This window comes from Chryseobacterium kimseyorum (genome assembly GCF_025971945.1).
GTDB lineage: Bacteria > Bacteroidota > Bacteroidia > Flavobacteriales > Weeksellaceae > Chryseobacterium > Chryseobacterium kimseyorum.
In genome coordinates, this window is record NZ_JAPDHW010000004.1 from 57,672 (window position 1) to 288,357 (window position 230,686).

Genomic DNA, 230,686 nt, shown 5'->3' on the forward strand with positions numbered 1-230,686 from the left:
CATGCTTCTACTCTATCTAGACATCAAAGATCAAAATTATGTAGTGATTCCTGTGATATTTGCATGCTCACTAACCTTAACCCTCTGTTTACTAAGACGTAATCAAATCGACAGAGAAATAAAATCGAGAGAATCTGAATATGTAAAATAATGTACATTAAAGCTTCAATATGAAACAATGAAAATCTCATTTTATTGATTTAAATCATATAATGATGATAATTATTTAATATAAATCATTTATTAGTAGATAATTATAAATGCATTGCATAATTTTTAATCATTTGTAAGGGAATTTCACTTGACTGATACTATTATTTTTATTTATTTTTGCATCATAAACCACATGTATTAGAATGCAAAAAAAAATACTTTCAGATCAAACCCTCGAAGAATTGAAACGTACTGAAAAAAAGCACAAATCAATTATTAAATTCCACATTGTTTCTTTTATTATCCTTATTGGTATTGCGGTGTTCATGACTCTTGAAAATGATATCAGTATTTATACTGTTTTACCACTTTTTTTTACCCCAATCTATATCTATTCGCTTTTAAATTTAAAAAAGGTGAAAGATGAAATAAAGGTGAGAACTGCTCATATATTTCTTCAAAAGAGAATGCAGGATCTTAAATAGATCTACTTCGGTTTAATTTTTAAAAGTAGAAATGGCTTTATCAATTTGATGGAGATTTAATTTTATTTAAATCAATAAGAATTTCCATAGTTTAAATAAAATGCGGTCATCTAATTTTTAAAATCTAATTCAACGAAATTCCGTTCATCATTCCGTAAATTTGATCTAAAATAAATTTAGATCAATGCTTAATTTCGAATTAAAAAATCCGACAAAAATACTTTTTGGAAAGGGAGAAATTGCTAAAATTTCAAAAGAAGTTCCACAGGACGCTAAAGTTTTAATGATTTACGGTGGCGGAAGCATCAAGACCAACGGTGTTTACCACCAGGTAACCGATGCTCTAAAAAAACATGATGTAAAAGAGTTTGGAGGCGTTCCTGCAAATCCGGAGTACGAAGTCCTGGTAAATGCTTTACAGTTCATTAAAGACAACAACATTACCTACCTTCTTGCTGTGGGCGGTGGCTCTGTTATTGATGGTGTGAAATTTCTTTCTGCAGCTGCCAACTATGATGGCGAGCCTTGGGAAATTCTGAAAAGATCTGTCAGAACTATGGAAGGTGAAGGTATGCCTTTCGGTACCATCCTTACGCTACCGGCGACCGGTTCTGAAATGAATTCCGGATATGTTATTTCCAGAAGGAAAACGAAAGAAAAACTTTCTTCCGGAGGCCCGGGATTATTTCCTCAGTTCTCTGTTCTGGATCCTGAAGTTATACAGTCAATTCCAAAAAAGCAGATTGCCAACGGAATTGCTGATGCCTACACTCACGTTTTGGAACAATATATGACCACGCCTTCTTCAGCGGACCTTCAGGAAAGAATTGCAGAAAGTATTTTAATCAGTTTACAGGAAACTGCTCCCAAAGTGATGTCTGAAAATTTTGATTACAACGCCGCCGGAAACTTTATGTGGTGCTGTACTATGGCGCTGAACGGACTTATCCAAAAAGGTGTCATTACCGATTGGGCAGTTCACGCAATGGGACACGAACTGACTGCTTACTACGGCATCGACCACGCAAGAACCTTAGCTGTAATTGCTCCTTCTCATTACCGATATAATTTTGATACTAAAAAAGAAAAACTGGCTCAATACGCTGAAAGAGTCTGGAAAATCACAGAAGGGACATTAGAGGAAAAAGCAGAAGCTGCAATTAAAAAGATGGAAGAGTTTTTCCAAAGTCTGGACATTAAAACCAAACTGTCAGAGTATACAGAGGACTACCAAAATACAGCTGAGAGGGTTGAAAAGGCATTTACAGAAAGAAACTGGCTTGGTTTAGGCGAGCACAAAAAACTGACTCCTCAGGATGCCTACAAGATTGTAGAGATGAGCTATTAACAATAATGATGAGATTTCATCGAGAAAAATCCTGACTGCATACTACCCGTATGGAATTAAATTCAAACATGTTTTTGCTCTCTGCAGACTCTAACTTAACAAAAATTATATTTTTTACAATCATTAGTTTAAAAAACCTGAAATTCATTACAAATATTACAAATTTATTTATATTTTAGCACATTCTTAAATTTGTGAAAATGAAAAAATACCTACTTTTATTTGCCTTTTCGGCCTTAGCGCTTAGTTCATGCGAAGATGATGATGTTGAAAGCTTTGAACTTGACATGCTGAAAGGTGAATGGAAAGAAACTAAAGAAGAAGTAATTTCCGGAAAAGATAATAAAACGGTTATCAACAGTATAGTTCCAACAGGTTGCAGTGCAAAAAGTACTACAGAATTCAGAATAGATTACTATGCAGCATATACCGCAGTAACCGGAATCGGTGCAACGTGTACAAGTGCAAAAACTGAAGGAACCTACACGTACGACGCAGAAAAGAAAATTTTAGTGATAAAATATAACAATGACAATGAGAGACCTTACAGAGTCGATATTCTCAGCAGCAGCGAACTACGTTTGGTGGAACTGTTTGACAGTATAGATTACGATGGAGATCAGGTTCCGGATCAAGTCTATAGAAGTTATAAAAGATAAAAACCATCTAACTCCCGAAAATTTCGGGAGTTTTTTATTACCTTTATTTCAAACAAAATTTAGAAACAATGAAGAAGATTCTCGCAGCATTTCTATTGCTGACCTTTACTTTTATTTTTTCTCAGGAAAAAAAGCCCATGTTCTGGCAGGACATTCAGAATTTCAAAACGTTAGATCAGGAGACACCGCCACCTTCAAATTCAATTTTATTGGTAGGCAGTTCATCTTTTACAAAATGGCAGGATGTTTCAAACTATTTTCCAGGCAAAACAATTATTAACAGAGGTTTTGGAGGATCGAGGCTTACCGATTTAAATTTTTATTCCGAAGACCTTCTAAGTCCTTACCAACCCAAACAGATCATCGTTTACTGTGGCGAAAATGATTTTGCTGATGATGCAGAATTGAAATCTGATGTGGTTGTTGATCGATTTAAAACATTCTACACAAAAATTCGGGCAAAGTTTCCTAATATTCAGGTAGACTTTATTTCCATAAAATATTCGCCAAGCAGAGAAAAACTTTGGCCTCAAATGAAACAGGCCAATAAGAAAATTGCAAAATTCATGAAGAAAGAAAAAAATGCAGATTTCATCGACATTACAAAGATTATGAATGATGCAAACGGAAATGTGAGGGAAGATCTGTTTGTAGAAGACATGCTTCATATGACTCCGGAAGGCTATCAGCTTTGGACGAAAGTGATGAATCCTTATATGAAATAGACATGCGGTCATCAAGAGAAACTCCCATTTTCAAAAAAGCGGAAGAAATTTTTCACGCTTTAAAAACTATTACAGAACTTTTTCCCGAAGATAATGATTATCTGCAGCAACTGAAGTCTACTCTCTTAGAAGACAGTATGGTGATGATGGCAAAGATTTCCGGTGCCGAAGCTGTAAAGCTGTATGATATTAAAATGGAAAATGCTGCCATTATCAGAAAAGCAGCTAGAGACATTTTAGTTAGTGGAAATACATTAGAAATGTTTGATTTTGAAGATGCAAAATATTACGGAGTCATCAGAAATTTAATAGAGGAATTCAAAATCATTTTTGCAGAATGGGTTGAAAGTTTTAATCCAAAACATTTTATTGTAGATGATTGGGGACTTTTTAATCCGCCGGGAATTTCACGCGATTATGTACAGCGTGATGATGAACTGAATTTTCTATACGATGATGACGACGAATAAACTGATAATGATGTATATAAGTAAAAAACGATTCCAAATTTGGAATCGTTTTTTTATTATTTCTTTCTCTTAGATTTCGAGATTGCTTTCTGCTGTGCTCTGTTGGCCCCAAATTTCTTGGGTTCTTTCCTTTTTGACGGTCCGCCCCAGTTTTCTTTTTTGTTTTTGTCCTTCTTCTCATGGAAAGCACCACCACCTTCGTAAAGTTTGCCCTGTGCCGGATTTTTCATTAAGATAACATCTTCTTCAGATACAATCTTTTTTGGATTGATTTTCACTTCAGCTGGGAAGTCGATATATTTTAATTCTTTATCCATCAGCAATTCGATGTCGAGAACCAGAGTTTCTTCTTTTTTCGCAACAAAAGTAATGGCTTTACCGTCCTTGTCTGCTCTACCCGTTCTACCGATTCTGTGAATATACTGTTCCGGAACTTCAGGAGTTTCAAAATTGATTACATGAGTAATATTTGAAATATCGAGACCTCTCGCCATAACGTCTGTGGTGATCAAACCTCTGATTTCTTCTTTTTCAAAGCTTTTCATCGCTTTCAATCTATAGTTCTGAGATTTGTTAGAGTGAATTACATCAAATTCTTCAGGGAAAAGCTCATTGATCTTCGTGAATAATAAGTCTGAGTGCTTTTTGTTATTGGCAAAAATCAATACTTTAGACATATCTTCGTTATTCTTCAACAAATATTCAAGCAAATTGATTTTTGTATTAAAGTTTTCAACTTTGTAAGCAGTCTGCTCAATTTTTTCGAGTGGAGTTCCCGATTTTGCCAATGAAATTTCGATAGGACCTGCGAAATACTGATCCAGCATTTCATCAACAGCTTCCGTCATGGTTGCTGAGAAAAGAATATTCTGTCTTTTTTCACGCATCATTTCGAAAATGTGCGTCAACTGTGGTCTGAAACCTAAATTCAGCATCTCATCAAACTCATCAATAATCAGTTTCTGAACTTCCCTTAATGAAATAGCATTATCAATCGCCAAATCCATAATACGCCCAGGAGTTCCGACTAAAATATCGCAACCGTCATTGAATAAAAGCTTTTGCGTATTGATATTTTTTCCACCGTAAATTCCGATTACTCTTGCAGTAATATTTTCTGTCAGTTTTTCTACGATTTCTGTTACCTGAACGACCAATTCTCTTGTAGGAACCAAAACAACAACAGTTGGGTTTCCTGTTTTATTGTATTTCCAGGTCTTTAAAACCGGTAGAAGATACGCCAAAGTTTTCCCCGTTCCCGTCTGCGCAATTCCCATGACATCTCTTCCCGAAAGGATCGGTCCGATACTCTTCTCCTGAATTGGAGTAGGCTCAAATAAATTTAAATCAGCTAAAACATCAAGAACTTTAACCGGAAGATCAAAGTCTGCAAAAGTGAGTTTTTCCATTTTGCAAAGATAGGTAATTTTTATGATGGGTGTTGGATGTTTGAAGGTGGATGTTTAATGTCACATCGGGATACAGATTTCAATCAATCATCTGCGAAAATTAGAGGGCGAATAAAAATTATTTTCTCGTAATTCTCAGCAAAAGAATAATCACCAGTAAAACAGAAAAGCAAAATCCTAAAACCGCTATTAAAGACATTTCTCCGATTCTCGGTCCAGATTCTGAAACGAAAACAATGGCCGTCGCAATGATATTTGCTCCCAAAACCATCGCTAAAATTAAATTAATAATGCTAGATTTTATCAGCTGGTTCGTTTTCTCTATATTTTTAATCTCACTTGAAATCGTAAATTTATTATCATCCAGTTTCTGTAAAACAGAACGCAGTTCTTTGGGAATTTCATCTACATTATCTGTGAAATTCATCATTTTATCCATTCCGGATTTGAACAGTTTTTTCGGACTTATTTTTCTGGTCAGGATTTTTTTGGTGTACGGATGAAGACTTTTTACAACATCCAGGTCAGGATTAATGGTTCTTCCAACTCCCTCTATCAAACCAATACCTTTAAATAAAAGATAAAAATAATCCGGCATATAAAGCCGATTATATTTCAACACGTCTTTCATTTTATTGATGATAATGTGTGGATCAATATCTTTCAGAGAAGTACTGTGAACAAAATTCAAAACTTCATCTACATCATTTTCAAACTTTCTTTCATCCGGAATTTCATAGCTGACCGCCATTTTCTTAAGATAACGAACGATTTTGCTGGAATTTTTAGCCACGAAAGCGACAATCAGACTTTCAAGAATTTCTTTATCATTCGGCTGAATTTTTCCAACAGCTCCAAAGTCAATAAAAACTACTCTTCCATCTCTTTTCACTAAAATATTTCCTGCGTGCGGATCAGCATGAAAGAAACCATAATCTAAAATCTGCGATACAAAAAGTCTCAGACCGACTTCTGAAACTACTACCGGATCAATTTGATGTCTTAATAATTCCTGCTTATCGGTGACCTTAATTCCATCAATAAATTCCATACAGAGGACGTTATTGTTTGAGAATTCGTCATAGACAATGGGAACGTAGGTTTCTTTGTTGTTTTTAAAATTTAAAGCGAATTGCTTGATATTATTCCGTTCGTTAACCAATGAAACTTCCTCTAACAGAGACTTTTCAAAAGTTGCGATTGCCTGTTTTAAATTGAGTTTTGAACCAATTTCTGAATAGGTTGAAATAAGCTTTACCAAATCTTTGATAAGCAATAAATCATCCTCAATCACACTGAGAACATCAAGTTTTTTGATTTTTAAAATCACTTCTTCCCCCGAAATTAAAGTTGCTTTGTACACCTGAGCAATTGATGCCGTAGCCAATGGTTTAGCAATAAGTTCTGCAAAATGTTCTTTTGCAACGATATTAAATTCATTTTCAAGAATATCTTCCACATTCATTTCAACCACTTCTACCCGATCCTGAAGTTTCTGCAGTTCCTGAATCAATTCGGGTGGCAGCAAATCTTCACGGTTGCTAAATGTCTGACCGAGCTTTACAAACGTTGGGCCCAACTCTTCTAAAACCAAGCGTATTCTTTCGTAAACGGTTCCTTTAGAAATAATTTCGTCAGATACCGTAGAACTTTCTTCCGGTTTTTTACCCATTCTGGCGATCATGTCTTTGAAGCCGTATTTGCTTAAAACAGAAATCAGTTTTGCGGATCTTTTAAGTTTTCGCTGTTGCTTGTCGAACATAATTTTGGGGATGAATTGAATTGCAAAGTACGTTCAAAAATTATTCCTTATGAAAAGTAGTCTGAAATTATTAAGATATTTTTAAATGACTTTAAGTGCTGTCAAAACGAAAATCAAAGCATTAATCCCCAAAATCACCCAAAAGAAAAGCCGGCTCGGTTCGGAAATACTTTTCAGCTGATCGATGATTTTTATTTTAATAATTTCAGAAAAGCTTACATTTTCATCTTTAAAATCAATTTCATTCAGGTCTACTTTTTTAAAACCAAAAGTGATGATTTTCTTCAGCCATTTATTTTGTTTTGAATCTCTAATTTCCTGTAAAATTCTCAGTTGAAGCTTAGTTTTGTCGACTCCCTGTCTGAATAATTCCGGCTGGTGTTCTTTCACCTTTGAAAGAATTTTATCTAAAATCGGGAACAGTAATTTTTCACCCTTGTCAGCAATCAGTCGGTTAATGGTTTTAAACATAACGTATTTATTCCCCATTGAGAATAATAAAAACGGACTGGCCAAAATGCTTATCACCGTCAAACCAAACGCAATGGGCCGCTGCATAAAAAGTACTGCAACTGCCGCTTCACCACTTGTGTGAACTGGTCCGCCACCACTTGGATAGGTTTGCATGATGATCAACATCAGTGTCGCTACGCAAAGAATTGCAATGGCAAATTGACCAATTAAATTTATTTTTAAAAAGCTGGATGTCGCCCTTCCGAAAAGCCTAGCAAAATATTTTACATCTTCGTTAATGAAACTTTTCTGTTTGTCTTTAATCATCATGTGTGTGAGTTTTATTATTTAAAAATACAAAGAATTGCACACAAGGACACAATTTTTAGCAGAATTTATTCATTAAAGACGTATTCATCATAATGTCCTAAAAATTTCACATTTGACCCTAAAGAAATAATCTCGTCAATGGCATTTTGAGACAGAACATTGTGCCACTCGCTGGCTACATTAATGAAGAAAAAGTAATTTCCCAAGCCCGTTTTCAGGGTTCGGCTTTCAATTTTAGAGAGATTCATTTTTCGCCATGCAAATACTGACAGTACCTGATGAAGACCTCCGGCGTGATCTTCGGGAAGGGTAATGATTAGAGATGTTTTCTCAGATGTCTTCGGGAGATTAAGTCTTAAGCTTTTTTTCTTTTTTGAAATGACAATAAACTTCGTATGATTCTGTTCAAAGTCCTGAATATTCTCATGAATAATTTTTAAACCATACAATTTTGCAGAATACCGGTTAGCGACCGCAGCCCATTTTTCGTTTGGATTGTCTGAAACTAGCTTTGCCGCAGCAGCAGTTGAACTGTAATCCTGCGATGAAATATCTTTAAAATGATCATATCTAAAATGAAAAGTCTGTGCTAAAGCCTGAGGATGTGAAATGACTCTTTCGAAAGTTTCGTTGTCGGGGTGAATCATCAGATGATGTGCAATCGGCATTACGAGTTCAGTTTCTATAAACACATCAAAATCGTAGAGGTAATCGAGCGTCATAGAAACCGTACCTTCGATAGAATTTTCTAAAGGAACGACAGCTTTATCAACCTCATTATTTTTTACGGCATTGAAACAGTCTAAAATGCTCGACTGCGGAACTAATTCTTCATCTGCAAAAATCTGTGTGGCTGCCAACTGCGTAAAACTGGCGTGCGGGCCAAGGAATGCTATCTTCATTGAACAAATGTAGAAAATTAATCACAAAAGTTCTTCCATTGAAACTGTATGAAGGTAATGAATGTGTTTTTAAAATTTAAAATTACTTAATTGATCAAAATCTGAGCGGTCAAAGATGTTGCTGATGATTCCATCTTCCAAAATTGCAATTTTGTCGCAGGTATGAAACAAAGTTTCGATAATGTGTGAACTGATCACTACAATTTTGTTTTTATCTTTCAGCTCACGGATGATTTCGTATAAAATATGAACGCCTTCAAAGTCTACCCCGTTAAAAGGTTCGTCGAGAATGTTGATCGGTTTATCCAGCATCAGCATTCCCATCAGTGCAATTTTCTTTTTCATGCCGCTGGAATAATCCTGAACAAATTTATTGAGCGGCAACCTAAACTTTTCGGTAAGCTCATTCAAAGAATTTTCTTTGTGTTGCGAAAAATATTCTAAATACTCTTTTCCTGTGATATAAGGATAAAAATAGTTTTCAGTTTCTAAATAAGAAATGCTCTTCCTTTGGAGTTTTTCTTTATGCCAAAGAATTTCTCCACTATATTTCTGATTCTGAAATAAGGATTCAAATAAGGTTGTCTTCCCCGCTCCGTTTTTGCCCAGGAGACCGATGACGGAACCTTCTTCAATCGTCAGATTCACACTTCGCAGTACAGTTTTATCTTTAAAACTGACTGACAAGTCTCTAATTTCCAACATAAATTCTGATGTTTTGTTTTGCCTCTCTGATATTTTGTTTGATCATAAAAATTGCAGGAATAACCAGTATGCTACAGAAAAATATTCTAAAAAGACGATCATTCCGTAGTAGTTTCCTCTTTCTTTAAAGCTGTAAATCTTATACTTTCTGGTGAGAATCAAAAGGAAATACAGATTCATAAATATTATGTAATAGAGAAGATAAAAGCTTTCAGTATAGTTAAAGATCAGGAAACCAGTATAAGTGGGCAACAAAAGCAGGTTGAAGAACGCTACATTCTTTTTGAGCTTAAATGTAAAATCATACTTTCTAAAATACATTTCCAGCATTTCTTTGCTTTCGTTGGGCTCAAAAATAGCACCTATGAAATCAAACGTAAAAATTCCACATAAAATTAAACTAGCAGGATTATAAGATGAAATTACAAGAATTAAATATCCTAAGATCACTAAAATAGTATTTTTTCTCAGATAGCTTTTCCATTCAAAAAGATACGTTGGAATGAAATTCCATTGAAGCACGAAGTGTATTTGTTTTTTTGGATAGAAAAAAGCAAAGGAAATTAACGCAGCAAAAAACAGAACTGCAAACTGATCAATTTTGTAATTGATATTTGCCATCACAAATATGCTGTAGATTATTGCAGACTCAAGGAAAATAATCAACCTCCAATTGCTAATAAAAATTTTCTGAAGAAATAAAATATCTTTTCTGTTGATGTGAAAAATAAATATTAAAAGAAAAAACACTGCAGGATACATAATGGGTTGAGGGAATTCTACCACCATCAAGCACCCGAAAATTAAAAATGCAGGAAGGCTTATTTTTGGATTTAAATTGAACAACCGCAAACTTTGATTGAATCGGAATTTAAAATGGGTATAAAACTTTCTCAACGCCAGTTATTAAAAAGGATTTTGTGCTCTTCATCTTTCTGAGTTTTCAAATATATGAAAAATCTTAGATGAAAAAAGTTTTATAATCCCGGAATGGTGATTTTATTGATCACTGGTAAAAATTAGATAAAAATTACGCAGTTTTATATTTAAGAATTTCTATTTTTGTGCAAAACTAAAAGATGAAATATTTGAGATTGACTCATATTATCACAATACTTATTATTTTTATTTTAAGATTATTTTTTCCTGATACAACGACTAATCTCACACATAATATCAATCTGTTTTCTCACTCACCTTTTACCAACAATCAAGTAAGAAGTTTAATCTTCAGCGTATTTGGACCATTACTTTTTCTAAATTACTTATTAACAGGTGAAAATAAAATTTTTAAACTTTTATATTGTATTTTAATTCTGTTGAACATCTCAGTAATTATTCTTTTCATTCATAAATTTTAGGCGACAAAAAAACCAGCCTCGAAAAGCTGGTTGTTATTTAATTTAAATCAAGATTACTCCCACTCAATTGTTGCAGGTGGTTTGCTTGAAATATCGTACGCTACTCTGTTGATTCCTCTTACTTCATTGATAATTCTGCTTGAAACAGTATCCAAAAACTCATAAGGAAGTCTGCTCCACGTTGCGGTCATAAAGTCGATGGTGTTGGCTGAACGAACCACTGCGGTATATTCATACGTTCTCTCGTCACCCATTACTCCGACAGACTTGACTGGAAGAAGAACTACGAATGCCTGAGAAACTTTCTCATATAAATCGTTTTTGTATAATTCTTCTATGAAAATATCATCTGCTTCCTGAAGGATTTTCACTTTTTCAGCATCTACAGCACCCAGAATTCTGATTCCCAATCCTGGACCAGGGAAAGGATGTCTGTGTACCAAATGATGAGGGATTCCCAATTCTTCTCCGACTTTTCTTACTTCGTCTTTGAACAGTTCTCTTAATGGCTCAAGCAATTCGAACTCCATTTCTTCGGGAAGGCCTCCCACGTTGTGGTGAGATTTGATTACTGCCGAAGGGCCGTTTACTGACTGACTTTCGATCACGTCAGGATAAATGGTTCCCTGCGCTAAGAATTTTGCACCTTCAATTTTATGGGATTCTTCGTCGAAAACATGGATAAATTCGTTTCCGATGATCTTTCTTTTGGTTTCCGGGTCGTCAACGCCTGCTAATTTTGAAAGGAATCTTTCTTTAGCGTCAACCAGTTTGATGTTCATGTGGAAATGTTCACCGTAATTCTGCATTACCTTTACGTCTTCATCTTTTCTCAACAAACCTGTGTCTACAAAAATACAGGTTAGCTGATCGCCGATTGCTTTGTGAATTAATACAGCTGCAACAGATGAATCTACACCTCCTGAAAGACCTAAGATTACCTTATTGTCTCCTACTCTTTCTTTGATTTCTTCAACTGTTTTGTCGATATAATTGGTCAGTTTCCAGTTTTTTTCTGAATCACAGATGGCAAAAACAAAGTTCTCCAACATCTTTCCACCTTCTTCTGTGTGAGAAACTTCCGGGTGAAACTGTACGCAGTAGATTTTTTTGTCTTCATTCGATATTGAAGCGATTACCCCTGATTTTGCATTTAATTCAAAACCAGCAGGCAACTGTCCAACTTCGTCAAAATGACTCATCCAAACGATGGAATTGTCGGTTACACCTTTTAATAAAGAAGACTCTTTAACTATTTCTAAATGTGCTTTTCCGTACTCGCCTTTTACACCTTTGTGTACTTTTCCGCCTAAAAGGTGTGCGGTCAACTGCATTCCGTAGCAGATTCCCAAAACGGGAACTCCCTGTTCGTACAATTCTTTTTCAACCAAATGTGCGTTTTCTGCGTTTACAGAACTTGGGCCACCTGAAAGGATGATTCCTTTTGGCTGTTTTTCTAAAATTGTTGCTAAAGGTGTATTGAATGGTAAAATTTCGGAGTACACGCCCATCTCACGGATTCTTCTTCCGATAAGCTGGTTGTACTGAGATCCGAAATCTAATATGATAATACCGTTGTTCATTTTATAATTGCTGATTGATAATTTATAAATGATAAAACAAATATATTGATTTACCTAATTTTTTAAAAGGACAAAAAACCTAGCCCTGATGGTAGCGGCATCCTTTTTTGTTATTGCGATTGTAAAGTAGTTTAACAGATTACTTTGCGTAGTTCGCAATGACAAAAAAGATATAGTGGACAGCAGGTTCCCGGCTTCTAATAAAAAAAGCCCCGAAAATTCAGGGCATTATTTTAAAATTTACCGATGTCTTCTCTGTAGAAACTGTAATCGAAGTGAACGTGAAGTGCGTCTTCATAAACTTTCTTTCTGGCTTCGTCGTAAGTAGCTCCTGTAGCAACTACATTCATTACTCTACCTCCATTAGAAACTATTTTATCACCTTTTTTAACAGCTCCTGCACACAATACCTGGCTGTGTTTTGCTTTTTCTATTCCTGTAATTTCAAAACCGGTTTCGATGTTTCCTGGGTAACCACCTGAACACATTACCAGACATACAGCTTTTTCGTCTTTGAATTTAAGATCAAGCTCTTTACCATTCATACAGTCGTTGATTACGTCTAACAGATTATTTTCCATTAAGGCCATCAGAACCTGAGTTTCAGGATCTCCGAATCTCATGTTGTATTCTAAAAGATACGTTCCGTTTTTAGTTACCATCAATCCGAAGAAAATGATTCCTTTGAAACTGAAACCCTCCGCTTTAAGACCTGTCAACGTTGGCTCTAAGATATTTTTTTCAAAATCTGCAGTATGCTCTGCTGTAAATTCCGGACTAGGCGCTACAGAACCCATTCCACCAGTGTTTGGACCTTTATCACCGTTTCCGGCTTTTTTATAATCTTTTGCAGCGATACACGGGAATATTTTTTCACCATTTGAGAATGCAATAATTGAAGCCTCAAAACCTTGTAAATATTCTTCGATAACCAAACGGATACCCGCATCACCGTAAATTCTTCTGATCATAAAGTCGTGAATGGTCGCTTCAGCTTCTTCAAGCGTATCGCAAATCACAACACCTTTTCCACCAGCTAATCCACTTGCTTTGATAACCAAAGGATATTCCTGAGTCTGTACGTATTCTTTAGCTTCATTATATGAATCAAAAACCACAGCTTTTGCTGTTTTGATATCATAGGTCTGCATAAACTTCTTAGAGAAAGCCTTACTCCCTTCAAGACTTGCCACCTTCTGGTTTGGACCGAAAACTTTAAGATCATGTTTCTTAAACTCGTCTTTTAAACCAGCAACCAAAGGAGCTTCAGGACCTACAATCGTCAAATCTACTTTTTCTTTAATCGCAAAATCTCTCAATTCTTTGATATCTGACATATGAACATTCTGCCCGATTGCATCTGTTGATGCGTTACCGTTAGCAAAAAACATTTTAGTAACTCTGTTGTCCTTTTGAAGTTTCGCTGCCAGTGCAGACTCTCTTCCACCTTCACCTATGATTAATATTCTCATACTTTATTATTTCTAGTCTAGTTTACAAATATATAATTTTGAATGCTATAAATACAATTAGAAAATGTAATTTTCTGCTGTACGCTTTTGGCTTGCGACCTCCGGCAATTGTATTTATGCTAAAAAATTTAATGAAAGAAATGCCTTACGCCTGTGAACATCATTGGGATTTTGTGCTCGTTGGCAGCGTCGATACTTTCCTGATCTTTTACGCTACCTCCAGGTTGGATAATGGCTGTAATACCTTCCTGAGCGCAGAAATCTACTACATCACGGAAAGGGAAAAATGCGTCAGAAGCCAAAACCAAATCTCCAGTGAATTTTTCTTTTGCTCTTTCAATAGCCTGTTGCGTTGCCCAGATTCTGTTCACCTGTCCGCCTCCGATTCCGAAAGCCTGGATTCCGTTTGAAACAACGATGGCGTTTGATTTTACGTATTTTACCACTCTCTGAGAGAATAATAAAGCTTTTTTCTGCTCTTCGGTTGGTTGAGTTTCAGTAACCACTTTAATATCATCTGAAAAAATACTGTCGTTATCCTGCACTAAAATTCCACCGTCCACTTTTACCCAGGTCTGTTTGTCTGAAACCGGGTTAACGATTTTTATAATTCTTAAATTTTTCTTTTTTCTTAAAATTTCCAGAGCATACTCGTCAAAATCAGGAGCCATTACGATTTCAAGGAATGTTTTGTTTAATTCTTCAGCTGTTGCAGCATCAATTTTAAAGTTGGCAGCAACGATTCCACCGAAGATTGAAACAGGATCACATTCGAAAGTCTTTTTGTATGTTTCTAAAGCTGAAGTTCCGATCGCCACTCCACAAGGTGTAGAATGTTTTACAGCACAACATGCCATTTCTTCTTTAAATTCTGTTACCACTTTCCAGCAAAGATCCATATCACGAAGGTTGTTGAATGACAATTCTTTACCTCCCAACTGTTCGAAATCTTTCATCGCACCGTTTTCAAATGTCGAAACGTAGTACGCTGCAGTCTGGTGTGGGTTCTCTCCGTATCTTAAGTCTGAAACTTTCTTGTATGAAGCGCTTAAATAAGTCGGGTAATCTTCTTCTAAAAGCATTCTTGAGATGGCCGCATCGTAAGCTGAAGTCAGGTTAAATACTTTTCCGGCTAATTTTTTACGGGTTTCGATGAAAGTGTCACCGTTTTGTTCCATTTCGATTTTTACTTTTTCGTAATCTTCAACGTCAGTAATAACCGTTACAGAATCGAAATTTTTTGCAGCAGAACGAAGCATTGAAGGACCTCCGATGTCGATAAATTCTACTTTTTCGTGTAATGAAATGTCTTTGTTTACATTTTCAAAAAACGGATACAAATTCACAATCACCATGTCGATCAAACCGATATTGTGCTCCTGAACGGTTTTCATGTGCTCTTCGTTTGAACGGACAGCCAATAAACCACCGTGAACTTTAGGGTGTAAAGTTTTCACTCTTCCGTCTAACATTTCAGGAAAATCGGTTACCTCATCGATTTGAATCGGATTTAAACCAGCGTCTTTCAAATGTTTGAATGTACCTCCGGTAGAGATCAATTCATAATTTTGAGATTCTAAAAACTGTGCGAATTCAGTTAATCCGCTTTTGTCAGAAACACTGATCAAAACTCTCTTGCTCATAGATTTTTCATTTTTTTCGAAGTCGAAACCGCAGTTTCAATTGCGGTTTTTCCTTCATTTTACTTTTTCACCCACCAAATAACAGGATTTCACTCTATTTTTTGGTAAGCCGTCCCGTTGGGACTTTTCAACTTTACTTTTTACAGTTATTTCAAACTGTAGACCGGTTCTTTCACCTCCGGTCTTACTTTTACTTAGATTATTTTGAAATAATTTTTGTTTATCTAAGTGTGTCTTTATTATTTAATATAACAATGTATCAGTTTAACAGTGTAACAATACCTTTAATTGGTAAATTATTAGATTATTAGATTGGTACATTGAGTAATTTATTGATAGCTACAGGAAAAATTTCATATTCAATTTTATGAACTTTTTCTGCTAATGTTTCGGGAGTGTCGTTTTCTGTGACTTCGAATGATTTCTGAAGAATTGCTTCTCCTTCGTCAATTCCTACGGTTACAAAATGAACGGTTGCTCCGCTTTCTTTTTCTTTAGCTTCAATGACAGCGTTGTGAACATGATGCCCCCACATTCCTTTTCCGCCGTATTTTGGAAGTAAGGCTGGGTGAATGTTGATGATTTTTCCTGCCCAGTTTTCCACAAACTCAGGTTTGAGGATGGATAAAAATCCTGCCAATACGATTAAATCTGTATTTTCCGGGATGATTTTACCCAATTCGCTGCTGAAGTTTTTCCCTCTCGGCATCAGTGCGGTTTCTATGTTGTGGTTTTTTGCTCTTTCGAGTCCGTAACATTCTCTGTCGGCAACAACTAAAGATACTTCTGCATTCTGGATTTCTCCGCTGCCGATGGTATCGATAATTCTCTGAAGATTGGTTCCGGAACCTGAAACGAGTATAACTAAGTTTTTCATAAATTAATGTAGCAATGTATCAGTCTAGCAATGTAACAATATTATAAAATTGGTAAACTGTTACATTGTTAAATTGGTACATTAAAATGAAAGATTGATCTTTTCTGCTCCTTCCGTGATTTCTCCGATCTCGTAAGCGTCATCTAAAAGGTGAAGCACTTTTTCAGCGTGATCAGGATCTACGACAACGATCATTCCGACACCCATGTTGAAGGTTCCGAACATTTCTTCGCGGGCGATATTTCCTCTTTTTTCAAGTTCTAACATTACCGTTGGAATCTGAATTTTTGAAGCATCGATTGTAGCGCATAATCCGTCACCGATGATTCTTGGAATGTTTTCGTATAAACCGCCTCCTGTGATGTGGGCAATTCCTGAAACTTCAACCTCTTCAATCACCTTGTGAATGTCTTTATAATATAATCTTGTAGGAACCAAAAGCGTTTCGTACAAAGGTTTTCCTTCAAATTCTTCTTCGAAATTCGGGAATATTTTTCTTACCAGCGAGAATCCGTTTGAGTGGAAACCTGAACTTGGTAAAGCAATAATTTTATCTCCCGTTTTGATTTTTGAACCGTCAATGATCTGGTCTTTTTCTACGATTCCTACGCAGAAACCTGCAACATCGTAATCTCCCGGCTGATACATTCCCGGCATTTCGGCAGTTTCACCACCAATTAATGCGCAGTTGTTGTCTTTACAGGCTTTCACCATTCCTAAAACAATCTCCGCAGCGATTTCTGAATCCAGTTTACCGCAAGCTAAATAATCAAGGAAAAATAATGGTTTTGCACCGTGACACAGGATATCATTAGCACACATTGCGAAACAGTCTATGCCGATAGAATCGTATCTTTTTGAGTCTAAAGCAACTTTAAGTTTCGTTCCTACTCCATCTGTTCCTGAAACCAAAACAGGGTTTTTGTAACCACCGATTTCGTAGAAAGCACCGAAGCTTCCCAAATGGTTCAATACATTGGAATTGTGAGTTTCGCCCACCGCCTTTTTGATCTTATCAACGGTTTTGTAACCTTCTTCTTTGTCTACTCCTGCAGATTTGTAAGTGTTGCTCATATTTTTAATGTAACAGTGTATCAATTTAACAATCTAACAAATGAATCGTTTATGCTAAAGTGGGACGTATTAATTTTTATTATATTAATTCAAATTTCGAAAACAAAAAAGCCGACAATCTTGGTAGATTATCGGCCGTTATATTATCTCAGAATTTCAGAGTCCACAACATTCCCTTTTTTGGAGAAACATTCTTTGAAAGTGGTCTGAATTTTCATTACTTTTTCTTTTTGCAAAGATATTAATTTTAAGTTAATATTCAAATGCTATTTTTCTAAGATTGTTTCAACTGCAGAAATCTTACTTACTTTCTCACGTAACTCACTGTCTTTTTCTTCATTAGAAATTTTCTGAGCTTCTTTATCGAAATTATCATTAAAGAAAGGCAGCGTAAAAGTATCAACGATATTTCCGCCGTGTAAAGGAAAACGCTTTTCAGCAGCCTCCAAAACGCCTAAACCACCTCTTCCACCAGGAGCTGTCGCCATCAGCAACATTGGTTTTTCGTTCCATACCGCTCTCTGTTTTATTCTTGACGTCCAGTCGAACACGTTTTTGAAGGCCGTCGAATAGGTTCCGTTGTGCTCAGATAGTGAAACCAAAAGCAGATCTGCGCTGTCAATTTTTGAAGCAAGATCAAGCGCCTGCTGTGGAACTCCGCTTTCTACTTCTCTCTGGTGTTTGTAGATGGGCATTTCAAAATCGTTCATGTCTACGATTTCGATTTCTGCGCTTTCGAATAAAGTGGTAGCGTAGGTTACGAGTTGTCTGTTGATTGATGTGTCGGAATTGCTTCCTGCGATGGCTAGGATTTTCATTTATTTAAATTATATTATTGAAGGTTTGCGTGATATTTAATTGAACCACTCCGTGGTTCGTTGATTTTGGTTGTTATGTATCCATAGGTTTCACCCACGGCTATTCACATTTAACCACTTCGTGGTTTGATTGCTTTGAAAATTACATTAGAATATTTATTATCAAAAGCCTTTAAATTTTGATGTTGCAAAAATACTTTTTATTTTAAATATGCCGGTAAATCCATTGGAACTTCCATCAAAAGAATTTCGGTGTCTTCTACCGCTTCAATGTTAAAACTTTGAGTATCCCAGATTCCCAAACCGTCTTTTTCGCTTAAGATTCTGTCTCCTACTTTTGCGCTGCCTTTTAAAACAAATGCATAAACGCCGTTTCCTTTTTTGTTGATGGTGTAGTTTTTACCGTTTCCTTTGGTGAAATTGGCTAAATTGAACCAGGCATCCTGATGAATCCAAACGCCGTCATCATTTTTGTTCGGAGATAAAATCTGCTGGAAACCATTGATTTTTTCTCCGTCTTTTATGCTTTTCTGGTCGTATCTCGGTTCTACATTTTCTTCTCTTGGGAAAACCCAGATTTGCAGGAATTTTACGGCTTCATCTTTATTCTGATTGTATTCGCTGTGCATTACACCGGTTCCGGCGCTCATTACCTGAATTTCTCCTTTTCTGATTACCGCAGTTGTTCCCATCGAATCTTTATGCTCCAGATTTCCTTCCAACGGAATTGAAATAATCTCCATGTTTTTGTGAGGGTGCGTTCCGAAACCCATTCCCTGAGAAACGGTGTCGTCATTTAAAACTCTCAACACTCCGAAATTGGATCTTTCTCTGTTTTGATAGCCCGCAAAACTGAAAGTGTGAAAAGAATTTAACCAACCGTGATCTGCGTGACCTCTGGAATCTGCTTTGTGATATACTGTTTTCATAATTTATATGTAATTAGTAATGATTAATAAGTAATGATGATGTTTAAATTTATTAAAGCAAAATTCGATAAAAATTTATTCGCGAATGTTGATGTAAGGTAAGAAGTGATTTTTATGTGAATGGTGAATGGTCAGTTTTCTTTGAAGTGAATTTTTCAGAGCCGGAATTATTTTGTGAATAAGAGATCTTGGCTAAAGCCAATGTCAGGTTTGAAATAAAAAAGCGGACTAAAGTCCGCTCCTGTTGATATTTTATCTAAAGTTTTTTATTTAAATCAAATTCTAAATCCAAATTTCTCAATCTTAAATATTAAATATAAAATTTTAAATCTTGAATCTTGAATATTGAATATTGAATATTGAATATTGAATTTTAAATATTAAATCCTGTTCCTGAATGCGAATCTCAAATCTCAAATCTCAAATTCAAAAGTGTACCTGCTGAATTTCCTCTTCGATTTCCTGAGGATTTGCATCATCCGATTTAATGAAAATCATTGTTAAGACTGCGCCGAGAAGCATACAGATTCCGCCAACGACAACATAGCCCATCGCGTAATTTCCAAAGGCACCTTTTACAATCGGGCCACCAAAGACACCGTTGATGATTTGTGGAATTACGATGAAGAAATTGAAAATTCCCATAAAAACACCCATTTTTCTCTGCGGAATTGCGTCTATCAGCATCGCGTAAGGCATTGCCAAAATACTTGCCCACGCAAAACCAAGTCCGATCATCGAAATCCAGAGCAGTGAAGTATCTTTAATGAAATACATTGAAATTAATCCTATACCTCCACATAATAACGCTAATGCATGAGTTTGTTTTTTACCGATCCATTTTGCAATCGGCGTCAACAGAAATGCAAACGGAATTGCCCAGAGATTGTACATACCAAATAATTTACCTGTAAGATCACCGGCTTTGTTGAATTCAACAGAATGCGTGTCTTCGGGAGACAATCCGAAATGATGCGTGGCTAAAGCACTTGTGGTGAAAACCCACATGGTAAACAGTGCAAACCAAGAGAAAAACTGAACAATCCCCAACTTTTTCATTAAGGTCGGAATTTTCGCAAAATCACTGAAAATATCTGATAGTTTTGACGGCTGTTCAACTACTTCTTTGCCTCCTTCAAATTCAGCAAATTCTTTTGGCGAATATTCTTTTGTTGTAACTATCGTGTAAATAATGGTCAGTAAAAGAATTCCCGCACCACAGTAGAATGCGTAGATCACATTATCGGCCACGAAACCTTCTTTAGCTACATTCGAAACACCTAATTTGGTCAGCCAATCCGGCAGATAAGATCCGATCACGGCACCAATCCCAATCAGAATTGTCTGCACTGAAAATCCCAAAGTTCCCTGATGTTTTGGAAGCATATCTCCTACCAGCGCACGGAAGGGTTCCATGGCAATATTGATCGAAGCGTCCATCATTGCTAAGAAAATAACTGCCAAAAGTAAAACATTGGCGGCCATCATCTGTGTTGCTGAAGCTGCGTTGGGAAGTAAAACCAAACCGATGGCACATAAAATTGCACCAATTAGAAAATAAGGTTTTCTACGTCCCAGCGGACTCCACGTATTGTCGCCCATGTGACCGATGATAGGCTGAACGATGAGACCTGTTACGGGAGCAACCAGCCAAAACCACGACAGCTGATGAACGTCAGCACCAAAATTTCCTAAAATCCGGCTGGCGTTACCATTTTGTAAACCAAAAGCCATCTGAATTCCCAAAAATCCCATGCTCATGTTGATGATTTGAGCCATGGAGAGATTCGGTTTTATCTTTTTTGTCATAAATTTATTATTGATAAGTGATAAAAGATTTACACTTTAGTTTTTTAATTTCTGAATCATAGCATCCTCAATTGGAGTTTTGATCTCCACAATTTTATCTACAACCTCATTCGGAACCGTTACTGATAAAACATACTGTTTCACTTTCCACTGTCCATTGATCTTTTCCAGTACTCCGGAGCCACGGCAGAGTTTCATTTGGGTATCCAACAATTCGTCGAACCACGCCAGTTTCCCGTCTTTTGCGAAATAAACATTTCTTTTTAAGGATTTAAAATTCCATGTTGATTTTTTGTCGAAGTACGGTTTTGCCCAAACCATAAATTGTTTTTTATCCCAAACTTCAGTGGCATCGGTTCCAATAAAGGTAGATTCTTCTGCGAAAAAACCGAAGTAAGTTTTGAAATCCGCTTGTGCTGCTGCAGCGTTAAATGCATCGAGCATGGTAGCGATTTCTTTTTTATCTTTATCAAATTTCGCCTGTGCCTGGATGGTTGTGAAACTCAGGATCAACAGGAAAACTGTAAATATTAATGTTGTTTTTTTCATTTTAAATTTTATTTTTTCTTAAACACAAATGACACTAATCTTTTCACTAATAACACTAATGGAATTCGAAGAATTGTTTAATCGGTATTTTATACTTCTCATCTTAAACACAGATTTCATTAATGTTTTTCAGTGAACACATCAATGATTTGTGTAATTCGTGCAAATATTTGTGAAATTCGTGTCTACTTTAATTCAATAACCATCGAAGTTTTAGCAGGAACAGTTAAAGTATTCTGGAGTGAAATTTCTTTATCTGAGATCACATCTTTGCCTTTAACTGAAGATTTTATAGCTTCTGAAAATCTTTTTAAGTCTACAACTTCATCTTTTTCATTGGCATTCACTACCACCATCACCGTTTCTTTTTCGTTGTATCTAAAGTACACAAAAACATTATTCTGAGGAACGAAATTTTTAGTTTTTCCGGTATGGATCACGTCTTTGCCTTTCCTCCAGTTTAATAATTTCTGGGTAAAACCATGAAACTCCTTCTGCTGTGCAGTTTGCGAAGCCGTACTGAAAGCACTTTGCGTATCTGCTTTCCAGCCACCCGGAAAATCTCTTCTGATGTCTGCGTCACCGCCTTTATTTTTATCTCCACGCATTCCGATTTCGGTTCCGTAATAGATCTGTGGAATTCCTCGGACGGTTGAGATGATTGTCATTGCCAATTTGTATGCTTTCGGGTCATTATTAAACATTTCATTCCATCTCTCGGTGTCGTGATTTTCAAAGAAGACGAGAAGATTGTTGATGTCCGGATACAGGAAATCATTCGTGAAACTGTTGTAAAGTCGGTTCATTCCGTTATTCCAGCCTTCTTTTTCTTTAATGGCTTTCGGAAGTTCATCGTACAGCGGAAAATCCATTACCGATGGTAAATTTGAATTGTAATTGGCCGCTTCTCCAGTTTTAGAATCCTTCTGCCACGCAGAAATATGTCCGGCAGAGCTCAACCATGTTTCTCCTACAATATTGAATTTCGGATATTCGTCGGTAATTGCCTTTGCCCATTTCGCCATTGCTTCCTTATCATTGTACGGATAAGTATCGACACGGAAACCACCCAATTCAGCATATTCAATCCACCAGATTGCATTTTGGGTTAAGTATTTTAAAACCAAAGGATTGCTTTGATTAATATCGGGCATCGATGTATCAAACCAACCATCCAGCGCTATTTTTCTGTCTGCATCGGAAGCATTTGGGTCAAACTGAGACGTGATTTTGTAATTGGAACGTTTGAAGCCTTTATCACCATCATCAAACCAGTGGATCCAGTCTCTTGTGGGCAGATCTTTGATGAGCCAGTGCGAAATTCCCCAGTGATTGGTCACATAATCCATCACCAGCATCATGTTTCTTTTGTTGAGTTTTTGTGAAAGCTCTCTGTACTCTTCGTTGGTTCCGTACCGTCCGTCGATTTTGTAAAGGTCTGTCTGCGCATAACCGTGATAAGAATATCCTTTTTCGTTGTCTTCATTGACGGGAGTCAGCCAGATTGCAGTCGCTCCTAGGTTTTGAAGATAGTCAAGATTGTTGATGATTCCACGGAGATCTCCACCGTGACGGCCATTTGGAAGACTTCTGTTGGCTTTTTCGGTAAGGTTGGGCTGAGAGTCATTTTTTTCATCACCATTTGCAAAACGGTCGGGCATGATGAGATACATCAGATCTTTCGAGGTGTATGAATTTCTGTTGGCAGAATTAGGATTTCTTTCTTTAAGTTCATAGGTGTATGAGCCGACGTTTTTCTTTCCGTTTTTAACGTTGATTTTAAATTTCGAAACATTGATTTCATTTGTATTTAAAGTCACAAAAACATAATTTGGATTTTCGACTTTCTGAATGTCTTTTGCTTTAATTCCGTCTGAAATTTCGATCTCGTTTTTGGCAATGTCTTTCCCATAAATAAGGAGCTGAACTTCATGATTTTTCATTCCCTTCCACCAAAATGCGGGTTCTACTTTGTCTAAAGGTTTTTGCGAATAAGCCAGAGCAGCTGCTGATAATGCTGCAATTGCATATAATTTTTTCATAATAGATTATTTTTGAATGATTCCAATACAAAACAGTGTTTCATTTATGTTTACTGGTGGTGTTCCAATTTTGTACAAAATGATACCGTCTGACTGTGAAATAATATCTTTTTTTCTTTTTCCGAATTCGTCTGTAATATAGCCCAAAATTTGGTTTTTTCTGACCTCATCTCCGCTTTTTAACATACTGTAAAAAATTCCGTTTTCCGGAACCCGAATGTAGTCCTGATTACTGAAGAATCTCTGAGGTCCAGAACTTTTTTCAACCGAAATTCTGCCTGTGTAATTTCCTGAAAATTTCAACATACTGAATACTGCATTTTTAATCAGATCAACATTTTCTCTCTGCACCGTTCCCAATTTTCCGGCTTCAATGCTTAAAGCTGTAATTCCCTGCTGCGTTGCTTCTTTAAAAGCATATTTCGATTGGTCTGAAGGTTTTAAACTGTAAGGATATGACACGATGTTTTTTATTCCGGAAGCTTTGGATAAATTTAATGCTAAATCTGTCTTGTTCTCTTTATCTTTTCTGTCGTAATAACAGACAAAAGGCAGCAAATCTTCATTGGCATCTCCTCCATGAATATCAAGAAAAATATCTGAGTTTGAAATGATTTCTCTGGTAATAAAATCGGCTATCTTATCGGTTGGAGTTCCGTCTTTAGAGCCCAGAAAAGCATTGTTTAAATTTTTGCCGTCGAGAGGATTTACAAATGGCGTTCTTTTCTGAAAAGATTCTATACTGGCAACCGGAACGATAATTAAAGCTCCGTTGATGTTTTCAGGTTTAATTTCATTTAATAATTCCTGAACGGCGATGATGGGTGGATATTCGTAACCGTGAATTCCGGCAATAATTGTGAAAACCGGACCTTCATTTTTTCCTTTAATGACTGTAACAGGAATGTATGTTTTCCGTATATCTGTTCCGATGGAAACGACAGTATCTTTTCTGAATGACCTATTTTCAGAAAGTATTTTTCTGATTTGAGCCTTTGGTAAAATTCCGCAAAAAAGTAATGCAAAAACTGCAGTTTTCAGAATGTTTTTCATCTGCATCTTTTAATTTACATTGACCGTCTGGCGTTTTGCAATTCTGTTCGCGAGCCAACTTACATAAAACAGCTGAAAACTGTGGTAAATCATAACAGGCAGTAAAAACAGAACTTTCTGATCATCAGCAATTCCCAAAACGAGAACAAAAAGACTTCCATGCACAAGAGATTTTTTTGAACCACAGAAAGTTGCGGTGATCACATCCTGAGTTTTAAATTTCATTTTTTCGGCTAAAAACCTGGTGATATGGTAGACTGCGAAGAAGAGAAAAATTACACTGAAAGTCAAAACTAAAAATACAAATGAAGGAACTGATGAGAAAACGTGCTGTACGAAAGCTGTGGAAAAACTTTCGTAAACAATAAGCAGAATAATCAATCTGTCGAATTCATTGATGATGTTTGAATATTTTGTGACGAATTTTTTCAGTAGAGGATTAAAAATAATTCCTAAAATAATCGGCAGTAAAACCTTTATCAAAAGTTGCTGAAGAATTTCACCGTTGGCTCCTGCAGAAGTTTCTGATGTCATAAAAAAGCTCATCAGAAGCGGTGTCATCACAATTCCGATAATTCCTGAAACCGAAGCGTTGAAAATCGCTGAAGTCACGTTTCCTTTGGCAATCGAAACCATCACAACGGACGATGAAACGGTGGACGGAAGACTTGCCAGAAAAAATATGGAGAGCCAGATGTTGAAATATTCCGAATCTTTGATGAACGGATAAAAAATAAAGACCAGAAACGGAAAAATAAGAAAAGTAGCAGACTGAATGAGCAGGTGCAGTTTCCAGTTGGTGATGTCTTTTACGACTTCTTTTAAATTCAGTTTTAAACCGTAGAGAAGGAAAATCCCTGCAATTCCCCAATCTATAAAGGCTGAGAGATTGAAATACTGATTGTAAGATTCGTGAAAAGGGATAATTTTCGCCATTAAGACCATTATAATCAGCAGGATCAGAAAAATATTCTGTTTGCTGAAGAGTGTAGCCATCAACTTCATTGAGATATTTTTAAACCTTAAATTTACAAAAAAAAACTTTGCCGGAGAATTTCTACCTCCGGCAAAGTCTGTAAATATGCGTTCTCCCCTAGCCCCGATTGCAGCGGCATCCTTTTTTGTTATTGCGATTGCGAAAAAGTTCAACTGTTGATTTACTCTGTTCGCAATGACAAAAAAGATATAGCGGAAAGCGGGATTAAGCTCCTAAAAAAAATCAGAAGCTATCCCGCAATTTTTATTTCACCGGTTTGATAGAAATGGCGTAACCACCACTTCTCACGAGGTGTACAGGCAATTTTGTTTTGCTTGTAATGGTCTTTTTGTAAATATGATAAGACTGAGGATTATCAATATAATCGGCATCTTTTCCATCCTGATAGATGGTCGCTTCATATTTTTTTCCTTTGTCTAAGAAAGAAAAATCTACTGTGTAATCCATAGCTTTTTCGTCTGTAATTCCACCTACAAACCAGTTGTCTGTTCCTTTGGCTTTTCTTGCCGTGTGAACAAACTCTCCAGGTTCAGCTGATAAAATTTTGGTATCATCCCAGTCTGCGGCTACGTCTTTGATAAACTGGAAGGCATCCATGTGTTTTTTGTAGTTTTCAGGAAGATCGGCAGCCATCTGAAGCGGCATGTACATCGTAACGTACAATGCTAACTGTTTTGCCAAAGTGGTTTTCACATAACGTTTGTCGCCAGGGAAATAGTAATCCAGTTTGGTCTGGAAAATCCCGGGTGTGTAGTCCATTGATCCACCCATCCATCTTGTGAACGGAAGAATCGTGTGGTGATCCGGATTGTTACCACCGAAAGCATCGTACTCGCCACCTCTCGCTGCTTCTGCAGAAATATAGTTTGGATACGTACGGCTTTCCCCTGTAGGACGCACAGATTCATGAGAGTTAACCATTACTTTGTACTCATTTGCCTTTTCTACAATTCTGTAATAATGGTTGATCATCCACTGTGAATAATGGTGCTCGCCACGTGGAATAACATCGCCTACATAACCTGTTTTCACAGCATCGTAGCCATACTTGTTCATCAGCTGGAATGCTTTGTCAGCGAATCTTTCGTAGTTGGTTGCCGAACCGGAAGTTTCATGGTGCATGATCAGTTTGATGCCTTTTGCATGAGCATAATCGTTCAGCATTTTGATGTCAAAATCAGGATACGGCGTCTGGAAATCAAAAACATATTCTTTTGAACGGCCAAACCAGTCCTCCCAACCGATGTTCCAGCCTTCAATTAAAAGCGCTTCGAAACCGTTTTCTGCTGCGAAATCGATGTATTCTTTTACTTTTGTATTGTTGGCACCGTGATTACCGTTCGGCGTTAATTTTGTGAAATCTGTCTTGTCCAAATGAACATTTGATTCCGGCTGACCGTATGCCCACTGAGATTTTCCGATGATCATTTCCCACCAAACACCCATGTATTTTGTCGGGTGGATGTAAGAAGTATCTGTATATTTCGTCGGCTCATTCAGGTTGAATAGCATTTTGGAATCCATTACCACCTCAGCTTTTGGCGAAACGATAACTGTTCTCCAAGGCGTGGTTGCAGATGTCTGCATGTATCCTTTTGCTCCCTGTCTGTCTGCTGTAAGATGCGTTTTCAGTTTGAAATTCGCAGCATCAACTTCAAGATGAGATGCCGGATAATCCAACACTGCTGCTTCAGCAACGTTGATGTACAAAGGTGTTTTGCCCTCTACTTTCAGCATCAGAGGAGACTGAACCGCATTTTTGATCAAAGTCTGTGAAGCGTTGGCATCAGCAGCTTTCGCCCATTTAGTCGGAATCTCGGATACTTTTGTTTCCTGATACTGATATTCCTGAGAATCGTAGTCTGCCACCATCCACCAGGCTTTCATGTCCGAAGGAAAGTCAAATTCTGAATCTTCTTCACGAATCACGAAATAGTTCAGATTTTTCTGCTGAGGAAATTCATATCTGAAACCCAAACCGTCATTGAACAGACGGAATTTGATAATGATATTTCTGTCTGTTGAAGTTTGGTTCAGTGTAACTGCAAACTCGTTGTAGTGGTTGATATAGTTTTTTTTCTCTCCAAGAACAGGTTGCCATGTTTCATTTTTGGAGTCTCTTTTTTCGTCCGTTTTTGTAAAGCCGTTGTTCAGGTCATTTTTAGCATCTTCCGGTTTTGCAATTTCCGAAGCAAATTTTATAGAAGTGTCTTTAAATAATCTTAACCCTAATTTTGAATCTTCAAGTACCGTTTTACCTTCATATTTTAGGTTGTAAAAAGGAACTCCGCCTTTCAGCTGAAAATTCATTTCAAATTTTCCATCCGGAGATTTCAGAGTTTGTGCATTCACTCCTGCAAACATCATGGAGAGCAGCGCTACTCCAATTTTGATTTTCTTCATAATGATTATTTATACGCTTTAAAAATAAAAAAACTGTTGCCGGGAAGCAACAGTTTGCTGTATTAATTCTGTAGATTTTACAATTTTGTAACAGTCAGCTTGTAATTAGCTGAGTTATGTAGATCAAGCTCGATCTTATAATTTCCTGAAACGGAAACTTTATAACCAGGATCTCCCTGTACAGTTCCTTCTGTATTCAAGAAAGTCTGTACTCCTGTACCTGAAGCTAAAGTTTGATCAGCTGCAGAAGGTTGAATCTTCATTGCCCAGTCATCATTTGCTCTGAACTTAAATACGCCTCCGGCAGTAAGAGCAATTGAATTGATTACGTAAGTTCTTGAGGCAGAACTGTAAACCAAATCGGTATCAGAGCCCCAACCAGCAGGAGTGGCATCACCAATTACACCGAAATTGGCAAGAACTGATGAGTAAGTATTTGCCGTCCAGTCAACTTTAATATATCTGGTTCCAGCTACTGTAGCTTTGATATCAGAACCATCAAGAGCAAGTTTTCCTGTAAGCGTTCCATCATCACCTTTATTTCCAGGCCAATCCTGATTTATAGCAAACTTATATTTCCCGTCATCACCCGCAACGCTAGAAACATAAATAAAACCTCTATACTTGTTATCTTTTTCCGGAGAATAAAGATTTGCAGTATTTGATGGAGTCCATCCCGCATAGCCAGAAGTTGCACCAAACGCTCCTGGAACATTGATTTTCGGATATGCATTGTCCGGATTTGGTGTGTAAGGAGTAACTGAAATTGTTACTGGAGAAGAATACACTTTTTTCTGTCCTAAAACAGTAACAAGTCTAGCTTCTATCTGACTTACAACATCAGGAACAGCTCCCAGATCAGACATTATGATATTCAGCTGTGCATGGGTAACCGAAGCAGTACTTACGTCACTTCCATAACCAATTACTGTAGAATTTAGAAAATTATTGTCTTTTTTAGCAAATTCAATCTGCTGTGTAGGAATGACCGCTGCATTAAATGTCGGTTTTTGCCAAGTAAAATTCACTGCCGCAGTTTCTGCAACCAATTCACTCAAGACTACCGCATTTTTATCTGCTTTTAATGAACTTGCAGTAAGCTCGCCAACCACAACCTGATCTTCATCTTTTTCACAGGCAGACAACAAAAACAAAACTGCAAAAACTGCAAATATTTTATATATATTTTTCATTGTTTAAGATTTTAATTATTAATAACCAGGATTCTGAACTAAATTATAATTAACTACAAGGTCGTTATTCGGTATCGGGAAAATATTTCTGTAATCTGCTACAGCTACACCATCTTTTACGTTTCCTTTCCAAGGCCATAAATATGCTGAAGTAGTAAATTTACCAAATCTGATCAAGTCAGATCTTCTTGTCATCTCCCAAGATAATTCTCTTGATCTTTCGTCAAGAATAAAATTAAGATCAATCGAACTTACCGTTGAAGCGTTTGCTCTAGTACGTAAAGCATTTACATATCCTAAGGCTGTACCTGAGTTTCCTCCACCGCCTCTTAATACTGCTTCAGCATACATCAGGTAAACATCTGCAAGTCGATAAACAGGAAGATCGGTCTCAACCCAGTTATCATGTATTCCAGCTTGACCATTGCTTTTTATATTTTTATATTTGATAAAAGCATAACCATCATTAAAGTTTGCCAAATCATTGATTTCTAAAGTCTGACCTGCTGTATGGAAACGACCTCTTAAATCATTTGCCTGAAATTTCTGAACAAAAGCCTTGGTAGTTCTGATACCACCCCAGCCACCATTAACACCAAAGGCAGCAGGAACCATTGAACCGCCAATCGATGCATGAACTAAGAAGGTAGTACCACCATTTGTTTGTGTATACTGACCATCATAAACCACTGAGAATATGTTTTCAGGGTTGCTAATATGGTTGTCAGCAAGGAAAAGTTTTTCGTATGAAGGATTAATAGAATATCCGGCAGCGATCACTTTATTACAGTTTTCGATAACGTCTGAATATCTTTCTGTATTGTTGTATACTTTAGCATTCAGATATAATCTCGCTAAAAGTGACCAGGCAGCAGCTTTGTCAGCGCGACCATATTCATTTGATCTAGGCGCCTTTAAATCTGATTCTGCTAATTTAAGTTCAGATTCAACGAAAGTAAATAACGCAGATCTGTTTATCTGCTTTGGTAAAGTTCCAAACGTTGTCTCATCTACCATAGGAACATTACCATACATATCTAAAAGATGATAATATGCCTGAGCTCTTAAGAATCGTGCCTCTGCTCTCATCGCCTTTGCCTCGTCCAGGTTTGCTCCTGAAATGCCGTTCTGCCCCAGCATTTCATCAGTTGTATTTTTAATAAATTCATTACAGAATGCAATCTCGGTATACAGTCTGTAGTACATTGCATTGTTGAATTCATTGGCAGGAGTCCATGTCATTTTATGAAATTCAGGAAGTGTTCCGTCATTCCATCCGATCACTGCTTCGTCAGTTGTGATAACATTCATGATGTAAAGAAGTCTCATGTAATTAGAGAATCCTCCATCAATGTCAGCAATATCACCATTACCGTCACCTCCTGACTGTCCGCCGACTGCCAAGCCACCATAGAGTTTTGCCACAAGGTTTTTATAGTTGCCAAAATCTTTATAAAGACTAGCGGCAGTAATTTCTGTAATCGGCTCTTGTCTTAAATCATCTGTACAAGAATTTGCTGTAAGGCTTAAACCCAACATTGCAACAGCAAGAGATATATTTTTTATTTTAATATTTTTCATTTTTTTGCTTATTAAAATTGAAAGTTTAGACCTAATGAGTATACTTTTGGTCTCTGGTAAAATCCATTATCAATATTTCCGAAGATTTCAGGATCTACACCTGAATATTTTGTAATCACAAAAACGTTCTGTGCCATCCCGTAAATTCTCAAACTTGTTCCTTTGTTAAAGATGTTTGTAAAATTATGTCCTATCGTCAGGTTATCCATTCTCAAGAATGAAGCGTTTTCTACAAACGCGTCGCTCCAAAACTGAGGAGTAGCAAAACCATAGTTAAGAGCGGTTGTTGAAATATTCTGAAGGTAATCATTTGTTTGAATACTTTGAACATTAGACTGTGATGCAAAATTATTATACACATAATTTCCAATTACTGCTCTCAAACTTGTAGAGAAATCCCAGTTTTTGTATCTTAACTTTGTTGAAAATCCAAATGTTGCATCTGGTGTAGTAGATTTATATAAGTATCTGTCTCCAATATCAATCTTTCCGTCATTATTTCGGTCAACATACACACCTTCCAACGGCTTACCATTATCATCATACACCTGCTGGAACAACCAAAAACTGAATGGTGTGTTTCCAACAACATGAGCCTGAACGTTATTTCCTATTCCACCAGAAATCCCACCCTGCTGAATCAGATAATCAGGAGCAACATCTTTAAAACTGGTAATTACCGGATTGTAATGTGCAACATTGAAGCTAAAGTCCCAATTGAAATTCTCTGTTTTCACAGGATTTACATTAATTAAGAATTCAAGACCATCAGTTTCCATAGTACCGACATTTTTAATGTTGGTGTTACTGAATTCACCTGCAGGAACCTGTACTCTAGCCAACAAATCTCTTGTATTTTTCTTAAACCAGTCGAAAGATCCTGTAATTCTGTTATTCAGAAAACCAAAATCTAAACCTGCATTTACTGTTTCCGTAGTCTCCCAAGTTAAATTTGGGTTATACTGTGTTGGTCTGTACATGTAGAAAAACTGATCTCCAAAACCATACTGTGCAGTAGCATCTGAAATATTGTAAGATGCAAATGAATTATAATAACCACCTACTTCCTGTTGCCCTGTTTCACCCCATCCAGCTCTCAGTTTTAAATCTGAAAAAACATTTGAATCTTTCAGGAAGTTTTCATTCTTGATTTTCCAAGCTCCTGAAACAGCAGCAAATGTTCCCCAGTTATTTTTCAAGTCCACACCGTTGTAGAATCTTGAAGTTGCATCTCTACGTACAGATCCTGTCAGGATATATTTATCTGCAATTGTAAAAATACCTCTTCCATAGAAACCTAATAAAACAAGATTACCCTCATAATCTCTTGGTGGTGAAACTGCATTATAAGAAGGATCACCATTAAAAGTCATTGCACCAGGCACTTTATCATTAAATTTCTGATAAGAGTAACCCGCAAGTAAATCTACTTTAGTATTAACGAAATCTATATTTTTAACGTAGTTCAAATACGTCTCTAATAATTTGTTTGATTTTTCCTGAGTATAATCTCTTCTTGTACCTAAATTAAAGAATGTAGCTCTGTATCCCGCATACTCGGTGACAGCTCCAGTTCCTTTCTGATAGTCATATCCTACGTTAATATTCCAGTGAAGATCAGGTAAAAAATGAAATTTGTAATCTAACTGTAGACCTCCAATTCCTCTGAACACAGTTGAAACGTCTCTTCTCGCCTCCAAAGATGCCAATGGGTTTGACGTTCCGTTTACATTTAAACTGTTATTCAAAAACCATTCGTAATAATTACCAACCTGAGCACCCTGAGCAGAATTATCATATACAGATTGTGTAGGATCCATCTGCTGAGCAGCACCAATTACATTTGCAGGAAAACGGTTTTCCGTCATCGATCCCTTGATGTTTGCATTAATGCTTAGATGATTGTCAAAAAGTTTTGGTGTAAGGTTAATCCCAACCGATGTTCTTCTGAATTCGTTGGTTCTAACAATACCATTTTGCTCATTGTATCCCAATGATAATCTGTACGGAAGTTTTTTTATACCACCAGAGATTGCGACATTGTTGTCGGTACCCCATGCCTGCTGATAGATTAAGTCCTGCCAGTTTGTATTTGCTGTTCCCAACATGTCAATATACTTCTGCTGAGAGGCATTTTCTGTTACATATTTTCTGAATTCATCACCAGTCAGTACATCCTGAATCCCCATTTTCGTCGATACGGATGCCAAAGTTGAAAAATTCACTTTCAGTTTACCTGCAGATCCTTTTTTTGTGGTGATTAAAATAACCCCATTTGAAGCTCTGTTACCATAAATTGCAGCAGCCGAAGCGTCCTTCAGAACATCAAAAGACTCGATATCATTTGGGTTGATCAATGCCAAAGCATTTGAAGCACCAGATACACCACCAAAGTCCATCGGAATTCCATCAATTACGATAAGCGGATCGTTTGAAGCAGTTAATGATGCCCCACCTCTAATTCTAATTGTTGAGCCAACACCAGGTGCACCACCATTACCTGTCACAGTTACACCGGGAGCTTTTCCCTGTATCAGCTGATCTGCAGATACTGCACCACCGTTGAAATCTTTAGATGTAATTGAAGATATTGATCCTGTAAGATCTTCTTTCTTCTGCTTTCCGTATCCAATCAATACAACTTCCTCGATTTTCTTCTCCTTAGTTGTAGAATCTTGGGTCTGCGCATGCATCATGGAACTAGCCAGTAAAAATGCAGGTGCAATTTTTAATACTGTTGTAAAATTTTTCACAAATATTATTTTTATATAGTTTTCTTTTGTTTAAAAAGTGCTGCCGTAGCAGTCTTGCAATTTAGAAAAAAAATAGAATTATCTTAAATTTATATTAAATTTCGTTAATAATATGTAAATTAGAGCCAATACATTACTTATATTATTGCAAATCAAACAATTACATGATATTATTTATTACATAATATAAGGGTTAGTTATACTAATAATTAAACACGTGTTTAACTACTATTGCTTCACTTTGAGAAGATAGTCGACTTTTGCGGTAAAGTTTTATAAATAAGCATTGCCAAATTATCTTTATCTTTGCATACTTAAAACTATACTATAAATGTCAAACAGAAAGATGATCACGGCAGCTTTGCCATATGCAAACGGACCGGTTCATATAGGGCATTTGGCGGGTGTTTATATTCCTGCAGATGTCTACGCTAGATTTCAGAGAAGATCAGGAAAAGATGTGGCTTTTATCTGCGGAAGCGATGAGCACGGAATTCCTATTACTATAAGAGCTAAAAAAGAAGGTGTTACCCCACAGGATATCGTCGATAAATATCACGAAATCATTAAAAAATCTTTTTCAGATTTAGGAATTTCATTTGATGAATATTCGAGAACAACTTCGGCTAATCACCGCGAAACAAGCCAGGATTTCTTTAAAGTGCTTTATGAAAAAGGAAAGTTCACGGAAGAAATGTCTGAGCAATATTTCGATGAGCAGGCGAATGAATTTTTAGCTGACCGATACATCGTCGGAACCTGTCCGAACTGTGGCAACGAAAACGCATACGGCGATCAGTGTGAGAAATGTGGCTCTACCCTTTCTCCGTCTGAACTAATCAATCCAAAATCAATGTTGAGCGGAAATGTTCCTATTTTAAAAGAGACTAAAAACTGGTATTTGCCATTAAACGAATATGAGGATTTTTTAAACGAATGGATCATCGAAGGTCATAAAGATGACTGGAAACCTAACGTTTACGGGCAGGTAAAATCATGGTTGACTGACGGCTTAAAACCGCGTGCCATGACCAGAGATTTGAATTGGGGTGTACCTGTTCCTCTTCCGAATGCAGAAGGAAAAGTACTTTATGTTTGGTTTGATGCTCCGATTGGATATATTTCTTTTACCAAAGAATGGGCTGCAAAAAACGGAAAAGACTGGAAGGAGTATTGGCAAAGCGAAGAATCTGATCTTGTTCATTTTATCGGAAAAGATAATATTGTATTCCACTGTATAATTTTCCCTGCAATGATGAAGGCTCATGGAGATTTCATTATGCCGGAAAATGTTCCTGCTTTTGAATTTTTAAATTTAGAAAACGATAAAATTTCCACTTCAAGAAACTGGGCAGTTTGGGCACACGAATATGTGGAAGAATTCCCGGGACAACAGGATGTTCTGCGTTACGCATTGCTTTCATCAGCGCCTGAGACGAAGGATAATAATTTTACATGGAAAGATTTCCAGACGAAAAACAATTCTGAATTGGTTGGAATTTTCGGAAACTTCATCAACAGAGTTGCGGTTTTGATTCATAAATATTATAAGGGAATCGTTCCTCAAGGGGACGTGAAAGCTCCTGAACTGCAGGAAATCAATAAATCTGCGAAAGAAATTTCAGGATTCTTAGAAAACTATGAATTCAGAAATTCTTTGACGGCTTTGATGAATTTAGCACGTTTTGGAAACCAGTATCTTCAGGCTGAAGAACCCTGGAAAACCATTAAAGACAATCCGGAAAAAGCAGCACAGTCGTTATTTGTTGGAGCTCAGATTGCAGTGGCTTTGGCGGAGTTGTGTGAGCCGTTTATGCCTTTCAGTTCTGAAAAACTCTTGAATATGTTCAACGTTGAAAAATCAAACTGGAGCGATGTTGAAACAAAATCTGTTTTAATTGAAACCGGCCATCAGATCAACGAATCATCTCTTCTTTTCTCAAAAATCGAAGACGATGTAATCGAAGCTCAAATTCAAAAATTAGAAAATACTAAACAAAGCAATAAAAAAACAAACCCTAACGCCAAACCAATGAAAGACGAAATACAGTTTGATGATTTTACAAAAATCGACTTAAGAACGGCAACTATTTTAACTGCTGAAAAAGTGGAAAAAGCAGATAAATTATTAAAACTGACTGTCGATACCGGTGTTGATGTGAGAACTGTAGTTTCAGGAATTGCAGAAAGCTTTACTGCTGAAGAAGTAATCGGAAAACAGGTAATGATTTTATTAAATCTTGCTCCGAGAAAAATTAGAGGAATTGAATCTCAGGGAATGTTGTTGCTGACAACAAAAGCTGACGGGAAATTGTCTTTTGTGACGCCGGATGAAACGGTTGAGAACGGAATCGAAATTGGATAATCTTTCATATTTTAGATAAAAAAAGACACATCGTTTGATGTGTCTTTCTGTTTTTCAGTCTTGTTTTTGACATTTTTTATTTTTACAAAGTTTGTCATTCCGAAGGAATCCAGGCTCATTTTGTAGAAATTAAAGTTTAAAATCAAAGCTGAGATTCCTCCGGAATGACAAACTGAGGGTTAAATTTTAAGCTTTAAAAATTATATACCAATTATTTATTTCTTAATCAATATATCCCTTAGTCAATTTAGCCAGATATGAATCTTCATCCTTCAAAACCATTTCAATTTTAAAACCATTATGTACTGCGGCATTTTGTAACGTATTAAAATCAAGATACAGCCATTTAATCGGATCTTCAGACTCGCCTTTGTAATGAACGACATAATCTAACTCACCATAATAACCTTCCGCCGGAATATAAACTCCACCGTCTTCGTCAGCATCAAACATGTACAGAATATCAGTACTGTCAATGAGAATCTGCCCGTTTGTGTTTAACAAGGAATGCAGTTTTTTAAGGTAAATATCAATCACTTGTAGACTTTGGAAAATTCCGGTTCCGTTCATTAAAAGAAGAATTGTGTCGAAACCATCTCCTGAAAATTCAAGCATATTCTGAGCAACAGCCTTTTGAATTCCTCTCAATCGGCAGATTTCAATGGCTTTAGGAGAAATATCTAAAGCTGTAACATCCAAATTTCTTTCATTCTGAAGATAGAGTGAATGCGAACCCGCTCCTGCTCCGATATCAAGAACTTTTCCCGAAGCTAATTTTAAAGCTTTCTTTTCAATTTTATTCATTCCTTCAAAGTCTCTGAAAAGATAGTCTACCGGAAGCTCATCGAGTTCGGAAATTGAAGTTTCAGTCTGCAGATCTTCAGGATTTTCGTTGTGAAAATAATCCCAGATTGCGCGTCCCATTAAGTCTTTCATGCTGAATTGTATTAGGGCAAAGATAAGGGTTTGATTGTGAAAAAAGATTCTTCATAGGTAGTTTTTAATACTACATCAATCAGTATTTTACAGCAAATGCTTCTAAATAATTTGTAGATTTGTGTATAATCAAAACTTCAATGGATAAGCGATTTACTGATATTATTAATCTGATAAAAGCTTCAAGAGCAAATGCCCTCAAAACTGTAAATGCAGAATTAATTAATCTTTATTGGAATATTGGCGAGTACATCAGTGTAAAAATCCAAAAAAGTGAATGGGGACAGTCAGTCGTTAAAGAGTTGGCCGAATTTATTCAAAATAAAGAACCTGAGATTAAAGGTTTCTCAGATAAAAATCTGTGGAGAATGAAGCAGTTTTTTGAGGCTTATAAAGATTTTCCAAAACTCTCAACACTGTTGAGACAAATTAGCTGGTCACACAACTTAGCTATTTTTTCAAGATGTAAAACCATAGAAGAACGTGAATTTTATATTAAACTTACACAACAAGAAAAATATAGTTTTCGAGAGCTAGATCGTCAGATTTCAAGCAGTTTTTTTGAACGTACCATGATTGGAAATTCGAATTCATTTCCGATCGTTGAAAAAGAATTTGATCAGGACATCACAAAGATATTCAAAGACACTTATATTTTTGATTTCCTAAATCTTCCGGAACCTCATAACGAAAGCGACTTACAAAAAGGATTGCTGCAACAGATGAAAAACTTTATTCTGGAATTAGGCAAAGATTTTTTATTCGTGAGCGAAGAATACAAAGTACAGGTTGGAAATTCAGATTTTTACATTGATCTTTTGTTTTTTCACCGAGGGTTACAATGCTTGGTTGCCTTTGAATTAAAATCAGACAAATTCAGACCGGAGCATTTAGGTCAGTTAAACTTTTACCTGGAAGCACTCGACCGCGATGTAAAACGTCAGAATGAAAATCCTAGTATCGGGGTGCTCCTTTGCAAAGATAAAGACAGCGAAGTAGTAGAGTACGCTCTAAGCAGAAGCCTTTCTCCCACGATGGTTTCTGAATATAAAACACAACTACCTGATAAAAAATTACTGCAACAAAAACTCCACGAATTATTTGATGGTGAAAAACTGGACTAATCTCTGAAATATTTTAATTACTATCATAGCTATAAGCTTTTTCTATTTTTAACCTACTTTACTCCTACAAAATTTCCCTAACTTGTCTTTTCTAAAAACGAGATTCATCTCATGACAGATAAACAATTTAATTTTCAACAGGGTTTTACATTCAGCAAACATATTCCGGAAGAAATATCACATTTTGACAGGGTTTTTGATGTGTTCAAGGATTTACTGACCCATACATCCGGCGATATTGAGGAAGCTTTTGAGTGGCTTGATATGCTTGATAAAGAATATGATATTTTCACTGACGAATATACGCTTGAAGATTTTGAAGAAGACCTTAGAAAACGAGGCTACATCAAAAAAGAAGACGATTCCGAAGATGGAAATACCGGAACCGGAAAAGGCAAAAATATCCTCACAGCCAAACTGGAAGCAGCTTTGCGAGAATATGCCTTAGACCAAATTTTCGGAAAGCTTAAAAAAAGCGGCATCGGAAATCACCGAACCAACAAATCCGGAGTCGGCGACGAGCGCGACGGCGAAAACCGAAACTTCCAATACGGTGACGACTTATCAACGGTCAACATGACCGAAAGTCTAAAAAATGCCCAAATCAAGAACGGAATTGCAGACCTTCGCATGACCGAAGACGATCTCATCGTAGAAGAAACCAAGCACAAAGCGCAAATGAGCACGGTTTTAATGATCGACATCAGTCACTCGATGATTTTGTACGGCGAAGACAGAATCACTCCAGCCAAAAAAGTGGCGATGGCTTTGGTGGAACTGATCAAACGGAAATATCCAAAAGATTCGATCGACATTATCGTTTTTGGAAACGAAGCGTGGCCGATTAAGATAAAAGATCTACCTTATTTACAGGTTGGCCCGTATCACACGAACACGGTTGCCGGATTGGAATTGGCGATGGATATTCTTCGTAGAAAAAGAAATACCAACAAGCAGATATTCATGATCACCGACGGAAAACCGAGCTGTCTTAAACTTCCCAACGGAGAATATTATATGAACAGTGTCGGACTCGACCAGAGAATCGTGACCGAATGTCTCAACAAAGCGGCTCAGGCTAGGAAACTGAAAATTCCAATCACCACCTTTATGATTGCCCAAGATCCTTATCTCAGACAGTTTGTGAATGCTTTTACTGCACAAAATAAAGGAAAAGCTTTCTTAACAGGGCTTTCTGGTTTGGGACAGATGATTTTTGAGGATTACGAGAAGAATAGGATTAAGAGGATTTAGGAAGAGCAAAGTAAAAGGTTAAAAGTAAGATTCACCTCTATCAGATAATATTACTTGACTTCAGAAACATTGCGATCTTCGCTGAGTGAAACGCCTTTGCGAACGAGAAATAAAACAGTTAGTAGTAAAAAAATCTTTGCTGACTTTGCGTTAAAATATTTTTTTACCAACGCAATTAATCAAAACAAATACATCATTATAAAAAATGAAAAACGATACAACATTTAAAGAATTAAAACAGTCAGGATATACAGATAAAACCATCAATCAGGAAATTCAGACGAATTTGATTGCGAAAATTAAAGCAAAAGAACCTGTATTTGAAGGACTTTGGGGGTATGAAGATTCTGTGGTTCCACAACTGAAAAAAGCAATTTTGGCGGGACATCACATCAATTTATTAGGTTTGCGCGGACAGGCAAAAACGAGAATTGCGAGAAGCATGGTCAATCTTTTGGATGAATACATGCCGATTGTAAAAGGTTCGGAAATTAATGACAGTCCGTTTCAGCCCATTTCAAAATTCGCTAGAGACCTGATCGCAGAATTAGGCGACGAAACTCCGATTTCGTGGGTTCACCGTTCAAACCGTTTCTTTGAAAAACTGGCAACTCCCGATGTGAATGTTTCCGATTTGATTGGGGACATCGATCCCATAAAAGCTGCAACGTTGAAACTTCCCTACTCCGACGAAAGAGTTTTGCACTATGGAATGATTCCAAGAGCGAACCGTTCAATTTTTGTATTGAATGAATTACCCGATTTACAGGCAAGAATTCAGGTTTCTCTGTTTAATATTTTGCAGGAAGGTGATATTCAGATTCGAGGATTTCAGTTGAGAATGCCTTTGGATATTCAGTTTGTATTTACCGCAAATCCTGAAGACTATACCAACCGTGGTAGCATCGTTACACCTTTGAAAGACAGAATCGGGTCGCAAATCTTCACGCATTATCCGAAAACAATTGCCTTAGCAAAACAGATTACCGAGCAGGAAGCTAAGGTTTCAGTAGAAGATAAAGCACAGATTCAAATTCCTGATCTGGCAAAAAATCTATTGGAGGAAGTTGCTTTTGCAGCACGTGACAGCGAATATGTAGATGCAAAAAGCGGCGTCAGTGCGAGATTGACGATCAGTGCTATGGAAAACCTAGTTGCTGCAGCGAAATTACGTTTAATAGAAACAGACGCATCAAAAACCATCGTTCGTTTGCTGGATTTTATGTCGATCATTCCATCGATTACCGGGAAAATTGAATTGGTGTACGAAGGCGAACAGGAAGGCGCAGATTACGTTGCGAAAATATTAATCGACAAAGCCGTGATGACACAGTTTGAAAGCATTTTCCCACGAATTTCTAAACTGGAAAAAGAAGGTATTAAAACTCCTTACACCGATTTAATTAAATGGTTCAACAAAAATCATTTGGAGCTGAACTACACCGATACCGACGAAGAATTCTACAGCAAACTCAACAGCATTACGCCTCTGACAACCGTTATTGAAGAAAATGCTTCTGAGTTGAATGAAGAAGATCAAAACTTCTGCAAAGAATTGGTTTTATGGGCGTTGACAATTAGCAAGAAATTAGATAAATCTGAAAACTCTAATGCATATACTTTTGACTCTGCCGATATTGGACAGTATTTGAGAAATTAGTAATTAAAAATATTTTATTATAAAGGAAACATAGATTCTCAACTTCTTGAGTAATTTATGTTTCCTTTTTTATTAAATAAATGGTAAAAATGACTTGCCGTCAGTTCGCGTAGAGACTCTGAGAGAATTTTGTATCCAAAACATACATTCACAAGTTCAATTCTCAATACACTTCTCCCTTTCTTCTTTCCGTAAAACATGACATCTGACCTACTGTCATTTTCCATCCACTTTCATTCTAAATTGTATATTTGTCAAAACTAAACACACAATTTTGGAATTACAGGAACTCTTCGAACGTTTATTGATACTTTGTCTGTCAATTTTTACTTTATATTATTTTTCCAACAGAAACCGAATCATCAGACTTCATCCTCTTTTAGGATTGATCAGCATCTGTACATTTTTTATGTGCCTGGTTTTCACAAAAGCAGAATACAGTCTTGGGGTTGGGTTTGGCTTGTTTGCCGTTTTTTCAATTCTCCGTTTCAGAACGGAAACCTTCACCATTCAGACAATTGTTTTCCTTTTTGTTTCGATTACACTTTCCCTTTTAGACGGACTTTTACCCATTAAAAATCTTGAGATTCTTTTAGGAATCAACATTACGATCGTAACGATTTATCTGATTTTAAATTATTTCGAAAAAAAATCACCAATTGTTTCGGAAAAGAGTTCAATTGAAATTATTTCTTCGTTAGATTTTCTCCAACTCGAAGAAGTAGAACGTAAAAGAGTATTAACGGAAAAAACTAAACTTAAGAATTTCAGTTATAATATTAAGAGCATTAATCTGAATGATAATATTGTAATTTTAAAGGTTTCGCACTAAGTCTCAGGAATTTTCATCTCACGCAGATCTAGGAAATCACGCAGATTTTTTAATAAATTTCTGCAAAATCAGCTCAATCTGAGAAAGAAGATTAATCCATATAAGCTCTTGCCTGCTTAATGTAAAGTTGCTTTTCATCACCCAAATATTTAAACTCAATATCTAAAGGATAATATTTTTTTGACATTTTCCTTTTTTGCCACAGCAGATTCAGTCTTCTTTCTAAAGGAGTGGAAATATCAAATAGCTTTTTTATTTCTTTCTCATTCAAAATGGGCTTTCCAATATTTAGACTTGATGTAGAACGGTAATCAACTACAAACGAACCAAAACCGTTGAAATTATGACAGTAAAATTCGTCGCACGTAACATTTGGTTCCGGCTTGACCACAGATTCTTCACCCAACTGAACATTAACGGTAATACCGTCGTATTGATTGCGGTATAAATTTTTTGAAACCAAAACTCCATTCGCTTTTTCGTCCGGGAAAGAGCGGTGAACCAAAACGCCCATTGCGCAACTTTCATGATTGATTCCAAACAAATCGCGCTCCTGAAACGCACGGAAATTCCAAAAGCTCGACCACACATCTAAAATCGCTTTCTCTATTGTCTTATCTGCATCTCCGATGATGGCAGTTTTAGAATCGTACAACCCGGCTCCGTTGAAACCTTCCATATCTTCAGCGTTGGTGGAAGAACGGAATCTGAAGTTTTTAAAATCGCTCTGAGCATTCAGCTTTTCTTCAATTTTCCTCAACAGTTCAGGATTAACTTTAGAATTTTTTACTGTTTTTCTGAAAGCTTTCAGTTCTCTGTCCAAAAGTTTTACAGAATCTTTTGGAATCGCATACAAAGTATTGATCTTATCCTGCAAATGATTATTTTTAATATGCTGATCAAAATAATAGAACGGAATCGCAAAAGCATATTCAGGAGTTTTAAACGACTTCATTTCCTTCTGAATCTGTTTTAAAAGTCCAAGGTTGGTTGCTTTTGAACCAATGGAATGAACAATATCCAAAGGAGTTGTCGTTTCCAAATCGACCAGGTCGGTTACCGAAAAATCTTTTTTCAACACAATTTCCTTTACCGCTTTTTTTACCGGAATTACTTTCTGTGAAGCTTTTAATGAGTATGAATTTTCTTTTGTAATCAACTCTACTTTCTTTCCTAAAAGTGCATTGACAGATTCTTTATCCCAAACTTTGGTATCTACATACACGGGAATATTTCTGTTTTTCGCTAATAAAACTAAATGACTTAAAGGAGTCTGAAGCTCAGTAATAATAATTCCACGGACGGTTGGAATAAATTCGGGCGTTGTGTTAATGATAATAATTTCATCTGATTTCGGATTAAAGTCTTCCTTTTTCTGCAGATCATATTTTTTCAGAATCCCAACACTGGAAGTATTTTCAATCGACTGCTCAGTGATTCTTTTAAAAATAAAATCAGAAAGCACCGTCGGAATTTTCAGTTCTTTTTTTGATTGTAAGCCAATCACATGCGGAGAATTAAGATAAAACTTCAGCTTATCTTTAAAAAATACATTCTTATTAACTTCATTATAAAAGAAATTAATCAGTCCGGCATTCATTTCATCCGAAGCAGCCAATTCCATCACCCAATCATCAGAATCCTTCAGATAATTTATATTCGCAAGAAGATAAGTTCTGTTATTGGTCGGGTTATAAGACTGTTTGTTAAACTCACTTATCTCATCTGTAAATCCCAAAACTTTCAGGCAAAAATCATAATGATAAGTATATCTCGTACTGTTAAAAAAATACAGCTTTTTCGCACCATAATCATACACCACTTTCACCGATTTCATATTCGTGAATTTATCGGTCAGCGGTTTTCCTGAAAGATTCAGAAACTGCTGCTTCTTAACAATTGAATTTACAAAATTGTCCTGCGAATATGATAAAGCTGAAATAGTGAGGAATAAAAAAAGATAAATATTTTTCATTATGTGTGCATTTGGCAACAAATGTAGAGAATATCTTGTTTGTGGCAAATTTTGATGAAATGCTTAAACATAAGCTGACATCGATCGTAAGTGAACATTTGAGTAATACATTGCACTAATTTTTAATCAATCGACATTTTCGCAGATTCCTTCCATAGGTAATTAGGCATCGGTTCATTAAGCTCCCATTTGATACTCATTGGCTTTGAGCCTTCACTATCAATAAAACTACCTTCTCCAACAAAAACATAACCGTTTGTATTTTTAAATTCATTTGTTGATTTTTCTCTTATAAATAAGAGTATTTTTTTTCCTAATTTTTCGTGATTAATATATGTAAGCCCTTTACCACTATCATTTCTTGTTTGATTTTGTGATTGCCAATGAAATAGTGTTTCACTTATGGCATAATCGTCATATAAAGTTGTCGGTGAGTAATCTTCTTCGGATTTTATTAGATCAATAAATAATAACTCTGTATTAAGATCTTTATTTTCAGCAACACCTACGCCAATTGCATTAGAGGATTTTTTTTCAAATGTTGACATTTTAAATGCAACTAAAATTTGATCCCGGGTATATCGCGAATGTAACTTTAAAGGTTGTTCATAAGGCAAATCAATATCGAGTTCCTTGAACCCAATCTTATCAATTAAAATTTCCAGAACCTCTATAATTTCGTTTATCAAAGTCTGATTTTTTCCTATTTGTCTGATACTTTCTTCTAAACTTCCGAAACCTCCTGCGTTTTGCCAAATGTCGTAATGAAGCATTAAAAGCATTGTTTTTTCTTTCTCAGTAAAATCCTTAATTCGAATATCGAAGGACCGTTTTGCAATTTTTAATATAAAATTAAAGTAACTCACAGAATTGGTTGATAACCATTTCTTGCTAATTGCTGAGTAAATTTGTTTCTCATCGCCATCCTCAAAATCTTCGATGACACCAGCTCTTTGGCAAAGTCTACACCAACTTCCTTTTTTATAAATAACTTCAAGCGGAATATGATACAGTTCTGTAAAGTTCCTAAGTGTCAATGGCAAAGTAGTCTGATGCTGAAAATTTATTATTTTGGTAATAATTTGATTAATATTGAGAGAAGTGGCTTTCCTGATATTTGTAAGAATTACTTCTTTCGTTTTTTTCTCTAAAACTATCGAGCAACCTAAAGGCAAATGTGGGAAATCGTCTTCAATTTCCTTTTGTACGGAAGTTGTGGTCTTCCCTATTAGGGCACGGAATTTACTTTCAAAATCATATTCAGGTCTTGCGTTTCCAACAAAATCTAATACTGTTAAACAATCTTTTCCTTCTGCTAAGCGAAGACCACGACCTAACTGCTGAAGAAAAACAGTTAAGCTTTCAGTAGGTCTTAAAAACAAAACAGTATCAATTTCCGGAATATCAACACCTTCATTGAATATATCAACTACAAACAAGTAGTTGAACTCTTTTTTTCTAAATCTTTCTCGCAGTACATCTCTGTCGCTAGCATTTTTAGAGGTTAGAAATTCAGCTTTTAGATCAGCTTGATTGAATTTTTGAGACATATACTCAGCATGATCAATATTTACACAAAAACCTATTGCCTGAACAGCCTTCAAATCTGTTGTATACTTCTGAAGATTATTAATGATTTCGCCTACTCGCGTTTCATTTTTTATATACAAGCCAGCGAGCTCACTGACTGCATATTTTCCTTTCTCCCATTTCACATTTGTTAAATCGATGCTGTCTGTAATACCAAAATATTGAAAAGGAGTTAATAATTTTTTATTCAGAGCCTCGGGAAGTCTAATTTCCGCTGCCACACGGTTACAAAAATCTTCAAGAATATTTTCATTATCCATTCTTTCTGGTGTAGCTGTCAATCCAAGCAAGACATTGGGCTGGAAGTAATTTAAAAATGGTCTGTAACTGGAAGCTGGACCATGATGTGCTTCATCTAAGATGATAAAATCAAAATAATCCTTTGATAGATTTAGATCTTTTAACCTATTATTCAAAGTCTGCACAGAAACAAATAAATACTCATGCGATTTTGGCTCGAGGCCGTCAACCCACAAATCACCAAAATTATTATCCTTCAACACACCTTGAAATGTTGCTCTAGCCTGTTGCAAGATTTCTTTTCGATGTGCAACAAAAAGCAATTTTGCCGATGTATTATTTTTTCTGAAGTTTTTGTAATCAAATGCCGAAATAACAGTTTTTCCAGTACCTGTTGCAGCAACTAATAAATTTCTGTTTCTGTTGTGTACAGTACGTTCAACTTCCAGCTTTTCAAGTATTTCACTTTGATAATGAAAAGGTTTAATATCGAAATATGATGTTGTAAAATTATATTCTTTTGAAAATTTTCCTTGCTTCAATGCATCAACTAATTTTACAGAATGAGTGTCTTGTTGATAAGATTCAAACTCTGAATTTTGCCAATATGCTTCAAAAGTCTTTTTAAATTTATCGATTATATGGCTAACTTCTCTGGTCGTGATTTTTAAGTTCCACTCCAAACCATCAGTTAATGCTGAGCGCGAAAAATTAGATGAGCCGATGTAGCCTGTATGAAAACCTGTATTGCGTTGAAACAAATAAGCTTTCGCGTGCAATCTTTCATTTCCCGTATTGTAAGAAACTTTGACTTCTGTATTTTTTAACGATGAAAGGAATTCTACTGCCTTTGCATCTGTTGCTCCTATATAAGTTGTAGTAATGACTCTCAAGATTCCACCTCTGTCAGTAAACTCTCTCAACTCACGCTCAAGAATTCTTATACCTTTCCACTTTATAAATGAAACTAAAAGATCAATTTTATCCGACGATAGTATTTCTTTCCGGAGCTCACTTTCCAAAGTTGTGCCTGAGTTTCCGCCAGTAAAAAGTTCGCTGTGAATTAATCTGGTATAAGGAGTAATTTCTTTTAAATGAAGATCTAAGTCTGTAAAATGAGCATCAACGTTTGTAAAAACTGCTTTCAGTATCTTACCTTCAGTTTCAATTAAATCATCTTCAAACTCTTCTTTTTTCAGTTCTTCTTTTAAAAATAGAATGATTTTGTTTGCAATCTCAATTTGAATTTCTAGAATGTCTTCGCCTTTTATCAAATTAAAGGCCTGTTTAATTGTTTTACCAATATGCTGAGATAATAAGTGGGCTGCCTCTGCTTTGTCAATCGAAATTTTCTTCACCTGAAAATGGTCTTTCTCAAGCGCATTTAATTTTGTACTGATGAGTTGCGTCACTAACTCCTCATAAATTCCCTGATTCATAGTTTTTATTTAGTATTAAAATCATCTATTCATACATGGAGGCTTGACAGATGAAAAAATTTAATAAGTGCAATATAGAAAACTTTAATGCATTTTGCCAATTTCCCGATCGAATGAATTGATTAGAGCTATATCTTAACAATCTAAGTTTTTAATTTAACCTTGAATAATGATGACTACGTTGATTTTTGAAAATTCTTACTTCCGATTTTTTCCCGAGAACTTCTTTCTAATGCGTCACAGCCTTTCACACCTTTTGGAGAATCGTTGCACGTGTAAAGGGAACATTTTGCAAAGCGTATCATCAATATGAAAACGCAGCCATCAAATTCTCATCTTATTCTTACTTCTTTGTCGGTAAACCAAACCCTCATAGGTTTTACAACATGTCATGTCTGAGATTTTATTGAAACGAGGATCAGTATAGTGAAATTCTTAATTATGTGTTTGATTATGCTGATACCTGCAATAACAAAAAACCATAATGACGGACATTACCCTTGGAGGGGTATCAAAAATTCTTTAAGAATTTTTGACAGGTGGTTTCAAAATACACCTCTTAAAATAAATAGACAGTAATTCAATTTTTCAAAACCCATATCTACCAAAACACCACTTCCCTAGCCCCGATGGGAACGGTATCCTTTTGTGATGAGGAACGAAGAGCAAAAGATATAGTGGATAGCGGGATTAAGCTCCCTAAAATATGGGTAATGGGTGATTTTTTAAAAAGTAAAGCCCCGCTTTGAAAAACAAAACGAGACTTTACGGGTAAAAACAAGGTTTCTTTATAAGGCCGGGCCGGTGGCGCCTTTGAGGTCTTCTTCTAATATTTTTCTTTCACGGGCTCTGCGTCTGGCGATGACCGATTTTCCGTTGAGGATTCTGATGACTCTTAAATATTCTGTGCGTTTTCCGAAATGATGGGTAATTACATAGAGCATCACCCCGAAACCGGCAACGATAATATAGCCAAATATCTTTTTGTTGGCGGAGATGATGGCGTTGAGCTGAATGGTTTTCATATTCGTAGTAACCGTTTGTGGCGTGATGGTCATTCCGTCCATATAGACTGCCAAATCTCCTAAACTGACGATTTGAAACTGATACTGAAACCACGAAAACAGGGCTGAGAAAAATCCCACCGCGAGGAAGGTTCGCCATACCAAAACCAATCCGATGGCTGCCAGCATTTCGTTGAGTTCCAGTTTATCTAAGGTGTAATACCAGACCGAGATGAAGAGCGAGCACATTCCGTAGCCTTTCAGGAACATCGGTAAGTACCAGTTTTCGTAATTGAATTCCAGCACCATCGAAAAATACATAATGATAGCATAAGCAGTCATCGCTGCGAAGCCTGAGAAGATGAACATTTTCAGCGGTCTTTCTTTTTTATACCAAAATACAGCGATAACTCCGGCTAAAAACAACCCGGGCGTCATCATCACGTTCAGTTTGGCATTGGTCAACTGGTCGTAGCCTAAAACTCCGACGGAATAGATGTTTTGAAGCGATGTTGTTCCCAAAAACATTCCCAGCCACAGGAGCATAAACAGTCCGTTCAGCACATTGCTTTTGGTGAAAATATGAAATGAAATATACGGTCTTTTCAAAGTCAGCTGTCGGATGGCCAATAATGCAAAACTCACAAATGCCGCGATACTGGCGTTGATAATGTTTTTTGAATTGAGCCAATCCTGCTGTTTCCCAAACGAAAATACGTATGCGGAAAACATAAACGTTGATACAAACAAAATGACGCTGAGCCAATCGATGTAATGCAACGGAACTTTTAAAGCAAAATATTTATCGTGCATCAGAACCCAACACAATAATGCTAGGACGAAACACAAAACCGCTGCCAAAATAAAGAACTGCTGGAAGTTGTACAGTATTGAAACTTCCACGGCATAATAAGCGGATACCTGATTTAATATTAAAACAAATGTGTAGAAAACGCCGTAAAAAATCCCTCGCCCGCCCAACATCGCCATCAATGGAAGGAATAATTCAATGGTAATCATCATTTTTAAAAATCCGATAACCAAGGAGGTCATTACAATAACCATCGGTTCGAAAGTGGTTGAGTTGATATAACTTAATGCACCGAGAAGCACCAATAATATCACCAATTTATCACGGACCTTGAACCGCATTTTCATTCTTAAAACAACAGGCATACACGCTCCCATCCCAATGGTGGTGGCATAATTTGCCCACAGAAAATATTCCTGCATCACGCCAGTTCCGCCCACCATAAAACTGATGTTTCCGGTGTAAACTCCACCCAACGGCATCACCAAGATAAGCAGTAAAACCATCATCAGAAGCTGTACGGGTTTCGGAACCCAATCGCTGAAAAGACCTTTGTTGTACATTTTTTATGCTTTATTTGTGAATTGTGAATGAGTCAATTGTGAATTTTGAGCCGTTGAAAAGACCTCTATTAAACATTTTTTATGCTTTATTTGTGAATTGTGAATGAGTCAATTGTGAATTTTGAGCCGTTGAAAAGTTGACCATTAACCATTCATTATTGACATTGTTGAAAATTGACCATTGACCATTTACTATTGACCATTAAGGCTCACATTCATATTCATCCCTGCACTCAGTTTCGCCACATCTTCTCTTTTGTTGGCGTCTGTAAACTCGATTCTTACGGGAATTCTCTGTTGTACTTTAATGAAGTTTCCGGTTGAGTTATCAGTCGGTACGCTTGAATATCTTGAACCGGTTGCTGCGGAAACTGCGGTGACTTTTCCTTCAAACTGTTTTCCGCCTAAGGCATCGGCAGTCATCCTTAGTTTTTCACCTATCTTAATATTTGGCATCTGGCTTTCAAGGAAATTAGCGGTTACCCATTTTTGATTGTTTAAAACGATGGTAGCAACCTGCTGTCCAGGCTGAATTAACTGCCCTTCAGAAATTGTCCTTCTTCCCATCACGCCATCGTACGGCGCAGTAATTACCGTATATGAAAGATTGATTTTCGCCATATCCAAAGCGGCTTTTGTTCTTTTGATTTCGGCGTCGTTGATTCCCAATTTGCTTTTCACTTCCGTTGTTGAAAGGTTGGCCGACTGTTTCTGATTGACCAAGGTTTCGTAGGCTGCTTTCTGCGCATCGTATTCTGTTTTGGCTTGGTCAAATTGCTGTCTGGTAACCGCTTCTGCTGCCAAAAGGTTTTTGTATCGGCCTAAATTCTGTTCGGCGTTCCACAATCTTGCCTTTGCACCGGCGATATTGGATTCCATCACGCTGACGTTGTTGGAAACGGTATTGATTGAAGAACCTGTAGCTGACCGTTGCGCCAAAGCATTTTGATACGCTGCTTCCGCCTGTCCGAGTTGCGTGATAATTTCACGGTCATCCAAAATGGCCAACGTATCGCCTTTTTTCACCTGCTGATGTTCGATGAATTTTATTTCCTTAATGTAAGCCGAAACTCTGGTGTTGATTGGATTGATAAATTCTTCCACCTGAGCCGCTTCCGTATAGGTTTTGTCGCCGATGTGAAAGTACTGACGAATCAGCCAAAACAATCCGAAACCTGTCACCGCAAAAACGATAACGTTTGAAATGATGGCTCTGATTTTATTCTTTCTGTTTTGTTTTTTCTTGGCTTCAGCACTTGAAACCACAGGTTTTACCGGCGCTTGTGGTTGTGTATTTTGAGTATTTCGTTCCTTGTTTTCCATTGTTTTTATATTTTTTTGAACATAAAGTTCAGAGAGTTTTTTTTATTCAATACTTTTTATATGTCATAAAGCCGTTTGACTTATAATAGTCTCTGTGCTTTATTTTTAAACGCAAAGATTTTATTTTAAAGCGCTTAATTTTAAGAGTGCAAAGGCAAATAAATTTGCTTCGCGAAGCTTACGTACAAGCTTAGTAAAATCAACTTGTTGATTTTATGTTTATTTATTTTTTTCTATTACTGCTTTTAGTCATTTAAAAATTGTTCAAAATTATTTCCCCAGCCCTAAAGGGTGTAATTTTGAACAATTTTCAAGAGAATTTTCCTCCCTTTAGGGTTGGGGTAAAGAAAAATTCTTTTGAAAATTTACATTTGAAATCAAAGAGTCCCAGTAGATTTCAATAAATTGTAATATTGGTACAGTACATTGATTTCCGCATTCGCAAAGTCCAGTTCAGACTGTAGTTTCTGGTTTTGCGCATCAATCATTTCTGCCTGCACCGCCAATTGATTGAGGTACTTTGCTTCAGTGATTTTATAGTTTTCTTCCGCCAGTCTTTTCGCATCATTTAAAATATCGGCCTGCTGAATCGCTTCCTGATATTTGACGTAAGAAGCGTTTACATTCATATCAATATTCTGTTGCGTCAAAGTCAATACGTCGTTGGCCTGCATTTTCTGGAATTCACCCAACTTTACTTTCTCTTTCGTTTTATACAGATTATCGATGTTGTAACTTAAAGAAATTCCACCTTGCCAACCGCTCGCATACATATCCAATACAGGATTTCTATTGGTAATCGGCCTTTGCAAACTGTACCCACCGAAACCGGAAAGCGTGGGCATCCTGTCGGTTTTTATAATTTCAATATTTTTGTCGGCAACACCGATATTGGTTTGCGCAGATTTCAACTGCGGATTGCTGTCGTGAGCGAGATTTAAATAATAATCCATCCCAATTCCCGATTCTTTATTTTCTAAATTTTCGACCGGAATAATTTCGGTATCGGCAGGCAATCCTAAACCGATATTTAAATTGTAATTGAGAATTTTTCTGTTGTTTCCTAAAGTAAGAATGCTTTGGTCAAGATTTTTAATTGCTAGTTCCCCACGGATGACCTCGTTTCTCGTTACCATTCCCTGTTTGTAGAAATCGTTGATGTTCTTCAAACGTTGCTGAGCCAGTTTTTTATTATTATCAAAAACCGATTGTTGATTGATAATTTTGTAGACATCCAGATAATTTGAAATAACTAAAAATTTTACATCCTGCTCATTTTTTTCTAAATCCAGTTCAGAAAGCTGTTCACGAAGACCTGCCAGTTCAATAGATTTATTGACCAATCCCCCTTTGAAAATCAGTTGAGTAGCCTGCACACCATACGTACTTCCGTAATGAGGCATCGGAATCGCGGTTGAGTTAGAAAAATTTTTGTCAATTGCCACCACATTTCCCAAATAAAATTGAGTTGTAGAAGCTGTGATGGAAGGGAGTTTCTGAAGTTTGGTGATATCGGTCTGCTGTTTGGCAATATTGATATTCTGTGCCGAAACTTTCAATAGGTAGTGGTTCTGAAGCGCCAGTTCAGCAACTTCATTTGCTGTCATTTGTTTTATTTCTTGTGAAAAAAACAGCGCAGGAAAGATAGCCATCACGAGTGACAGTGCTGTTTTTAAATTCTTTGTCATTTTACCTTGTTTTACGAAGCAAAGTTACGACGGATGCAATCTCAAACAAATGTTTGAGATTTGGAAAAAGATGTTCATATGTAGGATTCTATCCTTCGAACTGATTTCGGTATTGGGAAGGACTTACTTCCAAATGTTTTTTGAAAAAGTGGGAAAATGAATACTGGTCGCTGAAACCAAGAATTGTAGAAATCTCTGAAACAGGCTTTTTAGAAGAGTTTAATAACACTTTTGCTTCATTGATTACAATTAAAGCAATAATCTGACTCGCTGACTTACCCGTAATGGTTTTTACTACTGACGAAAGATGTCTGGTTGTAATCGACTGTCGTTCGGCGTAGAACTCTACCGTTCTGTTATTATGATGATGAGAAGCCAAATCATTGAGAAAAACGAAAACTATTTCCTCCTGTCTCGACATCTGATTCATCGAATTGCTGTCCTCGCTGGATATAATTCCGGCCATCTGGTAACAGAAAACCGAGAAGAGATGCTCCACCATTTCCTTTTTATAGGTCATTTCGGTTTGAGAATCTAAAATATACTTTAAAAAATTGACACTTTTCCAAACTACATCCATATCATCCTGATGAAAAGGAACGCCTACATTCATCTGCTGACGGAAATAGCGATACGTTATCAAACGGTTGAATTTTAATGACAAAGCTGAAATAAATTCGCGTTTGTAAGAAACCATTCTTGACTGGAAATCATCACTCACGGAAATCAGTTCGTAAACGGTCTGCGGGTCGGTCACCATAAACATATTGGCCGAAAGCTCGAGGTCACTGAAATGCTGTCGCAGTTTGATAGAACCGCTTCTGATAAAGATAAAAGCAGGATTATCGGGACGGAAAGGTTTGTCGGCGGAGATTCTTTCAAAGATATTGTGTTGTGTAAAAATCTCAACCCCGAATTTTTCTAAAGCGGACATAAGGCAAATGTAAACATTATGTTTTCCGATTGCAAAAATTTATTATTTTAGTATACCCAAATTTGAGAATATGAGAAAGATCGATTTACTTTTCGCTGAATACGCTGAAAGCCACAGAAACTCCACCAACAAGCTGATTCACTGGATCTGTGTGCCGCTGATTTTCTGGACGATATTAGGATTTATCTCTTTAATTCCTTCCCCACATTTTTGTGCGCCTTACTTTGGATGTATCAGTTTGGTAAGTTTAATTGCTGTGATTCTGGTCACTTTATTTTATCTCAGACTTTCTTTACTGATCGGTTTCATAATGTTTTTTGCGATGCTTTTAATGGAGCATTTGGCGTATGCTGTCAATATTCATTTGGGAAATAGATCGTGGATGATTTTTCTTGCAGTATTTATTATCACCTGGATTTTACAGTTTGTCGGACATAAAATTGAAGGTAAGAAACCGTCATTTTTGAAAGATCTGCAGTTTCTTTTGATTGGACCTATTTGGTTGTTGAGTTTTGTTTTGAAGAAACTGGGGATTAGATATTGATTTCTGTGATCGTTTGATCTATATAAATCCTTTCATTTTTTACCACAAAGAGCACAAGGGTTTTTCACAAGGTTCACTAAGCGTTGTGTGCTCTGTGAAATTATTAGTGAATGTACTGGTAAATGTTATCAAGAAAAACAGCAGGTAATCAATATCTTAATTTTGTTTTTTAAACGCAAGGTCAGACAAAGTTTTTTGTAAGTTTACGCTTATTTAAAGTTAGACCAAGGCGTTTCACTTAGTTAAGAAATACGAAGATTAAAAATAATTACACGTATTACAATTTAATAAAAATCAATCTTCCAAAGCATACACTGCAAAACTCGCCAACCAGTGATCTCCTCCGTAATTTCCCTGAAATAATAATGGAAGTCCGTTATTTAAAAAGATGGTTGCCGTTTTCTGAAAGTCTTTTTTCAACGCATGACTCTCAGGAAGGGATTTCGCAATTCCTTTCATGCACCAGGCTTTTGTAAATGACAAACCAACCAAATGCACGGTTTGGTAATCGCTCAAATCACTTACAACCGGAATCTTCTCAATATTCTCTAAACTTCTTTTTTCGTAGAAATTATCCAGCCATTTTACAAATTCTTTCTGTGGCAGAATTCTCCGCATTAAATCTGCAATTTCAAGACTTGGCGAAAAGAAATCTGAACCGTCCGGTTCGAGATACGCCGGTGTTTTTGTATTGTTTAAATAAAAATATTTTGCTTTTTCTGTCAGTTGATTTTCAAAGTCTTTATCTTTTGCAGCTCTCGCCCAATCCAGCGCAAAGACCATTGCAAATGCGGTGTTGGGATGAACTCCTGTTCTGTTCGGATAGGTCTGTTTAGGAAGATACGTTTTCCATGATGCAAGAATTTTATCGGTCAGCGGTTTCAAATTTTCATGCCAGATCTTAGCTTTCGGATGATTCCAGGTCATCAGTTCTTCATCTAATTTGAGAAGCCACGCCCATCCGTAGGTTCTTTCGAAAGTCGTTGTCAGCTGATATTTGGAAAAGTAATCTGCTTCTACCTGAAGATTTTCCTTCTTAAATGAATTGTCTAAAATATTTTCAATCTCTTTAGCAACCGATAAATTAGGCTTTGTTTTTAATAATCTCACCAGCATCCAGTGCCCATGAACAGACGAATGCCAATCGAAACAACCGTAAAAACTTGGATGTAAATCTTTCGGACTTAATGGAACTTCATTCGCACTGTTGATGATGTGTGCTGTTTTATTCGGATATTCCTGATTGATACAGTGAAGCGGCTTTTCTGATAATTTGACAGCCATCTCATCCGTCAGTTTTGGAGTTTGCTGAGCGAAAAGGAGAAAAGGAGAAAAAATAAATGCTAAGAGACTTGTTTTCATTTCATAAAAATATTAATTATAAATTGAATGACAAGAACTACTGCATTTTTTAAAATAATATCAAATACAAGTCACATAATAACAAAACATCCGAACACTTTTAGTATTCGGATGTTTCATTGCAATAAACAATTTATTTAAGCATTAAAATGCGTCTTTACGGTCTCTAAAACCTGTTCATCAGACATTTGCTGCGAAGTTTCGAGTGTGATTTTTAAATCTTTAAATTGGGCGGTGTCATGAAGATGCTTTTTCAATTCCTCCTGAATTGTTCCCGGGCCTGTAATCAAAACCTCCTCAGAATTTGTAAGAAGATGTTCAACCTCCTTGAAGAATTTTACTTTGTTGGTTTGTTCAGCATTGTTTCCTGCATTTTCGCTTGAGTTTCCGTGCTGGATGATTGCCTTTACAGGGCTGCATAAGAAAAATTTGAATGCATTCTGTGCATCATGATTTTTTACAACTACAGCTTTCTGGGTATCGATCCAAAGACCAGCTAATTTTTTGTCAGACATATTATATTTTTTTAATGTTATGTCTTTGTATTCGCAATAATGATGCTAAAGATCTGTTAATGGCTGTTAAATTATTATTCTGGTAAATAAAACACCTATGAATGAAAATGAAATTTCTTACGTTGTCAGAAAATGTATTTTTAATGTATATAATAATTTAGGACCGGTTTGCTTGAATCTGTTTATCAGAAGATTTTAGTTTATGAATTAGAAGAAAATGAGCTTGAAGCAACGTCAGAATTATTTTTACCAGTAAATTATGACAATAAATTATTTGATCTAAATTTTAGAATTGAAATCTGTAAAATCAATTGAAGATATTCATTATAAACAGCTTTACACGTATTTGAAACTTTCCAACAAAAAATTGGGTCTGCTGGTAAATTTTAACACTACGAATATCCTTGATGGAATTATAAGAGTAGTGAATAATTTATAGAAAATTGACTCTCGCAGATTAAGGAAATTGAGCAGATTTTTGACAACTAATTAAAATCTGCGTAATCAGCAAAATCTGCGAGAGACTATAAACGACATTTATTTTCCTAACACAAAAACCGCAGGAATTTTATGAAGCTCGGGTTTTTGCTTCTGCCAGTCTTTGATGCTCAAAGTTTTTATAAATTCATGTTCTGAATCATTAATATTTGCAGCAATGCAAAGTTTGGTATTGGGTGAAAGAAATTTACATAAATCCTCAAAAAGCGCATTGTTTCTATACGGTGTTTCCATAAAAATCTGTGTGTAACCCGTTTTTTGTAGTTCACTTTCGAGATACTGAATCTTCTTTTTCTTTTCACCTTTTTCAATCGGAAGATAACCGTTAAAGGTAAATTCCTGTCCATTAAAACCGCTTGAAATTAACGCTAAAATAATCGATGAAGGACCAGAAATAGGAATGACCTTAATCTTTTTCTCGTGACACCATTTTACGATCAAATTTCCCGGATCTGCGATGCATGGTAGTCCCGCTTCTGATAACAATCCGAAATCCTGACCGTTCAGCATTCTGTCCTGAGCTTCTTTAATGTCAGCGTTTTCCGTGTATTTATCTAAAAGAAATAGTTTTAGATCTGCCTGCTTTTTCTCCGGAGCAAAAAACTTGATAACTTTCCGTGCCGTTTTTTCATTTTCAACAAAGAAAAAATCGGTCTGCATAATATACTCTTTAATCACAGGTGAAAAATGAGTAATTGGAGTGTTTTCTGAAAGATAAGCCGGAAGTAAAAAAAGCATTATTGTAAATTATATATTGAAATTTATTGAAAAGATAGTTTCTAATTTTTATTAGTCAGAACATGTTGCTGCAACTGATGTGAAATTTTATTACAAGCCTCGTCCAGCAATTGAAATACATTTTCGAAATCATTCATATCGCCCCAGTAAGGATCAGGAACTTCAGAATTCTGATGATTCCCTGCTTCTTCCAAAAACAAATGAACTTTCTGACGCTGCTCCTCATTTTTAGTTAACGAAATCACGTCTTCAAGATTTTTCAAATCCATGCAGTAGATCTTGTCAAACTTATCAAAGTCTGAAATTAAAAGTGGTCTTGATTTCTGTTTTGAAATATCAATTCCATGATTGGCTGCCGTTTTCACTGCTCTCTTATCTGGAGTTTCACCTTCGTGCATAGAAATAGTTCCTACAGAATCAACCAAAAAACTTTCGGGCAGTTTAGACTTTAAAATTCCCTCAGCCAGCGGACTTCTACAAATATTTCCCAGACAGACCATCAGTATTTTCATAGAACAAATTTAATTAATCGAAAAATTAGAATTTAAATATATTTCAGGTGACAAAATTAAATAAAAAATGGAGAACAAAATTTATTCTCCATTTTTCCTTATGATTTGATGACAGATTAGTGCTTAATTTTCTCTGTCAGTTCTTTTACATATTTTTTGACCTCCTTGTCAATTTTAGAAACATCTTTTATCGTATCACAAGCGTACATTACTGTTGAGTGATCTTTACCTCCCATTTCTTCACCTATTTTGGTGAATGTTGCATTGGTAAATTCTTTAGCGAAATACATGGCCAGCTGTCTTGGCAAAGCAATTTCTCTTTTTCTGGTTTTAGATAAAAGCTGCTCTCTCTTGATCCCAAAATACTCGCAAACAACTTCCTGAATATAAGGAATATTGATGATTTTCTTCTGATTTGCAGCAATCTTGTTAATCGTTTCCTTTAATAATTCAAGACTTAAATCTGACTTATAAATGGTAGAATAAGCGATCACTGAATTGATAACACCGATAAGTTCTCTAACGTTGGTTTTTGCTTCTGCCGCTAAGAAATCCAGCATATCTTCTGTTAAAACAATTCCGTCTCTGCTTAGCTTGTCAACGATAATTTTTCTTCGGGTGTCAAGATCCGGAGATTTGATTTCTGCAGAAAGTCCCCATTTGAAACGTGAAACAATTCTGTCCTGAATATCCATGATATCCACCGGCGCTTTATCTGACGTTAAGATAATCTGCTTACCGTTTTGATGTAAATAATCAAAAATATGGAAGAAACTGTCCTGTGTTGCCGACTTACCAGATAAGAACTGAATATCGTCAATGATCAACACATCCACCATTTGGTAGAAGTTGGCAAATTCTGTTTGTTTATGAGCTTTCGCAGCTGATATAAACTGCTGGATAAATTTTTCTGAAGAAAGATAAAGAACTACTTTATCAGGAAACTGGCTTTTCACTTCAAGACCAACTGCCTGGCCAAGGTGAGTTTTACCAACACCATAACCTCCATATAAAAACAATGGGTTGAAAGCTGTTGCACCAGGTCTTTTAGCAATAGATCTCGCTACCGTAGATGCAAATTTATTGCTCTCCCCTTCCACATAATTATCAAAAGAAAAATCAGCTTTAAGGTTAGAATCAATATTTACTTTTTTAATTCCCGGAACAACAAAAGGATTAACAATATTCGATGAAAAACCTTGAGGCATAGTTTCCTGCATTTTTGGTGTAGGAACCGTTTTGCCTTTCATATTCATGGTAACCGGTTTTTCTAAACCGCTGGGCTTATTTTCCATCACCGAATACCAAAGTTTCACACCTTTACCAATATTTTTCTTCAGGGCAGCAGAAAGCAACGACAGGTAATTATCTTCAATATATTCTTTGTAAAAATCACTCGGAACCATCAATGTAAGATTGTTGTCAACCAATGAAATTGGCTGCACTTTATCAAACAGTAAGTCGAAGGATTTTTCGAGTTTTTTAAGATCAGAATTATCTTCAGCTGCGTTTAAATTATCTCGCATAAACTGAAGGCACTTCTGCCAGATCATCATTAAATTTTCATCCATTTTTATGCCCTGATTAATTCTAGGTTGTTTGTTTTTATTGGGAAGACAAAGGTCACATATTTTAACTTTAAAAAAAAATATTGCAAGTATTGATTATTAAAAAATATATTTGTATGTATAATTTAAAGCTTAATATGATACACACAACTCACTCAATAAGAGTACGTTACGCAGAAACCGACCCTATGAAATACGTATATTACGGCAACTACGCCGCATATTTTGAATTGGGAAGAGTAGAACTTTTCAGAAGCATAGGAATATCTTATGACGAGATTGAAAAGCTTGGAATCTGGTTACCGGTTTCTGATTACAATATTAAGTATTTAAAACCAGCTTTATACGATCAAAAATTAGAAATTCATACTTATGTAAAAAAAATTCCGGGAGTGAGAATTGAATTCGAATATGAAATTTATAACGAAGAAAAAATAAAAATCACAGAAGCCCGCACGACTCTGTTCTTTTTGGAAGCCGAAACCAATAAAGTCATCAAATGCCCGGATTTTTTAATGAAAATGATTGAAGAAAACTGGAAAGAAGATTAAAATCTAAAAATCCATTACACCAAAAGATGTTAATGGATTTTTTTTCAGGAGCTATTTTTCAAATTCCTATATTTGATGACAAATCTGATCTATGAATTCTGTTTTTGCTATCGTTGTCATATTGATCATACTTCTGATCCTGGTTTATCATAAACTCAGTAAGCGGATAGAGATTTTAGAAAAAAAGATTTCTGACCTGTCTCAGTCGATGACATTCAAAAATGAGGAAGTACAGAAGAAAGAAATTCTGACCGAAACATCTTTTCCTTCTCAATCGCAAACAGATACTCCAGATTCAAAAATTATTTTACCAGATTTTGAAGACACTGAACCGCAAAGAGATTGGCTTACCCCTGTTTTTGATTTTCTAAAACAGAATGCGCTCACCATCATCGGTATCTTCACCCTTGTTTTAGGAATTGGATATTTTGTAAAATATGCCATCGATAAGAATTGGATTGGAGAAACTTCACGCGCCGGAATAGGTTTTATCGTCGGTATGGCCATTATTGGAATCGGTCATTTTCTGAGAAAAAATTATCTGGTTTTTTCTTCTATCATCACCGGAGGCGGAATTGCTGTTCTTTATTTTACAACAACCATCGCGTTCCGTGAGTATCATATTTTTTCGCAAAACGTTGGTTTTTTAATTACCTGTTTAATTACCATCGTATCAATAGCACTTTCTTATTATTATAAAAGTGAAATTTTAATCATCTTCTCATTATTTGGTGGATTTTTAGCGCCTTTGATGATCAGTACAGGACAAAGCAATTATCTTTTCCTCTTCACTTATTTATCTGTTTTAAATATGGGAATGCTTGTCATCGCCTATCTCAAACAGTGGAAAAGCATTGGCTGGATCTCATTTATTTTCACATCAATCTATCTGTTTTTCTGGACGATGGAGAGAGCAGAAATAAATGCCGTCTTGTTTTACATCATTACATATGTCATTTTCTATGCATTTGCACTCCAGAATTATATCAAAAAAAATACTTTAGAGCAACTTGACATTTTAATGCTTGTCTTAATTAATTTTTCAAGTGTTGCAGGTTTGGTTTTTATCTTTAATGAATTACAACTGCTGCCCGCATCTGTATTTCCAGTTGTGTTTGCTCTCATCAATGCTACTGGATGGTATAGAGAATATCAAAAGAAAAATTTCGCAATCAATTACTCCGTTTTTACAAGTATTACGATCAGTCTTATCACTTTGGCTTTCGCACTTGAATTAAAAACACATTTAATTACCAGTATCTGGGCTGTAGAAGCCAGTCTCCTACTCTATATATGGAAGAAAACCAATCATAAGATTTTTAAAAATTTCTTTTACATTCTTTTTCCAATGGTGATCATTTCACAGATGATTACCTGGACGAGATATTTTGATGCCGATTCGTTGCAGATTATTTTCAATCCTGTTTTCATTACCAGTCTGGTTGTGATTGGAAGCTGTTTTATGAATTTATATTTATTGAAAAAAGATTCTGAAGAGGAGAAATCTGAACTGGAATTTTATGAAAATATATTTAAAATCTTATGTATTTCTGTGATCTACTTTTCGGTTTTATTTGAAATTATTTATCATATTTCAGAAGAAAGTATGGTGATCATTATGACAATCGGCTTTCTGTACAGTTTGTTTTATTTGTTTACGTTAATTCTCTTTGGCAAAGAAATCAGTATCAGCAAAGATTTTCAGGCAGGAATGATTTATGTTTTTTTAGTACTGCTTTTCATACATATCTCAACTTCGCAGGTCGCAAATGAGATTATCACGAAAAAAATCAGTTCCAATTTGTTCTTTGTTCACCTGCTGTATATTTTTCCACTCACCTATTTGACGTTAAAAATATTTCCAAAATCAGACTGTATTAAAAACTACAGATCATATTGGCTTATTTCTCTGACTGTTGTTTCATGTTTCAGTTTTGAATTGTACCGTACTTATATATTAATGAACGCGGAGAATCTGGAGCAGATTTATGAGCTTGAGGATCATTTCAATATATTATACTTACCAATTATTTGGGCAGTCCTGGCGTGTCTTTTTATTTATTTTGGTTTAAAAAAGGAAATTCCGGAAATCAACAAGATTGGTTTCAGCTTATTGGGCATTATGATCTTCAAATTATACTCCTATGATGTTTGGCAAATGGATAATGTATCCAGAATAATTGCTTTCATCATCTTAGGAATTATTTTACTTTTGAGCTCATTTATGTTCCAGAGACTGAAAAATTTAATTAAAAATCTGGTCGATAAGAAAGATGAAACTTCAAATCAGAATCTTTAAAACAGTGCTAAAACCCATTATTTATAATTATTTTCTAAATTATTTTACTTTTTTATTGACAATTTGTAAAAATTAAGTATATTTATCACGTTTTTAACACTTATATTTTTGACTAACTGTTTGTCATAATTTGAAGAACAAGTACCGTTACAGATTTTTCTATTTTAAATTTGTCCCGAGTATGAAATGCTCAAAAAAAACAATAATTATCTACATATGAAAAAAATTCTCTACTCTTTACTAGTCTTTGCATCGGCAACTATATTTGCTCAGAAAAATCCTAATGTGAAATTTGCAATCTGCAATGACGCGGTAGGAACTGTAGCAATGTTTGATGCGAAAAAGGAATTTGTTCAAAGTGTCAATGTTTTTAAAGCGAAAACAAATCTTCCGCAGAATCTGAAAAAATTTGACTATTTAGCTGATAACGGATTGGCTGAAGTGAAATTCAAGAAAGACTTCGGAACTCTAGATTTTATGTCTTTGGCTAATTTTAATGTGCAGAACGGTCTTCCAAAAGATGCACCTGTTTTCATTGAAGGCTATGAATTCAAAAATACAGACACCAACATTTTTGCAGACATGATTGCAGATTCAAAAGTGGAAACTGTAGACGGTAAAAAAGCCTTGGTAATCACTACAGTGAAGAAATAATTTTTATATTTCTAAATACAGAAACGGATATTCAATCTGAATATCCGTTTTTTTTAATACTTATTGTTCCATTTTTTCCTGAGCTCTTCATAGATTTTCTTTTCAGTAGCATTATTTCCCGGCTCATAAAATTTAACGTCTGCTATTTCTTCCGGTAAAAAATCCTGATTTACAAAATTGCCTTCGTACGAATGAGCATATTTATACTCTTTTCCGTAGTCCAGATCTTTCATCAGTTTTGTTGGAGCGTTTCTTAAATGTAAAGGCACAGGTAGATTTCCTTTTTTTTTAACAAAAGCTAAAGCATCATTAATCGCCATATACGCTGAATTACTTTTTGGAGAAACCGCCAAATAAATAGCGGTTTCACTTAACAGAATTCTCGCTTCCGGATTACCAATCACATTGATAGCCTGAAAACAACTGTTTGCAATCACCAATGCATTAGGATTGGCTAAACCAATATCTTCAGACGCCAAGATCAACATTCTTCTGGCAATAAATTTTATATCCTCGCCACCTGCAATCATTCTTGCGAGCCAGTAGACAGCACCATTGGGATCGCTTCCACGCATCGATTTGATAAATGCCGAAATAATATCATAATGCTGTTCACCATTCTTATCATACAAAGCCATGGTTTCCTGAAGAACTTCCATCACTTCATCATTAGAAATCTCTTTCGTGTTTGAATTGATAAACTGACTGAGAACCAATTCAACAGAGTTTATCAATTTCCTTCCATCACCGCCAGAATATTGTATAAAAGCCTGCTTTTCTTTAATTGTGAAATCAGTTTTTTCATCTTTATTAAATCTTTCAAGCGCGATATCAATTAATTCCTCAAGTTTTTCATGCGAGAGTGCCTTTAAAATATAAACCTGACTTCTCGAAAGCAATGCTGAAACCACTTCAAAGCTCGGATTTTCTGTAGTTGCCCCGATCAGAACAACCCAGCCTTTTTCCACTGCATGAAGCAAAGAATCCTGCTGAGATTTATTAAATCGGTGAATCTCATCGATGAAAAGTATCGGAGATTTTCCTGAAAAAAGATTTTGCTTTTTGGCCTCATCAATTACATCACGCACATCTTTAACCCCAGAAGAGACGGCGGAAAGTTTAAAAAACTTTCGACCTGATTTTTCTGAGATAATTTCTGCCAAAGTTGTTTTTCCGGTTCCTGGGGGTCCCCAAAGTATAAGAGAATTTAACGTGTCATTCTGTAGCATTTTCCTCAGCGTTCCTTTTTCGCCGGTGAGATGTTCCTGCCCCAAAACTTCATCTAAAGTTTTCGGTCTCATTCTTTCGGCTAAGGGAGTATTTTGACTCAAAATTTTTGGAATTTATATTTAATTGAATTTTATTTTTAAAACACAGAATAATAGTATGAAAATGAAGAATTTCAAAATGATGAATTTAAAATCAACAAACGCCAGGAATAATCCGACAAACACCTATTTATGACTCTGAAACTTCTAACAAATTTAAACTAATTTTCAATTTTTTACCCTATTTTTGCATTGTTTTGAAACTTACATTCAATAAAATCATTACATCGCCTTTGGTAATTTTAATCAGATTTTACCAGTGGTTTATCTCGCCTTTACTACCAAAAAACTGCCGATATGAGCCGACCTGTTCGCATTATATGGTTGAATCTCTCCAGATTCATGGGATTTTCAAGGGATTTTGGCTTGGTGTAAAGAGAATTGCTAAGTGTCATCCATGGGGAGGAAGCGGTTACGATCCTGTTCCGCCAAAAAAATAAATTACAATCAAACGAACTATAAAAAATAGAAATGAGCAATATTTTTTTCAGAATTTATCTTTTCATATTTTCAATCACAACGCAGTGCTTTTTTGCGCAAGATAATTCCGTTGGATTGTCTGAAGGAACTTTAAAAGTAAATTCTACAGAAATTCCTGTTAAAATCTTTGCAACCTCAGAACTCGTAGAACTCGATTCTTTTGCCAATTTAAATAACATTCAGAATACTTTGGTGATTTTAAATAAATCAAATCTGGAAGTATCGCATTACATGAACAGCTCTATGATTTTAGGTAAATTTAAAGCCAACAAATATCAGTTTTTCGATAAGGACTTTAGAGTTGTTGAAAACATTACAGTTACGGAGGATAATATTGGAGCTATTAAATATGCTGTTAAATCGCCGACTCCTATAAAGTCTACAGATCAGGTAGAATTGGAAACACCTTTTAAAATTTGGGATCCCTCAACAGGAATTCATTTGGGTCCGGTTACGTTACATTTTTACAGTTTAATGTTCATTTTTGCTTTTGGAATCGGATATTTCCTGATGACGAAAATGTTTACCATTGATCACGTAAATCCAAAATATGTGGAGCCTTTTTTCACCTGGACTTTAATTGGAACCATCTTGGGAGCGAGGTTAGGTCACGTTATTTTCTATCAGCCCGAATTATTTAAAGAAGATTTTTGGAGCGTATTTTTACCCATCAGCACAAAAAACGGAATAAAATTCACAGGATTTGCAGGATTGGCAAGTCACGGAGCAACGCTCGCAGTGATTGCCACAACTCTATACTACTCGTACAAAATTATCGTAAAAAATCCGCTTTGGGTTTTTGACAGATTAGGAATCGTGGTAGCGATTGGAGGTGCATTTGTAAGAATGGGTAACTTTTTCAATTCTGAAATCATTGGAAAACCAGTCGATCAGAATTCACCTTTTGCATTACTGTTTCCTCAGCAAAGCAGCGAATACGGATTAACGGTAACACGTTATCCTACTCAATTGTTTGAAGCTGCAGGCTATGTCACATTATTTGTTATTCTTTGGGTTTTATACAGAAGAACCGATAAAAAATATCAGCAGGGATGGTTGTTTGGATTGTTCTTCTTCCTTCTTTGGGCCATCAGATTCTTTGTAGAGTTTCTAAAAATGCCTCAGGGAGATGAAGTAATTTCTTTCGCAGGTTTGAATACCGGGCAGATTCTATCCATTCCATTTATGATTGCAGGTTTAGTCATCATGTTCTATTCTAAATACAATAAAATTACTCCGGAAGCAGACAAAACTTTTTAAAATACTAAAATTAAATATACAGAAAGTCAAAACTGAGTTGTGACTTTTTTATTTAAATCAAAAAAAACATTTCCTATTTCAGTGATCACATCCGTAGGCTGCATTGATTCTTTCGAATATTTTTCTGCAGCAAAATCAGCAGCTCTACCATGAAGCCAAACACCTAAAACTGCAGCATTTAGCGGAGAATATCTCTGTGCTAAAAGTGACGTAATGATTCCCGTCAGAATATCGCCACTTCCACCTTTTGCCAGGCCTGAATTTCCTGTAACATTATAAAAAACCTTACCGCCGGGACTGATCACCTGTGTATAATGATCTTTTAAAACAATAAAAACATCCAGCTCTTTTGCTTTAGTTTTTGCTAATTCTGATCTTTCAAATGAAGAATCTGTTTTCCCGAAAAGCCTTTCAAACTCTTTCGGATGCGGAGTAATAATTGATTTTTTTGGAATTAATTTCAATCGGTTTTTATCTTTAGAAATAATATTTAAAGCATCTGCATCCAGAATTACAGGATCGTGGTGATTTTGAAGAAACTCAAGCAAAGCATCTTCAGTCTCTTTTTCTGTTCCTAAGCCGGGACCAATTCCATAGATTGCTTTTTCCTGTTCTTCAATTTTGCCGATGTACTTTTCCCCGCCATTGATAAACATCGCTTCTGGACAAATGGTCTGCAAAACTTCATAACCACAACCTGGTGCAAGAACGAATGTTAATCCCGAACCTGTCTTCAGAGCTGATTTTGTAGCCAAAACTGCTGCACCTATTTTCCCATAACTTCCCCCAACAATGATCGATTTACCAAAGGTTCCTTTGTGCGCAAATTCCTGTCTTGGTTGAAATATTTTTAAAATTAAATCATCATCAATTACATATTTATCCGTTTCAGTCTGCCCGATAAATTCCTGAGACAATTGTATATCCAAAACGACAACTTTTCCGGCGAAAATTCCGGCTTCAGGATGAAGAAAAGTCTTTTTCCAAAACTGAAAAGTCAATGTATAATCTGCTTTAAAAATAATATCATTCTGACCGTTCAGCTGATCTGAGAACATCCCTGACGGAATATCAATCGACATTTTAGGACTGGTTTTAGTGTTTAAATTTTCAATTAAATTTTTATAGATTCCGTCTAAATTTCTTGATAAGCCCGTCCCGAAAAGCGCATCGATAATCACAGTTTTCTCAAAATCATATTTTTTAGTTTCGGCGAAATCTTTAACAGTTATTCCTGAAATATCTTTTAACCGATTGAAATTAATTGTTGAATCATCAGAAAAATTCAAATCTTCTGTATTAATAAAAACATCCACGTCAAAACCTTTCAGATACAGCATTCTGGCAATCGCAAAACCGTCGCCGCCATTATTTCCTTTTCCGCAGAAAATTGCAAAGTTCGTATGGTTTTTACAGTTTAAAAAAATCCAGTCGACACAGGATTGCGCTGCCCTTTCCATTAAATTAACAGATGAAATAGGTTCATTCTGAATCGTATATTGATCTGCGGATCTGATGTTTTCGGCAGTGAAAATTTTCATATCATTCTATTTTTAATAAATTTAACCATAATTATTTAAAATTATTGATCGTTTAAAGCAAAAAAAATCCCAAAACATTTAATATTATTATTTTTAAATGATACTTTTGTGCAAAACATTTAAAAAATAAAAATTATGGGATTTATTAAAGATTTTAAGGATTTTGCCTTTAAAGGAAACGTTGTTGATCTTGCAGTCGGTGTTATTATCGGTGCAGCTTTTAGTGCTATTGTAAAATCATTCGTTGATGATATAATCACTCCTCTCTTGCTGAATCCTGCATTGGAAAAAGCAAATGTAAAGAACATTGCAGAACTTTCCTGGAACGGTGTGAAGTATGGAAACTTCCTTTCTTCGGTCATCAGTTTCTTAATTGTAGCATTTGTTTTATTTATGCTTATCAAGGGAATTGCAAGTTTAAGTAAAAAAGAAGATGCTCCGATTGAAGCTCCAGCAGGACCTACTGAAGACCAAAAATTATTGACGGAAATCAGAGATTTGCTGAAAACAAAGAACAATATATAAAACAAAAAACGCCGCAAAATTTGCGGCGTTTTTCTTATCCCTATAAATTCAACATTAGTGAATCTGTAAAATGCTTGAAATCTGCTCAGCCAGAGAAAGACCGATTCTATCCTGAGCTTCTAACGTGGAAGCGCCAGTGTGAGGAGTTAAAGAAATTTTAGAATGATTTAAAATTTCCTTTGAAGGTGTCGGTTCGTTAATGAAAACATCAAGACCTGCGAATTTTACTTTCCCAGAATCTAAAGCTTCAACTAGAGCAGCCTCGTCAATCACACCGCCTCTTGAGCAGTTGACAATTGCCACACCTTCTTTCATAATGTCAAATTCATTTTTACCAATCATGAATCCTTCTTTTTGAGCAGGAACGTGAAGCGTGATAAAATCTGAATGTTTTAAAACTTCCTGTAACGGTTCTGTTTCAATATCAACATTGATGAATTGATTGTTGTAGAATGTAACTTTAATACTTGCTTTACCAATCATATTGTCAGCAGCGATCACTCTCATCCCAAGACCTAAAGCAATTTTTGCAACTTCCTGACCGATTCTTCCCATCCCCACAATACCAATGGTTTTCCCTTTCAGCTCAATACCTGCGGCGTATGCTTTTTTAAGTGAAGCAAATTCTGTATCACCTACCAAAGGCATTTTTCTGTTCGAATCCTGTAAAAATCTTGCACCTGAAAATAAGTGAGCGAAAACCAACTCAGCAACCGATTCTGAAGAAGCAGAAGGTGTGTTGATCACATGTATACCCTTTCCTCTTGCATAGTCTACATCGATATTATCCATACCCACTCCACCTCTACCGATAATTTCAATCGAAGGACAGCTGTCAATCAATTCTTTTCTTACCTGCGTTGCACTTCTCACCAATATCGTACGGATTTTATGCTCATTAATGTAATCGATCAAAAATTCCTGAGGAACTTTTGTGGTAATTACTTCAAACCCTTTTGCCGTTAATGCATCAATCCCAGACTGGTCTAAGCCATCGTTTGCTAAAACTTTCATAACTATTTATATATTAAAAATGAAAGATTTAAAAATTAAATACAGCAGTGTAAATTTAATTTTTAAATCTTCAGTTAGATTTTAATCTTTAAAAACTTCAATGGTCACCTGTTTTTCAATCAAATCGGTGAATTTCCCTTTGTATCTTGTAGCACGCACCAGATGATTGTCGATCCAGTGATAGTTTCCGCCTCTTGGTTTTCCACACAGAACACTGTGATATTTGAAACCATGTTTGTCTAACCAGTCGATGGTAATCTGCTTTAGATTTTCAGTTCTTGAGGTGAAAAAACAGATTTGATGACCTTCATCGTACCATTTATTTACCGTTTCCAGCGCATCCGGAAAAGGCTCGCAGGTAACCATTCTCTCTGGCTCTTCGTTCGGAACATCTTCGGTAATTGTTCCGTCGATATCGATCAGATAATTCTTAATTCCGTCTTTCAGAATCGGACTGATATGCTCAATATAATCTAGCTCCATCGTTCAAATTTTTAAAGCGCAAAGTTACACAATATTGATTAAACACTTGTATTAATCTTAGTTTATGTTAAAAATTTAACAATAAAAATATTTTTAAATCATTAAAAACAATGGTTTAATTGCATTTTTCATAAAATTAATGAATATTTTTTATCTAAAAAAAAGCCAATATTTCATAAATATTAAAAATTTTAAACAATTATTTTACGAAATGACGATTAAAACTTAAATTTGTAGGAATGGAAGAATATGTAGTTTTAGTAAATTCTGAAGATACCGTTTTGGGTTTAATGGAAAAGCAGCAGGCTCATATCAATGGTTTGCTTCACCGCGCATTTTCTGTTTTCTTATTTAATGATAAGGGCGAAATGCTGTTGCAGAAGCGCGCTTCCGAGAAATACCACTCTCCCAGTCAATGGACGAATGCAGTTTGTTCTCATCCTCGCGACGGAGAAAGTTATCTGAATGGAGCCCAACGAAGATTAAAAGAAGAACTGGGAATTGAAACTGAGCTTTCAGAAAAATTTAATTTTATCTATAAAGCAGATGTAGGCGGCGGACTTTGGGAGCATGAGCTTGATTATGTATTTACCGGAACTTACAGCGCTGATTTTAATTTAAATCATAATGAAGTAGAGGAAGTTCGATATATTTCTATGAAAGATCTCGATCAGGAAATATCAGATTACCCGGAGCGGTTTACAGAATGGTTTAAAATTATTTTGGAAGAATATAAACACAATTTTTAAACACATAATGAAAAAAACAGTATTTCTTTTTGCGCTCATATTTTCTATGAGTCTGTTTGCTCAAAAATCTCACACTGAAGTTTTTGACAGTGAAAATTATTCGATCACAATGCCCAATACCTGGAAAGCAACCAACGATGACGGCATTGTCAACATTTTCCCGACCAATCAGATTGGTGCTATTACCATTTCTGAATACCACGATCTGGAACTTCCAAAGACAGAAACCAAAAAATTTATTCTTGCACTCTACAATTCTTCGGATGACGAGAAAAAAATAAAAACCGGAAGCGGAAAAAGAGGTTACACAGAATATTATTATGAATATACTGATGAAAAAGAAAATCTTTTCTGGATCACCAAAGTTTATCAGAAAAACAAAGATCTGTATATTGTAAGCATCAACTGCCAGCCAAAATACTGGAACGGCAATTACATGAAAGTTTTTAATGAAACTTTTGACAGTTTTAAAATCAAGAAATAAATATAAAAATGAACAAAACAGCATTGTACGACAAACACGTTTCTTTGGGAGCGAAAATAGTACCTTTCGCAGGATTTGATATGCCTGTGCAATATTCCGGAGTGACGGAAGAACACTTTGCAGTAAGAGAAAAAGCGGGATTATTTGACGTGTCTCACATGGGACAGTTTTTCATTGAAGGTGCAGGTTCCAAAGAACTTCTTCAGTTTGTGACAACAAACAATCTGGATGCTCTTGAAAACGGAAAAGCGCAGTATTCTTGTCTTCCTAATGAAGATGGAGGAATTGTGGATGATCTTATCGTTTACAAAATGGAAGACGATAAATATTTTGTTGTGGTAAATGCTTCAAACATTGAAAAAGACTGGAATCATATTTCAAAATACAATACTTTCGGAGCGAAAATGACGAATGCTTCAGACGAGATGTCTTTATTGGCAATTCAGGGTCCGAAAGCAACAGAGATTCTTCAGAAATTGACTGAGACTAATCTATCTGAAATTCCTTATTACCATTTCACAGTTGGTTCAGTAGCCGGAGTGAGCGAGGTGATAATTTCAAACACCGGTTACACCGGAAGCGGTGGCTTTGAGATTTATTTCAAAAATGAAAATGCAGAACAGCTTTGGGATGCCATTATTGAAGCAGGTGCTGAAGAAGGAATTATTCCTTGCGGATTGGCTGCCAGAGACACTTTAAGACTTGAAAAAGGATTCTGCCTTTACGGAATGGATATCGATGATACCACTTCTCCAATCGAAGCAGGATTAGGATGGATTACAAAATTTGATAAAGATTTTGTATCAAAAGAAACTTTCGCAAAACAAAAAGAAGAAGGAGTTACCAGAAAATTAGTTGGTTTTGAACTGACTGACAAAGGAGTTCCAAGACATGATTATCCTGTGGTGGATGCTGACGGTAATGTAATCGGAAAAGTGACTTCAGGAACGCAGTCTCCGATGAAAAAGATTGGATTGGGAATCGCATATGTTGATAAACCACATTTTAAATTGGGAACCGAAATTTTTATTCAGGTTAGAAACAAAAATATTCCTGCGAAAGTGGTAAAGATGCCTTTCGTTTAGCATATTGCTATTTACAGTTAGCTTTAGCTGACACTTTATAAATTCAAAAAACCACAGATTTCTCTGTGGTTTTTTACTTTTTCTGACAGAAAAAATCTTAATTATTTCCGTTAAAATGAGCTCTTAAATTCTCAATGTTCTTCTTGTCATTTCCTATGAAAATCTCCGTATCAGTAAGGAAAACAGGACGCTTCAGGAACGTGTAGTGATCTAACAGCAGTTCTTTGAAATCGTCTTCACCCATCGTTTTCAAATCAAGTTCTCTTAATTTAATCTGGGTTGATTTTTTACTGAACAAATCCTCGTAAGAATTGGTGATTTTATGCATTGCTTCCACTTCTTCCTGTGTGATAGGCTCCTTTTTTATTTCGCGCATCTCCCAGTCTCTCAGATCAAATTTTGCTAAAATTTTTCTGCATGTGTCACAACTATTAAGATAAAATACTTTCTTCATCTATATATTAATTAATTATTTTTTAAAATTCACTCCAAATTGGATATTATTACAAGATACCACTTTTATATGGAAAAAGACCTATTTATTTTCACTTTCTAATATTTAATGAATATCTTTATTAAAATTTAAAAAAAATGGATAATAAGCCGATTAGTTTTCAGTTCATTTCTGAGCCTTCAGATGTCAATTACGGAGGAAATGTACATGGTGGAAGTGTTATGAAATGGATTGATCAGGCCGGATATGCGTGCGCGACCACATGGAGTGGAAATTATTCTGTGACAGTGTATGTGGGTGGAATCCGTTTTTATGAGCCGATCAAAATCGGTGAAATTGTTCAGGTGGAAGCAAAAGTAATCTATACAGGTTCTTCGAGTATGCATATTTCTATCAATGTCTTCTCCAGAAACCTTAAACAACCGACATTTGATAAGAAAACACACTGCATTATAGTATTTGTTGCTGTAGACGAGAACGGCAAAAAACTTCCGGTTCCAAAGTGGATTCCTGAAACAGAAGAAGAAAAACAGCAGGAAATGTATGCAAAACGTCTGATGGAATTACGTACACAGATTGAAGATGAAATGAAACCTTTTCTTTAAAATAGATCATGCAGAGATCAGATTTTTTAAAACTATCATCACTGGGTTTTCTGGGATTATATTCTTGCGGAATAACACAGTCTGTAGGAAAAGAAAAACGTTTGGGAGTACAGCTTTACACCGTCCGGGGAGCCATTTCAAAAAATATTGAGACAGCTTTAGAAAAAATTGCTGCTTTAGGTTTTAAAGACCTTGAAATTTACAGTTACAACGGAACTTTTTTTGGTAAAAACAAAAATGAGTTCCTGACAATTCTAAAAAATACGGGTTTACAGGTTGTCAGCTCGCATCACCGTACCGGAATGACCGATAAAGAAGCCGGAACACTTTTAAAGAACTGGGAAAATACTTTGGATGATCTGAATTATTTAGGTGCAAAATATGCTGTCTGTTCTTATCTACCTGAAGCAGAAAGAAGTCTTGAAAATTACCGCAAGCTTCCTGAAGTCCTGGAAAATGCTGCCACCATATCTAAAAAAGCCGAAGTACAACTGGCCTATCACAATCATGATTTTGAATTTCTGAAAATGGATGATCAGAAAAATTTCTATGATTTTATTTTAGAAGCACCTCACCGGATTTGGTTAAAATGGAATTGGATTTGTACTGGATTACAAAAGCTGGATTCGATCCTCTAAAGTATTTTGATAAATATCCTGGAAGATTTCCTCTATGGCATGTAAAAGATATGCAGAAAGGCACAGAAAATTTTGCAGAAGTTGGCAACGGAACCATTGATTTTAAAAGTATTTTTGAAGCCAGAAAAAAGGCAGGTTTAGATTACTGGTTTGTAGAACAGGATTCCAGTGATAAGGATATTTTTGAGAGTCTTTTGATGAGCACAAAGTACATAGAGGATAACACCTTTTTCTTTAAATAAATAACGCCAGATGAAAAAGATTTATTTACTTCTCGTCACAGTTTTAACTCTTTCATGCAAAGAAAATAAAGTAAGCGCTTTCTCTAATTCTAATAACAAGTGTGACTGCGAAAAAACTGTTGAAACTGACAGTATTTTATATGCTTCAAACGTAGAGATCGACAATAATTTGAGCAGGAATCAAATTAAATTTAATTGCCAGTCAATCGAAGTGGGAACTGCATCAGTAACTGACAGTAATGGAAACGCAAGATGTAGAAATATGTACGGACTGAAATGTTCGTCAGAAAAATTTCATCAGTTAACATTCGCTGAAAATTTCACCTATACCTCAGACGAAACAGAAAACAGCAACAACTCAAAAAACTCTTTTATTGATGATTTGAAGCGATACGACATTCAAATTTTTAAATTCTATCTCAATAGTAAACGTGAACTAAAATCTGCATCCAGAATTGTAAAAGATTAATTTCCCAACTTATTTCATAAAAAAATCCTTTCAAATTTCTCTGAAAGGACTCTTTATTTATGGTAAAACTGAATTATCTTGCGATGTTTACAGCTCTTGTTTCTCTGATTACCGTAACTCTTACCTGTCCCGGATATGTCAATTCATTCTGAATTTTTTCTGAGATGTCATAAGATAGCTGAGAAGCGATTTCGTCATTTACTTTCCCGCTTTCTACCATTACTCTAAGTTCTCTACCAGCCTGAATTGCGTATGCACTAGAAACTCCTTCAAAACTTAAAGCGGCAGCTTCAAGGTCTTTCAATCTCTGAATATAAGATTCTAAAACCTGACGTCTTGCTCCAGGTCTTGCTCCTGAAATTGCATCGGCAACCTGAATAATTGGCGACAGCAATGAAGTCATTTCCACTTCGTCGTGGTGAGCTCCAATAGCATTGATTACTTCTGGGTTTTCACCGTATTTCTCTGCCCACTGCATTCCTAATAAAGCGTGAGGAAGTTCAGATTCCTGCTCAGGAACTTTTCCGATATCGTGTAAAAGACCTGCTCTTTTAGCCATTTTTACATTCAATCCTAATTCTGCAGCCATTGTAGCAGCAATATTGGCTACTTCTCTTGAGTGCTGAAGAAGGTTTTGTCCGTAAGACGAACGGTATTTCATTCTACCAACGATTTTCACCAACTCTGGGTGTAAACCGTGGATTCCTAGATCGATGATCGTTCTTTTACCGACTTCAATGATCTCTTCTTCAATCATTTTTTTGGTTTTCTCTACAACTTCTTCGATTCTGGCAGGGTGAATTCTACCGTCTGTAACCAATCTGTGAAGTGACAATCTTGCGATCTCTCTTCTAACAGGATCGAAACATGAAAGAAGAATAGCCTCTGGGGTATCATCTACAATAATTTCAACACCTGTCATCGCTTCTAAAGCACGGATATTTCTACCTTCTCTACCGATAATTCTACCTTTTACTTCGTCAGATTCGATGTTAAATACAGATACTGAATTTTCTATTGCCTGCTCGGTACCGATTCTCTGAATAGTCTGTATAACGATTTTTCTGGCTTCACTTTTAGCATTCAGCTGAGCTTCTTCCATGATGCTCTGAACATGTGCCTGAGCTCTTGTTTTAGCTTCAGCTCTCATCGTTTCTACCAATTCAGATTTTGCTTCTTCTGCGGTATAGTTTGAGATTTTTTCAAGCATTTCAACTTTCTTAGAAGTTGCAGAGTCTAACTCTTGCTGCTTTCTTTCTAAAATTTCGGTTTTCTTAGCGTAATCAGCAATCTGTCTGTCTAAATCTTTTTCAAGTTTGCCAGCTTTGCTCAGTTCGTCATTAAGTTTGTTTTCTTTGTCTTTTACTCTTTTTTCGCCCTCCTGCATTTTTCTTTCACGAGACTGAATGTCTGCATCGTGCTGAGATTTCAGTTCAAGAAACTTTTCTTTGGCCTGAAGATTTTTTTCTTTCTTTATGGATTCGGCTTGTACGTTAGCTTTTTCTATAAGATTTTCGGCATTTTTTGTTGCATCGTCTATAATAAATTTGCCTTTAGCATTGAGAGAGCTTTTAGAAAATACCATTCCTAAAACAGCACCTATTACTAAACAAATAACGCCGACTATTATGGCTGTTGTCATATATATATTGAGTTTTAATTGTCTAAATTTAAAAATAAAAAAACCTACAATAATTCAGTGATTTAGAGTAAACTCCTGATCTCCACGATTTGATCTGATTCCTTCTCTCTGTAATCTGCGTAATGCAGCACGCCATTGAAAAGACTTTCGAACATTAATTGTTTAGTGTTGAGTTTACCTTAATGTGTTAGAATTACTGTAGGCAGTTTTTTGCGGAAAAATTTTATTTTCCAACTTCATTCAACGTCTGATTAATTTTTGCTAATCTTTCGTTGGTTGAATTTATATTTTTTTCGTAGTTCATAGATACCACTTCTGCATTGGTTCCCAGTTTAAGGGCACACATTGCCAAAGCATCCTGTTTATCTCTCACATCGAAATTCTGTTCAAAATCTTTAATCATATTTTCAATCTGCTTCCCCACTTTGCGTAGAGTTTCTTCCTCTGCTGCGGGTACATTCAGCGGATATACTCTTCCTGCAATGTTGATGGTTATTCTCCTTACCTCCATTATAGTCCACTGTTTTGAAGCTGTGCAATACAAAAGTCTACTTCTTTCACCAATCTGTTGATATGGTTTTTCATGAGTCTGTTGTGTTCAGGATTTCCTGATATTGCCGAATACAATTTTATATTTTTCTGTTCTTCTGCTAATACCTGATTTTTCTTTCTCTCCTCATCATATTTCTTCTTCAAGTCTTCATGCTCTTTATTCAACTCTGATAACTTTTCAGAAAGATTTTGATGACTTTTATGAAGGTTCAAAATCTTTTTTTCCAGTTCTGAAAAATTGTTTTCTAATTCTTGAAGCATTTCAGGTTTCTAAATATTCTAACTAATAGCAAAAATATGAAAATAAAAAGACTAACAAAAATAAAAGTCTCTATATTTTGACTAAAAACAAAAAGGAGATGCCAAAGCACCTCCTTCCTATATTAAATTTTTATTATATTACTCAAATTTCAAAACAAACATTACAGCTCTTGTCTGTAAAGTAGATACTGCAGCAGACCAATAAGGCGGCGTCGTTGCATTATCAGCTACCATTTCGTTGTTCATAAAGAAAGTACCTCTGATAGCAGGAGTCAGTTTAAATTTATTAAAATAGAACTGAATTCCCATCTCTGCAGACCACGCAAAGTTGTGCGTTGTCGATCTGAAAACCTGCTGTTGGTTATCATCTTCTGAATCAGAATTTGACTGTAGATTCACGATATAGTTTACCCCAGCTGCGATATAAGGTCTTGAATTGTACCACCTTTCACCATGTAATTCTAATAAAACAGGTACGTCTACTAAAGTAGATTTAATTTCTCTCACTCTGTCTTTATCAGTCAAACCAATTGGTGTAAAGGGAGGGTTCTGAGGATTACCATTTTGGTAAACGTCATTATATTGAGTATTGAAATCTAACTGTCTTTGAGCAAACTGCAAACCTGGCTCTACTCTCACATCCAGATAATCATTTAATCTGAATTTTGTGATAAGACCTGCACCAAAACTGATACTTTCTTTTGAAGTAACAAGATTCTGATTTCCGTTCATCCCATATCTTGGGTGAAGAACGATGCGGTAGTCTAGTCTATTTCCGTTTAAAAAGAAACCCCAACTGAATTTCTGCTGGTCAAAGTCCTCCAGCTTATCCATCCTGTTACGAGTTCTAAATTGAGCATCTGCAAAACTTGCAATACTAACTGAGGCTAAAACCAGAGCTTTTAATAGAAATTTATTCATAGGTTATTTTGTTGCTTTATAAATTGTGGCTATACCTAAACTTAATTTTTTATATTCTACTTTTTTGAATCCTGTATCTAAAAGTATTTGTCTCATTTTTTCTCCAAACGGAAAAGCATTTACAGAATCCGGAAGATAAGTATACGCCCTGTTGTCTTTAGAAACCAATCTTCCGATTGCCGGTAATATATTTTTGAAATAAAACATATAAAACGGTCCCAAAAAACCCTCTACTTTTGAGAACTCAAGAATGTATACACTCTTGTTTTCTTTCACTACCCTTCTCAGCTCTGCCAAACCTTTGGTAAGGTTTTCAAAATTCCTTACTCCAAATGCAACGGAAACAGCATCAAATCTATTGTCCTCGAAAGGTAAATTTTCTGCATCCCCTTTCTGCATAGAAATTTTGCCGTCTAATTTAAGTTTTTTTATTTTAATAACGCCAACATTTAACATTTGTTGCGATAAATCTAAACCAACTACTTTTGCATTGGTTCCTTTCTCCACTGCAATTGCCAAATCGCCGGTTCCGGTAGCTACATCAAGAACTTCCTGAGGTGCATCCTCCTTCATCATCTTCACCAGTTTATTTCTCCACAGAACATCTATTTTCATAGATAATGCATGGTTCAGCAAATCGTATTTTGGTGCTATATTGTCGAACATATCCTCTACCTGGCTTTTTTTCGTAGCCTCAGAGTTGTAGGGTGTTACTTTGTTGATATCGTTTGTCAAAACTTGTAATATTCTTTATAATAATTAAGGTAATCTTGTTTTCTGAAGATCTTTGAGCGGGATTCTACTTTATCAATATTCTTTATCAGTTGATCATAGTCTTCATCTACATTATAGTAAAAGTCTTCTGTATAAAGCTTATTGAAATGTTTTGCACCTCCAAAATACGGTTTTCCGTCTATGATGGTTTTATCCAACGCCAAAAGTAATGAATCTTTTTTAAGATTGTACCCATAAAATTGACGATTAACGTAATAATCCTTATGAGCAATGTTGATAAGACCTCTTATTTTGTTCACTTCAAATGCAGAATCGTATAATAATTTCTTATTCTGATCAAAAACTTTGATTGAATTTTTACCCTTTTTAAGGTCAACCGTAACGTACTGTCCAGCTGATATAATCCCTTCCGAACCATTATTAATCTTATAAAAATACGTATTGGGAGTAGGATTATCTACGAGGTAATAATTTTTTTTAGCTAAGAAAAAGAAGTACACTCCAAAAGCAAGTATAAAGACTGCAGATGCTATAAGTAACCCTTTTAAGGACGGATTGTTTTTCATAGATTGTAAAGCACAATTTTTGCAAATTTAATAATATTTTTAATTCTTTCTTATTAATATTAATTATTAACTTTGCATCTTTATAAAATCATTTAAACGAATGCCGAATACGATCATTATTGGTTCTGGATCTTACATTCCTAACAGAGTTATTGGTAGAGATTATTTTCTAAATTCTGAATTCTATACCGATGAAGGCGAAAAAATAGATAAGCCAACAGAAGAAATCATCTCAAAATTTGTAGAAATTACGGAAATTGAGAACAGAAGATACATTGAAGACGACACTTCAAATTCAAAGATAGGTTACGAAGCTTCAAAAATTGCTCTGGAAGATGCAAACGTTGACGGTGAAGATTTAGATTATATTATCTACGCGAGTAACTTCGGAGAAGTGGGAACCAATGGCGCAGCGAGCTTTATGCCAAATATGGCCGGCAGAGTTAAGAATCATTTAGGCATTAAAAACAGAAAATGTATTACCTATGATATGATATTCGGCTGTCCTGGTTGGGTTGAGGCAATGATTTTAGCAGACAATCTTATTAAAGCAGGAGTAGCAAAAACTATTTTGGTAGTTGGTGCAGAAACTTTAAGCCGAGTAACCGATCCTTACGACAGAAATAAAATGATTTTTGCAGACGGTGCCGGCGCAGTTGTGGTAAAAGCAACTGACGAAGAAAACGTCGGAATTATCTCTCACAATACAATCTGCGACAACGGTCCAGAGCTGGAATATTTAAGAAATGGTGCTTCTATCAACAAAGATTTTGACGATCAGAAGCTTTACATCAGAATGATGGGTAGAAAAATCTACGAATACGCACTCAAAAACGTTCCCACTGCAATCAAAGAAACTATTGAAGATGCAGGGCTTTCCATTGAAGACATTGATAAAATTTTAATTCATCAGGCGAATGCAAAGATGGATTATGCTATGATTGAAAGACTTCACAAACTTTATGATGTGAAAGATTATGATCATGCAATCTCACCGATGACGATTCAGGAGTTTGGAAATTCTTCTGTTGCCACCATTCCAACCATGTTTGATTTAATAATTAAAGGAAAAATGGACGGTCATTCGTTTAAAGATAAAGGGAACATTGTGATGACGTCGGTAGGTGCCGGAATGAACATCAATGCGATCGTTTATAAATTTCCTTAAGACTAAAATTTAATTTAAAAAATATTAAAAAGCACAGAGGATTTTTTCTTTTGTGCTTTTTTAAAACTCAGTTATGCAAAGAAATTTTTTAATAATAGCTGCTATCTTCCTGTTTCTTGAAGTTTATATCTATCAGGCAATAAGAACTTTAACTGACAACTCATGGATGAAGGCAGGATACTGTATTTTATCTCTGGCTATCTACGGATTCTTCGCATACGAAGTTTCCCATTTCCAGAGATCAGACAGAAGTACGATGAGAGCTCAGATTATGATCTCACTATTTTTGGTTTTTATTTTACCTAAGATTTTCATCGTATTATTTTTACTCATTGACGACATTTTCAGAACCGGAGGTTATTTGGTAGGTTTAACGAGGCCTGCAGAAAACTTCTTTCCGGAAAGAAGAAAGTTCCTGAGCATTATGGGACTTGGTCTGGGCGGTGTTCTTTCTGCCTTATTTATTGACGGAATTACTTTTGGAAAGTACAGACATACCGTAAGGAAAGTTAAAGTAAAAATTAAAAACCTTCCCAAAAGCTTCAAAGGATACAAAATCATTCAGATTTCAGACGTTCACAGCGGAAGTTTCTCTGACCCCAGTAAATTGGAGCACGCGATTGAGTTAATGAACGAACAGGACGCGGATTTGGTTTTATTTACCGGAGACATGGTCAACAATGTTTCTGATGAATTCAAACCATTTATACCTCTTTTTTCTAAAATAAAAGCAAAAGATGGTAAGTTTGCCGTGTTAGGAAATCATGATTACGGAGATTATGTGTCATGGGAATCACCAAACGCAAAAAAGATAAATCTTGATGCGCTGATCGATTATGAAAAGCAGGCAGGTTTTGATATGCTGATGAACGAACACCGGGCAATCGACAGAAACGGAGAGAAATTATATATTTTAGGTGTGGAAAACTGGGGATTAAAACCTTTTCCACAATTTGGGAAAATAGATAAAGCTTTGGAAGGGATACCGCAAAACGCAGCAAAAATATTAATGAGCCACGACCCTACTCACTTCGATTACGTGGTTAAAAAACATCCCGCAGACATCAGTTTGACACTTTCCGGTCATACGCATGGAATGCAGTTTGGGTTAGACCTGAAAAACATTAAATGGTCACCAGTGCAGTACCGTTACCCAAAATGGGCGGATCTGTATGAAAGTGAAGGGAAAATGCTTTATGTGAACCGTGGTTTCGGAGTTTTAGGATATCCGGGAAGAGTTGGGGTATTGCCTGAGATTACTCTTTTTGAACTTTCATAAATTAACTCCTTAAAATTATATCACGTATGAAAATAATTGATTTTGAATCTAAATCCTGGTTTTTTCTAAGTGATAACACAGATTACTACATTGACGTAAGCTGCAATCTGTCATTTGTTGGCTTCAATATGCTGATCAGACTAGAAAGTCTAGAATTAAATGAATATCATAGCCGTGGGAGTGTTTATTTGCGCTCTCTTGCAAAAGACATCCAGCAACTGGCTTTATCTAAATACAGTGAGCGAAATATAAAAGGTCCGGCTGAAAGATTGGCAAATGAGGCAGTGATTAAATTTTTAGAAGAAGGTCGTAATACTGATATAAACAATCAAAATATATAATCCTTCATCCGTGATGTCGCCAGCTCTTTTTCATTAATCCAGGCCAGGAAATCTTCCAGTTTATCTTCCATTTTTTTACCGCAGTTATACCTTCTGTAGAATGGTACTTTAAACTGATATTTCTTCACATCGGTGAACTGCCAGACATCAAGGTATACCAAAACAAAATCATCATTTTTCAGCGTCTCAAAAACCATATTCTGATAATATTTCATTGGCAGTGTCTGAAACACAAAATCATTATATGGAAGTTGGCTGTATGGCGAGATACTCTCCGGAACAATACTGATTCCGTTTTCCTCACTAATTTCAGAATCTCTTTTCAGGCGTTTAAAAGGAAACAGAATGTCTGCATGATCAATGTTTGAGATATAGTTAAATCCCATTAATTTCAGATCGTTTTCGCTAATCTTAAATTCTTTCTGACGAATACCCCTGATCTGTTTATCAAGAAATTCTTCCATTGATTTTTTGGTTTCTTCAATTTGAGATGCGGAAGAATTTTTATTGTAAAAAGCAATTTCATGCCCTTGCGCAGAAATTGCTTTAAGCAGATTTTTAAGTTTTTCTACAATCGAAATTTCAATAAAAAAACTTGCCTTCACTTCATGAATATCTAAAATTCTAAGTACTGATTTTGTATTGGCTATGGTGATTTCCAGCCTCTCCATATCAGTAATCTGAGACCCGTTTCGAGTCTCAGATTCAATATTCATAACATTAAAGGTTAATAATACCATTTAAAGTAATTTTAAATTAAAATTTATAAATAATTAATAATCAGATGTTAAATATAAATCTAATTAAAGTTAAACTTGACATTCTTATTTTTTATTTAATTTCACTTTTAGATTTTTAATCATATCTTTTGACATTTCAGAAATCCCGAAATCGTAAGACAGATTCCAGTCTTTTTTAGCAACAGAATCATCAATTGACGATGGCCATGAATCTGCAATTGCCTGTCTGAAATCCGGTTTATAATCGATCTCAAATTCTGGAATTTCTTTCTTAATTTCCTTTGCCAATTGTTTTGGAGTGAAAGACATTCCACCTAAATTATACGAAGATCTTACTGTTAAATTTTCTTTGGGAGCTTCCATTAATTTCAATGTTGCATTAATGGCATCATCCATATACAACATCGGCATTGCAGTATCTTCAGAAATAAAACTAGTGTATTTCCCCTCTTCCACTGCTTCATAAAAAATCTCTACCGCGTAATCTGTGGTACCACCACCCGCCGGAGTTTTCCATGAGATCAAACCGGGATATCGGATGCTTCGAACATCAACTCCATATTTATCGAAATAATATTCGCACCATTTTTCACCTGCCATTTTTGAAATTCCATACACCGTTGTAGGATTTAAAACTACATCCTGAGCTACATCATTTTTAGGAATTCCTTTACCGAATACAGCAATAGAACTCGGCCAGAAAATCTTCTGAAGAAGACCTTCTTTTGCCATCTCACAAAAATGAAGAAGTGGTTCAAGATTCAGTTTCCATGCAAAAACCGGTTGTTTTTCTGAAGTTCCGGATAGTAATGATGCCAGATGATAAACAGTGGTAATTTCATAATCCTTAATCACCTGCTTTACCAGTTGAGTATTGGTAACATCCATTCTTTCGTAATGACCGGCTGAAGTTATGCCTTTTTGGTATCTGTCAAGTCCGGAAGCGACTACATTATCTGCTCCGTGAATTTCTACAAGTCTGTTGGTAAGCTCTGTGCCTATCTGACCCAAAGCTCCTGTGATGAGAATTTTTTCCGTATAGGATTCCATTTTTTATTTTTATATGATGAGTAAAAGCAAAAATAGAGATTTTGACTACTATAAGAAAACAAAATTGTAAATTCGAATATAATTTTTGTCATAAAAATTAACCACAGGTTATAAACCAATTTAGCACTACATTTTATATCATTAAACTTCAATTTTCGTAATGAAAAAAATACTATTCACACTTCTGCTCGCTTCATCACTTGTTAACGCCCAGTACACAGACATTAACATTGTAAAAGAAGTGAAAGTAAAAAATAAAGGAGTCGTTGTTTCTGCTCATCCTCTTGCCAGTGAAGCAGGAGCTCAAGTCTTAAAAATGGGGGGAAATGCCTACGATGCCATTGTGGCAACACAATATGCCCTGGCGGTGGTTTATCCTCAGGCTGGAAATATCGGCGGCGGCGGATTCTTGGTTGGCGTAAAGAATAACGGTGAAAAATTCACCATTGACTATCGTGAAACAGCCCCAAAAAAAGCTTCAAGAGATATGTATCTCGACAAAAAAGGCAATGCAAATACAGATCTGTCTCAAAATGGGAGACTGGCCGTAGGAATTCCCGGCAGCGTGGCTGGTTTTTTTGCGACACTTCCTTACTGTAAACTGCCTATGGAAAAAATCATTCAGCCTGCTATAGATTTGGCGGAAAAGGGATTTGCGATCACCGAAATGGAAGCCAATATGCTGAATTCTCAGAGAGAAAAATTTCAGAAACACAATACTTCTTCTTCCGTTTTTGTAAAAAGTATGCCGTGGAAAGCGGGAGATCTTTTAGTTCAGAAACAGTTGGCTGAAACACTGAAACTGATTCAAAAACTCGGAGCAAAAGGATTTTACGAAGGTAAAAATGCAGAACTAATCGTTGCCGAAATGAAAAAAGGAAACGGAATTATCACTTTGGAAGATCTTAAGAACTATAAGGTTGCCACCAGAAAAGCTTTAGAGTTCGATTATAAAGGAAGCCAGATCGTTTCTATGCCTCTGCCTTCAAGTGGTGGAGTTCTTCTGGCGCAGATGCTGAAAATGGCAAGCTATGAAAACTTAGAAAAATATCAGCAAAACTCCACAAAGGCTGTCCAGATAATGGTTGAAGCCGAAAGAAGAGCTTTTGCAGACCGAGCTGAATTTATGGGTGACCCCGATTTTATTCAGGATAAAACATCTCATTTGATTTCAGATGAATATTTAAAAAACAGATGGAAAAGCTTTAGTTTTAATAAAGCGACTTCAAGTTCGGAAGTCGGTAAAATTATTAAACAACCTAAAGAATCTACCGAAACCACGCACATTTCTGTCATTGATAAGGATGGAAACGCAGCATCTGTAACCACCACGTTAAATGGTTTGTACGGGAGCAAAGTTGTTGTCTCCCAAGCAGGATTTTTTCTGAATAACGAGATGGATGATTTCTCTGTAAAGCCAGGTGTTCCGAATATGTTTGGTGCAGTTGGTGGAGAAGCCAACGCCATACAACCCAATAAAAGAATGCTGTCATCAATGACGCCCACAATTTTACTGAAAGACGGAAAACCCTACATGGTTGTGGGAACTCCCGGGGGAACTACCATTCCTACATCAGTCTATCAGTCGATTGTTAATATTGTAGATTTTAAACAGAATGCCAACGTCTCAGTAAATGCTCCAAAATTTCATCATCAGTGGCTTCCAGAAACTGTAGCATTTGAAAAAAATTTCCCTGAAACAACGATCAAGGATTTGGAAAACTTAGGTTACAAAGCTGAAAGATGGGAGCATATCGGTAAGACAGAAATGATTACCATAGACAGCAATGGCACCATCCATGCAGTAGCAGACGGCCGTGGCGATGATTCTGTAGCAGTGGAATAAATTTTATAAAAATGAATTATATAAACCTTCAAGGTTTTGAAAACCTTGAAGGTTGTTTTTTAATATATCTTTAAACGCGGTTATGGACCTGCTTTTAAAATCTGACTTTCTAAAATAATATTCCTGCTTCCCAATACAACATTGTTGCTTCCCAAACGAATATTCTCGCTTCCCAAATCAACATTCTTGATGCCCAAAAGAGTATTCTTGCTTCGCAACTTAATATTCTTGCATTCCAAATCAACATTCTTGCTTCCTCAAAGAGTATTCTTGTATCCCAATACAATATTCCTGCTTCCATAATCAGTATTCCTGCTTCCTAAAAGCATATTTTTACATCCTAAAATGAGTATTTCTGCTTCCTAAAACAATATTCTTACATCCCAACAGAATATTTTTCTTATATCAGGCATCTTATTATCCCAAGTAATTTCCTTACTTTTCCAACTTTAAATAAAAACGCTTTGAAGGCTAAAAAAATCTATCAGCAGCTTTACTTTCAGGTAATTGTTGCCATTGTTGCAGGAATTCTTTTAGGGAAATTCTATCCTGAACTGGGTGAAAAAATGAAACCCCTGGGTGACGGATTCATTAAACTGGTTAAAATGATCATTGCTCCGGTGATTTTCATTACACTGACTCTCGGAATTGCACACATGACCGATCTGAAAAAAGTGGGAAGAATTGCTGTAAAGGCAATGATTTACTTTTTCACATTTTCTACTTTAGCCTTAATCATTGGCTTGATCGTAGGAAATCTCCTGCATCCGGGTTCGGGATTAAATATTGATCCGGCAACACTTTCAGGCGACGTTTCACAATACCAGCAGAAAGCACATGATACTACATTGACTGGCTTTATGATGAATATTATTCCCGAAACTTTATTCAGTCCTTTGGTTGGCGATAATATTCTTCAGGTGCTTTTAGTGGCAATTTTAATGGGAGTCGCGTTGGTTTTAACCAAAGAGAAAAGTCAGAAGGTTACTGATTTCCTTCAGGATTTGGCAACACCTATTTTCAAAATTGTACATATGCTGATGAAGCTGGCTCCTATCGGGGCTTTTGGCGCAATGGCTTTTACTATAGGAAAATACGGACTTGCTTCTGTTTTAAATTTAATATTTCTGGTAGGCACATTTTATGTCACTTCTGCCCTGTTTGTAGTTTTAGTATTAGGATCGGTTGCCTGGTATAATGGTTTTAGCATTTTCAAACTGATGTACTATCTGAAAGAAGAACTTCTTTTGGTTTTGGGTACCAGCTCATCAGAATCAGCCCTTCCCGGAATCATGGAAAAGCTCGAAAAAGCAGGCTGTTCAAAGGCAATTGTGGGATTGGTGGTTCCTACAGGATATTCTTTCAATCTTGACGGTACAAATATTTACATGACTTTAGCCTCACTTTTTATCGCCCAAGCTTTGAATATTGATCTTTCTCTTGAAAAACAATTGATGCTGCTTTTGGTTGCGATGTTAAGTTCAAAAGGTGCCGCCGGAGTTACGGGAGCAGGATTTGTAACTTTAGCTGCTACTTTAGCTGTTGTTCCTGAAATTCCGATTGCGGGGATGACTTTGATTTTAGGAATTGATAAATTTATGAGCGAATGTAGAGCTCTGACAAATGTGATCGGGAATTCTGTAGCGACTGTAGTCGTAGCAAACTGGGAAAAACAGTTAGATAAGGGTCAGTTGCAGTATGCTTTGGATCATCCTAACGAAGTCGAGAAGAAGCTGGAAGTTTAATTATTTTATCCCTCTTCAATTTTCAATCTACAAGAAGTTAATTTTTCGTTGTAGCCATTCTTTTGAACGACTAACTTGAGTATCTGGTCGATGTGCATTTACACAAACCAACACCCTAGCCCCGATTGGACTAACCATTGAATTTAGCTGAATCTTACTACATGATAAACCCTTGTATTTAAAGGTTTTTTTTTAATTGAATACAACTGAATATAATTGAATTTAACTACACACGCAGTTAATTCGGGAGTAAATCGGAAATATTAATTATCTATGTATACATTTAAAATAAGCATTTATGGCAAATGTAGAGTTCGGAGTTTACAGTAAAAAAAAGTTCCTGTAAATTTAAATATACGATTTTATCATAATAAAATCGACATCAACGCAAAAACTAACATCTTTATTTTTGATTCGGATTTTAAATTCAAGAAAATATCAAAGGGCAAAAAAAGTTCTAGGAGCGTTGATATTGTTAATGGAGATGTGAGAGAAAAGACAGATAAACTCAAAAGAAACGTTTTTGACAAGTTTATCGAAGATTTTCGAAAGGCAACAAGATTGATTCCGATTGGTTAATCAAAATCATTAACGATTTTCACGAAAGACCAGAAGGAGAAGATGATCCTAGATATTATTTTTATCCATTTGCTAAACAGTTTATCAAAGAATTAGAAACTAAAATCAATCCCAGAACAGGTACTTTGCTAGATCATAAAACCATTACCAGACATTATTATACTCTGGGGATAATACTATCATGAAAAAGTTTTTAACAGTAGTAGTGATAGTTGTTTCAACAATGACTTTTGCACAACAAACAGACAAGTGTGATTTACCTAAAAATTATCATGAACCAAAACCAGACAAAAAAATCCAATCTTGGTTAAAACGTGGTGATGCTACAATTGAAGACCTGAGAAAACATATAGCGGTTGAGAATGATTGTGATGAGAAAGATGTAATCTTTTTAAGAATTTCGGAACAGAAAGGAAATGGAACTTATTCTGTTTGTGTTGCAGGAAAACCCATGAAATACAAACGAATGGGGACAGTTTTTATGGGTGCAGGAGAAAATCCTTTTGATGTAATTAATTCTGATAAATAAGGATAACATGAAACAGTTATTTTTATTCACAGGATTATTTTACAGCTTTTCCCTGTCAGCACAGGTGTACCATGATAAAAATAAAATTACATTTTCCTACGGATATGATGTAATTGAAGTTTTGGAGTATGGAAAGCATATTAAATACCTTAACATGCCGACTGTCTGTACTTTTAATACAAGAACAAACAAATCAAAAGTAGTTTGTACAAATGAATTATTTAACAATAGCAAAATATTTATCAATATTGATGATGATTTGTTTGATAATTCACAAAAAATAAAATTTCCAAAATATCCAGTAAAATTTTATGATTACAAAATTGTAGATGATGAAAATTATTATTTACTAAAATTGTGTCCAGATAGGGCAATACTATTAGATATTCACGGAACAGGCTATGTTTTTTATGATTACAAAAAAATGAACAAGAAAAAATAAAACAGTATGAAAAATCACAAAATCCATTTAAAACAAACAGACAGTCAGTTTCCTACTGATAAAGAAATCAGAATGTCACTCCGAAAGTTAGGGTTAAAAGATGTTGTTTTCTCAATATTAAAGACCGTTGAGTTTGCTGAATTATCCGAAAGAGATTTGAAAACAGTCATTACAAGCAAACCACAAAATCCTTTAGAAGAATTGTTGAAAAAACAATTATTACGGGATTAGCTTTGGTTCCTTATTCTATCCTTGTTAATCAATCGTAGTTTTACTACAATTTCAAAGATTTATTAAAAAGTCTTGTATTTGATATAATATCTTTATCTATCTTTAGTAATATAATACCAAAAACACACAAAGTACACAATGAAAAAAAATATCTCAAATTCTGAGAAGATTTCGGAGAACCATATTGCAGGCATTAACCGTGTGGTTAAGCTTGACATTGTGGTTAACGGAAAATCTATCAGTCATTTTAAGCACTTTCATTTACAACAAAGTGCAAGAACTCATCATAACTTTGAGCTTATTCTAGCACATGATTCTCTTAATGAAATACAAAATCATAATCTAGAACAGGCACAGCAATTTTTATGAAAACGTATTACCATTGTATTTAAATACAAAGATGCTGAAAACGAAAGCCCTGAAAGAACATTTGTTGGAGTAGTTATGAAAGTGGCATTCAGTCAGGAAAAGATGAGCTTAGGCAACATTGTTCTTAAAGGATGTAGCCCAACAATTCTAATGGATTCTGCACCCCATACTCAGAGTTTTGGAGGTAGTCAAACTGTAAATACCTCTATCATTGCTGACAGTATTATTAAACAAGCATTAGGAAATAGTGATTTTGATTTTAGGGTTGATACCCAGAATAAAAGCTATATCAATTATAGCTCTCAATATTGTGAAACTCATTATAATTACCTTACAAGAATTGCAGAAGCTTATGGAGAACAATTTTATTATGATGGGCACATCTTACACTTTGGAAAACTCCCACCTAATGAAAAGCCTATCCAGCTTATTTATGGAAGTAATGTTACTGATGTTCAGGTAGAGTTAAAAGCAGTACATACCAAACCTGAATACTTTGGTTACAACAGCAGTAATCATGCAAAAATGATTGGTTCTGATAATAGTATCAAACATTTAGGAGAGCTATCTTCTAAATCCTATGAGATGAATCACAATATTTTTAAAACACGTTCACTGACACCAACACCTATCAATGCTAATATGTTTCTGGATGTGGATGACTCTCAAAAGAGTGCAAGAGGAAGCAAAGCTGTAGAGGTTTTTACAGTTTCAGGAAGTACAACAGTTCCTTTCCTGTATGTAGGTTGTGTAGCAGATATAGATATGAGAAAACAGGACAGTAATGAGACCTCTCACTTTACAACTTTAATGATTACAGAAGCTAATCACGAAGTAGACGCCAGAGGTTATTATACTGGAAGTTTTGAAGCTATAGCTGAGGGAACAGGTTTTATGCCTAAGCCTGATTTTATAATGCCAAAAGCAGAGCCACAGGTAGCAACAGTTATATCCAATATTGACCCTTTAAATCAAGGAAGAATACAGGTGCAGTTTGACTGGCAGTTAAATGATACAACACACTTTATCCGAATGATGAGTCCAGATGCAGGGGGAACAGGTGCTATAAGTCAGAACAGAGGATTTGTGGCAGTTCCAGAAATCGGAGATCAGGTGATGGTAGGCTTTGAATATCACAATCCAGATTTTCCTTTTGCTATGGGTGGCATGTTTCATGGAGGTGTAGGATTGGGAGGTGGTATGGATAACCGTATAAAATCCTTACAGACCAGAAGTGGGCACAGATTAGTGTTTACAGAGGATGAAAGCATTTTGTTGACAGATAAAAGTGGGAATGAATTGAGATTTGATACAGAAGGAAGTAACATCAATATTACTGCTCCTGAAACCATTACTATAAAATCAAAGAACCTGAAATTTGATATTGAAGAGAATATTGAAACCAAGGCAGGCAAAAATATGGATACAAGTGTTGGAGAGAATATCAAGATTATTGCCAAGCAGGAAATCAGCCAAGACAGTGGTAAGAAAACTATTATCAATGCTGGAACTAATACTGAAATATCGGCAAGAGCTCACCTAGACCTTTATGGTAAAGAAAAATTTATTGGTTATACTGATGGGCAGACAGAATTCGGAGCAAAAGACAGAATGCATGTATATGGAGCTAACTCATTATTGACTGCAAAAGACAAAATTGAATACAAAGCTCCACAAATGAACAAACTTCCTGAAAATGGGGAGTTTGAATACAGCAAAGAAAAACAGATTGTGAGTGTGAAATGGATGGATGATGTCATGGAGAATGAAATAGATACTGGTTTTTTTGGAGAAAAAGTAAGTCTTTTGGTACAAACAAGAAATTTTGAAGAAGGAGAAACTATTGATATTGACGTCGAACATGAATATAACAATGAGATAAAAGAAATAACGTACTCAGGTACTGTGAACAAACAAGGCTTTGCAGAATTAAAGGAAAAAGTAGAAATCGAAAAGCAGAGCAAAGAAAATTCTTCTGAAAATAACGATAACTAAAAGAATTCATCATGTCAGGAACTTTAACAGTAAAAAACGTAAATGGGAATACGAAATTTCAATCGAGTATTCAAGTCGTAACAGGAGGCATAATTGGAGTAAGCAGAGTGTCTGGAGCAAGAATTTTAAATGAGATTCAAAATTCTTTTTACAATCATGATGATATAAAAGCCATTTTTGAATTAGAAGATAATTACTTAAAAATAAAACCCATATCTCGAACAGTTTTAGAAAATGCTATCAGAGGTCATAATAAAGATATAAGGTCTTTAGCTTACGCCTATTATTTAGCGATTAATTCAAGTACATCTCATTATGTGGATATGACTTTTACTTATGAAACTTTAAATAATCGTTCAATTACAGCATTACCAAGTATGCACTTGTCTCCTAATGCAAAAGGATTAGAAGTTGATAAACAAGCTGGTGGTGGAGTGAACACAAGCTATTTAGGCGGAACTTTAACGGTTGTAGTGATGGATTCAAAAGCTGATATAGGAGATTTCACCTATGCTCCAAACGGTGTTCAATATCCCAGACATTCAACGCCAGCTGAATTATTAGCTCATGAACTATTAGGACATGGTTATGGAAGGGTTATTGGCTCTTCAACTTATGGACATGAAGACGCTGTAAGACTGAGTAATTTGTATTGGAGAGCAAGGGGATTTCATAATTTTTACAGAAATGGTTCTTGGCATGGAACAGCTGTTCTATTAAGCAGATCTTCTGCAAATCAAATTCCTACACATTTTCAAAAATAGATTACATGAGTAGATTTAGAAGTTTTAGTTTTGGATTGATTTTAATGCCTTTTCTTTTCTTTGGATGTTCCCAAAAGGGAAATAAAGCAACCATAATAAAGAGTCCTGCAAAACAATCAATTGAACCAAAGAAAAATGATATTGTTCAAGATACAATTACTATTGTTTTTGATAGTGGTATTCAATTAAAATGGGATGTTGTAAAAAAACAAATCGTTAAAGATTCCTATTATAAAGAAATTTTGAAGAGTAAGAAAAAATTGGAAATCATCGCAAACAAAATTTCCAATACTGAAGATTTAAAAATAAATGTGTGTTCCAAAAAAACTGCTGATTTGAAAAAAGGAGATGTTGCGTTCATTTATTTACATGAAAATCGGAAAATATATTTGTTCTCTTGTTTGAAGATGCAATTTGACGTGATGAATGAAAACTGTAGATATCCTGACGAATTATTGGATTACATTGATAAAAATCGTACAAAAGTTCAAAAGCAAGTATTAGATTGTATGAAATAAATATAGAATAGGCTATGAGAGGTACTCTAACAGTTAAAAAAGTTTATGGGAATACGAATTTCCAAAATGTAAAAATTAATATATTACCAGTCAAACAATATATATTGGTATCGGGATTATTTTATCCTGACGACCATAACAGTTATAAACTTTCAGGGTCTTTTGATAGTTACGTACAGGGCTATATAAAAAAGATAGTTCAAAGCCAAAAAGGAAATGATTTTATTATTTATGATGTGAACATTTTGGCAGGAACAATTATAAAAACAGAATATTCTCCAAGTTCATCACCTAAGAAAAGTATATTAAATTTTGATATAGTGATAAATAGTGATTACAAATTGTTTAATAATAGCTATAGATTAGACAATACAAGTAAAAAAATAATATCAAAAAATGATATATATAAGTTGATTGAAGAAATAGGTATGAACGACCCAAATACTTTGCAGGAAGTTCATGTGTTTTCTCACGCATATTGGAATGGTCCAATTTTAGTGAATACAGATAGTGGAAGAGGTGATTGTGATATGAGAAAAGCTGACATTACATCAGGAACAATAAATTCTGCAAATTTTAAAAATGCCTTTACAACTAATGGTTATATTAAAATATGGGGTTGTAGTTTTCCTGTTGCTACAAATGCTCTTTTTTCAAAATTTAGAAATAATAAACAATATAGTACAACAAAAATTATATCAGATACTGTTGTTTTCAATTTTTCACCCAATACCTTTTTTTTCTATCCAAAAGGAGAGTCTGCTGTTGATTTATTACCTCAGATTAATAATATATTAGGGACAACATATAAAGCAAGTGATTCAATAAAACTTACATTTTTAGAAATCAAAAAAATATTAATTTACAATTATTTAAGTGTTTATGCTGGTGTAATTGCAAAAAATATAGGTGTTAAAGTTATATCTGCATTACCAGCAACGTATGCTAATATAGACCCAACATTTCACATTGCACCAAGTACGATGGCAAATGTAACATTTTATAAAAAACATTTAGAAGTTGAAATTAATGAAAATTATGGTGTTTTTGATGAAGCAACAGTTCAGAGGTTAGAAACAATCTATAATAGCTAACAAAATGAAAAAATTACTCTTGTTTTTTGTCATTTTATTGAATGGTTTAATAAGTGCACAAATAAAAAATATTTATACTGGGAAAGTTGATAGCATAGTTATAAGGAATTATTCCTACTATGATAAGGAAACATCTACAGTCAATGATACTAATGAAAGTAACTCTATTCAACTACTGAATAGTAAAAAATTGGTAGGAAAACAAATAGTTTTACTTAATGCGCTTTTAAAATCAAAAAAAAGCTATTTACCTGAGAGAGCTTTGTTGTCGCATTTTAATAAAAAAATTGAATACTTTCTTAATGGTGTTAAAATACAAGATATTACAATTTCAACAATGACTAAGAATATTACAATCTATAATAGAGAAAAATTGATTTATAAAGCTAAAATGTCATCTTTTCTGGAAAAAGGAATTTTAAATATTGAGAAATAATGCCTCAGCACATTACCGATACCACCCAGCTAAAATGTGACAAAGGAACTTCACCCAGTCCACTCACAGTAACAAGTCAATCTTTTATGAGTATTGATGGGAAGCTACAGGCTACAGAAGAGGACAAACAACCTAACACTAACATTAAACCCTTTGGAATGTGCAGTGTTTTAAGGTTTTCCTGTACGCCCGCACCTATTAAATGGGACAATACCTCTGATTTTGAAATTGAAAGCAAAAAAGAACTGTTAGATACCTCTACTTGCCGGTGCTCTGTGGGGGGCAAAATATCGATTGTAAAATCTGCTCAAAATTTTGTAACAGAATAAAGTTATTATTTCTTTTTATTTCTTCAAAATCACCATGAATAAAGAGTTTATTTAAAATCTGCAAGATTATACCCTTATACTCTAAATATTTTTAATCTAATATATAATTTATTTACTACTTAAAAATCAATTAATAGGGAATTTTGGGAACTTAGCTTTGACAGTTTTGTTTTATTGTGGTGGGTGGGTAAAGCCTATACGCACTGCAATATTAAACAACTGTCTATCTATTATTGGATTTTGAACTTTCAAATATTCTAATTATTGATAATTTAGGGTAGATAGAGTAAGTGAATTTCATAAGCTTTTAGACATTTATAATAAAAAATATTATAAAATCTTTTAATTGTTACATTTTATTCCACCTACCCTCTTCCTAAACTCATCAATAAATCAACTGTTAAGGCTATATATTGAATTTTTATCAGTGAAAAGAAAGAATGGTGAACCTCCACCCACAAAAATACCCCCACTCAATCTCTCTCAAAAACTCGGACAGTCTTTATAGTAGAATTTACAACAATTTAACACCAAAATATTTTGAGTGTACAGACTCTACCCACTTTCTCCTTACCCCCGCCATCAAGTCAAAGAAATTTTACTTCCCCCTCTCAAACTGTCAACCTTTTCTCAAAAGTAAGTTTTGTTTTATTTGGTTTTTGTGGATCTGTTTTTATTTTCCACTTACATTTTCTACTGGCTATACTCTTCAAACTATATATTTTATTGATGTTTTTTGAAAGTTTTTGTTTGTTGCGGTTTGGGTTTAAAAATATTTTAAAAACTTTAATTTTTAAGTTAAAATCTCTGTCAATTGGCATGAATATTGACTTTATTAATATGTCAAAGAACTATTTCAAGCTCTTTTTTCTACATAGATTCTCACAATTATATATAAAAAATGCCTAAAGTGCTACGAACACGATAGGCAACATCAATAAATTTTAATTACACTAAAAATTATCGACATGACAAATTTACAAAATTGTCTTGATTCTTGCAGTATCTATGTAGGAACTTATCAGAAGTACAACAATGGAAGCCTTTACGGCAAATGGCTTAATTTAGCTGATTATTCAGATTATGACGGACTAATAGAAGCAATGAAAGATCTTCACAAGAATGAAAACGAGCCAGAGTTTATGCTCCAAGATCATGAACTCTGTGAAATATTTGAAAAATTAGGATTAATTGGAGAAAGTTATATTTCCAAAGATATATACGAAATAGCAGAGCAAATAAATGATTCTGGCTATGATATTGAGGTTTTTGAATCTTATGTTGATTGTGTTGGAAAAATGGATTTTCAAAGTGTTTATGACGGTGTAATGAATTATTATATAGGTGAGTATTCAGACGATGAAACATTTGTACAAGAGTTATGCGAAAATGATACACCTTACAATCTACCTTCGTATATTTGTATCGATTGGGAAGCTACTGCCCGTAACATTATGTTTGATTACTTTGAGTCTAATGGTCATTATTTCCGTTCATAGATTTACTTAGATTAAAGTAAGTTCAAATAGATTAAAATATTCAGGGTAGGGAATAAAATCGGGAGTTAATAATTTTAACTTGTTAATAATCAATAGTTTAAATATTATAATCCTAGCCCCGATTGCAGTGGAAATCCTTTTTGAAAAAAAGATTGAAACGGAAAGCGGGAAATAGCTCCCTAAAAAAAAATCAAATGAGGATTGTAAGGCTTGAGGGCTGTACCTTAATGTGAATCGGAGATTTTATTTTATTGAATTCACCGTCGAGGTGCCAGTTTTTGGTATTCACTTTAAATTCCACTTCAGAAACCGGCAGATAAGTGATGTAATCGTCTTCTTTAAGTTTTTTGGTAAACATTCTGAACGCAAAAAGCGGTGAATAAGTCAGTGGAAATTTTTTAACCAAAACCATGTCAACCAAACCGTCACTTTTACTCGCCATCGGAGCAATGTAGGCATTATTCCCGAACTGACGGGTATTTGCAATATTGATCATGAGATATTTCCCATTGTGCTGCCGATATTTTTCGTCTAAAAATTTAAGTTTAATCGGTTTATAATTAAAAAAAGTTTTGAGCGAAACTTTGATATAGTTTTTAAATCCGCGGCTGGTTTTCTCAAATTCTTTCACCACTTTCCCATCAAATCCGGTTCCCGATACATTGATGGATAATCTTCCATTCACGGTAAAAGTATCTATTTTTCTGGATTTTCGGTGATTTAATTTTTCTACAAGCTCGTCAAGATTTTTGCTGAATTGCGTTTCGTTTGAAAAACCGTTACCAGAACCTGCAGGGAAAATAGCCAGAATCTTTTCGGTATTGATCAGATTTTTAGCAACGGTGGAAATCGTACCATCGCCGCCAATCGCCACAAAAATATCTGTATCAGGAAAATGCTTCTGAATAAATTCATCAGTTCCCACTATAGATTCTGAAATGTAGTATAAAGGATTATCTACCTTCTTCTTCAGCTCATTAAGAAAAGGCTGATAATTCTTTTTCGCCGAAAAAGGATTGATAATAAAAGCTACTCTTTCCATTGCCACAAAAGTAAAAAATGCTTCCTGATTTGGAAGCATTAATATTAGTTAATTTTCATTCTTTGTTTAAATTGAGGCGTAAGTGTTTCTTTCAGCTCTTCCCACGATACCGGAATCACGATATCACCTGCCGCAAAAGCTGCAATCTCGTACGGACTGTAATGGAAATACAGATTTTTTTCATCAAAATAGAAATTGTCATTCGCCGGAATCGTTTCCAGCAAAAGCATATCTGAATTTTTAACAGCACCCTCAGAATCTGTGGTCCCACTTGGAATGTTGTTGATGTTTTTCATTAGAAGTGCTTCAAGTCTTGCTTTGGGCATCGTTGTAATGTCAGTCAAATTTACTTTTGCATTTGTTTTCAAATCGAAAACCCGTTCAGCAAAGCCGTAGTTTTCGTGTGCTCCACCTTCATACGATGAGTACATATATTCAATTTGAAGAAAATCGTTTGTATTGGATTTCAGTTTCATAAAAGATCCTGTGTTCCAGGTCTGCGGAAAGCTGACATCTGCAATCCAATCTTTGTTTTTCTCTTTTACAGAAACAAAATAATCATTTTTGTCTTTCTCTAAAAAAGTCTGTAAACCCTGTTTTGAAAAGTCTGTAATACCTTTTTTGTCATAGTAAATACTGTCTAAAAGTGCTTTGTCTTTGATGTTGGGAAAGACCAGCATTTTGGCTTCATACTTCAGTGAAAGTTGATTATTAACTTTCATAGAATCGGTTAACTTAACAGAATCAACGACCAATTTCTCCGGCGCTTTCACCTCTTGCTTATCGATGTTTGTCTTCTGAGAATCTGTTTTTTTGCACGATGCGACTGTGAAAATTGCAGACAGTGCTACAATTGCGATTGGATTTTTCATATTTATATTTTGCTTACGAATGCAAAAACCATTCAAAAGATGAATGGTTTTTAATAATTTCGTCGGAAATTTTATCAATTATTTCTTAATCAGACTCATTACCTGATTTTCACTGTCTGAAATTACTTTCCAGATCTGTTTGAAAATAGGGTAATACTCTTTAGGATAATTCTGACTTGCAACATCTACTTTTGAGGTCACAGTGATTTTGTTATTTAAAACATTCACAGCATACTCGTAATTGATTTCCTTATCATCTGTACTGATCTTCCTTGGTTTTGGAGCTTCTGAAACAGTATAACCTTCAGGTATCATAATTTCCACCTTTTTTTCTCTGGTAAAGCCTGAAATAAAATCAATTTGATTTTTCCGTTCTGTTGCCTGATCAAATTTTTCGTTTTCAGCATTAAGAAATAATAAAGGATTTACAATAATTTTTCTCCCGACAATATCAATTCCTGTACCGCTTGAAAATTTCATTTCTGACTGAAAATCGCCATTACTCAGCAGTTTTGAGTCAACTCCCTGCATATCAGAATTGAACTGTGTTTTAAATGTTTGATTATATTTTTCCTTATTTAAATCGTATGAATCGTATGACTCAATCGCATACAACCCGGTTTCCTGTTTTTTAAAAGTACCATCAATTGATGAGTTTTCAACGTTTAAATTTGCTTTAATTTCGAAATTCTTTTTACTGACATTTGTATTCGAAAAAGACACATCGGTTCCTTCTTTACCTTCAAATAAAATCCCAAAGTCATTCCAGTCTCTTTCCGGAAGCATATTAACTTTAGAATTAAATGATGTTGCATCATATAAGTAGATAGCATCATTTATTTTAACTGAGGCAATGACAAAATTAAGATTATTGATGTTGGGCGAAAAAATATTAAGGATCCCGTTATCAACTGTGGAAATTAAAAAAGGGTTCGCATTTAGCCCTGCATTTCTAAAAAGTGAGACTAACAACAGATTAATTTCTGCTGCATTTCCCGACTTACTTTTAATTAACTGTTTAAAACTTTGGGTTGCAGCAGTCCCGGGATATTTATTCCATCTGTACTCAGATTTTACAAAATCGAAAATTTTATTTGCTCTTTCGAGAGGATTGTAAAATGTCCTGATGTTCTCTGGAACAATATCTTTGACATTTCCTTTCAAAAATCCGCCGAAATTTTCATTTTCGTTAAATCTTTCAGCGACTTTGCTCCAATTTTCCGGCATTGAGACAGTAAGAAATCTTTTTAATTCAGGCTTAACCTTATTTCTATAACGATCAATATTTTTCACGTAATTTTCATCCTGTATGGATTTTATATTCTCAAATCCGAACCTGTATATATTGTAACTCTGCAGCGAACGATTCTCGCTTGTAGAAATGTAATATTTCGGCTTTACAAAACCTCCCGAATTATCAAACTGATAGCTCAAAGCATCTGGTGCTTCAAGGCTGTACTCCTGATAAACAACAGGAATATTATACTGCAGATAGTAGGTCATGTTAAGGATTCCTGTAGTCAGTTTATAAGAATACTCTATTACAGATCCGTCCAAAATATTAGGAATCGCCAACTTGTAAAACTTTATACCTTTGATAAAATTTTCTTTAAGCTGTTCATTCTTCTTCGTCGTGATTTTTTCAACTTTACCGTCTTTGTAGTTATAGACATTTACTTCAAAGTCATCAAGTTTTTCACCAGTCATAACCGGTATTTCAATATTTAGCCATTCTTCTGATCTTTTTTTATCATAAATTTTAATCTTAGAGAAAAAAGTTTTTTCAGCAGAAAGATCTCTGATGTTATACCTTACACTGTTATACATTATCTCTGCAGGCGCATTTTTTTCAATCGTAGAATGCTCCTTTTTCAGATCTGCTTCGTCAAAAGACGGACGGGTCAAAAATTTATGATTTTGGGATAAAAGAAAATTCTGAGCACAGATGTAAAATAATAGTGCCGTTATACATTTAATTTTCATTTCTTATTTTTTAATCAAACTCATCACCTGATTTTCACTGTCTGAAATTACTTTCCAGATTTGTTTGAAGGCAGGATAATATTCTTTGGGATAATCTGCACTTGCAATTTCAAATTTGGAAACGGTAACAATCTTATTATCCTTTTTTTCTACAATGTACGAATAGCTTATTTCTTTATCTTCTGTCACAATTTTCTTACTTTTCGGCAAATCTGCAACTTCATATCCCTCCGGAATTTCGATCTCTACGATTTTTATTTTACTGATTGGCGAGATAAAATCAATCATGTATTTTCTTTCCTCCTGCTGATCAAAATCGTTGGTGTTTTGATGAAGAAACAGTAAAGGGTTGATGATTTTTCTTTTCCCTAAATCATCGATCATATTACCCGAGGCAAAACTCATTGTAGATCTAAATTCTCCAGTATCCAAAACTCTTGAATTGATATTGGAGAAGTCTACTGAGAAATTTTCCTTATACTGTTTTCTGTAGGTGTCAGGATTTTCGTCAAAATTTTCCTTTGCGTTTAAAGCCAGCAAACCTTCATCGTCATCCTGATATTGCCCTGTTACAGTGCCGTCAGGATTTATTTTTGCCTTAGTTGTGTGAGTAGAATAACTTTTTTTAATATTATTCAGTGAAATAACTTCCGCTTTTTCGTCTCTCAGTAAAAGGCCGTTGCTGTTCCAAACTCTTCCAGGAAGAATACCTTCCTTCGACTGTTTTGACGTCGCATCAAACAGATATACATCTTTACCAATTTCTACAGCTGCAATTACGTAATTGAAGTTTCCGATGTTTGGAAAAGTAAGGTTTACAAATCCGTTTTTCACAGTGGAAATCAAGATTGGATATGCTTTTAATTTTTCAGCTCTCAACATATTGATCAGCATCAGATTCAGATCGCCGGTATTTCCTGTTTTAGTTTTCACCAAATCTCTAATTCCATTTTCAGTGTAGAAACCGTAGGTCTGATTCCATGTGTAAGAATTTTTTACAAAATCGAAAATAGCATTTGCCTTTTTCAGTTCGTCTTTTTCTTCAGATACATTTTTAGGAATCAGATCTTTCACCAATCTGTCTTTCTTATACTGTTGGCCAAATTCATCATTTTCCCAAAGACTTTTCCGTATATCTTCCCATGTAGATGTGTACGTTTTCAAACCATTATTGAAATACGTTGAATGTAGCTCAGCACGAATCTTCGTTCTGTAATTATCACTGTTCTTTACAAACTTTTCTCCTTTAAAAGCCTTTACATTTTCATACGCAAATCTATAGGTCTTAGAATCCATACCATATAAAAACTCTTCACCTACTTTTTGATATTTTGGTTTCAGACTTCCTGTAAAATCTATATGATAAGACATATTATTGGGTGCGTCCAGAACGTATTCAGAATACATCGCCGGCGTGTCCAGTTCCATATATATCACAGGAATTTCATATAAAAATGGGGAATTAACCTGATACTGGTATTCGATCACCGAACCGTTTTTAATGTTTGGAAATGCAAATTTATTAACGGTGGTGTATTTATTTTCTTTCGACTTGAATTTTGAACTCTTATCAACTTTTGTCTCCTCTATCTTATCATTTTCAAGATTATAAACGTAAGCTTTTATAGAACCCAGAGTTTCTTTGCTCCCTGAATTATTCTCACGCAGCGGGATTTCTAGGTTTAACCAATCTTCAGATTTGTCTTTGTCATAGATTTTCACTCTGTATACATAATCTTTTACCAGCTGTCCGTTATAAGGATCTACACGGTAATGTATAGAACGGTAAATAATTTCAGCAGGAGCTTTATCATCAATATTTGACTTTGCCTTTTTTAAATCTTCAATAGTGAATTTAGGCATTTTAAGAAATTCATGCTTCTGAGCAGACACAACAGAGCCCATCACGCTTACACAAACAATTAAAAGTATTTTTTTCATCTTTATGATTTTTTGGATATCAGGATTTTTGAATTATCAGCATTCATTATTTTTTTTCTGAAATTGATGTAATCGTTGTATTTTTCTTTAGAATAAATTCCCTTTTTAATATTTACATTTCTCTTAACAATGATCTTGTCTTCTTTTTTCTCAAATGAAAGGATATAGGTTCCAAAATCTGACGTTAGAATTCCGTTTTGCGGGATCTCTTCAACGACGTAGTTTACCGGAATCTGATAAACAATTTCATAGTCATCTTCGTACGAAAACCTGTTTTCAAATGGAAGCTGTCGATTTTCATCTGTATGATAAAAGCCGGAAGAATACATAGGTACAGCCCTGAAAATAAAGCTGTCACCCATCATCTTCGAATAATTGGAAGCCTTAAAATTTAAATCAAAATCTATAGAAGCCAAATCTTTATTATTCACGAAATTATTCATCTCAACATTTTCAAAATTCAGACTTGAAAATTTAGATTTCATCGCTTCATTTTTATCTTTTTGAGACAGTGAAACATACATTAAATTAAAGTCATACTGATTTCCTGTGTATGAGAATTTACCCTTTCCTGAAATAGTCTTATCAGGATTGATCTGAATAGTAAGTAGCTGTTTCTCTTTACTCTGCTGGGACGTGTAGCTCGGAGTTTCCATAATATCGATGCCGGTAGACTTTACTGCCAGGACATTTCTGTCTGTTGTATTATAACTCAGGTGATTATAAGCGATATCCTGCGAAGTATTCTCCAACCAGATATTTCCCTTCTCCGTAGGTATGACTAAAATCGCATGGTTACCACCCATTTTTGGAAAATCAACATCAAAACTTACCGGTGAAGAATTAGAGTTAATAATTGCGTAATATGAAGGTATACCTGCTTCATCCAAAAGTGTTTTCATGTAGTTCGAAAGACCTTTGCAATCACCGTAACCCTTTTTCTGCACCTCATCCGGCATCATCGGCTGCCAGCCGCCAATTCCCAGAGCCACAAAAATATACCTTGTTTTGCTCTGCATGTACTGATAGATTTTCTTTACTTTATCTTCAGTACTTCCTGTAAGATTAAGCGCTGCAATTTCAGATTTAATCTGCGGTGTAGAAACAGACACCGGCGTCAGCAAATTGTTATGATACCATAATCCGAAATCCTTCCAGGACGTAATATTTCCTTTTTTGCCAACGAGATTAAACTGATCTAACGAGAAGCTGACCTTGGGCAAAATTTTCTGCGGGTTTGGAACCAGTTCTGCATTTTCTATTGCCGGAATATTCTGATACGTGTACGTTTTTTCGTTTCCACCATCCTGAATTTCAACGTTTGCATATTTGAAAGGTGACTCGTAAGTTTTCGAACGGAGATTTATTCCTGATCTATTGACAATTTTAAAACTGCTTTTCTGCAAAGAAATATTGTAAGAATTGAATGGCACAAAATCCGGAATAAAAACAGTGTTCTCATCTTTCTGATCATAACTGAATTCTACAGTGTAAGGAAATGATGTAGGCGTATACGGCAAAACCATGGCTCGGCTTTCTGAATAGAATGTACCTTGAGAGTTGGCTGACACATCAGAGAAATCATTTTTAGAATAAGTCTTAATCTTAGCCCCTTTGTCGTCATACACAGTTACTTTCACATTTGAAATGACATCACCTTTTTCGTAAAAAATCTTAGGAATAGAATAACTGACAGCATCTTTATTTAAAATTGTAACTACTGAAAGATTTCTGTAAACAATTTCATCGATCTTGTTTATTTCGACCACTGTGCTTTCATTTCTAATGACAACACTTGCATTTTTCTTTAAATTTTCACTGATTTCCGATACAGGATAGCTTTGTGCATAATACACTGATGCTAATGTAAAAGCGCCTAAACAAAGAAATTTCATCATGGTTATTGATTTATCCCAAAAATATAAAAATTCTTAATAAAATGTTAAATTATTATCATGAATATGAGAATTAATTTTATCAGGCATAAAAAAAGCTCCATAAAATGGAGCTTTCAGTATATTTAGAAATGATGATTAAACATCAATCTTTGCATATTTTGCATTCTTCTCGATAAATTCTCTTCTTGGCGGAACTTCATCTCCCATCAACATAGAGAACACTGAATCTGCCTCTACAGCATTATCAATAGTAACCTGCTTTAAAATTCTGTGGTCAGGATTTAAAGTAGTCTCCCAAAGTTGCTCTGGGTTCATTTCCCCAAGACCCTTATAACGTTGAACCTCAACACCTTTTCCGTCCGGAGCCATTTCTAAAGTTAATTCTTCACGCTCTTTTTCGTTGTACGCATATATTTTTTTGTTTCCTTTCTTTAATAGATATAAAGGAGGTTGTGCAATATATATATATCCGTTTTCAATCATTTCTTTCATGAATCTGAAGAAGAATGTAAGAATCAAAGTGGAAATGTGAGAACCGTCAATATCCGCATCGGTCATGATCACCACTTTATGATATCTTAGCTTAGCCATGTTCAGCGCTTTGCTGTCTTCTTCAGTTCCTACTGATACTCCAAGTGCAGTATAGATGTTTTTAATTTCTTCGTTGTCGTAAACTTTATGAAGCATTGATTTCTCAACATTCAAAATCTTACCTCTCAATGGAAGAATAGCCTGGAAATGTCTGTCTCTCCCCTGCTTGGCAGTTCCACCTGCCGAGTCTCCCTCGACTAAGAACAGTTCAGATTCTGCAGGATCTTTTGATGAACAGTCAGATAATTTTCCCGGTAGACCAGAACCTCCCATAGGAGATTTTCTCTGAACCATTTCACGGGCTTTTTTAGCAGCCTGTCTTGCTTTTGCAGCCAAAACAACTTTCTGAACGATAATTTTAGCCTCATTTGGATTTTCCTCCAGGAAGTTGGTCAACATTTCACCAACGATCTTATCAACCGCACCAGAAACTTCAGAGTTACCTAATTTCGTTTTAGTCTGACCTTCAAACTGAGGCTCCATTACTTTTACAGAGATCACAGCTGTTAAACCTTCACGGAAGTCATCTCCGGTAATTTCCACTTTTTCTTTCGCCGGAATTCCTAAATCATCAGCATATTTTTTCAGTGTTCTCGTCAAAGCACGTCTGAAACCTGCCAGGTGAGTTCCTCCTTCATGAGTATTGATATTATTAACGTACGAGTGAAGATTTTCACTGAATGAAGTGTTGTAACGCATCGCCACTTCCACAGGAATATCGTCTCTTTCACCTTCCATGAAAATTACGTTTTCCATGATTGCTTCACGGTTTCCGTCGATAAACTCTACGAATTCCTTTAAACCACCTTCAGAATGGAAAACTTCAAAAGCAAAAGATCCGTCTTCGTTTGGTTCTCTTTCGTCAACCAATGTGATTGTAATTCCTCTGTTCAGGAAAGACAGTTCTCTTAATCTGGAAGCAAGAGTGTCATAATTATACACCAGTTCCTGGAAGATTGTACCGTCCGGCTGGAAAAAAACTTCAGTTCCTCTTTCGTCGGTAGTACCGATTTCTTCAACCTGAGTTAGGGCTTTTCCTTCAGAATATTTTTGCTGGTACAATTTACCGTCACGGCTTACCGTTGCCACCAATAAAGTAGAAAGTGCGTTCACACAAGAAACCCCCACACCGTGAAGACCTCCCGAAACTTTGTAAGAATCTTTATCGAATTTTCCTCCTGCTCCAATTTTGGTCATTACAACCTCCAAAGCCGATTTTTGCTCCTTCTCATGGAAATCTACAGGAATCCCTCTACCATTATCTTTTACAGAGATACTCTCTCCTTTATGTATTGTAACTAAAATCGTATCGCAATGACCTGCAAGAGCTTCGTCGATAGAGTTATCTACCACCTCATAAACCAAATGATGAAGACCTCTCACTCCTACATCTCCAATGTACATAGATGGTCTTAGACGAACGTGTTCCATGCCTTCTAATGCCTGGATACTACTAGCTGTATATTGTTTTTGACTCATATTAAAATTGAAATATTTGCTTAATGCAAAGACCCACAAATATCGTGATTTTTTTCGACTTATGAAAGTATTTTACTTCTTAAAATATCAGAATTTATGCTAAAAAACAGAACGTTTTTTAAAGATAAAAAACAATAAAGTTACAACTGAATGTCCAAATAATTGTAATGTTTTAAATCATATAAAGTTACCCTAAATTTATCCGTAACTTTCAGCTGAAAAATTAAAAATATGGACGATTTCTTAGCTGCACGGGCCCAAATGGCACTCTCATTAGGATTTCACATTATCTTCGCCTGCGTAGGAATGGTAATGCCTTTTCTCATGGCTTTTGCCCACTGGAAATATCTGAAAACGGGAAACGAAATTTATAAAGGCCTTACCAAAGCATGGAGTAAAGGCGTTGCTATTTTGTTTGCTACCGGAGCTGTATCAGGAACGATGCTTTCTTTCGAGCTGGGACTTCTGTGGCCCGGTTTTATGAAACACGCGGGACCGATTTTCGGAATGCCGTTTTCTTTAGAAGGTACAGCATTTTTCATTGAAGCTATCGCCATCGGATTTTTTCTTTACGGTTGGGATAAATTCAATAAATGGTTTCACTGGTTTTGCGGATTTTTGGTTGGTCTAAGTGGATTAGCCTCAGGAATTCTGGTTGTTGCAGCGAATGCCTGGATGAATTCACCTACAGGTTTTGATTATATAAATGGAGAATACGTTAATATCGACCCTATAAAAGCCATGTTCAATGAAGCGTGGTTTCCTCAGGCTCTACACATGACGGTCGCGGCATTTTGTGCGACAGGATTTGCAGTTGCAGGAGTTCATGCTTTTTTAATTATGAGAAAAAAGAATGTGGAATTTCATACCAACGCATTTAGAATTGCGGCTGCGTTTGCGATGATTGGTGCCTTTGGCGCTCCTTTGAGTGGTGACGTTGCCGCAAAATCTGTTGCAGAAAGACAGCCTATAAAATTAGCTGCTATGGAAGCACATTTTGAAACTGAAAAAGGTGCAGCTTTTGTGATTGGCGGAATTCCTGATGAAGAAAAAGGCGAAATCAATTATGCTTTAAAAATTCCAAAAGTATTAAGTTTTCTGGCAACCAATGATTTTAATGCGGAAGTGACAGGTCTTAATGATTTTCCTAAAGATGAATGGCCGCCCGTTGCTGTTGTACATTACGCTTTCCAGATTATGATTTTCTTTGGAGTTGTGATGATCTCCATCGGAAGTCTTTATCTCTACGCTTTCTTTTTCAAAAAAGATTGGTTACATAAAAACTGGTTACTCAAAACATTTCTTTTCGCCACACCCTTCGGATATATTGCTTTGGAGGCCGGCTGGACGGTCACCGAAGTGGGCAGACAACCCTGGATTATTTACGGAATTATGAGAACGGCAGATGCCGTAACTCCAATGCCCGGAATTCAGTATTCATTTTACTTTTTTACGGCGATTTTCATTTCACTGTCATTAATTATTATATTTCTTCTCAACAGACAGATCAAAATGGTTCCAAAACTTTACGACCCTACAGACGCGCAGTTTAACTCTAAAAACAAAAAATCATGATCTACGTTGTTATTGGTTTTCTATGGCTTTCCGTATGTCTTTATGTGATTTTGGGTGGCGCTGATTTCGGAGCAGGGATTGTGGAATTAATGACCAAAAAGAAAAACAGAAAGTACACCGAAAAAATTATGTACGAATCGATTGCGCCCATTTGGGAAGCCAACCACATGTGGCTGATCATTGCGATTGTGATTCTGTTCGTCGGTTTCCCTGAAATTTACACCACGATGTCCACTTACCTTCACATTCCTCTGGTGATGATGTTGGTGGGTATTATCGCAAGAGGAACTGCGTTTACCTTCAGACACTACGATGCCGTGGAAGACCGTTGGCAGATTATTTATACGCAGATCTTTTATTATGCAAGTCTTTTAACGCCATTTTTCTTAGGCTTAATCGCTGCTGCAACGGTTTCGCAATCAATTAATCCTGATGCTAAAAACTTTTTAGATTTATATATTTTCAGCTGGCTGAATTGGTTTGGCGTCTCCGTAGGATTGTTTACGGTTTCACTTTGTGCTTATCTGGCGTCCATTTTTTCTTTGCGCGAAATCAGCGACCGTTTGGAATTAGGATTAATGATTAAAAAAGCACATCAGACCATGATTTTTGTGGTGATTACAGGATTATTGGTCTTCCTTGCCGCATATCTTTCCGGAATTCCTTTAACAAAATGGATTTTTTCTAAACCATTAGGTGTGATGTCAATTTCTTTTGCTACGGTTTCGTTAGGTTTAATTTTAAGAGCGATGCATAAAAGAAAACTGCTTCCGGTGAGAGCTTTGGCTGGATTTCAAATTATCATGATTCTGGTTGCAGCAACCTATCAGCACAACCCGGATATTATTCTTTTAGGAAACGGACAACACCTTTCTTTATTGAAACACATTGCAGCTGAAAAAACGATTTCTGTGCTGGGCTGGGGATTGATTTTGGGATCGATTTTTATTCTTCCATTTTTATTTTATCTGATGTTTTCGTTTTCAAAGGCATCAAAGAAACGGTCTTAATTTAAATAGACTTAATTCGTTTGGATACTGAAAAATAGTAACTTAAAATTTACACTCATTTCCTTTAAACTCATGCAAACATTAATTAAAAGATAATGGGATACATTTTATTTAAAATCAACTTCAGATTCCATTTAATTTGGATGGTTTAAGTAAAACTGAATGCGGAAAGATTTCTATTTAAAAAAAGAAAATTTGAAATTGTAAAAAATCGTAGAAATATTTTCTCATAACTGTTACCATAAAAAAACAGAAGCTGATACATGAAGTTCTTTAATAACACAGAGCTTAATTTTATTTTTTAAGCAAAACCAGCTCCACTCTCCTGTTCTTGACACGGTCGGCTTCAGTAATTTCGGGATAAACAACAGGATTAAGATGACCCAATCCCAAAACTTTGATTCTGGCTGAGTCAATTCCCTGCTTCAATAAATATTCTTCAATAGAATTTGCTCTCGTCCATGAAAGATTAAAGGTTCCCAAATCTGCATCTTCGCCATCAAAATTTTCGTAGTCACAACAGATGTGGCCCTGCAGTTCAACTTCTAAGTCAGGATTTTCTTTCAGAAGTTTATACAGTCTGAACAAATTTGTATTTGCGCTTGGAAGCCAGACATGTCGCCCTCCAAAAAAATTCACATTAGGCAGTGAAAAAGTATCTTTCACCTTCATCGTTGTGGTTTTTGAATCAAGAAAACTCGGAGGTGCTTTCCTTGAAATCTTCTCTCCTTTATTGAATAATCGCTCAATAAAAATATCTACCCTCCTGTTTTTTGCACGCAGATCTTCTGTACTGTTATCGTTGATCTGTTTAGTAATTCCTAATCCAACTGAGGTGGAAAGTTTTATATTTTTGCCGACTCGCATTTGCAGATATTCGCTGACTGCTTTCGCCCGTTGTTCAGAAAGTTTTTTATTTAAATCTTCATTTCCAAGTGGATTTGAATTCCCGAAAATTCTGAAAGTAACATTCGATTTCAGCTGAGAAAGACTGTCTAATTTCTGTTTTGATTCTAAATCTAAATCAAAAGAATTGTTTTTAAAATAAATTGATGTAAGTGTCTGTGCATCGATTTTAAGACAAAAAAGAAGAATAAAAACTGTCACAAAGTATTTCATCATTATTAGCTTTTATAGTAAACGGAAAAATACTGATTTATTGTTTACAACAGAAAATCAAAATTCAATTAAAAATAAAATAGCAGACTTTTCAGCCTGCTATCTACTAATATCTTTTAAATGGTTTTTAAACCAACTTCATCAAAACATTCTCATCAATCTTCTCCACTTTCACCAAACCTCCTTTGGTCAAAGTTTTAGATGCCTTATCCCATTTTTTTCCTGATAACTGACTTCTTTCCTTTACTTCAGCCAAAGAAAAAACTTCTTCACGGGAATTTAAAATCTCAAGAATCACTTTTTCATCTTCTCCCAGTTCAACCTGCGGAACAGTTTTTTCCGGCTTCATCTGTGGGAAGAACAACACTTCCTGAATGGAAGCGTTATCCGTTAAAAACATAATTAATCTGTCCATACCGATTCCCATTCCTGAAGTTGGCGGCATTCCGTATTCCAAAGCTCTTAAGAAGTCTTCATCAATAAACTGTCCTGCTTCATCATCTCCTTTTTCAGCTAATTTTAACTGATCTTCGAAACGCTCTCTCTGGTCAATTGGATCATTTAATTCTGAATATGCATTGGCAATTTCTTTACCGCAAACCATCAGTTCAAAACGCTCAGTAAGACCTTCCTGACTTCTGTGTTTCTTGGTTAAAGGTGACATTTCTACAGGATAATCGGTAATAAAAGTCGGCTGAATGAAGTTTCCTTCACATTTTTCACCAAAAATTTCGTCGATTAATTTTCCTTTCCCCATCGTCTCATTCACTTCAATTCCGATCGATTTAGCAAAATCAAACAATTCCTGCTCAGATTTTCCTGTAATGTCGAAACCTGTGTATTTTTGAATCGCTTCCGTCATAGAAACTCTTGCGTATGGCGCTTTGAAATCAATTTCCTGATCACCAAATTTCGCTTTTGTAGTTCCGTTCACTGCGATGGCACAATGTTCAATCATTCTTTCGGTGAAATCCATCATCCAGTAATAATCTTTGTAGGCAACATAGATTTCCATTACTGTAAACTCTGGGTTGTGGGTTCTGTCCATCCCTTCATTTCTGAAATTTTTAGAGAATTCATACACACCGTCAAAACCACCAACGATCAGTCTTTTAAGATACAGTTCGTTAGCAATTCTCATATATAGAGGAATATCCAAAGCATTGTGATGCGTGATGAAAGGTCTTGCAGCCGCTCCACCAGGGATCGCCTGTAAAACCGGAGTTTCAACTTCGATATACCCCGCATCATTGAAAAATTGACGCATTGCTGTGTACATTGTTGTTCTCTTCACGAAAGTTTCCTTTACCTGAGGATTTACAATTAAATCTACATAACGCTGTCTGTATCTTAATTCCGGATCGTTGAAAGCGTCGTGTACAACTCCATTTTCATCGGTTTTTGCCTGAGGAAGTGGTCTTAGAGTTTTAGTTAAAAGCGTAAAGTTTTTTACTAGAACTGTCATTTCTCCAACCTGAGTTGTGAAAAGTTCTCCTTCAATACCGATGATATCACCGATGTCTAAAAGGTGTTTGTAAACGTCGTTGTATAATGTTTTGTCTTCTCCCGTACAGATTTCGTCACGGTTAAAATAGACCTGAATTTTACCTGTAGAATCCTGCAATTCAGCAAAAGAAGCCTTCCCCTGAATACGGCGGGACATCAGTCTGCCCGCAATCTTCACCTGTTTACTTTCAGAAAAATTCTGTTTTATAGATTCTGTAGTATCTGTAACCGTGTATTCTTCTGCCGGGAATGCATTGATTCCCATTTCAACAAGCTTAGTCAGCTTTTCTCTTCTAATGATTTCCTGTTCTGATAATTGCATTATAATTCAATTTTTTCGAATTGCAAAAATAAGGAAATTTATAGGTTTATGGAAGTTAAATTTTTATTGCAAATTATACGGTAATCAACTCACACTTTAAGTTATAAAAATTCAATCGTGTTTAAGAATTTTAAAATTGAATCTTTAAGGCTTCGACAAGCTTTGCCTGACACTGTAGATTATTAAGCGTTTAGTATTAGAGATGTCACGCTGAGCTTGTCGAAGCGTTCTCACACAATTATAGTTCATAATAAATTTGAAAGAAAATGGATTTACAACTGAACGCAAATTTCAAATACAATTAAATCTTAGTGAGAAATAAGTATTTGATTTGATTTGCTATTGTAAATGCATTGAAATTTTCAAAATCTTTATTGTCTGTGATATATCCTTTACCACAATGTGCACAAAGGTTTTTCACGAGGTGCACAAAACATTGTGAACGTTGTGACATTCTTAGTGTTCTTTGTGGTAAAAAACCAAAGATGACAAACAGCGGATAATCAAATTCAATTTTGGAGGTTTATCCTAATATAATTAAAAGAAACTATTTCTCCTGTTTTTAGGAACAAAAGTCCAAGCTAAAATTCTGCTGATCTTTTGACCCTGCGCCATATCGATTGTTTTTACCTCGAAAGCGTATAATTTCTTCAAAAGTGAATTTAATTTAAATAAATTTTCCTTTTTCGAAACCAAAGTTGTGAACCAAAGAATCTGTGAAGAATACAAAACGCTTTCCTCAATCATTTTTGAGATAAAAGCGATTTCCCCACCTTCGCACCACAATTCAGCCTGTTGTCCGCTGAAATTGAGATTAGGTTTTTGAACTTTTGAATTTTGAAGATTTTTTGTTTTCCTGAGATTTCCTTTTAATGCAGATTCTTCAGAATCATGAAATGGCGGATTGCACATGGAAAACGTAAATTTATCCTGAGAATTAAGAATATTTTTAAAGATAAAATTCGAATCCGGCTGAAATTTCACTTGAATATTTTCATAAAAATCCGGGTTTTCATCTAAAATTTTCTGCGCATTATCTAAAGATTTCTGGCTGATATCGGTTCCCAACATTTCCCAGCCATAAGACTGATGCGCAATCAGCGGATAAACCAAATTGGCTCCGGTTCCAATGTCGAGACCTTTGACTGACGATCCTTGCGGGATTTCTTTGGAATTTCCTGCCAGCAAATCAGCGATGTAATGAATGTAATCTGCACGTCCCGGAATGGGCGGACAAAGATTTTCGTCGGGAATATCCCAGTTTTTCACCTGATAAAAATGCTGCAGCAGTGCTTTGTTCAACAGTTTTACAGCTTTGGGAATGCTGAAATTGATTGTTAAATTTCCGTACGAATTTTTAAAAACATAATGTTTCAGTTCCGGCACACAGGAAATCAATTCGTCGAAATTGTAAGAATTTCGATGAAGATTTCTTGTGTGCATTCCTGATTTTTCGGTGGTCATGAATTATTTTTTCTGCTTCAGAATATACTCCACCATTTTTTTGGCATCTTCTTTTGAAATCTGCGGATGAGGCTGCATCGGAACACTTCCCCATACACCGCTTCCACCTTCAATAATTTTTGAAGCCAGAATTTCAATATCTTTTTCAGAATATTTAGCCGCAATTTCTTTGTATGATGGTCCTATCAAACGTTCCTCGGCATTATGACAAGCCATACAGTCAGATGCCTCTACCAAACTCTGACCGGAAACATTGGTCGCTATAGGTGTAGAAGCATCTGATGAAGGCTGTATTTCTGAATTTTCTTTCTTCGAACAGGAAATAATAAGCAAGCTTACTGCTCCTGTTAAAAATAGTTTTTTCATTATTTAGCTGATGCCGTAGAATCTGTAGATGGTGACGGAGCTGGAATTGCAGTTGCAGGAGCAGTTTCTGTCTTGGCAGTAGAATCAGTTACTACGGTTGTAGCTTCCGGTTCTGGCAACATCGTGTTGCTGTCCTGTAATGATTTGTCAGTTTTTTTTGAACAACTTACAGCGAACAAACCTCCGATAAATACGATTGCTAATACTTTTTTCATATCTAAATATTTAATTTTTTTATACTAAAATGAAATCACTCCATGACTTCACCAGTATTTATTTTCGGTCACAAAAATATAAAAAATAATTGGTCAAATACGAGATTTAAAGGTTTTTTAAGTCATGTTTAAACTGATTCCAAGAAAAATAAATTTCACTTTTTTAAATTTTTCATTTCTGATATTAAAAAAAGTTCTACATTTGTCCCATGATTAATTCAGTTAACAAAAATTGGTGGTGGCAATCAAACTCTTCGTCGGGTCTGATGCTATTGTCGTGTTGTTAAGTTACAGCAGGAATATTATAGAAAACATACAGAGACTTTGACGATTGCGTTGAAGTCTTTTTTTTGTCGAAAAATTTAAATTTATCAAAATGTTTACTCAGAAAATCAATATAAAAACCACCTCAAAAAAGACATTGGGAGATCTGCAAACCCCGATGAATATTTATCTTCAGATCAGAGATAAATTCCGAGACACTATTCTTTTGGAAAGTTCAGACAGCAAGAATATCGACAACAATTTTTCTTTTATTGCCGTCAATGCGATTGCGGGAATTGAAATTAAAAATCTTCACGAGTTTGAAGTAAAATTCCCCAATGAAAGTCCGGAGAAAAAGCCTTTGGAGAATATCAAAGTGACAGATCTATTGAATCAATTTTCTAAAACTTTCATCTGTGAAAAAACAAATGATTCTATTGAAAAAACTGCACAGAGTCTTTTTGGATACACGAGTTTTGAAGCCGTTCCACTTTTTGAAAATATCGGATTCAAGCCTCAAAGCAAAGAAGTGGAAATCCCGGTTTTGCGTTACAGACTATATCAGTACGTGATTGCCATCAACCACTTTAATGATGAAATGCACTTTATTGAAAATCAGATCGACGGTGTAAAATCTGAAATGCGCCTGTTGCAGGATTTAATTAAAAATAAAAACGCCCTTGTTTATCCTTTCGAAAAAGATGGTTTTGAAACTTCAAATCTTACTGATGAAGAATATCTTGAACTGGTAGGTAAGGCTCAGAAACACTGTATGCGAGGTGACGTTTTTCAGTTGGTTTTGAGCAGAAGATTTGAGCAGAAATTTAAAGGCGATGAATTCAATGTTTACCGTGCTTTGAGGAACATCAATCCTTCCCCATACTTATTCTTTTTTGATTACGGAGACTATAAATTATTCGGATCAAGTCCAGAAAGTCAGTTGATTATTAAAAACAGGAAAGCTATTATCCATCCGATTGCCGGAACATTCAAAAGAAGCGGAGATTTTGAAACCGATCTGCAGTCTGCGGAAGCCTTAAAAAAAGATCCGAAAGAGAATGCCGAACATACGATGCTGGTAGATTTAGCCAGAAACGACTTAGGCAAAATGGGGAAAAACGTAACCGTGACCAAACTGAAAGAAATTCAGCTTTTCTCGCACGTCATTCACATGGTCAGCGAAGTGACGGCAGAACTGGAAGAAAACACAAATCCTTTCGACATTGTTTCTGCCACTTTTCCGCAGGGAACTTTAAGCGGAGCACCGAAATACAAAGCACTTCAGCTCATCAACGAATACGAAAAAGATTCCCGCGGTTATTATGGCGGCTGCATCGGGATGATCGGTTTGAACGGTGACTGCAATCAGGCGATTATGATCAGAACTTTTCTTAGCAAAAACAATACATTATTTTATCAGGCCGGAGCTGGATTGGTTGCAAAATCAATTCCCGAAAATGAACTTCAGGAGGTGAATAACAAACTCAACGCCCTGAAAAAAGCGGTAGAGAAGGCGGAGAAATTGGTTTAAAAATTTTATGGCGACAAAGAACTTCGTTTGTAAATTTCGATAAAAGCGTGTGCTTTTTCTCATTAATGTCTTCCGCTCCCACTCTTTTGCTTCGCAAAAGGAGTTCCGCTCAAGCCGGGTCGCAAAGTTCTCCTGAAATCATTATTTAATCAAAAACAAACATCAGATATAAAATGAAAACTGAAATAAATAACCAAGCCAATATCCTTGTCTTCGATAACTACGACAGCTTTACCTACAACCTCGTTCAGATGATTGAGCGAATTTCCAATCAAAAAGTTGACGTGTACCGAAATGATGAAATTTCATTAGAAGAAGTCGAAAAATATGACAAAATCATCCTTTCTCCAGGTCCCGGAATTCCTGAAGAAGCCGGAATTTTACTGGAATTAATTAAAAAATATGCACCAAAAAAAAGTATTCTCGGAGTTTGTCTCGGTCAACAGGCAATTGCAGAAGCTTTCGGCGGAAATTTAATCAATCTGACAGAAATTTTCCACGGCGTAGCAACATCTTCAAAAACTGTGAGAGAAAATGTAAAACTGTTCAGAAATTTACCCGAAGAAATTGAAGTTGGACGCTACCACAGTTGGGCAGTCAATCCTAAAAATTTTCCCTCAGAACTAGAAATTACAGCGACCGATAACGACGGAATGATCATGGCTTTGCAGCACAGAAATTATGATGTTCATGGCGTTCAGTTTCATCCAGAAAGTATTCTGACACCGGATGGAGAACAGATTATCAGGAATTTTTTAAATAGTTGATTGGATTTAGTTGATTGTTGATAGAATTTATTTCACAACAATTTCACTAAAAACCAATAACTAAAAACCAACAACTTTTATGAAAGAAATATTAGAATACCTTTTCAATCATCACACCTTATCAAAATCGGAAGCAAAAGCGATTATGATTGAAATTGCTCAAAATAAATTCAATGCAACTGAAGTTACCGCTTTCATCAGTATTTTTCTGATGCGGAATATCACTTTGGAAGAACTGGAAGGTTTCAGACAGGCTCTACTTACCATGGCCGTTCAAGTCAGCATCGAAGCAGAAAACACCATCGACATCGTGGGAACCGGTGGCGACGGAAAAAACACCATCAACATTTCCACTTTGGCGAGTTTTGTGGTTGCCGGAGCCGGACAGAAAGTGACCAAACACGGTAATTACGGAGCTTCAGCGATAACCGGTTCGTCAAATGTATTGGAAGCACTGGGATATCAGTTCAAAAAAACATCTGAAGAGCTCAATCAGGATCTTGAAAAAGCAAACATCTGTTTTCTGCACGCTCCTTATTTTCATCCGGCATTGCAGTCTGTGGGCGCTCTGAGAAAATCTTTGGGTCTGCGTACGTTTTTCAACCTGCTCGGTCCGTTGGTTAATCCCGCAAAAACACAGTTTTCAGTGATTGGTGTTTACAACCTCGAGATTGCAAGAATTTATCAGTATCTGCTTCAGAAAGACAGTCGCGACTTTATTCTGGTGCACGGATTGGACGGTTACGACGAAATCAGCCTGACCGGTGACAGCAAGATCATCACGAAAGATGGTGAAGAAATTTATTCATCTAAAGATTTAGGTTTCAATCCTGTTGATCCTCAAAATATTGCTGGTGGATCAACCATTCAGGAATCTGCGGAACTGTTCAAAAATATTCTGGAAGGTAATGGTTCGGCAGATCAGAATGCAGTTGTTGTGGCGAACGCCGCAGTTGCGCTCTATCACACAAAAAACTGGGGTTCATATTCTGATTGTCGTTTGCTGGCACAGGAGAGTTTAGAAAGTGGAAAAGCCCTGATTTGTTTCAACAATTTGATCAAAACTAATTTTTAATCAACAAATAGACTTCCCCGAAAGTTAATTTTACAATTTTTCATGGCGACAATTTCCGTCTTCCGCTCCCAATCTTTTTTTGTCAGGCTTCTACCACCGCAAAAAAAAGGATTTCCGCTCAAGCCGGGTCGCAAAGTTTTTATACGTAGAAGATTAGTTAAAAATTAAAGTTACAACATCCACAAAACCTTGTGTTCCTTGCGAAAAACCTTGTGTCCTTAGTGGTAAAAAAAATAAACAATATGAATATTTTAGATAAAATCATTGCAAGAAAAAAGCAGGAAATAGCAGATTCAAAATCCAGAGTTTTATTACAGCAGTTAAAGGATTCAAAATTTTTCAACAGAAAAAAATTATCGTTGAAAGAATCATTACATTCAAAATCCGGAATTATTGCTGAATTTAAAAGACAATCTCCCTCAAAGGGAATTATCAATGATAAAGTCTCTCCTCTGGAAGTTGCGTCTGCTTATGAAAAATTTGGAGCAAGTGCCGTTTCGGTTTTAACGGATCAGGATTTTTTCGGTGGAAGTTTTGAAGATATTCTCAGTGTCAGAAATCACATCAACATTCCGATCTTAAGAAAAGATTTTATGATCGATGAATATCAGTTTTACGAAGCGAAATCGATGGGCGCTGACGTAATTTTGCTCATTGCAGCCTGTGTTTCGCAGAATCAGGTTTCAGAATTTACTGAATTGGCGCACAGTTTAGATCTGGAAGTCTTACTCGAGATTCACACCGAGGAAGAACTTCAACACATTGATAAAAACGTGGATTTCGTAGGCATCAACAATAGAAATTTAAAAGATTTCAAGGTGGATCTACAACATTCAGTTCATCTGAAAAATCAACTTCCGGAAAAGACTTTATCTATTGCAGAAAGCGGTATTTACAGCGAAGAAGATTTTAATTTTCTGAAAGAAAAAGGCTTTGACGGTTTTCTGATGGGCGAATATTTTATGAAAGATGAAAAACCTGGAAATAAATTCGCTGAATTTATTTCTAATGTAGCAATGTAAAAATCTAACAATTTACCAATGTTTAAAAGCCAAAAGCAAGAAGCCAACCGCCAACCGCGAGTTAAAGTCTGCGGATTGACCCAACTCAGCCAAATCAATGAATTAGTGGCATTAAAAATTGATTTTTTAGGTTTTATTTTTTACGAAAAATCGCCAAGATTTGTTCTGAATCATTTGAGTTTAGATGAGATTTCAAAAATAAATCATCAGGGAAAAGTTGGAGTTTTTGTGAATGAAACTGTCGAAAAAATTGTTGGTATTTCAGAAAAAGCAGATTTAAATTTCATCCAGCTTCACGGCGACGAAAATGAGGAATATATTGTAAGGCTAAGACAGATTCTAAAAGAAACTATAAAAATTATCAAAGTAATTCGGGTTGGAAATATGAAGTCTGAAGCAGTAATCGAAGTAGAAAAAATCTCAAATCTCAAATCTCAAATCTCAAATCTTCTGTTTGACACCGATTCAAAAGCCTTTGGCGGAACAGGAAAAACATTTGATTGGAACATTCTGAACGAAATTAAAGTCCCACTTCCCTATTTTCTAAGTGGCGGAATTTCCCTGGAAAATGTTGATGATATCAAAAATTTAAAACAAAAACCTTTTGCACTGGATATCAATTCAAAATTTGAAATTGAGGCGGGGGTGAAAGATTTAGAAAAAATAAAAAAATTATATGAAAAATTATAAAAACCCAGACCAAAACGGATATTACGGAGAATTCGGCGGTGCATTTGTCCCCGAAATGCTGTATCCAAACGTTGAAGAACTGCAGAAAAATTATCTTGAAATCATAGAGTCCGAAGAGTTTCAAAATGAGTATCAGGATTTGCTGAAAAATTATGTCGGACGTGCTACGCCACTCTATTTTGCTAAAAATTTGAGTGAAAAATATAAAACTAAAGTTTATCTGAAAAGAGAAGATCTCAATCACACCGGAGCGCATAAAATTAACAATGCTTTAGGGCAGGTTCTATTGGCAAAACGACTTGGAAAACGCAGAATAATCGCAGAAACAGGTGCCGGACAGCACGGTGTGGCAACTGCAACGGCGTGTGCATTGCTAAACTTAGAATGTATTGTCTACATGGGCGAAGTCGATATTGCGAGACAGGCTCCTAATGTCGGAAGAATGAAAATGCTGGGAGCAACCGTAATTCCTGCAACTTCCGGTTCAAAGACGCTGAAAGATGCTGTGAATGAAGCATTAAGAGACTGGATTAATAACTCTACCACAACACATTATGTAATTGGAAGTGTGGTCGGCCCGCACCCTTTCCCTGATTTGGTGGCGAGATTTCAATCTGTGATTTCAAAAGAGATTAAGGAACAACTTTATGAACAGATCGGCAGAGAAAATCCTGACTGTGTGATTGCCTGTGTTGGTGGCGGAAGCAATGCGGCAGGGACTTTCTACCACTTTGTCGAACAAGAAAATGTAAAAATCATTGCGGCAGAAGCCGGAGGTTTTGGCGTTGAATCAGGAAAATCGGCGGCCACCACTTTTTTGGGAACGCTGGGTATTTTGCACGGAAGTAAAAGTCTGGTTATGCAGACCAATGACGGTCAGGTTATCGAGCCTCATTCCATCTCTGCCGGTTTGGATTATCCTGGAATTGGGCCCTTCCATGCGCATTTGTTCAAAGAAAACCGCGCAGAATTTTTCAGCATAAATGATGATGAGGCTTTGGTTTCTGCATTTGAACTGACAAAACTGGAGGGAATTATTCCCGCGTTGGAAAGTGCCCACGCGTTGGCAGTTTTAAATAAAAAGAAATTTAACGAACATGATGTAGTTGTCATCTGCCTCAGTGGCCGCGGCGATAAAGATATGGAAACGTATTTAAGGGCGCTGGAAGATGGAAATGCGAAGAAGGAAGATTAATTATATAAAAAAATGCTAAAAAGTCCCAAAGGAACGACTTAACTGAGGATAGGATGCAATCCTATCAAAACGTTCATTAGAGAAATCCTTCTGAAAAACTTAATAAAGAATAGGTTATAATCTTATCTAAAATATCATCAGAAAAATTTCACTGGAACAACCTGATAGCTTATAGAGTAAATTCCCATCAAAAATGCAGAAGGAAAATATTCCAAAAAACCAAAAAAAATCAAAAATGAATCAACATACTACCGAACATACATCATCCAACACCCAGCCCAAACTCCTTAACATCTACTTCACTGCAGGAATTCCGCAGCTGGAAGATACCGCTGAAATAGTCCGAGTAATTCAGGATTCGGGAGCGGATATGACGGAAATCGGGATGCCCTATTCTGATCCTGTTGCTGACGGACCGGTTATTCAAAAAGCGCATGAATTGGCATTAAAAAACGGAATGACGATTGAAAAATTATTTTCACAGTTAAAATCCATTAAAAATGAAATCAGAATCCCGGTCATTTTGATGGGATACATCAATCCGGTTTTAAGTTTTGGATTTGAAAAATTTTGTAGAGAATGTTCTGAAAGTGGTGTTTCAGGATTAATTATTCCTGATCTTCCACCTATTGAATTTGAAAAAAATTATCAGAAAATTTTAGAAAAATATAATTTAAATTTCACCTTTCTAATTACACCGGAAACTTCAGATGAAAGAATTCTGTATCTGGATTCTTTAAGTTCGGGTTTTCTGTACGCGGTAAGCTCGTCTTCCACAACAGGAAAGGAAAATGCGGTCTTAAAAAATGAAGAATATTTATCAAGAATTGATGCTCTTCCCTTACAAAATCCTGTTATGATCGGTTTTGGAATTAAATCCAAAGAAGATTTTGAAAACGTTACCGAAAAAGCAGACGGCGGAATCATTGGAACGGCCTTTGTCAACGTCCTTTTACAAAATAGAGATTGGAAGAAGGACGCCATAGATTTTGTCCATTCCATGAAAGGGTAAAAATCACTAAATTTGTATCTCCAAATTGAGCTGATCAAAAATTTCAGCCTAAAGATTTTGAGAAAAGAGAGATCCGCATGAATACACATCAAAATAAAGTCGTAGAATTTGAAGATTTAGGCATCAGAGAATATCAGCCTGCTTGGGATTATCAGGAAAAACTGATGAAAGATATTATTGATATTAAAATTAAAAACCGCGATTTATCTCCTGAAAATCATATCACAACGCCCAATCATTTTCTTTTGGTAGAGCATCCTCACGTATATACCCTCGGCAAAAGCGGACATGAGGAAAATATGCTTGCAGGAATCGATAAATTAAAAGAAATCGAGGCGACTTTCGTGAAAGTAAACCGTGGTGGAGACATTACCTATCACGGCTACGGACAAATCGTTGGTTATCCTGTTTTAGATCTTGAAAATTTCTTCACAGACATTCACAAATACATGAGAAATCTGGAGGAAGTGATTATCAGAACCATTGCCGATTACGGTCTGAAGGGTGAAAGATCTCCAGGCGAAACCGGAGTGTGGCTGGATGTTGGGAAACCTTATGCAAGAAAAATCTGTGCAATGGGAGTGAAAGCCTCGCGTTGGGTAACCCTTCACGGTTTTGCTTTAAACATCAACACGGATATGCGTTATTTTGAGTACATCGTTCCCTGTGGAATTAAGGACAAGCAGGTGACTTCTTTAAAGAGAGAACTTGAAAGAGAATTGACTCCTGAAGAAATGGAAGATATCAAGGCCAAAATCAGAATGCATTTTGCGGATGTTTTTGAGGCAGAATTGGTTGATCATAAAACAGAAAGTTCCCAAAGAGTTTAATTTTATTTAAAAGATAAAAATCCATTGTTCATTACGATGGATTTTTTGTTTCAAATAATTTACATTATTGATTTCATCTGAATTGAATTTTTCAAAATTAAATTGTGTGCAATTTAATTGTTTTGTAAATTTGCATTGTTATTTGATTCAGATTATTTAAGAATCAAAATTTTAATATAAAATAATAAACAATGTCGTTAATAGAAGATTTAAACTGGAGACATGCCGCAAAAGCGTATGACTCAACAAAAAAGGTATCACAGGAAGATTTAGATAAGATTTTGGAAGCTGCGAGACTGGCTCCCACCTCATCAGGTTTACAGCCTTTCAGATTAATTGTTGTAGAAAATCAGGATCTGAAAGAGAAAATGGTGAGCGGAGCGTTTAATCCGGAAGTGATGAGAGACTGTTCTCATGTTTTAGTTTTTGCTGCCTGGGACAGCTATTCCAATGAAAAAATTGACAAAGTTTACGATCATCATACCGATGTGAGAGACTTGCCACAAGGACGTTTCAGCAGTTATACCGATATGATTAAAGATCTGTACAACGCCCAGACTCCCGAACAGCATTTTGCGCACACAGCAAGACAGACTTATATTGCTTTAGGCTTGGCAATGGCTCAGGCAGCAGAATTGAAAATCGATTCTACACCAGCAGAAGGTTTCAATAATGAAGCAGTTGACGAGATTCTTGAACTTAAAAAATTAGGTTTAAAAAGCGTTTCGCTTCTGTATTTGGGTTACCGTGATGCTGAAAACGACTGGCTGTCGCACATGAAAAAGGTGAGAATTCCTATGGAGGAATTTATCATTACAAAATAGTATTTTTAAAAACACACTCAATTATGGAAAATCACAACCCACCCCAATTAGGAAGCCAACTGTGTTTCCCGCTTTACGTCATCGCAAAGGAAATTACCGGTTTATACCGTCCGTTTCTCGATGAACTTGATATTACCTATCCACAATATCTTGTGATGATGGTGCTTTGGGAGAAGGATGGATTGACCGTAAATCAGGTGGGTGAAAAACTGTATCTCGACAGCGGAACGTTAACGCCACTTCTGAAAAGACTGGAGGCCAAAGGTTTCGTCATCCGAAAAAGAAAAAAAGAAGATGAACGGGTAGTTGAAGTTTTTTTGGATCAGGCAGGCAAAGATTTACAGCATAAAGCCTGTGAAATTCCTGCAAAAATGCAGGAAAAACTGAATCTTTCGACTGAAGATTTGCTCGAACTTAAAGAAACCATTCAGAAAATTTTAAATAAAACTCAAAAATAAAATGAAAACATTATACACCACCAACGTTACCGCAAAAGGCGGAAGAAACGGACAGGTAAAAAGCGATAACGGAGTTTTGGATCTTGAAGTGAGAATGCCTAAAGGACTGGGCGGAGCCAATGACGATTACACAAACCCTGAAATGCTTTTCGCAGCAGGATATGCAGCCTGCTTTGACAGCGCACTGAATTTAATTATCAGCAAATCTAAAATTAAAACCGGAGAAACTTCGGTAGCCGCAAAAGTGAGCATCGGACAGAATGAAGATGGAGGTTTTGGTCTGGCTGCAGAATTAGTGGTGAATATTCCGGGAGTTTCTCTCGAAGAAGCTCAGGAACTGACAGAAAAGGCGCATCAGATCTGTCCGTATTCAAATGCGACAAGAAATAATATTGAGGTGAAACTTTCGGTGACGAATAACTAAGATTTTTTCTTTTTACATATGAATCTGCTTTCTTTGGAGGCAGATTTTTTTTAATCTTGATCAGCGTTTTTAAATTTATATGTATTTTTAATAACCAATATCTCAAAATGAATAAAATTATCGTTGGAATTGTTTCACTTATTTTTATGATCGGCTGTTCTAAGAGTAATGAACAGGAGAAAATAGAGTTAAACAAAATGTTAAATACTGTTTTGAAATATGAATCTGAGCGATACGGTTTCAGCAAAAACCACAAATTTTTAATAAATGGTGAACTTCGGAAATTAAAAATTTATATTCCAGGTCGAAAAGAGATTTTAGGTGAAGAGCCCGGGCCACCTTCATCTCTCAATAAAAATATTATTCGTTTATTAGATTTGAATGAAAATGAATTTAAAAGCAGAAAATCTGATTCATTAAACCTTCTGAAACAGAACGCGTATATCTTTGATTCTTTATATATTGACCCTAAGATAAATTTAAATATTGCAGTAGCCGATAAAGAGGAAGTTTATCGGCGGAAAAAACTTTATCAATTTTCAAATCCGGTATATTTTAATGAAAATATTGCGTATATAGAAACATCTTACTACGAATCAGTTTTTGGAATTGGTTTCGGCTATTTACTTGAAAAGCAGAAAAATGGCGATTGGAAAATCAAAAAAATCATAAATACTTTTATTACATAAATATTTAACTAAGAATCTATCCTTTATCTCGTCACAGAATCACTTTTCTTGTACGCATCCACTTTTATATAGTCATCACCCAGTTCTTTTTCTTTTTTATCTGAAATTAAAATTCCAAAGAGGTGGTCAATTTCGTGTTGGAAAATCACGGCGGTAAAACCTTCTACGATTTCTGTAAATTTCTGTCCTTTTAAATCTACATACTGCAGCTGAATAACTTTGCTTCTATAAAACTGTCCACGGAATTCAGGGATTGACAAGTCGCCTTCCGGACCAAGATTCTGAAGTTCAGATTTCCAGGTAATGACAGGATTGATGAAGTATTCCAAAGGTTCGCCGTGCTTGTCAAAACGCTGAACCCAGATTACTTTTCGGTTGATTCCAACCTGTGGTGCGGCAATTCCTACTCCACCGTCTGTTGACAAAAGAGATTCTTTCATTCTTAAAACCAATGTTGCGGTATTTGGATCGGTAGGATCAATTTCTTTTGACTGATCTAATAAAGTGGTGTGCTGATGCGAATCTGTCGTCTGAAAAATAGGCAGAGCGGTTTTGATATTGCCTTGATTAATTAAGGAAATCTCGGTAGAAGTCAGTTTTTGAGCGTTGATGAAACTGATGAAAAATATGAGGAGTAAAGAGAGTTTTCTCATTGTTTTTGAATATTGAACAAATATAAAGATGTTTTAAGTTTTGGCTAAAGCCATTGGAATTTATTTTTATTAAAAAACGGGCTAAAGCCCTTTCCTATTGAATTTATCTGACATTTTTCTCCCGCATATTTTACTGATTGAGCAGATTTTTTCCGCACATTTATCTGTGTAGATCTGTGAAATCTGTGGGAAATTCTAACACATTAGTCACTTTAGAATGTAATTTTTGTTCTGCATAAAAGAACACATAAGTTTTGAAAATCTAAGATTTTCTGAGAATTGTAAAAGCATTGAAATTCCAAATAATTTTCGAATATTTGAGAAACTTCATTTTGAAAAACCTATGATTTAGCAGGATCAAATATCTGTGATAATCTGTGCGATCTGTGGGAGATGTTAGCACTTAAAAGACTTTAGAATTTTATTTTCACTATCATGAGAGCAGTTTGATTTCTAAAATCAGTGATATTCTGATGTCACTATCTGGGTTCCTTCCCTCTTTACCTGGCTCTTTTACCTTTACCCTTAATAAGTCTTCGTCATATCTGCCGGAATGATCAGATTAAAATCTGTAGGAATATATTCTTTTTCAGGGATTTTTAATTCAGGATCTTCAGATTCAAAAACAGAGATGACCGCCATTTTCAAGTTCGGGTTTTTCTGTTTGATATACCAATAGATTCCGCCAAATTCTTTGCTGTGGAAATTTCCGTTATAGTGGATGAATGTTTTTCCGGGTTCAAAATTTTTCAGAATTGATTCTGCCATGGTGGCGTCCTTAATGGCCTGTGCAGAAATAAAATTCATTACTTTGGTACCTTCGGCGTGATCGCCCATCATTTTTTTCATTTCAGGATAACCTGGCGTGTCTAAAGTTACTTTGATGGGAAGCTGTGCGATGTATGACTTATCTTTTTCGCCCAATTTAGTTAACGATTCCAGACCTTCTTTTGCTGTTTGTGACGCGTATCTTCTTGGAACATTGGTAGCGATAAATTTAAGTTTTTTGTCCTTGGCAAAATCGACCAAAGGCTGATAATCTGTCGCATAATTATTCCACAGTCGGGCTGAATCTTTCAAAGTTTTTGCATCGAATTTGCCGCTAAGATAATGGTCCAGCTGAGATTGATTGTCTCTTTCGAACATTTCGGCTCCCAGTATTAATTGTCCGTTTTTCTTTGCAAATAATGCTTCTGTGATTTTCAATTGAAGCCAGTGATTGATCGAACTGTTGTGATTCTCGCCAAAAAAAACGACATCATATTCTGCCAATTCTTTAGCTAATTTCTCTGTTTTTATTTCCTTTCCTTTTTGATTGTAGAACTGAAAAGCTTTCAGATTTTGTGCATTAACCGAACAAAAACTAGCAAGTAATATGACTATAAAAATATTTTTCATCTTAAAATTTTATTTTTTAAACACGAATGTCACGAATATGTTTCACAAATATCACAAATTAATATTAAATCTAAATTCTTAAAATTTATGTTACTAGGTAAAGAAAATATTTGTGGAATTTGTGGTTTATAATTTCTTGTTAAACACGAATATCACGGATATGTTTTCACAAATATCACAAATAAATATTAGATCTAAATTTTTAAGATTTGTGTTAGTAATGCAGTAATACTTGTGGAATTTGTGGTTTAAAATTTCTTTTTAAACACCAGTGACACGGATATGTTTCACAAATATCACAAATAAATAGTAAATCTAAATTCTTAAAATTTGTGTTATTAGTGCAGTAAATATTTGTGGAATTTGTGGTTTATAATTTCTTGTTAAACACGAATGTCACGGATATGTCTCACTAATATCACTAATAAATAGTAAATCTAAATTTTTAAAATTTGTGTTATTAGTGCAGTAAATATTTGTGGAATTTGTGGTTTAAAATTTCTTTTTAAACACGAATGTCACGGATATGTCTCACTAATGTCACTATTGGCTAATTTGAATATAAATTGCTTGTATTTGCAGAGAAAATATCTGTAAAAATTGTGTTCAATAAAAAAACAAAAGACCGCTTTGAGTTTAAAAACAAAACGGTCTTAATCAAATCAATTATCAATTATTTCTCTAAATCTGCCACAAGATCTTTCCACTCCTGTAATTCAGGAATTCCCGGTTTTCTTTTTCCGAAGAACTGAACGATAAAATCACCTTCTTTATTGAATACCTCGATCGCAGTAACTTCACCATCTTCCGTAGGTTTTTTCACGATCCATGCTTCAGCAATTTTAGTAACATCTAAGTGTAAGTTGAAGTCAGGATCCATCACATTGAACCACTGTTGGTGCCACATCGTTTTCTTCACTTCACCGGTGTGAATCTGGATAATTCCTCTGTTACCCACGAAAATCATGATTGGAAGATTCTTTTCAGATGCGTCTTCCAAAACATTAACCACTTTTGAAGTATCGATTTTTTTAGCATACCCTTCCGGAGCTAATCTCAGAGCCTGAGTTCTAGAAACTCCGAACTTCCTGGTCATCATGAAGAAATCATGAGTGTCTTTCAATTCTGTCCAGGCTTTTTTGAAACCTTCAGCATCAATCTCTGAGTCTGCTTTTTCTGGAGCTTTTGGGGCAACGGCTTCAAATTCAAACGTTTCAGTCTGATCTTCAGCTTTAAACTGCTCTACAATTGTTTCGAAAGCATCAACATTGCTGTCTTTCGTTAAATATATTTTATGGAGTGCCAAACCGTCTTTCCCGAAGAACTGAAGGCTTTTTCTGTCACCTTCTACCACTGCAAAAGCAAATTTCCAGTGATTCTGGAAGATTCTCAAGTCGATATCTTCACCTACGAAAAGCTGTGCATGAGGACTGCTGAAATCGCCATTCAGGTAAGTTCCTTTTCTCTCGTGTACGCATTCGTCGTTTCTTGTCAGGGCCATTACTTTTCCTAATTTTTCAACTTCTGTTAAGATGTTGGCAAATTCAGGTCTCAGAACGGTAACTCCCTCTCCTACGTTAGTTAATAATAATTCTGCTTCGCTTACACCCAACTGTTCTGCGGCATTTCTTATTCTTAAATGTGGATTTTCTGCTTTTAGAGCTTCCCATTTTTCTTTCAGTTCGTTAACTAATGTGCTCATTATTTTATTTTTTTATGGTTAATACTGTGTAAATTCTTTTGATTAATTCGTCTCCGGTTTTGCTTTTTATTTCTTCTTCTTTTTCGGAGATTTTCATTCTTTTAAACTGAGTTTTAGAAATCAATTCTTCCATTTCATCATTGCTGTACAGCGTAAAATCGTATGCTGTGAAAGGTAAAGTTTCCATGAAATCTCTTTGCCCGAAAGTGAGAATAAAAGTTCCGTTGTCTTTCAGCACTCTGTAAATTTCGTTTAAATATGCCACAGGTTCCTTCCAGAAATAAACGGTGTTGACGGTAAATATCTTATCGAAAACCTCATCTTCGAAAGGAAGTTTTTCACCTTCGTACAATACAAAATCAGCCTGATCTTTAAATTCAGAATTTAAATTTTTAGCTTCATTGTGCATCGTTTCAGAGATGTCGATTCCTGTATATTTTAAATCTTTGGCAATTTTTAAAAAGCTTTTCAGGTGACCGGCATTTCCGTGACCGATTTCAAGAATATGCTCGCTGTCTTCAATCAACAGAGAGTGAATACTTTCCAGCGTCATTCCGATGTTGGTGGCATGCATCATTTCGCCAATCTGGATTCCTTTTTCACCTTGCGGATTGGCAAGATTCTGGGCTAATATTTTTAAATCTTTTTCTTCCATTTATCCAAAAATAATCATTGGGTTTGCGTTGACAGGATGCGGACAGATCGTGCATGGGAAATTGTATGCCTGCGTAATATTTTCTGCGGTAAAAACTTCTTCAGGAGTACCGTAAGCGGAAACTTTTCCTGATTTCATTAATAAAATTTTATCTGCAAACTGGGCTGCCAGGTTCAAATCGTGCAAAACAACAATAGCTGAATTTTCGTTTTGCGTAAATTTCCTGATGATTTCCAAAGCTTTGTACTGATGTTTGACATCGAGATTATTCAGAGGTTCATCCAGAAAAATCAGTTTCTTCTCAATCTCATTTTCTACCTGCGCCATTACTCTCGAAAGATGTACACGCTGTTTTTCTCCACCCGATAAGGTATTGTAGTCCCTCTCTTTTAAATGATACACATCAGTTTCGTACATGTGTTTATTCATCGCTTCGAAATCTTCTTTTCTCGGCTGCGAATCAAAATATGGATATCGACCCATCATGACCACATCCTTTACCTGCAGAGGAATTTCGTTAGAATTATGTTGCGAAAACTTTGCTTTATGCATAGACAGTTCGCGAACTTCCCACTCAGAAATTTCTTTGTTTTTAAAAACTATTTTCTGTTTTCCCTGCTTCACTTCATTCGCCAAAATACTCAGCAAACTCGATTTTCCGGCACCATTGGGACCAACGATGGCCAAAAAGTCGCCGTAATCTAAAGTGACATCTACATCATTCAGAATAAAAAATTCTTTATGCCTGTAATCAATCTGACGTGCTTTTAACATTAGAGTGATTTTTTAAATTTAATTAAAATAGCGATGAAAATCGGTCCACCAATTAACGATGTTAAAATACCGATCGGCAATTCTGAAGGTGCTACAATACTTCTGCTGATGGTGTCTGCAATAAGTAGTAAAATACTTCCCAAAACTGCTGACAGCGGCAGAATAAATGTATAATTTGATTTAAATAACAATCTCAGAATATACGGTACAATAAGTCCTACGAAACCAATCGTTCCGGAAAATGCCACGCAGGTTCCGACCATTAATGACGTAATCACGACAATCTGTTTTTTTAATCTTTCTACATTAATTCCCAAATGCTGAGCATCTCTTTCGCCCAACATCATAGCATTTAATGCTTTTCCTTTAGGCAGTAATATAGCATATGAAATGGCGATAACTACTGCAAGAACGATGTTTTTCGTCCAGGTTGCGGCGGCTAAACTTCCCATATTCCAGAAGGTTAAATCTCTCAACTGCTCGTCTTTAGAAATATAAATCAGAAAACCTGTAATTGAAAAACCTATTGCGGTAATTGCAACACCGCTTAACAACATCATCACTACATTGGTTTTGCCGGCACTCGTTGATATTCTGTAGACCAGCAACATCGCCAGTAAAGCCCCGATAAACGCTGAAATACCTGTGAGTGAAAACTGAACCATCTCAGGAAGATACTGTTTGAAATGCCCTCCTAAAACAATTGCAATCGCAGCAAGCAAAGTGGCTCCCGAAGTTAAACCTATTGCCTCACCTGTTGCTAAAGGATTTTTGAATAAACCCTGCAAACTGGTTCCTGATACGGCAAGCATGCTTCCAATGAAAATCGACATGATAATCCGTGCTGCGCGAACATCCCAGATAACATATTTATCGCTTAATGCCAAATTTGGATCACCTGTAATGAACTGGCTTAAAATAGTAAATGGTGAAACACCATTAAAGTCGTAAACCCCAATATAAAGTGCCGCAATTGCCAGAACTACCAGCAAGAGGGCACTAAAAATGAGATGAAAATATAATTTACTTTGTGCTTTCAACTAAAAGTTTGTTTAATGCAACTGCAGCCTCACCTACTCTTGGACCGAAACCGGAAATCAAACCTCCGTCCATAGCAATAATCTTTTTGTTTTTACCCGCATTGGTTTGAGAAACGCCCGGCATTTTCAGAGCTCCTTCATTTCCTCCAGAACTTTCCAGACCTGTTGAAAAGAAGAAAAGTACATCAGGATTTGCTTTTACCACCGCTTCCGGAGTTAAAGGTTTAAAATCTTCAAAATCATTGATTGCATTTTCGCCACCTGCAAGAGCAATTAAAGCAGCCATCGGCGTATTTTTTCCTGAAACCATCATCATATTCCCTCTTGAGTAGATGAACAGAACTTTTGGTTTTTTAGCCATAGGCTGAACCTGTTTTAGATCTGCATCTATCTTATCTGTCAGTTTTTGGTAATCTGTATTTCCGATAGCTTTTGCAACATCGGCGATTAACTTTTTGGTTCCGTCAACGGTGAATTCCTGCTTAAATAATTCAGTTTTAATTCCTGAAGCTTTAATTTTCCCTAATAAATCTGGGTTAATGTCTTTATCAGAAGCTAAAATCAACGTTGGACTTACTGCCATAATAGGCTCGATAGTCATTGATCTTACATGACCTAAATCTTTAGCGGTAGCTTTCAAAGATTCCGGATAGGTACTGGTAACGTCTGTTGCAACGATTTCTTTTTCGTGACCTAAAGCCGCTACTATCTCTGTAATACCACCACTGATAGAAACAATTTTATTATTGGTTTTTGGAGTTTCTGAAGAAACTTCAGTTTTATTTTCTGTAGGGCTCTTTGTTTCTTTTTTGCAAGAATATACTGCTGCAAGAACAGAAACTGCAAGGATGAATTTTTTCATTTTAGCTATTATTATTTGATTTATTATAATGGTTTGTATTCAAACTGAGGTCTTCCTCGTTCTCCGGCAGTGCTGGTCAATCTTGTAAATCTCAATTTAAAATAGAAGCCCTCCGCATCTTTTATAACATAAAAACGGTCACCATAAACTTCAAGACCATTGGTTCCTACAGGGTTTCTCCAATTGGCTCCAATTATCCTCTGATCGTTATGAATAAATTTCGACTGATCTACATCTGAACTTTTGAAATTTGTATACGCTTCAACCCCCGAAGAAGTAGAAGGAACAATAACCTCGTAGGCTGCCGCTCCACCAACGTTATTAATCGTTACAAAATCAGCATAAATATAACTTCCTGCTCCTACAATTGTATTGGTGAATACTGTGAAACAGATATCCCATTTCTTTTTTTCAGGCTGAATAAATAACTCTTTATTATTTTTTAAACTCACAAAATTATAATTGTACGCAGTATTTTTGCTGATACTTAATTCCTGGTGAGCAGCAGAATTTAATTCTGCATATTTTACTTTATATCCTGTTGATGTTCTTACAATCTGAACTTTCATCCAGCCTCTGCTGTCTCCACCTGTTGTTACTGAACCTGTAGGAACTGTTCCTGTGTAAATATCCTTACCCATATTCACCAGATAGACTGCATTGTCAGCTTCATTGGCTTTAATTTCTTCAATTGCAGTGTATCCTGCAGGAAAATCTCCTTTTACATCATCAATGAAAGCAACGTTTGCAGGATTAAAATCGGCAACCTGCACCTGATTTTTCAGTGTTGCAACACTTGCTTCTGTTACTGCATCTATATTTGTAGCATTCGGAATTTTACCTGCTGCCATCATAATAGATGAATTTAAAACAACTTTAAACTCGCTTCCAGAGTACAGGGCAATATCCCAATCTGTTCTTTTGGTAACGATCTCAGTATCTGTTCCGAAATCAAACCAAACCTGATTCGGCTGTGTTGCACCTCCTACATTGGGATCAACTCTGGCTCCGTCTGACGGCGCTACTGCTACTGGATCTTCATTGTCATTAATACACGATTGAGAAATAAAAGAAGCGCCTATCAATAAGCAAAATAGTATTTTTTTCATTTTCAATTTATTTAAAAATTATAATTTAATCTGGCAAAATAACTTCTGCCGTAGAAAAGATTAGAGGCAGAATCTGCTACATTATGTGAAGTTCCACCTATTGTTGTATCTCTCACAGATGATACATCAAAAATATTTTTCACTCCTATACTTACATCTAAATGATTATTAAAGAATGGCTGAGTCACAATAAAATTCATCATGCTGAAAGCATTACGTTCGCCGATTTCATAGTAGGAAGTTGCAAGATCAGGAGAAACTAAAACAGGTATCTGTGTTTTCCCCGTGTATTTATAATATAACGATAGCGTTGTATTGATTTTCGGAAGCGTATAATTTGCTGCTAAATTTGCTTCAAGTGTGTAAAAGAAATCTGTAGGTGAAGTAATTCCAGCAGCTCTCAGTTCTCTCGAAATATAATAATAAGACGCATTTGCTGCGACACTGAAATTATTTTTCTGTGCTCTGAAATTTGCTTCAATCAAATAAGATTCAAACTTGTTGATATTGATGTATTTATATTCCAGTGGAGATTGGTTGATAAGCGAAAGTTCAATTCTGTCTTTTAGATTGAGATAAGTTCCGCTTGCTCCTAATTTCAGATTCCAGCCGGAGACAGTATTTATTTTTTTTTCTCCATTCAGTGAAACCGTCATACCTTCTTCAGGACGGAGATCCTGATTTCCCTGTATATTGTGATTACTGTCTACCATAAAAGTATACAGTTCATCAAAGTTTGGAAATCTGTTTGCGCTACCTACTACCAATCTGATATTATCATTCTCTGTAATTTTTGCTCTTGCCGTTACAGAATAATTGTGCTGTGTATCAAACTTGTCACTTAAGGCCAAACGATATCCCGGACGAATTGACAGCCAACTGTTTGCCGTCCATTCTGCTGAAATAAAGTTTGCGTAATTAAAGATCTTTCTCTTAACGTCGAAAACACTTTCGAAAGTTCCTGCAGCATTTCCTGCAAAACCAGAGGTATGATCAAGTTCGTATCCTAATTGGAAATCGATCTTTTCATTATCTAAAAAATTACTGAATACCCCTCTCGAATAGATTACGTCTGCTTTATTGTAAGATTTGTATTCGTCTTTCTGTAAAGCCTGTCTGTTGGGAACATCATATTCAAAATCTCTGAATTTTCTGTCTTGGGTCTGATATGAAAAATCTCCCGTATAATTAATTGTTCCGAGTTTTGTCTGGATATTCAGCTGATTAAGATATCTTGTTGTAAGATAATCTCTGTCTGTCGCAACATATGTTCTGTTACCACCTCCTAAATACAGCTCGGTGACCAGAGGATTATAAAAGTTCAGTTTTTCGTTTAGATATCCAAATTTGTAGAAGATTGAGGTCTCTTTTTTATTGTAACGTACAATTCCATCAACATTCAAAACATCTTTTGGCTGCCAATCATAACCTCTGTTTCCGTCGTTCTTTTCTGTAAAATATTTATATCCTTCTCTAGCTCCTTTAAAACCCTGAAAATCGTTATGATTAATATTTGCACCGACGTACCAGTTTTCATTAAGATTATATCCGATATTAAGATTCTGAACATGCCTCCCTTCTCCTTTTTTGTATAAGTCGTACTCTTCACCTACAGTTTCTTCCTGTAAAGAAGCTGATAAAGAAAGCTTTTTCTGACTGTTTTTCTTTGTAATGATATTAATAACACCTGCTACCGCATTTGAACCGTAATCAACTCCCATCGAGCCTCTTACCAGTTCTATTCTTTCAATATTATTAACATTCAGTTTGGTTAAATCAATATTATTACCCAAACCGATGTCGCCAACAACAGGGATATTATCGATCAGGATCTTGGTATATTCACCACCAAGTCCCATTAGGCTTGCTGTAGAATTTCCAGAATTACGATCCGAAACGATGAGAACATTTAAACTTTGATTAAGAACTTCTGCAACATTTGTTACAGCCATATTTTTGATTTGCTGTGCATCTATGACCTCCACTTTATAAATAGATTTGTTGATAGACTGCTGCATATATTGTCCGGTAATGACAACTTCTTCTATTTTTTTCTGATTTAAAGAATCTTTTTCCTGTGCATTAATGATAACGAAACCTGATAATAACACAATAGAAAGCACTTTCTTCTTCATAGATTCAAATTTTCGACAAATATAGTGCTTTATTTAGAATAATTAAAAATAATTGAAATTTTGTGATATGATATTTTGCAAGACTCTTATGATAACAACAATTTTGATAATGATAAGATCTTCCGGAAAATTCAATATTTCATTTTTTACGAGCCTCTTTATTCTGTTTAATGAAAAAAATAAACAAAAATCATTGTTTTATTTAGAACAGTTAAAAACAAATGTTTAATTTTGCATCATAATTAGAATAATAGAAAAAATGAAAGCAAAACTACTTTTTGGAGCTTTAATGCTTACAGCAGTGACTGCAAATGCCCAATTGGCAACTCTTAATCAAAATTTCAACAGTCTTACGACCTTCCCTTCCACTAGCGGATGGTCATCTGTTCTTCCACCATTGAGTAATCCGGCAATGCAACCTGCACCGATGATGGTATTATACACAGAGGCAAGCGATGCAACGAATAAATACCTTTCTTCCTATTCTGGTGGTAACAGTAATACTCCACAGTATTTAGTGTCACCACAAATTGTTGCTCCTACCGGAAATAAAACTCTATCCTTCAAAGCTCGTAAAAATGTTGCGGGAGCTCCTGTAAGTTTACAGGTAGGTTTGGCATCCAGCCCAACAGACATGAATACTTTTATTCCTATAGGCGGACCATCTTTTCTTGCCACCAACGTTTATCAGACCATTAATGTAGTTATACCAAACTCTACATCTGGTTATATTGTATTCAAAACCGTAAACGCAGTTGCAGACGCACCTCACACTGCGACTGATTTTGATGATATCGTGTATGATCTTACTTCAGTTTTGGGAACCGCAGATGTTTTCAAATCTACAGAGCAGATCAAATTTGCAGTGAATGAAGATAATTCTACATTACAGTTTGTAGGAAAAACACAACCTAAAAATATTGAAATTTACTCTGCTGCAGGACAACAAGTTGCTGCCGGCAAAGTAAACGATGGTCAATTTGATATCACTACTCTTCAGACAGGAGTTTATTATATCCTGATTGAAACTACAGACGGTAAAGCTGTAAAATCTAAATTTATCAAGAAATAATCTTATTTCTATTAAAATATTGAAGCTGATTACATTGTAGTCAGCTTTTTTTTATTTGATAAAAGTCTAATATTCAAGTATTTATTCATAAAAAGCAATATAAAAATAAGCAAGACAAGATAAATATCATGTTTTTATTTAGACTCATTAAAAATAATTACTTAGTTTTGTAGAATAATTCTAAATAAGAAATTACGTTATGAAAACAAAATTACTTTTTGCTTCTCTACTTACCTTCACGGTTCAACAAACCACTTTAGCACAAACTGATGCCAATGGATACACTACCGTTAATCTGAGCATGGGAGCATCTTATCAAAATAGAGTTTTCTTCGATTTTAGCGCAAACAGTATTGTGTCTCAGCCGGCTAACACTTGGGACATTGCTTTCTATAGAAATTCGGCAATGGATTTTGGAACGAGAATCAATGATGCTCAGACGATTCAGGTGTATGAGGCTTCTAATGTTCCTGCAAACTGGGGTACCATCGACATAGCGAATATTGCTTCTTGGGGTGCACCAAAATACAATCCAGATATTACAACAAGTCTGAAGAACGGTGCTTTTGAACAGGGATCAGCAACCTATGGATGGGGAGATTACAATGTGGCCAACCACCACATTCAGGGAAAAATAATTTTTGTACTTAAATATGTTTCAACCAATGAGTATATTAAATTTATGATTGAAGACTATTATGGAGGTTATACATTTAAATATTCAAAATGGAATGCTGTTACTTCAACCTGGGATGCTACTGTAACCAAAACAATTGCCAACGGGACTGATGACGCTTATTTCAACTATTTTTCTTTCACTACTGGCGAAAAAGTGGCAAATCTAGAGCCACCCAAAGCTAATTGGGATCTAATGTTCACAAGATTTTATACAAATTTCATGAATATCATGATGTATAAGATGGCGGGAATTCTTCAAGGTCCAACAGTTTCTGTAGCACGGGTACAACCAGAAACACAGGATACATCTGCTGCTACGCTTCCTGCACCTGCAGCCTTTTTAAATAATATTGCAACGATTGGATATTCGTGGAAGCCAACTTCGGGAGCTCCTTATTCTGATGTTGCATACTATGTAAAGCAGGGTTCAGACTATTATAGAATGTACTTTATTACAAATGGCGGAGAAGCCAACGGGAATATGTATTTTAAGTATAAAAATATTACCTCTGTTCTTGATGTAACTGAGGTTAGCAAGAAGGCAACTTTCGGTGTCTATCCGAATCCTACGACTTCAGACAAAAGAGTGACCATTTTATATGATGTAAAAGAAAAAGCGAATAACAAAGGTAATGTAGAAGTTTATGACCTTACCGGCAAAAGAGTACATCAAGCTGAATTAACAAACCAGGCAGGATTTTACAAGCAGGAGTTAAATTTATCTCATCTTCCTACAGGAAACTATATTGTTAAAATCACTTTTGGTGGACAGACGGAAACCAAAAAACTTATTGTAAAATAAGCAAAAGCGGATGGCAAATCAGCAGTTTAATCTGAATAGCGAATTGCTCAAATGACCACCCGCAACAAAAATTAATACTTTCTATTTTTTCTATAAAAGGGCAGTTTCAAGAATGATGAAACTGCCTTTTGTTTTGTATTGCCTTTAGATTTAAAAGAGATTAATACACTTTAAACCCTTTGTACACTTCTATATTGCCTGTTAAAATTTTTGAAGCATCTCTCCTGAAATTTAACAGATGATCTGTACCGTTGTGACGGCTGTGGTATTCTGCATTTTCCCAAAGCTCCATCAGAAAAAAAGTACCCTTCTGCTCATTATCTTCTATCAGATCATACTGAAGACATCCTTCTTCTTTTCTTGTTTCTCTCACCAAAGTCTGGAAAAGTTCTACGGCCTCCATCAGATAACTTTCGTTAAACTTGAAAAGCGCTACAATGTGTAAATTCATGTGTTAATTTTAGGATATAAAAATAAAATAATTTTGATCCTTATTTTAAATTTAACCTGAAATTTAGATGATAAAAATGAAATTTTAATTAAAACACAGATTTATAAATCGTTACAGAACTCATAACAATGACTAAAGTTCCTATAACGATAAACATTCCTTTCACAGGTAATTTTGAAGTAAGCATGGCAGAAAAAGGAGCGGTTACAATGCCGCCAATCAAAAGTCCTAAAATAATATTCCAGTGCTGAATTCCCAAGGTAAAAATAAAAGTGATTGCAGCAGTAAGTGTTAGAATAAATTTGGCAACGGTAGAACTTCCCACTGCAAATCTTGGTGTAAAAGAATTCTTAATTAAAGTTCCGGTTACCAAAGGCCCCCAACCTCCACCGGCAAATGAATCGATAAAACCACCGACCAATCCCAATCTTGTTAAGTTGGTTTTCTTTTTTAAAGACTTATTCTGTTTCGGACTGAAAGCATTCGACAAAATCTGAAAACCCAGATACAAAGTGTAAAAAGCGATTACTGTTTTTGTGATCTTCGAATAATATTCGCCAACATACGTAAGGCACAATGCACCAACAATAGCACCTATGATGGCGGGAACCGCCAATTTTTTCACCAGACTTTTACTTACATTTTTCAGTTTGATATGGCTGATGCTTCCTGCGGCTGTAGTAAAACTTTCTGCAGAATGAATACTTGCACTCACTATATGCGGAGGAATATTCAGAAATAAAAGTGTGGTTGTACAAATAACGCCATACCCCATTCCCATAGATCCAGCGACGATTTCTGCTAAAAACCCGACCAACATCATCCAGTAAAAAATATGATTGTCTTTGGCTAAAATCAATTGAAGTTCATCCAAATACCCCAACTCATACATCGAAAAGACGACAATAGAAATTATTGCAATGGTGACTAAAAATATATTTAATCTTATTTGAACTTTTCGTGAGAGTACCATATTATAAAATCATTACAGCACCTACTGTAGAATTGCTTGTTTCATCGATCAGAATTGCATTGCCAGTCAAATTACTGTCTTCATAACTATCAAAAACCAACGGTGAAGACGTCTTCAAACGGACTTTTACCACTTCATTCAGTTTGATGCTGCTGTCGACAGATATTTTTTCCAGAGTATTGACGTCAATTTTATATTCAATTTCTTTGACAATGGCTTTTAAAGTTTTGCTTTTATGCTGAATAAAATATTTATTTCCCTCATGCAATTCTTTTTTGTCCATCCAGCAGACGACAGCTTCAAACTCATTTTCAACCTTAGGCAGACTCTCTGTTTTAACGATAAAATCACCGCGACTGATGTCAATATCATCTTCAATATGCAAAACCGCAGGCTGATTGGTAAATACAAAATCAACTTCTTTACCTCCCGTTTCAACTTTTGAAATTTTCGTCTGAATATTTTGTGGAAGAATGGTAACATCATCTCCTTTTGAATATATTCCAGAAATAATTTCTCCGGCATATCCTCTGTAGTCATGGAGATCATCGGTTTGCGGACGAATCACATACTGAACCTGAAATCTGGGACGGTCTGTATTTTTACTGTCTGCAATCTCTACAGTTTCCAGAAAATCTAAAAGTGTAGGACCACTGTACCATTCGGTTTTTGATGATTTGTCAACGATGTTATCACCGTAAAAAGCAGAGATCGGAAAATAATTAATATTTTCTAATCCCAGTTTTTGGGCAACCAACTCATACTGAGATTTGATATCATTATAAATTTCTTCAGAATAATCAACCAAATCGATCTTATTGATCGCTACCACAATGTTTTTCATCTTTAATAACGATGCGATAATTGAATGTCTTCTGGTCTGTTCGATAACGCCCTGTCTGGCATCAATCAAAATCACAATCAGTTGCGAGTTGGAAGCTCCCGTAATCATATTTCTGGTATACTGAATATGACCCGGAGCGTCGGCAATGATAAATTTTCTTTTTGAAGTAGAAAAATATCGGTAAGCAACATCAATCGTAATTCCCTGCTCTCTTTCGGCTCTTAAACCATCCGTTAGAATCGCAAGGTCTACTCCATTTTCGTTTTTGTTTTTTGACTGTTTTTCCAAAGCCTCAAGCTGATCAATCAATATATTTTTACTGTCGTAGAGAAGTCTTCCGATCAGAGTACTTTTTCCGTCGTCTACACTTCCGGCAGTGATAAATCTTAATATGTCCACGTTTTATTTTATTAGTAATGAATAATTGGTAATAAGTAATTTTTCCGGCCGTTCATTTTTAATCTTAAATCAAGCTCTGAATACAAAACGCTCATTACCCATTAAAAGTAACCTCCTTTTTTCCTGTCTTCCATGGCCACTTCAGTAACTTTGTCATCGATTCGGGTTTCTCCTCTTTCAGAAATTTTCGAAGCGGTAATTTCATTAACGACTTCATCCAGAGTTTCGGCTGAACTTTCGACAGCTGCTGTGCAGGTCATGTCTCCAACTGTTCTGTAACGTACTTTTTTATTAACAATCTCATCATTTTCATCAATCTGAATAAAATCTGAAACGGCAATTAATTGTCCGTCAAACTCAATCACATCACGGTCATGAGCAAAATAAATAGATGGCAGCTGAATGTTTTCTTTTCTGATATAATTCCAGACATCAAGCTCCGTCCAGTTTGAAATTGGGAAAACTCTTACATTTTCACCTTTACTGATTTTTCCATTGTAAATATTCCACAATTCCGGACGCTGTAATTTCGGATCCCACTGACCAAACTCATCACGGACAGAAAAAAAACGTTCTTTCGCTCTGGCTTTCTCTTCATCTCTTCTCGCACCGCCAATACATGCGTCGAACTCAAATTCTTCAATAGTTTCTAATAAAGTATGTGTCTGAAGCCAGTTTCTTGAGGCGAATTTTCCTTTTGGTTCGGTTAAATTTTTAGTTTTTATCGTATCTTCAACCTTTCTTACAATCAGCTCTGCACCGATGCTTTCCGCATAATAATCTCTGAACTGTAATGCTTCAGGAAAATTGTGACCCGTGTCAATATGTACCAAAGGAAACGGAATCTTCATTGGAGCAAATGCTTTCTTAGCCAAATGCACCAGGGTGATCGAATCTTTTCCGCCACTGAATAGCAAAGCCGGTTTCTCAAATTGCGCAGCCAGCTCTCTCATAATGTAAATGCTTTCGGCTTCCAGCTGTTCAAGATAATCTAGTTTATATGTACTCATATTTATTACTGAAAATTTGTATTAATGGGTATGCAGACCGCATTCTTTTTGAGAACTTTCCCACCACCATCGGCCGGCACGTGGATTTTCGCCGTCTTCAATTGCTTTCGTGCAGGGTTGACAGCCAACGCTGATAAATCCTTTTTTATGTAAAGTGAGTTCCTGAACATTATTCTGTTCTATATAACTGAGAACTTCATGATACGACCAACCAATCAGTGGATTGTATTTAAAGAGTTGTTTTTCTTCATCCCACTCGATAATTGGCATATTTTCACGATTTTCCGACTGCTCAGAACGAAGTCCGGTGATCCAGACCTGTGCTCCTGCTAAAGCGCGGTTCAGAGGTTTTACCTTTCTGATGTAACAGCATTCTTTTCTGTTTTCAACGGAATGATAAAAAGCGTTGATGCCTTTCTCATTCACATATTTTTCCACATCATAAGCTTCAGGAAAATGAACTTCTGTTTTTGTTTTATATCGAGAATTATTTTGTGAAAGGAGATCGTAATGCTCATAGAAAAGTCTTCCGGTATCTAAAGTGAAAACTTTTATCGGCAATTGATTTCTTAAAATCATATCGGTAATCACCTGATCTTCCTGACCGAGCGATGTGGAAAATACAATTCCGCCGGTAAATTTTTCGGAGATAAATTTTAAGCCGCCTTCAGCTGAAAGTTGCTTGAGTAGGTCTGCATCTTCTTTTGAAATCATAGTTTATTCATTTGAAGTAATGCAAATATGAGATAAAATTACTATCCTACCAAATAGGTGGACTAATAATTTAAAAAAAGTGAATCAGATCAGTCAATCAGATCCAACAGTGTTTTTTCTTCTAAAATTTTGAGTGATGCATCGCGCACTTCTATCAGTACATCGTGGAGACCGCAGTGATCTTCGTTGCAGTCATCGCATTTTTCGTAGAAGTTTAAACTTACGCAAGGAAGCATTGCAATCGGCCCATTGACTAAACGTATAATCTTTGCCAATGTGACTTTCTCTGGCTGATCCCGTAGAAAATAGCCACCTCCTTTTCCTTTTTTGCTGTCGAGGATATCAGATTTTTTAAGTTGCAACAAGATATTTTCAAGAAATTTCAAAGGAATTTTCTTGTGCTCGGCAATTTCAGAAATTAGAACGGGTCCTTCATTTCTCTTTTCTACAAGATATGAAAGTGCCTTAAACGCATATTGAGATTTTTTTGACAGCATTACAACAAAAATAGGAAAAAAAATATTGAAGAACCAAAGTAAAATTAAAAAGAACGGGATGCTGTTTTTTCAGGCTTCGGTCCTGATTTTTCATGTCTGACACTGTATACTTTTGACTGGAATCTTACTTTTTAACTACATTTGTATTATGTTCAGTAAACAGGAAGCACAGCAGTTAAAAAAAGAATTTTGGACCGCATTCGGAAAATCATTTCCGAGAAAATGGATTTTGTATGATACAAAAGTCAAAGATTTTTCATTTAAATTCAATGCAGACAATAAGAAAGCAGAAGTTTCTTTAGACATTGAAATGCGGGATGAAGTCTACAGAGATGCCTATTACAATAAGATCTGGTCGCTCGAAGATATTCTGAAAGATTTTATCGGAGACTTTCATAAAGAAGAATTTTACACTCTGGAAAGTGGCAAAGTGATCAGCAGGATTTGGGTGGAGAAAGATGGTGTTTCTGTTTTCAATAAAAATTCATGGCAGCAGATTTTCGAGTTTTTTGTCGAAAAAATGGATGGTTTTGAACGGTTTTATTATGAGTATGAGGATTTTATCAAAGATGTGTAAGCATGAAAATGATTCTGTCAATTTTCATATCATTCATTTCTGTTCCTATTCTAATTAACTGAAAAAATGAAAGATCATGCTGGGAAGTACAGAAAATTAGAATTTGAAATTCCTACGAAAGATATCAAATTCAGTGTTCTTCAAAATGACACTATCGAGATTATTCTTCCTGTATTGAATCTGTGATTTAAGATCGTTCCTTAAGATCTTTATTAAAAAGTTTTTGTAATTTAGGTAAAATTAAATCACAAAATCTAATCTACAATGGGAGACAATTCGTTTATCTTCACAGACGGTACCGACCCCAAAATGATTGAAGCGTATAAAAAAGCGCAGGAAACTTTTAAGTATTTCTGGAGAGAACAATCCTGGGAATACAGAAGAATTATTCCGGCGCTGAATCTTGCCTGCGTAAAAGCTGCATTCTCACAGGAAGATCCCGAGACTGGTGAAAATACAGTCGAACACATGTGGATGAATGACATCGATTTTGACGGCGATTCTGTAAAAGGATACCTCATCAATGAGCCAAACGAGCTGACCAATATACAACCCGGCGATTATTTTGAAATCCCTCTGCACGAAATCAGTGACTGGCTTTTTGCAATGTCTCAGCCAGAGAAAAAATCAAAACTTTCTAAATTATTCTCTTCATCTTCTACTCCACTCCCAAAAGCTTACGGTGGCTTCACCATTCAGAAAATGCGTGCAGACATGTCTCCCTCTGAAAGAAAAGAGCATGATGAGGCATGGCAGCTTGACTTCGGAGATTTTAATGAGATTAAAGTCGTATATGAACAGAAAGAAAATCCTGAAAATCTTATTGAACACCCGATGAGTAGAAATATGAAAGAAGATTTTGTGAAATTTCTGAATGACTATCCTGCAGAACTCACCAATGTTGATGATAACGGATTTACACTTCTACACCGCGAAACCATCGCTGGAAATCTAAGTTCAGTAGAAGTGATTTTGGAATCCGGAGGTGACAAAAACATCAAAAACCATCAAGGGAAAACACCTTTAGATTATGCTAAACAACTGAATTGGGAACATTTGATCCCTGTTTTGGAAAACAATTGATAACATCTTAAAAAAAACAGAATGATACCAGAATTTCTTAATGAATTTAAAACTCAGCTTGAAAAATATAAACTTGAAACAATTAAAATAGCTGCAACACCTCTTAAAAACGAAGAATCACTCGCAATATACAGTAGTAAGTTTTTAGGAAATCCTTACTTACCAATTGGTATGGAATATCCTAAAGATAAGGAAAATAAGCCCATGATACTTTGGGCACAAATTAATTTTTCAGACATTCCAATTCTGGAAGGTTATCCTCACCAAGGAATTCTGCAGTTCTTTGTATCTTCAGAATGGTTTGATATGGATGATTACAAAGTTATCTTCCATGAAAATATTACTGAAGAATTTCAAACAGACTTTTCATTTTTAACACAAGATATGTATGAAGAATCTCCTATCTATTGTGAACATAAGTTAAGTTTCAATAAAGAAATTGAATATGGAAGTTCTGAAGATTTTAGATTTGATATGACTTTTAATGGTAAAGATTATTGGGATTTTTACGAAACTCTTACAAAAGATCAAAAAAACGAAATCGAAAAAATTATTGATGGAACTGATCATAAAATAGGTGGCTATGCCTACTTTACTCAAGCAGATATTAGAGATTACAACAAAGAGCTTAGAGAAGATTTACTGTTATTACAAATTGATACTGATGAAGAAATTATGTTTGGAGATTCAGGTGTTGCCAACTTTTTTATTAATCCCGAAGATCTAAAAAACAAACGATTTGAAAAAGCCTGGTTTAATTGGGATTGTTGCTAAAAAATAGATTTTAATTTTTTACCAAATGACAAATCTTACATCATTTGCTTTGTCTAAATTGCAGGTATGAAAGAATTTTTTGATTTTATTTTGAGATTCGGGAACCTCAACCAGCAGCAGATTGATTTTATCACCAGCAAGGCAACAGAAATTACTATTCTCAAAGATGAGTACTTTTCTGAAGCCGGTAAAATTGCCAGACAGGTTGGCTTTATCCAGGAAGGAATTCTTCGGGTCTGTTATTACGATAATAAAGGCGAAGAGATTACAAAATATTTTATCGAAGAAAATAATCTCGTAGTTGATCTTGAAAGTTTTGATAATGAGCTTCCATCTGTTGCTTATGTACAGGCTGTTACAGATTGTAAACTCATCATATTTCAGCGGAAAGACTGGCTTGAACTCTTACAGACTATCGTTGGTTGGGACGCCATTACTCATAAAATTATTTCAAGAGCATTGATGCAAAAAGTAGAAAGAAGAAGCCCGCTGGTTTCGGAAGACGCGACTACGCGTTATTTGAAATTCCTTGAAATTTATCCGACTGTTGTTAACCGCATTCCGCTTTCTTATATTGCTTCTTATCTGGGAATCACCCAGTCATCGCTGAGCAGAATCAGGAAAAGTATAAGTTTATAGTGGCTGGAATTTGGGTGATGAATACCTGAGGATTTAAGATTCGATCTCTGATTCCTATATAATTTTCTTTATTTAAATATTTCAACCAAAAAGATCGCTTTTTGCCAAATGGCAAATGATATCATCTTAAAACAGGGCACCTTTGTACTGTTCAAATTAAAAAAATCAAAAAAAATGAATACAGTATTAATAACAGGAGCCAACAGAAGCATTGGTCTTGAAACCGCAAAACAACTTTCAGAAAAAGGATTATTCGTTTACCTGGGAAGCCGTGATCTTGCAAAAGGGGAAGCTATTGTAAAAGAACTTTCAGAACAGGGATTTCAAAACATTCAGGCGATTGAGATCGATGTTACCAATCCTGAATCTATCTCAGCTGCAAAAAGCATTGTGGAAAACGAAAAGGGAAAATTGGATATTCTGATCAATAACGCAGGAATTTTGGGTGTAAATCCACAAACAGCAACGGATACTGCTGTAGAAGATATTAAGAAAGTGTTTGAAACCAATTTTTTTGGAGTAATCAGTGTCACACAGGCTTTTTTAGATTTGCTTAAAAAATCTGATAATCCGAGAATCAGCAATATTACTTCAGGATTGGGATCATTAACGCTTCACAGCGATCCCAAGTGGAAATATTATCAGGTTAAAGCAGCTGCTTACGGCCCGTCAAAAACAGCTTTGAACGCGTACACCATTGTGTTGGCTTACGAACTGAAAGATTTAAATTTTAAAGTAAATGTGATTGATCCAGGTTACACGGCAACAGATTTTAATCATCACAGCGGTCCCGGTTCTGTGGAAAGTGCAGCAGATTTCATTATCAAACATACAGTGACAGACGAAAATGCACCGACCGGACAGTTTTTCAGCAATGATATCGAGGACGAAGCGGGAATCAGTCCGTGGTAATTTAATTAGATGTCTAAAAATATGATCTCTGATAAAAAAAGACTTTAGGACTTATCTATTTTGAAATGTACTTAAAATGAAAAAACATCCGCCTTGGCGGATGTTTTTCTTATGTATCGTAATGACTGCTTATTTTTGAGCCGCCTTCACATCGATCGCAATTTCGATGTCTTTGCTGATCATCCATTCTGCAGGATCTGCTTCAGAAGTTCCGAATTTAATTCCCCAGTCTGCACGGTTTACGGTAAATTTAGCAGCAACATTCGCTGACTTGTCTACCACATCCACTTTTGCAGGGAAAGACACATTCATTGTTTTACCCAATAAAGTAAGGTTTCCGCTTACGGTTTTGTTAGCTCCGGCTACAGCATCAGCTGCTGGTGTTGCCAAATCTTCAACTTTAGTGATTTTAAAATCAGCAGTTGGGAATTTTTCAACGTTGAAGAAATCTTCATTCTTCAAGTGACCTTCAAGATCAGTATATTTTTTGTCTTTTTCAGTAACAGAAGCAGGATCTACTTTGATAGATTTCATATCGATTACAAATTCTCCAGAAGCCAATTGGTTATCAGCAACAGACAATTCACCAGAAGTGATCGCAAGTGTTCCCCAACGTGGAGCCATACCCCCTTTGTGGAAAGCTTTCCAGTTAACTTTAGATGCAGCAGCATCTACAGCAAAAACATCACCTTTCTTTTCAGCAACAGTCTGCTCCTGACCTGCAGCTGTAGCTTCTGTTTTTTTATCTCCACATGACGCTAATAAAAGACCCATAGCTGCTAAAGCAATTACACTGATTTTTTTCATTTTTTTAAAAATTTAATATTGTTATTGATTAAGTATTGTTTTACTAAACAGCAAAAATACCGTTTTATTATTTTCTGACTTTGCAAACCTCGGAAAAATTTATGATTTGAATCATTAACATAGGGTAAGAAAATGAAAAAAGTTTTTATTTTGGCATTTTTGCTCAATGGCAGAAAAAGTAGTTCCTGACAAATTATAAAAATCTGATCTCTTTATTACTGCTTCATTTCTTTTGTGTGTGATTTTTTATTTGCTTTTTCTATATTTGAATTTTACAGTTTTATTGATGTAATAATTTACAACAGGTGACTGGAAATAAAATATCATTAATTATTAAATCCAAATGAAAAAAAAATTTCTTATTTATTTGACAGGTATCTTCACGATTATTTCCTGTGAAAAAAACTCAACAAAAATATCAGGAGATATTCCGAATTTACCTGACGGAAGACTGGTACTGTTCGAAGAGGTATGGTCTAATAAACTTGATAGTGTAGAAGTGAAAGATGGAAAATTTGATATTGAGCTTACATTCGATGATAAAATCCCTCATTACATCGGTATGGATCTTTTAGCGAAAAATGGTGATAAAATTCGTTTCCAATTTCCTACAGATTCTTATTTTAATAAACAAAAAGATAAATGGAGCTCTTCGCTATTTCTTTCAGACAAAAGGATTCATATAAAAGATTCTATAGAATATATTGATTTCGGTAAAAACTCATCCTTTCCTGATAATATTAAATCTGTCAACGTCATTAGTTTAGAAGCCGGGGAACAGACTTATGCATTACAAAAGACCAATTATGATTTATTCAGTAGAAAAAGCAATACCCAAAATTCTGAAATTCAAAATTTAATTAAAAGACACCCGAAGTCATTTCATTTATTATCTGAAATGGTGAAAAATAAATACACATTTTCTTCAGCAGATATTGGTGATTTTTTAAAGCTATTTGACAAGTCTGTGCAAGAATTTCCACAATTCAAAGAACTTCAAAAGTATGTCGTCGATTCGAAAAAAAGCATCAATAACAGTCTGTTGAAATTGAAAAATTCAGATAATCAAGTGAATGAAATTTTAGACAAAAGATACAATAAACATTTAATTATCCTTTGGGCTAGTTGGTGTATACCGTGTAGACAAGAGATTCCTATTCTGAAAAAAATTGTATCTGAGAATAATCTTAGCGATACAGAAGTAATATCTATCTCAATAGATGAAAAGGAATCTGACTGGAAAAAAGCGCTTGCTGCAGAAAAAATGAACTGGAAACAGTTTATTCTTTCAAAAAAGGAAAGTGAAAGATTTAAAATAATTTTAAAGTATGGCGGAGGTATTCCTTACTCAGTCTTGGTTAATAGTGATTTAAAAATTTTATCAAGTTCAACTGGTCTGTATAACGAATCAGAATTGTTGAAAATGTTAAAGAAATAGATGTGAGATGTAATATCTTATCTACTATAATTGTCCTATCTAAAAACCATCATGAAATTTAAAATTTTTTTTCTCTTACTATTTTCTTTCATCAGCTCATTTGCTCAGCAAAATTTAAGTATCAACGGGACAATAATTAATTCGGAAAACGAAAAAATCACGTCACCTATTGTTGTTTATTTATTTGATCATGAAAATCATTTGGTGAAGTCTACGGTTACTCAGGATGCACAGTTTGAATTTCATCAATTACAATCTAAAAATTATTACATTCAAATTTCTTCGGATGACAATATTCAAAAGGAAAAGCCATTTAGCTTAGATAAAAATTTAGATTTAAAAATTATTTACAAACCAAAAACGTCAGATATCGAGGAAGTTACCTTAACGGGAAATAAAAGCGGTTTTAAGATTGAGAACGGAAATATCACTTTGGATGTTGCCAATTCACCTCTCAACAAATTACCGACATCGACCGACGTTTTATCTAAATTACCATTTGTGATGATGGATGCCAATGGCGAAGGACTTTCATTTGTGGGTAAAGGTGTTCCGTTACTGTATGTTGATAATCAGAGAGTAGATTTTGCAACATTATCAGCAATTGCTGTAGACGACATTAAATCAGTCGAGATTATTAGAAATCCCTCTGTGAAATATGAGTCTGAGGGAAAGGCAGTCATCAAAATTAACCTTAAAAAAAGCAGAAAAGATGGTACTCAACTCACCATTTCTGAAACCGCAACTTTTCAAAAACGTTTCAGTAATCATTTCAACGCCAATTATCAGCAGAAAAAAAATAAAACCGAATGGAAGCTTAACGCTGCCTACAATCAAATCAATCATTGGGAAAGCAACGGTTTCGAATACTCAGTTCCCGGCAAAAATATTTATTCTGACTACGTGATTACATCGATTACCAAGCGTCCACAAACGATTTTTGGTGGAAGTTTATATCATGAACTGAATGATAATGATTTTATTACTCTGACGATCAACAGTAATTTCAGGCCAGATAATGGTGACAACAATACCAATACGATGTATTTTGAAAACGGAGAAAATTCTTTCATTAAAACGCTGAATCAGCAGAACAGAAAACGCTCGACTGTAAACTCCATATTTAATTACAATAAAAAAATAACGGGTTGGGATGCCAACATCTTTACCGGATTGCAGTACACTCATGAAAGTGATAATCTTGGTTACACTTTTTACAACGACACCGATAATTCCGGTTATAATTTCAGCCAGTTTCGCCGCCAGAAGTATTCAGGAAACGTATATTCAGGGAGAATTGATTTTGAAAAGAAACTGAATGAAAAACATGTTTTTGAATTAGGCGGAAGCTACACCAGCGCAGAAACAGATACAGACAATTTTACTGATTACCGGAATAGTCAGGCTATCGAATATTATCGCTATGATTTTAAAGAAAGCAATTTTGCAGGCTATACGAATCTTGGATTTGATTTAAATAAATGGAACCTCAAAGGCGGAATCAGAATGGAATCTACTTCTACAAAAGGTTTAGATCCTATTTTTAATGAAACTAAAATTGAAAGAGAATATGTTGACTGGTTTCCCAACGCAGAAATCAATTTTAAACAGAGTGAAAACTATGTGTTTACATTAAATTTCAGAAAAAGTATTGACAGACCGAATTACAGAAATCTTGCATCCGGCGGATTATACGGAAGTCCTTACGTGGAATATGTAGGCAATCCGAATTTGGTTCCTACCTACACCAATACGGTTTCTTTCACGACAAGTCTGAAAAAATGGTCATTGAATGCATCTTTTTACAAAAGTAGAAATCCGATTGGCTATACATTGGTTTATGATCAAGACAGGAATATTTCAAAGTTCACGATGGTTAATTTTGATAAAGAATTTGGCACAAACATAGGCTTAGACTTCCCTGTCGAATGGAAAAAATGGACTTCGCAAAACAGTCTGTCTCTAAATTATGATAAAACTGAAGATTCTTTAGCGGTTGTAAAAAATTCCACGCCCTATCTCTATTTTTCCACCAACAATACGTTCGAGCTGTTGAAGCATCTTTCTTTTTTGCTTGACGGCTCCTACATTACAAAACGCACGGCAGGACTGTACGAAGTTAATGATATGTGTCTGGTGAATCTTGGCCTCACTTCCTCTGTCTCAAATTTTGATTTTACACTCCGTTACAATGATGTATTTAATCAAATGAACTACGTTCAAAAAATAAGCTATAATCAGATGACATCTACCGGAACCTTCTTCGGAAACACACCCACGGTCTCGCTTGCCGTAAAATATAATTTCGGAAAGTTGCTGAAATCAAATTACAAACAGAATACAGTGAACGAGACTTCAAACAGGCTTTAGATAATGGTGTCAGTTGACAGCTTTGATTTTTTCTTTTTCAGGTGTGATATTTAGTCAGCATTTTTCTATATTTGGATTGATTTGCAAATTAAACTAAACCCATACGACCATGAAAAAATTCTATTTACTGCTATTTGTGCCGATTCTCAGTTTCTCACAGAACAAAAATGCAGCGACCATCAAAATTCACGAAGGAGTTGCATTTCACGATAAGGGCAAATATGATCAGGCACTTGCACTATATGATGAGGCACTGATATTAGATAAGAACAATCTTACCGCTCTATCGGAAAAGGCCATGACACTGGAGTCTCTGAAAAGATATGATGAAGCAATTGAGATCAGCAAATTAGCCATCAGTACTCATCCTGATGAAGATCTTAAAAACATTTATGTAAGCTACGCCAACTCCTTAGACCACCAGAAAAAACCGGAGGCAGCCCTCAAAATTTATGATGAAGGACTGAAAAAATATCCGGATTATTATCACCTGTATTTCAACAAAGGGATTTCTTTGATAAATTCAAGACAGACTGAAAAGGCGTTACTGGCTTTCCAGAAATCTGCTCAGCTTAACCCAAATCATTCAAGTTCTTTTAATGCCTTGGCAGCACTGAATCGCAATAAAAAAATACCGTCTATTTTAGCATCCTCGAGGTACCTGCTGATTGATAATACCTCTGCCCGTGCAAAAGGAAATTTAGATTCTGTAATTGACCTCATGAATCAGGGAGTATCACAAAAAAAAGATCAGTCGATCAATCTGATGATAGATCCTGAAACGCTTGAGAAAGCCAACGCTAAAAAAAAGACTGAGAACAATTTTGGTATGACAGATATGGTCTTGACAATGGCTGCAGCATTAGATTACGACGATAAAAATAAAGATAAAACCGAAGTACAGAAATTCATTATTAAATTTGAAGCGCTTTGCAGTTCGCTGAGCGAGACAAAAAAAGGACAGAAAGGGTTTTACTGGGAATTTCTGGCGCCTTATTTTATTGAAATGAATGAAAAGAAACTTCTCGAGCCTTTTGCGTATATCGCATTCGCTCCTAAACAGACTGCTGATGTCATCAAATATCATGAGGACAATGCACAAAAGATTAAAGATTTTTACCAGTGGTCAGATAATTATGTCTGGAAATAAGTTTCTTTTTTCGGAAATTGATTTGCCTGCTTATTATTTAATGTAAATCAAAATTTATGATAGATGACATCTGAACTGTTCTGGTTGTACATTTTTTATGGTTTAAATAAGTCATTCACATTGCTAAACTTAATGAAAAAAATAATTTTTGGGATTTTAATTTCTGCTGGCATTCATTATAATGCTCAAACCTACACTGCAAATTTCAATATTGATAACGACAATAAAGATGTCAGAAACATTGTTGAAGTTTGGCAGTCTTATCTAAAAACAAATTCTAAAGAGTACTGGAATACCGCTGAAACTCAAAATTTAAAAAACTTCAATATTCTCAATATCGAAGGAGTTATCAATCCTTCACTGATGAACTGGAATTTTTCTAATCATATACTGAGTATCAATCCTGTTTCTGAGGATACGTTTATCATTAAATCAATATTTGAAGGTGAAAACAAATCTGTTTTTGCGATCACCAACGTTTTAGCAAAAAAGGAAAACGGAAGTTATAAACTCTCTAATTATCTTTTCGACTACACTAAAAACTGGAAATCTCATTCTACGGAAAACATCACTTATTTTTACAGACCGGATTATACTTTAAATCTTGAAGAAGTTTCGCAGGCCGAAAAATTTTACAGCGATTTATGTAAAAATTTTAATCTCAAACCCCAAAAACTGACCCATTTTATAGCCAGAGACTGCGATCATATTTACGATATTTTGGGATACGAGTATATCTTCAGCAAAGGAACGGCAAAAGAATGTGGCTACTTTGAAACTGACAACAATTTCATTTTCGGAACAGAACAGGCAGGAGCCAGTCATTTTCACGAAATAACACACTTTATCAATAAATTTTATCCGAACGCCCATTCCTTACTTCTTACCGGAATTTCAGCTTATTTATCAGGTGAAAAAGCGCATTTTGGTAAATCTCTCGCCTATCATACCAAAAGAGTAAATCTTCATTTAGAAAAAAATAAAGAAATCAGTTTAGCTAGACCTTTTGATTTTTATAAGCTGGATGAAAATACAAATCCACAATACGTCATCGGCGGTTTGCTCTGTGACCTGATCATTCAACGTAAAGGAAAAAGCGGATTAATTGAAGCATTTACCGAGACAAAAACTGATGATGAACTTTTGAAGTTTTTAAAGACAAAAGTTTTAAAGAAAAATGAAGTATTAGATGATCTACTGCGAAAACGAATAAAAGAAATTTCAGATTCAAATTATTTCCCCAATAGATTACAATATAAATAAAATTAAAAAAGAGAAACCTAAGTTTCTCTTTTTTAATATCTATCCGAATTTCTTTTTCCTCAACCAGAAAAACAAACCTCCTAAAAGTCCGATAATTACTAACGGTAAAAGGAGATTAAACCATTGCCAGTTCGTTTTCTCTTCACTGATTCTGTGACGGTCAAGAAGACGTTCTTCAATGTTTCTGTTTCTTAATTCCATCAGATTGCTGTCATCTAAGAGATAATCTAATGCATTTCTTAAAAACTGCTCGTTACCGAACTGTTCGTCCGTCAAACGGTCAACACCTAATGGTAAAGGCTCGCCTTTGTGGGTTTTATTTCTGCCGACATCTCCGTCTGCGATAACGATCATTTTGTTTTCCGGACTTGTTGCTTTAAAGCCGGGATAATTTTGTCTTTCAATTCTTGAGGCGTATGCTGAAGAAAATTTCCCTTCCAAAGCAACGGCAAAAATCTTCGGGGTGCTTGGTTTTTCCATTTGTCCGAGGCTGTCTACGCTGGCAATTTCGCTCAGTTCAACATAGTTCGGAACCTGTTTTAATAAAGTTCTTTCGCTGGATTCAAAAAGAACATTGGTTTTAAATTTCTTTCCGCCCAACGTATCGATAGAAGTTGGAAATTCCAATTTCACAGGATTGATATTTTTAGTGATTGGATTGTTGTTTTCAGCAATTCCAAGTGGAAAGTATGGCCACGGAAGGCTTGTGTACTGAGGATTCCCTCCCACTTCGCCTGTAACCAACTTCAGCAAAGCAAATTTCTTTACATCTTTCACCAATGCTGGGTTGATTCTCAATCCATAGTTAAAAAAGAAATCGGTCATGTTGATGTCAACCGGGAAAGGCATTACTTTTTTAGATCTCGTCAGCGTATCCATTTCAGCATTCACGGCATCAATCATCCAAAGGGTTTTCCCGCCATTCATAATATACTGATCTAAAATCACTTTCTCACCGTCAGTAAAAGCTTTTCTAGGTTTTGCAATAACTAAAGCACTCATCTGCTTAAGCAAAGGTAAATCTGCTAAGGTCAGTTCTACATTATTTTTAGGGATTACCGGACCCGCGTCATAGCTCTCTAAAGCGAGATTCATAAAGCCCTGGAATTCTTCAGGTCTTAATTCATCCTGATTGACCAAAACTCCAACCTTTTTTCTTTGATTGGTAGTAACCGCTTTGATATTTGAAACTAAATTGTATTCTAAATTTTCAATCGATTTTCTAAGCTGCTCATCTGCATTAATGTTTGCCTGCTGTACAACTAACGGTATAGAAGCTCCGTTTTGTCCGTGCTTTACAACGGCGTAAGGAAACAGGTAAATCTGTGTAATCTTTCCGTCTTTGTTATCCGGAAGCACTGAAGGTTGCATTCCCATGGCCATAAGAGTGTCCTGAGACATCTTTGTTTTGATGGGATCAATAAATTTAAAATCGATTTTAGGATTGATCTTTCTGAATTCTTCCAGCATAAATCTGGTCTCGCTCTGCAACTGTTTGAAGCTCGCAGGAAAGTCTCCCTCCAGGTAAACATCCACCGTTACAGGTTTTTTAATCGATTCTAAAACTTTTATTGTGCTTTCTGAAAGCGTATATCTTTTTTCTTTGGTTAAATCCAATCGAATTCCTGAAAACATCAAGATGATGCTTAAAGGTAAAATTACAAACAGTAAAATTCCGAACGGAGATTTTAGGGATATCTTCTTCATGTTTTTACTTCTTTTTATTGATAAAATGATTGGACAATGCTAATGTAAGACCGATGACAAATACAAAATAAGCAACATCTTTAAAATCAATCAAACCTCTTGTAAAACCTAAAAAATGCTGATAAAAACCTATATTCTGAAGAATGAAATCTGCTCCGCCTAATAGTTTATAACTCGCCAACTGCTCAATCCCGAAGTACATGATGAAACACATGAAAACGCCCAACAGATAAGCCATGATCTGATTTTGTGAAATGGAAGATGCTAAAATTCCTACACCGGCAAATGCTGCGATCAGAATAACTAATCCGAAATAACTTCCGAACGTCATTCCCAGATCAATATTTCCTTCCGGTACACCTAAAACATAAACGGTATACAGATAGATCAGCGAAGGAATTAAACATAAAATTCCAACCACCCAAACCGAAAGAAATTTTCCGGAAACCAATTCTGAAACTTTCAGTGGTTGAGAAAATAGCCAGTTTAAAGTGCCGGTCTGCTGTTCTTCCGCAAAAGTTTTCATCGATAATGCCGGGATAATAAACATTAGAAGCCACGGCACTAAAACGAAGTAGCTCTGTAAAGATGCCAAACCGATGTCGAAAATATTAGACTCGTTCTCGAAAAAAAATAAAAACAGGGTCGTTATCAGACTGAATGCCGCAATGATCACCCATGCGCTCCAGTTCCCGAAATAACTCCAAAGTTCTTTTTTAAAAATTGCAATCATATTTTTTCAATAATCTATCAGATGTACATTTTATCAATGTAACAATGGTTATTTTATTTTTTATTGAACCTGTTATGGTTCTCCTCCATGGGTTTCAACCATAGCTATTATTGTTCAGCCATTTCGTGGTTGTGTGGAATTGGTCACGTTTCCTCCATGGGTTTCACCCACGGCTATTGATGTTCAACCACTTCGTGGTTGTGCGAAAAACAGTAAACACTTCTACCTGTTTCTTTTTACTTTTTACTTTTCCTCCCCTTATTCACCAGTTTCACGGTCATCATGATTAAAAATACCAAAACGAAAAATCCGGTAATTAATTGCCACCAATATTCGATTACTGATGATTTTAAAATTACGGTAAATACAACCAGAAATAAAATGAATGTCGCGATTTCATTCGCCTGTCTCAGCTTTATATTGGCTGTTTCTAAAGTACTTCCGTTCAGCTTCTTCAACTGATTTACCTTTTTCCAGCACCAGTAGTGATAGACCGCCAACCCAATCAGGAAGGTTAATTTTAAATGAAACCATGGCGTTTTCATCAACCCCGTATTCAGAAAAATCAAAACCAAGCCACATACGGCCATGATGATACCTGCCGGAACGGTGATGATATTCCATAATCTTCTCGCCATGAAGATGTATTGCTCTCTGAGAATGGTCTTCTTTTCTTCGGAAAACTCGTCTGTATCTTTATAGTACACAAAAATTCTTACGAGATAAAAAATTCCCGCAAAATAACTGACCATAAAAATAATATGTAACGCTTTGATGATGGTATACAGCATCATAAAAATTTGTGTGCAAAGATAGTTTATTTCAGAAAAAAAGTGAATTTTATATGAGGAAATGATGATTAAAGAACAATAATCAACTAATTTTAAAATTTAAAAATAAGTTTCATGTCAATATTGAAATTCAAGCCCAGATTTGAACCTTCTCGGTTTAACTGATAGTCAAAAGGTAAACCATCTACTGGTGGATCATTCGGAATTTTGTCAATCATATTCTTGTAAGAAAGATCCCTCTGTCTTATTCCAAAACCGATTTTCGGCATAAAACCAAACCATGACGTTTCTCTATGTAATAAAATACTGTAGTTGATATTGAGACCGTATTTTATCCGCTTATAATCTGCTGAACTGAAAGAATAATAATCATCGTTTATGTCATAATAATTTCCTGAAATGCCTTTTCCATTCTGGTTCATATAAAATGCTTCTGCAGAAACCAAATGTTTTATCCTTGATTGTGGAGCCAAACTGTAAAAAACTTCGGGTCTGATTTCAAAAATTTGGTTTTTTCCATCAAAATTACCAATATTGATGGGAGTTAAACCATCTGCGCCGTATGCTAGTTCAGTACCAATCCACCATCTTTCTGATAACTTTTGAATATAACCAACATTATATCGCTGATCCCGAAACGGAGAAAAAGTGCTTATAGTAATGATTGATTTAAAATCTTTGGACTGCGCAGAAACCGGACTTGATAAAAAACAAATAAAAGGTAAGAGTAGAAATTTTTTCATAGAATATTTCAGAAGATTAATCTGCTAAAAATAATACAATTCTTTATTTGGCAATAAAATAATTTACACTTTCGAAAAGATTTATTTCTGAAAAGATATACTATCTATTTTCTTACCATCAGCATATTTCTTAATATACATCAACTTCCCGTTTTCATCATAATATTTCCAGTCACCAAAGTAATACCAATGCCTTTGTGCTTCAGTGATATCTAATCTCGACTCACCTCTTTCCATGATTTTCCCGTTTGGATGATACAGTTTTGTTTTTGTCATACCCTTCCTGATTTTATCTTTTTGATAAAGCTTATTTTGGAAAGTGGTTTTCCAAACTCCGAATTTCTCACCCATCTTATACTTTCCTACAGCCGTTAAGATTCCCTGATCAGAAGAATATTCTTCTTTCCATTTGCCATGACGTTTTTGCCATTTGTTTTCAACTTTTACATATTGATTTATAGGCTTTGTTTTACACGAACTCACAACAAAAACTGCAAGACCGAGTAGTAAGATATTTCTTAGCATAAAAAAACAGAATTTCTGTAAATATAGAAATTCTGTTTTTGTTCTACAAATGTAGAATGACTTATCTTAAAATAATTCTTTACGAAATTACTCCTAATTCTTTTCCAACTTTTTCAAAAGCTGCAATTGCTTTATCCAAATGCTCTCTCGTATGCGCTGCTGAAAGCTGCACTCTGATTCTTGCTTTTTCTTTAGGAACAACAGGATAGAAGAATCCGATTACGTAAATTCCCTCATCCATCAACTTTTCAGCCATTTTCTGAGCCAGTTTAGCATCATATAACATAACAGGAACAATTGCCGCATCGCCTTCCGGAATATCAAAGCCTCTAGCAGTCATTTCTGTTCTGAAATATTCTGCATTTTCCATCACCTGATCTCTCAGTGAAGTGTCCGCCGAAATCATATCTAAAACTTTCAAAGCCGCCCCAACAATTCCGGGAGCCAGAGAATTTGAAAATAAGTACGGACGAGAACGTTGTCTCAACATATCGATGATCTCTTTTTTACCTGAAGTAAATCCGCCTAAAGCACCACCCAAAGCCTTTCCTAGAGTTGATGTGATAATATCTACTCTACCCATTACTTCGTTGGCTTCGTGTGTTCCACGACCTGTTTTACCAATAAAACCTGTTGCGTGAGAATCATCAACCATTACCAAAGCGTCATATTTGTCGGCTAGATCGCAAACACCTTTCAGGTCAGCAACAATACCGTCCATTGAAAACACTCCGTCAGTCACGATAATTTTAAATCTGTGATTTTTCTCTGAAGCGGCAATCAATTGCGCTTCAAGATCAGCCATATTATTATTTTTGTAACGGTATCTTGCAGCTTTACAAAGACGCACTCCGTCGATAATCGAAGCGTGATTCAATTCGTCTGAAATAATTGCGTCTTCTTCAGTAAAAAGAGGTTCGAAAACTCCACCATTTGCATCGAAACATGCTGCGTACAGAATCGTGTCTTCAAGACCTAAAAACTGAGCAATTTTTTCTTCTAACTGCTTGTGAATATCCTGAGTTCCACAGATAAAACGTACCGAAGACATTCCGTAGCCATGAGATTCAATCATATCCTGAGAAGCTTTCATAACTTCAGGATGGTTAGATAGTCCCAGATAATTGTTCGCACAGAAATTTAATAGTTTCTTTCCGTTCGCTTCGATTTCTGCACTTTGCTGTGACGTGATGATTCTTTCCTTTTTAAAAAGACCATCATTTTCGATATTTTTTAGTTCGTTCTGTAGATTTTCAAGATACTTTTCAGAGATCATTATTATAATTATTTAGGTTCGCTAATTTAATAAAAAGGCTTTAAAGAATTTACTTTTATCATTTTAAATTCTGTTTTTTGATTCTGATACAAGATTTCTATTAAATAGTCTACTGATTTTATAGGATAATAATTATATTTGAACCTTCAAAATGTATCAAATGAAATTATCTCAGATTATACGTGCAAAAAATATTGAGGCTGACGACTTTCTGAACCAATATATGAAAGCTGCAAAACCCATTATTTTAAAAGATTTCATAGAACCGGAAAGTCCCGCATTTCAAAAATGGAATTATGAGTATTTCAAAGAAATTGCAGGAGACACCAAAGTGAATGTTTACGGAAGCGAAATAGAGTCTATTGATCGTGTTGCAAGCAAACCGGTTGGCGAAACCACTTTCGCATCCTACTTAGATTTAATTTCTACAAAAATAACTGAGCACCGTTTATTTTTATTTAATCTGTTAAGTCTGAAACCTGAGCTTAAAAATGATATTCATTATAAAGATATTACCAAGGGCAAAGTTTTAAAATGGTTGCCTTTCATGTTTTTTGGCGGACAGGGTTCGATTACCAGAAACCATATTGATATCGATATGTCACATGTTTTCTTATCTCAGTTTCAGGGTGTGAAAAGGGTTTGGCTTTTTCCCTGGGAACAGTCTGACTTAATGTATAAACTGCCTTACAACTTTCACAGTCTGGTCAATCTTCAGGAGCCGGATTATGAAAAATATCCCGCCTTGAAACATTTGAATGGTTACGAAGCTGTCATTCATCCGGGAGAAACACTTTACATTCCTTCAGGCTGGTGGCATTACATTCAGTACGAGACGGAAGGGTATTCGGTTTCGGTAAGAGCTTTACCATCAAGTGCCCTAGAGAAATGGAGAGGGTTTAAGAACTTGGTTATCATCAGACATTTCGATAACGCGATGAGAAAAATTTTTAAAGAAAAATGGTTTAATTATAAAGTCAGAATTGCTGAGAAACGTGCGCAGCGCGCAATGAAAAAATTAAAAGTATAAAAAATAAAGCCTTCACTGTCGAAGGCTTTATTTAGTTTATCAATTTATATTTTATGGTTCAATCCTGGTTAAGATACTACCTTTCAGTGATTTTGTACGAGCTACACATTCATCTGTAACTGCATCAATAGTTAATTTATCCCCTGTAATTTCAAATGAATAATTACCCTTTGCACCAACTTCACACGGAGATCCTCCTGAGATTTTAGAAAAGTTGATTTGATTTCCTTTCACTTCGTATCTAGTACTTTCTATCACTTTATTTTCTAAAATAACATCCATCTTGTCTTTAGAAAATTTTAAAATGATCTCTTCTGCCATCGGTATTTTACCGATTCCACTCCACTGCGTATCTAATAATGGATTGCCGGCGTCTTTTTTATTTTCACACGAACTAATAATCAGGAGAAAAATTCCTGTTAAAAGCAACTTGCTGAAGAATTTTTTTTTCGTTTTCATACATATTGGTTTAAAAGTTAGTAATACAAATATACACTGAAAACCAATACAATAAAAAAATTATTCTTTAATAAATTTAAGATTTGAATTTTGAATCTTTAGAAAATAGATGCCTTTTACTAATGAAGATATATCGATTTTGCTCTCTGTTCCTCCTTTTTTCACCAGCCTTCCGTCTGCTGTATAAATAGTAAAATCAGTCTGTTTTTTTAGCCCTGAAATAAATAAGTGATCTTTTGCAGGATTTGGATAAATGCTCAACGGATCCATTTTAACATCTGATGTACTCAATGTATTATCTAATGTCACTGTTGAGTTTTTTTCTAAAATCTGATATTCATAGTTAAATTCTACATTGGCTACAGGAAAGGCCACCGTTTCTGTAAAATATTGATTGTTCAAGGTATTATTTAAGGCAAAATAAGCAACCTGACCTCCGGTTCCGTTCACCTTGATTGGCAATGGCATATCAAAAAAGCTCACAGAAGTATGACTTTGCGTTTGGGCGGCTTTAAAAGTAACTGTGCTTCCGGTCTGTTTCCAGCGGATGTCGTAAGTTGGATAACCCTGACCGTAAATCCAGTCAGCAAAAAATCCTGTAAAATCTTTTCCTGTAGACTGAAGCAGTGACGCATTAAGATCTGTTGTTTTCACATAACTATATGCTAAATTCGGTCGTGCATGGTACTCTTTTAAAGCCTGATAAAATACGGTTTCTCCCAAAATCCATTTAATCATCCTTACAACGTAACCGCCTTTTGCGTAGGTTAACCGTCCGTCAAAAATGCTCCCTATACTTCCGAGATTGGCATCTGCAACATACACACTGCCTCCTGTAACATTGGTAATATAATTTTTCTGGTCTAAAAGGTAGCTCATAAACTGAGCATTGGTAAGTAATAGCTTTTCGTTTGCAACATGTTCTCCAAATGTGGCAAAACCTTCATTCAGCCAGATATCATTCCATGCTCCACAGGTAACCTTATCACCAAACCATTGATGGGCAAGTTCATGAGCGATCAGCTGTTTGCTCCAAGCGCCCATAGAAGACATTGTCTGATGTTCCATTCCACCGCCTGCGGTAAATTCCATGTGACCGTATTTTTCATTTCGAAAAGGATAAGGTCCGAAGAATGTTTCAAAAGTATTCATGACTGTTTTCGTCCATTCAATATTAGCCATGTTGGTTGTATTGTTAGACGTAGCCGGATAAATATAATTCACGAAAGGAAATGGCGGAGTTCCCATCGTGTCATTTAATTTCACAAAATTGGTAATCGAGAGTGCCACCAGATAAGCAGCTGTAGGATATTGGGTTCTCCAAAAAGTTAATTTCTGTCCGCTTCCCAAGATCGTTTCGCTCATCATTTTTCCGTTTGAAGCGACACTGTATTGCGACGGTGTAGTTACTTTGATGTCAAACCTGTCAATTTTATCGTTCAAACTTTGTTTCGTAGGAAACCAATCCTGTGCACCATAAGGTTCGTTCAAAGTAGATAAAACGGGAGTTCCACCTTGACTATTGGTGAAAAACGCGTTATTATTGGTTGGAGGAGCACCATTATACTGAATCGTCAGAGAATCCAAAACGTTTGCAGGAAGAGCAGATGTAAAATCTATTTTAACTTCTTTTGTGGTCAGTTGCTGAAAAGCCAGAGATTGGCCATGGAATGTGACCTGAGAAACCGTTAACTGATTGGTGAGATCAAAATAGATACTGCTCATTGCCTGACTCGGCTTGAAATGGGAAGTTACCGAACCGGAGATCTGATGCACTGCGGGATTTATTGAAACATCCATTCTCTGATATTGCAGATCATAGTTTAATGTATTCGGATTGGTATTTCCGGCATTCATTTTTGCAGCATAAGATTTCATTTCCTTTGCCATTAATCCCTTCATCTCAAGATTTTCCTGTGATAAAACTGTTTGACACACTAAAACACTTAAAATAAGAAGGTAAAACTTTTTCATATCTATTGAATATACGATTGTCTGGATGATATGGTTTTGATTTAAATGTAAACCAAATTCATTATCAGTAAATTAGAGGTTAAAGATAAAAAAAACCTTTCAATCTGAGATTAAAAGGTTTGTATGTTAAGTATTTTATTAATTTTTACAAATCCAAAGCCGGCTGAAGAATTTTCTCAATTCTGTTTTTCACCATATCTACGGATCCTGAATAATTATTTACCAAAATCGAGAACACCAAAGTTCTACCCGTATTCGTTTTCATATATCCTGTCAGCGCTTTAACTTTATTTAAAGTTCCTGTTTTAGCGAAAATCTGTCCGTTTCCTTCACCAATAAACATTCTCTTTAGAGTTCCCGTTTGTCCTGCAATCGGCAGAGAGTCAAAATAAGTTTTGTAATATTTCTGATTCATCAAGGAAGTCAAAAATTTCACCTGAGATATCGGCGTCACATGATTGCTTCTTGATAATCCGCTTCCGTCCATATAATTCAATCCTTCAACATCGAAAGCAACATCTTTTAAATGCTCATTCACCACAATTCTACCTGATTCTGAAGTCTGATCGCCCTTTTTCTGGAAACCAACTGTCTTCAACAATGCTTCTGCCAAACCATTATCACTACGCTGATTGGTGTAGTATATAATATCAGACAATGTTGGAGATTTGTAAGCAGAAATCATTTTTCTTACCTCAGGAGCAGTATCCGTAGTTCTAGGAGTTACTTTTCCGGTAACACCTACTCCACTTTTCACCAAAGTTGCTCTGAAAGTATTCGCTAAAAATGCAGGTGCATCAGGAAGTTTAGTTGTCAAAATTCCCTCGCCATCGTATTTTTCAGCATAAACCATTTGATTGGCGTACGGTGAAACGTAAAAATATTTTTTATCTGAAGCTGAGCTGTTGCCTTTTTTAACGATCAGTTTTTCGTTGGCAGGATTGATTTCGCGGGTTGTACCAACCGGCAGATAGTAGTTATTGTTTTCTAGCCACACAACATTTTCCGGAAGTCTCGAAATGTTACCTTTGAAAAGCGCTGTCTGAATTACAATATCACCATTTACCTTTTTGATGCCCTCACGAGACATTCCACTCACGAAGTCTGATACGATTTCTTTGTAAGACCAAGCTCCCGCTTTGTTGGTTCCCAATGACGGGTCACCACTTCCTACAATATAAAGATTTCCGTTCAAAACCCCATTTTCGTCAATATCTCCGGAATATTCTAGTTGCGTCATCCAACGGTAATTTTCTCCTAACAGATGCAAAGCAGTTTCTGTAGTTAATAATTTTGTGGTCGAAGCTGGAACCAGTGGAGTGTTTTCATTATACGAAGAGATTACTTTCTTCGTTTTCGGGTCATAGACTACAAATCCCCAGGTTGCATTTTTCAGCACGGGATCTGTCATCATTGTGTTTAGGTTTACATCTACAAGTTCTTTAGGAGACAAAAAAGCCTTTTCAACAGCTGCTGCGGGAGAAGGTAAATTTAAACCGCTTTTTTGACTGTCGAAATTAGGAGAATAAAGAACTGTAGATACGGTAGACTGAGCAAGGAAAAAACCAGTGGCCAAAACCGTAATACCTGAAATATACTTTCTGTAATTTATCATCAATTTTTTCTTTTTGTTATATTTTGGATAGTTTAAAAAACGATTAGTTAAATCTTTTCTCAAAATCCAAACACATAATAAACGTTCAAATGTAGATATTATTGTTAGAATGTGGTCTACAAAGATATAATAAAAGCATATAAAGTTTGTTAAAACTTGTTAAAAATCTACAAAAACGTCTTTTTTAATGCTTTGATATGCAGTGATTTCGTCAAATTCTTTTAAACTTAATAAAACTAAACTTTTAAATTTTTCATAGTTCTTACCTCTGGGAAGCTTCAGTAAGATTTGAAACTGGTAAAGGTTATTCAGTCTTGCAATCTGTGCTCTCTCAGGTCCGAGAATACAGTCTTCAGGAAGGTATTTTCTTAAAATTGAACCTAAAAATTGGGAAGCACGGTTGACTTTATCATCTTTAATATGTTTCAGCTCGATCATAATCAATTTAGTGAAAGGCGGATAATGAAATTTCTGTCTTTCGGTGAGAAAATATTTATAGATTTTCGTCACATTATTCATCTTAATCAATTGAAAAACAGAATGATCAGGATTATAAGTCTGAATTAAAATTTTCCCATTTCCAGAAACCCTTCCGGCTCTTCCCGAAACCTGAGTAATCAGTTGATAAGCACGTTCTTCTGCTCTGAAATCCTGAACATACAGCATTGAATCAGCCTTTGGAATGGCTACCAACTCGATATGATCGAAATCCAGACCTTTTGAAATCATCTGTGTGCCAACAATGATATCTGTTTCTCTGTCTTCGATTTTTTCATATAACTTCTCGTACGCAAACTTCTTTCGCATAGAATCTACATCCATTCGGTCAACCTCATGATCAGGAAATATTTTTGAAACTTCCTCATGAATCTGCTCCACTCCCACGCCCCTTTCGTTCAGATTTTCTGACTGACATTTCGGGCAGGCTTTTGGTTTTGAAGCGCGCTGACCACAGTAGTGACATTTCATTTCGTTTGCCGCTTTGTGATAAGTTAAAACAACGTCGCAGTTTGAGCAGTAATTTACGTAGCCACAAGTTTCGCATTCTACAACACTTGCATAACCACGGCGGTTATGAAGGATGATGGTCTGATTTTTTTCGTCTAAAGTTTTCTTAATCTCATCAATCAGCTGCAAAGAAAAGTTACCTGAAACTTTTTTCGAATCCTGAGCTTCTTTAAAATTAATGAGTTCAAATTCAGGCAACTTCACATTGCCGAATCTTTCATTTAAAAATATATAGTGTAATTTTTCTTTTCTGGCTAAATAATAACTTTCCACAGAAGGCGTCGCAGAACCCAAAATAACCCGTGCATCATAGAAACCCGCCAAAACCAAGGCTGCATCTTTCGCATTAAAAAAAGGTGAAACTTCTCTCGGTCTGTAAGCAGAATCGTGCTCTTCATCAACGATAATCAGTCCCAAATTCTGATAAGGCAGAAATAAAGCATTTCGGGTTGCGATAAGAATTTTAACATCATTATTTTTGATTCTTCTCCAGACCTCAACTTTTTCAAAATCAGTGAGTTTCTGATGATAAAAACCTAACTGGCGACCGTATTTTTTTTCTAATCTCTGAGTGATCTGTTTGGTTAAAGAAATTTCGGGAAGCAAAAACAAAACATTTTTTCCTTCATTCACCGCTTCCTCGATTTTTTCTAAATACAAATGTGTTTTTCCGGAAGAAGTTACACCATGAATCAGCACATTTTTCTTTTCATCAAAAGCTTCATCAATTTCAGCCTTTGCTTCTTTTTGCGCTTCAGAAAGTTCTTCAATCTCCTCTATTTCGCCTTCGTAGCTTTCAATTCGGTCTTTTTGAAGGTAATACTCTTCCACCAGATTTTTATCTGCCAACGCTTTGAAATGTGAACTTCCAAAATATCCATCCTCAAAAAGTTCCGATTTTTTGACATGCAGATCAGGATTTTCGGTCTGTTTTTCAATAATATTCAGGAATAGCTCCTTCTGTTTTTTGGCTCTGTTGAGCTGCAAAAGAATTTCGGTCAGATTTTGATTTTTCAAGACCTCATCTTTCACTTTTACATAGGCAACTTCTTTGGCTTTGTATTTTTCAGCGACTTTTTCATCGATCTCAATATACTGTAAATCAATTAATGAATTAATCGTTTTGATGATTTCTTTTTTGGGAATGAAAGCTTCAATATCCGTCAGATTAATCAGCTGGCGAACCTCCAGAGCCTGAATGAGATACATTTCGTTGACATCGAGATTTTCAAATTCAATGACTGCGCCGGGTTTTAGCTTTAAATAGGTTTCGCTTTCAAGTTTCAAAGAAGATGGAAAAGCAAACCGGTAAATTTCCCCAAGATTACAGAGGTAATAATTCGACAGCCATTTCCAGAACTTGATTTGCTCTGCCGGAACAATCGGATATTCATCCAGAATACTGATGACTTCTTTAGCCACGAAATTTTCCGGAGCCTGATCGTGAAGCTCAAAAACAATTCCGGTGTAGATTTTTTTACCGCCAAATGGCACCAGGACACGCATTCCGTTTTCAATTTTGAAAGCGAGCTCTTCCGGAACTTTATATGTAAATGTTCCTTTTAAATTGAGCGGTAAAATTATTTGGGCGTACGTCAAGGGAAAAATTAAAATGTAAAATTAATTGTTTCTGAAGAGAACTGCAATTTTTTAGTAAAGCTAAATTTTTTAAACGCCAACCAAACTTTTATTTTGACTTGAGAATATTTACAGTTTGAGAAGGGGTTTTTAATTTGTAAATCAATCTCTATTTTTGGTCCAAACACCAGTATGTTATTGACTAAGTCGAATCTTTGGTTTCCACAGGAATCTCAGTTAATATGGATTTTAAATATCTATATTGAGATTCCTGCGGAAAGACAAGCTGAACACAGATTAGTACAAGAATTAAAATATAAAACTATCTTGTTTTTCCACGAATTCTAAGCAAAAATTTAATTTAGATGTAATTTGTAGATTCCTGAGAAATGACAATCGTTATATTTAATACAAAAGTTGAAATAATCACGAAATTCCTAGCCCAGATTGCAGTTGAAATCCTTTTTTGAAAAAAAAGATTGCAGCGGAAAGCTGGAAATAGCTCCTAAAAAAATATTTCACATTTTAAAAGAGCAATTCGATAATGTGATACCAAACTGCTGTCGTCAAAAAACCCAGAATTATACTGAATCCGATGGTGAGATTAGTCAGTTTGGTGTTGAGTCTAAACTGTTCGGCAATAATGCTGGAAGTCACAACGGTAGGCATTGCTGACTCAAAAATGGTGATTTTAGCTACATCTCCTGAGATTCCGAATAGAAAAACCAATCCCAGACTGATTGCAGGAGCCAAAATTAACTTGTAAAACATCGATGCCGACATCTGTGGAATCAGTTTTTTCCAACCATTGAATTTCAACTGCAAGCCTACAGAAAATAAGGCAAGCGGACTTAAAGTTGCAGCCAGTTTGTCGAATAGCGGTTCTGCAAAAGTGAAATCAATAAATGGCGACAAAACCAATGCAGCAATGCATCCTACCAGCGGTGGAAAGGTGATTAATCTTTTTAAAATAAATTTGGCACTTACTTCTCCCGATTTTCCGCCACCTCGAATTGCAGTGATAATTCCCAATGTTGAAAGTGAGAAAAACATCGTCTGATCACATATAATCGCAATGCTTAGAAGGCTTTCACCATAAAATGCGCTAATTAAAGGAAAACCTATAAAAGATGTATTGCTGTAACCGCTTACCAACTCTAAAGTGCTTCTTGATCTTTCGGAATATCCTTTCGTTTTACAGTAAATTTTCATAAAAACGAAGGCAAAAACGGCAGTCAGAAATGTTGCGGCAATCGGGAAAAGCATTTCCAGAGACCACTGAACTTTAGGCAAATATTTGAACGAAACTGCGGGCAGTGCGAGATAGAGAATCCACGTATTGATGCCTTTGTGAGCGTCGGGATGAATAGATTTTGTTTCTTTGAGGATCATTCCCGCAAGAATGCAGACGCCAATCAAAACAAAATTTACCATGATTTTTAAAAGTATTCTGCAAATTTACGGATTCATTGTTTCCCAAAGACTCATTGACTCGATTTTTTTTACAGGCTTTGAAAGCTTTATCCGTTTTGAAGTTTTTGGTAGCAGATCAAAAAAGTTGTCAGAAAAATGAGTGTCGCCCATTAAATAGACATCTTTTGCCAGAACATCAGTGGAGATTTCGATTTCTGTGGCAGAGATTTTTTTTATTTGAATATTGGGTTGGGTCAGTTTTAAATCTTTTGGTTTTGCGAAGAAATGATGATTTTCTGCAATGATTTTTTTATTGATATCTTTTAAAAACAATTTTAAAAAGACTTCATTTTTATTGGAATGTTTTATTAAATTTTTAATTTCTATATGATCAATCTTTGCTATTCCCTCCAATGTTTTTCCATTCTGAACCGTTGTTAAATCATCTAAAATTTTCCCCTTAAAATCAACAACCTGAATTTCTACTTTTATATCGTCAAACTTTTTTAACTCATCATTAACGGCATAAAAGTTCAAAAAACCGTCTATTTCTTCCGTTAAAATCACCTGATTTTCAAAGCTTCTTTTAATCTGATAATGCAGTGCTTTCCAGTTTCCCAGATAATCAATCGATGACCATGAAATCACCGGCCAGCAATCGTTGAGCTGCCAATACAAAGTTCCCATATTGTAAGGTTTTGCGCGGCGGTGGGCTTCAATTGCGATTTGCATTCCACGGGCCTGAAGCAGTTGTGAAACGTAATTGTATTTCACAAAATCTTTCGGAACCACATAATCCCGCTTCATATATTCACTGATGATATGAAAACCACGGGCATTTTTTTCGTGGGCTTTGATGGTTGGATTTTCTAAACTTAAATCAGGATTTCGAGAAAACATAGCTTTTACAGCATCTAGACTTGGCATTCCCTGAAAACCGTATTCTGAGGCAAATCGCGGGACTTTTTCATTGTAGATTTCGAACGGAAATTCGCCCCACCAAACGCCCCAGTAATGAGAATCGCCTTCGGTTAAACTTTCTTTGTGTCCCCAACCTATCGATGGAGAAGTCGGCCAGTAGATATTTTTTTCTGAAGTTAAATTTTCCTTCAAAGCATTCGGTATTGCCTCATGGAAAACCTTTTTATAGTCCTTCCAGACCTGAAGAGAATCTTCTTTCGAATATTTGAACTGTTTCTGATAACCCCAGTTGACAATTGCTTCATCTATTTCATTATTTCCGCACCACAAAGCGATCGACGGATGATTTTGAAGCCGGTTGACCTGATCTCTGACTTCCTCTTTCACATTATTTAAAAAATCCTCATCTGACGGATAAAAACTTCCGGCAAACATAAAATCCTGCCACACGAGAATTCCGTTTTCGTCGCAGGCCTTGTAAAATTCATCGTCTTCGTAAATTCCGCCGCCCCAGATACGAATCATATTCATGTTGGCATCTTTGCAGTCTTTGATGAGCTTTTGATATTTTTCTTTGGTAATTCGAGTTGTAAAGCTGTCAGACGGAATCCAGTTGGTTCCCTTTGCGTACATCGGGTTTCCATTGACTTTAAAATAGAAAGATTTTCCTTTTTCATCTTTCTCCTGAATTAATTCTATGGTTCTTAGACCAATTGTCTCATCTTTTTGATCAATAATTTGAGCATCCTTTTTCAGCGCAAATTTTAAAAGATAAGTCATTGCTTTTCCCCATCCGTTCGGTTGCCAAAAATGTGGATTTTCAATTTTAAATGGAACTGAAATTTTGTTTAAACCTTTTTTCAGAACAATATCATGATTTGTTTTATCTGTTGTAAAACTATATTTGCCTTCATCCTCTGCAAAAATTTCGGCATGAATAATTAAATCAGCTTTTTGCTTTGTTAAAGATTTCTGTTCTATTTTTACATTTTCAAGTTTTGCATGATTCCAGAAATTCAATTTTACATCTTTCCAGATTCCTGCAGTAACCAATCTTGGTCCCCAATCCCAACCAAACTGATATTGGGCTTTTCTGACAAAACTTCGGGGAGATTCCGGCATGGTGAACGGAACTTTTTTGGCTAATTCTTTTCCGACATTGACTGAAGATTTGAATTTAATCTGCAATGTATTATTTCCAACTTTCAAATCATTTTTTACCGGAATTTCCCATATTCTGAACATGTTGTCTGTTTTCTTCAGCAGTTTTCCGTTTAAATAAATTTCAGAAAAAGTATCCAATCCATGAAAAACCAAATCAGCATTTTGATTTTCTAATTCTTTATCTGAAACTTTAAAAACTGTCTGATAATCCCAGTCTTCATTTTCAACCCACTGCACTTTTTTTTCATTCTCATCTTTATACGGATCGGAAATGATTTTATGATTCATCAAATCTAAATGAACGGTTCCCGGGACCGTGGCGGTCAGCCATTTATTATCTTTTGCATTTTTAAACTGCCATTTTTCTGCGGACAGGTTTCGCTCTGAAAACTGGGCGCTGATGAATGTTTGAATGAAAAATAATAGAAAGAGTATGGTCTTGTTCATTTAATTTGATTGTAAATAAGACTTAAAACTACAGTTTGTCATCATGAAAGGATCTCAACGGTTTTAACGATAAAAATTAATTTTTCAGATTGATAATAGTTACTAGTTACACTATATGCTAATGCTTAATCTGTGCTTAGATCCTTTCAGGATGACAAATTCGATGTATATTTAATCAAAAGAATTGAATTAATTTCACAAATTAACTTTCAATTTCTTAATCTCCTCAGCATTGGCAAAAGATTCATACGGCAACACCGCCGAAGAATGAAAATATTTCCCACCCGTCACATTTTTCAGCTCTGAAATATTATTCGAACGTACTCCGCCACCAATTAAGATTTTAATATCATCGCCACAGTTTTCAATGAGTTTTTTTAAATTTTCCTTTCCTTCCATGGCAGAATTTTCTCCGCCGGAAGTGAGAATTTCTATGAACCCTAATTCAATCAGTTTTTCTGCAGATTCGAAAATATTTTTGGTTCGGTCGATGGCGCGGTGAAAAACGCAAGGTTTGCCATTGGCAAGATCAACCAAAAGTCTGTTTTTCTCATAATCAATCTCCTGATTTTCATCTAAAATTCCAAAGACAAAACCATCAGCTTTGGCCTTTGAAAATTCAATAATATCTCTCTGCATCCGCATAAATTCTCCATCGCTGTACATAAAACCGCCTCCAACTGGGCGGATCATCACATGAATCGGTTTTGAATATTTTTCTTTTAAATATCTTAACTCTTCAAGGTCGGGCGTAATCCCTCCGGAATTGATGTCGGCACAGAATTCAATTCTGTCGGCAAAGGAATTTAGGGCGATTTCAGCGGATGTGATATCGAAAGTGGCGATTTCTAAAAACATAGGTTGATTTGAGATTTGAGGTTTGAAATTTGAGATTCGGGGTTTGGAATTCGGGATTCGGGATTCGGGTTTATGATCAGAATCTTTCACTTGGCTCTTTTTACTTTTTACTTGGCTCTTTCCTTACTTTAAAGCAAATTCAGGTTTCTCCAGACGGTTTCCTTTTTGGTCGTGAACGGCATAATTAAATCCGTCCTGAATACAGTATGAACCGTATTCCCCTTTTTTATTGATGGCAATAAAGCCCACCTGAATATCTTTTAAATTTTTATTTCTTCGCTGAGTAATTTTCACAATCCTTTCAACCGCTTCTTTACAAGCCTGTTGCGGATTTCTTCCCTGCCGCATCAGTTCCACAACCAGATGAGTTCCTACTGTTCTGATGACTTCTTCGCCATGACCTGTTGCCGTTGCAGCACCAACTTCATTATCAACGAACAAACCTGCACCGATAATCGGCGAATCACCTACTCTGCCGTGCATTTTGAAAGCCATTCCGCTCGTCGTACAGGCTCCGGAAAGATTTCCCTGAGCATCCAAAGCAATCATTCCAATCGTATCGTGATTTTCTATGTTGACGATGGGTTTATATTTGCTGTCTTTCAGCCATTCTTTCCACTCTTTTTCGGATTCTGCTGTGAGAATATTTTCTTTTTTAAAACCTTGTGAAATAGCAAACTGGAAAGCTCCGTCGCCTACCAACATTACGTGAGGTGTTTTTTCCATAACCATTCTTGCTACAGAAATTGGATTTTTAATATTTTCCAGACACGCCACCGAACCAATGTTGTAATTTTCATCCATAATGCAGGCATCCAGCGTCACTCTTCCATCTCTGTCAGGGCGGCCGCCGTAGCCAACACTTCTTTCGTTCGGATCATTTTCAACCAGACGCACGCCTTTTTCAACCGCATCCAAAGCTCTTCCACCTTTCCCTAAGATCTTCCATGCTTCTTCGTTGGCTTTTAAACCAAAATCCCAGGTTGAAAGAACGATGGGTTTATTGACCAACGTATTTTCATTTTCAGGAACTTCTTTTGCAATTAAATCCAGTGGATTGAGCAGCAGTGCAGATGATAATATTCCTGTGGTTTTTAAAAATTTTCTTCGTGAATTCATATTTTTAGGTTGAGGCTAAGGTTAAGGTTAATCTTGAATACTAAATTTTAAATCTTAAATCTTAAATTATTTCGCTCCGATTTCATCGACAAAAAGCCATGCTTTTGAATCTGCTCCGGGATTTCCTGCGGGAATAATTCCTGCGTTTTCTATTTTAATTTTAATAAATTTTGCCTGTTGATTTCCGACTTTCAGATTGATTTTTCCTTTTGCCGAAAGAATTTCTTCTTTTCCGATTTCCTTAGTGACTTTGAAATTTTTACCGTCATCGGAAATGTAAACCGTCGCAGATTTTGCCAGATGAATCCAGCTTCCTTTGTTGTCTAATGTATTAAAATAAACTTCTGAGAAGTTTGTTTTTTCGCCCAAATCTATCGTTGCAACCACATCTTTTCCCTGAAAACCAAGCCATGTTTTCCCCAACTGCTTTACGTTACCGATAATTCCGTCAACTAATGTAAATGCACCGCCGAAAGAATAATTTTCGCTGGGCTGATTTTCCAAAGTGATTTTTTTTCCGGTCGTTTTTGAGGTAGATAAATTCTGAGAAGAAACCGCTGATTTTAATTCACCATTTTCAAAATAAGCAGATTTCACCGTCATCGCTTTTGAAACCGGAATTGCATTCTGATAGGTTGCAGAATTTGACTTAGGCTCGCTTCCGTCAATTGTAAATTTAATTCCGCTAGGATTTTGCGAAGTTGAAAGTTCGTAAGAAACACCGTTTTTATTTGGAATTACTTTTCCCGCAATATTGTAGATACTTTTAGCGTAGTTGATGTTCATTTTATCTAAAATTTTAAAATGCTCCACCACTCTGTTTTCAAATTCCTTGTAATTTTCCGGTTTTGAAGTTCCCCAGCCCACTTGTGAAAGTGCGAATAATCTTGGAAAGATCATATACTGAACATGTTTAAAATCAAGAATATATTCGGTCCATAAATTTGCCTGAATTCCCAAAATATATTTCGACTGTTCCGCGTTCAATTCAGCAGGAATCGGATTGTACGAGTACACTTTATCCAAAGGTGTAAAACCTCCGAACGCATTCGGTTCGGTCTGCGGATCGCCCTGATAATGGTCAAAATAACAATATGCTCCAGGCGTCATCACGGCAAAATGATTGGTTTTTGCGGCTTCAATTCCACCTTTAATGCCAGTCCAGCTCATTACTGCAGCATTTGGTGCCAATCCACCTTCCAGAATCTCGTCCCAGCCGATGATTTTCCGGCCTTTTGAGTTCACGTACTTTTCAATTCTCTGAATGAAATAACTTTGCAGTCCGTGCTCGTCTTTCAGATTATTTTTCTTGATTAAAGCCTGACAGTGTGCACATTCCTTCCATCTTGTTTTCGGACATTCGTCACCACCGATGTGAATATATTGCGAAGGAAAAAGCTGAATCACTTCATCCAAAACATTTTCCAAAAAAGTAAACGTTTCATCTTTCGGACAGAAAACATCATCAAAAACGCCCCATTTTGTTGCTGCTTCGAAGGGTCCTTTGGTACAAGCTAGTTCAGGATACGCAGAAAGAGCAGCAAGAGCGTGACCAGGCATTTCAATTTCAGGAACGACCGTAATGTGTCTTTCCTGAGCGTATTGTACGACATCTTTAATTTGCTCCTGAGTATAAAAATAGGGACCGTAAGGTTTGCCGTCATAAGTATCATCAACGTAAGCACCAATCATCGATTCTTTACGTTTTGAACCAATTTGAGTAAGCTTGGGATATTTTTTAATCTCAATTCTCCAGCCCTGATCGTCGGTTAAATGCCAGTGAAAAGTGTTGAGTTTGTACATTGCCAAATAATCGATATACTGTTTCACTTCTTCTACGGTAAAGAAATGACGGCAAACATCGAGGTGCATTCCACGCCATGCGAATTTTGGAGAATCTTCAATTTGTAATGCAGGAATTTTTCCGTTTTTCTGCGTTTCAAATAACTGAATCAGAGTTTGAATAGCTAAAAAATACCCCTGATCTGTGTAGGACTGTATATGAATCTGGTTAGAAGAAATATCAATTGAATACGCCTCGTTATTGGGTTTTGATTGATTTTCTAATTTAGAATACAACAAATGCGCATCCTGATTTTTTGCGTTACTGAATTTTAATTTTAATTTATTTTTTAAATATTCTGTCTCTTTTACAGGAAGATTATTACTTACATTAAATGATGCCGGAATAACAAATTCTCCTTTTAGAAACTCAACTTTTTGGGGATAAGGAATTAAATTCAGTTTTGTTTGAGAAAAAAAACACATTGAAATCAATAAAGAAAAGGCCAAGAGAATACGCTGCATCTGGTTGAGTTTAGATTTTAGCGAATATAATTCTTTTCTGAAAAATTCAGTCTATCATTTAACTATTTCAGCTTTGAAACATCTAATTCTGTAAAAAATTAAATGATGAAAAAAACTTTTCTTTTGGCAGCCGGATTATTATTTTCGGTTTCTGCACAGGCACAGATTTTAGATATAATTAAATCTACGGTTAAAAACCAGACAGGCGTTGATTTAAACAATCCTAAAACCAGCACAACCACTTCACCTGCAACAACTCATCCAACTCCAACCAAAAATACTTCTTCAGTCAATTTGGGAAGTCTGACTTCAACTCAAATCTCATCTGGTTTGAAAGAAGCTTTAAATTTGGGTGTAACTGAAGGCGTGAAAAAGCTAGCTGTACAGGATGGTTTCCTGAAAAATGAAGCCGTAAAAATTTTAATGCCTGAAAAATTAAGAGTGATCGATACGAAGCTTCGTGCTTTCGGATTGGGAAGTTTAGCAGATCAGGGCGTGAAATTATTGAACAGAGCTGCCGAAGATGCAGTGACTGAATCTGCTCCGATTTTCACGAAAGCCATCACGTCGATGACGATTACTGATGCCAAAAATATCTTGTTGGGAGGCGACAATTCTGCAACCAATTATTTACAGAGTAAAACCCAAACTCAATTATTCACCGCTTTTCAGCCCAAAGTAAAGGCTTCATTAGGAAAAGTCGGTGCCGACAAAGTTTGGAATAACTTGATTTCAAAATACAACACACTGACCGGTCAAGCCGTTTCCACAGATTTAAACGAATATGTGACCAACGAAACCATCAATGGCGTTTTCAAAATGGTGGCGGAAAAAGAAAGCGGGATCAGAAATAATTCTGTGATGAGAACCACGAGTATTCTGCAGAAGGTTTTTGGGGCGCAGGATGGGAAGTAAATTTCTTTTGTCTTGAAACAAAAGAAACAAAAATTCAAGACTTGGAACTCTTCGCTAAAAATTAAAAATCAATCCTAAAATTCCCAAACTCGTGCGGATTTAAACTTCATTTATTAAAGAAGATTATAGCCGCACTCAAACAGTGGGAATTTTTTAACGGATTTATTTTTTAATTTTCTTAACGCTACGATTTCCTAAGTCACTTAATCAGAAAATTATATTTCATAAAAAAACCTTGTCGTTGTGACAAGGTTTTTGCTTTATTTAGAATTGCATTTCCGGAATTTCGCCATCTATGATTAAATCGGCTTCTGTAGATTTGATGATGTGTTCTACGGAAACTCCGGGAGCTCTCTCAACCAATTTGAATCCGGCTGGCGTTACATCTAAAACAGCCAGTTCGGTCACCACTTTTTTCACGCAGTTAATTCCGGTAAGCGGAAGTGAACATTTTTTCAGGATTTTGCTTTCTCCGGCTTTGTTGACGTGCATCATCGCGACGATAATGTTTTCAGCTGAAGCTACAAGATCCATTGCTCCACCCATTCCTTTCACCATTTTTCCGGGAATTTTCCAGTTGGCAATGTCGCCGTTTTCTGAAACTTCCATGGCACCAAGAATGGTCAAATCTACTTTCTGACTTCTGATCATCCCAAAACTGAACGCAGAATCGAAAAACGAACCGCCTTCCAAAATCGTAATCGTCTGCTTTCCGGCATTGATGACGTCTGCATCTTCCTCACCTTCAAACGGGAACGGTCCCATTCCCAAAACTCCGTTTTCACTCTGGAATTCTACCGAAAGATTGTCGGGAACGTAATTTGCCACCAATGTTGGGATTCCGATTCCTAAGTTTACATAATATCCGTCTTTTACTTCTTTTGAAATACGTTTTGCTATATCTTCTTTACTTAACATATAATTTTATTTGAAAATTTGTTGATGTGCCAATTTTAAAATTGACCATTTCCTGTTTTTGATTGTCAAAATAAATTTAACAATACTAAAATTATCTTTTTTAAATGTTAAAAAACTTCACTTCAAAATTTGAACTAAAAATAACTTTCAAATTTGCAAATTGAAATATTTTCAAATTCTATTTTATCTCTTTCTGACTGTTCTCTGCTCGATTCTTTTCTCAAATTTTTCTCCCTGGAAAATTCTTTGGATCATAATTCCCGGAATATGAATCTGGTTGGGATCCAGTTCGCCAGGCGCTAACAATTCCTCCACTTCGGCGATGGTAATTTTTCCTGCTCCGGCCATTGGGTGGTTGAAATTTCTTGCTGATCCTTTGAAAATTAAATTTCCTGCATGATCGCCTTTCCAAGCTTTTACGATGGAGTAATCTGCGTCGTAGGCGTGTTCTAAAATATGAGGTTTGCCGTTGAAATCTTTTACCTCCTTCCCCTCTGCGACTTCAGTTCCGAAACCTGCAGGTGTGTAGAACGCGGGAATTCCTGCCTGAGCAGCTCTGCATTTTTCTGCTAAAGTTCCCTGTGGAGTCAATTCAACTTCGAGTTCGCCCGATAACATCTGTCTTTCGAATTCTGCGTTTTCGCCCACATAAGATGAAATCATTTTTTTGATCTGTCTTTTGTGAAGCAACAGTCCCAATCCGAAATCGTCTACTCCGGCATTGTTTGAAATGCAGGTTAAATCTTTTACATCACTATCTACCAATGCGTTAATGGAATTTTCAGGGATTCCGCATAATCCGAAACCGCCCAGCATCAGGGTCATTCCGTCCTGAATTCCATCGATGGCTTCCTGTGCATTTTTTACTCTTTTATCGATCATTTTTTGAATTAAATTTTGAGGTCTTAAATTAGTGTTTTTCTTTGAAATGGAAAAAATTGTTTTTGCTATTGGTAAAATATTGTGTTTTTTAATCAATGTTTGCAAAGTTTTTTTAAAAAAATGAGCATGGATTTTTTTAGTTCGCAAAGGCGGTTCACTCGGATAAAAAAAATAAACTGTACTTGGTACTAATCTGTATTATTGCCCACAGATTTCATGGATTTCCACAGATTTTCAAATTAAGATGATCAAACTTTAAAATTTTGTCTTGCTGAAGCATCTAGGCTCGACAAGGTCAAAGTATCTTAGCCTGGATGTAATTGAAAAGTAAAAGATTACAGTTTTTAAAAATAAATATTGAAGGGAAAAAACGTCTCTTCTTTTGCGTGAGGGATGGAAGCGGCATCCTTTTTCTGTAGCTTGGGGCCGCCGCCCCAAACTACAGAAAAAGATATAGCGGACAGCCCGACCTGAGTGAGGAAATGGAGCGCAGCGGAATGACCGAGTGAGGGGCACGCCATGGTGAGGAAAGTGGGACGGAGGGTTTGAGTGATGAGAATGGATAATAAATGATGCTTGATAATTGATGATCGATGAATAATGGTGATGGATGATGGGGAATGGGTTCTTTGATAAATGTATTTTGTGGGTACAATTTTTTAGGAATTAATTTTTGTAAAGTGTTGGTGGACAGAAAAATTTGTTTTATTTTTGCAATCTGTTATTCAACCTCTGACGAAGTCCGTGTAAGTTGCTTAGCCTAAACATTTTTTATTTATTAATAATGGATTTATTAAAGTACGTACAAGACAAGTACATTACAAAAAAAGAATTCCCTGAATTCAAAGCAGGTGATACAATCACTGTGTATTACGAGATTAAAGAAGGTCAAAAAACAAGAACTCAGTTCTTTAAAGGAACTGTAATCCAATTGAGAGGAACAGGTTCTACAAAGACTTTTACAATCAGAAAAATGAGTGGTGATGTAGGTGTAGAGAGAGTTTTCCCTATCAACATGCCAGCTCTTCAAAAAATCGAAGTTGACAGAAGAGGTAAAGTTAGAAGATCTAGAATTTACTACTTCAGAGACCTTAGAGGTAAAAAAGCGAGAATTAAAGACGCTGCTTACAAGAAGAAATAATTCAGACAACAACACATACGAAAAGAGACTGCTAATTTTAGCGGTCTCTTTTTATTTTGGTGTATGTTACTTTTTTTGATAGGATTTTATCCTATCCTCTGTTAAGTTGTCCCTTTGGGACTGAGTTAAAATAGTGCGGATGACAATCTCCTTTTTAAAAACCCCGTAGAAAATTTCTTTGAAATTTTCGCCATCCCTCCAATGAAGGGAAATTTTCGGATGGATGGGCACCATAACGTGGAATCTACATAAAATTAGTTTTCAATCTTGGCAAAAAGCCATCATCCAGCTTCCCACCTACCTGATAAAATCATACAACGCATTCCAGAATTTATCGTAGACTTCGATGTGAGGAAGATGACCGACGTTTTCGAGCTCAACTAATTTTGATCCGACAATCTGTTGCTGTGTCTTTTTTCCCAACTCCTGATATTGCCCCATGGTTGGCTGAATTTCTTTTGGAGCACGGTCTTTTCCGATCGCTGTCCGGTCTCTAGTTCCTATGATAAGTAAGGTTGGAGTTTTGATGTTTTTAAATTCATACACTACAGGCTGATTAAAGATAATATCACTCGTCAGGGCAGCATTCCATGCAACCTGTGGATAGTCTTTGTGTAAAGTCCACCCTGCAATAAGATCAAGCCAAGGTTGGTATTCTGCTTTCCATTTGTTGTCGTAATAGAATTTAAGCTGATAATTTTTATAGGATTCCGCTGTGTTTTTTAATTCCGACTGATAGGCTTCATCAACAGTCTGATATTTTGCCAAGGCTTTATAATCTTCCAATCCAATCGGATTTTCAAGAATTAATTTTTCAACCGTGTCAGGATACATTAAAGTGAATCTCGTAGCAACCATACCTCCCATTGAATGACCTAAAACGATGATCTTTTCAATTTTTAAATCTTCTAAAATCAATTTGGTATTAGTTGCCAGCTCTGCAAATGAGAATTGATAACTCTGAGGTTTGGAAGACTTACGGAAACCAATCTGATCCGGAATTATCACCCTGAAACCTTTGTCTGCCAAATCTTTTGCCGTTTTTTCCCAGTACGCTCCGTTAAAGTTTTTGCCGTGGAGAAGCATAATAGTTTTTCCGTTGGATTTTTTGGGCTTAACATCCATGTATGCCATTTTAAGATTTTGCTTTTGAGAATTTAAATCTTTAAAATGAACTTCAAAGGGATATTCATAATTCGTAAGCGTTGCATCTAAAGGTTTTATCTGCGAAAATGCCATCGTTGATGTGACAGTGAGTGAAATTCCTATGAGAATATTTTTAAATTTGGTCATGAAAAATTGAATTTAGATATAAATTTAAAAAAACCGCTTCAAATGAAACGGTTTCTAGTGTTATTTATAATTTAATTATGCTTTTACGAAAGCTCTTCTGCAATGAGTTTTTCCTTTTTCGAAGGTAAATTCATTAAAACAATCGCCATTAAGATTAAAAGAATTCCAACCCATTGAATCAGGATTACCTTTTCATTTAATAACACAAAAGCCATTGTTACTGAAACCGGAAGTTCAAGCGAGGAAATAATACTTCCTAATCCCAAACCTGTATTTGGGAAACCTAAGTTAAAAAGAATTGGCGGAATAATGGTTCCAAACAAAGCCAGAATAAACCCATACGTCCAGAAGATAGAATAATCAAACGGTCGGATGTGCTGTGTATTTTCGGTAAAATTCAGGTAAAAAGATCTTAAATTTTCAGAATACAATGGTCCGATCTGTGCAAATAACAAGAATGCTAAAACAATCACCGAACCTCCGGTGAGCATAATAATACTTTTCCTAAGTACCGGTAAATGCGTTGCCAGAGTATTGGATGTAAACATGGTCATTGTAAATGACGCAGCAGCCAATAATCCCCAAAAGATTCCGTGCCAATCTAATTTCACTTCTAAATTGACGAGATTTGTTGCTAAAACCGTTCCGAGTAAAACAATTATTGTAGCGACAACTTTCTTAGTATTTGGAAACTTTTTAGTGATAAAACTTTCAGCAACTACGCTGAACCAAACAGACTGCATCAACAGAACAATAGCTATAGAGACTGCAATATACTGCACCGAGATGTAATAAAATAAGCTGGTACAACCCAAAGATGTTCCCGCCATCAACAACGTTCTGAATTCTTTTCGGTTGGGTGACGATAATTTCTTCTTTGAAGTTAAAGTCTGAATAAAATTCAGGATTAAGAGACCCAATAATCCTAAAGCAAACTGAGCTGTCGTTACTTCTGAGGTTGTAAAACCTTCTTTATAAGACATTTTAACGAATGTGGCAAGCATTCCATAAATACTCGCACCGAAACCTACAAATAATACTCCTTTTATAATATTTTTCTTCTTCATAACCGATTTTACAGCCGGCAAAGGTACGACATAAAAAATTGTTGAAAATGAAACTGTATTCAAATAAAAAAATCACCCCAGATAATCTGAGGTGATTGTAAACTAAATTGAGTTTATATTACTATTTTTTGATCAAAAGTTTTGATGCAGCATCAATACCAAGACCATTTACTTTTACGATATAAGTTCCGTTTACAAGATTAGTTGTAGAAATTGCTTTCTTAGAATCTGGTGAAATTTTACTCTCTGTAGAAACTAATTTTCCAGACATATCATAGATTTCAACATTAACTTTACCCATTGTATTTTTTGGGAAGTTTATGAAGAATTCATTTTTAGCAGGATTAGGATAGATTGAAATAGCGTTATCCTTAACAGAAGCAGTTTCATTGGTAGATAATACACAGTCGGCAGGGACATTAAAGCTTTGTTCCTGGTCGTTGATATTCGCTTTCACACCTGCTGAAGCACCTAAACCTAAACCTCTTTTAGCGAATGCTCTCCAGATCATACATTTATCCACTCCACCTGTACTCGCTAATTCTGCAGCTAATATAGCATCTCTACCTTCTACAAATGACGGATTACATGCTTGAAGTTTTAATGCATTAGTAACTAGTTGTAAAACACGTGCACTACCACTTGTTGTATTGGCTGTAACATCTGATGCATATCCATATTTTGCTACATAATCCCAATGAAGATCCCAAAGCATTGTTGCCCATACAAAACCGATTGAGTGTACATCCGGAACCAGAACTCCATTTGAATTAGTATATTCCATACCATTGGTATCAGTATATGTATAATCATTCACAGCAAAATTTGGAGAATATTTTTCAGGTCTAATTCCGCCTCCAAAGATTGACTGCCCTGCTGCATAAGTTGCCATACCTCTCGGTACTGAAGCATTATCACCAGGCCTATTTGTTAACATTAATGCAAAGAAATCTGACCAGCCTTCTCCCATCTGCTCTTTACTTACAGAAGATACCAAGCAAGTAGAACCATTACCCGTAAGTCTGTTAGATATACCATGACCATATTCATGAATCACAATACCGTTATCGAAACTACCATCTGGAGTAACCGAAGAAGCCGGATCATTTTTAAGAGTTACATTGACAGTAGTATTTGAACTTAGTTGCCCTTTAATAAACTCGCCTTCTGCATTTTCAATTAAAACTGAGGGAATGGTAACTGTAGCATCAGTCCCTGCCATATTACCTATAGCGGCAGATGTCGGCGCATTGTATATAATCACGGCAGTAGCTCCTGCATTTTGTGCATTTTTCACTTTCATTACAAAGTCACACGTTCCCCTTTCGATCAATCCAATCTTTCCGGTAAGTGATCCCGCTGGTAATGCCGTACATCCGTTTAATACAGATGATAATTGAACATTTCCTGTTACTCCAGTCGCACCAAGAGGATTACCAAATTGAGCTATACCTGCAATTGGTTGACGTGGAACTGCTATCGTTGGAGCATTATAGTAAAAAATTCTGTTTATTGTACTCCACAGATACATTTGCATTCTAGGTTTTCCACCGTCTGCCGGAGTTGAAAAGTTTGCATTATTTGTACCTCCACCGTCTTGTGCCTCAGCATTAACGTAATCGTTATCTGCTCCACCTAAACCAAAGTTTGACTGTTGGAAATTTTTTGATGATTCAGTGAATCCAAATTTGTAAAAAATATCGTGAACTCTATTATTTATGTAGAAAAGATTAGTGATTGAAGCGTTTTGATTCAATAATGGATCTGCATTGATACTAAAAGGAAAATCAAAATTTCTCGTTGTTCCACCCTCTGCGGAACTTCCTGAATTAAATGCAAATGTATCTTCATAAGCATTGACATTATTTCCACGTGTACTAGTGTAATGAGTAGTACCATCATAATGCCACCCTTCAGGAGAGGATGCTAATAACCAAGGATTATTAACAATTGATCTTCCGCCGAAGGTAGGTGCTTCGATAGGTAACGGAAAGACGTTATAAGATGCATTATCCGGAACTAATAATGAAACAGTTTTATTTTCAGGTTGATTCTCCGGACCTATTAATTTACTATAAACATCATTGCTATGATCATGATTATAAGCTCCCGGGTGAAAACTACAAGATAAATTAAGATCAGTTTTGCTTATTATTTCTCCATTTTGAGCATCAACTAAAACCTCCCAGAAACTTGGAGATTTTGGTTCCTGAAATGTAAATTGGTACGCTAATTTTAAGTTTAAATTATCTTCAACATACAACAATTGTTGCTTTACAAATTTACCGTTATCTAGATCAGCATCGGCGAAGCTTAGAATCGAAAAACTTTTAATCTCTTGTTTTCCTAAGTGGTCAGCAACCTTATCTAATGCAGCGCTTTTAGTGATTGAAGCTGAAGTTGAACTAACGTTACTGTAATTTTTTAGAAAATTATCGGTGTAGTAAGCAATTTTGCCCTCCTTTATCAATGCTGTACCAACTGCATTACGAATTGGCAAACCATTGTAAGACTGCTGAAATTTTACAACATCTCCGTTCAAAGACTTTGATGAATCAACGTTATCAATAGTAAAATTCATCAAATCAGACTTTTTATAATCTCTAAGATGATTTGTTTGAATATAGTTATTGATTAATCTTTGATTATCTTGAGCTGAAAGCTTTGAAGATGGAAAAATTGCAAATACTGCAAATAAAAGAGGTAGAGTTATCTTTTTCATATTGATTATTAAAGCCCCAAATTTACAAATATTATTCAATCAAAAAATATATTTATTAAATTTTTAGCAAAATAATTTTAAGTAAGTAAAAATATGAATATCAGTTCACTACTAGGTGTTTTCTTTCTAACAAATCATACAAAATTCAGTCATTTTTTTCACAAGTAAAAGGATTGAAAAAATGACCTTATAAAACAAAAAAATCCACTCTCACGAGTGGATTCATATTATAAAAATAGTTTGAGATTATTTACCTCCTTCCATTTTCTTTTTCAATTCAGCTAATACATCAATATCACCTAAAGTTGATCTTTCTTCGTTGTTAGAAGAAGATGAAGTGTTACCGCTGTTATTAGATCTGTTGTTAGATGCTTCTCTTGCATTCTTTTTCTCTTCGTCTCTGAAGATTCCTGTATGAGAAACTACTACTCTTTTGAATTCTTTGTTGAATTCGATTACTTTAAACTGAGCATCTTCACCTTTTTTGATTTTAGATCCGTCTTCCTTCTCTAATAATCTTGATGGGCAGAAAGCTTCTACTTCAGCATCATCGAATTGTACAGAAGCACCTTTATCGTGTACTTCTACAGCTTTACCAGCGTGTACAGTTCCTTCAGCATATTTAGTTTCAAATTTATCCCATGGGTTTTCTGTCAATTGTTTGTGACCTAGAGATAATCTTCTAGCCTGGATGTCTAGTTCAAGAACGATAACATTCAATTTATCACCAACTGCACAGAATTCTGATGGATGCTTGATTTTCTTAGTCCAAGAAAGGTCTGAGATATAAATTAATCCGTCGATACCTTCTTCCAATTCTACGAATACACCGAAGTTTGTAAAGTTTCTTACAGTTCCAACGTGCTCAGAACCTACCGGATATTTAGCTTCGATATTTTCCCAAGGATCTTTAGATAATTGTTTCATACCTAGAGAGATCTTTCTGTCTTCTCTGTCTAAAGTAAGTACTTCAGCTTCCACTTCGTCACCTACTTTTACGAAATCTCCTGCGCTTCTCAAGTGAGTAGACCAAGACATTTCAGAAACGTGAATTAATCCTTCTACACCTGGAGCGATCTCAACGAATGCACCATAGTCAGCAAGAACTACTACTTTTCCTTTTACTTTATCACCAACTTTCATGTCAGCAGAAAGAGCATCCCAAGGATGAGCCTCTAATTGCTTCATACCCAACTGGATTCTTGTTTTCTCGTCATCAAAGTCAAGGATAACCACTTTCACAGTCTGTCCGTCTTCTAAGATTTCAGATGGATGGTTCACTCTAGACCAAGAAAGGTCTGTAATGTGGATCAATCCGTCTACACCACCAAGATCTACGAATACACCGTAAGAAGTAATATTCTTAACAGTACCTTCAAGAACCTGACCTTTTTCAAGCTGCGCGATGATTTCTTTTTTCTGACCTTCGATATCTGCTTCGATCAATGCTTTGTGAGATACTACTACGTTTTTGAACTCAGGGTTGATTTTCACAACTTTGAACTCCATAGTTTTACCTACGAACTGATCGTAATCTTTAATTGGCTTAACGTCGATTTGAGAACCCGGTAAGAATGCTTCGATACCGTGAACGTCAACGATCATACCTCCTTTAGTTCTAGATTTTACAAAACCGTTAACGATTTCTCCAGTTTCGTGAAGCTCGTTTACTCTATCCCAAGCTTTAAGCGTTCTAGCTTTTCTGTGAGATAACTGTAACTGACCAGTTTTGTCTTCTCTTCTGTCTACCATTACTTCAACATCATCACCTACTTTTAGGCCTGGGTTGTAACGGAATTCATTAAGAGAAATAACACCTTCAGATTTGAAATCGATGTCTACGATAGCTTCTTTGTCAGTCAATCTTACAACTTTACCTACGATTACATCGTTGTCGTTTAAGCTGCTAAGAGATCCGTTGTAGATTTCTTCAAGATCGCTTTTTTCTTTTCTCGCATCTGCATCAAGACCTGATTCGAAAGAATCCCAATCAAATTGTTCTGGTGCTACGTTTTGGTTAAGAATAACCTCTGCTGAATTTGTCTCTTTTGACATTTTCTAATAAAATTTGTATTCCAATTCTTACAGACCTCGGCTTTGCTGTGAATCCTGAAAAATATGGAAGTTGTTAATTGCTAATATTTTACTTCGCCGAAAGTACGTTCACAAAAGTGAGTGCAAAAGTACGATTTTTTTTTATTACAGCAATATTTTTTAAATCAAAATTTAATAGTGGTAATATCTGCTGTTCAAACATTTACATAAAAAAACGGATGGCTTCCTGCACATCCGTTACCAAAAACACATATTATGATAAAATCACATTTAATTAAGAGACTCTACAACGGTTGTAGTGAGAGACATTTTTGACATAAAAGTACTGATGTTGTCACAAACATTGTTGTTTTCATATCTCGCAGGACCACCGTATACAATTATCTGACTCGGAGTATTTGCAGCATTGGTGGCAGAGATATTTCTTGCCTTAACTTCTATAGTATGAGGCACACCTACACTAAGATTATTAATAACTCCATTCAAAACAAACTTATGCCATGAGCAGGTAAAATTTTCGTTGTGCTTGTGGTATTTTCTTACGGCTGCCAGTTTACCGTCCACAAAAATTCCTATTGCGTATTCATAAAATTTGTTAGTTGATTTATCCAGTTGCGTCATCCCCTCGAGTGTGAAAGCCAACGAATTTGTTGCTCTGGTGAAGGTTTTCGTATCTGTAATATTTAATGATGTCCAATCATTGTTGCTATTGGTACCAAGAGTAAAATTACCCGGCTTAAATCCTGCAATTGAAATAGGTAAAGCAGCTGATACAGAACTGATGCTTACCAGATCAAATTTTGATATCACCTGTTCTTTTGTATACAGTGCATTCCATTTTCCTGCGTCAAAATAGGCAACGGTTTGTGGTAATGTTGCCGTTGAATTTGTATTAAAAACCACGTTTCCGTTCTGAGGATTGGGCACTGTAACAATATCGGTACTTGAAGTCAGAGGAATCCTCGGATAAAGAACTCCTTTTTTATCTGAATCTAATTTAAGAATTGCGCTGTTATCAACAACAGGCACTGCTTTATCCGTCATGACCACTTGTGCAGTTGCAAAACACGGAATCGCCAATAGAACGATGATATTATAGATTTTTTTCATGATTAATAAGGTAAAGGTTGACTAACTAAAACTACAGAACTGATTCTCACTTCATCATCTGAGAGATTCTCACAGCCTCCTGCCTGTCTTCCGAAATAAAGTGATGTGCTGCCGGCATTCCCCGACCTGTTCATTGCACCAAAGGTAATGGTGTGGGTTCCAACACTGAGATCATCTACAAAACCATTTATGGTAAACTCCTGATATCCACAACGTGTATCTGTGCTTAGAGAGACCGCTTTAGATGAGATCAATTGATTATCAACAAAAATTCCCAAACCGTAGTTCACATTTCTAATTTCTTCCCCTGCTGTCGTATTTCGTAGCTGAACCATTCCAGTAAGCGTGATTACTGTATTGTTTTTTACTCTGTCAATTACAATATTAAATGGTGTATCGTTTGTTTCAGGTATTTTTATCCAGGGTGTAGCCAATGCGGTACCGTTTACAAATGAACTGACTGAACTTAATTCAGAATTGTAGGCAAACGAGAATAGTGTATTAGGATATACCTTAGAATAATATTTTGTAATTCCCAACAGGAGATTGATATTGGCAGAATTGAAATAAAACACCCACTTTGTACCGTCCCAATAATAAAGACCGGTTCCAGCAGGTAAAGCGGCATTTGTATTAAAGACTAAGAGAGAGATTGTTGGCTGGGTTGCCATAAAACTGTAATCTGACGCATTTGTAGCGTTCAATGAAACTTTAGGAATCATCAGACCTTTGTTTGACGAAACCATATCAAGTATAGCAGATTCGTTCGGAGTATTGGTTCCAATCCCTACCGATCCACTCTGAGCGTAAACTAAGCTTCCCAGTACGAAGAAAAGCAATCTTAAATAAATATTTTTCATTGTTTGTGTTTATGATTTTTCAGTCAGCTTGATAAACATATTGATTCTAGACATATCACTGTTAATTGATGATGGAGGATTGGTGGGTGGTGAGTAATTGATCGGACCGCCATATCTCCACAAAGTCACTCCGGTGAGGTTACTTGCTCTTACAGTCACATACGTTTTGATGGTATGATTACCTAAACTGAGGTTATTAAACACACTGTTGATGGAGAAGAAATCATACTGGTAGGTATTTGAATACTTTGTCGAATAATTTCTCACTCCGGAAAGTTTTCCGTCAATAAATATTCCCACAGCATAAGTAAATGCGTCAGAACCTGCAGAAGCAGCAGAATTATTCGCCTGAATCATCCCTTCTGTAATCACAGAAATACTGTTGTTAGCCTGGGTAATAGTAATATCTTTTGAGAGACCGGGAACTTCGGTCCAAGTTGTTCCGGGTAAAGATTCCTGTGGGTAATTGATTGCTCCCCTTACAGCATTTATATCTACCGGAGAAGAATTTGAGACACTGTAAGATATCGTAAGACCAAGAACAGAATAGATATTTCGTGTATCCACCAGCTCATTCCACTTGGTTCCATCCCAAAAATTAAAACCCTGTTTTCCGGTTGCTTTGTTATAAGCAAGAAGTCCCAAAGCAGGATTCGTAACCGGTGCAGCTGCGTTTAAATTTGGAATTGTAAGATTAGGGATTAAGATTCCTTTATTGGTAGACGAAACTTTTAAAAGCAAGTCGTTCTCGACAACAGTCGTCCCTATCCCTACTTGAGCATTCGTTTTGAAAGAAATAGCAGACAAGAGGCTGCTACCAGATAGAGCTTTTTTTTCATCATTATAGTTTATATTAGTGTTCTGTAAATAACCTGTCGATTATCGATTACAAATATAAAACAATTTGTTGAAAAAAATGTTAAAACATTAAAAAATAACGGTTTACAGTTACGAACATTAAAATTCCAATATTAAAAACATCAATATATTAATCCTTGAAATGTGATAAAACTCACTGAAATTCCCTTAATTTGGAAATTTATATAGCTCACAACTTTCAATCCAAACTTACATGATGTTATATAAAGTGTAGTTAATCAAAGGTTTTTGAAGATCCGTCAAGCATAGAATTCAGTTCTGACAACTCTTCTGCAGTTAAATCTCTCCATTTACCCAAAGGCATATCCAATTTGATGTTCATAATTCTGATACGCTTCAGTTTTTTCACCTCATAGCCCAGAAATTCACACATTCTTCTAATCTGTCGGTTTAATCCCTGTGTTAAAACGATTCGAAAAGTCATATCATCAATTCTTTCAACTTCACATTTTTTGGTGACAGTATCCAAAATCGGAACACCATTTCGCATTTTTTCAAGAAATTTTGAGTTTAAAGGCTTGTCGACTCTTACCAAGTATTCCTTTTCGTGATTATTTTTTCCTCTCAAGATTTTATTAACGATATCACCGTCGTTAGTCAGAAGAATTAAACCTTCGCTCGGCTTATCAAGTCTACCGATAGGAAAAATTCTTTTGGGATGGTTAATGTATTCTATAATATTATCAATCTCACGCTTCGTATCTGTGGTACAGACGATTCCTACAGGTTTATTAAAAGCGATATAGATAGGTTTATCTTCACTTTCACGAATAGGTTTTCCGTCGACTTCCACTACATCCTCATCAGAAACTTTGGTTCCCATTTCAGGAACCTTTCCGTTGATTGTTATTCTGCCCTCTTCCAAAAGTTTATCTGCTGCACGTCTTGAGCAGTAGCCAACTTCAGAAAGATATTTATTGATACGTGTCTTTTCCATGAGTCTTTTTTTGATGCGGTATTTTTTTTTATCTAAAATCGAAATTCCGTATCACAATATATTATAAATTTTCAAATTTGAAATCATTTGTCAAAAAGTCTTGTGTTGCATTTTGAACATGATAATCACCGATTTTCGTTCTTCTCAGCTGAGTTAGATAGGCACCAACTCCCAGTTCCTGACCGATATCGTGAGCTAAACTGCGGATATACGTTCCTTTAGAACAGCCTACCGTGAAACTTATCAAAGGAAAATTGATTTCTACATCTTTAATATAAGTTATCGTTGTTTTTCTTGATTTCATTTCAACCTCCTGCCCTGCTCTCGCCATGTCATAAGCTCTTTTTCCATCAATTTTAATAGCAGAAAAAATCGGCGGTGTCTGTTCTATTTCACCTAAAAATTTATTCAGAACTTCTTCCACGTTCTCTTCCGTTATATGAGAAATGTCCTGCTGAAGAATTTCAGGTTTTTCGGTGTCGTAAGATTCTGTCTGAACTCCTATTTTAATTTCCGTCCAGTATTCTTTGGGAGCATCCTGTATTTCCGGAATTTTTTTTGTGAATTTTCCGGTGCAAACAATTAAAAGACCTGTCGCTCTCGGATCTAAAGTTCCTGCATGACCGATTTTAAATTTTTTTGGCAGGCCAAACTCACTTTTGAGTTTGTACTTCATTTTATTGACTGCCTGAAAGGAAGTCCAGTCCAGAGGTTTATCTAAAAGAAGAATCTGCCCTTCAAGAAGTTGTTCTGCTGTCATAAATCTGAATAATGAATAAGTGGTAATGAGTAATAATTTATTTTCGTTGAACCTCCGTCAGCCAAACTTGGTGATGTTTCAGGGATTATTCAATTTGAATTTTCTAACCAACTTTTCTGGTTTGAACGGAGCGAAAGTCAAATAGTTGCAAAAAAAACAACAACTTAAAATGTCTAACCTTATTTAAAACCAATAAAAATAAACCAACAATGCAATCCCTACTATTATTCTGTACCATCCCCAAGGCTTGAAACCGTATCTGTTTAAAACTCCAATAAATGCTTTGATTGCGATCAATGCAACAATAAATGCAACAATATTTCCGACAATGAAAATGGTAATATGATCCTGAGAAGAGAAAATCATCTCGTAACCTTTCATCGGATTTCCGGATTCTTTGCCCCATGTTTTCACAAAAACAGAATATACGGTCACCGCCAACATTGTTGGAACTGCTAAGAAAAATGAAAATTCAGCCGCTGCTTTTCTTGTAAGCCCCTGTGTCATCCCACCAATTATTGAAGCCGCACTTCTACTTGTTCCCGGCATCATTGCCAGACATTGCCAAAATCCAATGATAACTGCTTTTTTTATCGATAATTCCTTTTCATCATGTATGACAGGATTTTTAAACCATTTATCAGCAAACAGCAAAACGATTCCACCTAAAACCAATACGGAAGATATAGCTATTTGATTTCCCAGAACATCTTCAATCATATCGTCGAAGATATATCCTAAAACCAATGCAGGAATCACTGCAAAACCTAACTTAAAATAAAACTGAAGATTTTTAAGGTCAAAAAACTTTTTCCAATAAGCTACCACAACTGATAAAATTGCCCCAAACTGAATAGAAACCTGAAACATTTTCAGAAATTCTGTTTCTTCTAACCCCATCAGATTGGCAGCAAAACCCATATGCGCGGTTGATGAAATGGGTAAATATTCTGTAAGTCCCTCTACAATTGCAATAATTATTGCTTTAATTAAATCCATAATTTGCAGTTGGCATCCGGCAAATTGCCTTCAGCCTATTTTTTTAATTTTAAACAAAAAGTCAATTGCTGAACAACCGACTTTTCTTTATTTGAACTATTAATTGGTTCCTTATACTTTTTATTTGGCTCTTTATTTCTTTCTCTTCAGGATGGCGTAAATTTCAATTACAAAACCGATAACGATCAGCAAAGGTGCAATTCTGATTCTTCTGATTGAAAAAATATCATCATTCCAAACATTCGGGTCAAGTTTTCCATCTACCGTGTTTGCGTCTGGTCCCATCATTAAAAGAAATCCGACAACGATGCATGCTAAACCAATCAGCATCCATTTGTAATTTTCCTTTCCAAAGTAGAATGCTTGCTCCTTAGAAACTTCTGTATCCGTACCGAAATCTGACGCGGAAAATTTATGTGTTTTTTTGCCCATTTTTTTAAGAATAATATAAGTCGTCTACATTTGATCTCAAGAATCTCCATGTTGCAACGATTGTACTTAATATAGTGATGAAAATACCCACTCCGAAAATTAACAGCACTAACCAGAAGTATTGGTTGGTATCCTGCACGAAAGGAGTTTTGATGGTGGTTGTAAAATAATACCAAAGACCAGATAAAGCGATCAGGGCCAAGACTGCACCCAATAAACCGAGCACCAAAGCTTCTTTGATAAACGGCGTCAAAATAAATCTACGCTTAGCTCCTACCAACTGCATGGTTTTAATTATAAATCTCTTTGAAAATACTTTCAGTCTGATTGAATTATTAATTAAAACAATTGCTAAGACTAAAAACAGTACACAGAACGCTAAAATCCATTTCAGAATTTTATTTAATTTATCGTAGATCTTTTGTGAATCTGAATCATTCTTTACATCAACAATCCCGGGAACAGACTTAATCTGAGTTAAAACGGCACCAATTTTTGTAGAGTCTGTGTATTCCGGTTTTAATGCAATTTCTACAGAAGCAGGATATATATCTTTATCAAAAAGTGCCTCAGTATCGATTCCTAAACTTTTTTTGGCTTCTGATGTTGCCATTTTTTTAGAAATATACTTTGTCCGCTTTACAGGCTCCATAGTTTTAATAACCTCTACGGCCACCGCCTCTTGTTTTGCTATTTTGGCAGAATCTTTATCGTCATAATTCTCGTCAAAGTACGCATTTACAACAAGTTGCTCCTTAAGATAATCGGAATATTTCTGTGCATTGATTAGAATCAAGCCCATTAATCCTAACAAAAATAACACTAAGGCAATACTTATTACCACAGTAATATTGCTAGACCGAAGCCTTTTCTTATTAAACTCTTCTACAGATTTCGCCATTAATATTAAAATTTTTGGCTAAAATAGAAAAATTCTACCGAAATTTGGAACGAATAAGAGAAAATCATTGTTAACGAAATCATAAATAAACTTTGAGTGTAAGAGCAAAAAAACATCTGGGTCAACACTTTTTGACCGATGAAAACATCGCAAAAAACATTGTAGAAGGCTTAAGCTACGAAAACTACAACAACGTTATGGAAGTAGGTCCCGGAATGGGCGTGCTCACAAAATATCTTCTGGAAAAGGATCAGAAAATTTATCTTGCCGAAATAGACACCGAATCTATAGATTATCTAAAAAAAAACTACAGTAAGGCTACCGAAGAAACTTTCGTGGGAGATTTTCTGAAACAGGATTTTAACTTTATCAATCACGAACAGATTGCCATTATCGGGAATTTCCCTTATAATATATCGTCACAGATCTTATTTAAAATAATTGACCATTATCAAATTGTTCCTGAGATGGTAGGAATGTTCCAGAAAGAAGTTGCCGAAAGAACAGCCGCGGTTCCGAGAACCAAAGATTATGGAATTCTCTCTGTTTTGGTGCAGGCTTATTATGATGTAAAGTATCTTTTCACCGTTCATGAAAATGTATTTAATCCGCCACCAAAAGTAAAATCCGGAGTTATCAGACTGACCAGAAATCCTAAAGAAGGTTTGGTAGGAAATGAAGTTCTTTTTAAACAGATTGTAAAAGCTGGTTTTGGGCAGAGAAGAAAAAAATTATCTAACTCCTGGAAAGTTCTCAATATTCCTGAAGCACTGAAAACTCATGAATTTATGGATAAAAGAGCTGAAGAACTGAGTGTAGAAGATTTCATTCATTTCACTCAGCTTTGGAAAGAAAATATGTAATTCTATTCTTTTTATAAAAAAATAAAAATAGCCTTTCAAATTTGAAAGGCTATTTTATTGCTATTTAATTTTAATCTTTAAAGATTATTCTCTGTTCTTCAACATAATCCATCCAGATCTGCTCATCTGTATTTTAGTCTTCTTGTATTCGAAGTTAAACTTATACCAGTAAGTTGCCGTCGGCAATCTTTTTCCTGAAACAGTTCCATCCCAGATTGGTCTTTCTTTAGAGAATCTGAACACTTCAACACCGTATCGGTCATAAACAGATCCTGTGAAATTATTAAAGTCTCTCAGCCCTGTAAGATCTAAAACATCATTCACACCATCCTGGTTTGGCGTAATCACGTTGTTGATAGCCAATGTAAAGAACTCAACGGCACCGTAACATGTTGTACCTTTAATTCTCACCTGAACATTGTATGTTGCATTGTCAGTAAGATTAGTAAAGACATTCGATTCCTGCCAGTTGATTCCGTCTACAGAATACTCTAAAGTTCCGTAAAGATTATTAATGGAAGGATTGGTAGCAATCGCCGTTAAAGTATTATTCTCGTAGCTAAGATTCGTAAAGAACGGAGATGAAGCACCATGTACTTTCACAGTAAATGTTTCTTCACAAATGCCATTGTTGATTGTTACTGTATAAACTCCCAACTGAGTAGCTACGATAGTCTGCGTTTCAGCTCCTGTATTCCATAGATAAGTATAATTTGTACCTGCTCCTGCGTCCAATGTGATGGTATCACCTACACACATTTCAACATCCAACAAAGGTGATGTGATTGGCGCTACAGTTTCCACTGTAATCTTTGCAGGAAGTAAAGACTTACATCCAAGCGCTCCCAATGCGTAAACCGTAAAAGTGGTTGTCTGATTAACAGTTACTGTCTGCGTATTTCCGTTTCCAGGGAAGTTATCCCACAGATACGTTACACCACCAGTCGCAGTAAGCGTTACAGCTTCACCCGGACACACTCTGATTCTTGAAGAGGTAACTCCTGCAATCGGCGTTAATTCTCTGGTTAATGTTAATTCAATTGTTTTACTACAGAAACCTCCGTCTGAAACAACAACATATAAAATTTGTCCGTTTGCTCCGTTATAGTTGGCTGGAGTCTGTATAAAATTAGCGTTCTGCGCTGTTGCATCTGCCTGATTTTCATAAAATCTAAAAACTGCATTTGGAGTCGGGCTGATTAATGGTTTAGCATTATTCAGATCGAAAGTGGTAATATCCGGCGTACTGCATAAACGGAATGTAGCATTTTGTGCTAAAGGTGTTGTTCCACCGTTTATTTTTATTGAAGCTGAACCTGGACAAGGATTTCCTGGAACACTTACTTCAATTTTATACGTACCAGGCTGTACCGCAGTTATGGTATTTGTATTGGCTCCAGCTATTGGATTTCCATCTAAAAACCACTGATACAATAAATTTGGACCACTTGTAGACGCTGTAATCAGCTGTGGCTCATTGTTACATACATTGATCTCAGCAGGCAACTGTGCTCCTGAAGGATCTAAAAGATTTACACCAATATCAAATGAACCAGCTTCTAAGAAAACCGCAGAATCATAGTTACCATCTCTTGCATCGGCGATAACCATTTTGATATGATACATCTGACCGGGAATTACGGTCGCCTCAGCTGTTAAAGGTATTGTTCTACCATAGTAATTAATTTGGTTAGGTGGCAGAGATCCAAAATACTGCGCATTAATAGGACCACAAGAAAATAATGGATTCTGAGGTACAATATTTGTTGCAGATACAGGACCGGCACCACCAGGCAGTATAGCAAGGTTTTGGTAAGTTCCACCAACAGGCTTTAATAATAGTGCAAATGCATCATCATAATTCAGACAGGGGAAACCACCGGTGTATTCTTCAGAAGCAAACATATATCTGAACTTCATTTGAGAACTTGTAGGTACGAAGTCAAATTCTAAAGTAACTGCATCATTAAGCTGTTGCGTAGTACCAATCGCTGCCACAAGATCCGGATCAGACATTGTGCCTGTAGTACCCCCTAGTACATCGTTGATCGCAGTGTTACCAGCTTCTCTTGCATAGCCTGTAGTTAAAACAATACCTTCAGCAAAAGGAAAATTTGAAGTCCCTTTGTTGAAATATCCCCAAAACCTGTTATTATTGGTAACAGCTTGATTTGGACTTATCGTAACATTTGTAATATTTGGTGTCCCACAAGAACCGGATGTACCGACCAAAACGTCAGTTACCAATTGTGTTGGAGTGTAATTACTCTCAGGATATGGAGCAACATTTACATCTATATAGTCTCCCGCTTTAGCATTTGCAGGGATCGTTTTCTTCGCAGGCTTTCTCGGCGCTATAACTTGTGAAAATAAAAAATTCGAACTAACCAGTAAAAATGAAAACAATAGTAGATATCTCTTCATAATAATTTTTGTTTCAACAAATTTAGCTTTTTTTTACATAAACAATACAAATAACTTGAATTTTTAACATAAAAAAGTCTTCCTAATGGAAGACTTTAAATTTTATTTAATTTCTGTTTTTAAGTAATATCCAACCTGATCTGAGTTCTAATTTTTTACTTGCAGGATTCTCCCACTGTACTCTGTACCAATATGTTGCTGTAGGAATATTAATACCTTTCAATGAACCGTTCCATCTTACGTTCGATTTATCAGCTTTAAATAATTCTGCACCATATCTATCGAAAATAGATGCCGCAAAATTTTTGTAATTGCTAATTCCTGAAAAGTCAATATAATCATTCACACCATCACTGTTGGGTGTAATTGCATTGCTGATAACAAATGTGAAAAACTGTAATGTGTTCCCGCATTTCGCATCTTTTACTTTAACCAATAATGTGTAGTTGGTGTTATTTAAAACATTGTAAAAAATATTGGAAGACTGCCAATTCACACCACCATCAATCGAATATTCTAAAGTTCCGTTTGTAGGGTTAGTTGCCGAAATTGTCAGTACGTTATTTTCGTACACTACATTCGTAAACTGAGGCAGATCAGGATTAATAAGCTGTGCAGTAAACAGGCTTGAACAAGTCCCGTTACTGATTGTTACAGAGTAAGAACCCGGAATATTTGTTGAAATTGTCTGGGTAGTGGCACCAGTACTCCATAAGTACGTATAGTTAGGACCTGCACCTGCATCTAAAACCCCAGTATCACCAGCACATGCGTAAACGTCCTGCAACGTAGAAACAATTGCCGGAACGACTTCAATAGTAATCGTCGCAGGCGTATTAGAAACACACCCGTTTCCACCTAAAGCAAATACAGAATATGTGGTCGTAGCTGAAGGTGTTACTACCTGAGTATTTCCGTTTCCTGTAAGACCGACCCAGTTGTAAGTGAATCCTCCGCTAGCAGTCAAAGTAACAGATTCACCTGCACATATCTTAATTTTAGAGGCAGTTACAAAGGCAGTTGGAGGCCCAACAACGATGGTGATTGAAGCAGGGTTAGCAGAAATACATCCATTAGCTCCCACCGCAAAAACAGTGTACGTTGTATTATTAGCCGGTGAAACCACTTGTGTAGCACCATTTCCTGGAAGGCCATTGCCCCAGTTGTATGTAACACCTCCCGAAGCTGTTAAAGTAACAGATTCTCCCGGACAAATCTGTTGGAATGTAGAGGTTAAATTGGCTATCGGTAGAACTTTATCCTGAATCACGGTTACCGTTGAAGTGAAAGTACAGGTTAAGTTTGCCGGCTGAGTAGTATTTGTAACTGTTAAAGTATAAGTTCCCGCTGCATTGACTACTGGATTTAAAGTGTTTGCTCCAGACACGATGTTTCCACCAGTAGTTGTCCAAAGTATAGTAGAACCTGCAGGTATAACAGAAGCACCGGCATTTAAAGTCACCTGTGCTGTTGAACATGTAATAGTTTGAGGAGCAGCTATCGTTAAAGTTGTAGTAGCGGTAGTTAACAGTTGAAGGGTAACCACATATTTACATCCACCGTTGCTTACCAAAACATAGATTGTCTGATTTCCTGGACTTTGAAATGTTGTAGGTGCCACAATATTACTGGCATTTCCCAAATTCGCATCAGCCTGATTAACATAATAAGTAAACGTTATTCCCGTTGTTGCACTCGTAATCTGACTCTGGGCAGACGTAAGATCATAGGTAATATTTCCCTGCTGATAACATTTTAAAAGGCTTGCATTTTGAGCGGTAAAAGGTTGCGATACCTGAACCGTCACCGTTGCTGGAGACGTGGAAACACATCCGTTTGCGCCGACAGCAGTAACCGTATATGTCGTATTGGTCGTAGGAGTTACGGTTTGTGTTGGTCCGTTCCCGGTAAGTCCGACCCAGTTGTACGTCGCACCACCCGTAGCTGTTAAAGTCACGGTTTCACCTAGACAGATGATTAATTTACTTGCGGTCAATCCCGTAGCAGGCGGGGCACTGTCCCCCACTACAGTTACAGTGGCTGTTCCTGTACAGGTTACATTTCCTGCAAAAGTATTCGAAATAGTTAATGTATAAGTTCCCGCAGCATTCACTACCGGATTTAAAGTTGTACCTCCTGAAACAATATTCCCTCCAGTAGTTGTCCATGCAAATGTTGACCCCGTTGGATAGACAGAAGCTGAAGCATTCAGAGTAACCTGCGTATTGGTACAGGTTAAAGCTGCAGGAGCCGCTACAGTTGCAGTGATTTCTGCTGCTTTTACCAATTGTAATTGCGCTACTTTGGAACAGAAACCGTTTTTAACTAAAACATAGATTGTTTGATTTCCTGCACTTGAAAAAGTTGTAGGTGCAGCTATAGTACTGGAATTGCCTAAATTGGCATCAGCCTGATTAAGATAATATGAAAAAGAAACTCCTGGTGTTGAACTTATGGAAGGCTGAGCGGATGTTAAATCAAAAATTGCATTTCCAGCAGTGTAACAGCTTGTTAGCGTAGCATTTTGTACCGTTGGTGAAGTTCCTCCAACGATAGTTACTGTAGCCTTGCCTGGACAGGAATTTCCCGGTATGGTAACCTCGACGGAATATACTCCTGGTTGTGTTGCGGTGTAAGATGGTGTATTCGCTCCTGGTATTGCAGTTGTTCCTAAGAACCACTGATAAGTTGCGTTGGGTATCTGAGCAGAAGCTGTAAAAGTCTGTGGTGCATTATCACACACATTGATCGAAGGTGGAAGCTGAACGCCGTTTGGACCTAAAATCTGCACGCCGATATCAAAAGAACCAGCCTCTAAAAACACTCCCGAGTCATACGCAGCATCCTGAAAATCAGCCAAAACCATTTTAAAATGATACAGCTGACCTGGAATTACTGTAGCCTGTGCAGTTAAAGGAACTGTACGACCACTGAAATTGGTCTCAACCGCTGCAGTATTATATCCACCGAAATAAGTCGCATTTAATGGTCCGCACTGAAGAGGTGCCCCGCCAAACTCATTAGCCGGACGGATATTTGTTACCCTTACCGGAGCTCCGTTTGGAAGTACTGCCAAGTTTGTATACGTAGGATCTCCCACCTTTTTCAATAACAATGCAAAACCGTCACTTATATTACATGGAAAATTTCCTTCATATTCTTCTGAAGCAAATAAATATCTGAACTTTACCTCCGTTGAGGTAGGGACAAAATCAAATTCAATGTAGGTAGCATCTTTCAGACTGCTCGCCGGATTAATATTTAAAGCTGTAGCAAGATCTAAGTCACCCTGTGTTGGCACACCATCGCTTAATTCGGTTGACTGAAATGTATTTCCTGCTTTTCTTGCGTGTCCTGTTGTTAAAATAATACCTTTTGCAAAAGGGAAATTGGTGGTTCCCCTATTAAAGAAACCCCATGTACGCGTCTGATTACTCGCAGGTAAATTCGGGGAAACTACTACATTGCTTACATTGGCTGTAGAACATGCGGAACCGCCGGCAATCAGAACGTTTTGTACCAGTTGTGTAATGCTGTAAGAAGATTCTACGTAGTTAGCAGTATTTACATCTATAAAAGCGCCAGCTTTCATTGTTTGAGAAGAAGCTTTCTGCATACTTTTACCTCTTTCTCTAGTCTGAGAAAATGTAAAATTTCCAATAAGAACTAAAAACAAAGCCAAAAATAAACTTCCTGCACTTTTATTTAACATTTTGTATTATTTTTAACAAAAATACTATTTTTTTTGATTTAAATTTAATTCAAAAATATTTATATTATTATTAACACAAAATTGACAGTCAATTTCCTAGTTATCTCATTTTAAACCACTGCAAAAAAAAAGACCGATTGTAAAATCGGTCTTTTTTAGTTATGTAAAAATTGTTATTCGAAATTCTTCAGCAAGATCCATCCTGTTTTTACAGTCAGTTTTTTAGTGGCAGGATCTTCGAAAGTCACCTGATACCAATATGATGCTGTAGGTAATTTTTTACCCTGGAAGAAACCATCCCAGAAAGGTCTGATTTTTTCAGACTTAAAGACTGCTTTACCATATCGGTCTGAAATCACAGCCTGGAAATCTTTAAGATCACTGATTCCTCTGAAATCTATCATATCATTTACATTATCCCCATTCGGAGTAATTACGTTTTTCATTACAAATGTGAAATATTCTAAGAAACCTACACAGCTTGTATTTTTTACTTTAACTCTGATAGAAACCAATGTATTATTAGGAACATTAGTAAATACGTTCGAAGACTGCCAAGTCACACCATTATCATTAGAATACTCTAACTGTCCGTTGCTTGGATTGCTTGCTGTTACCACTAAAGTTCCGCTTTCATCATAATCAACTTTTATAATCTGAGGGATAATCGCCTGGATAACCTGAGTTGTATACACTTTAGAACAAACACCGTTGCTGATTGTCACAGAATATAATCCCGGCAGTTCCGCAGCAACTGTCTGCGATGTTTCGCCATTGTTCCATTGGTACGTGTAGTTAGGACCAGCTCCTGCATCAAGGGTAATTCTGTCACCAACGCAAATATATCCTCCTGTAAGATTTGAAGTAATCGCCGGAACTACTTCCACCACTACTGATACTGGCTGCAAAGATTTACAACCCTGAGCACCGATTGCATAAACCGTATAAGTTGTATCCTGTGTCGGAGATACGGTACGTACCGCTCCTGTTCCTGAGAAATCACTCCACTGGTAAGTCACTCCGCCTGCAGCAGTTAGTGTTGTAGATTCACCTGCACAGATTTTCAGCCTGGTTGCAGTAAGCGACGCTATCGGTGTTTCTTCTTTTCTTAAAGTTAATGTAACTACTTTCGAACAGAATGCCCCGTTTGAAACATTTACATAAAGAATCTGTCCGTCATTCCCGTTGAATGCACCAATACCGGTTATATTACTGTTGTTTCCCGCAATAGCATCTGCCTGCGCTAAATAAAATTTAAAAACAGCTCCCTGTGTAGTACTGATGGAAGGTTTTGCCAAATTCAGATCAAATGTGAAAACGCTCGGTGTAGTACAGAGTTTCAAAGTCGCATTCTGAGCGACCGGACTTGTACCACCTACAATCGTAACAGTAGCTTCAGCTGGGCACGTTGCACCTGGAACTACAACCTGAACCTTGTAAACTCCTGGTGTTGTTGCAGTGTAGGTCATTGATGTAGCACCTGGAATAGCTACACCATCTTTAAACCACTGATAAGTCGTTCCTGGAACCACTGTGATAAGAGCTTTTAATAAAGTTGGCACATTGTCACAGACGTTAATCGATTCTGGTAAAGGATTTCCATTAGAATCTACGATCGTCATACCAATATCAAAAGATCCACCTTCAATGAATACTCCTGAATCATATCCTGAATCTGACGCATCTGCCAAAACCATTTTAAAATGATAAGACACACCCGGAGTTACAGTTGCCGTAGCCGTTAAAGGTATTGTACGACCATTGAAATTAGTTTCAGTATTGGTAGAATTCATACCTCCAAAGTAAGCAGCATTAATAGGGCCGCAACTGAAACCGTTTCCTGCAGGAACAATATTGGTTACACTTACAGGTCCTCCTGTGCCAGGAAGTACAGCCATGTTCGTATAGGTCGACCCAGGAGTATTAGGTTTTAGCAAAAGTGCAAAACCATCAGAAAAACCTCCGCATGGGAAGTCATTAGTATATTCTTCTGAAGCAAATAAATAGTTGAAACTAATTTGAGAATTGTTCGGAACGAAATCAAATTCAATAAAAACAGCGTCATTAAGACCTGATGCGGGATTTATAGCTGCTACAAGGTCAGGATCACTTCCTGTTGTTCCAGGTACAAGGTCTCCGAGATTGCCTTCCAATACATTTCCCGCTCTTCTTGCTTTTCCTGTTACCAGTACAATACCGTCATCAAAAGGAAAAGCGGTAGTACCCTTGTTAAAATATCCCCATGCTCTTTCTGTGTCAGTCTGCAGCTGATTGGGTGAAACCGTGACGTTAGAAACGTTAGGTGGTGCACAAGAAGAACCACCGGAAATCAAAACATTTTTAACCAGATTCTCAATGTTATAACCAGATGGTGTATATGAGGGTACATTTACATCAATAAATACACCGGCTTTCATACTCTGTGCAGTCTTTTTCTCCGGCAAGACTTTTCTTCCGGATTTCTGTGCATTAATCTGCGTAGAAAAAAGAGCTAAAAGTAGAAATAAAAGATAGTTTTTTGATCTATAATTTAACATTTTCAGATTGTTTGCCCAAAAATACCAAAATTTATTGATTTAAAACATATTGAAATCCAAATTATTAACAACAATATTCCAAAATAGTTAATTTTTAATCAAATTCTAATGCAATTCTAATCTCTAAGAATAAAAAAGACTGTTCCACTGAACAGTCTCACTGCATAATTAATTTGCTAACAATTTTTAATCTTTTTTCAGTTCATCAATTTTATTCTGAAGCTCTGAAATTTTATCTTTTAAAAATTTAATTTCATTTTTATTGGAATTTACATTGCTCTTAAGGATGGCTTTTTTAGCCCGCTCATTATGATCTTCATCATCCTCATCCTCATTAATCTCCTCAATATCTTCCTGGATATCCTCTATATCTTCCGTGATTTCTTCAATGTCTTCACTGATCTCCTCTAAGTCCTCCTGAATGTCTTCAATATCCTCGCTGATCTCCTCAATATCTTCCTGGATATCCTCAATTTTTTCATGACTTTTATTTACCGACATCTGAATAAGAATCGACAGATAGATCGCTTCCAAAGACAGCACAGTCGTTAACACCAACAACATTTTATCAAAATCAACAATTCCGAAGCTTGGCAACAGAAATGCAGTGATAAAAAGTAAGGTATGAATGATGAGTGACGGTATAGAGCCTATCCATGAGGTAATTCCATCAGCCAGTTTTTCAAGAGACTCTCTTCTTTCGTGTGATGTTTTCATTACATTTCGTTTAAAATAATTCTTTTGTTACTCCTAAACCAAACAGAGCGAAATCATATTTTGCAGGATCTTTGTCGTCAAATTTTCTGATAATTTCATCGAGTTCTAAAACAGTCTTCCAGTCATTTTGAGTTCTCGAAATCAAACCCAGTTTCCTGGAAATATTGCCGGTGTGAACATCTAAAGGTATTGACAAATTTTTAGATTCAATATTTGACCAAATTCCAAAATCCACTCCACGGTTATCATTTCTTACCATCCACCGCAGAAACATGATGATTCTTTTTGATGATGAATTTTTATAAGGTGAGCTGACATGTTTATGGCTTCGATGCTTTTCAGTTTTCAAAAAATCAATCCGGAATCTTTCAATAGCGTGATAGAAATTAGTTTCAGATTCTTTAATGATAAATAAATCTTCGAGACTTCCATTATTACGATAAATTCTGTTGAACTGTCTGATGAAATACGCGAAATCTTCTCCGTTAAAAGTTCGGTGGATACTCTTTCCTTCAAGCATTTTCAGATCATTTTCAGAATAATTCATGACAAAATCATAAGGTGAATTTCCCATGATGTCGAGCATTTTATCTGCAGATTTTATAATTGCTTTCCTGTTTCCCCAGGATATGGTCGCCGCAAGAAAGCCAGCAATTTCGATATCCTGTTTCAGAGAAAAACGGTGCGGGATCTGTATGGGATCATCTTGAATAAAGTCAGAATTATTATACACATCAGCCTTTTCATTCAGAAAATCTCTTAACTCTTCAAAATTCAACATAGACGTTTAAATTTTTACAACTTCTAGTGCTTTAGGTAAAAATGTATTTGGAAAAACAGTTCGAGCCTCATCTGTAAACACCGTCAAATCACCATATCTGTTGGAAAAATGACCCAGTATTAATTTTTCAACCTCTGCCTGTCTCGCAATTCTTGCTGCTTCCAATGCGGTAGTGTGACCTGTATAATCTGCCATTTCTTTCAGATCATGCAAAAAAGTAGACTCGTGGTAGAGAACAGTAACATTTTTTATAATGGGTATCACAGACTCTAAATATCGTGTATCACTACAGAATGCGTAAGAAACCGGCGGCGCAGGTTCTGTCGTTAAAATTTCATTTTTAAGAATATACCCGTCGCTCAGCTCAAAATCTTTTCCTGCTTTTAAGTTATGATAATCACATGTTTCAATCTCTTTATATTTTGAAATCTCCTGCATGTTCAGGTGCCTGTCTTTTGTTTTTTCTTTAAAAAGATAACCGTTACAGTAAATTCTGTGATCCAATGGAATGGTGTACACCTCTACCCTGTTATCTTCATAAATTTTTTCAGAATAATCTTTATCGAGTTCGTGATAAATAATTTCAAAGCCACGATGGGTTTCGGTAATGGTAAAAATGGTTTCCAGCATCTTTTTAATTCCCTTCGGACCATAAACATGCAGCGGAATATCTCTTCCTAATAAGCGAAAAGAAGCAATTAAACCAGGCAAACCAAAGCAGTGGTCGCCATGGAGATGCGAAATAAATATATGATTGATTTTTGAAAATCTTGCCTTTGCTTTTCTTAACTGCACCTGCGTTCCTTCACCACAGTCAATTAAAAAACACCGCTCCTCCATCTCCAATAGTTGAGATGTAGGTGAAGTATTGACCGTAGGAATTGCTGAATTAAAGCCTAAAATGGTTAAATAAGTACTCAAAACAATAGTTTATTGGGGTAAATGTACGATAAAAGTTTGAGGTTGGGCTGTGGTTCAGATTGACTTTGATGGTAAGGTTTAGACTCCATTTAAAAAAATTAACAGACTTCAACCTCAGTTTCAATCTAAATTATCCTTTTAGTTTTAAAAAGTCCAAAAACAGATCCAACGCCTGTTTTCTATGACTGATCTGGTTTTTATCCTCAGGATTCATCTCAGCAAAAGTCATCTCGTAACCTTCCGGAACAAATATCGGATCGTAACCGAAGCCTTGATGTCCCTTATTTTCTGTGAGTAAATTTCCATGGGCCCGACCATCAAAATATTGAGCACCATTTTCATCATAATAACATAAAACGGTGATGAAATATGCTTTTCTGTTTTCTACACCTTCCATTTCGCCCAAAACTTTTTCAATATTTTTGGCGAAATCGTGATTACCTGCGTAACGAGCTGAAAAAATCCCGGGTCTACCATCTAAAGATTCTACAACCAGACCACTGTCGTCACCCAAACTTGGAATTCCTGTTTTTTCGAAACAGTATTTAGCTTTAATCAAAGCGTTGGCATTGAAAGAATCTCCATCTTCCACAATTTCTTCATGTATATCGTAATCAGTCAGACTTTTCACGACAAACTGATCACCTAAGATCTGCTGAATTTCTTCTTTTTTGTGTACGTTGTGTGTAGCAACTAATAATTCCATGTTAATATTTATTTTTTTTAGCGCAACTGCGCCAATATTTTTTTAAACTGATAGTAAGTATTAAACTTCGCGAATCTCTGCAAAAAATTTGTGCGACGAGTGTTCAATAAGAATTTAAATTTCCGAGTAGTGAACTTTATATTTATTCATAAACAAGTAATAAAATAGAGAAAGTAAAATAATTCCCACCCCTAGAATCACCCATTCTGAAACCTTAAATGCATCTGCAAAACTTTCAGTGTCGGTATAAAAGATTAAGATCGACGAGCATAAGTTATTGAAAGCATGTAAAAACATTGGAAGCAGCAAAGATTTCGTTTTATAATAAACCAAACCTAAAACGCAACCCAGCAATACCGCACCAACAAACTGCCATGGATTTCCGTGTACCAAACCGAAAATAATGGAAGCAAAAACAATTGCTTTCCAAGGTTTCACGCCATTATTAATTAATCCTTTCTGTATAATTCCTCTGAAAATAATTTCTTCAAAAATTGGTGCCATGATAACAGCTGTGATCACCATAACAATAGGATCATCAGTCATAAACTGCATTAAATTTTCAAAAAACTCATAGAATCTGCCAAAAAACGGTCCCGTCGTAGGAATCTGAGACGTGAAAAATTCACCGACAAACATCATTCCCAACATCATCGGAAAGATCAGAAGATACGTGTAAAAATTTGTAGGTGAAAAATTAAAATTCAGTTTCATTTTGGTGGAAGGTCTTACGACGAAGAAATCAAAAAAAGCAATCACCAAACTGAAAACGACAGCATTGGCCAACATCATAAACCAAGGCTTCTGCATGATATCAAACTTAAAAATAATTTTATAAGCGGTACTCGAAAACCCGATGATAATGCTTCCTGTAATATATCCGGCGAGAAGTATTAATCCACCAATCCAGTTAAATACAAATCTCGGATATCTGCTTTTTTCCATTCTTTTTTCCGTTTACAGAAACAAAGATAATTGATTTTGTGGGAAACTAAAACCCTGAGTCAGCTGCTTTGTAAAATTTTAAAATTAAATCGGCCTCCACATAGCTAAAACTCAATCGAACTGATAAATTTTAGGTTTTAAAGGAAGCAATAACTCCCTGAAAACGATTTTTCTGGAGTATCTTTGTACTTTAGTTTTTCATGAATATGGATCATGCTGTCAATCAACCGAAAAATGTCAATTTACCGCTACTCAGCTACGTTGGCTTCACTTTTTTAGGATACTTTATAATCGGTTTATCACTTTCCGTTTTACCAATCTTCATTAGTAAAAACTTAGGGTTCAGTTTGGTGATTGCAGGATTGGTAATCAGCTTACAGTATGTAGCCACATTTTTTCTGAGAGCTTATTCCGGGAAGATCATCGACGGGAAAGGTCCAAAACCGGCCGTTTTATCAAGTATGTTGGGATTTTCACTCACAGGAATATTCCTGATTCTGGCTTATTATTTTAAATTTTCACCATTCATCAGTTTAGGATTTTTAATAATCACCCGCCTTCTTACAGGTTGTGGAGAAGGGCTGATCGGTGCAAGTCCGATCAACTGGGCAATAATGGCTTTAGGTGAAAAACATACGGCAAAAATTATTTCCTACAATGGTGTTGCATGTTACGGAGCATTGGCGATCGGTGCTTCACTCGGAGTAATGATTGAGCACCACTTTGGACTTTACGGCATCGGAATCCTTTCTATAATTGTCGGGATTTTAGGATTTCTTTTTGCCAAAAACAAAATGAACTACACCAATTCTCATACTCAGGATTCTCAGTCTTTCTGGAAAGTCTTGGGGAAAGTTTCGCCTTTCGGAATCTGTCTCGCTTTGGGCGGAATTGGTTTTGCAAGTATTTCGACATTTATCACCTTATATTACAACTATTTTCACTGGAATAATGGCGCGCTGTGCCTGAGCGTTTTTGGCGGACTGTTTGTTGCAGGAAGATTGGTTTTCAGTAATGTCATTAATAATTATGGAGGAATCAGAGTTGCCATTGCCTGTCTGTTGGTAGAATCTGTTGGACTTCTGATTATTTCCTTTGCAGGAAGTTCTCAAATGGCATTGTTCGGTGCAGGAGTTACAGGATTAGGATTTTCTTTAATTTTTCCTGCGCTCGGAGTAGTTGCCATTAAAAGTGTTTCGCCGTCAAGTCAGGGGTCTGCACTGGCAGGTTACGGCCTGTTCATTGATCTATCTCTCGGAATTGCAGGTCCGCTAATCGGAGGTGTTGCTGATATTTGGGGATTGAAATATATTTTCCCATTCAGTGCTATGATGGTTGCAATCGGTTTAGGAGTTGCTTTTTATCTAAAAAGAAAATTGAAATTTTAGTTAAATTTTATCCTTTTTATTAAGGTTAAATCTTTACTGCTTTAACGACCACTTTAATTCTTAAAAACTTTCGGATCTTTCGCCGCGTGAATTCCTTATACATTCAATTAAAGCTAAAAAATAATTTGTTCTAAATTTTTAAAACAGAAAAAAACACCACATTTTAGATTCAAATAAAAGTTTAAAATACAATTTTCAGAATCCGATAAAAATCACGATTTTTGCAAATTCAAAATACACTATGTCAGACTTAATCAAAGAAATAGAGAAAAGAAAAACATTCGGAATTATTTCTCACCCCGATGCCGGAAAAACAACACTTACTGAGAAGTTACTTCTTTTTGGAGGTGCCATTCAGGAAGCTGGAGCTGTAAAATCGAATAAAATTAAAAAAGGAGCAACCTCCGACTTTATGGAAATCGAAAGACAGAGGGGAATCTCAGTTGCGACTTCCGTATTGGCATTCGAATATAAAGGTTTCAAAATCAACATTCTTGATACTCCGGGTCACAAAGATTTTGCTGAAGATACGTACAGAACACTGACGGCGGTAGATTCTGTAATCGTGGTGATCGACGTTGCAAAAGGTGTTGAGGAACAGACAGAAAAATTGGTAAAGGTCTGCAGAATGAGAAACATTCCGATGCTTGTTTTCATTAATAAGTTAGACCGTGAGGGTAAAGATGCTTTCGATCTTTTGGATGAAGTTGAGCAGAAATTAGGTTTAAGAGTAGTACCGCTTTCTCTTCCGATTGGGATGGGAGCCGATTTCCAGGGAATTTATAATATTTGGGAAAACAATATTCAGTTGTTTTTAGAAGAAAAGAAACAGAAAGTTGGTGAAGCTATTAAATTTGATGATATCAACGATTCTAAAATAGACGACATCATCGGTACTAAGCCTGCACAGAATTTGAGAGAGGAACTGGAATTAATTCAGTCTGTATATCCTGAGTTCAGCCGTGAAGAGTATATGAATGGAGATTTACAGCCTGTTTTCTTTGGTTCAGCTTTAAATAATTTTGGCGTACGTGAGTTGTTGGATGCATTTATCGAAATTGCTCCGATGCCACAGCCAAAAGAAAGCGAGACCCGTATGGTAAAACCGGAAGAATCTGCATTTACAGGTTTTGTTTTCAAAATTCATGCAAACATGGATCCTAAACACAGAGACCGTTTAGCATTCGTGAAAGTTGTTTCGGGAACATTTAAAAGAAACGAAAATTACTTATTGGTAAGAGAAGGTAAAAAGATGAAATTCTCATCGCCAAATGCATTCTTTGCCGATAAAAAAGAAGTTGTAGACGAAAGTTTCCCGGGAGACATTGTCGGACTGCATGATACAGGAAGTTTCAGAATTGGTGACACTCTGACAGGAGGTGAAAAAATCAGTTTCAAAGGTATTCCAAGCTTCTCTCCTGAGCATTTCAGATACATCAATAATAATGATCCTTTAAAAGCCAAACAGTTGGCTAAAGGAATTGATCAGCTGATGGATGAAGGTGTGGCTCAGCTGTTTACACTGGAAATGAACAACAGAAAAATTATTGGAACCGTGGGTGCCCTTCAGTATGAAGTTATTCAATACCGTCTGGAACACGAATATGGTGCAAAGTGTACGTATGAACCACTTTCTATGCACAAAGCCTGTTGGGTAGAAGCTGATGAGAAGTCTGAAGAATTTAAAGAATTCGCCAGATTAAAACAAAGATTCCTGGCAAGAGACAAATACAACCAGTTGGTCTTCTTAGCTGACTCTTCATTTACCATTCACATGACGCAGGAGAAATTTCCAAATGTGAAATTACACTTCATCAGTGAATTCAGAAAAATTTAATTTCAAATGTACAGCATAAAAAAACCGTTCAAATGAACGGTTTTTTTATGCTTTAGATGATTATACTATTTGTTAAGCATCAATAATTTCTTAACGATTTTTTCGTCATCTACTGTTACATGAATCATATACGCTTCAGTAGGAAGAGCTCTTAAATCTATTTTCTCGTCTGCTCTGTTATCAACTGTTCTTGAGAAAATGTGACGAGTCTTTTTAGGAACAATTAATTTTCCGTCCATTGAGTAAATCTCATAAGTTACTTTGTAAGGAGCCGGAAGTCTGTTGGCATCAAATTTCGGAGGAAAATCAGTTTTAATATAAACATATCCGTTGTTTGAAGGAACCGGGTAAATCATCATTCCCTGGAAAATCGGTGACTGAGCTCCCGCACCTCCTGAACCTGGTGTACCTCCTCCCGGATTACCACCACCTCCCGGAGGAATAACTACCGCCGAAGAATTGATCGTGAAGTTCTGTGAATTTACATTCAAGAATATATTATTCACACCTTTTACCATAATTCTTGCATTGTTGGTAATTGTTCCCAAACCACCCGGAACAGTATAACTGTACGTACCTGTGTTAGGAGTACTGGCCACTAAGACCGTTGGAAATGTAAGACCACCGTCTTTTGACAATAAAATGGTAACGTTCGGCGTGCTTACCGGTGCTGCTGTAGTTCCTGCAACATTCCAGGTAATAGTCTGAGCTTGGCCTTCATTCCATACAATACCGGCTGTATTTTGTGAAGTAACGATGAATGGTCCTGCTGTAGCGTTTACGGTTACTACCATATCATCTGAATTATTTCCAGAACCTCCCGCTCTGTTGTCACGGGTTGTAAATCTGAAATTGTAAGTTCTTGCAACATTCGACAGAGCCTCTACTACAATCCCTCCAGTAGTTCCGGTAGGACTTGACGTAGTTGTAGCACCCGCGACGATACGAGGTAAAGGTGGAAAATATCTGTAAGGAACCGTTACCGGAGTGTAAGATCTGAAAGTTGGACCTGTAGCTTTTGTTGCACTGGCTGCAGAGTTTGCTCCAGTTTGGGCATTGGTCGCGTTATCCATTTGCTCCCAGATGAAGGTAAGCGGATCACCGTTCCCATCAGTTCCAGCACCTGTAAGTACAAATGGAGTTCCTTTTGGAATCGTGTAATCTAAACCTGCATCAGCCGTTGGAATAGCATTTCCTGTATTTGTACTTACCGGACAGGTTTTTAATTTAATATTATTAGTAATCTGCTGAATACTTACAGCATGAAAATATGCATCTGAATTCATCTGAACATTCTGACCAGTAATCCCAGCGTACGCCATAATAGTAGATCCTGAACCAGGTTCCATATTCACGCCAGTTCCTTCGTTACTCATCGAAAATGTGTGATTTCCTCCAAACTGATGACCTAATTCGTGAGCTACATAATCAATATCGAATGTATCTCCCGAAGGAACACCGTTTGCTGGAGATGTATATCCTCTTCCTTTAGTACCGTTGGTACATACACAGCCGATACAACCTGCATTTCCACCACCTCCTGTAGCACCAAATAAGTGACCTACATCGTAGTTTGCTTCACCAATTACGGCAGTCAGGTTACTTTGTAATTCTCCATTCCAAGCTCCACCAGTTCCTGCTGCAGCTGCAGAATAAGGATCTGTAGCAGCATTAGTGTAAATAAGACTGCTGTTGTTTGCAATAAGTATCATTCTTGCAGAAAAATCTTTTTCAAAAACTCCATTTACACGGGTCATTGTATTATTCATCGCTGCTAAAGCACCGGCTACTGTACCGCCGAAATATGTTGTATACTCTCCAGTACAAGATAATGCAAGTCTGAAAGTTCTTAATTTTCCGTCATCTGCATTCGGTCTTGCTGTAAGGTTTGAATTCCCAATTCCTTTTTGAGCAACATCGATTACTGTACATTCAAATTTATCTAAACTTTCTTTTTTGTCTGATTTTTTATAAACAGCGTAGGTAGAAAGATCTTTTGTGTAAGGCTCAATAAAAACTGCAGATTTGTTATCGTAAAGTTCCATCGAAGACAATCCTAAAGGCGATATACTGAAATACACTGTGAAATGTGAATCTCCCAAGCTCTCTCCTACATAAGATTTAATGTCCGGAAATTTCGCTGCCAGTTCAGGAGCAAAGTTAGAATTTTCTCTTACTTTAAAAGTTTCAAGCTGACCATCAGCGTTTGGGAACGAAATAAGAACATCTGATTTTCCACTTGCAGAAAATCTTTTTGGAGTTTTAGCCAAAGCATTCTTTAAACCTTCAAAATCAAGATTATAAATTTTGGGCTGAAGCAGATTGGTTTTATTTTCAAATATTTCAGAAGTGGTTTTTTGAGATACTTCCTTCCAAAGTTGGTTTGTTTGTGCTAAAAATATATTGGAAATAAAAAGCACTCCCATCACTAGTAGTTGTTTTTTCATGTAAATTCTATTTTAATTACGAAATGTCAAAATTAATGAATTTTATAACATTAAAAACAAAATTATTTAAGAAACTTTTAGAAATTTTAATAAACTTTTCGCAAAAATTGAAGATTATACTTATCGTAATTTTCTCGCAAACATTTTAGCTGAGGAAATACTGATCTGAATTGATTCTACCCTTTTTCTTTAAACACAAATTTGATCATACTAACAGTATAAAACAGATGACAAAGCCTGAAGATAACATAGTTAAATTTAATAAAGCAAAACTGCACCTAATTAATTATACGTTCTTATAAATCGATAACCATTCACTAATTTAAAGACTATCAATTTTTATTTTATCCTTATATTTCTTTGTAAAATCAATCCAGACAATTTACAAACAACTGATTTTAAGCAAATTAAAACTTTACTGAAATCATACATTTCATTTACAAAATACACCCTGAATAACCGGCTAATTTTACTTCAGCAAAAAAATAATGTTATGAAAAAGTATATTCTGTTATTAGCCGCAGCAACCACTTTAACCATGTGTAAAAAAAGTGAAGCTACACAGTCTCAGTTGGAAAATGCCATCGATGCAGCAGACAGCACCGCATCTACTGTGAATGATAAAATAGACGAGGTAAGCAAAGATGCAGAAGCCGCCTACGATTCTGCAAGTATCAAAATAAAAGATTTTGAAAAAACAAAAACTGATGTTACCGAGAAAATAGAATCTACGTCAAGAAGCATCGATTCTCTGTCAGATAAAATAGCCAACATGAAACTGGAATCTAAAATTACCAAAAAAGATTCTGCTCATCAGTCAGCTGAAAAAATAGTGGTCAATATTCCTTCACCGAAAATCATCAGGGAAACCAAAATCGTTTACAAAGACAAACCTAAAACCAAGAGTGAAGATCTGACAGTTTCTAAAAATAAAATGCTGAAATCAGGAGTTCTGGAACTGAATGTGAATGATGCAGAAACTGCCAAGGAAATTATAAAAGAGCAGGTAAAAAAATATGATGGATTAATCCGAAGTGAAAACATTTCACTTAATAACGGCGATAAGAAAATCGTTTACCTGAAGATAAAAGTTCCGATTCAGAAATTTGATTATTTAATGGAAGACCTGAGTACTAATATCGGCGAAGTTGAAAATAAAGGGATCGACGTAACGGGTCAGGATTTTGTAAACAATACCTTGTGCGATGTTGAAGTTACCCTCTTCGGAAGCAGTGACACTTTAGCAATGAGAGAAGATCAGCCTAAAGGCTTTGGAGCACAATCGCTGGCTGCAGTTTCGTCTGGATGGAATGTTATTACTTCGATATTCCTGTTTATTCTTCCATTGTGGCCATTGTTTCTGATTGCCGGAATTGGTTATTATTTTTATAAAAAGAAAAACAGAAGTCTTCCGGGGAATAATTCCGATTCATCAGATCACCAGTAATAAATTAAGGTCTTTTAAAGATTATTATTGACGGCTTAAAATTTTAAGAAGGCAAAAAAAGTGTTAAACTTTTATTAAAGAATAAAATTGAATTTAACTCTCAGCAATATTCTGAATCAAAGAATAAAGAAATTAATAGTTTTCATATTAATATTTGTGATTTGGTGTAAAGTAAAAGGCTCTCAGTTTGAGAGCCTTTTATGATTATTTCATATTCACTATTTTATCAACTACAAACTTTGTATTTCCTCTCCAGGGTAAAGTTCCGTTGTACTCTTTGTAATGAAGATCGAAGCTTTTTCCACTGTTGAGTTCCAGTTGCTTGAAGATTTCAGGATCTTGTACAGAGAATTCAAATTCATAACTTGTAACCGTACCTGTTTTTCCTCTGCCAAAACCTTCCTGAATGAGTTTACCTTCGTAGGTTTTAAAAATATAGCCTTTATTAATAGCATAATTAAGATATCCTGACTTTACACCTTCTCCAAAAACGAAGAAAAATTTATACCAGATAACAACTCCTACAAGAAGTAAAATTGCTCCTAAAGTAATTAACCACGATTTTTTCATACAAGATATTTAGTGTTTTTAAAGGTACAGCGATTATTTCGAAATACTTCTGGAAATTACAATTTTCTGGATTTCAGAAGTTCCCTCATAAATCTGAGTGATTTTGGCATCTCTCATTAATCTCTCAACGTGGTATTCTTTCACGTAACCATATCCACCGTGAATCTGAACTGCTTCAATGGTAGTATCCATGGCAACCTGAGACGAGTATAACTTAGCCATTGCTCCGATTTCAGAAATATCTTTACCCTCATCTTTTTCTACAGCCGCTTTAAAGCAAAGCATTCTTGCTGCAGTAATCTGAGTTGCCATATCAGCTAATTTGAAAGCGATAGCCTGATGATTGATAATTTCAGTTTTAAAAGCTTTTCTTGTTTTAGCATATTTAAGAGCCATTTCGTAAGCTCCGGATGCAATTCCTAATGCCTGAGAAGCAATTCCTATTCTACCTCCATTCAGTACAGCCATCGCAAAGTTGAAACCGAAACCATCTTCACCGATTCTGTTTTCCTTAGGTACTTTTACATTGTTGAAAAGTAAAGAATGTGTATCACTTCCTCTGATTCCCAATTTATCTTCTTTCGGACCTATTTCAAAACCTTCCCAACCTCTCTCTACGATGAAAGCGTTGATTCCTTTATGTTTTTTCTCAGGATCAGTCTGTGCAATGACAATGTAGTAAGAAGCGGTACCACCATTGGTAATCCAGTTTTTCACACCGTTTAAAAGATAGTAATCTCCTTTATCTTCAGCAGTAGTTTTCTGAGAAGTTGCATCAGAACCTGCTTCAGGCTCAGACAAAGCAAATGCTCCGATTACTTGGCCGCTTGCTAAAGGCGTAAGATATTTTACTTTTTGCTCCTCCGAAGCATATTTTTCAAGACCTGCGCAAACCAATGAGTTATTTACGGACATCACTACAGCTGCAGACGCATCAATTTTCGCGATCTCCTCCATTGCCAAAACATAAGAAACGCTGTCCATTCCGGCACCGCCGTACTGAGGATCAACCATCATTCCCAAAAGTCCCATTTCTCCCATTTTTTTCACCTGCTCAGTAGGAAATTTCTGGTCACGATCTCTTTCTATTACGCCCGGTAATAGCTCGTTTTGTGCAAAATCTCTTGCTGCCTGCTGAATCATCAGCTGTTCTTCTGATAAATTAAAGTCCATAAAATTATAATTAGATGGTCGTAAATTTACACTTTTTAGTCAAATCTGAAAATACTAATGAAATTAAGTGACAGGAACTTCATTTTTCCCTTTATTCATGAGCTTTCACAGCCGAAATAAAAATTTTAAATCATTCTGAATATTTCAACATTTTGCATCCAACTATTTATTTTAAAAATCTAAATTTATAATTAAAAAAAATGCTTATATTTAAATTCTTTACTAAATAGATAATAAATCATGACAATTAAAAGATTATTCGATATACCCCATCTTGCTTTAGAAAAATTCCCCAATGACGTAATGTTTGCCACAAAACATCAGGGAGAATGGCAAAAAACATCTACCCAGGAATTTATCAATCAGGGCAATAAGATTTCAAGAGGTCTTTTAAAACTGGGGATTAAACCTGGAGACAAAATTGCATTAATTACAACCAACTCGCGAACAGAATGGGCGGTAATGGATTTGGGGCTTTCTCAGATCGGCGTGGTCTCTGTTCCTGTGTACCCGAGCATTTCACCTGAAGATTATGACTTTATCTTCAATAATGCCGAAATAAAATACTGCTTCGTCTCTGATAAGGAACTGCTGGCAAAAGTGATGAAGATCAAACATAATGTAGCCTCGCTGCAGGGAGTTTTTACATTTGACAATCTTACGGGTGCCGCAAACTGGAAAGAGATCTTAGATTTAGGAGAAGATGATTCCACACAAATTGAAGTTGAAGATCTTTCAAAAGCGATCAATGCACAAGATTTGGCTACTTTAATATACACATCAGGAACTACAGGAAAACCTAAAGGAGTGATGCTGACCCATGATAATATAGTATCAAATGTTTTAGGCTCACTTCCCAGAATTCCAAAAAGAAAAAGTTTGGACTACAAAGACACCAGAGTATTGAGTTTCTTGCCGATCTGTCATATTTTTGAAAGGATGCTTTTTTATCTTTTTCAGTACAATGGTTTTTCAATTTATTTTGCAGAGAGCATCGAAAAAATGGGCGAGAATGTAAAAGAAGTGAAACCTCATTACATGAGCGTCGTTCCCCGTTTGGTCGAAAAAGTTTATGATAAAATTTATAACACAGGTTCTTCAGCAGGTGGTTTTAAACAGAAAATATTCTTTTGGGCTTTAAATCTAATCCAAAAGAAAAAAGAAGTCAGCAAACCTTCCGGCCTGTCTGAAATTATTGCTGATAAACTGGTTTTCAAAAAATGGAGAGAAGGTTTGGGTGGTGAAATTATTACTTTGGTTTCAGGTTCTGCCGCATTATCAACAAGATTAAATTTAATGTTTCAAAATGCCGGAATTCCAATTCTGGAAGGCTATGGTTTAACGGAAACATCACCGGTAATCTCTGTAAATTCATTTGGAAAAATGAAAGTGGGAACGGTAGGTCATCCTTTAGATAATTTAACGGTTAAGATTCAGGAAGATGGAGAAATTACTGTAAAAGGACCGTCGGTATTTAAAAGCTACTTCAAAAACGAAGAGCAGACTAAAGAAACTTTCACAGAAGACGGATTTTTCAAAACCGGAGACATAGGACATATCGACAGCGAAGGATTTCTGCAAATCACTGACCGTAAAAAAGAAATGTTCAAAACTTCCGGTGGAAAATATATTGCTCCTCAAACCATTGAAAATTTAGCCAAAGCTTCTAAATTTATTGAGCAGGTAATGGTTGTAGGTGATGGTGAAAAAATGCCATGTGCATTTGTACAGCCGGATTTTGAATTTGCCAAAAACTGGGCGATGAGAAACAATCTTAACATCGGTTCTACTCCACAGGAGATTGCGAAAAGTCCTGAACTGAAAGAAAGAATTGAAAAAGAGATTGATGATATCAATGAACACTTAGGAAACTGGGAACAGATAAAGAAAATCGAGCTGACACCAGAAGTATGGAGCATAGAAGCAGGGCTTCTGACTCCTACCCTTAAGCTGAAAAGAAAGGCAGTAAAAGAGAAATTTAAAGACCTTTACGACAAGATGTATGGTCATCATGATTAAAATAAATCAACCGTTTCAGTGATGAAGCGGTTTTTTTTTGGGGTTTAGATACTAATTACGCAAATATTTATGATAAACAGATTGCCTCTACTTTAAAATAATTTACTATCCAATTTTGTCATTCAGCAGGAATCTAAACTTATTTAATATTCATTGCCGAGATTCCTGATGAATAACAAACGTTCTGCTGTAGCTTGTGAAATTTGTGAAAAACATTTGTATTATCCGTGTTTACAAGAAACAAAAAAACGGCCTCAAAATTTGAAGCCGTTTTCTATTTTATAAAATATCTGAATTAAAACTTAATAACAGAATTCATTTTTTCAGTTTCTTCGTTAACCAATTCGTCGTCAACAAGAATTTTTCCTGAATGCTCATCGATAATGATTTTCTTTCTCTGAGCGATTTCCATTTGCTTTTGTGGTGGAATTGTGAAGAAAGATCCTTTCGGAGCACCTCTTTCCAATCCTACTACTGCAAGACCTGTAGAAGAGTTTGTTCTGATTCTGTGGTAAGAAGCCAATAATCTCTCGTCGATTTTTGAAGCAAATTCCTCAGATTTTGTAATGAGATAATCTTCTTCTTTCTGAGTTTCAGAAATCAGACCTTCCAATTCTTCTTTTTTGAATTTAAGGTGATTTTTAAGATCTTCGATCTTAGAGTTCAGTTCATTCAAAGTTTCCTCTTTATGACCGATTTTCGCTCCGTATTCTTTGATTCTTTTATCAGAAAGCTGAATTTCAAGTTCCTGATATTCAATCTCTTTTCCTAAAGCTTCAAATTCTTTATTGTTTCTTACGTTATCCTGTTGAGATTTGTATTTGTCAATTAAAGTCTTCGCATGATTGATCACCTCATTTTTAGTGCTGATCTGATCATTCTGTTCTTTAATCTCTGCATGAAATTTTTCCGCTCTTTTTTCTAGGCCTTCAATCTCAATTTCAAGATCTTCAACCTCGATTGGCAATTCTCCTCTTGTATTTCGGATCTCATCCAATCTTGAATCGATGATTTGCAAATCGTATAAAGCTCTTAATTTTTCTTCAACTGAAATTTCGGTGATTTTTGCCATATCTATAGGAAATAATTTACTGGGTTTGTTTTTTCACTAGATTTTAAGATTGCAAATGTACTAAATTTTTGTGACAAAATTTCAAATAATTGTTGACTTACCAATTGCTCAGATTCGTGATGTCCGATATCACAGATCAGCATTTTAGATTCTGCGAGAAAATAATCATGGTATTTGAGATCCCCCGTAAGATAGGCATCACATTTTTTTGAAAGTGCTGCCTTTATTCCACTGGCACCCGAGCCACCCAAAACTCCTACTCTCCTGATTTTTTTCTGATTAAAATCTGAATGTTTGATGATATTTAAATTAAATTTTTCTTTCACAAAACTCAGAAATTCCCTCTCATCCATTTCAGTTTCAAACTCGCCGTACATTCCCAGTCCGGAATACTGATTTTCATTGTCAAGCTGATAGATTTGGTGCGCTACTTCTTCATAAGGATGAGCAGATTTTATGGCTGCAATTAATTGGTTCTGTTTAAAGGATTCAAAAATCACAGAAATCATATCTTCGTCGGCGTTTTCACGCACATTTTGCTCTCCGGAAAAAGGTTTTGAGCCTTCTGTTGGCCTGAACGTTCCTTTGCCTTCAACCTTAAAACTGCACTCATCATAAAACCCTATATTCCCAGCACCGGCAGAGAAAAGTGCTTCTTTTACCTTTTCAGAATAATCTTTTGGAACGTAGACATTCAGCTGCTTTAAATTATTCTTTTTAGGCTGAAGAATTTTTAAGTTTTTCAGGCCAAGAAGATTGCAAATTCCAGCATTCACACCATAGTAATCATTATCGAAAGCCGTATGAATAGCATAGATCGCAACTTTATTCTCTATCGCTTTTAAAACTGCCCTTTCAACATAATTCTTTCCGGTAAGAGATTTTAAGCCTGAAAAAATAATAGGATGAAAACACACAATTAAATTACAGTTTCTCTGAATAGCTTCATCTACCACATTTTCCAGGGCATCGTGACAAACCAATATTCCCGAGACATTTCTTTCCGGCAAACCACATAGAAGTCCTACATTATCAAAGTCTTCGGCCTGCGGCATCGCGATATGCTTTTCAATCTCTGCAATTACTTTTTGTATTGTCATTTTATTCTGTAAGTTTGTTTACGAAAATAGGGATAATTTGCTAAATTTAAAAAAACTTTAATGATGGAAAAAGAACACAATCTTGTTCCCGGAGACAAACTCTGGAAAAGGTTTTTGTACCGCGTGATTTACCGTTCTGATACGAAACTCGGGAAGTTGTTTGACATTACCCTGCTATCCCTAATTCTGGTAAGCACTTTCATCATTATGATGGAAAGTGTTCCTAAACTGGATAAGAAATTTCACATTTATTTTATCATTTCAGAATGGGTGATCTCCGTCTTTTTCACTGTTGAATACTGGATGAGAATTGCGGTTGTAAAAAACAAAAAGAATTACATATTCAGTTTTTTCGGAATCATCGATTTTCTGTCGCTCGTTCCCTTTTATCTTAGTTTTCTTTTTCCTGTGACAAAATATTTTTTGATTTTCAGAATGTTAAGAATGCTGAGAGTCTTCAGAGTTTTTAATCTTCTTGATTTTATGAATGACGGTTTTGTGATCGTAAGAGCATTAAAAAACAGTTCACGAAAAATATACATCTTCCTTTTATTCCTTATTATATTTTCGGTTATCGTAGGTTCTCTCATGTTTATGGTGGAGGGCGGAAGACCTGGTTTTGAGACGATTCCGCAGGCGATTTACTGGGCAGTGGTTACCGTAACCACAGTGGGATATGGCGACGTCTCTCCTATTACACCCACAGGAAAGTTTTTTGCTGTAATACTGATGCTGGCAGGTTATTCAATTATCGCCGTTCCTACAGGAATCGTAACAGCTGAGATGAGAAACAAAAGACAGAATCTTGAATTAATCTGCGAACGTTGCGGGAATGAAGATATTGATGATGACGCGAGGTACTGCAAACAGTGTGGCAAGAAATTGGCATAGTATTTTTTATCAAATTAATCTATTAATCTAATACCCCAATATCATGGAACCACAAAAGAAAAACAGACCCAACAGTTTAGTGATTATCTTATTTGCTTTAGTCATTTTGATGATCATCATTTACTTCATACTCGTTATGTTTTTCCCGACTGTTTTTGACCTGATGAATACTGGTGAAATAAAACCAGTTCCTCCAACCGAATAAACAAATTTTTAAACATAAAAAAGGTGGCTGTTATTTTTAACATCCACCTTTTTTTACGTGTAATTTCGTTTACTTTTTTATAACTTTTAAAGACTGCTGTGAAGCATCTTTCATTTTTAAGATTAAAAGATACATTCCAGGTTGTAATTGATCCAGCTGAATATTGGACGTTGGATTTTCTATAATTTTTAAAACTCTTCCGGACAGATCAGTGACAGAAACTGATTTCACGTTTTCGTAATCTGAAACAGCAATATAATCTGTAAATGGATTTGGATAAACTTTTACCTTATTTTTTACCTGCAACACCTCAGCCGTCGCAAGAAAATCTGATACGATATTTACCGTAAAAGTATCTTCCAGCTCATTATCAACACTATCATAATGCCCGATATTGACATAGTAAGTGGTTCCGGCAACAGTAGGTACAGAAAGGATTTCAGTTTCACCGTCTCCTCCGGAATCTTCAGTATCTACACAAGTCAGAGAAGTACAGCTTCCCGTAAAGACACCGATTTGGGCATCAAAATAACTTTCAGAAGGCGTGGTAACAATTACATCAACATTACCCCCATTTCCTGTAAAACTAAACCATGTTCCATCATTCATTCCATCAGTGCAAGCTGTTAAAAAACCGGAATTATTGGTAGCTCCCAAAGCGTCAGACTGAGTGTAAGCATAAGGAAAAGATGTTACCGCTAAAGCTCCTGAACAGGCATCATTCGCTGGTGGCGGCGGAATTGATCCGATACAGATATTAAAACTCTGATTACTTCCTACACCATCGTAGCTGAATACTCTAACATAATAAGTCTGCCCTACCGTCAATCCTGAAACCAATGATGACGGAGGATCTGAACATAAGATACTTGTCAGATTGCCACATGTTCCGCTGAATACCTGAAAATAAATATCGTCGTTATCAGCTGTACCAATTGAAACAATATTATTAAGTGATATTTTATGAGAACCTGCTGTAGCTACAAATTTAAACCAGACATCATCATCAGGGTTTCCAAAACATGGATCTGCCACCAAACCTGAGTTCGTTGCTCCCAACGTGTAGCCTTGTGAAAATGAAGTACAGACAGCATTCGGATTAACCGTAAGAGTGACCGCGTTTGCACAGTTATCATTCGCTGGCTGTCCCGGCGTCGTCCTGAAAGTGGTTGTTGAGCAACCTTGAGATTCACCAGCTGCATTGACAGCAGTGATTTTTAAATAATAAACTGTATCAGCCGATAAAGCTGCAGGAATTAAAAAACTATTAGTGGCAACAGACTGCTGATTGACAACATCTGATCCTCCGAGAGTTGTACCAACCGTAACTTTGTAACCTATTGCTCCTGAAACAGAATTCCATTCGATGGTTGGAGATAAAGGGATAAATGATGCATTATTTCCTGGATAAATAACATCCGGACAGGCAATAGTAGAACTGAGATTTAGACCTGTAAATGTAATCACAGACTTTTCATCTCCTAAAGAACCAGCCGGTGGAAAAGACGGATTTGGATTGATATTATCATCCTGGTAATACAGAACTGAGTTTGAATTTGAATCATAAGCATAAAAAGCATTGTCAAAATTATTTTCATCATACCCAGCTGAATTTTCTTTTGCCGCAACAACCAGATTATTCACGTTACTGTAAGCAAATGGCACCGGAAATGTGACTGTCACCACTCCGTTTACACTGGTAACATTTCCTGAAAAAACCTGCGTAAGCTGAGAAAGAGGGATCCAATCTGACGAGGATGCAAAATTCGCTTTTGCAGTCGTACCAAGATAGATAACCCAGTTTGAAGAATTTGTGATTGCTGACGATGGATTTAGATAAAATTTCAATCCAGTAATGTTTCCCGCCACACCAGCATTTATTTCATTCTTTGTGAAAATCTGCTGGACATACGAATATCCGTAATAAGTACTGATCGGTGCAACTCCTACCGTCGTACTGCCTGAGCCCAAAGTAATCTGGGCATTTAGTGCCATATTTAATAAAAACATGCATAAGAGTAAAATCTTTTTCATAATCAAACACATTTAACATTATGAATGCAAATTTATGAAAATTTACTAAATTATGATTTTAACTTTACAACAATAACACATTATGAAAACAATAATGACGGCTATAAAGCCGTCATTATCTGAATCACAAAAGTATGTGAAATTATTTTTTAATAATTTTAATTGTCTGCTTAGAACTGTCGTTCATATTTAGCATTAATACATATAATCCTGAATTCAGTTCACGTAAGTTTAAATTTGATGTAGGCTTATCAAACGTCTTAACCAATCGACCTGCAATATCTACTACAGAAATAGATTTTACATTTTTCACATCAGAAATATTCAATACATCAGTAAATGGATTCGGATACACTTTAAGGTCATTCTTAACCTGTGCTACTTCTGAAGTTGATAAACTCGCATCGTAAGCTGCAATCTGGAAATCACCTGTCGTGCTGCTTGAGTAATTCCACACACCAATTAGCAGCGTTGCACCTGGAGTCTGCCCCGTCAAGGTTATCCTCGAGAAAGCATCTGTTGTAGTGTCGTCATTACAGTCTAAAGCCTGTAGCGAGCCACATGTTCCAGAATAAACACCTAAAACCGTATCGGTAACTGATGAACCAGTCGCAAGCTGAGTTTCAACGGTAATACTTCCACTTGCAGGAACCACCACAGAATACCAAACATCATTATATCTTGTTGTTTGACAGGCGGTAGTAGCCGTAGCGTCAGACGTAAGCGTTGCTCCCACATTTGTTCCTGTTACTGCATTTTGCGCAAAAGTAGCTCCAGGAGTTAACACAGTTGGAGTTGAACAGTTATCATTAACCGGAGGTGTTGCTAAAGTTGTAAAGGCAGCTGCCGAAACCCAAATAGATTGAGATGAACCACAATTTGATCTCACCCAGACATAATAAGTTGTTGAGGGAGCCAGGTTTGCCAAAGGAGTCGTTGCCGCTGTAACGGTTAAATTCGGCGTCGAAGTAGAAGTTGGTGCTGTGTTAGTAGTTGTAAAATATACATTATATCCACCTGAAGGAGCTGCTGCAGGACCATTCCATGCTAAAGTAGCACCACTGGTTGTAATATTCGAAACTGTGACAGCAATAGGTTCTGTACACGCAGGATTTACCTCAACAAGTATGTCATCAACATACAAATTATACATGTTGGCATCTGAGTAAACATTAAATCCAAAATAGTATACACCACTTGTAGCAGGCGTTAATGTGTAAAAATCTGTCATCGGCGTCAGAACATCAATAATATTAGTATAATCATGTAGAATATTCGTCTGCGCTGCAGGAGTTGCGGCAGAACCATAGGTAACTTTCATCTTTTCAGAGTAAGTAGCACTGTTGTTACCGTAATTATATTTAATTCTGTAAGTTGTACCTGCAACCAAATTAATTCCCTGAGTAAAGAACCATGAATTAGCCGCTTCCTGATAGTTATAGTTGTACGTTAGTGTATTGTTTACAAATCCGTTCCCGGGATCATTAGCAATAACCCAGTTATTACCTGCCCCAGCATTGGTAACAGCGGTACAATTTGGCACAGCCGGAACTGTGGCATTTTCAAAATTTAAAAAATATGGCACATCTGCAGCTATACATGCAGTGACAAAACATGAACTTACCCAAACACTTGCATCCGTAGCTGAACATTTTGATCTTACCCACACACAATAATTGCTTCCCGGCGTTAATCCAACTATCGATGCAGTAGTAGTCGCAGAATTCATAGTTGGAACTGTCGTGGCAGTAGGCACAACCCCAGTATTACTGTAAAATATGTCGTAGCCCGAAGCAGGAGCTGCCGTAGGAGCTGTCCATGTAACACTCACACTCGTCGCAGTAACATTAGAGGTCGTTACTGCTGAAGGAGCAATACACGTTGGAGGCGCTGTCACAATTAATTTGTAATCGTGGGCTTCACCATAACCGTCTACATCACAAGGGATAGGCGCAGTGTTCCATCGATCCGCCACCCTCAACCTGTACGTCCCGGCAGTCGCCGACGCAGGCAAAGTCACGGTTCCACTGGTTAATAATGTACTACCACTTGAACCTGAACCCAATAATTCCGTCGCTTCATCAAAAGTTCCGTTATTATTAAAATCTGCCCACACTTTTACATATTGATCCTGGTAACCATGGGTCACTGTAAATGGATACGTAATGGTAGGCGAAAGTGTAATTGTTTGAGTCGCATAGTAATCACCATAGCTTCCGGCCGAACAGCCTGTATCAAGATGACTAAATCCTGCCGTGGCTAATGTAAAATCATCGATCTGATCACCTCCGCCACAACCACTCAAGTAATCTGGCGTACAGTAGGTTTGTGCATTTATCCCAATTACAGACAGGAAAATCACTAAAAAGTAAGCTTTTTTCATTTAATATTTATTTTTTTGAAATTGATAAATAAAATTAAATAAAGTTTTTGGATGAACAAAATTAAAACGGTTTATTTAAACAAATATTAATAAAGTCAATCACAATCTACCAATATCACAATAAAAAGGTTAAATGTGCTATCATAAAAAAAAGAGAGGCAGTCCAATGACTACCTCTCCTTTACAGAAATTTTAATAGATCTTATTTCTTAATAGCTTTGATGGTTTGTTTAGAACCGTCATTCATATTTAGAATAACCATATACATTCCTGAATTCAAATCTCTCAATTGAAGAGCTGAACTCGGTTTGTCGATAGTTTTCACTAATCTTCCTGCTATATCTACAATACTTACAGACTTGACATTTTTCACATCTGAAATATTCAATACATCAGCAAATGGGTTTGGATAAATCTTAAGATCATTTTTAACCTGAACAGTTTCTGACGTTGCTAAACTTGCATCATAAGCAGAAATTTGGAACTGACCATCTGTAGCAGTAGAATACTTCCAAACACTTATATACAAAGTAGTTCCTGGAGTTTGTCCAGTTAATGTTAATTTAGAAAAAGCATCAGTACCACTATCATCATCACAACCAATAGATGTTGTTGATGAGCAACTAGCAAATACGGAAACCACGGTATCAGTTAAAGGAGATCCAGTAACAGCAGCCGTTTCGATTGTCAAACTTCCTGATGCAGGTACTACAACAGTATACCAAACATTTCCTCCAACATTTGTAGGAGTTGCTAAACAAGTAGCAGTTAACGCTGGTGTATTCGTAGAACCAACTGTAGTTCCAGTCAATGGATTTTGAGCAAAAGTTGCACCTGGAGTAATTGTAATTGGCGCAGAACAATTATCATTTGCCGGAGCAGGGATAAGAGTTGTAAAGCTTACTACAGGAGTCCATACAGATTTGGTAGCACCACAATTTGATCTTACCCATACATAATAAGTAGTACCTGTTGCAAGTGGTGACAATGGTGTAGATGTCGTTGTAACAGTTAATGTTGGTGTTGTTGTAGCAATAGGAGCCGTACTCGTAGTACTGTAATAAACTTCATAGCCATTGGCAGGTGCTGTTGCAGGTGCAGTCCAAGCTAAATTCGCTGCAGTAGTTGTAACATTTGAAACTACAAGTGCTGTAGGCTCAGAGCAAGACGGAGCTACGTCAATATTGATATCATCAACATACAACCTGTTCATATCAGCATTAGAATACGCTTGAAAACCAAAGTAGTAAACACCAGTTGTAGCTGGAGTAAAGTCAGCAAATGCTGTAGCTGCTGCAGTGTTTGTTATATTACCATTATCAACTAATTGATTAGTCATCGATGCACTTGTTGCAGATGTACCATAAGCCACCTTCAACTTCTCAGGATACGTTGTACCACCATTATTACCATATTTATACTGAATTCTGTAAGCAGTTCCTGCTGTAAGATTGATACCTTGAGTAAAGAACCAGGTATTTGCAGCATTTGTACTGTTAAATGTATAATTCAAAACATTTCCTGTAAAACCAGTTGCTCCTGGACTATAAGTAACCCAAGTATTTCCTGATCCACTATTTACAGCGCTTGTACATGTTGGCAATGCAGGAGTAGTAACACTTGTAAAATCTAATGTATAAGGTACACCAGTAGCATTACAAAGAGTTGTAAATGTTCCTGAAGTTGACCAAACACTAGAGCTTGATGTACTACATACAGAACGAACCCATACATAGTAGGTTGTTGCTGAAGCTAAACCCGACAAAGGCGCCGTAGCAGCAGTACTTGTACCTGAAGCAGCGGTAGCAGCCGTAGGTGCAGTATTAGAAGTTGAATAATAATATTCATATCCATTCGCAGGAACTGTCGCTGGAGCAGTCCAAGAGATCGTTGCTGAAGAAGTTGTTACCAAAGAGCTTGTAATAGCAGTTGGAGCTTCACATGAAGGTATAGCTTCTACTACAAAATCATCGATATGAAAATCAATATCAGGAGTTGTGGAAGTCGTAGTTGCAACAAAAGCGACTTTAACAGAACCAGAATATGCTGTAAGATTAACAGTTTCTGTTTGACCAGTACTTGAATAAGCCGCTGCTCCAGTATAAGTTTTAATAACATTGGTGTTACTCCAGGTAGCACCTCCATCCGTAGAAACAATCAATCTAACTAAGTGTGACCCTAAAGTTGTCTGTGCTGTAGTTCCCAAATAGCTTGTAACAGCCATTTTATATTTAACCCTGTAAAGACCTGGTGTAGATCCAAGATTGATCTCTTGAGAAATCAACCAATCTCCAGGATTAGCATCATATAGATTAATTCTTACTCCAGCGTTAGTACCAGTGTTCGCAAATCCACTTTCACTAGCCCACTTACTTGTACCATACGTTAAGGTTGATGATGCAGCTACAGTTCCTTTTGCTGCAGTCCAGCACGCAGGTAAATATGTAGAAAACACTTGTGTAGCTGTTGGAGCATTTTCCGCCGTACAAACTGTAGTAAAGCTTCTTACAGTACATGAAGCACTATTATTCGTGCCACTGTAAGCATTCACTGTATAATAATAAATTGTACTATTATTAAGAGCATTTGCCAATGTATAAGTAGTGACATTACCCACATCTACATTATTTAAAATATCAGAACCTCCAGAGGTAGTTCCCATAGTTATTTTATAACCGGTGGCACCAGACGACGCAGTCCAAGTAATTGTAGGCGTCGTTAAAACACCGACAGCTGCAGAAGCTGGAGAAGTCACAGGAGGACACGCAACGTTACCTGTAGTAAAAGAACGTTCTGTACAGCCTGTAGCATTACCTATGGAATTTTTAGGAATAATCGTCACATAATATTGTTGACTAAAATTCAATGTAGTTGCTGAAGGCAAAGTATAAGTTGTAACGTTACCCACATCCACACCATTCATTACATTGGTACCTCCAGGAGTAGTTCCTAAGTTTATTAGATAACTAGTTGCCGCATTTTGACCAGTTACAGGAGCCCATGTAAATGTTGGATTTACAGAAACACCTGTCGCATTAGAAGCTGGTGAAGACATTGTTGTACAGGCCGGCGCTGCAACAGCAGGAGGAAAAGTAGCATCAAATCCAATAACAGGTCTTCTATAGTTTGTACTTGTAAGTGTAGCCCCAAAAGCACTCGTAGTATTTACGTATTTAGTAGTATTACTATTAGAAGTATTTATACAAGGTGAACTGTACTCATACTGCCAGTAAATATTAGTTGCTTGTGCAGCCGTTTGTACATACTCTGTATAAACAGCAATGTTACTTCCCGCTGTATAAACAAAATTTGTAGAATGCTCAAATTTCTTATCACCCGCCGTACTACCAACTGCAGCTTGAGGATCAGCGTTGTACACCATTACAGCAGTACCCGTTTCAGTAGCCCAATCTATAGCTGCACTACCAAAATCAACAGCTGAGGTATTTTTAAGATAAATCTTAAAAGTTGTTCCCGCACCTAAACTTCCAGAAGCCGTAGGTCTTCTGAAAAAAGTTGAGGTGATAGTACCTCCAGTTAGACCTGTAAGCTGAGAAGCAGGAATTATAAATGCCATCCGCTGTTTGTCATTGGCAGTAGTACTGCTTCTCATCACCGAATAAGAAAAATTGTCCACATTTGTGGAGCAAGTACTTACCGGTACATTTTGTCCTAAATACGATTGATAAGAAAAAACACTTATCAACAGTAGAAAGAATAAATTTAGTTTTTTCATACTTAGTTAAAATTAAAATTAGGGGGTGAAATTACTAAATATTTGACATACAAATCAAAAATTTTCTTAATTTTTTATGCACATCGCATGAAAACGGCTAAAATATTAAACATTTATTAAACAATCATTTAATTATTTACCAAACTTAAATGAACTTAAAACCATAATTAATTGATTAATAACAAATTAATATTAAATTTCAAAAATTCCCTGATCAGAAAATAGTACGATGATCATGCAGTTTATACTCATTATAAACAAAAAAAGTGACGCGAAAGTCACTTTTAAAATTGTTATATTTCTTTATTTAATTAAGATAAAATTCATATTTATTAAGCAGTTGAATTTCTTTAATTAAATCTCCATTCAGATCAACAGAATACCTCATCGACTGGAGTTCCATATCAGAATTCTCTTCAGAATTTTTAATGAAAATTTTAAATTTTTGATTTCCTTTATTGTGATCAAGAACATTTCTGAAAAACTCTAAATCTTCTCTCCTGAAATCCATAACATCCATAACCAGTGAAATACTTTTTGCGTACTTTTCAAATGCTTCCTGAAGTTCGATGACGTCTATGACATTCACAAAAACTCTCCCATCTTTTACCTGAGCATATTTGATTTTTAAAATCACAAATCGCTGTACTTCAAGTTTTTCTTTCAAACGCATATAATCGCGATCTCCCAACCTGAAAGAATACGAACCGGAATAATCTTCTAAAGTTAAAAATGCAACCTTTTCGCCACTTTTAAAACCATCTTTTACAACATACTCGGTAATCAAACCTGCCACAGTATATTCTTTTCCACTGCCGCCATTTTCTCTCTCTTTCTGCAGTGTTTTCCAGTCTTTCTTTTTTTCTTCAAATAATTCTGCTGGTTTATTAGCAAAAGCCTGCTCTTTGTAAGCGTCAACCTCATCAAGATTTAAAAATCCAAAATTACCTTTAGGTTCGGCTTTTTTCGCTGCTTCTTCTATAATCTCCTCTTCTCCTGCGACAATATCATCAGAAATGATTTCAGTAATATCCACTGCTTCATCTTTATCATCTGTTTCCAAAATAGGAACTTCATCAATAACGACTTTCACCTCGTCTTCTTTTTCTAAAACTGCTTTTTTAGAAAGTCGACCCTGCATAAACTGATAATGATACTTAAATTCGTCAAGTGGATGCGCAGAAAGATAAAATCCTATGATTTCTTTTTCTTTATTCAATTTGTGCATGTTGGGCCATTCAGGACATGGAAGCAATTTAGGCTGTTCAATCTGAACCTCGTCGGCAAAATCTGCAAACAGAGAATTTTCCATTTCATTTTTGCTTTCCTGAAAACTCTGTCCGTATCTGATAAGTCGCTCCAAATTGGTTCTTCCCGCCATGTCAATATCAAAATACTGACCTCTGTGATACATACTGAATTCGTCAAAGGCACCGGCAAGAACTAAACTTTCCGCTACTCGCTTATTCATTTGAGACGGCAGAATTCTTTCAAAAAAATCATAGATATTTTTAAATCTTCCGTTGGCTCTTTCCTTGGTAATTCCTTCACTTGGTCCTTCACCAATCCCTTTTATTGCACCAAGACCAAAACGAATCTGGCCTTTTTCATTTACCGAAAATTTATAATGAGATTCATTGACATCCGGTCCCAAAACATCAACGCCGATACTTTTGCAATCCTCCATAAACATCGTTATAGAGTCTGTATTGTTAATGTTGTTACTCATTACACTCGCCATATATTCTGCAGGATAATTGGCTTTCAGATAAGCTGTTTGGTATGCGATTAGGGCATAACAGGTCGAGTGAGATTTGTTGAATGCGTACTCTGCAAAGGCTTTCCAGTCATTCCATATTTTTTCCAATGGGCCTTCATCCAGATTATTTTTTTTGCCTCCTTCTATAAATTTAGGGTACATTTTATTCAGAACTTCAATCTGCTTTTTACCCATCGCTTTTCTCAACGTATCCGCTTCACCTTTAGTGAAATTGGCTAATTTCTGAGACAGAAGCATTACCTGCTCCTGATATACGGTAATTCCGTAGGTTTCCTTCAGGTATTCTTCAGTTTCGGGTAAATCATAAATAATTTCTTCAATTCCGTGTTTTCTATTAATGAAATTTGGAATATATTTAATAGGTCCAGGTCTGTACAAAGCGTTCATGGCAATCAAATCGGCAAAAACCGTCGGTTTCAGCTCACGCATATATTTCTGCATTCCAGGACTTTCATACTGGAAGATCCCTACCGTTCTACCCTCTTTAAACAGCTGATAAGTTTTGGCATCATCCAGAGGAATTTCATCCGGATTAATATCAACGTTATATCTCTGCTTTACTAATTTTAATGCATCTTTAATGATTGTCAGCGTCCGCAGACCCAAAAAGTCCATCTTCAAAAGTCCTGCACTTTCCGCAACCGAGTTATCGAACTGAGAAACCAAAATATCGGCATCTTTCGCAGCAATCGTGACCGGAACCAGATTACTCACATCTTCCGGCGTGATAATCACTCCACAAGCATGGATTCCTGTATTTCGGATGCAACCCTCCATTTTTTTTGCACTTGCCAAAACCCCGTGACGCGCATCATCAGGTGTATTGAGCACATACTTCATTTCGTCAACCAGCTGCTGCTCTTCAGGTTTAAGCTTATCATATTTCGATAAGGCCTTTGCAATATTCATCCCCGGACTTGGCGGAATTAATTTTGCAATATTATTGGTATCAGGAATGGGTAAATCTAAAACTCTTCCCGCATCTTTAATTGCCGATTTCCCACCCAAA

198 protein-coding genes and 1 pseudogene (2 of these 199 only partly in view) are annotated in these 230,686 nt (G+C 35.9%); 77 read left to right on the forward strand and 122 right to left on the reverse strand.

Annotated elements, in window-relative coordinates; all coding sequences use genetic code 11:
• The 6 genes from OMO38_RS06905 to OMO38_RS06930 all read left to right on the forward strand — a co-directional run.
• A protein-coding gene (locus OMO38_RS06905) for a hypothetical protein (protein WP_264749474.1) crosses the window boundary here: on the forward strand, positions 1 to 151 show its 3' portion. Its footprint begins 107 nt before the window's first position; only the last 151 of its 258 coding nucleotides appear in the window; the start codon falls outside the window, past its left edge; the stop codon is at positions 149 to 151.
• 205 nt (positions 152 to 356) lie between these two features.
• Positions 357 to 638 carry a hypothetical protein gene (locus OMO38_RS06910; protein ID WP_264749475.1) on the forward strand — a complete coding sequence of 94 codons (282 nt, stop codon included), beginning with the start codon at positions 357 to 359 and terminating at the stop codon, positions 636 to 638.
• A 184-nt stretch (positions 639 to 822) separates the two neighbouring features.
• Positions 823 to 1,986 carry an iron-containing alcohol dehydrogenase gene (locus tag OMO38_RS06915; protein WP_264749476.1) on the forward strand — a complete coding sequence of 388 codons (1,164 nt, stop codon included), beginning with the start codon at positions 823 to 825 and terminating at the stop codon, positions 1,984 to 1,986.
• Positions 1,987 to 2,186: 200 nt separating this feature from the next.
• Entirely contained in the window at positions 2,187 to 2,645 is a 459-nt protein-coding gene (locus tag OMO38_RS06920; RefSeq protein WP_264749477.1) for a lipocalin-like domain-containing protein, read from the forward strand.
• Between the two features lie 68 nt (positions 2,646 to 2,713).
• The gene (locus OMO38_RS06925) at positions 2,714 to 3,370 is read left to right on the forward strand and encodes a GDSL-type esterase/lipase family protein (protein WP_264749478.1); all 657 of its coding nucleotides are present in this window, start codon (positions 2,714 to 2,716) and stop codon (positions 3,368 to 3,370) included.
• 2 nt (positions 3,371 to 3,372) lie between these two features.
• A complete protein-coding gene (locus OMO38_RS06930; protein WP_264749479.1) occupies positions 3,373 to 3,840 on the forward strand; it encodes a hypothetical protein in 468 nt (155 codons plus the stop codon).
• A 56-nt stretch (positions 3,841 to 3,896) separates the two neighbouring features.
• Here the strand turns inward: OMO38_RS06930 and OMO38_RS06935 are convergent, their stop codons facing one another.
• The 22 genes from OMO38_RS06935 to OMO38_RS07040 all read right to left on the reverse strand — a co-directional run bounded on the left by OMO38_RS06935 (position 3,897) and on the right by OMO38_RS07040 (position 33,538).
• The gene (locus tag OMO38_RS06935) at positions 3,897 to 5,249 is read right to left on the reverse strand and encodes a DEAD/DEAH box helicase (RefSeq protein WP_264749480.1); all 1,353 of its coding nucleotides are present in this window, start codon (positions 5,247 to 5,249) and stop codon (positions 3,897 to 3,899) included.
• Between the two features lie 118 nt (positions 5,250 to 5,367).
• Entirely contained in the window at positions 5,368 to 7,011 is a 1,644-nt protein-coding gene (locus tag OMO38_RS06940; protein ID WP_264749481.1) for an ABC1 kinase family protein, read from the reverse strand.
• 81 nt (positions 7,012 to 7,092) lie between these two features.
• Positions 7,093 to 7,794 (reverse strand): hypothetical protein, encoded by a 702-nt coding sequence (locus OMO38_RS06945; protein WP_264749482.1) that lies wholly within the window; start codon positions 7,792 to 7,794, stop codon positions 7,093 to 7,095.
• A gap of 65 nt (positions 7,795 to 7,859) precedes the next feature.
• On the reverse strand, positions 7,860 to 8,696 hold the full coding sequence (pheA, locus tag OMO38_RS06950; RefSeq protein WP_264749483.1) for a prephenate dehydratase: 837 nt from the start codon (positions 8,694 to 8,696) through the stop codon (positions 7,860 to 7,862).
• A gap of 69 nt (positions 8,697 to 8,765) precedes the next feature.
• Positions 8,766 to 9,401, reverse strand: a complete 636-nt coding sequence (locus OMO38_RS06955) for an ABC transporter ATP-binding protein (protein ID WP_264749484.1) — start codon at positions 9,399 to 9,401, stop codon at positions 8,766 to 8,768.
• Positions 9,402 to 9,443: 42 nt separating this feature from the next.
• The gene (locus OMO38_RS06960) at positions 9,444 to 10,247 is read right to left on the reverse strand and encodes a hypothetical protein (protein WP_264749485.1); all 804 of its coding nucleotides are present in this window, start codon (positions 10,245 to 10,247) and stop codon (positions 9,444 to 9,446) included.
• A 568-nt stretch (positions 10,248 to 10,815) separates the two neighbouring features.
• A complete protein-coding gene (gene guaA, locus OMO38_RS06965; RefSeq protein WP_264749486.1) occupies positions 10,816 to 12,345 on the reverse strand; it encodes a glutamine-hydrolyzing GMP synthase in 1,530 nt (509 codons plus the stop codon).
• Between the two features lie 233 nt (positions 12,346 to 12,578).
• Positions 12,579 to 13,817: a phosphoribosylamine--glycine ligase gene (gene purD / locus OMO38_RS06970; protein ID WP_264749487.1), complete on the reverse strand. Its 1,239-nt coding sequence runs from the start codon at positions 13,815 to 13,817 to the stop codon at positions 12,579 to 12,581.
• Positions 13,818 to 13,945: 128 nt separating this feature from the next.
• Positions 13,946 to 15,460, reverse strand: a complete 1,515-nt coding sequence (gene purH / locus OMO38_RS06975; RefSeq protein ID WP_264749488.1) for a bifunctional phosphoribosylaminoimidazolecarboxamide formyltransferase/IMP cyclohydrolase — start codon at positions 15,458 to 15,460, stop codon at positions 13,946 to 13,948.
• 307 nt (positions 15,461 to 15,767) lie between these two features.
• Positions 15,768 to 16,337 carry a phosphoribosylglycinamide formyltransferase gene (gene purN / locus OMO38_RS06980; protein WP_264749489.1) on the reverse strand — a complete coding sequence of 190 codons (570 nt, stop codon included), beginning with the start codon at positions 16,335 to 16,337 and terminating at the stop codon, positions 15,768 to 15,770.
• A gap of 81 nt (positions 16,338 to 16,418) precedes the next feature.
• A complete protein-coding gene (purM, locus tag OMO38_RS06985) occupies positions 16,419 to 17,411 on the reverse strand; it encodes a phosphoribosylformylglycinamidine cyclo-ligase (protein WP_264749490.1) in 993 nt (330 codons plus the stop codon).
• 266 nt (positions 17,412 to 17,677) lie between these two features.
• Positions 17,678 to 18,229: an NADPH-dependent FMN reductase gene (locus OMO38_RS06990; protein WP_191735071.1), complete on the reverse strand. Its 552-nt coding sequence runs from the start codon at positions 18,227 to 18,229 to the stop codon at positions 17,678 to 17,680.
• A gap of 200 nt (positions 18,230 to 18,429) precedes the next feature.
• Positions 18,430 to 19,158, reverse strand: a complete 729-nt coding sequence (locus OMO38_RS06995) for a pirin family protein (RefSeq protein WP_264749491.1) — start codon at positions 19,156 to 19,158, stop codon at positions 18,430 to 18,432.
• Positions 19,159 to 19,584: 426 nt separating this feature from the next.
• The gene (locus tag OMO38_RS07000) at positions 19,585 to 20,967 is read right to left on the reverse strand and encodes an MFS transporter (protein ID WP_264749492.1); all 1,383 of its coding nucleotides are present in this window, start codon (positions 20,965 to 20,967) and stop codon (positions 19,585 to 19,587) included.
• A 36-nt stretch (positions 20,968 to 21,003) separates the two neighbouring features.
• Positions 21,004 to 21,516 carry a nuclear transport factor 2 family protein gene (locus OMO38_RS07005; RefSeq protein ID WP_264749493.1) on the reverse strand — a complete coding sequence of 171 codons (513 nt, stop codon included), beginning with the start codon at positions 21,514 to 21,516 and terminating at the stop codon, positions 21,004 to 21,006.
• A 185-nt stretch (positions 21,517 to 21,701) separates the two neighbouring features.
• Entirely contained in the window at positions 21,702 to 23,558 is a 1,857-nt protein-coding gene (locus tag OMO38_RS07010) for a glycoside hydrolase family 13 protein (RefSeq protein ID WP_264749494.1), read from the reverse strand.
• A gap of 6 nt (positions 23,559 to 23,564) precedes the next feature.
• Positions 23,565 to 24,611 carry a M14 family metallopeptidase gene (locus tag OMO38_RS07015; RefSeq protein WP_264749495.1) on the reverse strand — a complete coding sequence of 349 codons (1,047 nt, stop codon included), beginning with the start codon at positions 24,609 to 24,611 and terminating at the stop codon, positions 23,565 to 23,567.
• A 9-nt stretch (positions 24,612 to 24,620) separates the two neighbouring features.
• Positions 24,621 to 25,607, reverse strand: coding sequence for a bile acid:sodium symporter family protein (locus OMO38_RS07020; RefSeq protein WP_264749700.1), 987 nt, complete (start codon positions 25,605 to 25,607; stop codon positions 24,621 to 24,623).
• Positions 25,608 to 25,851: 244 nt separating this feature from the next.
• Positions 25,852 to 28,011 (reverse strand): glycoside hydrolase family 97 protein, encoded by a 2,160-nt coding sequence (locus OMO38_RS07025; protein ID WP_264749496.1) that lies wholly within the window; start codon positions 28,009 to 28,011, stop codon positions 25,852 to 25,854.
• A 77-nt stretch (positions 28,012 to 28,088) separates the two neighbouring features.
• Positions 28,089 to 29,204: a SusE domain-containing protein gene (locus OMO38_RS07030; protein ID WP_264749497.1), complete on the reverse strand. Its 1,116-nt coding sequence runs from the start codon at positions 29,202 to 29,204 to the stop codon at positions 28,089 to 28,091.
• Positions 29,205 to 29,222: 18 nt separating this feature from the next.
• A complete protein-coding gene (locus OMO38_RS07035; protein ID WP_264749498.1) occupies positions 29,223 to 30,785 on the reverse strand; it encodes a RagB/SusD family nutrient uptake outer membrane protein in 1,563 nt (520 codons plus the stop codon).
• An 11-nt stretch (positions 30,786 to 30,796) separates the two neighbouring features.
• Positions 30,797 to 33,538, reverse strand: coding sequence for a SusC/RagA family TonB-linked outer membrane protein (locus OMO38_RS07040; protein WP_264749499.1), 2,742 nt, complete (start codon positions 33,536 to 33,538; stop codon positions 30,797 to 30,799).
• Positions 33,539 to 33,869: 331 nt separating this feature from the next.
• Here OMO38_RS07040 and metG point away from each other — a divergent pair, with 331 nt between their 5' ends.
• Positions 33,870 to 35,903, forward strand: coding sequence for a methionine--tRNA ligase (metG, locus tag OMO38_RS07045; RefSeq protein WP_264749500.1), 2,034 nt, complete (start codon positions 33,870 to 33,872; stop codon positions 35,901 to 35,903).
• A gap of 222 nt (positions 35,904 to 36,125) precedes the next feature.
• Here the strand turns inward: metG and OMO38_RS07050 are convergent, their stop codons facing one another.
• Positions 36,126 to 36,839: a class I SAM-dependent methyltransferase gene (locus tag OMO38_RS07050; protein ID WP_264749501.1), complete on the reverse strand. Its 714-nt coding sequence runs from the start codon at positions 36,837 to 36,839 to the stop codon at positions 36,126 to 36,128.
• A gap of 140 nt (positions 36,840 to 36,979) precedes the next feature.
• Here OMO38_RS07050 and OMO38_RS07055 point away from each other — a divergent pair, with 140 nt between their 5' ends.
• The 3 genes from OMO38_RS07055 (at position 36,980) to OMO38_RS07065 (ending at position 40,877) form a co-directional block, all read left to right on the forward strand.
• Positions 36,980 to 37,963 (forward strand): PDDEXK nuclease domain-containing protein, encoded by a 984-nt coding sequence (locus OMO38_RS07055; RefSeq protein ID WP_264749502.1) that lies wholly within the window; start codon positions 36,980 to 36,982, stop codon positions 37,961 to 37,963.
• Positions 37,964 to 38,074: 111 nt separating this feature from the next.
• Positions 38,075 to 39,217, forward strand: a complete 1,143-nt coding sequence (locus tag OMO38_RS07060) for a vWA domain-containing protein (protein WP_264749503.1) — start codon at positions 38,075 to 38,077, stop codon at positions 39,215 to 39,217.
• A 205-nt stretch (positions 39,218 to 39,422) separates the two neighbouring features.
• Positions 39,423 to 40,877, forward strand: coding sequence for a sigma 54-interacting transcriptional regulator (locus OMO38_RS07065; protein ID WP_264749504.1), 1,455 nt, complete (start codon positions 39,423 to 39,425; stop codon positions 40,875 to 40,877).
• Positions 40,878 to 40,915: 38 nt separating this feature from the next.
• Here the strand turns inward: OMO38_RS07065 and OMO38_RS07070 are convergent, their stop codons facing one another.
• Positions 40,916 to 41,104, reverse strand: coding sequence for a hypothetical protein (locus OMO38_RS07070; RefSeq protein ID WP_264749505.1), 189 nt, complete (start codon positions 41,102 to 41,104; stop codon positions 40,916 to 40,918).
• Between the two features lie 47 nt (positions 41,105 to 41,151).
• Between OMO38_RS07070 and OMO38_RS07075 the strand changes: the two genes are divergently transcribed.
• Entirely contained in the window at positions 41,152 to 41,709 is a 558-nt protein-coding gene (locus tag OMO38_RS07075) for a DUF4956 domain-containing protein (protein WP_264749506.1), read from the forward strand.
• Between the two features lie 91 nt (positions 41,710 to 41,800).
• Here the strand turns inward: OMO38_RS07075 and OMO38_RS07080 are convergent, their stop codons facing one another.
• The 6 genes from OMO38_RS07080 to OMO38_RS07105 form a co-directional block, all read right to left on the reverse strand.
• The gene (locus OMO38_RS07080) at positions 41,801 to 43,684 is read right to left on the reverse strand and encodes a PEP/pyruvate-binding domain-containing protein (protein WP_264749507.1); all 1,884 of its coding nucleotides are present in this window, start codon (positions 43,682 to 43,684) and stop codon (positions 41,801 to 41,803) included.
• A 122-nt stretch (positions 43,685 to 43,806) separates the two neighbouring features.
• Positions 43,807 to 46,953, reverse strand: a complete 3,147-nt coding sequence (locus tag OMO38_RS07085; protein ID WP_264749508.1) for a DUF3427 domain-containing protein — start codon at positions 46,951 to 46,953, stop codon at positions 43,807 to 43,809.
• Positions 46,954 to 47,741: 788 nt separating this feature from the next.
• Positions 47,742 to 49,331 (reverse strand): MFS transporter, encoded by a 1,590-nt coding sequence (locus tag OMO38_RS07090; protein WP_264749509.1) that lies wholly within the window; start codon positions 49,329 to 49,331, stop codon positions 47,742 to 47,744.
• 192 nt (positions 49,332 to 49,523) lie between these two features.
• On the reverse strand, positions 49,524 to 50,654 hold the full coding sequence (locus OMO38_RS07095) for an HlyD family secretion protein (RefSeq protein ID WP_264749510.1): 1,131 nt from the start codon (positions 50,652 to 50,654) through the stop codon (positions 49,524 to 49,526).
• 377 nt (positions 50,655 to 51,031) lie between these two features.
• Complete coding sequence (locus OMO38_RS07100; protein ID WP_264749511.1) at positions 51,032 to 52,342, reverse strand: TolC family protein; 1,311 nt, start codon at positions 52,340 to 52,342, stop codon at positions 51,032 to 51,034.
• 88 nt (positions 52,343 to 52,430) lie between these two features.
• Positions 52,431 to 53,276, reverse strand: a complete 846-nt coding sequence (locus tag OMO38_RS07105) for a helix-turn-helix domain-containing protein (RefSeq protein ID WP_056079007.1) — start codon at positions 53,274 to 53,276, stop codon at positions 52,431 to 52,433.
• A gap of 70 nt (positions 53,277 to 53,346) precedes the next feature.
• On the opposite strand from OMO38_RS07105, the gene OMO38_RS07110 reads away from it, so the two are divergent.
• Positions 53,347 to 53,820: an Mpo1 family 2-hydroxy fatty acid dioxygenase gene (locus OMO38_RS07110; protein ID WP_264749512.1), complete on the forward strand. Its 474-nt coding sequence runs from the start codon at positions 53,347 to 53,349 to the stop codon at positions 53,818 to 53,820.
• A gap of 294 nt (positions 53,821 to 54,114) precedes the next feature.
• Here the strand turns inward: OMO38_RS07110 and OMO38_RS07115 are convergent, their stop codons facing one another.
• On the reverse strand, positions 54,115 to 55,182 hold the full coding sequence (locus tag OMO38_RS07115; protein WP_264749513.1) for a DUF2891 domain-containing protein: 1,068 nt from the start codon (positions 55,180 to 55,182) through the stop codon (positions 54,115 to 54,117).
• A gap of 137 nt (positions 55,183 to 55,319) precedes the next feature.
• On the reverse strand, positions 55,320 to 55,697 hold the full coding sequence (locus tag OMO38_RS07120) for a hypothetical protein (RefSeq protein ID WP_056078994.1): 378 nt from the start codon (positions 55,695 to 55,697) through the stop codon (positions 55,320 to 55,322).
• A gap of 168 nt (positions 55,698 to 55,865) precedes the next feature.
• On the opposite strand from OMO38_RS07120, the pseudogene OMO38_RS07125 reads away from it, so the two are divergent.
• Positions 55,866 to 56,136: pseudogene (locus tag OMO38_RS07125) on the forward strand (GxxExxY protein).
• 98 nt (positions 56,137 to 56,234) lie between these two features.
• Here the strand turns inward: OMO38_RS07125 and OMO38_RS07130 are convergent.
• The 3 genes from OMO38_RS07130 to dnaA form a co-directional block, all read right to left on the reverse strand.
• Positions 56,235 to 56,933: an SAM-dependent methyltransferase gene (locus tag OMO38_RS07130; protein ID WP_264749514.1), complete on the reverse strand. Its 699-nt coding sequence runs from the start codon at positions 56,931 to 56,933 to the stop codon at positions 56,235 to 56,237.
• 41 nt (positions 56,934 to 56,974) lie between these two features.
• A complete protein-coding gene (locus OMO38_RS07135) occupies positions 56,975 to 57,445 on the reverse strand; it encodes a low molecular weight protein-tyrosine-phosphatase (protein WP_264749515.1) in 471 nt (156 codons plus the stop codon).
• A 116-nt stretch (positions 57,446 to 57,561) separates the two neighbouring features.
• The gene (gene dnaA / locus OMO38_RS07140) at positions 57,562 to 59,016 is read right to left on the reverse strand and encodes a chromosomal replication initiator protein DnaA (RefSeq protein ID WP_264749516.1); all 1,455 of its coding nucleotides are present in this window, start codon (positions 59,014 to 59,016) and stop codon (positions 57,562 to 57,564) included.
• A gap of 134 nt (positions 59,017 to 59,150) precedes the next feature.
• On the opposite strand from dnaA, the gene OMO38_RS07145 reads away from it, so the two are divergent.
• From OMO38_RS07145 to OMO38_RS07155, 3 genes are all read left to right on the forward strand, one after another.
• Complete coding sequence (locus tag OMO38_RS07145; RefSeq protein ID WP_264749517.1) at positions 59,151 to 59,564, forward strand: acyl-CoA thioesterase; 414 nt, start codon at positions 59,151 to 59,153, stop codon at positions 59,562 to 59,564.
• 91 nt (positions 59,565 to 59,655) lie between these two features.
• A complete protein-coding gene (locus OMO38_RS07150; RefSeq protein ID WP_264749518.1) occupies positions 59,656 to 61,863 on the forward strand; it encodes a DUF2339 domain-containing protein in 2,208 nt (735 codons plus the stop codon).
• A 216-nt stretch (positions 61,864 to 62,079) separates the two neighbouring features.
• Complete coding sequence (locus OMO38_RS07155) at positions 62,080 to 62,517, forward strand: hypothetical protein (protein WP_264749519.1); 438 nt, start codon at positions 62,080 to 62,082, stop codon at positions 62,515 to 62,517.
• A 53-nt stretch (positions 62,518 to 62,570) separates the two neighbouring features.
• On the opposite strand, the gene OMO38_RS07160 is transcribed toward OMO38_RS07155, so the two are convergent.
• Positions 62,571 to 63,848: a replication-associated recombination protein A gene (locus OMO38_RS07160; protein WP_264749520.1), complete on the reverse strand. Its 1,278-nt coding sequence runs from the start codon at positions 63,846 to 63,848 to the stop codon at positions 62,571 to 62,573.
• A 194-nt stretch (positions 63,849 to 64,042) separates the two neighbouring features.
• Between OMO38_RS07160 and yidD the strand changes: the two genes are divergently transcribed.
• Together yidD and lgt are read left to right on the forward strand one after the other, a co-directional pair.
• Positions 64,043 to 64,285: a membrane protein insertion efficiency factor YidD gene (gene yidD / locus OMO38_RS07165; protein WP_264749521.1), complete on the forward strand. Its 243-nt coding sequence runs from the start codon at positions 64,043 to 64,045 to the stop codon at positions 64,283 to 64,285.
• Between the two features lie 436 nt (positions 64,286 to 64,721).
• The gene (gene lgt, locus OMO38_RS07170; protein ID WP_406567303.1) at positions 64,722 to 65,585 is read left to right on the forward strand and encodes a prolipoprotein diacylglyceryl transferase; all 864 of its coding nucleotides are present in this window, start codon (positions 64,722 to 64,724) and stop codon (positions 65,583 to 65,585) included.
• 26 nt (positions 65,586 to 65,611) lie between these two features.
• Here lgt and OMO38_RS07175 read toward each other — a convergent pair whose 3' ends face one another.
• On the reverse strand, positions 65,612 to 67,126 hold the full coding sequence (locus OMO38_RS07175; RefSeq protein WP_264749522.1) for an NAD(P)H-hydrate dehydratase: 1,515 nt from the start codon (positions 67,124 to 67,126) through the stop codon (positions 65,612 to 65,614).
• Between the two features lie 135 nt (positions 67,127 to 67,261).
• Here OMO38_RS07175 and mscL point away from each other — a divergent pair, with 135 nt between their 5' ends.
• Entirely contained in the window at positions 67,262 to 67,651 is a 390-nt protein-coding gene (gene mscL / locus OMO38_RS07180) for a large conductance mechanosensitive channel protein MscL (RefSeq protein WP_264749523.1), read from the forward strand.
• A gap of 54 nt (positions 67,652 to 67,705) precedes the next feature.
• Here mscL and OMO38_RS07185 read toward each other — a convergent pair whose 3' ends face one another.
• Both OMO38_RS07185 and OMO38_RS07190 read right to left on the reverse strand, forming a co-directional pair.
• The gene (locus OMO38_RS07185; RefSeq protein WP_264749524.1) at positions 67,706 to 68,665 is read right to left on the reverse strand and encodes a D-2-hydroxyacid dehydrogenase; all 960 of its coding nucleotides are present in this window, start codon (positions 68,663 to 68,665) and stop codon (positions 67,706 to 67,708) included.
• An 81-nt stretch (positions 68,666 to 68,746) separates the two neighbouring features.
• The gene (locus OMO38_RS07190) at positions 68,747 to 69,148 is read right to left on the reverse strand and encodes an LNS2 domain-containing protein (protein WP_264749525.1); all 402 of its coding nucleotides are present in this window, start codon (positions 69,146 to 69,148) and stop codon (positions 68,747 to 68,749) included.
• Between the two features lie 239 nt (positions 69,149 to 69,387).
• On the opposite strand from OMO38_RS07190, the gene idi reads away from it, so the two are divergent.
• The 3 genes from idi to gcvT are packed head-to-tail and all read left to right on the forward strand — an operon-like array spanning position 69,388 to position 71,466.
• Positions 69,388 to 69,897: an isopentenyl-diphosphate Delta-isomerase gene (gene idi / locus OMO38_RS07195; RefSeq protein WP_264749526.1), complete on the forward strand. Its 510-nt coding sequence runs from the start codon at positions 69,388 to 69,390 to the stop codon at positions 69,895 to 69,897.
• Positions 69,898 to 69,904: 7 nt separating this feature from the next.
• Complete coding sequence (locus OMO38_RS07200) at positions 69,905 to 70,381, forward strand: hypothetical protein (RefSeq protein ID WP_264749527.1); 477 nt, start codon at positions 69,905 to 69,907, stop codon at positions 70,379 to 70,381.
• An 8-nt stretch (positions 70,382 to 70,389) separates the two neighbouring features.
• Positions 70,390 to 71,466, forward strand: a complete 1,077-nt coding sequence (gene gcvT / locus OMO38_RS07205) for a glycine cleavage system aminomethyltransferase GcvT (RefSeq protein WP_264749528.1) — start codon at positions 70,390 to 70,392, stop codon at positions 71,464 to 71,466.
• Positions 71,467 to 71,563: 97 nt separating this feature from the next.
• Here gcvT and OMO38_RS07210 read toward each other — a convergent pair whose 3' ends face one another.
• Entirely contained in the window at positions 71,564 to 71,920 is a 357-nt protein-coding gene (locus tag OMO38_RS07210) for an arsenate reductase family protein (protein ID WP_129534108.1), read from the reverse strand.
• Positions 71,921 to 72,057: 137 nt separating this feature from the next.
• Here OMO38_RS07210 and OMO38_RS07215 point away from each other — a divergent pair, with 137 nt between their 5' ends.
• Genes OMO38_RS07215 through OMO38_RS07230 form a run of 4 tightly spaced genes read left to right on the forward strand, consistent with a single transcriptional unit; the run spans position 72,058 to position 73,874 of the window.
• The gene (locus OMO38_RS07215; protein ID WP_264749529.1) at positions 72,058 to 72,525 is read left to right on the forward strand and encodes an acyl-CoA thioesterase; all 468 of its coding nucleotides are present in this window, start codon (positions 72,058 to 72,060) and stop codon (positions 72,523 to 72,525) included.
• 8 nt (positions 72,526 to 72,533) lie between these two features.
• A complete protein-coding gene (locus OMO38_RS07220) occupies positions 72,534 to 73,163 on the forward strand; it encodes a sugar phosphate isomerase/epimerase family protein (RefSeq protein ID WP_264749530.1) in 630 nt (209 codons plus the stop codon).
• Entirely contained in the window at positions 73,127 to 73,405 is a 279-nt protein-coding gene (locus tag OMO38_RS07225; RefSeq protein WP_264749531.1) for a sugar phosphate isomerase/epimerase family protein, read from the forward strand. The genes OMO38_RS07220 and OMO38_RS07225 overlap by 37 nt, the downstream gene beginning before the upstream one ends.
• Positions 73,406 to 73,415: 10 nt before the next feature.
• On the forward strand, positions 73,416 to 73,874 hold the full coding sequence (locus tag OMO38_RS07230; RefSeq protein WP_264749532.1) for a hypothetical protein: 459 nt from the start codon (positions 73,416 to 73,418) through the stop codon (positions 73,872 to 73,874).
• 73 nt (positions 73,875 to 73,947) lie between these two features.
• On the opposite strand, the gene rny is transcribed toward OMO38_RS07230, so the two are convergent.
• The 6 genes from rny to OMO38_RS07260 all read right to left on the reverse strand — a co-directional run bounded on the left by rny (position 73,948) and on the right by OMO38_RS07260 (position 78,551).
• Entirely contained in the window at positions 73,948 to 75,516 is a 1,569-nt protein-coding gene (gene rny, locus OMO38_RS07235) for a ribonuclease Y (RefSeq protein ID WP_264749533.1), read from the reverse strand.
• Between the two features lie 223 nt (positions 75,517 to 75,739).
• A complete protein-coding gene (locus OMO38_RS07240) occupies positions 75,740 to 76,027 on the reverse strand; it encodes a cell division protein ZapA (protein WP_229984527.1) in 288 nt (95 codons plus the stop codon).
• Positions 76,027 to 76,329 (reverse strand): hypothetical protein, encoded by a 303-nt coding sequence (locus tag OMO38_RS07245; protein WP_059123884.1) that lies wholly within the window; start codon positions 76,327 to 76,329, stop codon positions 76,027 to 76,029. The genes OMO38_RS07240 and OMO38_RS07245 overlap by 1 nt, the downstream gene beginning before the upstream one ends.
• Before the next feature lie 138 nt (positions 76,330 to 76,467).
• Positions 76,468 to 77,250: a type IX secretion/gliding motility protein PorT/SprT gene (porT, locus tag OMO38_RS07250; protein WP_264749534.1), complete on the reverse strand. Its 783-nt coding sequence runs from the start codon at positions 77,248 to 77,250 to the stop codon at positions 76,468 to 76,470.
• Positions 77,251 to 77,253: 3 nt separating this feature from the next.
• Positions 77,254 to 77,985 (reverse strand): bifunctional demethylmenaquinone methyltransferase/2-methoxy-6-polyprenyl-1,4-benzoquinol methylase UbiE, encoded by a 732-nt coding sequence (gene ubiE / locus OMO38_RS07255; protein WP_264749535.1) that lies wholly within the window; start codon positions 77,983 to 77,985, stop codon positions 77,254 to 77,256.
• Positions 77,982 to 78,551, reverse strand: coding sequence for a hypothetical protein (locus OMO38_RS07260; RefSeq protein ID WP_264749536.1), 570 nt, complete (start codon positions 78,549 to 78,551; stop codon positions 77,982 to 77,984). The genes ubiE and OMO38_RS07260 overlap by 4 nt, the downstream gene beginning before the upstream one ends.
• Positions 78,552 to 78,651: 100 nt before the next feature.
• Between OMO38_RS07260 and OMO38_RS07265 the strand changes: the two genes are divergently transcribed.
• The 3 genes from OMO38_RS07265 to OMO38_RS07275 all read left to right on the forward strand — a co-directional run bounded on the left by OMO38_RS07265 (position 78,652) and on the right by OMO38_RS07275 (position 81,339).
• Entirely contained in the window at positions 78,652 to 79,719 is a 1,068-nt protein-coding gene (locus tag OMO38_RS07265; RefSeq protein ID WP_264749537.1) for a 3-oxoacyl-ACP synthase III family protein, read from the forward strand.
• Positions 79,720 to 79,792: 73 nt separating this feature from the next.
• On the forward strand, positions 79,793 to 80,998 hold the full coding sequence (locus tag OMO38_RS07270; protein ID WP_264749538.1) for a metallophosphoesterase: 1,206 nt from the start codon (positions 79,793 to 79,795) through the stop codon (positions 80,996 to 80,998).
• Between the two features lie 26 nt (positions 80,999 to 81,024).
• The gene (locus tag OMO38_RS07275; RefSeq protein WP_264749539.1) at positions 81,025 to 81,339 is read left to right on the forward strand and encodes a hypothetical protein; all 315 of its coding nucleotides are present in this window, start codon (positions 81,025 to 81,027) and stop codon (positions 81,337 to 81,339) included.
• Here the strand turns inward: OMO38_RS07275 and OMO38_RS07280 are convergent.
• Together OMO38_RS07280 and OMO38_RS07285 are read right to left on the reverse strand one after the other, a co-directional pair.
• The gene (locus OMO38_RS07280) at positions 81,327 to 82,079 is read right to left on the reverse strand and encodes a polysaccharide deacetylase family protein (protein WP_264749540.1); all 753 of its coding nucleotides are present in this window, start codon (positions 82,077 to 82,079) and stop codon (positions 81,327 to 81,329) included. The two genes, OMO38_RS07275 and OMO38_RS07280, sit on opposite strands and share 13 nt — an antisense overlap.
• A gap of 84 nt (positions 82,080 to 82,163) precedes the next feature.
• Positions 82,164 to 83,129 (reverse strand): NAD-dependent epimerase/dehydratase family protein, encoded by a 966-nt coding sequence (locus OMO38_RS07285; protein WP_264749541.1) that lies wholly within the window; start codon positions 83,127 to 83,129, stop codon positions 82,164 to 82,166.
• A gap of 160 nt (positions 83,130 to 83,289) precedes the next feature.
• Between OMO38_RS07285 and ggt the strand changes: the two genes are divergently transcribed.
• On the forward strand, positions 83,290 to 84,975 hold the full coding sequence (gene ggt / locus OMO38_RS07290) for a gamma-glutamyltransferase (protein ID WP_264749542.1): 1,686 nt from the start codon (positions 83,290 to 83,292) through the stop codon (positions 84,973 to 84,975).
• A gap of 109 nt (positions 84,976 to 85,084) precedes the next feature.
• On the opposite strand, the gene OMO38_RS07295 is transcribed toward ggt, so the two are convergent.
• Positions 85,085 to 85,276, reverse strand: coding sequence for a hypothetical protein (locus tag OMO38_RS07295; protein WP_264749543.1), 192 nt, complete (start codon positions 85,274 to 85,276; stop codon positions 85,085 to 85,087).
• A gap of 163 nt (positions 85,277 to 85,439) precedes the next feature.
• On the opposite strand from OMO38_RS07295, the gene OMO38_RS07300 reads away from it, so the two are divergent.
• The 12 genes from OMO38_RS07300 (at position 85,440) to OMO38_RS07350 (ending at position 95,505) form a co-directional block, all read left to right on the forward strand.
• The gene (locus tag OMO38_RS07300) at positions 85,440 to 86,720 is read left to right on the forward strand and encodes a dicarboxylate/amino acid:cation symporter (RefSeq protein WP_264749544.1); all 1,281 of its coding nucleotides are present in this window, start codon (positions 85,440 to 85,442) and stop codon (positions 86,718 to 86,720) included.
• A gap of 760 nt (positions 86,721 to 87,480) precedes the next feature.
• The gene (locus OMO38_RS07305) at positions 87,481 to 87,828 is read left to right on the forward strand and encodes a hypothetical protein (RefSeq protein ID WP_264749545.1); all 348 of its coding nucleotides are present in this window, start codon (positions 87,481 to 87,483) and stop codon (positions 87,826 to 87,828) included.
• 7 nt (positions 87,829 to 87,835) lie between these two features.
• Positions 87,836 to 88,270 (forward strand): hypothetical protein, encoded by a 435-nt coding sequence (locus tag OMO38_RS07310; protein WP_264749546.1) that lies wholly within the window; start codon positions 87,836 to 87,838, stop codon positions 88,268 to 88,270.
• Between the two features lie 6 nt (positions 88,271 to 88,276).
• A complete protein-coding gene (locus OMO38_RS07315) occupies positions 88,277 to 88,501 on the forward strand; it encodes a hypothetical protein (RefSeq protein WP_264749547.1) in 225 nt (74 codons plus the stop codon).
• Positions 88,502 to 88,639: 138 nt separating this feature from the next.
• Positions 88,640 to 88,870 carry a hypothetical protein gene (locus OMO38_RS20270; RefSeq protein WP_319804215.1) on the forward strand — a complete coding sequence of 77 codons (231 nt, stop codon included), beginning with the start codon at positions 88,640 to 88,642 and terminating at the stop codon, positions 88,868 to 88,870.
• Between the two features lie 75 nt (positions 88,871 to 88,945).
• A complete protein-coding gene (locus OMO38_RS07320; RefSeq protein WP_319804216.1) occupies positions 88,946 to 90,865 on the forward strand; it encodes a phage baseplate assembly protein V in 1,920 nt (639 codons plus the stop codon).
• Between the two features lie 11 nt (positions 90,866 to 90,876).
• Complete coding sequence (locus tag OMO38_RS07325) at positions 90,877 to 91,629, forward strand: hypothetical protein (RefSeq protein ID WP_264749548.1); 753 nt, start codon at positions 90,877 to 90,879, stop codon at positions 91,627 to 91,629.
• Positions 91,630 to 91,634: 5 nt separating this feature from the next.
• Positions 91,635 to 92,147, forward strand: a complete 513-nt coding sequence (locus tag OMO38_RS07330) for a hypothetical protein (protein WP_264749549.1) — start codon at positions 91,635 to 91,637, stop codon at positions 92,145 to 92,147.
• A 14-nt stretch (positions 92,148 to 92,161) separates the two neighbouring features.
• Positions 92,162 to 93,241 (forward strand): hypothetical protein, encoded by a 1,080-nt coding sequence (locus OMO38_RS07335; RefSeq protein WP_264749550.1) that lies wholly within the window; start codon positions 92,162 to 92,164, stop codon positions 93,239 to 93,241.
• 4 nt (positions 93,242 to 93,245) lie between these two features.
• Positions 93,246 to 93,677, forward strand: a complete 432-nt coding sequence (locus OMO38_RS07340; RefSeq protein ID WP_264749551.1) for a hypothetical protein — start codon at positions 93,246 to 93,248, stop codon at positions 93,675 to 93,677.
• Positions 93,677 to 94,006, forward strand: coding sequence for a DUF4280 domain-containing protein (locus OMO38_RS07345; RefSeq protein WP_264749552.1), 330 nt, complete (start codon positions 93,677 to 93,679; stop codon positions 94,004 to 94,006). The genes OMO38_RS07340 and OMO38_RS07345 overlap by 1 nt, the downstream gene beginning before the upstream one ends.
• 968 nt (positions 94,007 to 94,974) lie before the next feature.
• Complete coding sequence (locus OMO38_RS07350) at positions 94,975 to 95,505, forward strand: antirestriction protein ArdA (RefSeq protein ID WP_264749553.1); 531 nt, start codon at positions 94,975 to 94,977, stop codon at positions 95,503 to 95,505.
• A gap of 190 nt (positions 95,506 to 95,695) precedes the next feature.
• On the opposite strand, the gene OMO38_RS07355 is transcribed toward OMO38_RS07350, so the two are convergent.
• From OMO38_RS07355 to gyrB, 6 genes are all read right to left on the reverse strand, one after another.
• Positions 95,696 to 96,586: a diacylglycerol/lipid kinase family protein gene (locus OMO38_RS07355; protein WP_406567297.1), complete on the reverse strand. Its 891-nt coding sequence runs from the start codon at positions 96,584 to 96,586 to the stop codon at positions 95,696 to 95,698.
• Positions 96,587 to 96,591: 5 nt separating this feature from the next.
• Positions 96,592 to 97,419, reverse strand: a complete 828-nt coding sequence (locus OMO38_RS07360) for a DUF3298 and DUF4163 domain-containing protein (protein ID WP_264749554.1) — start codon at positions 97,417 to 97,419, stop codon at positions 96,592 to 96,594.
• A gap of 78 nt (positions 97,420 to 97,497) precedes the next feature.
• Positions 97,498 to 99,402, reverse strand: a complete 1,905-nt coding sequence (locus OMO38_RS07365) for a DUF3857 domain-containing protein (protein ID WP_264749555.1) — start codon at positions 99,400 to 99,402, stop codon at positions 97,498 to 97,500.
• 3 nt (positions 99,403 to 99,405) lie between these two features.
• Positions 99,406 to 101,343: a DUF3857 domain-containing protein gene (locus tag OMO38_RS07370; RefSeq protein ID WP_264749556.1), complete on the reverse strand. Its 1,938-nt coding sequence runs from the start codon at positions 101,341 to 101,343 to the stop codon at positions 99,406 to 99,408.
• Positions 101,344 to 101,345: 2 nt separating this feature from the next.
• A complete protein-coding gene (locus tag OMO38_RS07375) occupies positions 101,346 to 103,241 on the reverse strand; it encodes a DUF3857 domain-containing protein (RefSeq protein WP_264749557.1) in 1,896 nt (631 codons plus the stop codon).
• 135 nt (positions 103,242 to 103,376) lie between these two features.
• Positions 103,377 to 105,311: a DNA topoisomerase (ATP-hydrolyzing) subunit B gene (gyrB, locus tag OMO38_RS07380; protein ID WP_264749558.1), complete on the reverse strand. Its 1,935-nt coding sequence runs from the start codon at positions 105,309 to 105,311 to the stop codon at positions 103,377 to 103,379.
• 231 nt (positions 105,312 to 105,542) lie between these two features.
• On the opposite strand from gyrB, the gene OMO38_RS07385 reads away from it, so the two are divergent.
• The gene (locus tag OMO38_RS07385) at positions 105,543 to 106,886 is read left to right on the forward strand and encodes a cytochrome ubiquinol oxidase subunit I (protein ID WP_264749559.1); all 1,344 of its coding nucleotides are present in this window, start codon (positions 105,543 to 105,545) and stop codon (positions 106,884 to 106,886) included.
• Positions 106,883 to 107,896 (forward strand): cytochrome d ubiquinol oxidase subunit II, encoded by a 1,014-nt coding sequence (locus tag OMO38_RS07390; RefSeq protein ID WP_264749560.1) that lies wholly within the window; start codon positions 106,883 to 106,885, stop codon positions 107,894 to 107,896. Before OMO38_RS07385 ends, OMO38_RS07390 begins: the two co-directional genes overlap by 4 nt.
• Positions 107,897 to 108,190: 294 nt before the next feature.
• On the opposite strand, the gene OMO38_RS07395 is transcribed toward OMO38_RS07390, so the two are convergent.
• The 5 genes from OMO38_RS07395 to OMO38_RS07415 all read right to left on the reverse strand — a co-directional run bounded on the left by OMO38_RS07395 (position 108,191) and on the right by OMO38_RS07415 (position 112,888).
• Positions 108,191 to 109,018: an OmpA family protein gene (locus OMO38_RS07395; protein ID WP_264749561.1), complete on the reverse strand. Its 828-nt coding sequence runs from the start codon at positions 109,016 to 109,018 to the stop codon at positions 108,191 to 108,193.
• A gap of 124 nt (positions 109,019 to 109,142) precedes the next feature.
• Positions 109,143 to 110,843 (reverse strand): lysine--tRNA ligase, encoded by a 1,701-nt coding sequence (gene lysS, locus OMO38_RS07400; protein WP_264749562.1) that lies wholly within the window; start codon positions 110,841 to 110,843, stop codon positions 109,143 to 109,145.
• Between the two features lie 537 nt (positions 110,844 to 111,380).
• Positions 111,381 to 112,307 (reverse strand): 23S rRNA (adenine(1618)-N(6))-methyltransferase RlmF, encoded by a 927-nt coding sequence (gene rlmF / locus OMO38_RS07405; RefSeq protein WP_264749563.1) that lies wholly within the window; start codon positions 112,305 to 112,307, stop codon positions 111,381 to 111,383.
• 3 nt (positions 112,308 to 112,310) lie between these two features.
• Positions 112,311 to 112,673 (reverse strand): c-type cytochrome, encoded by a 363-nt coding sequence (locus tag OMO38_RS07410; RefSeq protein WP_264749564.1) that lies wholly within the window; start codon positions 112,671 to 112,673, stop codon positions 112,311 to 112,313.
• Positions 112,673 to 112,888: a hypothetical protein gene (locus tag OMO38_RS07415; protein WP_264749565.1), complete on the reverse strand. Its 216-nt coding sequence runs from the start codon at positions 112,886 to 112,888 to the stop codon at positions 112,673 to 112,675. The genes OMO38_RS07410 and OMO38_RS07415 overlap by 1 nt, the downstream gene beginning before the upstream one ends.
• 376 nt (positions 112,889 to 113,264) lie before the next feature.
• On the opposite strand from OMO38_RS07415, the gene OMO38_RS07420 reads away from it, so the two are divergent.
• The 12 genes from OMO38_RS07420 (at position 113,265) to OMO38_RS07475 (ending at position 123,669) form a co-directional block, all read left to right on the forward strand.
• On the forward strand, positions 113,265 to 114,683 hold the full coding sequence (locus OMO38_RS07420) for an anthranilate synthase component I family protein (protein ID WP_264749566.1): 1,419 nt from the start codon (positions 113,265 to 113,267) through the stop codon (positions 114,681 to 114,683).
• 173 nt (positions 114,684 to 114,856) lie between these two features.
• Positions 114,857 to 115,450 (forward strand): anthranilate synthase component II, encoded by a 594-nt coding sequence (locus OMO38_RS07425; protein WP_264749567.1) that lies wholly within the window; start codon positions 114,857 to 114,859, stop codon positions 115,448 to 115,450.
• A gap of 79 nt (positions 115,451 to 115,529) precedes the next feature.
• Positions 115,530 to 116,525, forward strand: a complete 996-nt coding sequence (gene trpD / locus OMO38_RS07430; protein WP_264749568.1) for an anthranilate phosphoribosyltransferase — start codon at positions 115,530 to 115,532, stop codon at positions 116,523 to 116,525.
• Between the two features lie 242 nt (positions 116,526 to 116,767).
• Positions 116,768 to 117,547, forward strand: a complete 780-nt coding sequence (gene trpC, locus OMO38_RS07435; protein WP_264749569.1) for an indole-3-glycerol phosphate synthase TrpC — start codon at positions 116,768 to 116,770, stop codon at positions 117,545 to 117,547.
• Positions 117,548 to 117,565: 18 nt separating this feature from the next.
• Positions 117,566 to 118,237, forward strand: coding sequence for a phosphoribosylanthranilate isomerase (locus tag OMO38_RS07440; protein WP_264749570.1), 672 nt, complete (start codon positions 117,566 to 117,568; stop codon positions 118,235 to 118,237).
• Positions 118,224 to 119,432, forward strand: coding sequence for a tryptophan synthase subunit beta (gene trpB, locus OMO38_RS07445; protein WP_264749571.1), 1,209 nt, complete (start codon positions 118,224 to 118,226; stop codon positions 119,430 to 119,432). Before OMO38_RS07440 ends, trpB begins: the two co-directional genes overlap by 14 nt.
• A 235-nt stretch (positions 119,433 to 119,667) precedes the next feature.
• Positions 119,668 to 120,444, forward strand: coding sequence for a tryptophan synthase subunit alpha (trpA, locus tag OMO38_RS07450; protein WP_264749572.1), 777 nt, complete (start codon positions 119,668 to 119,670; stop codon positions 120,442 to 120,444).
• 77 nt (positions 120,445 to 120,521) lie between these two features.
• Positions 120,522 to 121,274, forward strand: a complete 753-nt coding sequence (gene lipB / locus OMO38_RS07455) for a lipoyl(octanoyl) transferase LipB (RefSeq protein WP_264749573.1) — start codon at positions 120,522 to 120,524, stop codon at positions 121,272 to 121,274.
• 191 nt (positions 121,275 to 121,465) lie between these two features.
• Positions 121,466 to 122,098, forward strand: a complete 633-nt coding sequence (locus OMO38_RS07460) for an NAD(P)H-dependent oxidoreductase (protein ID WP_264749574.1) — start codon at positions 121,466 to 121,468, stop codon at positions 122,096 to 122,098.
• A 23-nt stretch (positions 122,099 to 122,121) separates the two neighbouring features.
• The gene (locus OMO38_RS07465) at positions 122,122 to 122,556 is read left to right on the forward strand and encodes a MarR family winged helix-turn-helix transcriptional regulator (protein WP_264749575.1); all 435 of its coding nucleotides are present in this window, start codon (positions 122,122 to 122,124) and stop codon (positions 122,554 to 122,556) included.
• 1 nt (position 122,557) lies between these two features.
• Positions 122,558 to 122,980, forward strand: a complete 423-nt coding sequence (locus OMO38_RS07470) for an organic hydroperoxide resistance protein (protein ID WP_264749576.1) — start codon at positions 122,558 to 122,560, stop codon at positions 122,978 to 122,980.
• A gap of 107 nt (positions 122,981 to 123,087) precedes the next feature.
• On the forward strand, positions 123,088 to 123,669 hold the full coding sequence (locus OMO38_RS07475) for a hypothetical protein (protein ID WP_264749577.1): 582 nt from the start codon (positions 123,088 to 123,090) through the stop codon (positions 123,667 to 123,669).
• Between the two features lie 23 nt (positions 123,670 to 123,692).
• On the opposite strand, the gene OMO38_RS07480 is transcribed toward OMO38_RS07475, so the two are convergent.
• The 9 genes from OMO38_RS07480 to OMO38_RS07520 all read right to left on the reverse strand — a co-directional run bounded on the left by OMO38_RS07480 (position 123,693) and on the right by OMO38_RS07520 (position 133,997).
• Positions 123,693 to 124,322 carry a peptide deformylase gene (locus OMO38_RS07480; RefSeq protein WP_264749578.1) on the reverse strand — a complete coding sequence of 210 codons (630 nt, stop codon included), beginning with the start codon at positions 124,320 to 124,322 and terminating at the stop codon, positions 123,693 to 123,695.
• Between the two features lie 525 nt (positions 124,323 to 124,847).
• Positions 124,848 to 125,720, reverse strand: coding sequence for a ChaN family lipoprotein (locus OMO38_RS07485; protein WP_264749579.1), 873 nt, complete (start codon positions 125,718 to 125,720; stop codon positions 124,848 to 124,850).
• A gap of 673 nt (positions 125,721 to 126,393) precedes the next feature.
• The gene (locus tag OMO38_RS07490; protein ID WP_264749580.1) at positions 126,394 to 127,422 is read right to left on the reverse strand and encodes a hemin-degrading factor; all 1,029 of its coding nucleotides are present in this window, start codon (positions 127,420 to 127,422) and stop codon (positions 126,394 to 126,396) included.
• Between the two features lie 4 nt (positions 127,423 to 127,426).
• The gene (locus OMO38_RS07495) at positions 127,427 to 128,077 is read right to left on the reverse strand and encodes a class I SAM-dependent methyltransferase (RefSeq protein WP_264749581.1); all 651 of its coding nucleotides are present in this window, start codon (positions 128,075 to 128,077) and stop codon (positions 127,427 to 127,429) included.
• Positions 128,078 to 128,851, reverse strand: a complete 774-nt coding sequence (locus OMO38_RS07500) for a heme ABC transporter ATP-binding protein (RefSeq protein ID WP_264749582.1) — start codon at positions 128,849 to 128,851, stop codon at positions 128,078 to 128,080. It abuts the gene before it with no gap.
• Complete coding sequence (locus OMO38_RS07505) at positions 128,851 to 129,891, reverse strand: FecCD family ABC transporter permease (RefSeq protein ID WP_264749583.1); 1,041 nt, start codon at positions 129,889 to 129,891, stop codon at positions 128,851 to 128,853. Before OMO38_RS07505 ends, OMO38_RS07500 begins: the two co-directional genes overlap by 1 nt.
• Positions 129,875 to 130,753, reverse strand: coding sequence for a heme/hemin ABC transporter substrate-binding protein (locus OMO38_RS07510; protein WP_264749584.1), 879 nt, complete (start codon positions 130,751 to 130,753; stop codon positions 129,875 to 129,877). Before OMO38_RS07510 ends, OMO38_RS07505 begins: the two co-directional genes overlap by 17 nt.
• Before the next feature lie 23 nt (positions 130,754 to 130,776).
• Positions 130,777 to 131,862, reverse strand: coding sequence for an HmuY family protein (locus tag OMO38_RS07515; RefSeq protein ID WP_264749585.1), 1,086 nt, complete (start codon positions 131,860 to 131,862; stop codon positions 130,777 to 130,779).
• A gap of 11 nt (positions 131,863 to 131,873) precedes the next feature.
• Positions 131,874 to 133,997: a TonB-dependent receptor plug domain-containing protein gene (locus OMO38_RS07520; protein WP_264749586.1), complete on the reverse strand. Its 2,124-nt coding sequence runs from the start codon at positions 133,995 to 133,997 to the stop codon at positions 131,874 to 131,876.
• Positions 133,998 to 134,256: 259 nt separating this feature from the next.
• On the opposite strand from OMO38_RS07520, the gene OMO38_RS07525 reads away from it, so the two are divergent.
• Entirely contained in the window at positions 134,257 to 135,069 is an 813-nt protein-coding gene (locus OMO38_RS07525) for a T9SS type A sorting domain-containing protein (protein ID WP_264749587.1), read from the forward strand.
• Between the two features lie 199 nt (positions 135,070 to 135,268).
• The gene (locus tag OMO38_RS07530; protein ID WP_264749588.1) at positions 135,269 to 136,549 is read left to right on the forward strand and encodes a T9SS type A sorting domain-containing protein; all 1,281 of its coding nucleotides are present in this window, start codon (positions 135,269 to 135,271) and stop codon (positions 136,547 to 136,549) included.
• 160 nt (positions 136,550 to 136,709) lie between these two features.
• On the opposite strand, the gene OMO38_RS07535 is transcribed toward OMO38_RS07530, so the two are convergent.
• From OMO38_RS07535 to OMO38_RS07560, 6 genes are all read right to left on the reverse strand, one after another.
• Positions 136,710 to 137,000, reverse strand: a complete 291-nt coding sequence (locus OMO38_RS07535; RefSeq protein ID WP_264749589.1) for a putative quinol monooxygenase — start codon at positions 136,998 to 137,000, stop codon at positions 136,710 to 136,712.
• 88 nt (positions 137,001 to 137,088) lie between these two features.
• On the reverse strand, positions 137,089 to 137,973 hold the full coding sequence (locus tag OMO38_RS07540; RefSeq protein WP_264749590.1) for a sulfite exporter TauE/SafE family protein: 885 nt from the start codon (positions 137,971 to 137,973) through the stop codon (positions 137,089 to 137,091).
• A 1-nt stretch (position 137,974) separates the two neighbouring features.
• Positions 137,975 to 139,216 carry a sulfate adenylyltransferase subunit 1 gene (locus OMO38_RS07545; protein ID WP_264749591.1) on the reverse strand — a complete coding sequence of 414 codons (1,242 nt, stop codon included), beginning with the start codon at positions 139,214 to 139,216 and terminating at the stop codon, positions 137,975 to 137,977.
• Positions 139,217 to 139,317: 101 nt separating this feature from the next.
• Positions 139,318 to 140,226: a sulfate adenylyltransferase subunit CysD gene (gene cysD, locus OMO38_RS07550; RefSeq protein WP_264749592.1), complete on the reverse strand. Its 909-nt coding sequence runs from the start codon at positions 140,224 to 140,226 to the stop codon at positions 139,318 to 139,320.
• 21 nt (positions 140,227 to 140,247) lie between these two features.
• Entirely contained in the window at positions 140,248 to 140,940 is a 693-nt protein-coding gene (locus OMO38_RS07555) for a phosphoadenylyl-sulfate reductase (protein WP_264749593.1), read from the reverse strand.
• An 89-nt stretch (positions 140,941 to 141,029) separates the two neighbouring features.
• Positions 141,030 to 141,437, reverse strand: a complete 408-nt coding sequence (locus OMO38_RS07560) for an RrF2 family transcriptional regulator (RefSeq protein ID WP_264749594.1) — start codon at positions 141,435 to 141,437, stop codon at positions 141,030 to 141,032.
• Between the two features lie 148 nt (positions 141,438 to 141,585).
• Between OMO38_RS07560 and OMO38_RS07565 the strand changes: the two genes are divergently transcribed.
• The 5 genes from OMO38_RS07565 (at position 141,586) to OMO38_RS07585 (ending at position 145,422) form a co-directional block, all read left to right on the forward strand.
• Positions 141,586 to 142,014, forward strand: a complete 429-nt coding sequence (locus OMO38_RS07565) for a DUF4268 domain-containing protein (protein ID WP_264749595.1) — start codon at positions 141,586 to 141,588, stop codon at positions 142,012 to 142,014.
• Positions 142,015 to 142,278: 264 nt separating this feature from the next.
• Positions 142,279 to 143,097 carry a DUF2314 domain-containing protein gene (locus tag OMO38_RS07570; protein WP_264749596.1) on the forward strand — a complete coding sequence of 273 codons (819 nt, stop codon included), beginning with the start codon at positions 142,279 to 142,281 and terminating at the stop codon, positions 143,095 to 143,097.
• 21 nt (positions 143,098 to 143,118) lie between these two features.
• The gene (locus tag OMO38_RS07575) at positions 143,119 to 143,871 is read left to right on the forward strand and encodes a YwqG family protein (RefSeq protein WP_264749597.1); all 753 of its coding nucleotides are present in this window, start codon (positions 143,119 to 143,121) and stop codon (positions 143,869 to 143,871) included.
• Between the two features lie 66 nt (positions 143,872 to 143,937).
• Positions 143,938 to 144,510 carry a Crp/Fnr family transcriptional regulator gene (locus OMO38_RS07580; RefSeq protein WP_264749598.1) on the forward strand — a complete coding sequence of 191 codons (573 nt, stop codon included), beginning with the start codon at positions 143,938 to 143,940 and terminating at the stop codon, positions 144,508 to 144,510.
• 174 nt (positions 144,511 to 144,684) lie between these two features.
• Positions 144,685 to 145,422 carry an SDR family oxidoreductase gene (locus OMO38_RS07585; protein ID WP_264749599.1) on the forward strand — a complete coding sequence of 246 codons (738 nt, stop codon included), beginning with the start codon at positions 144,685 to 144,687 and terminating at the stop codon, positions 145,420 to 145,422.
• A 129-nt stretch (positions 145,423 to 145,551) separates the two neighbouring features.
• Here OMO38_RS07585 and OMO38_RS07590 read toward each other — a convergent pair whose 3' ends face one another.
• On the reverse strand, positions 145,552 to 146,229 hold the full coding sequence (locus OMO38_RS07590; RefSeq protein ID WP_264749600.1) for a YceI family protein: 678 nt from the start codon (positions 146,227 to 146,229) through the stop codon (positions 145,552 to 145,554).
• Between the two features lie 343 nt (positions 146,230 to 146,572).
• Between OMO38_RS07590 and OMO38_RS07595 the strand changes: the two genes are divergently transcribed.
• The 4 genes from OMO38_RS07595 to OMO38_RS07610 all read left to right on the forward strand — a co-directional run bounded on the left by OMO38_RS07595 (position 146,573) and on the right by OMO38_RS07610 (position 152,450).
• Positions 146,573 to 147,667, forward strand: a complete 1,095-nt coding sequence (locus OMO38_RS07595; RefSeq protein WP_264749601.1) for a TlpA disulfide reductase family protein — start codon at positions 146,573 to 146,575, stop codon at positions 147,665 to 147,667.
• A gap of 51 nt (positions 147,668 to 147,718) precedes the next feature.
• Positions 147,719 to 150,037, forward strand: coding sequence for an outer membrane beta-barrel family protein (locus OMO38_RS07600; RefSeq protein WP_264749602.1), 2,319 nt, complete (start codon positions 147,719 to 147,721; stop codon positions 150,035 to 150,037).
• Between the two features lie 109 nt (positions 150,038 to 150,146).
• On the forward strand, positions 150,147 to 151,187 hold the full coding sequence (locus tag OMO38_RS07605) for a tetratricopeptide repeat protein (RefSeq protein WP_264749603.1): 1,041 nt from the start codon (positions 150,147 to 150,149) through the stop codon (positions 151,185 to 151,187).
• Positions 151,188 to 151,319: 132 nt separating this feature from the next.
• Positions 151,320 to 152,450: a hypothetical protein gene (locus OMO38_RS07610; RefSeq protein ID WP_264749604.1), complete on the forward strand. Its 1,131-nt coding sequence runs from the start codon at positions 151,320 to 151,322 to the stop codon at positions 152,448 to 152,450.
• 39 nt (positions 152,451 to 152,489) lie between these two features.
• Here the strand turns inward: OMO38_RS07610 and gldG are convergent, their stop codons facing one another.
• From gldG to kbl, 6 genes are all read right to left on the reverse strand, one after another.
• Positions 152,490 to 154,157, reverse strand: a complete 1,668-nt coding sequence (gene gldG, locus OMO38_RS07615; RefSeq protein ID WP_264749605.1) for a gliding motility-associated ABC transporter substrate-binding protein GldG — start codon at positions 154,155 to 154,157, stop codon at positions 152,490 to 152,492.
• 4 nt (positions 154,158 to 154,161) lie between these two features.
• Positions 154,162 to 154,890: an ABC transporter permease subunit gene (locus tag OMO38_RS07620; RefSeq protein ID WP_264749606.1), complete on the reverse strand. Its 729-nt coding sequence runs from the start codon at positions 154,888 to 154,890 to the stop codon at positions 154,162 to 154,164.
• A 236-nt stretch (positions 154,891 to 155,126) separates the two neighbouring features.
• Entirely contained in the window at positions 155,127 to 155,681 is a 555-nt protein-coding gene (locus OMO38_RS07625) for a CopD family protein (RefSeq protein WP_264749703.1), read from the reverse strand.
• 92 nt (positions 155,682 to 155,773) lie between these two features.
• Positions 155,774 to 156,424 carry a hypothetical protein gene (locus tag OMO38_RS07630; RefSeq protein WP_264749607.1) on the reverse strand — a complete coding sequence of 217 codons (651 nt, stop codon included), beginning with the start codon at positions 156,422 to 156,424 and terminating at the stop codon, positions 155,774 to 155,776.
• 81 nt (positions 156,425 to 156,505) lie between these two features.
• Positions 156,506 to 156,949 carry a toxin-antitoxin system YwqK family antitoxin gene (locus tag OMO38_RS07635; RefSeq protein WP_264749608.1) on the reverse strand — a complete coding sequence of 148 codons (444 nt, stop codon included), beginning with the start codon at positions 156,947 to 156,949 and terminating at the stop codon, positions 156,506 to 156,508.
• Positions 156,950 to 157,028: 79 nt separating this feature from the next.
• The gene (gene kbl, locus OMO38_RS07640) at positions 157,029 to 158,225 is read right to left on the reverse strand and encodes a glycine C-acetyltransferase (protein WP_264749609.1); all 1,197 of its coding nucleotides are present in this window, start codon (positions 158,223 to 158,225) and stop codon (positions 157,029 to 157,031) included.
• 160 nt (positions 158,226 to 158,385) lie between these two features.
• Here kbl and OMO38_RS07645 point away from each other — a divergent pair, with 160 nt between their 5' ends.
• A complete protein-coding gene (locus OMO38_RS07645; protein WP_264749610.1) occupies positions 158,386 to 159,255 on the forward strand; it encodes a cupin-like domain-containing protein in 870 nt (289 codons plus the stop codon).
• 51 nt (positions 159,256 to 159,306) lie between these two features.
• Here OMO38_RS07645 and OMO38_RS07650 read toward each other — a convergent pair whose 3' ends face one another.
• The 9 genes from OMO38_RS07650 to OMO38_RS07690 form a co-directional block, all read right to left on the reverse strand.
• Positions 159,307 to 159,714 (reverse strand): hypothetical protein, encoded by a 408-nt coding sequence (locus OMO38_RS07650; protein ID WP_264749611.1) that lies wholly within the window; start codon positions 159,712 to 159,714, stop codon positions 159,307 to 159,309.
• A 60-nt stretch (positions 159,715 to 159,774) separates the two neighbouring features.
• A complete protein-coding gene (locus OMO38_RS07655; protein ID WP_264749612.1) occupies positions 159,775 to 161,688 on the reverse strand; it encodes a M1 family aminopeptidase in 1,914 nt (637 codons plus the stop codon).
• Between the two features lie 145 nt (positions 161,689 to 161,833).
• Positions 161,834 to 163,303 carry a D-alanyl-D-alanine carboxypeptidase/D-alanyl-D-alanine endopeptidase gene (gene dacB / locus OMO38_RS07660; RefSeq protein WP_264749613.1) on the reverse strand — a complete coding sequence of 490 codons (1,470 nt, stop codon included), beginning with the start codon at positions 163,301 to 163,303 and terminating at the stop codon, positions 161,834 to 161,836.
• A gap of 159 nt (positions 163,304 to 163,462) precedes the next feature.
• Positions 163,463 to 165,910 carry a replication restart helicase PriA gene (gene priA, locus OMO38_RS07665; RefSeq protein WP_264749614.1) on the reverse strand — a complete coding sequence of 816 codons (2,448 nt, stop codon included), beginning with the start codon at positions 165,908 to 165,910 and terminating at the stop codon, positions 163,463 to 163,465.
• 504 nt (positions 165,911 to 166,414) lie between these two features.
• Entirely contained in the window at positions 166,415 to 167,323 is a 909-nt protein-coding gene (locus OMO38_RS07670) for an AEC family transporter (RefSeq protein WP_264749615.1), read from the reverse strand.
• 24 nt (positions 167,324 to 167,347) lie between these two features.
• Complete coding sequence (locus tag OMO38_RS07675; protein ID WP_264749616.1) at positions 167,348 to 169,834, reverse strand: beta-mannosidase; 2,487 nt, start codon at positions 169,832 to 169,834, stop codon at positions 167,348 to 167,350.
• A gap of 195 nt (positions 169,835 to 170,029) precedes the next feature.
• On the reverse strand, positions 170,030 to 170,692 hold the full coding sequence (locus OMO38_RS07680) for a copper homeostasis protein CutC (RefSeq protein ID WP_264749617.1): 663 nt from the start codon (positions 170,690 to 170,692) through the stop codon (positions 170,030 to 170,032).
• A gap of 123 nt (positions 170,693 to 170,815) precedes the next feature.
• Positions 170,816 to 171,811 (reverse strand): isoaspartyl peptidase/L-asparaginase family protein, encoded by a 996-nt coding sequence (locus OMO38_RS07685; RefSeq protein ID WP_264749618.1) that lies wholly within the window; start codon positions 171,809 to 171,811, stop codon positions 170,816 to 170,818.
• A 66-nt stretch (positions 171,812 to 171,877) separates the two neighbouring features.
• Positions 171,878 to 174,118, reverse strand: coding sequence for a glycoside hydrolase family 20 protein (locus tag OMO38_RS07690; RefSeq protein WP_264749619.1), 2,241 nt, complete (start codon positions 174,116 to 174,118; stop codon positions 171,878 to 171,880).
• 105 nt (positions 174,119 to 174,223) lie between these two features.
• Between OMO38_RS07690 and OMO38_RS07695 the strand changes: the two genes are divergently transcribed.
• Positions 174,224 to 175,033: a DUF4197 domain-containing protein gene (locus OMO38_RS07695; RefSeq protein WP_264749620.1), complete on the forward strand. Its 810-nt coding sequence runs from the start codon at positions 174,224 to 174,226 to the stop codon at positions 175,031 to 175,033.
• Between the two features lie 264 nt (positions 175,034 to 175,297).
• On the opposite strand, the gene OMO38_RS07700 is transcribed toward OMO38_RS07695, so the two are convergent.
• Together OMO38_RS07700 and OMO38_RS07705 are read right to left on the reverse strand one after the other, a co-directional pair.
• Positions 175,298 to 175,951 carry a CoA transferase subunit B gene (locus tag OMO38_RS07700; protein ID WP_264749621.1) on the reverse strand — a complete coding sequence of 218 codons (654 nt, stop codon included), beginning with the start codon at positions 175,949 to 175,951 and terminating at the stop codon, positions 175,298 to 175,300.
• A 183-nt stretch (positions 175,952 to 176,134) separates the two neighbouring features.
• A complete protein-coding gene (locus OMO38_RS07705; RefSeq protein ID WP_264749622.1) occupies positions 176,135 to 176,833 on the reverse strand; it encodes a CoA transferase subunit A in 699 nt (232 codons plus the stop codon).
• 784 nt (positions 176,834 to 177,617) lie between these two features.
• On the opposite strand from OMO38_RS07705, the gene rplS reads away from it, so the two are divergent.
• Positions 177,618 to 177,974: a 50S ribosomal protein L19 gene (rplS, locus tag OMO38_RS07710; RefSeq protein WP_007846341.1), complete on the forward strand. Its 357-nt coding sequence runs from the start codon at positions 177,618 to 177,620 to the stop codon at positions 177,972 to 177,974.
• A gap of 297 nt (positions 177,975 to 178,271) precedes the next feature.
• On the opposite strand, the gene OMO38_RS07715 is transcribed toward rplS, so the two are convergent.
• From OMO38_RS07715 to OMO38_RS07770, 12 genes are all read right to left on the reverse strand, one after another.
• Positions 178,272 to 179,267, reverse strand: coding sequence for an alpha/beta fold hydrolase (locus tag OMO38_RS07715; protein WP_264749623.1), 996 nt, complete (start codon positions 179,265 to 179,267; stop codon positions 178,272 to 178,274).
• A gap of 83 nt (positions 179,268 to 179,350) precedes the next feature.
• Positions 179,351 to 180,334 carry an EamA family transporter gene (locus tag OMO38_RS07720; RefSeq protein WP_264749624.1) on the reverse strand — a complete coding sequence of 328 codons (984 nt, stop codon included), beginning with the start codon at positions 180,332 to 180,334 and terminating at the stop codon, positions 179,351 to 179,353.
• 121 nt (positions 180,335 to 180,455) lie between these two features.
• Positions 180,456 to 183,056: a T9SS-dependent M36 family metallopeptidase gene (locus OMO38_RS07725; protein WP_264749625.1), complete on the reverse strand. Its 2,601-nt coding sequence runs from the start codon at positions 183,054 to 183,056 to the stop codon at positions 180,456 to 180,458.
• A 246-nt stretch (positions 183,057 to 183,302) separates the two neighbouring features.
• The gene (gene rpsA, locus OMO38_RS07730; protein WP_264749626.1) at positions 183,303 to 185,111 is read right to left on the reverse strand and encodes a 30S ribosomal protein S1; all 1,809 of its coding nucleotides are present in this window, start codon (positions 185,109 to 185,111) and stop codon (positions 183,303 to 183,305) included.
• Between the two features lie 270 nt (positions 185,112 to 185,381).
• The gene (locus OMO38_RS07735; RefSeq protein WP_264749627.1) at positions 185,382 to 186,221 is read right to left on the reverse strand and encodes a hypothetical protein; all 840 of its coding nucleotides are present in this window, start codon (positions 186,219 to 186,221) and stop codon (positions 185,382 to 185,384) included.
• Between the two features lie 2 nt (positions 186,222 to 186,223).
• Positions 186,224 to 187,081 (reverse strand): hypothetical protein, encoded by an 858-nt coding sequence (locus OMO38_RS07740; protein WP_264749628.1) that lies wholly within the window; start codon positions 187,079 to 187,081, stop codon positions 186,224 to 186,226.
• A 9-nt stretch (positions 187,082 to 187,090) separates the two neighbouring features.
• Positions 187,091 to 187,888: a hypothetical protein gene (locus OMO38_RS07745; RefSeq protein ID WP_264749629.1), complete on the reverse strand. Its 798-nt coding sequence runs from the start codon at positions 187,886 to 187,888 to the stop codon at positions 187,091 to 187,093.
• A 286-nt stretch (positions 187,889 to 188,174) separates the two neighbouring features.
• Positions 188,175 to 188,897: a 23S rRNA pseudouridine(2604) synthase RluF gene (gene rluF, locus OMO38_RS07750; protein ID WP_264749630.1), complete on the reverse strand. Its 723-nt coding sequence runs from the start codon at positions 188,895 to 188,897 to the stop codon at positions 188,175 to 188,177.
• Between the two features lie 61 nt (positions 188,898 to 188,958).
• On the reverse strand, positions 188,959 to 189,657 hold the full coding sequence (gene truB, locus OMO38_RS07755) for a tRNA pseudouridine(55) synthase TruB (RefSeq protein ID WP_264749631.1): 699 nt from the start codon (positions 189,655 to 189,657) through the stop codon (positions 188,959 to 188,961).
• A gap of 183 nt (positions 189,658 to 189,840) precedes the next feature.
• Positions 189,841 to 190,656 (reverse strand): undecaprenyl-diphosphate phosphatase, encoded by an 816-nt coding sequence (locus OMO38_RS07760; RefSeq protein WP_264749632.1) that lies wholly within the window; start codon positions 190,654 to 190,656, stop codon positions 189,841 to 189,843.
• A gap of 132 nt (positions 190,657 to 190,788) precedes the next feature.
• Positions 190,789 to 191,088 carry a DUF3098 domain-containing protein gene (locus tag OMO38_RS07765; protein WP_264749633.1) on the reverse strand — a complete coding sequence of 100 codons (300 nt, stop codon included), beginning with the start codon at positions 191,086 to 191,088 and terminating at the stop codon, positions 190,789 to 190,791.
• Positions 191,089 to 191,092: 4 nt separating this feature from the next.
• Positions 191,093 to 191,989, reverse strand: coding sequence for a cell division protein FtsX (locus OMO38_RS07770; protein ID WP_264749634.1), 897 nt, complete (start codon positions 191,987 to 191,989; stop codon positions 191,093 to 191,095).
• 92 nt (positions 191,990 to 192,081) lie between these two features.
• Here OMO38_RS07770 and rsmA point away from each other — a divergent pair, with 92 nt between their 5' ends.
• Positions 192,082 to 192,852 (forward strand): 16S rRNA (adenine(1518)-N(6)/adenine(1519)-N(6))-dimethyltransferase RsmA, encoded by a 771-nt coding sequence (gene rsmA / locus OMO38_RS07775; protein WP_264749635.1) that lies wholly within the window; start codon positions 192,082 to 192,084, stop codon positions 192,850 to 192,852.
• An 84-nt stretch (positions 192,853 to 192,936) separates the two neighbouring features.
• Here rsmA and OMO38_RS07780 read toward each other — a convergent pair whose 3' ends face one another.
• From OMO38_RS07780 to OMO38_RS07815, 8 genes are all read right to left on the reverse strand, one after another.
• Positions 192,937 to 195,276, reverse strand: coding sequence for a choice-of-anchor L domain-containing protein (locus OMO38_RS07780; protein ID WP_264749636.1), 2,340 nt, complete (start codon positions 195,274 to 195,276; stop codon positions 192,937 to 192,939).
• A gap of 106 nt (positions 195,277 to 195,382) precedes the next feature.
• Positions 195,383 to 198,988: a choice-of-anchor L domain-containing protein gene (locus OMO38_RS07785; RefSeq protein WP_264749637.1), complete on the reverse strand. Its 3,606-nt coding sequence runs from the start codon at positions 198,986 to 198,988 to the stop codon at positions 195,383 to 195,385.
• Positions 198,989 to 199,161: 173 nt separating this feature from the next.
• Complete coding sequence (locus OMO38_RS07790; protein WP_264749638.1) at positions 199,162 to 201,525, reverse strand: choice-of-anchor L domain-containing protein; 2,364 nt, start codon at positions 201,523 to 201,525, stop codon at positions 199,162 to 199,164.
• Positions 201,526 to 201,711: 186 nt separating this feature from the next.
• Positions 201,712 to 202,242, reverse strand: a complete 531-nt coding sequence (locus OMO38_RS07795) for a hypothetical protein (RefSeq protein ID WP_264749639.1) — start codon at positions 202,240 to 202,242, stop codon at positions 201,712 to 201,714.
• Between the two features lie 10 nt (positions 202,243 to 202,252).
• A complete protein-coding gene (locus OMO38_RS07800) occupies positions 202,253 to 203,023 on the reverse strand; it encodes a TIGR02757 family protein (RefSeq protein WP_406567300.1) in 771 nt (256 codons plus the stop codon).
• A 6-nt stretch (positions 203,024 to 203,029) separates the two neighbouring features.
• Positions 203,030 to 203,944, reverse strand: coding sequence for a ribonuclease Z (locus tag OMO38_RS07805; RefSeq protein ID WP_264749640.1), 915 nt, complete (start codon positions 203,942 to 203,944; stop codon positions 203,030 to 203,032).
• 130 nt (positions 203,945 to 204,074) lie between these two features.
• Positions 204,075 to 204,650: an RdgB/HAM1 family non-canonical purine NTP pyrophosphatase gene (gene rdgB / locus OMO38_RS07810; RefSeq protein WP_406567301.1), complete on the reverse strand. Its 576-nt coding sequence runs from the start codon at positions 204,648 to 204,650 to the stop codon at positions 204,075 to 204,077.
• A 114-nt stretch (positions 204,651 to 204,764) separates the two neighbouring features.
• The gene (locus tag OMO38_RS07815; protein WP_264749641.1) at positions 204,765 to 205,595 is read right to left on the reverse strand and encodes a CPBP family intramembrane glutamic endopeptidase; all 831 of its coding nucleotides are present in this window, start codon (positions 205,593 to 205,595) and stop codon (positions 204,765 to 204,767) included.
• A 200-nt stretch (positions 205,596 to 205,795) separates the two neighbouring features.
• Here OMO38_RS07815 and OMO38_RS07820 point away from each other — a divergent pair, with 200 nt between their 5' ends.
• Together OMO38_RS07820 and OMO38_RS07825 are read left to right on the forward strand one after the other, a co-directional pair.
• A complete protein-coding gene (locus OMO38_RS07820; RefSeq protein ID WP_264749642.1) occupies positions 205,796 to 206,983 on the forward strand; it encodes an MFS transporter in 1,188 nt (395 codons plus the stop codon).
• Between the two features lie 241 nt (positions 206,984 to 207,224).
• Positions 207,225 to 208,820 (forward strand): peptide chain release factor 3, encoded by a 1,596-nt coding sequence (locus tag OMO38_RS07825; RefSeq protein ID WP_264749643.1) that lies wholly within the window; start codon positions 207,225 to 207,227, stop codon positions 208,818 to 208,820.
• Between the two features lie 65 nt (positions 208,821 to 208,885).
• On the opposite strand, the gene OMO38_RS07830 is transcribed toward OMO38_RS07825, so the two are convergent.
• Positions 208,886 to 211,267: a reprolysin-like metallopeptidase gene (locus OMO38_RS07830; RefSeq protein WP_264749644.1), complete on the reverse strand. Its 2,382-nt coding sequence runs from the start codon at positions 211,265 to 211,267 to the stop codon at positions 208,886 to 208,888.
• A 493-nt stretch (positions 211,268 to 211,760) separates the two neighbouring features.
• On the opposite strand from OMO38_RS07830, the gene OMO38_RS07835 reads away from it, so the two are divergent.
• Positions 211,761 to 212,714, forward strand: coding sequence for a DUF4349 domain-containing protein (locus tag OMO38_RS07835; protein ID WP_264749645.1), 954 nt, complete (start codon positions 211,761 to 211,763; stop codon positions 212,712 to 212,714).
• 204 nt (positions 212,715 to 212,918) lie between these two features.
• On the opposite strand, the gene OMO38_RS07840 is transcribed toward OMO38_RS07835, so the two are convergent.
• Positions 212,919 to 213,284 carry a hypothetical protein gene (locus tag OMO38_RS07840; RefSeq protein WP_264749646.1) on the reverse strand — a complete coding sequence of 122 codons (366 nt, stop codon included), beginning with the start codon at positions 213,282 to 213,284 and terminating at the stop codon, positions 212,919 to 212,921.
• Positions 213,285 to 213,317: 33 nt separating this feature from the next.
• A complete protein-coding gene (locus OMO38_RS07845) occupies positions 213,318 to 214,457 on the reverse strand; it encodes an acyl-CoA dehydrogenase (protein WP_264749647.1) in 1,140 nt (379 codons plus the stop codon).
• Positions 214,458 to 214,697: 240 nt separating this feature from the next.
• Between OMO38_RS07845 and OMO38_RS07850 the strand changes: the two genes are divergently transcribed.
• Positions 214,698 to 216,476, forward strand: coding sequence for an AMP-dependent synthetase/ligase (locus tag OMO38_RS07850; RefSeq protein WP_264749648.1), 1,779 nt, complete (start codon positions 214,698 to 214,700; stop codon positions 216,474 to 216,476).
• Between the two features lie 295 nt (positions 216,477 to 216,771).
• Here OMO38_RS07850 and OMO38_RS07855 read toward each other — a convergent pair whose 3' ends face one another.
• Together OMO38_RS07855 and OMO38_RS07860 are read right to left on the reverse strand one after the other, a co-directional pair.
• A complete protein-coding gene (locus tag OMO38_RS07855; RefSeq protein ID WP_264749649.1) occupies positions 216,772 to 217,548 on the reverse strand; it encodes a zinc ribbon domain-containing protein in 777 nt (258 codons plus the stop codon).
• A 2-nt stretch (positions 217,549 to 217,550) separates the two neighbouring features.
• Positions 217,551 to 218,648 carry a Nif3-like dinuclear metal center hexameric protein gene (locus OMO38_RS07860; protein WP_264749650.1) on the reverse strand — a complete coding sequence of 366 codons (1,098 nt, stop codon included), beginning with the start codon at positions 218,646 to 218,648 and terminating at the stop codon, positions 217,551 to 217,553.
• Positions 218,649 to 218,711: 63 nt separating this feature from the next.
• Here OMO38_RS07860 and OMO38_RS07865 point away from each other — a divergent pair, with 63 nt between their 5' ends.
• Together OMO38_RS07865 and OMO38_RS07870 are read left to right on the forward strand one after the other, a co-directional pair.
• The gene (locus OMO38_RS07865) at positions 218,712 to 219,539 is read left to right on the forward strand and encodes an ion transporter (RefSeq protein ID WP_264749706.1); all 828 of its coding nucleotides are present in this window, start codon (positions 218,712 to 218,714) and stop codon (positions 219,537 to 219,539) included.
• Between the two features lie 43 nt (positions 219,540 to 219,582).
• The gene (locus OMO38_RS07870) at positions 219,583 to 219,744 is read left to right on the forward strand and encodes a hypothetical protein (RefSeq protein WP_264749651.1); all 162 of its coding nucleotides are present in this window, start codon (positions 219,583 to 219,585) and stop codon (positions 219,742 to 219,744) included.
• 69 nt (positions 219,745 to 219,813) lie between these two features.
• On the opposite strand, the gene OMO38_RS07875 is transcribed toward OMO38_RS07870, so the two are convergent.
• The 4 genes from OMO38_RS07875 to dnaE form a co-directional block, all read right to left on the reverse strand.
• Positions 219,814 to 221,778, reverse strand: coding sequence for a T9SS type A sorting domain-containing protein (locus OMO38_RS07875; RefSeq protein WP_264749652.1), 1,965 nt, complete (start codon positions 221,776 to 221,778; stop codon positions 219,814 to 219,816).
• A gap of 142 nt (positions 221,779 to 221,920) precedes the next feature.
• On the reverse strand, positions 221,921 to 224,161 hold the full coding sequence (locus tag OMO38_RS07880) for a GEVED domain-containing protein (RefSeq protein ID WP_264749653.1): 2,241 nt from the start codon (positions 224,159 to 224,161) through the stop codon (positions 221,921 to 221,923).
• A gap of 202 nt (positions 224,162 to 224,363) precedes the next feature.
• Positions 224,364 to 227,897, reverse strand: a complete 3,534-nt coding sequence (locus OMO38_RS07885; protein ID WP_264749654.1) for a fibronectin type III domain-containing protein — start codon at positions 227,895 to 227,897, stop codon at positions 224,364 to 224,366.
• Between the two features lie 307 nt (positions 227,898 to 228,204).
• Positions 228,205 to 230,686, reverse strand: partial view of a DNA polymerase III subunit alpha gene (gene dnaE / locus OMO38_RS07890; RefSeq protein WP_264749655.1) — the 3' portion only. 2,186 nt of this gene lie beyond the right edge of the window; the window shows 2,482 of its 4,668 coding nt (coding positions 2,187–4,668); the start codon falls outside the window, past its right edge — the gene reads right to left on this strand; the stop codon is at positions 228,205 to 228,207.

Excerpts from the sequence above, each read along its gene's own strand:
- OMO38_RS20270 (WP_319804215.1), top strand. The coding sequence starts at position 88,640 with ATGAAAAAAAATATCTCAAATTCTGAGAAGATTTCGGAGAACCATATT.
- gldG (WP_264749605.1), bottom strand. The coding sequence starts at position 154,157 with ATGAAGAAGATATCCCTAAAATCTCCGTTCGGAATTTTACTGTTTGTA.
- OMO38_RS07865 (WP_264749706.1), top strand. The coding sequence starts at position 218,712 with ATGGAAAAAGAACACAATCTTGTTCCCGGAGACAAACTCTGGAAAAGG.
- OMO38_RS07680 (WP_264749617.1), bottom strand. The coding sequence starts at position 170,692 with ATGTTTTTAGAAATCGCCACTTTCGATATCACATCCGCTGAAATCGCC.
- OMO38_RS07465 (WP_264749575.1), top strand. The coding sequence starts at position 122,122 with ATGGAAAATCACAACCCACCCCAATTAGGAAGCCAACTGTGTTTCCCG.
- OMO38_RS07110 (WP_264749512.1), top strand. The coding sequence starts at position 53,347 with ATGAGAAAGATCGATTTACTTTTCGCTGAATACGCTGAAAGCCACAGA.
- OMO38_RS07655 (WP_264749612.1), bottom strand. The coding sequence starts at position 161,688 with ATGAAAAAGTTTTACCTTCTTATTTTAAGTGTTTTAGTGTGTCAAACA.
- OMO38_RS07145 (WP_264749517.1), top strand. The coding sequence starts at position 59,151 with ATGATACACACAACTCACTCAATAAGAGTACGTTACGCAGAAACCGAC.
- OMO38_RS07275 (WP_264749539.1), top strand. The coding sequence starts at position 81,025 with ATGAAAATAATTGATTTTGAATCTAAATCCTGGTTTTTTCTAAGTGAT.
- dnaA (WP_264749516.1), bottom strand. The coding sequence starts at position 59,016 with ATGGATGAAAATTTAATGATGATCTGGCAGAAGTGCCTTCAGTTTATG.
- OMO38_RS07010 (WP_264749494.1), bottom strand. The coding sequence starts at position 23,558 with ATGAAAAAATTATATGCAATTGCAGCATTATCAGCAGCTGCTCTGGCT.
- OMO38_RS06925 (WP_264749478.1), top strand. The coding sequence starts at position 2,714 with ATGAAGAAGATTCTCGCAGCATTTCTATTGCTGACCTTTACTTTTATT.
- OMO38_RS07115 (WP_264749513.1), bottom strand. The coding sequence starts at position 55,182 with ATGAAAACAAGTCTCTTAGCATTTATTTTTTCTCCTTTTCTCCTTTTC.
- OMO38_RS07130 (WP_264749514.1), bottom strand. The coding sequence starts at position 56,933 with ATGCTTTTTTTACTTCCGGCTTATCTTTCAGAAAACACTCCAATTACT.
- OMO38_RS07600 (WP_264749602.1), top strand. The coding sequence starts at position 147,719 with ATGAAATTTAAAATTTTTTTTCTCTTACTATTTTCTTTCATCAGCTCA.
- OMO38_RS07790 (WP_264749638.1), bottom strand. The coding sequence starts at position 201,525 with ATGTTAAATTATAGATCAAAAAACTATCTTTTATTTCTACTTTTAGCT.
- OMO38_RS07410 (WP_264749564.1), bottom strand. The coding sequence starts at position 112,673 with ATGAAAAAACTATTTTTAACAGGAGCAGTAAGCTTGCTTATTATTTCC.
- OMO38_RS07590 (WP_264749600.1), bottom strand. The coding sequence starts at position 146,229 with ATGAAAAAAATCAGTGTAATTGCTTTAGCAGCTATGGGTCTTTTATTA.
- OMO38_RS07025 (WP_264749496.1), bottom strand. The coding sequence starts at position 28,011 with ATGAAGAAAATCAAAATTGGAGTAGCGCTGCTCTCCATGATGTTTGCA.
- OMO38_RS07310 (WP_264749546.1), top strand. The coding sequence starts at position 87,836 with ATGAAACAGTTATTTTTATTCACAGGATTATTTTACAGCTTTTCCCTG.
- OMO38_RS07060 (WP_264749503.1), top strand. The coding sequence starts at position 38,075 with ATGACAGATAAACAATTTAATTTTCAACAGGGTTTTACATTCAGCAAA.
- OMO38_RS07850 (WP_264749648.1), top strand. The coding sequence starts at position 214,698 with ATGACAATTAAAAGATTATTCGATATACCCCATCTTGCTTTAGAAAAA.
- OMO38_RS07510 (WP_264749584.1), bottom strand. The coding sequence starts at position 130,753 with ATGAAAAAATTCATCCTTGCAGTTTCTGTTCTTGCAGCAGTATATTCT.
- ggt (WP_264749542.1), top strand. The coding sequence starts at position 83,290 with ATGAAAAAAATACTATTCACACTTCTGCTCGCTTCATCACTTGTTAAC.
- OMO38_RS07570 (WP_264749596.1), top strand. The coding sequence starts at position 142,279 with ATGGGAGACAATTCGTTTATCTTCACAGACGGTACCGACCCCAAAATG.
- OMO38_RS07415 (WP_264749565.1), bottom strand. The coding sequence starts at position 112,888 with ATGAAAAAAGTATTAGCAATCGTATTTATCGGAGGTTTGTTCGCTGTA.
- OMO38_RS07645 (WP_264749610.1), top strand. The coding sequence starts at position 158,386 with ATGAAATTATCTCAGATTATACGTGCAAAAAATATTGAGGCTGACGAC.
- OMO38_RS07175 (WP_264749522.1), bottom strand. The coding sequence starts at position 67,126 with ATGAAAATTTTCACTGCCGAAAACATCAGATCCGCAGATCAATATACG.
- OMO38_RS07800 (WP_406567300.1), bottom strand. The coding sequence starts at position 203,023 with ATGTTGAATTTTGAAGAGTTAAGAGATTTTCTGAATGAAAAGGCTGAT.
- OMO38_RS07840 (WP_264749646.1), bottom strand. The coding sequence starts at position 213,284 with ATGAAAAAATCGTGGTTAATTACTTTAGGAGCAATTTTACTTCTTGTA.
- OMO38_RS07630 (WP_264749607.1), bottom strand. The coding sequence starts at position 156,424 with ATGAAAAAATTTCTACTCTTACCTTTTATTTGTTTTTTATCAAGTCCG.
- mscL (WP_264749523.1), top strand. The coding sequence starts at position 67,262 with ATGGGATTTATTAAAGATTTTAAGGATTTTGCCTTTAAAGGAAACGTT.
- OMO38_RS07365 (WP_264749555.1), bottom strand. The coding sequence starts at position 99,402 with ATGAAAATTAAATGTATAACGGCACTATTATTTTACATCTGTGCTCAG.
- OMO38_RS07830 (WP_264749644.1), bottom strand. The coding sequence starts at position 211,267 with ATGAAAAAACAACTACTAGTGATGGGAGTGCTTTTTATTTCCAATATA.
- OMO38_RS07005 (WP_264749493.1), bottom strand. The coding sequence starts at position 21,516 with ATGAAAAAAACAACATTAATATTTACAGTTTTCCTGTTGATCCTGAGT.
- purD (WP_264749487.1), bottom strand. The coding sequence starts at position 13,817 with ATGAGAATATTAATCATAGGTGAAGGTGGAAGAGAGTCTGCACTGGCA.
- OMO38_RS07035 (WP_264749498.1), bottom strand. The coding sequence starts at position 30,785 with ATGAAAAATATTAAAATAAAAAATATATCTCTTGCTGTTGCAATGTTG.
- rluF (WP_264749630.1), bottom strand. The coding sequence starts at position 188,897 with ATGGAAAAGACACGTATCAATAAATATCTTTCTGAAGTTGGCTACTGC.
- OMO38_RS07390 (WP_264749560.1), top strand. The coding sequence starts at position 106,883 with ATGATCTACGTTGTTATTGGTTTTCTATGGCTTTCCGTATGTCTTTAT.
- OMO38_RS07280 (WP_264749540.1), bottom strand. The coding sequence starts at position 82,079 with ATGGTATTATTAACCTTTAATGTTATGAATATTGAATCTGAGACTCGA.
- OMO38_RS07675 (WP_264749616.1), bottom strand. The coding sequence starts at position 169,834 with ATGAACAAGACCATACTCTTTCTATTATTTTTCATTCAAACATTCATC.
- kbl (WP_264749609.1), bottom strand. The coding sequence starts at position 158,225 with ATGATCTCTGAAAAGTATCTTGAAAATCTACAGAACGAACTAAAAAAT.
- OMO38_RS07200 (WP_264749527.1), top strand. The coding sequence starts at position 69,905 with ATGAAAAAAACAGTATTTCTTTTTGCGCTCATATTTTCTATGAGTCTG.
- OMO38_RS07335 (WP_264749550.1), top strand. The coding sequence starts at position 92,162 with ATGAGAGGTACTCTAACAGTTAAAAAAGTTTATGGGAATACGAATTTC.
- trpC (WP_264749569.1), top strand. The coding sequence starts at position 116,768 with ATGAATATTTTAGATAAAATCATTGCAAGAAAAAAGCAGGAAATAGCA.
- OMO38_RS07325 (WP_264749548.1), top strand. The coding sequence starts at position 90,877 with ATGTCAGGAACTTTAACAGTAAAAAACGTAAATGGGAATACGAAATTT.
- OMO38_RS07705 (WP_264749622.1), bottom strand. The coding sequence starts at position 176,833 with ATGATCGATAAAAGAGTAAAAAATGCACAGGAAGCCATCGATGGAATT.
- OMO38_RS07155 (WP_264749519.1), top strand. The coding sequence starts at position 62,080 with ATGAAAAAAATTCTCTACTCTTTACTAGTCTTTGCATCGGCAACTATA.
- OMO38_RS07575 (WP_264749597.1), top strand. The coding sequence starts at position 143,119 with ATGATACCAGAATTTCTTAATGAATTTAAAACTCAGCTTGAAAAATAT.
- OMO38_RS07220 (WP_264749530.1), top strand. The coding sequence starts at position 72,534 with ATGCAGAGATCAGATTTTTTAAAACTATCATCACTGGGTTTTCTGGGA.
- idi (WP_264749526.1), top strand. The coding sequence starts at position 69,388 with ATGGAAGAATATGTAGTTTTAGTAAATTCTGAAGATACCGTTTTGGGT.
- OMO38_RS07820 (WP_264749642.1), top strand. The coding sequence starts at position 205,796 with ATGAATATGGATCATGCTGTCAATCAACCGAAAAATGTCAATTTACCG.
- OMO38_RS07855 (WP_264749649.1), bottom strand. The coding sequence starts at position 217,548 with ATGGCAAAAATCACCGAAATTTCAGTTGAAGAAAAATTAAGAGCTTTA.
- OMO38_RS07580 (WP_264749598.1), top strand. The coding sequence starts at position 143,938 with ATGAAAGAATTTTTTGATTTTATTTTGAGATTCGGGAACCTCAACCAG.
- rlmF (WP_264749563.1), bottom strand. The coding sequence starts at position 112,307 with ATGACCACCGAAAAATCAGGAATGCACACAAGAAATCTTCATCGAAAT.
- OMO38_RS07245 (WP_059123884.1), bottom strand. The coding sequence starts at position 76,329 with ATGCTTCAAGAATTAGAAAACAATTTTTCAGAACTGGAAAAAAAGATT.
- OMO38_RS07470 (WP_264749576.1), top strand. The coding sequence starts at position 122,558 with ATGAAAACATTATACACCACCAACGTTACCGCAAAAGGCGGAAGAAAC.
- OMO38_RS07715 (WP_264749623.1), bottom strand. The coding sequence starts at position 179,267 with ATGACCAAATTTAAAAATATTCTCATAGGAATTTCACTCACTGTCACA.
- OMO38_RS07885 (WP_264749654.1), bottom strand. The coding sequence starts at position 227,897 with ATGAAAAAACTAAATTTATTCTTTCTACTGTTGATAAGTGTTTTTTCT.
- OMO38_RS06930 (WP_264749479.1), top strand. The coding sequence starts at position 3,373 with ATGCGGTCATCAAGAGAAACTCCCATTTTCAAAAAAGCGGAAGAAATT.
- OMO38_RS07395 (WP_264749561.1), bottom strand. The coding sequence starts at position 109,018 with ATGATGAAATACTTTGTGACAGTTTTTATTCTTCTTTTTTGTCTTAAA.
- trpB (WP_264749571.1), top strand. The coding sequence starts at position 118,224 with ATGAAAAATTATAAAAACCCAGACCAAAACGGATATTACGGAGAATTC.
- OMO38_RS07285 (WP_264749541.1), bottom strand. The coding sequence starts at position 83,129 with ATGGAATCCTATACGGAAAAAATTCTCATCACAGGAGCTTTGGGTCAG.
- OMO38_RS07070 (WP_264749505.1), bottom strand. The coding sequence starts at position 41,104 with ATGGAAAATGACAGTAGGTCAGATGTCATGTTTTACGGAAAGAAGAAA.
- OMO38_RS07875 (WP_264749652.1), bottom strand. The coding sequence starts at position 221,778 with ATGAAAAAGATTTTACTCTTATGCATGTTTTTATTAAATATGGCACTA.
- OMO38_RS07000 (WP_264749492.1), bottom strand. The coding sequence starts at position 20,967 with ATGACAAAAAAGATAAAACCGAATCTCTCCATGGCTCAAATCATCAAC.
- OMO38_RS07525 (WP_264749587.1), top strand. The coding sequence starts at position 134,257 with ATGAAAGCAAAACTACTTTTTGGAGCTTTAATGCTTACAGCAGTGACT.
- rdgB (WP_406567301.1), bottom strand. The coding sequence starts at position 204,650 with ATGGAATTATTAGTTGCTACACACAACGTACACAAAAAAGAAGAAATT.
- OMO38_RS07585 (WP_264749599.1), top strand. The coding sequence starts at position 144,685 with ATGAATACAGTATTAATAACAGGAGCCAACAGAAGCATTGGTCTTGAA.
- trpD (WP_264749568.1), top strand. The coding sequence starts at position 115,530 with ATGAAAGAAATATTAGAATACCTTTTCAATCATCACACCTTATCAAAA.
- rpsA (WP_264749626.1), bottom strand. The coding sequence starts at position 185,111 with ATGTCAAAAGAGACAAATTCAGCAGAGGTTATTCTTAACCAAAACGTA.
- OMO38_RS07315 (WP_264749547.1), top strand. The coding sequence starts at position 88,277 with ATGAAAAATCACAAAATCCATTTAAAACAAACAGACAGTCAGTTTCCT.
- OMO38_RS07090 (WP_264749509.1), bottom strand. The coding sequence starts at position 49,331 with ATGTACAACAAAGGTCTTTTCAGCGATTGGGTTCCGAAACCCGTACAG.
- OMO38_RS06940 (WP_264749481.1), bottom strand. The coding sequence starts at position 7,011 with ATGTTCGACAAGCAACAGCGAAAACTTAAAAGATCCGCAAAACTGATT.
- OMO38_RS07780 (WP_264749636.1), bottom strand. The coding sequence starts at position 195,276 with ATGAAGAGATATCTACTATTGTTTTCATTTTTACTGGTTAGTTCGAAT.
- OMO38_RS07330 (WP_264749549.1), top strand. The coding sequence starts at position 91,635 with ATGAGTAGATTTAGAAGTTTTAGTTTTGGATTGATTTTAATGCCTTTT.
- OMO38_RS06995 (WP_264749491.1), bottom strand. The coding sequence starts at position 19,158 with ATGAAAACAGTATATCACAAAGCAGATTCCAGAGGTCACGCAGATCAC.
- OMO38_RS07260 (WP_264749536.1), bottom strand. The coding sequence starts at position 78,551 with ATGAAAAACAATCCGTCCTTAAAAGGGTTACTTATAGCATCTGCAGTC.
- OMO38_RS07215 (WP_264749529.1), top strand. The coding sequence starts at position 72,058 with ATGGATAATAAGCCGATTAGTTTTCAGTTCATTTCTGAGCCTTCAGAT.
- OMO38_RS07425 (WP_264749567.1), top strand. The coding sequence starts at position 114,857 with ATGAAAACTGAAATAAATAACCAAGCCAATATCCTTGTCTTCGATAAC.
- OMO38_RS07565 (WP_264749595.1), top strand. The coding sequence starts at position 141,586 with ATGTTCAGTAAACAGGAAGCACAGCAGTTAAAAAAAGAATTTTGGACC.
- porT (WP_264749534.1), bottom strand. The coding sequence starts at position 77,250 with ATGAATAAATTTCTATTAAAAGCTCTGGTTTTAGCCTCAGTTAGTATT.
- OMO38_RS07835 (WP_264749645.1), top strand. The coding sequence starts at position 211,761 with ATGAAAAAGTATATTCTGTTATTAGCCGCAGCAACCACTTTAACCATG.
- OMO38_RS07495 (WP_264749581.1), bottom strand. The coding sequence starts at position 128,077 with ATGGAAGAAAAAGATTTAAAAATATTAGCCCAGAATCTTGCCAATCCG.
- OMO38_RS07210 (WP_129534108.1), bottom strand. The coding sequence starts at position 71,920 with ATGAAGAAAGTATTTTATCTTAATAGTTGTGACACATGCAGAAAAATT.
- OMO38_RS07770 (WP_264749634.1), bottom strand. The coding sequence starts at position 191,989 with ATGGCGAAATCTGTAGAAGAGTTTAATAAGAAAAGGCTTCGGTCTAGC.
- lysS (WP_264749562.1), bottom strand. The coding sequence starts at position 110,843 with ATGCAATTATCAGAACAGGAAATCATTAGAAGAGAAAAGCTGACTAAG.
- OMO38_RS07720 (WP_264749624.1), bottom strand. The coding sequence starts at position 180,334 with ATGAAGAAGAAAAATATTATAAAAGGAGTATTATTTGTAGGTTTCGGT.
- OMO38_RS07485 (WP_264749579.1), bottom strand. The coding sequence starts at position 125,720 with ATGAAAAATATTTTTATAGTCATATTACTTGCTAGTTTTTGTTCGGTT.
- OMO38_RS07845 (WP_264749647.1), bottom strand. The coding sequence starts at position 214,457 with ATGGACTTTAATTTATCAGAAGAACAGCTGATGATTCAGCAGGCAGCA.
- OMO38_RS07105 (WP_056079007.1), bottom strand. The coding sequence starts at position 53,276 with ATGTCCGCTTTAGAAAAATTCGGGGTTGAGATTTTTACACAACACAAT.
- OMO38_RS07500 (WP_264749582.1), bottom strand. The coding sequence starts at position 128,851 with ATGTTAAAAGCACGTCAGATTGATTACAGGCATAAAGAATTTTTTATT.
- metG (WP_264749500.1), top strand. The coding sequence starts at position 33,870 with ATGTCAAACAGAAAGATGATCACGGCAGCTTTGCCATATGCAAACGGA.
- OMO38_RS07670 (WP_264749615.1), bottom strand. The coding sequence starts at position 167,323 with ATGGTAAATTTTGTTTTGATTGGCGTCTGCATTCTTGCGGGAATGATC.
- rplS (WP_007846341.1), top strand. The coding sequence starts at position 177,618 with ATGGATTTATTAAAGTACGTACAAGACAAGTACATTACAAAAAAAGAA.
- OMO38_RS07065 (WP_264749504.1), top strand. The coding sequence starts at position 39,423 with ATGAAAAACGATACAACATTTAAAGAATTAAAACAGTCAGGATATACA.
- OMO38_RS07725 (WP_264749625.1), bottom strand. The coding sequence starts at position 183,056 with ATGAAAAAGATAACTCTACCTCTTTTATTTGCAGTATTTGCAATTTTT.
- OMO38_RS07440 (WP_264749570.1), top strand. The coding sequence starts at position 117,566 with ATGTTTAAAAGCCAAAAGCAAGAAGCCAACCGCCAACCGCGAGTTAAA.
- OMO38_RS07320 (WP_319804216.1), top strand. The coding sequence starts at position 88,946 with ATGAAAGTGGCATTCAGTCAGGAAAAGATGAGCTTAGGCAACATTGTT.
- trpA (WP_264749572.1), top strand. The coding sequence starts at position 119,668 with ATGAATCAACATACTACCGAACATACATCATCCAACACCCAGCCCAAA.
- OMO38_RS07760 (WP_264749632.1), bottom strand. The coding sequence starts at position 190,656 with ATGGATTTAATTAAAGCAATAATTATTGCAATTGTAGAGGGACTTACA.
- OMO38_RS07735 (WP_264749627.1), bottom strand. The coding sequence starts at position 186,221 with ATGAAAAAAATCTATAATATCATCGTTCTATTGGCGATTCCGTGTTTT.
- OMO38_RS07700 (WP_264749621.1), bottom strand. The coding sequence starts at position 175,951 with ATGTTAAGTAAAGAAGATATAGCAAAACGTATTTCAAAAGAAGTAAAA.
- pheA (WP_264749483.1), bottom strand. The coding sequence starts at position 8,696 with ATGAAGATAGCATTCCTTGGCCCGCACGCCAGTTTTACGCAGTTGGCA.
- rny (WP_264749533.1), bottom strand. The coding sequence starts at position 75,516 with ATGACAACAGCCATAATAGTCGGCGTTATTTGTTTAGTAATAGGTGCT.
- OMO38_RS07520 (WP_264749586.1), bottom strand. The coding sequence starts at position 133,997 with ATGAAGAAGAAAGTGCTTTCTATTGTGTTATTATCAGGTTTCGTTATC.
- OMO38_RS07480 (WP_264749578.1), bottom strand. The coding sequence starts at position 124,322 with ATGAGAAAACTCTCTTTACTCCTCATATTTTTCATCAGTTTCATCAAC.
- OMO38_RS07880 (WP_264749653.1), bottom strand. The coding sequence starts at position 224,161 with ATGAAAAAAGCTTACTTTTTAGTGATTTTCCTGTCTGTAATTGGGATA.
- OMO38_RS07595 (WP_264749601.1), top strand. The coding sequence starts at position 146,573 with ATGAAAAAAAAATTTCTTATTTATTTGACAGGTATCTTCACGATTATT.
- OMO38_RS07795 (WP_264749639.1), bottom strand. The coding sequence starts at position 202,242 with ATGAAAACATCACACGAAAGAAGAGAGTCTCTTGAAAAACTGGCTGAT.
- OMO38_RS06935 (WP_264749480.1), bottom strand. The coding sequence starts at position 5,249 with ATGGAAAAACTCACTTTTGCAGACTTTGATCTTCCGGTTAAAGTTCTT.
- OMO38_RS07765 (WP_264749633.1), bottom strand. The coding sequence starts at position 191,088 with ATGGGCAAAAAAACACATAAATTTTCCGCGTCAGATTTCGGTACGGAT.
- OMO38_RS07690 (WP_264749619.1), bottom strand. The coding sequence starts at position 174,118 with ATGCAGCGTATTCTCTTGGCCTTTTCTTTATTGATTTCAATGTGTTTT.
- OMO38_RS07555 (WP_264749593.1), bottom strand. The coding sequence starts at position 140,940 with ATGATTTCAAAAGAAGATGCAGACCTACTCAAGCAACTTTCAGCTGAA.
- OMO38_RS07100 (WP_264749511.1), bottom strand. The coding sequence starts at position 52,342 with ATGACAAAGAATTTAAAAACAGCACTGTCACTCGTGATGGCTATCTTT.
- OMO38_RS07740 (WP_264749628.1), bottom strand. The coding sequence starts at position 187,081 with ATGAAAAATATTTATTTAAGATTGCTTTTCTTCGTACTGGGAAGCTTA.
- OMO38_RS07825 (WP_264749643.1), top strand. The coding sequence starts at position 207,225 with ATGTCAGACTTAATCAAAGAAATAGAGAAAAGAAAAACATTCGGAATT.
- OMO38_RS07240 (WP_229984527.1), bottom strand. The coding sequence starts at position 76,027 with ATGGAGGTAAGGAGAATAACCATCAACATTGCAGGAAGAGTATATCCG.
- OMO38_RS07685 (WP_264749618.1), bottom strand. The coding sequence starts at position 171,811 with ATGAATTCACGAAGAAAATTTTTAAAAACCACAGGAATATTATCATCT.
- lipB (WP_264749573.1), top strand. The coding sequence starts at position 120,522 with ATGAATACACATCAAAATAAAGTCGTAGAATTTGAAGATTTAGGCATC.
- OMO38_RS07360 (WP_264749554.1), bottom strand. The coding sequence starts at position 97,419 with ATGAAAAATCCAATCGCAATTGTAGCACTGTCTGCAATTTTCACAGTC.
- OMO38_RS07355 (WP_406567297.1), bottom strand. The coding sequence starts at position 96,586 with ATGCTTCCAAATCAGGAAGCATTTTTTACTTTTGTGGCAATGGAAAGA.
- OMO38_RS07270 (WP_264749538.1), top strand. The coding sequence starts at position 79,793 with ATGCAAAGAAATTTTTTAATAATAGCTGCTATCTTCCTGTTTCTTGAA.
- OMO38_RS07695 (WP_264749620.1), top strand. The coding sequence starts at position 174,224 with ATGAAAAAAACTTTTCTTTTGGCAGCCGGATTATTATTTTCGGTTTCT.
- OMO38_RS07185 (WP_264749524.1), bottom strand. The coding sequence starts at position 68,665 with ATGAAAGTTTTAGCAAACGATGGCTTAGACCAGTCTGGGATTGATGCA.
- OMO38_RS07815 (WP_264749641.1), bottom strand. The coding sequence starts at position 205,595 with ATGGAAAAAAGCAGATATCCGAGATTTGTATTTAACTGGATTGGTGGA.
- OMO38_RS06990 (WP_191735071.1), bottom strand. The coding sequence starts at position 18,229 with ATGAAAATCCTAGCCATCGCAGGAAGCAATTCCGACACATCAATCAAC.
- purN (WP_264749489.1), bottom strand. The coding sequence starts at position 16,337 with ATGAAAAACTTAGTTATACTCGTTTCAGGTTCCGGAACCAATCTTCAG.
- OMO38_RS07475 (WP_264749577.1), top strand. The coding sequence starts at position 123,088 with ATGAATAAAATTATCGTTGGAATTGTTTCACTTATTTTTATGATCGGC.
- OMO38_RS07015 (WP_264749495.1), bottom strand. The coding sequence starts at position 24,611 with ATGAAAAACATTCTGAAAACTGCAGTTTTTGCATTACTTTTTTGCGGA.
- OMO38_RS07345 (WP_264749552.1), top strand. The coding sequence starts at position 93,677 with ATGCCTCAGCACATTACCGATACCACCCAGCTAAAATGTGACAAAGGA.
- purM (WP_264749490.1), bottom strand. The coding sequence starts at position 17,411 with ATGAGCAACACTTACAAATCTGCAGGAGTAGACAAAGAAGAAGGTTAC.
- OMO38_RS07370 (WP_264749556.1), bottom strand. The coding sequence starts at position 101,343 with ATGAAAAAAATACTTTTAATTGTTTGTGTAAGCGTGATGGGCTCTGTT.
- OMO38_RS07295 (WP_264749543.1), bottom strand. The coding sequence starts at position 85,276 with ATGGAAGCAGGAATATTGTATTGGGATACAAGAATACTCTTTGAGGAA.
- OMO38_RS07385 (WP_264749559.1), top strand. The coding sequence starts at position 105,543 with ATGGACGATTTCTTAGCTGCACGGGCCCAAATGGCACTCTCATTAGGA.
- OMO38_RS07080 (WP_264749507.1), bottom strand. The coding sequence starts at position 43,684 with ATGAAAAATATTTATCTTTTTTTATTCCTCACTATTTCAGCTTTATCA.
- OMO38_RS07230 (WP_264749532.1), top strand. The coding sequence starts at position 73,416 with ATGAAAAAGATTTATTTACTTCTCGTCACAGTTTTAACTCTTTCATGC.
- cysD (WP_264749592.1), bottom strand. The coding sequence starts at position 140,226 with ATGAGTACATATAAACTAGATTATCTTGAACAGCTGGAAGCCGAAAGC.
- OMO38_RS07560 (WP_264749594.1), bottom strand. The coding sequence starts at position 141,437 with ATGCTGTCAAAAAAATCTCAATATGCGTTTAAGGCACTTTCATATCTT.
- OMO38_RS07535 (WP_264749589.1), bottom strand. The coding sequence starts at position 137,000 with ATGAATTTACACATTGTAGCGCTTTTCAAGTTTAACGAAAGTTATCTG.
- gyrB (WP_264749558.1), bottom strand. The coding sequence starts at position 105,311 with ATGAGTCAAAAACAATATACAGCTAGTAGTATCCAGGCATTAGAAGGC.
- OMO38_RS07620 (WP_264749606.1), bottom strand. The coding sequence starts at position 154,890 with ATGATTGCAATTTTTAAAAAAGAACTTTGGAGTTATTTCGGGAACTGG.
- OMO38_RS07490 (WP_264749580.1), bottom strand. The coding sequence starts at position 127,422 with ATGAGCACATTAGTTAACGAACTGAAAGAAAAATGGGAAGCTCTAAAA.
- guaA (WP_264749486.1), bottom strand. The coding sequence starts at position 12,345 with ATGAACAACGGTATTATCATATTAGATTTCGGATCTCAGTACAACCAG.
- OMO38_RS07610 (WP_264749604.1), top strand. The coding sequence starts at position 151,320 with ATGAAAAAAATAATTTTTGGGATTTTAATTTCTGCTGGCATTCATTAT.
- OMO38_RS06920 (WP_264749477.1), top strand. The coding sequence starts at position 2,187 with ATGAAAAAATACCTACTTTTATTTGCCTTTTCGGCCTTAGCGCTTAGT.
- dacB (WP_264749613.1), bottom strand. The coding sequence starts at position 163,303 with ATGATAAATTACAGAAAGTATATTTCAGGTATTACGGTTTTGGCCACT.
- OMO38_RS06915 (WP_264749476.1), top strand. The coding sequence starts at position 823 with ATGCTTAATTTCGAATTAAAAAATCCGACAAAAATACTTTTTGGAAAG.
- OMO38_RS07150 (WP_264749518.1), top strand. The coding sequence starts at position 59,656 with ATGAATTCTGTTTTTGCTATCGTTGTCATATTGATCATACTTCTGATC.
- OMO38_RS07020 (WP_264749700.1), bottom strand. The coding sequence starts at position 25,607 with ATGGCTACACTCTTCAGCAAACAGAATATTTTTCTGATCCTGCTGATT.
- OMO38_RS07460 (WP_264749574.1), top strand. The coding sequence starts at position 121,466 with ATGTCGTTAATAGAAGATTTAAACTGGAGACATGCCGCAAAAGCGTAT.
- OMO38_RS06955 (WP_264749484.1), bottom strand. The coding sequence starts at position 9,401 with ATGTTGGAAATTAGAGACTTGTCAGTCAGTTTTAAAGATAAAACTGTA.
- OMO38_RS07135 (WP_264749515.1), bottom strand. The coding sequence starts at position 57,445 with ATGAAAATACTGATGGTCTGTCTGGGAAATATTTGTAGAAGTCCGCTG.
- OMO38_RS07420 (WP_264749566.1), top strand. The coding sequence starts at position 113,265 with ATGTTTACTCAGAAAATCAATATAAAAACCACCTCAAAAAAGACATTG.
- OMO38_RS07030 (WP_264749497.1), bottom strand. The coding sequence starts at position 29,204 with ATGAAAAATATATATAAAATATTTGCAGTTTTTGCAGTTTTGTTTTTG.
- OMO38_RS07860 (WP_264749650.1), bottom strand. The coding sequence starts at position 218,648 with ATGACAATACAAAAAGTAATTGCAGAGATTGAAAAGCATATCGCGATG.
- OMO38_RS07340 (WP_264749551.1), top strand. The coding sequence starts at position 93,246 with ATGAAAAAATTACTCTTGTTTTTTGTCATTTTATTGAATGGTTTAATA.
- OMO38_RS07050 (WP_264749501.1), bottom strand. The coding sequence starts at position 36,839 with ATGAAAGACTTAATGGGACGCGCAATCTGGGATTATTTTCACAACGAA.
- OMO38_RS07350 (WP_264749553.1), top strand. The coding sequence starts at position 94,975 with ATGACAAATTTACAAAATTGTCTTGATTCTTGCAGTATCTATGTAGGA.
- OMO38_RS07055 (WP_264749502.1), top strand. The coding sequence starts at position 36,980 with ATGGATAAGCGATTTACTGATATTATTAATCTGATAAAAGCTTCAAGA.
- OMO38_RS07190 (WP_264749525.1), bottom strand. The coding sequence starts at position 69,148 with ATGGAGCTAGATTATATTGAGCATATCAGTCCGATTCTGAAAGACGGA.
- OMO38_RS07870 (WP_264749651.1), top strand. The coding sequence starts at position 219,583 with ATGGAACCACAAAAGAAAAACAGACCCAACAGTTTAGTGATTATCTTA.
- OMO38_RS07120 (WP_056078994.1), bottom strand. The coding sequence starts at position 55,697 with ATGTCTGACAAAAAATTAGCTGGTCTTTGGATCGATACCCAGAAAGCT.
- OMO38_RS07085 (WP_264749508.1), bottom strand. The coding sequence starts at position 46,953 with ATGAATCAGGGAATTTATGAGGAGTTAGTGACGCAACTCATCAGTACA.
- OMO38_RS06945 (WP_264749482.1), bottom strand. The coding sequence starts at position 7,794 with ATGATGATTAAAGACAAACAGAAAAGTTTCATTAACGAAGATGTAAAA.
- OMO38_RS07605 (WP_264749603.1), top strand. The coding sequence starts at position 150,147 with ATGAAAAAATTCTATTTACTGCTATTTGTGCCGATTCTCAGTTTCTCA.
- OMO38_RS07625 (WP_264749703.1), bottom strand. The coding sequence starts at position 155,681 with ATGCTGTATACCATCATCAAAGCGTTACATATTATTTTTATGGTCAGT.
- OMO38_RS07635 (WP_264749608.1), bottom strand. The coding sequence starts at position 156,949 with ATGCTAAGAAATATCTTACTACTCGGTCTTGCAGTTTTTGTTGTGAGT.
- OMO38_RS07265 (WP_264749537.1), top strand. The coding sequence starts at position 78,652 with ATGCCGAATACGATCATTATTGGTTCTGGATCTTACATTCCTAACAGA.
- gcvT (WP_264749528.1), top strand. The coding sequence starts at position 70,390 with ATGAACAAAACAGCATTGTACGACAAACACGTTTCTTTGGGAGCGAAA.
- OMO38_RS07530 (WP_264749588.1), top strand. The coding sequence starts at position 135,269 with ATGAAAACAAAATTACTTTTTGCTTCTCTACTTACCTTCACGGTTCAA.
- OMO38_RS07375 (WP_264749557.1), bottom strand. The coding sequence starts at position 103,241 with ATGATGAAATTTCTTTGTTTAGGCGCTTTTACATTAGCATCAGTGTAT.
- OMO38_RS07305 (WP_264749545.1), top strand. The coding sequence starts at position 87,481 with ATGAAAAAGTTTTTAACAGTAGTAGTGATAGTTGTTTCAACAATGACT.
- OMO38_RS07650 (WP_264749611.1), bottom strand. The coding sequence starts at position 159,714 with ATGAAAACGAAAAAAAAATTCTTCAGCAAGTTGCTTTTAACAGGAATT.
- truB (WP_264749631.1), bottom strand. The coding sequence starts at position 189,657 with ATGACAGCAGAACAACTTCTTGAAGGGCAGATTCTTCTTTTAGATAAA.
- OMO38_RS07540 (WP_264749590.1), bottom strand. The coding sequence starts at position 137,973 with ATGGTACTCTCACGAAAAGTTCAAATAAGATTAAATATATTTTTAGTC.
- OMO38_RS07515 (WP_264749585.1), bottom strand. The coding sequence starts at position 131,862 with ATGAAAAAAATACTATTTTGCTTATTGATAGGCGCTTCTTTTATTTCT.
- OMO38_RS06910 (WP_264749475.1), top strand. The coding sequence starts at position 357 with ATGCAAAAAAAAATACTTTCAGATCAAACCCTCGAAGAATTGAAACGT.
- purH (WP_264749488.1), bottom strand. The coding sequence starts at position 15,460 with ATGAGCAAGAGAGTTTTGATCAGTGTTTCTGACAAAAGCGGATTAACT.
- OMO38_RS07785 (WP_264749637.1), bottom strand. The coding sequence starts at position 198,988 with ATGTTAAATAAAAGTGCAGGAAGTTTATTTTTGGCTTTGTTTTTAGTT.
- OMO38_RS07095 (WP_264749510.1), bottom strand. The coding sequence starts at position 50,654 with ATGGAAAACAAGGAACGAAATACTCAAAATACACAACCACAAGCGCCG.